We start from the raw sequence: 168,295 nt of genomic DNA, 5'->3' as shown, positions 1-168,295 counted from the left end.
TTGGAAGGATCAGCAAGCGAGGTCTATAGAGCGGAACGAATTATTAAAGACAGTCAAACGGCTAGGCAGATCGCTTTGGAAAAAGTGGTCTGGTTATCACCGTCGAAGTTTGGTTGAAACCAAGATGCATTGCATCAAATTATTAGGCGATAAATTAACAGCGCGGAGTTTTCCAAGTCAGGTGAATGAGATCCATGCACGCATGGCAGTCTTGAATAAATTCACAGAATTAGGTCGCCCTCATACCCAAGTTGTCTCTTAAATTTGAGTAGCTTAAGGGAACTCAGCCTTTCAAACCTTTATGCAACAAAGCCACATAAAATCCTCGAAGAAGATTTAGGCATAGATGTATATTTCTGTGACCCACATTCGCCATGGCAGAAAGGCACATGCGAAAATATGAATGGTTTAATTAGGCAATATTTACCTAAAGGGATTGATTTAAACCAGGCAGATCAGCATTATTTAAATCAAGTTGCCATGTCACTGAATACTCGCCCTAGAAAAGCGTTAGATTGGCTTACACCATTAGAGAAATTTGCTCAGCTTGTTGATTATCATAAGGCTTTTGAAACTGTCGCACCTCATGTTTGAATTCGCCACCTGTTACGGATTAATTCAATGTAAAAAATGGTAAGCCAAGTAGTTGAAATCAAGATTAATAAGCAACATAAATTACTTTATCCAATAAAATAGACACATGATGAAAGATAATATGTTTCGAAATTTTTATTATTCAATAAAAGGAATAACTTAACCTGAGTAAAATATATAAAAAAGACCTTTAAAATATTTTAAAAAATAACAATATATTATCAAGTAAAATATATTAAAAACCTATGCTTATGATATTTATGCTTAAATTCAATAACTCAGTCTAAGCATTAATATTCTTCAAAATGGAATAAAACATGCAAAAGGTAATGTTCTAAACAGTTTTTTAATAAACCAACATACGATAAGCAACATTGAATCACGTATAACGACTAAGTTGTTTCCAATTTATCTTGATTTTAATAAAAGATATTTATCAATCAGACTGATATTAATTTTGGTAATTTTTTATTTTTAAAAAGCTTTTATTAACTTAATGTTAGCCAAATAATAAGCCTCTTAAAAAAAGAGGCTTATTCACTTTAAGGTTTATCTTAGATATTCACAACTTTAACAATAATCGTTTGGGTATCTTCCTGCTCTTCAGCCAGATGTAAACGTTTAAGCTCTTTGCTTTTTACTTTGAACTGTAAATTCTGATAAGAAATCGTGCTTGGAATCTGATCAAAATATTGACCATCAGCATCAATTTCTTCCTGAAATAATGGTGTACCCAATTGGTAGTCAAGACTTTTTAAGACTACATATTTTACTGTGGTTTTCATTCTAACGCCCTACTTTCACTAAGCACTTTATTTTTATTTTTACCACTGTTCAGCTTGAGAAGAAACCTCTATTTGAAAAAATAGTCTAAGCTTTAACCACTCAGGTTTTGTGATCAAATCAGTATCAAATTGTACTAATCCATGAAAAATTTTAACTTTCATAAAAATATAAATATACTGGGAGTTGAACGACAGAAAAAATCTGTCTAAATTAAGCTAAAACCACTCGGATCATAAAGAAAATATAGAGACTATGATAAAGACCTGTTGCAACTTACTCGAAGAGAAAAATATAAAAATTGCCTTTATCGAAAGTGCAAGCTCTGGATATCTATGTAGCCAGTTTTCCATCTGTAAAGCTGACGGCGCCGAAATTCTGGCCGGTGGATTGGTCTGCTACGATGTTGGTGTGAAAACTTCGGTATTAAACATTCCCCAGGCTTTGATCAATAGTTACACTGCCGAATCCATGCCAGTTACTGTTGCCCTGGCAGACGCGGGTAAAAAGATGTTCCGGGATGCAGACTGGATTATTGCCTGTACAGGTTTGCTTAAACCCGGTGGTAGTGCGACACCAGAGAAACCGGAAGGGACTTTTTTTGTAGCAATTAATGATGGTACTCAAGTGCATCAATTCCAGTATTATTTGAAAGGTACTCCACTCGAACGTCTGAATAAACTGTCTGCCGTGGTTGCACACGATATGATTAATCTACTCAATCATTAATCTAGTTTTATAATTACGCCGCAACAAGCTTCATTATTTCTACTGTATTTTAAGATAGATTAGCATGATCAAATGCTAATCTATTTTTTGCGGGTAGAATAACCATGAATATTAAAACTGCGCTGTTTCTGCTCCCTCTTGGCTTGCCCAGTCTGGCTTTTGCTACGGTCGGTGGCCCACAAAATATTGAAATTCTAGGCTATGAAGTCAAAGAGCAAAAGCTCTATGTCATGCGTCATTACCTTGATGGTCGTGGGCGCTTACCACAGCTGTATTATTATAATTTTAAATCCGCAAAACCGAATCAGTTGATTCAGGTCAACTCCTTATATATCAATCCAAAAACCAAACGTATTGATTATGACCAAGACAGTCGCAAGTTTGATCAGGACATTGCCAAAATCAAAAAGCGTTTAGTTCCGCTGAGTCCGATTCAAAGTTCAAAGCCACAACTTAAAATGTTAAAAACCACAACAGGGACGGCAGCTGCCTGGTACGATCCACAAGAAAAAGTGCCAAAATGGACTTATCAATATCAAGTAAAATCTGGCTCACAAAAAAGTCCGACTCATCAAGCGATCAGTTATCAGCAAGGTCTAAAAATTAGCCAGGCCTATAAAGTTCCTAAACAGAATAAAACGCTGGTGACAGTCAAGTATTTGGGGATTCCTTTTGAAACAGGCTATAGCATTGAAGATCCAGTCCTGTTAAGTCGATAAAAAATAAGGTCTCGATTGAGACCTTATTTTTTATTCAAGATATTAATAAATATTAAGCCGCTGTAGAACGCTCGGCGATCGGTACTACTTTACGCAGTTCAGGCCCAGTATAATCCGCGCTTGGACGGATAATACGGTTGTCTGCACGCTGTTCCATCACATGTGCTGCCCAACCTGTGACACGTGACATGACAAAAATCGGGGTAAACAGCTTGGTTGGAATGCCCATAAAGTGATAAGCCGAAGCATGGAAGAAATCGGCATTACAGAATAATTTCTTCTCACGCCACATCACTTCTTCGCAGCGCACTGAGACCGGATACAGTACCGTATCACCGACATCTTTGGCTAAACGCTCAGACCAGATTTTGATGATGCCATTACGCGGATCATTGTCTTTATAAATCGCATGACCGAAGCCCATAATTTTTTCTTTACGTTCCAGCATGCCCAGCATTTCACGTTCAGCTTCTTCAGGCGAAGTCCAGTTTTCGATCATATCCATTGCAGCTTCGTTAGCACCGCCATGTAGAGGGCCACGCAAGGAACCGATTGCACCGGTAATACAAGAATGCATGTCAGATAAAGTCGATGCACATACACGCGCCGTAAAGGTCGAAGCATTAAATTCATGCTCTGCATATAGAATCAGAGAAACATTCATCACCTGTTCATGCAGTTCATTTGGCTTTTCGCCACGTAATAAATGCAGGAACTGTGCACCGATTGAATCATCATCAGTATTTTCTTCAATACGTACACCGTCATGACTATAACGATACCAGTAACAGATAATTGCCGGTAAAGTGGCAAGAATACGGTCTGCAATATCCTGTTGCTGTTCAAAAGACAGTTCAGTTTCAAGATTGCCCAGCATCGATACGCCAGTACGCATCACATCCATCGGATGAGAATCGGCAGGAATACGCTCTAGCACTTCTTTTAAGGCTTGAGGTAGCGTGCGCAAAGATTTTAATTTGGCTTTATAGGCAACTAACTGCTCTGAAGTTGGCAGTTCGCCAAAGAAAATCAGATAAGCCACTTCTTCAAACTGGCAATGTTCAGCCAGATCCTGTACGTCATAACCGCGATAGGTCAGACCTGCGCCACTTTTGCCTACAGTTGAGAGTGAAGTTTTCCCTGCCACTTGTCCACGCAATCCTGCGCCGGTGAGTACTTTTCCTTCAGCCATTTTTTTAATTCTCCTGTTTAAACAGTTTATCTAATGTGTCTTCGAAGCTGTGATAATCTAAAAATTCGTAGAGTTCTTTGCGTTGCTGCATAATATCCAGCACATTCACCTGAGTGCCGTGTTCACGCACCGAACGCATCACTTCAAGGGCTGCCTTTTGCATGGCACGTGTCGCTGATAATGGATACAGCACCATGCCAATACCCTGCTCTGCCAACTCATTTACCGTATAATACGGTGTATCACCAAATTCGGTAATATTTGCCAAGACTGGCACACCAACTGCATCGCATACGGTGCGATACATGGTGATATCGGTCATCGCTTCGGCAAAAATTGCATCTGCACCCGCTTCAACACAGGCACAAGCACGATCAATCACCGCTTGCAGGCCTTCTTTTTGTAGCGCATCGGTACGCGCCATGATCACAAAGTTTGCATCGGTTTTCGCATCGACCGCCGCTTTAATACGATCGACCATTTCCTGCTGTGACACAATTTCTTTATTTGGACGATGACCACAACGCTTTTGTGCCACCTGATCTTCAATATGCACTGCGGCTGCACCAGCTGCAATCATCTGTTTGATCGTGCGGGCAATATTTAATGCGCCGCCCCAACCGGTATCGATATCGACCAATAAAGGTGTATCAACACGCTCTGTAATCCTGCGTACATCTTCCAGAACATTATCCAGACTGGTCATGCCCAGGTCAGGCAAACCATAAGAATAATTCGCGACACCCGCACCTGATAAATAAATGGCTTTATAACCGACTTGTTTGGCCATCATGGCAGCATAGGCATTTACCGTACCCATAATTTGCAATGGTTTCTCGACTTCAAGTGCTTGTCTAAATCTTAGACCTGCAGACATTTGTTCTGTCATCTTCCTTTTCCACAGTCTTGGCTATAATTATTGAAACTCGAGTATACTCATTTGGCTTGCTCATTCCACAATCTGATAGAACAAATACTCTAAAACTTTAGTCAAATTTTTAAGTTTTACTTTACCTAATCCGGCAAATACTGCGCTTATGCGGTGCAATTATGAAATATGTACATATATTTGCTATGATGGCATTTCAATCTTTATTGACATGTTGATGTATTATCTCCTATGCAAGACCTCGTCCTAGAACCGCTCGCCAAAGACCTGCCGCAGACCAAACGTGGTCATGAGCGCTGTATTGCGCTGCTGAACAGTGCAACCGAGCTGTTTCTGGAACGGGGTTATGATGCTGTGTCTCTCGATGATATTGTTCAGCATGCAGGTGGCTCCAAAGCCTCCATTTATAAGTACTTTGGCAATAAAGAAGGCTTGTTTAAGGCCATCTGTGATTATCGTCGTATCAAGTTTTTTGAAGATATCAGCATTCCGATCGAACTGATGGCACTGGGTTTTCGTAGTTATCTGGTTCACACCTTGCTGAATTTTTATCATCAGATCATGCAACCTGAAAACTCAGCCTTCATGCGTCTGGTTCTGGAACAGAGTCAGCGTAATCCAGAACTGGCTCAGCATATTCATGAACACGGTCCTGTACATGTCCAGAGTGCGATTGCCACTGCATTAGAACAGGCAGATGCACAAGGCTTATTGCATTGTGAAAATCCGCAATATTCGGCTCAGCTATATTTTGGTATTTTGCGTAATCTGGAATGGCGCATCCTGATGGGAATTTCCATACAAGAAGATGATCAGGAAATCGACAAATACATCAGTTATTGTGTGGATCGCTTTTTAGACGGTCATCAAAAAGTCTAGTTTTTTTGCATTTTTCATTGCTTATAGTATATTAGCCGATTCCGTATTTTTTCTTAAACTAACCAACAACTGATTGTTGATCGAGTTTTTCGGCAATTATTGTGGAGTAACGAATGGCTCTCCGTCACTTTCTCACCTTACGCGATTTATCAACTTTAGAACTTAACCAGATTTTGCAACGCGCAATTGAGCTTAAGCGCAAACAGCATAACAATGAAGTGTTCCAACCATTTGTTGGTAAAGTGATGGGCATGATTTTTGAGAAATCGAGTACCCGTACGCGTGTTTCGTTTGAAGCTGGCATGAGCCAATTTGGTGGTAGCGCAATTTTCCTGTCTTCTCGCGATACCCAGTTAGGCCGCGGTGAACCGATTGAAGATTCTGCACGCGTGATTTCAAGCATGCTAGATATCGTGATGATCCGTACTTTCGGTCATGATATCGTGGAACGTTTTGCATCTTATTCAAAAGTTCCTGTGATTAATGCTTTAACAGATGATCACCATCCTTGCCAGTTACTTGCTGACATGCAGACCTATGTAGAGCAACGCGGCTCAATCGAAGGTAAAACTGTTGCCTGGATCGGTGATGGCAACAACATGTGTAATTCATATATTGAAGCAGCACACATGTGGGGCTTTAATCTGAAAATTGCAGCGCCAAAAGGTTATGAACCACAAGAAAAATTCCTGTCTGAATTTGCGCATTGTGTTGAACTGGTCGATACCGCTGAAGATGCAGCCGTGAATGCTGACCTGATCGTGACTGACGTTTGGGCAAGCATGGGCCAGGAAGAAGAACAAAAAATCCGTGAGAAAGCATTTGCAGACTATCAAGTGAATGAACGCCTGATGGATCTTGCGCATCCGGATTGTTTGTTTATGCACTGCTTACCTGCGCACCGCGGCGAAGAAATTTCAGAAAACTTGCTTGACCATAAAAATGCCGTGGTTTGGGATGAAGCTGAAAATCGCTTGCACGCGCAAAAAGCTCTGGTTGAATTCCTGATTAATGAAAATCTGAAAAAAGACTAAATTAAAAGCTGAATCTTCACAAATTAAGCACCAATCTCTGGTGCTTTTTTTGTCTCAGCTCTTATAATCATGATTGAAATGGAATAAAAAGTGATGTTATACAATGCAAAATAAATATTGGGCCTTGGCACTATTGGCAGGTTTTAGCAGTGCGACCTTCTCCGTTCATGCTTCTGAATTTGATCAATATCTTCAGGAAAAAAATATTATTGACAGCAAATTTAAAATTCAGAAAAAAGCTGAACTGAATGAATTACTCGCGGTACTCAGTGCAGAAGATTCCAGAACTTTACCTTTACAGATCGACCAGAATACAATTATTGAACAATTACAGTTAAGTGCCAATAAAACCACATTAAAAGGTTTAATCACCACACCGGATTTTAGCCAATTTGAAAAAGATCTGGGCCGCAAAGAAGTGATGAAAATGATCCGTAATAATCTGCTCAATAATTGCGAGATTTTCTTTGAGCATCGCTATCAGATTGAAAGCCCATACAAGGTCGAGCTCAGCCTGAGCTCGCAAACACAAACCTATAAAACTGATATTTCCCAGAAAGATTGCAAATTGAAATAGTCTAAAGAAATAAGATATTGGCTTTTATTCAGGATTAAAACATCAAGAAAACAAAGAGGTCGCTATAGCTACCTCTTTTTGATGAGGTTTGCTGTTATATCCTGCTAACGCACCAAACCTTGCGGCTGTAGAATTATAATCAGTGCCCCCAGTATTACCACCATCCCGCCAAGCAAATCCCAACGTGACAGTGTGACTTGATCAACGAAGCGCAACCACATTAGCGCCGAAAAAATATAGATGCCACCATAAGCGGCATAAATCCGTCCAGAAGCAGCCGGATGCAAGGTGAGTAGCCAGACAAAAGCCGCCAAAGCCAGAGCTGTCGGAATCCACAACCAGTGACTTCTCCCCTGATTTAAAATCAGGTAGGGAAAATAACAGCCTAAAATTTCCATCAATGCCGTGACCAGAAACAGGCAAAAAGTGGTGAGCAGCTTGGTAATTTGAATATCCATGATTTGTCTTTTGAACTGTATGAATGAATGTGATGATTTAAAATATGAGTGCATGAAAAAACCCGTGCTTGCACGGGTTTTATTTTTTCATATTGATTAAGCAGGTTCAGCAGTCTGGTCTTCAAAGACTTCAAGTTTTAAGCCAACAGCTTTACCATTTTCTTTCTTCACCGACACTGCAACATTACCGCCATTTTCAGCCAGTTCACCAAACAGGATCATTTCTGCCAATGGTTTTTTCAGGTGTTCCTGAATCAGACGCTGCATTGGGCGTGCGCCCATTAAACGGTCATAGCCTTGCTCTGACATCCATTCACGCGCACTCTGATCCACTTCCAGCATGACTTTCTTATCATCAAGTTGCGCTTGAAGTTCGGTCAGGAATTTATCCACGACATTTTCAATGATACTGCTTGGCAATGCCTTGAACTGAATCACGCCGTCAAGACGGTTACGGAATTCCGGAGAGAAGGCTTTCTTCATCGCTTCCTGGTTATCGTTGCTATTGTCCTGTTCCATAAAGCCAATGCTAATACGTGAAATACTTTCAGCACCAATATTGGTGGTGAGGACTAGGACAACATTACGGAAATCCGATTTACGTCCGTTATTGTCAGTCAAGGAACCATGATCCATAATCTGCAATAACAGGTTAAAGACATCTGGATGCGCTTTTTCGATCTCATCAAGCAATAGCACACAATGTGGATTTTTATGGATCGCATCAGTCAACAAACCACCCTGATCAAAACCGACATAGCCCGGAGGTGCACCGATTAAACGCGACACTGCGTGGCGTTCCATGTACTCGGACATATCAAAGCGAACCAGCTCTACGCCCATCTGCTTAGCCAGCTGCTTGGTCACTTCAGTTTTACCGACACCGGTTGGGCCAGCAAAAACAAAGCTGCCCACAGGTTTATCTGGAGATTTCAAACCGGCACGAGACAGTTTAATGGCCGACGCTAAAGCTTCGATCGCTTCATCCTGACCAAAGACCACCCGTTTCAGATCGCGCTCAAGATTTTCCAGTACGCTCTTGTCATCTTTAGAGACCGTTTTTGGTGGTATACGCGCAATTTTCGACACGATATCTTCGATGTTTTCTACCGTGATCAAACTGTCATCTTGTTCAGCTTTTAAACGGCGCTGCGCACCTGCTTCATCAATCACGTCAATGGCTTTATCTGGCAAGAAACGGTCATTGATGAACTTCGCAGAAAGTTCAACCGCAGATACCAATGCCTGATCGTCATATTGCACATGATGGAAATCTTCAAACTTCGATTTCAGGCCACGTAGGATATCAATGGTTTCAGAAATAGATGGCTCATTCACATCGATTTTCTGGAAACGGCGTGACAAAGCATGATCTTTCTCAAAAACCTGACGGTATTCCTGAAAAGTGGTTGAACCAATGCAACGTAAAGTGCCATTGGCCAATGCAGGCTTGATCAGATTCGATGCATCCATGGTACTGCCCATACTGGAGCCTGCACCAATAATCATGTGAATTTCATCAATAAACAGCACAGCTTCAGGTTTCTTTTTCAGCGCATTTAAAAGCTGTTTCAGGCGTTTTTCAAAGTCACCACGGTATTTTGTTCCGGCAACCAATGCTCCAATATCCAGACTGAAAATTTCAGCATTTTCGAGTGGTTTTGGCGCTTTACCATTAACGATCAACCATGCCAAACCTTCTGCAATCGAGGTTTTACCGACCCCCGGATCACCGACAAGAAGTGGGTTGTTTTTACGGCGGCGGCACAGAATTTGAGCGGCACGTTCAATTTCTTTTTCACGACCAATCAGTGGATCGGTCTTGCCTTTTTGCGCTTCGATATTGAGATTAGTCGTATACAGTTCAAGCGGACCTGAACTGGCTGAAGATGCAGACTCACCATCGAGGTCTTCAATTTCTTCTTCACCCTGTACTTCTTCTTTACGCGTACCATGAGACAGGTACTGAGTTAGCGTAAGGCGATTAATTTGATGACGTTTCAATAGATAGACGGCAAATGAGTCACGCTCAGAATACATTGCAACCAGAATATCAGCACCTTCTACAGTCCGATCACCACCGCTAGATTGCACGTGAAAAATCGCGCGCTGCAAGATCCGGTCAAAACTTTCTGTTGGGTGTGGTGCCTGATCACTATTTTCACCAAGCTTAGGGGTATGCTGTTCTACGTATTCTTCTAACTCCTTGCGCAACACGATAATGTCTGCGCCACATGCTTTAAGCGCATTTACGGCAGAGTCATTGTCAAGCAAGGCTAATAATAAATGTTCTACGGTCAGGAACTCATGTCTCTTTTGACGAGCCATGCTGACAGCCAAACGTAGTGATACTTCTAATTGACGACTGAGCATGTAACCCCCTTAATCTTTAGGCTCTATTTGGCAAAGTAATGGATGACCTTGTGATCGAGCATAATTATTGACTTGGTTCGCTTTGGTTTCCGCAATGTCTCGAGGATAGACCCCAGCTACACCCTTTCCTTCATAATGTACAGTTAGCATTACTTGTGTAGCTTGGTCAAGATTCATTGCAAAGTATTGTTGTAAAATTTCAATTACAAATTCCATCGGGGTATAGTCGTCGTTCATTAAAACGACAGCATATAAGGGCGGACGTTTCAGTTCTGGCGGTGCAGTCTGCACAGCAAGGTCAGAATCATCACCTTCCAGAGGTTCATTTGCTAAACGCGGGCTGATATGCCAATCAACAATTCCAGATTCATAAAAAGAATTTTTGATATCACTTAAACACATTTGACGTTTATTGCTTGGCATAAGATTTATATTTCACACTTAATTTGCATTTGCTTCGGTTTTCGGAATTTCTGACAAGGCGGCAGACTGATTTTCAACTGCTTTGCCCTGTTCCCAGCTAAAACGACGGATCACCGGTTTGGCACCGCTGAGACGTATCTCAATAAATTCTGGCTTAAAGCCTTTTGGCATGCTCCAGCGACCTGTTAAACGCTCATAATTTTCAAAATTAAAGTTTTTGTCTTCCAGTGGCACCACCAGAATCTCAGTCCCTTTAATCAAGCGTAATTCAATACTCCCGGAGGCACGACTTTTGCCCGGACTAACTTGAACCAGATCAATCTGATATTCAAAGGCATTTTCAGGCAAAGGCTTAATCGACAGGTTTTGCACGGCCAAAGCCAAACCGCCACGCTGACGTAAGACCTCGCGATAAATGGTTCCGACACTTTCAGCCTGCACCTGTTCATCACGCGCCTTGGTCATGGCCAGATAGAGATCATTGGCATTACTCACCGCCAGATCACGCTCCTGAACCGCAGTATTCAGATTCTTATTTAATGTTTCCAGACTGGCTTTTTGTGTCTGTACCACATCGACCAGTTGCTCTGCATCTGCATCATAACCCGCCGCAGTCAAACCCTGACGGTGTCCTACGGTATATCCGAGCACACCACTGCTCAAGATCAATACAGCCGCACCAATGACCAAGGGCGTATTGCCTTTCATCAAAGATTTTTTTGCAGCTGGTTCCTGAGGAATGGTCGTATTTGACTCGTTATTCGGCATTTTGATCTCTTGTTTGCTTTATTCAAGACACACATTTAAATCCAAATCTAAATGTGTGTGAAGTTCTAATACGTTTCTTATGGTAATAAACCAATATTATTTAAGCCAGCATCTTCGGCAAATCCGAACATCAGGTTCATGTTTTGTACGGCCTGACCTGCTGCACCTTTCACCAAGTTATCCTGTACAACCAGGACTACCAGCTTGGTCGGTTGCGGCTTGTACAAGGCTATACGCAACTGATTGGCACCACGCACTGAACGGGTTTCTGGTGAGCTGCCTGCTGGCATGACATCGACAAAAGTTTCATTGGCATAGAACTGTTCATACAATGCCTGTAAATCTGCTGCTTGTCCTGCTTCAGTGAGATCGATGTAGATGGTCGACAACATACCACGGATCATTGGCACCAAATGCGGAACAAATAAAATGTGATCAAACACATCTTTTTGACCTGAGATATTTTCCAGAGCTTCGACAATTTCAGGATGATGGCGGTGACCTGCTACGCCATAGGCTTTAAAGTTATCGGCATTTTCAGTATAGATGCCGCCCAAGCTTGCTTTACGACCTGCACCCGACACACCTGATTTCGCATCAATAATAATGCTTTCAGGTTTCACTAATGCGTCACTTGATGTTAATACTGGCGCCAGACCCAACTGAACCGTGGTTGGATAACAACCCGGGTTTCCAACTACATTGGCCTGTTTAATTTGTTCACGATTCAATTCAGATAAACCGTAAACAGAGTCTTTTAACAGTTCTGGACAAGCATGTTGCATGCCATACCATTTTTCAAACTGTTGCAGATCTTGTAAACGGAAATCTGCAGCCAGGTCAATGACTTTGGTCTTTGCAGCCACAAGCGCTTCGGCATGTTTCATGGCAACACCATGCGGCGTTGCAAAAAACACGACATCACATTTTTTAAGTTCATCGATATTTAAATCTGAATATTGAAGATCGGTATATCCGCGTAAACTTGGGAACATGTCATCTACACGGCGACCATTTTCGGTACGTGATGTTAGTACATTCACCTGTACATTTGGGTGTCGTAGTAAAAGACGCAACAATTCAACGCCTGTATAACCTGTACCACCGACAATACCAACAGTAATCACGATCACTACCTCAAATCAAAGTTTCCATTTCGTAACTGCGTAGTATGACAGGAAGTTGAGGTTTTCTAAACTGTTTCAGCGGGGATTACTGGTTTTTTATAAGTACTGAACACAATTTCAAAATTAAAGAGAGATGGAAAAGTAATATCTATATTGCTTAGGCTATTTTAAGCCTTTATTTCCCTCTCATTCTCTATTCAGTTCAATTTTAAGCTTCCCACCAATATGGCAACGGCGTATTTTTTAGCATTTTCTGATGCTGTTGAAAATTTGCATCATGTTTCTGAACTTCCGCCCAAAAAAGGGAACTATGATCAAAATATTGGGTATGTGCCAGTTCATGTACCGCGACATAACGGGTAATTTCTTCGGGAAATAGCACCAAAGCACTATTCAGCATAATGTCATGCTGAGCAGAACAACTGCCCCAGCGGGTTTTGGGCTGTCGAATATTGCACTTTTTAAAAGGCAGATTGCATTGCTGTGAGACAAGATTTAAATATAGGGGAAGCTGTTCTTTGGCATAGCTGATGACAAAGGCTTTTAAATATTCTTCAGGATGTCGATCACTGACACAGAGCTGTAACTTCTCAGAATCGAAAACAAAGTTATGTTTCTGGCTTTGATAATGAATCTGAACTGGTACGTTTAAATTAAACAGCTGCAGCTCAGTTGGTAGCGTTCGGTCTATTTTTTGGAATTTTTCCTGCTGCGATTGCCAGGTTTTCATCAGCCATTGTTCTGATTGTTTTAAAAATTCTTGAACTTGGCGCTGTGTGCAAAACTGCGGCACAGTTAATTTAATTTGCGTCGGCTCTACACGCAGTCTCAAGCGTGTTGCGCGTAATTTTCGAGTAATTTGGATTTCAGGGAGGTTTGGGGTCATTTATCTATAATTTTATAATTTAAATCTCCCCTCCTTATAGAAGTTCACATCTCACATTTTTAAGAGAAGTTTTAAAGGAATTCTAAATTTCAATAATGGTAGTGGAATTAATATTGAAAAGTCCCTTCTCCCTCAGGGAGAAGGTTAGGATGAGGGCATTCTTCATATACATCCTCTCCCAAACCCTCTCCTTTCAAAGGAGAGGGAACTTCCATTAGAAATTAAAATATAAATCGAAACTCAATTTACATAAAAAGTTCATATAGATTAAACCGCAGTACGTTCTTCAATACCGTCATTGGTTGCCACAATTGCGATGTCCGCTTTATTAATCGCAAAAATTCCGTTACAGACCACGCCAGGAATGTTGTTGAGCGTTTTTTCAAGCTCAAGTGCATTTAAGATATTCAGATTATGCACATCTAAAATCACATTACCATTGTCAGTCACGACACCTTCACGATATGCAGGATCACCGCCCAAAGAGACAATTTTACGTGCAACCGCAGAACGTGCCATAGGAATCACTTCAACTGGCAGCGGGAAATCGTGTCCCAATTGTCCGACCCATTTTGAATCATCGACAATACACACAAATTTTTTCGCAATCGATGCCACAATTTTTTCACGTGTCAGTGCTGCACCACCACCTTTGATCATATGCAAATGACGATCAATTTCATCTGCGCCGTCGACATAAGCATCTAGTCCGCCGACAGAGTTCATATCGACCACTTCAATGCCTAACTTCTTAAGACGTTGCGCCGTTGCTTCAGAACTTGCCACAGCCGCTTCTAACTGAAGTTCTGGCAATAAATCGATTAAAAAGTTAACCGTACTTCCGGTACCTACGCCTAAAATGCCGCCTTTTGGTAAGTGTTTCAGAGCAGCACGGGCCGCTGCTTGTTTTTTCTCATCTTGGGTTGCATATAGACTCATGGCTTCACTCAACTATTTTGGACTTTTGCAGTATTTTCGAACCGCAAAGCCGTATGGTTTGTTACAATAAGCGCCTATTTTAAACTGTTAGATGGAAAATTAACATGCTGTCTCGTTTGGTTCGACAAATATTACAAGCAACGGTCTACGATGTTGCAATCGAAACTCCACTCGAAGCAGCACCACGAATTAGCGAACGACTCAATAATAACATCCGCTTTAAACGTGAAGATTTACAACCAGTTTTTTCATTCAAGCTACGCGGTGCCTATAACCGCATTAGTCAATTGCCGAAATCTCAACTGGAACGTGGTGTCATCACAGCTTCAGCAGGCAACCATGCACAAGGCGTGGCATTATCAGGTAAAAAATTGGGTATTCGCGCCATTATCGTAATGCCAAAAACAACACCAGATATTAAAGTCCAAGCGGTAAAACGCCTTGGGGGTGAAGTTGTTTTACATGGTGACTCATTCGACGTTGCCAACAAATATGCAATTCAACGTGCTCAAGAAGATGGCATGACTTTTATTCCGCCTTATGATGATGAGCTGGTGATGGCGGGTCAAGGTACCATTGCCAATGAAATCTTGCGTCAATGGCGCGATGTTGATTATGTATTTGTAGCGGTAGGTGGCGGTGGCCTGATCGCAGGTGTGGCAGCCTACCTGGGTGATGTTGCCCCGCATGTCAAAGTCATTCCGGTGGAGTATGACGAATCGGCATGCTTAAAAGCAGCTTTAGAGGCCAATGAACGTGTCATTTTACCTTCTGTGGGTTTATTCGCTGACGGTACAGCCGTTGCACAAATTGGTGAAAAACCATTTGAAGTGATTCGCCTGCAAAAGTCAGATAATTCTGGCCCGATCGTAGAACCACATGTGGTACTGGTCAATACCGACGAAATTTGTGCAGCCATTAAAGATACTTATGACGAATGCCGCAGCATTGTCGAACCCTCAGGTGCTATGGCATTGGCCGGCATTAAAAAATATGTCGAAGAACATAAAATCGAAGGTAAAAATATGGTGTCGATTGTGTGCGGCGCCAACATGAATTTCGACCGTTTACGTTATATCGCCGAACGTACCGAACTCGGTGAACGTAAAGAAGCGATTTTTGCCGTGACGATTCCAGAACAGAAAGGTTCATTCCTCAACTTCTGTCGCGCTTTGCAAGGTCGCAATATTACCGAATTTAATTACCGTGCCAGTGATGTCTCTGCTGCTCAAGTATTTGTTGGGATCAGCTTAAAAAATGGTGAAAAAGAACGTCAGGAAATTTATGAAACGCTAAAATTCCAGTATGATGTCGATGACCTGTCTGATGATGAAGTGGCAAAACTGCATATTCGTTACCTGATTGGTGGTCATGCCGATATTGAAAATGAACGCCTGTTCCGGGTGGAATTTCCAGAACGTCCTGGTGCTTTATTAATGTTCCTGGAACGTCTTGGCCCAACGCATAACATTACCCTGTTCCATTACCGTAACCACGGCGCTGCGGAAGGGCGTGTTCTGGTGGGTCTGGAGGCGACCGATGCGCAGCAGAATCCGGATGGCTTGATTGAAACCCTTGAAACCATTACATATCCATATCAGGAAATTACCAATAATCTGGGCTATCAGCGCTTCCTGAAGTAATTGTTAAAATATAGACCGCCTTTCGAGGCGGTTTTTTATGTGCAACTCAAAATCATGATCATACTATTTATCTCGGCATAGCTTGCTGAATAGCAGCGCAATTTTTACGAAATTCTCTTACACTAAAATTGAGATGTAATAAAAATAGTTAGGACAATATTCATGGCATTATTTGCAGTGATTGGGCTGGGTAGTTTTGGTGCGACTGTGGCCACGCAACTGATCAGTCTGAATCATGAAGTGATCGGAATCGATCTGAATAAAAAATATGTAGAAAATATTTCTGATCAACTGACCCATGCTGTAATTGCCGATGCAACCGATGAGCATGTGCTGGATGAACTGAATGTGCAGCGTTGTGATGCCGTAGTCGTGGCGATCGGAGAAGATATTGAAGCCAGTATTTTGTGTGTATTGCACCTGAAAAATATGGGCGTCAAAAAAATCTGGGTAAAAGCCAAATCCAAATCCCATCACATGATTCTGACCCATCTCAATGTCGAGAAAATCATTCATCCTGAAGAAGATATGGGCGTGCGTGTGGCTCAGTCTTTAAGCTACCCGATGGTCAGTCGTTATATGGCACTGGAAGATGATCATTATATTGTCAAAATTGAGATTCATGCCGATCATCATGCTACGCCGCTCAACCAGCTGATGAAGCACGCGCCTGAAATCACCACCTTATTACATAAGCGCGGATCAGTGGTGCAATATCAGGTCGCATCCGACCTGATTCTGCAGGAAGGCGATATTCTTGTGGTTGAAGGATTACTGGAGCCTTTACGCCATCTCGCCAGATATTTTAAAGCGCTATGAGAAGTTCTGACTTAAAGCAACATAGAACCATTAATCTCAGCCCGCCGAGTTTATTGGCCTTGGGTTTTCTCGGATTAATCCTGATCGGTTCACTGCTACTGATGTTACCTATTGCCCATCAGGGTGATATCAGCTGGTTGCAAGCCATTTTCACGGCTACGTCTGCAGTGACCATTACCGGACTGTCCGTAGTGAATGTCGGTGAAGCCTATACGGTATTTGGCCAGGTTGTCATTATGTTTCTGCTGCAATGCGGTGGATTGGGTTTTATGACTTTTGCCATTCTGGCAGTGATGAGTCTGGCACCCAAGATGGGGCTCAAACAGCAAGTCATGGCACAGGAATCGATTGGCCAGACCAGCCTGAAAAAAGTCAGTTTTACCATTAAAGCGGTATTTTTATATTCCCTGTTTTTTGAAGCCATCGGTACGCTGATTCTGACCTTGTCCTGGCTCAGAGAATATCCGCTCAGTGAAGCACTCTTTTATGCTGCCTTTTATAGTGTGTCAGCGTTCAATAATGGTGGATTTTCACTTTTTCCAAATAGCTTGATGAGTTTTTCAGGGCAGTATCTGATCACCTTTACCATCAGTATGCTGTATATCATTGGTGGTATCGGCTTTCTGGTGCTGATGGATGTCAAGCAACATAGACGCTGGCGCAAGTTAAGTACCAATAGCAAGCTCATTCTTTCGACGATTCTGGGGCTCAATCTGAGTGCGTTTATTGTGCTATGGCTGCTCGAAGCCTCTAATCCGCAAACTTTGGGCCTGATGAGTCTAGGCGATCAAGCCGTGAATGCCTGGTTCCATGCCACTGTTCCCCGCTCTTCAGGCTTTAATAGCTTACCGATGGAGCAAATGAGTGATGCATCGACCCTCGTCACCATGTTTCTGATGTTTATTGGCGGCGGCTCCTTAAGTACGGCGGGCGGAATTAAAGTCGGCACGTTTATTATTGTGCTGATTAGCGTGATCAGTTTTTTAAGACGCGAAGATGAAATCCGTCTGTTTAATCATTCTATTCCCGAAAAAACCACATTTAAGGCACTGGCCGTGGTCTGTATTACAGCTGCCTTAATTGTGATGGGCTTTATGAGTTTATTAATTCTGGAACCTGAACATGAATTTCTCGATCTGTTGTTTGAAGCCGTGTCAGCAGCCTGCACGGTCGGCTTGACCCGAGGAATAACCGAAGAGCTGCAACCTGCCAGTTTGATTATTTTGATGCTGTTAATGTTTGCAGGACGTTTAGGGCCACTGACTTTAGCTTATTTCATTGCTACCCCGAAAAAGAGCCGAATCAAACATCCGCCTTCAGAAATCCAGATTGGTTAAACCACCCAATAAAAAAACCATGCCACAGCATGGTTTTTTTATTTTCATTGCAAGATGATTCAAAATGGGAATTTTAGAACCAGTTCATTAAGGAAACACCCAAGCCCACATAAGTGGCACGATGATTATAATCAATCAGACTTTCGCCATAGCCATCAAAAAGCTGGAATTGACCACGTAAGCGCCCACTGATCGGGAATGACCAGTCGAACTGAACTGCACCACGATTGTCATCTCCGCCTTTTAAGGTATGACGCAGCATCAAGGAAAAATCATGCTCGTTATGACGATAAAAAGCTGTCATGTCGCCGCGTCCAATATAGTTCTTGATCTCGGGATTGTTATCGTCGTCACGATTCTCTTCAAAGCGATACCAAGGGCGAACCATCAGGGCAAAATTGTCTTTTTCAAAGCCCAGATTCAGCATGACGCGGTTCCAGCTACGCGACAACGGGTCAGAACGGCCATTGGACTGATGATTAATGGTTAGTCCCAACATACGCCAGTTAAGACCAAAAAGGTCATAATTGGTACGCAAAACAAAACTTGCTTCGGGTTCATAATTGGTTTCACGAAACGGACGTGACTCTTCCGAGTTATAGACCTGCCAACGTGAAGACTGAGTATAACCGAGCCAGAGATCCCCATTATTCCCCAGAATATTTTCAACGGCCTTGGTTTTTAGAGACAGTTGAAACTTTGCTTCGATTGAGGTGAGATTTTGATCCTCTTCTACCGTATTTTGTGGATTTTCACTCTGTGGAAATTCATTTTTCTTTGAAGTCCAAAAACCGGGCATCAGATAAATTGGCTGATAAGAACGGATGTTCCAGGTACCCAGTTTACTTTCCGGAGACAATTCCCAGCGACTATCCAGCAAAGACAGATTTGGTGTCAGCTTTGATCCTTCAGAAGCATAAATATTAGAAACGGTTTGTCCCATTCTGGCTTTTAAATTATCAGGTTCAGGCGCAATTTCTACTGCTGCACGACGTTCAGAAACGATCACCGGCTTATCGATAATCGCTATTTTAAACAAGCTATCATAACAGGCCAGACGTTCTGCACTGATTTCCAGTGCTGCACAGGCTTCAGCCGTTGCCGGCATGGGACTATTCACCACTATTTTTTCTTCCGCATTCACTTGCGTCCCAACTGTACAGCCCAGCACAACGCTCAGCTGCAGAGTTGAGCGCCTAAACGAATTAAGCGCCATCCCTTATCCTCATTTTTTTATTTATAGAACTTGTTGAATTACAAAACCAAGCTGCTCCAGCGTTTCACGTTTTGCCACTGGCGCCACGACTGCCTTAGTAGCCTGCTGCTCAAGCAGATAAGTTTGTGCAACACGCTTTAAATCATCCAGTGTGACATTTAACAGACGTTCACGTAATTTCTTACGGAATGCTGGTGTACGCTGATGCAGATAGGCATAACATGCAGTGATTGCCTCGCCCGCTGGTGAACCCGGTTTATCCATACTGGCAATCAGACCCAGAATCGCTTCTTCCAGTTGATGCGGCTGTTGCGGCGCATTGAGTAACCACTGAATACTGGCATCAAAGTCCTGAAAGGTTTCTGCCAGACGCGGGTCACGGTAGCTGTAGAAACGGAATGAACAGGCATTGCCGTCATAGCTGGCACCACCGCCATAAGCACCACCTTTTTCACGGATTGCACTGTGCAGGAAGCCATTACGTAAATAACCCGCCAGCACCATCAAGGCAGCAGCATCAGGATGCGCCACTTCGACCGCCGGATAAGCAGCCGCGCAGAACTGGACATTGGCCTGAATTAACCAGGCTTCATGCTGATCATGCGTCACTTTTTCGATTTGAGTCAGTGCAACCGGTGCAGGATCAACCGCCAGTTTGTCCCAGACATTCTGGATTTCTTCAATCAAGCTATCAGATTGCGGCTCTTCACACACCAGCAGGAACTGCTTCGGTGCTTGCAACAGGACACGATGAATTCGTTTTAACTCGTCAATCAGCAGATCATATTCAGCCGGATCTTTTTCAATTTTAGAGACCAGCTCGATCAGCCAGTTTAATGCACCGAGACCGGTATTATGATAATCCCGCAATGCCAAGGCACTGTGCTGACGAGATGCAGATTGCATCGCATAGCTATGCCCCGAACCGGAAACACGTGACTGCCAGCGTGTTTTACGCTGTTGTAACAGTTCAATAATACGGTCTTTTTCATCAAAACGTAGCTGTTCAAAACCGATTTTCAACAGACGAATGGCATCTAAATGATTCACCAGTGATTTGGTGGTCAGTGTCAGCCAAGCCGTGATCTTGTTTTTGTCATCGACTTTAGAACGCAACGATGCGCCCATACCCAGACCGCCACTTACCGCTGTTTGCAGTTGCTGGAATTCCAGATAATCATATTCACCCGCACCGACTTCGCCCATCAAAATCGAAAGCAGATTGAAGTATGGCGACTGCACCACGTCATCTGGAATATTGACCAGAACCTGTTGGTAATAAATACCATTGGTACCGGCATGATACAGATTCAACGGTGTATCGACCTGATTACAGATAATCTCACGTAACTGGCCCTGAACCACTTGTAATTCCGCAGGTACATCTTCCAGGCCAACTTTTGGCAATAAGTTCAAGTCATCCGGTGTATCCTGACGCACATTCAATGCTTCAGTCTGGGCAATAATGTCTGCTTTCTGCTCTTCGGTCAGATTCTTGCCAATTTCAACCAGACGGGCTTTTTCATCGGCCGCTTCTTTGGCAGATTTTGTCGCATCAGGAACCAGGGTCAGTTGTACACGATGCGGATTATCCAGCAAATATTCTTTAATCAGATTGGAGAGCCACATTGGATCTTGCAGTTCTTCTTTAACCGCAGCAATGGCAGAATCCACATCCCAGACTTCGACCGGATCGCGGTGATGAATCGCACTACCCAGACCGCTCAGAATCAGGCTCAGACCATAAGGCGTGCCATCGCCATTGATTTCACGCTGATGCAATTCAATCTGATGCAGGATTGCATCGACCATGTTCTGATCGACCGGTTTCGAGGCAACATCTTCCAGCACCTTGAACACACCATTTTTAAATTCTTCTGCATGTTCAGGATTTGAACCCTGCACCGCACAGTAGAAAGTCATCTCGAAATTAGAGTCATCCACGCCCATAAATGGACCGGTCGACTGGGCATAACCACAGGTTTCCAGATAATGACGCAATGGTGATGCAGAATCTTCAAGCAGAATCCCTTCGACTAAACGCATACCCAAACGCAGTTTAATATCACTGGCTTCAGGCAATAACCATGACAACACATGATAGGTCTTGTCCTGAAGATCTTCAGCATCGACTGCATAGCTGTCTGTAACGGTCAATGGTGCAGTCAAACGGGTTTCAGGCGTTGGATATAAAGTCTGACCTTTTTCAAATTTGGACAATGCCAGATTTTCAAACTGCTCTTGTAATTCAAAAGCGGTTTTATTGCCAAAGGTCATGAACACTGCATTACTTGGATGGTAATGTGACTTATAGAAATCAACTAACTCTTGGTAAGTCAGGTCAGGAATGTCTTTAGGATCACCACCAGAATTATAATGATACGTGGTATGCGGATATAAATGATGCGCCAGCGTATGATACAGCTGGTCTGAAGGCGAACTCATCGCCCCTTTCATTTCATTAAAGACCACGCCTTTATAGACTGGCTCGCCATTTTCCAGTTCAATGCGAATGCCTTCCTGAGCAAAATCCAGTGGATTCAGGTTCGCAGCAAATGCCGCGTCCATATACACTTCAAGCAGGTTTTGAAAATCTTTGCTGTTTTGCGTTGCAAATGGATAAGCCGTCCAGTCTGCCGCAGTAAAGGCATTCATAAAGGTGTTCAATGAACGGCGGATCATCAGGAAGAATGGATCGCGCACCGGGAACTTTTCTGAACCGCATAATGCAGTATGTTCCAAAATATGTGCTTCGCCTTTAGAATCCATCGGCTGGGTACGAAACGCCACCAGAAAGACATTTTCATCGTGATTGGTCGCCAGGTGATAATGTGTGGCACCAGTCACTTTATGTTTATATTCAGACACAAAAATGTCTAAAGCTTCAACATGTTGTTGACGTAACAACTGAAACGCAGGATGTACAGTTTGAGAAATGGTTTCAGTGACATCTACAGTCATGCGATCTCCTAATGCTTTAATTAAAATAACTAAGGACATTATAGCTTTAGTTATCTGAATTATTCACGTTGAAAACCGAGGATTTTGATCGAATTAAGTAAACTTGATCATTTGAAAATTAAATCATCAAATTTACTGGCTAAGTCTGGCTCAACAGCCGCAAGATCACGAAATCAAATATTTGAAGTAGTTATAACTTGGATTATTTTCCACAAATACATAATTCTGTTTTTGATAGAAGCTGGCAGCCAGTCGGGTATCTGTTTGCAGACATAAGGCCGAATAATGCGGAGCTGCCAACTGTTCCAGATAAGCCAGAAGCTGTTTACCGACCCCATGCAGCCGATATTTTGGATGGACATAAAAACGGCGCACACGACCAATCCGCTCTTCAATGCCATTATCGCCCCATTGCTGGTTTAGGCCACCACAGGCAATCAGTTTTTTGCCATCATGCGCGACCAGTAAATGTTCATTGGCTTGAGCAAAGCAGTTTTTACCGGTGCGATATTCTTCAATTAACTTATCCAACACATCTAAGCCTTCTTTACGCGCAAGGGTCGCTAGCGTTTCGACTTGGTCAGGAAGTTGTTCAACTTTTACAATTTTAATATCCATATACGCACACTATTTTAAATGATTGTGAAGAATGATCTTCGCAGAACGATTTTAAAGTATCATGTCGAACGCGATATATCCTTATAAATAAAATTTGATGCTTAAATCAATGCTACAGCAACGTAGTGCATAAAAATAAGTCAAATCTTAGACCAAAGATAGTCACTGAATAAAATACAGCATTTTTGGAAAATATTTGAAAATGATTCAGCAAACTACAGCAATCCCAAGCAATCGTGTAAACTTGGCACTTTCATTTTTAATGTGATATTTGAACATGGCAAATGTTGATCTTTTTGCAATTGGTAATGCGCTGATTGACCAAGAATTTAAAGTGTCTGACGACTTTTTAACTGCACATCACTTGCAAAAAGGCACCATGCAGCTGACAGATGGTGATACTCAGGCCAGACTTTATCAAAATCTTCAAGCGACTCAAGTTTATAAAGGTCAGGCTTCAGGCGGTTCAGCAGCCAACACTACCGTGGCATTTTCTGCACTTGGCGGTTCTGCATTTTATGGTTGCCGTGTTGGTAATGATGAACTGGGGCAAATCTATCTGAAAGGTTTAAATGATGCGGGCATTCAGACCACAATCCAGTCGATCAGCGAAGGTGTAACGGGAACTTGTATGGTTCTGGTGAGTCCTGATTCTGAACGTACCATGCATACTTATCTAGGTATTACTGCTGAACTCACGGATCAACAAATTGATTTTAGTGCGCTAAATACTGCGAAATGGCTATATATCGAAGGTTATTTATCGACTTCTGAAACAGCACGCCATGCCGTCAAACAGGCACGTGCAATTGCCCACGCTAACGGAGTTAAAATTGCTTTAACTTTATCGGATCCTGCCATGGTGCAATATGCGCGTGCCGGTCTGGATGAAATGATTGCAGAAGGTGTCGACCTGTTGCTGTGTAACCAGCAAGAAGCCCTGATGTATACAGAGACCGATAATATTGACGCGGCTCTAGTTAAATTAAAAACACTCAGTCAACACGTTGTCATTACATTGTCAGCCGAGGGTGCACTTATTTCGGATCACGACAATACATTTAAAGTGCCTGGCCGCAAAGTTACTGCAGTAGATGCGAATGGTGCCGGTGATGCATTTGCCGGGGCTTTCCTGTATGCCTTGAATGCCAACCTAGGTCTTAAAACTGCGGCTGAACTGGCGATTTTAATTTCCAGTCAGGTGGTTTCGCAATTTGGCCCACGTTTAGCGATTGAAGACTATGCGGCATTATTACAAGACTTTCAGAAGGAATGTGCTTAATGTTTAAAATTTGTATGACCGAAGATATTCCAGAGCGTGAAGCCCGAGCTTTTGAACTGGACAATGGGGATATTATTTTTATTACCCAGCGCGATGGTGCCTTTTATGCCTATCAAAACCTGTGTCCGCATTTGCAAGTCGAGCTAGAATTTCTGGAAAACCAGTTTTTGGATCGTGATCAGGAATTTATTGAATGTTCAACGCATGGTGCACTGTTTTTGGTAGAAAGCGGTGAATGTATTTCCGGGCCTTGCCAAGGTCAGTCACTTGAAAAAGTAGAAATTACCGTGCATTCTGATGGTGGAATTTACCTCACAGAATAAGACCTAAAACGGACTTCACCATGCCTGCATTTTTTCTAGACTATAATCTGATGCCTTTTCATCTCAGTTTATTGGCGATTATTTTGTTTGGCGTGGTGAAAACCATTGGTTTCTATTTTGGACTCAGATCCAGCAAATTTTTGCAAAAAATTTCACCTTATAATTTTCAACAATTAGACCTGTTGAATGTCAAATTCTCCAAAACTCTAATTGTATTTTTCTTTCTGATGAATTTCAGCTTTGCTGGCTATGTTTTACAATTCCTGATCTATTCTCAGGAGTTTGAGTTTCTGCCGGCTTATTATCTGATTATTCCGGCTTTAATTATTGCCACTTTTTTTACGATTTTCATGATTCATTGTCTGGATCAGGTCATTCCACCCAAATATAAAAAGAATAATGTCAATTTGCTCGGCCGTCTGGCAACGATTTCAAGTGGCAATGCCCGCCCTGGATTTTCTGCTCAAGCGCGGGTTCGAGATGAATATGGGCAACTGCATTATGTACAGGTAGAGCCAGAGTTTGGTGAACTGGGTTTTCAATCGCAAATTATTTTAATTCGTACCCGAAAATCTCATTATATTGCCAAAAAAATCTGTGACTCTAACCAGCTGTTTAGCCTGAACCTAGATTAGCGATTTTAAAGTCTGCATAGCATTAAAAAATCCCGACTCAAATCGGGATTTTTACATGATGGAATTTATTTTTTGAGAAGCCCTGAGACCATATTCAAGACATTTTGAATATCATTATTGGCTTCCTGCTTACTGGTCTGTTCACCCTGTGGCGTAAGTGAGTCAATAATCTGCGGCAAGACTTGTGAAATTGCACTATACACATCCTGTTTAGGCGCATGAGTTTGCTGTGCAACTTCTTCAATTTCCTGATCATCAAACAGATTTTGTACCTGCTGCGGATCGACATTGGCATTTTCACCCGGGCCAGTCGACACCCAGTCATCAACCTGACTATTCAACCCCTGTCCTTTAAGCTTATCCAATGCACCCTGTAAACCACCCTGTTTTTGAATCCAGGCCAGTACCAGAGGTAGCACAGCAATCAATAAGGTTTTGCCAGTCGAACCTCCTCCCAATCCTGAACGGGGTTGAGCAGTACTTTGACGATTTGCACCACCTAACTGACTGAGAACTGAACCTAAAATTGCACCCAAACCATTTTGTCGGGTCTGCTGACCGGCTTGATTCTGCGGATTCTGATTGTGTTGACTCTGATCTTGTTGAGTCTGAGATTTATTCAAATGACCCAATACCGATCCCAGGATATCTGCCAGACCACCCTGCTGTGAAGATCGCTTTTGAGACTGCCCGCCACCCAATGCCTGCTTGGCCAATATTTCCACGATATTACTCAGATTCGTCATGCTCTATATCCTGTATGCATCATAGTTACAGAATACGGTCTGTCCTCATATTGTCTAGGCAGGATTGTGTTAATATTTGCAATTAAGCAGGCATAGGCTTACCAGCGAAATTTATCCCAGTTTTCCGGATTGGCCCAGAACTTGGAATTAAACCAGTCGGGCACATGCTTATAGGTTAAAATATTAAACTGCCACAGCGCAAAATCCGCCCCGTGCGTGGTCTTGTCAATCAGCTGGGTAAATCCCAAAGCTCTCAATAGTTTTTCATCTTGCAGCCGACTGATCACCACCAGACGTTTAGCAAATAAATCACGCAATTTCACCAAGATTCGACTCATGATCTGTTCAGACAAATGTTCGGTTTCTATCGTATCCAGCATTACCACAGCCAGGTCATAACGTTGCTGAAAAGGCAGATTTAAAAAGCCAGATACGCTAAAATAGTGCCATTGAATAGATGGCTGAAACTGGACTTGCCTTAAGTCCTGCCCAATACAAATAGCAGTATGAATTGGCTGTTCCTGTGCGAAATCGTCTAGCATTGAAGTAATGACATTCTGCTCAGCCATAACTGCATCCTTATGATTTAAGTGAGTAATCTTTATGGAACTTCAGGGCATTTGCCATAAAATGCATGTCGGCCTCAAAGACCTTAGTGTAACTGATCAACAGATACAGCGGGCAAATGTTGAGTATAAATTAATTCTGGATCGTGCAGAAATCGATCTTCCGTTTAATTTAGGCCAAGACATCGAGATTGAATGGACGGGGAAGATTTATTGCGTATCTTGTGGCAATAAAACCTCAAAATCTTTCTCGCAAGGTCACTGTTTTAAATGTTTTAAGACCAATGCTTCATGTGATATGTGCATCATGAAGCCAGAAACCTGTCATTATCATTTAGGCACTTGCCGCGAAGATGAATTTGCCCAGAATGTCTGCTTTCAACCGCATATTGTCTATCTAGCCAATTCCAGTGCATTGAAGGTCGGGATTACCCGTACCAGCCAAATGCCGACCCGCTGGCTGGATCAGGGCGCAACCCAAGCCCTGCCGATTATGAAAGTTGGCTCACGTCGCCTCTCTGGCAAATTGGAAGTCATGTTTGGTACGCAGGTCGCAGACAAAACAGACTGGCGCAAGCTGCTCAAAGGTGAAGCAGAACCACTGAATCTGATTGAAATCCGTGAACAGCTGTTAGAAGAATTTGCACCTAAAATTCAAAGCATTCGTGAAGAATTTAATCAGAATCTTGAGTTTAATGAAAATATTGAAGTGCTTGAGCAGGAATTGGCACGCGAGTTTATTTATCCGGTCGAGCAATATCCAGAAAAGATTAAATCACATAATCTGGATAAAACTCCGGTGATTCGTGGCAAATTACAGGGTATTAAAGGTCAGTATTTAATTCTGGATACCGGTGTAATCAATATGCGTAAATATACCGGTTATGAACTGATTATTCGTGCTTAAACCCTCATTTGGCTAGAGCATAAAAAACCAGCCCGCAGGCTGGTTTTTTTATTTAAGAGCGTCTTATTTGATTTTTGCCTGAGATTTCAGGTAGCGCGTATAGTCATCAAATTCTTGCTGACCACGAAGTTGCTGATACAACTTCACCAACTCACTACGTTGCTCTGCACTCAATACATCCACCGGGTTTTTCTTTACTTCTGATACCGCAACCACGACCAGCTCATTTGGCATTTTCGCTGTGGTCACTGACCAATGGCCTGCTTTTGGTGTCGGAAGACTAAAAGCGGCACGTTGTACATCACGTTTTAGCAAACCTTCAGCACGGGTATACACGCCAGCATCTTCAAAAATCAAAGCACCTTTGGCGACTGATGCAGCAGGTTTGGTTTTGAACTCATCCAGAGCTTTCTGAATTTTTGCTTTTGCCAAAGCAGCGGCTTTGTCTTCAATCAATTGAGCCTGAACACGCGGTTTCGCTTCTGCCAGTGTTTGTTCACCAGCTGCATGATAGTCACGCACCTTGATCCAGGCCACATCACCATTGGCCAACTGAATGCTTGATGAAGCATTACGATCACCATTTTTGACATCATCATTAAACAGTTTGACTTTAAGGTTGGCATCGCTCAACACTGGGTCACGGGTTGAAAGTTTTACTCCTTGGGCTTTCTGAACCTGCACGCCTTTCACTTCTTGTGTAACGACCTCCAGAGAATCACTTCCCACCACCATATCATTCAAGCTATTCACCGTATCGGAGAATGCATTGGATTTTTTAGCAGCCAAAACCTCTTCAGATAAACGTGCTTTTTGTGACTCAAAAGATGGCACAGCCACATCAGGTGATTGCACAGAAATAATATGATAGCCATAATCTGTTTTCACAGGAGCAGAGACCTGACCTGATTTTAAAGAGCTAACAGCCTGGTCAAATGTGCTACCAAATACGCCAGTTTCATAGACTGCAATTGCTCCGCCTTTAGACTTGGATTCAGGATCTTCAGAATATTGTGCTGCAGCCTGTGCAAAAGTGTTACCGGCTTTAATTTTCGCTGCCACTTCTGCAGCCAGTTTTTGTGCTTCAGCATCACTACGACTGTCCGCCGTAATCAAAATATGCTTCACCTCTGGTTTAACTGCCTGTTTTTGTGTCGCAACAAAGGCTGTATACGCTTCCTGAAGTTCAGCATCTGTCACTGCCAAACCCTGTGCTTGAATATCACTTGGCTTCAACACCACATAGTCTACATCGACACTGGTCGGCTGTGTAAACGATGCCTTGTGCTGTTCATAATAGGCAGCGACTTCAGCATCGCTGACTTTGACATCTTGTTTATAACTGTCCAGATTAATACTGGAAATATGAATATGACGTTGTTCAGTCTGTAAATCGGCAATTTGCTGCATTTCGACCGGACTCACCAGTGGATAGTCCAGGAATGTCGAAGACAGCATTTTCAGCGCATGATCTTTACGCAAACTTTCGACTAAAGCACGATTGGTCATGCCAATTGATTTAAGATAGTTCTCATATAAAGCATCAGAGAACTTACCATCTTGCTGGAAAGTCGGCTGCTGGGCAATCATCTGTACAATTTGCTGGTCACTCAGGCTGATGCCTAATTCTTCTGCCTGTTGTAGCAATAAGGTACGTGAAACCAAAGTATCCATGGCTTTCTGGTCAATGAAGCTTTGATTCAGCAAGGTTTCATCGCCATTGGCATAACTGAGATATTGTTCTTTAAATGATTTCGTCAGTGACTCTAATTCTTTTTGAGATATTTCAGTTCCGTTCACGGATTTTGCCGCATCAGAGCTCCCGCCGCTAAAATATCCTTCAATACCTACAAGCGCTAACGGGGTCAAAAACAGAACGAGTAAAACTTTACCCAACCAACCCTTAATAACTTTACGAAAAGCTTCCATAAGTATTCCAATATTTTATTTGCAAAGGATTTTAACCGAAAATACCCATTGAATGAATGTGTTAATCATCACAATTTATTTTATCAATAAAAAACGCGCCAAAGAAGGCGCGTTTCATCGCTGGGTAAGCTTAAGCTACAGCGTCTTTTAAGCCTTTACCCGCTTTGAAGCTAGGCACTTTGCTTGCTTTGATCTCAAGAGTAGCGCCAGTCTGTGGGTTACGGCCAGTACGTGCAGCACGTTCTTTTACACCGAAAGTACCAAAACCGACCAAAGTAACTGTATCACCCGCTTTTAAAGCTTCAGTAACAGAAGCAATTGTAGCATCTAAAGCTTTACCTGCGTCAGCCTTAGATAATCCCCCTTTCTCTGCAATTGCATCAATTAATTCTGATTTATTCATGAAGATTACGTCCTCTTAATATCGTTTATTTAAGGTTCAAGAATTTGTTTAACATGCCATAACGCCTTTATAGCAATGCTTTAGGTATAAACGCAATACTTAAGAACCTCTTTTTTTTCAAAAAATATGCGAAAAAAACATTGAATAATAAATAAAGTCATTTTATTTGTGTTTTTTTCGACAATTCTTCCTGCATTTTTTCTTGTTCCGCAGTCAACTGATCAACCTTGGCATGTAACTGAAGGATTAAACGTTCCAAATGTTGTACATCCTTGAGTGTGACTAATCCTATACGATTCAATGAGTGATGAACAGAGTTGTCGATCAGCTTTTCTACTTTATCTTTGGTCTCTGTGACCGACTCTTTGGCCTTTTCTGAGACCTTTTCTACAGTTTGATCTGCAATATCTGCAGTTTTAGACTCCAGTTCTTCTCCAACCTTGACCAGTGAGTCAAACAGTTTATTGCCTTCTTCTTCGGCACGTGAAAATGCTCCCAGTCCAGCCAGCCAGATCTGTTTGGTATATTTACGAAAATCAAGAGCCGATTTGCGCTCCGAGGCAGATTTGGACTTGGCTTTCATTGTTTTCTGGTTTAAAGCTTCAGCTGAGTCTTGTGCTGTTTTTGACTTGTCCATGTGCACGGCTCCTGTTTATTTTCTGCGCAATTATTATAAATTATTCTACAAAATCACTGCATAATAGCAAATTTAGTACTTGATAGATTTGCTAAACTGTTCTACAAAGCAATTTATTTCAAGTCTAATTTGATTTAACCCTGAAATCTCTTCACAGGCAGGAAGCTTTTTCACTTTATATTTCAGGTAAGGATTGGTTGTATATGAGCGAATCGCAACAAAGTCAAAATCAACCGCATTTGTTGCTTACGATGACGTTAATTGTTTTAGAAACAATATTTACCTTCATTCTCAAGCATGATCGTGTCGTTGCATTACAAGCCAAGAAGTTTGTAGATGAAAATATCTCGATTAAAATCAATAGCTATATTCCATATTTCGACTTTTATGTGCAATTCACCACAAATGGTCTTTTATTTGACCATAAAGCACCGGGTCGCATTGTAGATCTGGATGTGCGTACCACACTTCCCGATCTGATCAAAATTTTTATTTTTGGCAATCGTCGTAGCATTCGTAGTATGCGCATTGATGGTCATCAGGTTTTGAAAGACGAATTTCGTGATTTATTAACCGTATTCAGCTTGCCAAAAGTATTAGCCGACTGGAAACACTGGCTGTCTGAAACACCCACTGATGAAACGGAAATTATTGCGTCCAAAAAGCGTATAGCACCACTCTTAAAGAAAATTGAAGAGCAGCGTTCCAAGATCAATACCTTGCAGGTAGAAGTCAAGCAGTATAAAAACCGCCTGAAACGGATCGAACGCCGTCAAAAGCGCATTAATATTGTTTTTGGCCTGAGTAGCATACTTTTGATTACGTTATTAGTGTATAATTGGCTCAGTATCTAAATCTTTCATTATGAAAAAATTAAATCCCACTAAGGTCTACTAAAAATAACTTGACTAATTTAGTCGGGATTCTTAAAATCGATACATCTAGTCTAACCATGTGTATCGAATCATGCGCCTAACCACTCGCGGTCGCTACGCTGTGACTGCTCTACTTGATCTAGCTTTGCAGCCTTCTGAAAAAACGATTACGCTCGCCGAAATTGCGGCACGTCAAACTATTTCTGTTGCCTATCTTGAGCAGTTATTTGCGAAACTCAAGCGCCATGGCTTGGTTTCAAGTGTTCGTGGAGCAAATGGTGGATACCATTTAGCACGTAATGCAGATGAAATTACTGTGTTAGCAATTATCGAAGCTGTAAACGAAACAGTTGATGCGACTCGCTGTGACCATAAAGGCAACTGCCAGAATGGTGCGATGTGCTTGACTCATGATTTATGGCAGGAACTCTCCCACCACATTGCCGATTATTTAGCAAAAATCTCGCTTGCTGATCTGGTTGCACGTGACAATGTACAAACAGTGTCATTACGCCAAAATTCAGCACCCTTTGATTCAGCCCTTTTATCGGTTACAGGTATTTGACATGAAACGTCCGATTTATCTTGATTATGCAGCTACGACTCCGGTAGATCCTCAGGTTGCTGAACGTATGATGGAATGTTTAACATTCGAAGGTACCTTCGGTAATGCTGCATCTCGTTCACATGCTTATGGCTGGCAAGCAGAAGAAAAAGTTGAATATGCACGTGAACAGGTCGCTAATTTAATTAAAGCTGATCCACGTGAAATCGTATGGACTTCAGGTGCAACCGAATCAGACAACCTTGCGCTTAAAGGTGTGGCTCATTTCTATGCATCGAAAGGTAAACATATCATTACCTCTAAGATCGAACACAAGGCAATTTTAGATACGTGCCGTGAGTTAGAGTCTGAAGGTTTTGAGATTACCTATATTGAACCACAACCTCAAACCGGTTTAATTACTCCGGAAATGGTTCAAGCAGAAATTCGTCCAGATACGATTCTGGTTTCACTGATGATGGTGAACAACGAAATCGGTACGGTTACTGATGTTGCAGCGATTGGTGAAATCACTCGTGCCAACAAAATTTTCTTCCATGTCGATGCAGCACAAGCGGCAGGTAAAGTTGAAATTGATCTTTCAACTTTAAAAGTAGACCTGATGAGCTTCTCTGCGCACAAGATCTACGGCCCTAAAGGTATTGGTGCCCTGTTTGTACGTCGTAGCCCACGTGTACGCCTAAAAGCTGAAATGCATGGTGGCGGTCACGAGCGTGGCATGCGTTCAGGTACGCTTGCAACGCATCAAATCGTGGGTATGGGTGAAGCATTTGAACTTGCAGGTAAAAACCTGGAAGCTGAACAAACCCGCTTACGTGTACTTCGCGACAAGCTTTGGAATGGCGTACAAGACCTTGAACAGGTGTTCTTGAATGGTCATCCTACACAAAACGTAGCGAACTACTTGAATATCAGCTTCAACTTTGTTGAAGGTGAATCACTGATGATGGCCTTGAAAGATGCTGCGGTATCTTCAGGTTCAGCATGTACCTCTGCAACACTGGAACCCTCTTATGTACTTCGTGCATTGGGTCTTTCAGACGAGCTTGCACACAGTTCGATCCGCTTCAGCTTTGGTAAATACACCACTGAAGAAGATATCGACCATGTATTGAGTATCACTAAAGCTGCTGTTGAGAAGTTACGTGAACTTTCTCCGCTTTGGGATATGTTTAAAGAAGGTATCGACCTTTCTAAAGTTGAATGGGCTGAACATTAATCTTCATCCTGAGATAGTGACCAATCGGTTGCTATCTCATTGAGAAAAGTTTTTTAACCCCCATATTTAATAATACTAAGGCTGACCCCGAGGTTTGGAGAAGCAACATGGCTTATAGCGAAAAAGTAATTGATCATTACGAAAACCCTCGTAATGTTGGCGTTTTAGATAAAAATGCTGAAAACGTTGGTACGGGTATGGTTGGTGCACCCGCATGTGGTGACGTGATGCGTTTACAGATTCAAGTCAACGATGCAGGCGTAATTGAAGAAGCACGTTTTAAAACTTATGGTTGTGGTTCAGCAATCGCATCAAGTTCTTTGGTGACTGAATGGCTCAAAGGTAAAACTTTGGATCAAGCTCAAGCAATCAAGAATATCGATATTGCAACTGAACTGGCACTTCCACCAGTAAAAGTACACTGCTCTGTTCTTGCAGAAGATGCAATCAAAGCAGCTGTAGAAGACTACCGTAACAAGAAAGTTAAAGCTTAATTGTTCCACGTTTTTAAATTTTAACGGAGTTTTCATGATCCATTTAACTGAAAATGCTGCAACTCATATCAGCAATTATTTAAAAAATCGCGGTAAGGGTGAAGGCATTCGCGTTGGTGTGAAAACTTCAGGCTGTTCTGGTCTGGCTTATGTACTCGAGTTCGTTGACGAAGTCGATACACATGACCAAGCATTTGAGCAGTTTGGGGTTAAAGTATTCATTGATCCGAAAAGTCTGGTTTATCTTGAAGGTATGGAGATGGACTATGTTAAAAACGGCTTGAACGAAGGCTTTGAATTTAACAACCCCAACAAAAAAGGCGAATGCGGTTGTGGTGAATCCTTCACTGTATAAACCCGGCAGTTATTCTCTTTTGACATTAAAACAGTGTGTTTCACACTGTTTTAATTGCATTTATACAGTTATTTTTGCACATTAATCGCGGACCCCATCTCCCATGAATCATTTTGAGCTGTTCAATCTTCCAGTAGCACTCGATATTGATTTGGCAACTTTAAAAACTGAATTTTTAAAGTTACAGCAACAATATCATCCCGATAAAGCTGAAGACAAAGATCAGGCCCTGATTAAATCAAGCGATATCAATCAGGCTTTTAAAGTTTTGTCAGCGGTCGATAGCCGTGCAGCGTATTTATTGTCCCTCAAGAAACAGGATTATCACTTAGATCAATCGATCAGTGATTTTGAATTCTTGCAGGACGCTCTGGAAATTCGTGAACAACTCGACGATGCCACCTCTGCTGAAGATTTAACTTCACTGAAAGTTGAAGTACAGCAATGGATTGACGGTCTGGTTCGTGAGTTTAAAATTGACTATACCGATGAAGACTGGGCTGAAGCACGCGATACAGTGCGTAAACTACGCTTCTTTGTCAAAGTCATGGCAGATATCGACAAGGCGGAAGACCGCTTCCTGGACGATGACAGCTTTGACCTTGATGATGATTTCTAATTTTTAATATTTAACGTGCAAAGGATGTAACACTATGGCTCTCTTGCAAATTGCAGAACCAGGTCAATCAAGTGCACCACATGAACACCGCATTGCGATTGGTATCGATTTAGGCACCACCCACTCTTTGGTTGCCACGGTTCTTTCAGGTAAAGCCAAAGTGCTGAATGACGAACAAGGTCGTGTGCTACTTCCTTCTATCGTGCATTATGCAGAACAGCAGACTCAATATGGTAATGAAGCCGCGCCTTTTATTACCAGCGATCCTAAAAATACCATCGTTTCAGTCAAGCGTTTCATGGGTCGCTCTCAAGCGGATATCAAATTCCAGCATCCTTATGCCTTGGTCGGCGAAGCGAATGAAATGCCGGCTTTTGAAACCGCACAAGGTCGTAAAACTCCGGTTGAAATTTCTGCAGAAATTTTAAAGCAGCTCAAAGATCGTGCTGAAGCAAGTCTGAAAAATCCGGTGAATGGTGCAGTGATTACCGTTCCAGCGTATTTTGATGAAGCACAGCGTCAGGCAACCCGAGATGCTGCCCAGCTTGCCGGTTTGAATGTTTTACGTTTATTGAATGAGCCAACCGCTGCTGCTGTGGCTTATGGCCTCGATCAGGAAAGCAACTTGAGTACAGATCGCAACTATGTGATTTATGACTTGGGTGGCGGTACTTTCGACGTTTCGATTCTGCGCTTCTCTCAAGGCGTGTTTGAAGTGCTGGCGACTGGCGGCCACACTGCCCTCGGTGGTGATGACCTGGACCGTTTAATTTTGAAATGGGCCAAGAAACAGCTAAACATCGAAACTTTAGATGATGCTGAATATGCACATTTTATTGTGGCAGCGCGTAAGGCCAAAGAAGCACTTTCAGATGCTGAAACCGTTCAAATTCAATTACTCGATCAAGTATTAACCCTTGACCATTCAACCTTTGAAGAAATCATTAAAGTTGCTTTGGACAAAACCATCAGCGTATGTAAACGTGTGATGCGTGATGCCAAGCTTGAACTGGATGACATTCAAAATGTGGTTCTGGTGGGTGGCTCAACCCGTTCTTATGCCGTACAAAAAGCAGTTGGTGACGTATTTAGCCAAGAACCGCTGTGCACGATTAACCCGGATGAAGTGGTGGCGATTGGCGCATCGATTACAGCAAACCAACTGATTGGCAACTCGACTGATGGTTCCTTATTACTGGATGTTACCCCACTGTCTTTAGGTTTAGAAACCATGGGCGGACTGGTGGAACGTCTGATTTCACGTAATACTGCCATTCCTGTAGCACGTCGTCAGGAATTTACTACCTATCAAGATGGCCAGACTGCCATGTTGATCCATGTAGTTCAAGGTGAACGTGATCTGGTTGAACATTGTCGTAGTCTGGGTCGTTTTGTCTTGCATGGCATTCCACCAATGACAGCCGGTCAGGCACGTATCGAAGTAACTTTCCAGGTCGATGCTGATGGTTTGTTGACGGTATCTGCCAAAGAAACAACATCTGGCGTGCATGCGCAAATTGATATTAAGCCATCTTATGGCTTATCCGGTGAAGATACTGAGCGCCTATTACTTGACGGTTATAAATTTGCCGAGGAAGATAAAAATCTGCGTCATTTGAATGAAACCAAAGTTGAAGCCCAGCGTGAGCTAGAAGCACTGGTTCAGGCACTAAAAGTAGATGCCGCTCTGTTGACTGAAGAGCAACTGGCAGCACTGCAAACTGCACAGGCACAACTTGAAACCGAGCTTCAAGGTTCAGATATCAAAGCGATTGAATCTGCAGTTGAACTGCTTAAAATACATAGTGATGCTTTTGCAGCAGCACGTATGAATCAACATATTGATGCCGCTCTTAAGGGCACTAAACTCGACGACTGGTCAAACTCAAACTAATTTAAGGTAACGACTATGCCACGTATTAAAGTTCTTCCACATGCGCAGATTTGCCCCGAAGGTGCTGAGTTTGAAGTCGAACACAATGCCAACCTGTGCGAAAGCCTACTCAAAAATGGCATTAAAATCGAACATGCCTGCGATATGTCAGCTGCATGTACAACGTGCCACGTTGTGGTACGTCAAGGCTTCGACAGCCTCGAAGAAATGGATGATGTAGAAGCAGATTTACTGGATCGCGCTTGGGGTCTGGAACCTGATTCACGCCTTTCTTGTCAGGTCACACTGGTCGATGAAGATCTGGAAATTGAAATTCCAAAATACACCATCAATCACGCTTCGGAAAATCATTAAGATTTTTCTTGAAAGATCATATAAAAAACCACGCTTAGACGTGGTTTTTTATATTTATGAGAATGATTAGATTACTTTGGAGTCTTTGAGTGATTCAAATTCGTCTTGTGGCTGGAGATGCTCAATCACTTCATCTTCAAGTTTAAGCTTGACGATGCCTTGAGAGTTGGTCAATTTCTGCTGAGTTTCAATGCGTTTAATCATTTTTTCCAGTACATGAATCAATTCTGGATATTCAAAGTTTTGTACTTCGTCCAGATTGAGCAGTAAATGAAAGCCTTTATATTCATAGTCGAACCAACGTTGATACTCAACTTTCTGCGATGCATATTTTTCCATTAGCTGCCAAGTTCTTACCGGTGCTTTAATGCCTTTCAAGAAAATTGGTTTTTTCGGCGCACATAAATAATCATTTTTGATCAGATTATGAGTATCTTCTGAAATCAGGATTTCATCCACTTCAGCTGCGCTCTGTAAGCGCGCTGCCAGATTGGCATCCCGTCCTACAATGGTATAGGCCATCCGATGCGTCGCACCATAATTCCCGACGTGGCAATAACCGGTCGAAATACCCATACGGATATGCAGTGGCGGATAACCCATTTTAATCCAACGCTCACGCAGCAGTTTCATTTGCTGACGCATGGCAATCGCCATTTCCATACAGTTCTTGGCATCCTGCTCTACGCCTTCAGAGTTTGGATCACCAAAGAAAATCAGGATGGCATCCCCCATGAATTTATCAACAGTCGCTTCATAATTTTTGGCGATTTCGGTCATATGCCGCAAATAATCATTGAGCAAGAATGCTAAATCATCTGGAATAAGCGTTTCAGACAGTTCTGTAAAGCCTTGAATATCCGAGAAGAAAATTGTTAACTTTTTACGCTTATATTCAATTTTCGCTTCAGATTCACCTTTCATGATGGATTGCCACAACTGCACAGGCGCATAACGACTCAGCTGATTGGCAAATTCCATATAACGGTTCATCTGTTCAAAATAATGATTTTTCTTCTGGGTCATATATTGCACACGACCACTTTGATAAAAACTTCCGACACCAAAATAGGTAATCAGGCAGATGAAGCCTAAAACCGTCAGTTCACTGCTGGTCGGTTCAAAATAATTCCCAAAACCAAAGACCAGAATATTGGCCAGATAAAAAACGGTGATCCCGACCAGACTGGCCAGAGAAGCCATCATCAATGAAATTTTATTACTGATTGCGGTATAGAGTATTGCCACCAAACCCAGCAAGGACAATACCAGATCCAGCTGTACTGCGGCTAAAACCACTACAATGACAATAACATCAATCAGAAAAAGAACATTGCGCCGAATACGATAATCATGGCGATAGATTAACCAGCGCGACAGTTTCGAGCTAATCAATAAAATCAGGAATAAAAATACAGGAACAAAGAGCTGATACTGGGTATCCGGTTCAGTGTAATGAAAGACGACCAGAACCAGAGACAGCATGATATAGCCCATCAAGCGATGAAAATATTCAAACTGTTGTGGTTCTTTTTGAATCCAGTCGTCTAATTGCATTCAGTCACTCCCTGAAGTCCGCAATCGTTCATAGATCTCGGAATACTTGGGGCTAATCAGTCCATACGCCAGTCAAATGGCATATCACCTTGACCACGTAGCGCCAGCATGAGTGTTTGACGCATATGTGCCAATACTTCACTGCTATAAGGAACAGTTGGTGTACCCCAAACAGGCTTCGGCCATGCTACATCGTTCTGATAACGAACCACATGATGAAAATGCAATTGCGGAACCATATTGCCCAATGCCGCGACATTCATTTTATCCGCACGGAAAACACGTGCCAGCTGGCTTGATAACCAGCTTGATTCACGTAAAAACTGCTCTTGGTCAGCTTGGCTCAATTCATATAATTCAGAGACACCCGGCACACGTGGAATCAGGATCAGCCAGGGAAATTGCATATCATTCATCAAACGACATGTTGACAAAGGAAAGTCGCCTACAAAAAAAGTATCTTGAGCAAGTTGTGGATGCAAACTAAACATATCTTTATAAATGATGCAAAATTAGAATGATGGCTAATACTAACATATCCAACCGAAGCTGAATATTGAAAGCAATGGGTTTAAAGACAAATTCTCATGATTTGTTGCAAGGCGCATCACGAGAATTTGTTCGAACATTTCATTAAAAAAAGCTGGTTTATCATTCCTGAAAATTTCAATGAAAATGAAATGTATCATGAACTTTCAAACTGATTTAGTCTAAATCAAATTAGCCCACTTCTTTCAATAGACTGTCCAGCAAATCCTGAATAAACTGAATCCGCTTTTGGTAATCTTCCAGCATGACCATGACCTTAAGACGTTGCCCGCCATTCATCCGGAAATAGGTTGGATGTTTCTGCATCATCTGGATAATGGTCATGGCCTGAACCGGGGTATCTGGCGCGAATTCCACATGCCCACCTTGAGCACTAATATCAATTTTGGTGATGCCAAGCTGCTCGGCTTTGAGACGAATCTGATGCACGGCAAAGAGCTGTTTGACCGGTTGTGGCGGTATGCCAAAACGGTCGATCAATTCCATCCGAATATTGTCCAGCTTCTCCTGAGTATCAGTATTACTGATACGCTTATAGAACAACAGACGCTGATGCACATCTCCGAGATAATCATCCGGAATCAGTGCGGGCATATGCAGGGTAATTTCTGCGGTCAATGACAAGGGTGCATCGAAGTTTGGCGTTTTGCCTTTTTGAATGGCTTTGGTGGCTTTTTCCAGCATTTCCATATACAGGCTATAACCAATCGCCTGCATTGAACCGCTCTGCTGTTCGCCGAGTAATTCACCTGCCCCGCGAATTTCCAGATCTTCGGTGGCCAGCATAAATCCGGCCCCCAAGGTCGAAGCACGCTGGATCGCATCCAGACGTTTTTCGGCATCGCCTTTTAAGGCTTTTAAAGACGGCACCATTAAATAGGCATAGGCCTGATGATGCGAGCGCCCGACTCGGCCACGGAGCTGATGTAATTGTGCCAGGCCCAGTTTGTCAGCACGTTCAATCAAAATGGTATTGGCATTTGGGACATCAATCCCGGTTTCAATAATGGTCGAACAGACCAGAACATTGTATTCCTTGTGATAGAACTGCTGCATCACCTGCTCCAGTTCACGTTCACGCATCTGGCCATGTGCCACAATCACCCGGGCTTCCGGCACCAATGTACGAATATGCGCTGCGGCACGGTCAATCGTATCGACTTCATTGTGCAGGAAATAGACCTGACCACCACGCAACAGTTCACGCAGAATCGCTTCTTTAATGGTGTCATCGGTATGTTCTTGCACAAAGGTTTTCACCGCAAGACGGCGTGCCGGCGGTGTGGCAATAATCGATAGATCACGCATGCCACTAAAGGCCATATTTAGTGTACGCGGAATTGGAGTGGCTGTCAGGGTCAACATATCGACATCGGCACGCATCGCCTTGATTCGCTCCTTGTCACGTACTCCAAAACGATGTTCTTCATCGACAATCATCAGGCCAAGATTTTTAAACTGGACATTTTCCTGTAAAATTTTATGCGTACCAATCACGATATCCACTTTGCCTTCAATCAGGTCGTCAATGGTCTTGGTATGTGCTTTGGAAGAACCGAAACGTGACAGCACTTCAATCCGAACTGGCCAATCGGCAAAGCGGTCTTTGAATGAATCATAATGCTGTTGTGCCAGCAAGGTGGTTGGCACCAGAATCGCCACCTGCCGGTTATTCTGTACCGCAACAAATGCGGCACGCATCGCGACTTCCGTTTTACCAAAACCGACATCACCACAGACCAGACGATCCATCGGCTTAGCTTGTTGCATGTCATGCAGCGTGGCTTCAATCGCATTGGCCTGATCCAGCGTTTCTTCATAGGCAAAGCCACTGGCAAACTGCATATACAGACTTTGATCAATTTCAAAACTGATGCCGGGTTTAGAGACACGGCGTGCCTGAATATGCAGCAACTCGGCCGCAACATCATGAATCTGTTCCAGCGCTTTATGTTTGGCTTTATTCCATGCATCTGTCCCGAGCTTATGCAATGGTGCCAGATCCGGATCACCACCGCTATATCGGCTGATTAAATACAGATTGGTCACCGGCACATAGACTTTGGCCGCATCGGCATAATCCAGCTGCAAGAATTCATGATCCTGATCATCAATACTTAAAGTGACCAGACCGGCATAACGCCCCACTCCATAATCGATATGCACCACAGGCGCGCCCATGGTCAGTTCAGTCAGACTGCGGATCAGAAATTCTTCTGAAACTTCCTGCTGACGTTTACGGCGGCGCTGTACCACGCGATGTTCATAGAGCTGGTTTTCAGAAATGATGCTGACACGATCGGTCAGCACCAGACCACGCTCTAATGGCGCATTGGTAATCGCAATCGCATACAGGGAGGTGATAAAGCTCTCAAAGTTATCAACCGTCGGAATATCACCCAGACTTGGTCGTAACGCATCTTTTAAGCTTTCACGGCGTCCGGCACTCTCGGCCACCAGCAGCACCGGATGATTGGCCTGATCGATATATTTTTTGACTTCAATAAATGGTTTTTCACGTTTTGGATCGACAGGCAGACGTGGTGGCAACTGGGTATCGAGGTTCAATACGCCGGCTTTTTGGTCAAAAGGCGTTTGGGCGGCGATAATACGTGCAAACTGATTTAGCTGCTCCAGCACCTGATTAGTTTGAAAAAACAGGCTTTCAGGCGGCATGATCGGCTGATCGACATTGTGGCGACGATCTTCATAACGGCGCACCACATCTTGCCAGAATTGGGTCAAACTCTCATCTAAAGCCCGATCTGTAATGACAATGCCATTCTTAGGTAAGTACGAAATCAGCGAACTTTGACCTTGCATGGCTTCAGCGCTAAAAAACAAGGGCAAATAGAACTCGATTCCCGGTGAAACAATGCCCTCCATCACATCCAGATAGATCGGGTTTTTCTTTGGATTGGCAGTCGGGAAAAATTCGGCATAGCGGTCACGGAACGTCGCACGGCCTTCCTTGAGCGGAAATTCTTGTGCCGGCAATACGGTAAACTGCTGCAAACTTTGCGTGGTGCGCTGAGTTTCGGAATCAAAAAATTTCAGGCTTTCAATTTCGTCATCAAACAGGTCGATCCGAATCGGTGCTTCCTGCCCCGAGGCATAAATATCCATGATACTGCCGCGTACCGCAAATTCACCCGGATCATAAACCGTATCTACCAGATAATAACCGGCCTGAATCAGCTTTTTCTTCTGTTGTTCCAGATCGAATTTCTGTCCGACGTGAATATCAAAATGTTCACCCAAAATCCATGAAGTCGGTGCGATACGCTGTGCCAAGGTTGAGGCAGAAAGTAACAGCACGCCAGTTTTTGGCATATTGGATAAAATCGCCAGACGTTCCGAGACAATATCCTGGTGCGGAGACAGGCGGTCATAAGGCAAAATTTCCCAATCTGGAAAAATCGTGGGTTTAATCCCATAAAATTCCAGTTCACTTTCCAGTTGACCCAAATGCTGGTTATTGCGTGCAATCACAATAAATAAACGCGATTGCTGCTGCACGATTTCTTTGAGCAACAATGCCGTCGAGGAACCTTGCAGATTGCCTAACCAGCGTTTCTCGCCTGCTTTGAGTTGTGGTAAATTGAGTTGAGAAATTTCTTGTTGGAACATGGATATAGCTTTAAAGTCTAAATAACCTGAGGCTTATACTAGCACGATGATCTCAGGATATTTTGTTATTTTTATGCAGTCTTGCCACATCCATACGCTTCGATTTCAAGCCACTTTTAACACTTATTTTTTCTCTCGCAGAAAGTTACGATAATAATCATTTAACTTCTTGAGGATCATTTTAAATTGCAGCAGGTTTTCTTCGGTATTTCCCAAAGTCACATTAAAACGCTGATGGGCAATTTCCAGATCAATCTTTTCATTGATCAGCATCGCGGTGTCGTATAACGCTTTTAAATCATCAAACTGTTTTAAACGGCGATTGGACAAATATTCTAAGCGTGCGGCCAGTTCCTGATTTAAATCAATACCATCCACGATATAACCTGTGCCTTCGACATGCTGGATATTCTGCTCGTCTAAATATAACTGTGCAGCAGTCGGTTTATTAGTTTTAAATAATGCACTGATTTTATCAAACATCGCCATTTACCCAGCCAAATAAAGTTCAGACCCTAGTCTAGATGAAAATGCCTCAAATCCACATATCGAACTTGAGGCAAATTGTCAAAATCACAACAATCAGTTGAGTTGAGCTGTTTCAAGACAATTTATGCTATCAAGAAACCTGTTCGAGCTGACTCTCTGCTACAGGTATTTCAGACACCAGATTTTCAAATGCAAAGATTTCTTCTAATTGTGTTTCGCTTAATAAACCGAGTTCCAATACCACTTGCGGCACGGTTTTATTTTCACGCATACATTGTTTACCAATTTCATCACATTTGGCATGCCCCAGAATCGGCTCAAGTAAGGTCACAATCCCGACACTGCGCATAACGGAACTTAAACAGATTTCTTCATTGGCCTGAATGCCAGCAATACATTTCTGATTCAGGGTTTGCATGCCTTGAGTCAACAATTGAATCGACTCATTCATGGTCAGGGCAATCACAGGTTCCATCACATTCAGTTGTAACTGCCCAGCTTCCGCTGCCATAGTAATGGTCAAATCATTACCAATCACCCGGAAGGCAATCTGATTGACCACTTCCGGAATCACAGGATTGATTTTTGCCGGCATAATTGATGAGCCTGCTTGCAATTCCGGTAAGCGAATTTCAGCCAGACCTGTACGTGGTCCCGAGCTAAGCAAGCGCAAGTCATTACAGATTTTGGACAGTTTCACTGCCAGGCGTTTTAAACTGCTCGACAAGATAATAAAGACACCACAATCACTGGTGGCCTCCACATAATCTTCTGCACCTTTTAAAGGCAGCCCCGTCAGGTGCGCCAAAGTTTCGACGACTCGCGTCGCATAACCTGGCGGTGTGTTTACCCCAGTCCCGATCGCCGTTGCACCTAAATTCACTTCCAGCAATAACTGGCGCATCTGCTCAATCAGTTTTAAATCTTCCTTTAATAAAGTCGCAAAAGCCCGGAATTCCTGCTCCATGGTCATCGGGACTGCATCTTGCAACTGGGTACGTCCCATCTTGATCACATACTGAAATTCGGCTGCCTTCATATATAAACAGTCAATCAGTGCTTTTAACACTGCCAATAATTCATTCAGGCTGCTATAAGTTGCCAAACGCAAAGCAGTTGGATAGACATCATTGGTCGATTGCGAAGTATTCACATGATCATTCGGATGCAGGATGTGATACTCACCTTTATGATGCCCCAAGAGCTCTAAGGCGATATTGGCAATGACTTCATTGGCATTCATATTAATTGACGTACCAGCACCGCCCTGATAAGGATCAAGTGGAAAGGCTGCTTGCCAGTTTTCAGGATGCTGAATCAATTCATTACATGCTTTTTGAATCGCAGTACTGGTTTGCTCGGATATTTTTTGAAAATGCAGGTTGGTCTGTGCCGAAGCTTTTTTGACCTGGGCCAATGCACAAATAAAATGTGATTGTTGCCCTATCGCCAATCCTGAAATCTGGAAATTTTCGATGGCACGTAAAGTGTGAATCCCATAATAGCTATGCAACGGGATCTGTTTTTCCCCCAATAAGTCACGTTCAATGCGGGTCGGTTCGATTTGCAGCATATTGTCCACTAAAAAATACCTTGGCGATGCACCGTATTTGGTGTGGTCTCAATATGAGCAAACAAATACAGAGCGAATAGGAGGACTTTAACCTAAATTTGCTACGATTTATTACCAATACAGTAAAGCTGTGAGTTTTGTAAGATCATGTAAATAAAAAGCTAAAATTTAAATCTTTTAATCGCTTATCCTGAATTAGCTTGTTTTGCCTCAATCCAATACTTTATCTCTCGCTGTTAAGTGGCTTAACTTTCCTTAAGTTCCATCTAGTTAAATTGGTATTTACAATAAACATACATAAAAGCTGTGTAAATGTTACAGAGTGTAATTTTTAAACCGTGCTTGAATCACTGCCTTGTGATCTCCGTACAAAAAATCATCTGGAACGATGGTTTCCATATTTACAGGATGCCCTGCCTATGACTTATTTAAATCCGACCCTGATTACCTTCATGTTTTATATTATCGCCATGATTGCAATCGGTTTATATGCTTACCGTGCAACCTCCAATTTTGATGAATATATTTTAGGTGGACGTAGTCTGGGCAGTGTCGTTACAGCTCTTTCCGCAGGTGCATCAGATATGAGTGGCTGGCTGCTGATGGGTCTTCCGGGCGCAATTTACCTGTCTGGCCTGTCAGAAGCCTGGATTGCCATCGGCCTGATTATCGGAGCGTGGCTAAACTGGTTACTGGTGGCAGGTCGTCTACGGGCGCATACCGAATACCAGAATAATGCCCTGACCCTGCCAGATTATTTCACCAGCCGTTTTTCCGACCGCAAACGCATTTTACGGGTCTTGTCTGCCTTGGTGATTCTGGTGTTCTTTGCAATTTATTGTGCCTCGGGCATGGTCGCAGGTGCACGCCTGTTTGAAAGCCTGTTCGGCTGGAATTACACCACGGCGCTTATCATCGGTGCGATGGCGACAATTTTATATGTGTGTATTGGTGGTTTTCTGGCAATCAGCTGGACGGATACTTTTCAGGCCGGTTTGATGATCTTCGCACTGTTGCTGACCCCGATCATTACCTTCCTGGCCTTGGGTGACAATAGCCAGCAAGTGAGTGTCATCCTTGAATCTGCCCGTCCACATGCGTCCAGTATGCTTGAAGGCTTAAGCGTGGTGGCGATTATTTCCAGTCTGGCCTGGGGTTTGGGTTATTTTGGTCAACCACATATTTTAGTGCGCTTCATGGCAGCAGATTCAGTGAAGACCATTCCTGCTGCACGCCGTATTGGCATGACCTGGATGATTCTGTGTCTGGGCGGCGCAGTGGCAGCTGGTTATATCGGGATTGCCTATTTCACCGTTAATCCAGCATTCGCCTCGGTGGTGAACCAGAACCCTGAAACCGTGTTTATGGAATTGACTAAAATCCTGTTTAATCCATGGATCGCTGGCATCGTACTTGCAGCTATTCTGGCCGCGATTATGAGCACCTTGAGCTGTCAGCTTCTGGTCTGTTCAACCACCCTGACTGAAGATTTATACAAGAGCTTCCTGCGCAAAAATGCCTCGCAAAAAGAACTGATCTGGGTCGGTCGTGCTATGGTTTTAGTAATTGCGTTAATTGCGATTGCCTTGGCGATTAATCCGAACAGCAAGGTTTTAGGTCTGGTGGCTTATGCCTGGGCAGGCTTTGGTGCAGCATTTGGCCCCTTGATTATCTTGTCTCTGTTCTGGAAGCGTATGACCCTCAACGGCGCGATTGTCGGCATGCTGGTCGGTGCGGTGACGGTAATCGTCTGGAAAAACTATATGGGTGATACCGGCCTGTACGAGATTATTCCCGGTTTTATTCTGGCTACCCTGAGTATCGTGATTGTCAGCTTAGTGGATAAGGCACCGAGTGATGATGTGGTACATCGTTTTGAAATGGCCAAAGCTGAATATCAAAAAGAAATGGCTGAAATGAAAAAATAGTCTGGATATTCAATACAATAAAAGGGACTTTCGAGTCCCTTTTGTGTTTTTTAGATTAGTCGTTAATACGCTACAAATTATTTAGATTTTCCCGGTATTTTTAGATGGATCTGCTGACTTTCTTTAATCACCTCCATCACCGGATAACTGCGTGTTTCCTTGATCCCGGGCAGTTGCCATAAGATTTGCCCGGAAATTTTACGGAATTCATCCATATTGGCGCAGCGGATTTTTACCACAAAATCGAAACCGCCACTGATCATATGACATTCAATAATTTCTGGAATCTGCCGGACTGCATGGGAAAACTCATCTAAAACATTCGGTGTGGTTTTATCCAGTAAAATCTCTACAAAAACCACAAAAGCGTTATTGAGCAGATTTGGATTCAGACGGGCTTCGTAGCCCAGAATATAGCCTTCTTTGGTCAGTTTCTGCACCCGCGCCAGTGCCGCAGTCGGCGATAAATTTACCAGTTCAGCCAGTTTAATATTGGATAACTTGGCATCGGATTGTAATAAACTCAGGATACGAATATCTATACGGTCTAGGCTTAAATAAGGAGGCTGCATTAGAATTATTCTCTAAAAAATGTAAAAACTATAGTGAGATATTCGTCAAATATTCTGTGATTATAGATTAAAACTCGTTAGCCCCGCTAGATCTGATTGCAGCAGTACAGGATGTCACTATGCCGACCACACTAAGCCCCACCTATGGTTCAGATGCCATGAAGCAGCCAAATTATATCGCCGAATTCAAAGATAAAAATGAATACGAACAACGTATCAATACCACATGGCGCCGTGCGGAAACTGAATGCGTCGAAGAACTCTTGCTGCATAGTGAAATTTCCTCGGAACTCAGCGACAAGATTCAAGCGCTTGCCTTTGATCTGGCGCATTCCTTGCGTGAACGTAAAAGTTCAGGCGGTAAAGCGGGCATCGTACAAGGATTATTACAGGAATTTTCCCTATCTTCTCAGGAAGGTATTGCCCTGATGTGTCTGGCCGAAGCCTTGCTGCGTATTCCAGACAAAGCCACGCGTGACCTGTTGATCCGCGACAAGATCAATCAGGGCAACTGGAAAGAACATCTCGGTCAAAGCCAGCTGATGTTTGTCAATGCCGCAGCCTGGGGCTTGATGCTGACGGGTAAATTAATGGAAACCCCACAGCAAAAAAACCTGTCCAGTTTATTAACCGGCCTGTTGGCGCGCAGTGGTCGCGGCATTATCCGTAAGGCTGTCGATGTTGCCATGCGCATGATGGGCGAACAGTTTGTGACGGGTGAAACCATTGATGAGGCGCTGAAAAATGCAGAACGTCTGGAAGAAAAAGGCTTTCGTTATTCCTATGACATGCTTGGTGAAGCAGCACTGACCGATCCGGATGCGGAACGCTATTATCAGGATTATCAGCAAGCGATTCATGCCATCGGGCAAGCCTCGCAGGATAAAGACGTTTATGATGGCCCGGGCATTTCCATCAAACTCTCTGCCCTGCATCCGCGTTATCAGCGCGCACAGATGGATCGTGTACATGATGAACTGTATGGAAAAATGCTTAAACTCGCGGTCTTGGCGAAACAGTACAATATCGGTTTAAACATTGATGCCGAAGAAACTGACCGTCTGGAAATTTCCTTGCAACTGCTTGAACGCCTGTGTTTTGAGCCGCAATTACAAGACTGGAAAGGCATTGGCTTTGTGATCCAAGCCTATCAAAAACGCTGTTTCTATGTGGTAGATTATATTGTTGATCTGGCCAAACGTAGTCAGAAACGCCTGATGATTCGTCTGGTCAAAGGTGCCTATTGGGACAGCGAGATCAAGAAAGTACAGATTGAAGGCATGTCGGACTATCCGGTATTCACTCGTAAGGTGCATACCGATCTGTCTTATATCGCCTGTGCGCGCAAATTATTGGCTGAACCGGATTATATCTATCCGCAATTTGCCACCCATAATGCACAAACCGTGGCCACGATTTACCAACTGGCGCAACCTGAGCAGTATTATGCGGGTCAATATGAATTCCAGTGTCTGCATGGCATGGGCGAACCCTTGTATGAAAATGTGGTGGGCGACAAGTCAGCGAATAAGCTCGGTGTCCCTTGTCGCATTTATGCGCCAGTCGGCAATCATGAAACCTTATTGGCTTATCTGGTGCGTCGTTTGCTGGAAAATGGCGCAAATACGTCTTTTGTCAACCGGATTGCCGACAAAACCCTAAATATCGAAGATTTGATTGAGAATCCACAACAAACGATTTTAAAAGCTGCACAGCAGGAAGTCATGATCGGTGCCAAGCATCCGCATATTCCTTATCCGCAAGATCTGTATGGCACACGTATTAACTCATCGGGTCTGGATCTCGCCAATGATGCAGAGCTGAGCGCCTTAAATGAAGTCGCTGCCAGCCTGAAAAACACACAATTTCAGGCAGCAGCCATGGGAACGGCGTTTACAGTGACCGACACAAGTAACGCAGTGCAAATCATCAATCCGGCACAACATCAGGATGTAGTCGGTACAGTCTATGAAGCGACTCAGGAACAGGCTGAAATTGCCTTAACGCAAGCTGTCAATGCACAAGGTTTCTGGGCCAATTTGCCAAAAAATGAGCGAGCAGCCTGCTTAAATAAAGCCGCGGATCTGATGGAACAGCGTTTGCTGACACTGATGGTGATTCTGTCCCGTGAAGCTGGCAAAACCTATGCCAATGCCATTGCCGAGGTCCGGGAGGCGGTAGATTTCTTGCGCTACTATGCCGGTCAGATGTTGGATTTAGCTGAAAATACACAGATTCAACCTTTGGGTACCGTGCTGTGTATCAGTCCATGGAACTTCCCGTTGGCAATTTTTACCGGCCAGATTTCAGCAGCGCTGGTCGCGGGCAATACCGTCATCGCCAAACCGGCAGAACAGACCCCGCTGATTGCTGCACAAGCGGTGCAGATTTTATGGGAAGCTGGCATTCCGCAAGACGTCTTACAGCTCTTGCCGGGTCAAGGTGAAAGCATTGGTGCGCAGCTCAGTGCAGATTCACGCATTCAGGGTATCATGTTTACCGGCTCAACCGAGGTCGCCCATATTCTGCAAAAAACTGTAGCAGAACGTCTGAACCAGTTTGGCGAAAGTGTGACCCTGATTGCTGAAACCGGCGGTCAAAATGCCATGATTGTCGATTCATCTGCATTAACTGAGCAAGTGGTGCTTGATGTGGTTAATTCTGCCTATGACAGTGCCGGCCAGCGTTGTTCTGCTTTGCGTGTGCTCTGTGTGCAAGAAGATAACCTGGATGCTGTGCGCACGATGCTCAAAGGTGCCATGCAGCAGTTAAGAGTCGGCAATCCGATTTTATTAAAAACCGATATTGGTCCGGTGATTGATCTTGAGGCCCAGCAAAATATTCAGACGCATATTCAGCAGATGCGCAACAAAGGTCACAAAGTCCATCAACTAATGTTTAACCAAGATGAGACTGAATTAACCCAAGGCACCTTTATTCCGCCAACATTGATTGAACTTCCAAACCTGAACGATCTGGAGCGTGAAGTCTTTGGTCCGGTGCTGCATCTGATCAGCTATAAATATGGTGAACTGGAACAGTTATTGGAACAGATCAACAGCAAAGGCTATGGTCTGACCATGGGCTTACACACACGTATTGATGAAACCATACAAACCGTGATTGCGCGAGCAGAAGTCGGTAACTTGTATATCAACCGTAATATCGTCGGTGCAGTTGTGGGTGTTCAGCCTTTCGGTGGTGAAGGCTTGTCCGGTACTGGCCCGAAAGCGGGTGGGCCGCTTTACATCTACCGTTTAATGCAGCAGCTTTCCGAGAAGAAACTGGCGCAGCCTTATGCCATGCGATCTGATCAAGCCCCTATTGAACACAAACCAGTCCAGGAATTTAAGGCTTGGGCCTCTAAAACTTTCCCCACAATCTCCTTAAAAGCACCCAGCCAGATTGCGACCGGACAAAGCTTTAGTTTGCAAGGTCCAACCGGCGAAGAAAACCAGTACATGATCTTGCCACGTGAAAGTGTTCTATCTTTGGCGCACACCGAGCAAGACCAGATTCAGCAAATTTTGGCCATTTTATCGGTCGGCAGTCGCCCTGCAGTATTGGCTGAAAATACTTTTGTGCTGAAATATCTACAAACAATGCCAAAAGCAGTTGCTGCCCGATTCAAAGTGATTCAAGACATTGAAAGTGGGGAATTTGATGCTGTATTACATCATGGTGATGCTGCGGAATTGATTGATTTACAGAAGCGTATTGCGGCTCGAAAAGGCCCCATTGTAGGAATCACGCATTTAAACTCAGGCAATCATGACATTCCGGTGGAGCGATTGGTGCTTGAACGGGCCATTAGCATCAATACGGCAGCAGCCGGTGGCAATGCCAGTTTGATGACGATGAGTCATCTCTAAATTAATCGAATCATCTTGTCATTTTTCTGTTCATGATTTCCTCTTTACGGCCAAATTTTTCTCCTCAGAGGGTTTGGTCTTTTTTATGCAGTTTTTAAAGCCGCTCAGCCACAATAGGCTTAGGCAGATCAGCAATTATTTGCTACCATTTGCGCTTTAAAATATTTGCGACTTCTTACTGCATATGACTTCATCTTATCAGCAACAACTCGATGCCAAAATTGAACGCATCAGCGCTCAGTTTGCCGAATATCAACCACCTGCCCTCGAAGTATTCCAGTCTCCTGAAAAATATTTCCGCATGCGTGCTGAATTCCGGATCTGGCATACTGAAGATGATCTGTTTTATGCCATGTTTGAACGTGACGAGAACAACAATAAAAAAGTGATTCGGATTGATGAGTTTCCAATTGCAGACCGCAGTATTAATGACTTGATGCCGCAACTACTGGCAGCATTCAAGGCAGATGCCAATCTGGGTCATCGCCTGTTTGAAGTACATTTTCTGGCGACCTTAAGTGGTCAGGTTCTGGTTTCTCTGATTTATCATCGTAAACTGGATGAAAGCTGGGAACCGGCAGCCAAAGCACTGGCAGAACAGTTAAATATCAAGTTAATTGGCCGCAGCCGTGGACAGAAGTTTGTCCTGTCTGATGAGTATGTGGTGGAAGAACTTTCTGTTTTTGATCGTACCTATCAATACAAACAGATCGAAAGCAGCTTTACCCAGCCGAATGCCCAAGTCTGCCAAAACATGCTGGAATGGGCATGTGATGCGGCAGAGCAATCTGATCAAGATTTGCTGGAATTATATTGTGGTAATGGTAACTTTACCCTGCCACTCTCGACCAAGTTCCGCCGTGTTCTGGCAACCGAGTTAGCCAAATCTTCAGTCTATGCGGCTGAGTGGAATATTGAGCAAAACCAGATTGAGAACATTCAGGTCGCGCGTCTTTCTGCAGAAGAGTTCACCCAAGCTTACAACGGCGAGCGTGTGTTCCGCCGCCTGCAAGAAGCCAATATTGATCTTGCGACTTATGACTTTGATACGGTATTTGTCGATCCACCGCGTGCCGGTATTGATGATGAAACGCTTAAACTATTACAGCGCTTCCAACGCATTATTTACATTTCTTGCAATCCAGACACATTGCATGACAATCTGAAACAGTTGTCTCAAACCCATAAAATCAGCAAATTCGCTATGTTTGATCAATTTCCATATACACACCATGTAGAAACGGGCGTATTGTTAGAAAGAAGATAAAGAATTTGTTTCAATTTATTTTCTTGTTACAAAAAAGGAGTTTTTCGAAATTCCTTTTTTTATATCTTAAATCATTAACTTAATAACAAATTATCATTTGTACAGCTAAAAATATCGTTAGCTCTTTGAGCTTCAATCGGAAATTCTAAAGACTAACTGCTGCTTTTATCACATAGGTCCTATTGCTTTATTTATTTAATTGGCTATATTTCACTCTATGTTAGGTTGTTGTATGAAGGCTCTATGAGTTTTTGGCAAAAGTTGTTTTCTGTGGAACAACACAATGAACACAAGAATCAGATTGCTTGTGTAGAAAATGATTGCTCTTTCAAGACAAATGAACAGCTTCTTGAAGCTTTGTCTAAAGCAACTGATGAAGAGATCATCATCGGAATCAAAAAGGTTCTTGTATCACGCGGCTATAGCCGTAAGGAACTGAATGAACTTCAACACTTGCCCTTGCAGTAATCGGCAAAGGCTCTAGCCTGATCAAAAAAAGCACTTGTGTAACCAGGTGCTTTTTTTATATCTGTCGCTTTAACTACATTGAAGAAGAACCAAACTTAGAGAGTTCAATTGTATAAATCCGACTACACAACCTTCTGCCTTCTGTTGAGTAATTGGTAATAAATTGAACACTTCTTCCTCTCACTTTTTCTGATTTTATTGAAATGTAAAAGTTAGCTTAGGCTATTTATAGGTGTTACTGAACAGATGTTCATCTGAATTCTGCCATACAGGTGATCAAGTCACTTGCTGCATACGCCTATTGCTTGTCTGCCTAAACTCAAGCAAAGCGTCGATTAATTTAGCAAAAGGCAGTACACTTGTTATTAAACTACAATGCTTTTTTAAATGGCTTAATTCTGATATGCAACAGACTAAACGGTTTCCCATAGGAGCGCACCTTATGGTTAAACATTTCGGTTATACCCATCATGGGATATACGCTGGACGTGGTCGTGTTATTCATTATTCGGGCTTTGCACATTTATTCAAGAAACGCCCCATTGAAATAACCTCTATTGAAAAATTCAGTCATGGCAAAGCGATTCATGTGCAACATTATGACTCAGCGAAATATAAAGGCCGTAAAGTTGTGCGTCGCATGCGTTCCAGAATGCATGAAAATAATTATCATTTAATTATCAATAATTGCGAACATCTGTGTACTTGGGCGATTACTGGCGTAGAAAGCAGCCCGCAAGTGATCTATATGATGAATCGCCTGACCACGATTGGTTATATCAGCTCGATGATGAGCTTCATGAACAGCATGTTCCTGACCCTGACCACGACGAGTTTTGCCTTGGCCTTGTACATCAAGAAGAAGCTTAGAGATAAAGCCAATCTGCGTTTGCAACAATACCGTGAATTGCAAGATCAGGCTAAAACGAAAGTGTCAGACCTGACTAATCTTAAACATCGTTAATTTAAAGCTCAGCCTGCCGATGATTTTTTGTTAGTAAGAAATTTTGAGTTCGGGTTTAAACTTTGATATTAAAAGGAACAGATCAGGTTAAATAACCTTTTTTGGCCTGAATCGCTTCAGGTAAACCTTTACCCAAAGAGCTTAAGGTTTCCCGTTCTACCAGTCGTACCATTGAATCGAGTGGCAGATCATTATCCTGTAGCCCAAAAGGCTCTTCTAGCTCAGCACTGAGCTCATCTAGGCCTAAGAGCATATAAGCAATCAACCCGACCAGAATCGGCGTCCACAGGCCCAGATTGGCCTGCAAACTAAAAGGCAAAATAAAACAGAACGAATACACTGCACGATGTAACAGTACCGAATAAGAAAATGGCAATGGCGTCGACAGTATCCGGTCACAACCGGCCTGAATATTGCCCAAGGCCACAGTATGCTGATTCAAATTGTTATAAATAATATCGCTGATGTTGCCCTGCTTATATTGCTGAACCAACTCCTTTTGCATCTGTTCCAGCACCCATTGTGAAGGATTGATTTGCACGAGCAACTGATCGAATGCCATATTTTCAAAATGCGTGGTTGTTTGGTAATGCTGAATACTTTGTACTTGCTGTCTGAGCCGGTCACGCAACAGATGGCTAAACAGCATCATGCGATATAACAAGACCTCGCGGGTCTGATCATCCAGCACATGGCTGTCCCGGCATAAATGACGTGTGGTGGCGATTAGCGCTCCCCAGAGCTTGCGCCCTTCCCACCAGCGCTCATAACATGCCGTATTTCTAAAGCTGAGAAAGATCGAAAGAATCACACCAAAAATGGTAAAGCCGATTGCGGGTACGGCAGGAAGATTCACAAAATGTGCCTGACTCAAATAGACCAGTAGGCCGGAAATAAAGACCACCAAGACTAAAGCCGGCAATACCTTAGGCAAAATTGTGCCCTGCCAGGCAAACAGTAAACCGATACTATTGTTTTTATCACGCACAATCATGGCATTTTCCCTGCTGTATTGAAAAAGCCCAACCGAAGTTGGGCTTTTAATATCTGATTTAAACCTGATTATTTGCCTGGCTTGAAACTGTCTTTCAAGTCAAGAATACGGTTAAATACTGGTTTCTTGCTATTATGATCGTATTGATCGGCAACGAAGTAACCTTCACGCTCAAACTGGAAGCGATCTTCCGGTTGAGCTTGCGCCAATGCCGGCTCAATCACGGCTTGAACCACCTTTAATGATTCAGGGTTCAGGTTGGCCAGGAAGTCATCACCCACTTCAGGATCCGACTCAGTGAACAGACGTTCATAAATACGGACTTCGGCAGGCACACCTTTAGTCGCAGATACCCAGTGAACCACGCCTTTCACCTTGCGGCCTTCAGGGTTCTTACCCAAAGTTTCAGGATCAATCGAACATTTCAGCTCAACCACTTCACCATTTTCATCTTTAATGACTTCATCACATTTGATCACATAGGCATGACGTAAACGTACTTCACCACCTGGAATCAGACGTTTAAAGCCTTTTGGTGGTTCTTCCTCAAAGTCTTTACGGTCAATAAACAGCTCAGTGGTTAAAGGAATCACGCGTTCGCCCATGTCCACGTTCGGATGACGTGAATGGGTCAGATCCATATCGGCTGGCAAGTTGCTTAAGGTCACTTTCAGTGGATTTAACACGGCCATACCACGCGCTGCGGTATTTTCCAGAGACTGGCGGATGCAATATTCCAGCATCGCGACATCGACAATACTACCATCCACTTTCGATACACCGACACGCTGACAGAAATCACGCAGACCTTCAGGTGTAAAACCACGGCGACGCATACCGACTACGGTCGGCATACGTGGATCGTCCCAACCATTCACATGAGCACCTTCAACCAGTTTACGTAATTTACGTTTCGAGGTGATAGTGTAATCCACATTCAAACGGCTAGATTCGTACTGACGTGGCACAGATGGTGATTTAACCTTTGCCACCACCCAGTCATAGAACGGACGGTGATCCTGGAACTCTAATGTACAAAGCGAGTGGGTAATGCCTTCAATCGCATCAGACAATGGATGCGCATAGTCGTACATTGGATAAATTTTCCATGTATCGCCCGTCTGATGGTGCGCTGAATGCAAAATACGATACAAGATCGGATCACGCATATGTACGTTCGGTGAGGTCATATCGATTTTAGCGCGTAAAACAGCCTGACCTTCAGCATATTCGCCGCTACGCATCTTCTCAAAACGTTCCAGATTCTCTGCAACAGTTGCATCACGTTGTGGCGAGTTCTTACCCGGCTCGACAAAATTACCGCGGTTTAAACGGATGTCTTCGGGGCTTTGTAAATCCACATAGGCATCACCCTGTTCAATCAGCTGAACCGCCCATGTATAAAGTTGATCAAAATAGCTCGATGCATAGCGCGGCTCGCCCTCCCACTGGAAGCCCAACCATTTCACATCATTGGCAATACCATCAACATATTCCTGTTCTTCAGCATCCGGATTGGTATCATCAAAACGAAGATTACACACACCCTGGAATTCTTCAGCAATCCCAAAGTTCAAGCAAATTGCTTTCACATGGCCAATATGTAAGTAGCCATTTGGCTCAGGCGGAAAACGCGTGACGATCTGTTGGGTACGACCAGCGGCTAAATCATCCGTAATGACCTGACGTACAAAGTCCAAGCCCGGTTGTTGTTCTTGCTGCTGCACTGAATCGACTGCATTGTTCTTTTGGGTCGGGTTCTCGGGCAGAGATGTCACAACATCATTTGGCTTCATGATCAATCATTCACTTCTAAAGTTAAAAAGGGATTAACGAATATTTAATCGCACAGGTTGTACGCATATTCATTATCAAAGTTCCTTAGTTTAACTAGAGGTGAATAATCTCTCAACCGCTAACTATGGTATTTGATTTCAATTCACCCATTTTAAAAAATGAAAATACGGCGAGTTGCCTGAAACTAAAATATCAGTGCCTGTACAAGCAGTAAAATCATTAATTTACGCCAATTCAAAATAGGATGCCTGATAGGGCAATATCTGAAATGCCTTGATAAATCAACGTATAAATAAGGTACTATTTTTATGCTTTTAACAAAGAAAATAATGTTTTTACTTGCCTAGTCGATTGTAGTTTGCTTATGCTTCACTCATTCAGAAAAAACCATGGCACTCGTCCATGATTAGGAGATTACACAATGAGTTTTCCTCAAGTCGAATTAAACACCAATAAAGGTCGTATTGTTCTTGAACTCAATGCTGAAAAAGCACCTAAAACAGTGGCTAACTTTTTAGAATATGTGCGTGACGGTTTTTATGACGGCGTAATTTTCCACCGTGTGATTGATGGTTTCATGATCCAGGGTGGTGGTATGGATGAAAACTTCAAAGAAAAAGCGACCCGTGATGCAATCGAAAATGAAGCAGACAATGGCTTAACTAACGATTTGGGCACAATTGCCATGGCGCGTACGCAAGCTCCACATTCTGCATCTGCTCAATTCTTCATTAACGTTGGCAACAACGCATTCCTTAACCATTCTGGTAAAACAGCACAAGGTTGGGGTTATGCAGTATTTGGTAAAGTGACTGACGGCATGGACATTGTCAACGAAATTAAAGGCGTTCGTACTGGCAACCGTGGCTACCACGCTGATGTTCCACTAGAAAATGTGGTTATTGAGTCTGCAAAAATCATTTCTGAATAAAAAACGTCCTCTCCGTTCTTTATGAGTTTTAAAGCGATGCTTTAAAACGGTGTAATGGAAAATCCCTCATATAAATGAGGGATCTAGAGAGGAATAAAAGGAAAAGATTCGTGACCTATCTGTTTATCTCAGATTTACATTTGTCACCTGATCACCCTCGACTTGTTCGGGGGTTTTTAGATTTATTGACCGAATATCAAGATCAAAATACCCGATTGTATATTTTGGGTGACTGGTTCAATGCCTGGATCGGTGATGACTATACAGCCCCATGGCTGGACGAAATTATCACTGCCTTAAAACAGTTTATTCAGGCTGGCAATCAGGTATATTTTCAGGCAGGCAACCGGGATTTTGTTCTCGGCAGCAAGTTTTTAGCTCAATTTGGCGGAAAGCTGCTTCCTGAGATAGACCAACTGAACATTGCAAGAACACGTTTTCGCCTGGAACATGGTGATGCACTGTGTACCGATGACATCGCTTATCAGCGCTTTAAAAAGATTATCCGGCATCCACTTCTGCTAGGCTTATTAAAGCGTACACCGCTGTCTTTCCGTAAAAAATTAGCCAATGGCTTTCGTCAGCAAAGTCATCAGGCGCAGCAGTTTAAAAGCTATGAAGTGATGGATGTTAATGATCAGGCCGTTGAGCTGGCATTACAAGACGTTGACGTATTGATCCATGGCCATACGCATCGCGCAGCCATTCATCCGCTAGGTCAGAAAAAAAGAATCGTACTGGGTGACTGGAAGGAAGACAGTGCCGAGATACTGGAAATTCAGGAAAACCAAGATTTCGAAAGCCTAAAACTAAAAAAGTGGCGATATTAATCGGCCACTTTTTTTAAGATATGTGTTTGCTTAGCACAGACGATAAAGCTTATTCACACCAGTATAGAAACTTTTACCATCAAGGTTAAACAGAATTTCTTCACCTGTTTGTAGCTGGATCATTTTTCCAACTTCTACCCAGATAAAACCATCCTGAGTGTTTTGCTTGCGCTTTAAAGGAACAAGTTTAACATTAATTTCGCCACCATTTACGGCTGTAGCGGTATGCCATTCATTTAATATATTCAAAATATTTACTCATAAAATGAGCTTTTTGTGACTGTACAAAGAGATTAAGAAAACCAAATTTGTATAATAATTCTGTAGTTACTAGATGTTATTCAAGCTCAAGCTTGAACCAAAAGTGAATCACAATTAGCTAGAAATAATAAAAGCGGGAACTATACCCACTCGAAGTGTTTATAAGTATACATGCTTATTTACTAGAAAGCAAACACACATTGTCATTACAAATAAAGACTAACCCTATTCTTTTAAATAATTATTTTGCACACTTTATCAGCGCTATTCTCTAAGCTGTTTTTCGTACAAATTGTTCCTCTTTGTGGCGGTTCATTAACATTCACTTGGATTTAAATAACCAGATTATTCCTGATTGAGAATAAAAATCTCTACAGCCTATTCACTCAGCTTCATTTCTGGCATTTTACAGTCCAATCCACCACGCGATTTGCTGCCAGGTCTTCAGTTTATCTTTAAAATAATTGTAAACCGCATTCACTGCCCCATTTGCACATTGCCGGCGATACTTACTCTTCCACGCTTCTTGCTTAAAAATGCCAATAGACAAAAACCGGGTTTTCATCTGATTCAACACTAAGTTTTGCTTGAATCTATATCAAGATCATTAAACAACAGACTTTGCCTGATGCTGTTTTATTGTAATAATCCCCAGATCTGAAAATTTTATAGACCCAGAGCATCTACCCTCATTTTATTTAAAAAAATTGGAGTCCATTGATGGATTTACTCAAGATCACACAGACCCGCTATGCCACCAAAGCCTATGATCCTAGCAAGAAAATCCCGGCAGCCCAGTTTGAACGTTTATTAGAAGTTTTGCGTTTTGCACCTTCTTCGATCAATATTCAGCCTTGGCATTTTTTTATTGCCGATCATGATGCCGCCAAACAGCGCATTGCCAAAGCCTTGATCGGTACTTATGCCTATAATGCACCCAAAGTTCTGGATTCTTCGCATACTATTTTATTTTGCACCAAAGCCGATATTAATGAGCTGCATCTGGAAAACTTACTGAATCGCGATGATCTCAGCGGGCGTTTTAAAGATGAATCGGCCAAAGAAGGTCAGAAAAACACCCGTGCAGGCTATATTCATTATTATCGTAATGAAAAAGGTGACATTCAGCGCTGGGCTGAAAATCAGACCTTTATTGCGCTCGGTCAGATGCTGTTGGCTGCCGGAATTGAAGGTGTCGATGCCACACCAATTGGCGGCTTTGATGAAGAGATAATTAGTGAAGAATTACAACTCGCAGAACAGGGTTTAATTCCCTCTGTCTTGCTGACTTTGGGTTATCGCAGTGAAAATGACTTCAATGCCAAACTGCCGAAATCACGTCTACCCGCTGAAGACATTTTCACCAAACTGTAAGGATTTTATGCTATAAAAGGGGCCAGGCGCCCCTTTCCATATCAGTTCGGGCCTATTTTTTGCTTTATTTAATTTACCATCTAATAGAATAACAATAGAGGTCATCTATGTCGCTCCTTACCTCCAAATCCCTGAAATTTGCATGCCATCATTGCGATAAAATTTATCTCCAACACTATAAAGATCAACAGCATCGTTATCCGCACTGTCCAGACTGCCAACAGGCCGGTTTATTGCTTGGACTGGCCGAAGCAGGCGACCTGCTGCGACATCCGATTGAATTTGCATCTTCTTATGTCAAGCAGACATTGCATAAGCTAGGCAAATCACACTAGTGAGACCTAGCAGTAAACCCGCGGCACTTGCAGGTTTGAGTCGCTCTTTAAAGAACATCACACCTGCAATTACCCCCAAAACCACCACCAGAATATTCATGCCAGCAAAGACAATTGCCGGCGAATCCTTGAGCAGCATATGGGCTTTGACATAAAACGCAATATTGGCAAAATTCAGCACACCCAATAACAGACCAGCGCCGATATTCTGTATCGACCCCAAGCTTTTATATTTAAGTAGTAGATAGCCCATCGACATGATCAGAGCGCAAATAAACATCAGATTGAGTGCAATGGTAAACTGCAAACCTAAACTGGTTGTATATTTTAATAATACATCAATCAGTGCATAACCCACCCAGACCAGCCCCAGATACAACATGCCCTGACTGCCCTGTCCTGTACTTTGTCGATGTGAGAATAAAATACACAGCACTGCGCCAATACCTAAAGCGATCCCGAGTATTTTCAGCTGATTAAACTGTTCCTGAAAAATAAAATAAGCCGCCGCCAGTGACAAGACTACAGAAAGCCGCTGGGCGATTTCTGTTTTTAAAATTCCAGCGCTTTCCAAGGCTTTGGCCAGCAACAGAAATACGCTCGGAAGCAAAATACCCAATGCCAGAATGAGGAACCATGGTGTCTGGCTTGGCGAAATATGCTGGATATCCGGCTTAAACCAGAAAAAGCACAACAAGCTGGCGGTGGCATAATTCCAGCTAATCATGTGGATCGGACTCAGCCCTCTGTTTTTGGCGACTTTTAATAATATTGAGACCACAACGCTACACAGCGCTGCTGCGAAAATCAGTTCCATATGCTGCTCTTATTCTTGGTATTTATCAGTCTACAAAAAAGCCCACATTCGCTGTGGGCTTTTTCTATAAATGATTCACTGGGAATTATTTATTATAGTACGACACCATTTTCTCTAAAGAAATTGGGCGAATCTTGTCTGCATTACCGGCAGTACCAAATGCTTCATAACGATCGATACAGATTTGCTTCATGGCATCAACCGTTGCGCTGAAGAATTTACGAGGATCGAATTCGCTTGGTTTTTCTGCCATCATACGACGCATTGCACCTGTAGATGCTAAACGCAAGTCAGTATCGATGTTGATTTTACGCACGCCATGTTTGATCGCTTCAACCAGCTGCTCAACCGGAACACCATAAGTTTCCTTGATGTCGCCGCCATACTGGTTAATTACTGCCAACCACTCTTGTGGCACAGAGCTTGAACCGTGCATAACCAAATGCGTATTTGGAAGTGCCGCATGAATTTCTTTAATGCGGTCAATCGCCAGAATATCGCCTGTAGGTGGACGCGTAAATTTGTACGCACCGTGTGAAGTACCTACAGCAATCGCCAGCGCATCCACATTGGTATCTGCAACGAAACTACGTGCTTCTTCAACTGAAGTCAGGAGTTGAGAATGATCCAGTACGCCTTCTGCGCCCACGCCATCTTCTTCACCCGCCATACCTGTTTCAAGGCTACCTAAACAACCGATCTCACCTTCTACAGAAACGCCACATGCATGTGCCATTTGAACCGTACGACGAGTCACATCAACGTTATATTCATATGAAGTTGGTGTTTTACCGTCTTCACCCAGTGAGCCGTCCATCATCACTGATGAAAAGCCTAACTGGATTGAACGTTGACAAATGTCAGGGCTCGTACCGTGGTCTTGATGCATTACCACTGGAATATGTGGCCATTCTTCAATTGCAGCCAAAATCAGGTGACGCAAGAACGGAGCACCTGCATATTTACGCGCACCCGCAGATGCTTGTACGATAACAGGTGAATTGGTTGCATCTGCTGCAAGCATAATTGCACGCATTTGTTCTAAGTTGTTTACGTTAAATGCTGGTACGCCGTAAGCATGTTCGCCGGCGTGATCCAAGAGCTGGCGCAATGAAATAAGAGCCATAATATCCTCCCAGTGAATGCCACATATTCTACATGTTCAAAGGTTTCAATTCAGCAACAAATAACACTATTTAAAAAAAATCCCTGCTTTTGCAGGGATTTTATCTCACATGCACTGGATTAAGGTGCTACAGGCTCAGAAGTCGCTGTAACTGACTGGTCTGCAGTTGCTTCATCTGCTGGCGCATTGGCAATTTCAGCTGGAATATCGGTATTTTTTTCATCTAAAACTGGCTGGTCAATAGCATCAATGGCTGCTTGCTGCTCTGGCGTTATAGTCTCATTGGCTACTGCTGCCGAGCTTTCTGTTTCAGCGACCGGTGCATTTTCCTGTTTCGCACATGCAGTCAGTGCCAATGATGCAGCGAATAAAGCCGCCAAAGTTAACTGTTTTTTCATCACGTGATCTCATCATTTGGTGATTTAATCTCTGCATCTTATGACAGATTTATTGCATTTTCATGACGAAGCCATGAAGGGTAAGTTTTCATTGTCAAAAAATAGACATAAAAAAAGCTGGCATACGCCAGCTTTTTTTTTAGCTTAGGACATGCAATCAAGCACGTTCTAAGAGTACGGCAACTGCAGGAAGGGTTTTACCTTCAACGAATTCGAGGAATGCACCACCACCCGTAGAAATATAGCCAATTTTATCTGCTACTTCGTACTTGTCGATTGCAGCTAATGTGTCACCACCACCCGCGATCGAGAAACCGGCAGATTCAGCAATCGCTAAAGATAAAGTTTTGGTACCTTCGCCGAATTGATCGACTTCAAACACACCCACCGGGCCATTCCAGAGAATGGTTTTAGAGGTTTTCAGGATTTCTGCAAATGCTTTCGCAGTTTCCGGACCTACATCCAGAATCATGTCGTTATCAGCAACATCGGCAACATTTTTCACAGTTGCTTTCGCAGCAGCCAATGAACCCAGGAAATCTTCAAAGTTGATTTCAGAAGCATCGGCAACCACAACGTCAGTTGGAAGTGGCACTGATACTTTTGCAGCAATGGCTTTTGCAGTATCGATCAGATCTTTTTCACACAGTGACTTACCAACGTTATAGCCTGCCGCAGCAAGGAAAGTATTGGCAATACCACCACCCACGATCAATTGATCGCAGATGTCAGACAGTGAAGTCAACACATCAAGTTTAGTCGATACTTTAGAACCCGCAACAATTGCCACCATTGGCTTTTCAGGTGTCTTAAGTGCACGGCCTAGTGCATCAAGTTCAGCTGCCAATAAAGGACCTGCTGCTGCAACTTTAGCAAGACGCGCTACGCCTTCAGTCGATGCTTCTGCACGGTGCGCTGTACCGAATGCATCCATCACGAATACATCACACAGCGCTGCATATTTTGCAGCAAGTTCAGGATTGTTTTTCTTCTCACCAACGTTAAAACGGCAGTTCTCAAGTAACACAACTTGACCCGGCTGAACCTCAACGCCATCTAGGTAGTCGGTAAATAATTTTACGTCTTGACCCAAAGCTTCAGTCAAGTAAGCCGCTACAGGTGCAAGCGATTGTTCAGCTTTAGGCTCACCTTCAACCGGACGACCAAGGTGAGAATACACCATCACTGCAGCGCCTTTTTCAACTGCTGCTTGAATAGTTGGCAATGCTGCACGAAGACGCGCATCGCTGGTGATCACACCATTTTTAACAGGAACGTTTAAATCTTCACGGATCAGAACACGTTTACCTGCTAAATCGAGGTCAGTCATACGCTGAAAGTTCATGTAGAGCTCACTTTATAGATATTAAAACCAGCCGATTTTAAATGATTATGCAGAAAAAGGTTAGCATCTTTTGCAGAAAACATTCTGAATGCCAAAGTTTTGTTATGATAGAAAAAAGCTTCTTTTAGATTCAGTGCCTATGTCGATACATCCTGATCCAAATCTTAACCGTTTGAACGTGTTAGGTGAGCCTTTATCAAGCTGCTGCTTCGATCCGATTACCGGTTATTTCCGCAATGGCTTTTGCCATACTGCGACCACTGATCTGGGGCAGCATACGGTATGCGCGCAGATGACGTCGGAATTTCTCAATTTCTCGCAAAAAGTGGGCAATGACCTGATCACACCTTTGCCAGAGCTGGACTTCCCTGGCCTGCAACCCGGTGATTTCTGGTGCCTCTGCGTGACACGCTGGGTCGAAGCCTATGAAGCAGGTCAAGCGCCCCCGATCAAGCTGCAAGCCTGCCATAAAGCGGTGCTGTCTTATGTACCTTTAAATATTCTTGAGGAATATGCTGTCTAATGAATGCTGTACAGATTATTTTGGCATCCTCCAGCCAAACCCGTAAAGAGTTGATGGATCGCCTGCATATTGATTATATTTCTCTAGTACCGGATATCGATGAGTCTCCTCGCGGTGAAAATCACGCAGATGATTTGGCCAAGCGGCTGGCTTTTGAGAAAGCCAAATATATTGCTGAGAAAAATCCTGAAGCGATTGTGATTGGTTCGGATCAGGTGGCATGGCGTGAAGGCGCACCAGATATTTTTATTGGCAAACCTTTAACCCCTGAAAAAGCCATTCGCCAGTTACAGGCCAATTCGGACAAGATTGTCTATTTCAGTACTGCACTCAGTGTGCAACAGCAGGCTACTGGTTATGAACGAACGCTGGTCGAGCACTATAAAGTCAAGTTCCGTAAACTGTCCAAAGCCGAAATTGAACGCTATGTCACGATTGAACAGCCACTGCATTGTGCCGGCAGTTTCAAATGTGAAAGTCTCGGCATCAGCCTGTTTGAAGAAATGATCGGGCAAGACCAGACCACTTTGATGGGCATGCCGATGATCAAGCTGTGTCACATTCTTCGTGAATTGAAAATTTTAGTTCCTTAATCTCCCCTTAATTCAGGCTGTAATCTATGTCTCAACCTTTAGACGTTTTAGGCGGAATCACCGCTGAACAATTTTTGAGTGAATACTGGCAAAAAAAACCGTTACTGGTGCGTAATGCGATGCCTGAAATCGCCAATCTGCTTGAACCTGATGACGTGATGGAACTTGCGCTTGAGGAACATGTCACTGCGCGTTTACTCAAGCAAAAAGACCGTGATCCGAATCAGTGGAGCGTGAAATCTTCGCCTTTACTTAAAGCTGATTTTCAGAAAATGCCCAAGCTGTGGACACTTTTGGTTCAGGCGGTAGATCATTATTCATTTGACCTGTCGGAAATGTGGAAAAAGTTCCCGTTTATTCCGCAATGGCGCCGCGATGACATCATGGTGTCTTATGCACCTCAAGGCGGCTCTGTAGGAAAGCACTTTGATTTTTACGATGTCTTTCTGGTACAAGGCTACGGGCATCGTCGCTGGCAGCTCGGACAAATGTGTGATGCCGAAACTGCATTGGTTCCGGGTCAGCCACTGAAATTATTGCCTGAAATTGAGGTGAATTTTGACGAAGTTCTGGCACCTGGCGACTTGCTGTATGTGCCACCTGGTTTGGCGCATTACGGCGTTGCAGAAGATGATTGTCTAACCTTTTCCTTTGGCTTCCGTATGCCAAATGTGAGCGATATGATGGACCGTGTTGGTGATAAATTTTCTGAGAATGAAAGTTTACGCAATCCGCTGGTTGATATTATTCGTGACCAGGTCGGAGCCATTGGTGAAGTCAGCGGCAATGAGCTGGAATATCTAAAAGAACAGATCATGCAGCAACTGCATAATTCGAATGTTTTAGAAGATGCCATTATGACTTTAATGTCAGAACCCAAATATCCAGAGAACCTTCCAGAAGCAGAAGAAATCGGTACAGGTGATCTGGAAGAAGCACTGGATCAGGGTTATAGCCTGATGCTCGAACCGGCTTCACGCCTGCTCTACACCGAAGCAGACGGCGATGTTCTGTTCTGGGCCAATGCTGAAGGGATTGAAATCTCTGAGGCATTTAGCACAAAACTCAAGCAGCTTGCAGATGGTGAAACCATATTGCTAGATGAAAACTTCGCTGATGAAGATATTCTGGAAGATGTCGCGGCATTATTAAATGATGCGGTACTGATGCTGGTTCCGCCAGCAGAACAAGACTAATTCTAAACTAAAGCCAAATAAAAAGAGGATTAAATAATCCTCTTTTTATTTGCAAAGATTAGGGTTGATAGAGCTCCAATACGACCTGAATCACTGTATGCCCTTTCTCAGACTCAATCTGAAACACGCCTCCCATACGTTCGACCCGCATTTTCATGCTGCGCATCCCAATACTCAGACCATTTTTTTGCACTATTTCAGCATCAAACCCAACGCCATTGTCCTGAATACTTAAGGTGAGTTGATGTGGCAGAAAATATTCCAGACTGACTTTCGCCTGACTGGCCTGACTGTGCTTAATGATATTGGTCAGACTTTCTTCGACCACCCGAATCAGGGTCAAACACTGCAATGCGGTCGGTTCACGCTGCCAGACTTTTGGGAATAACCATTCAACCTCAATATTTATCTCTTCCAGCAACTGGGTAAAACGATAACGTACCGGGGCAATCCAGAGTAGCGGGGTTTCCGGTACTTTATTTTCGATAGACGAACCACTATCAATGATTTGTCTGAGATCATCTCTGAGCAATTTCAGCATGGAAAGAAACTGTCGGTTGGGAATGCTGTCAGTACTCTGATCGACCAGAATCATAGAGCGCACAATCGAGCCTCCTAGCCCATCATGCAGTTCATGCGATAAGTTAATCCGCTCCTGTAAGCGGACATTATCCAGCTCCAGTTGATGTTTATCGCTCAGGCTTTTATTCAGATCAGCGCCGACCTGCTGGACTTTACGTTCTAACTGGCTATTAAATTTTTCGATTTTCCTGACATTACGATTCAACCGCGTGGCCATAATCAGTACCACAAACAGGGTAATAATTGGTGAGGTATAGGGTGATAAAGGTGAAAAATCACTAATTGCCGTTTGACTTAAAATGATCAGATCTACGATTACACATAACAAAATCCCCCACAGACACAGCATCAGGAAAAGATATTCCCCATTGCGGGTTTTAAGTGCGTGATAGCTCACATAAATAATACAGCTTATAAATAATCCCACATAGAAAATAAATGCTGTGCCCAGTACCTGCCCCAGATAACCCAAGGAACTCATCACAATCAGCAGAGCAAATAAAAGCGTGATCAGGATAAATCCCCGCTCCACATATTTAAATCTCTGTTTTAAAAAGCGGATCAAATACAGACTAAAACAGTGGATATAGGCAATAAAACAAAGCATATTGGCTTTGCTGGCCGCGATGCTGGAGCGAAACGGAAAGCTTTCTGTGGTCAGTACATTGGAAATAAACAGAATCCATAGGAATGAACTGAGTGCCAGCCAGCCAAAGGTGGTTTCTGAACGTCGAAATTGCCAGACAATGAAGCAGATGATCCCAATCATTGCTGAGAAAATCATATTCATCTGAAACAGCGTGCGGCGATCCCAGATTTCGCCTAAATACTTCTGGCTATTGACCAGCACATTATTAAATTCAATTTTACCCAGTCCGGCGTTCTGAAAACTATAACCCTGTACATAAACCAGAATTTCATTACTGCCCTTGTTTAAGCCACTGATGGGCAAAATCCAGTAACGCGGCATATTCCAACTTTTTGACAATGGCTCTTGCAGGTGTTGATCTGACCAGAGTAAATCACCATTCAGGAACACGGCGCCGGCCGAATTAATATAATCAATGGAAAAGGCAATCGGTTCTGCAAGACGAATATTGTCTTGGCATGACCAGTTCCAAACAATTTTATACCAGGCCCCACCATGATAATCTTTCCAGTTACGCTGCCAGTTATCCGGTAAACTGACACTTTGCCAGCCAGATGCAGGCATCTGGCTAGGATTTTGCACCTGAACCTTTTGAATGTAGTCAATCTTTACATCACAGAGATCATTGACCTGAAAATGGTCTTGCGCCTGACTCATACCACTTAACAGACACAGCCAGCAGCAAAAGAGCAAAATACCGATCCATTGCAATCTCTGTCGCTGCCTGCTTCCAGAACGAGCTGGATGCATCACAGAATTCCTAAATGCCGTGCGGTACTGACTGCCTTGGTACGCCGACTGACGGACAGTTTCCGGTAAATATGCTTGATATGACTTTCCACGGTATAACGTGACACACAAAGTTGCTCGGCAATCTCTCGATTACTCAGGCCTTGTGCGACCAGTGACAGAATTTCTTTTTCCCGATGGGTCAGCACTTCCTGCTCGGCATCCGAGTGGTTGCGTTCGACTGGTGGTGATGAAGCAGGTATAGAAATCTGCTTGAGAATTTCCCGCGCAATAAAAGGATCAATTGGCGCGCCACCCCGTAAAATACTGCGGATCGCCAAAGTGACCTCCACATCATCGCGTTCTTTTAATACATAACCGGTGGCACCCGCCTGAATTGCGGTAAATAAACTGTTCTGCGTACTCCAGGCCGAAACCACCAAAATCAGAGTTTGTGCGTCATTTTCGCGAATTTTTTCAATAATCGAAATCCCACTTCCATCCGGCAGCCCCAAATCGACCAATGCCAGTGAAATCGGCTGTTGTTTTAAAATGAAATATGCTTCTTTAAGATTATTGGCAAAGAGCAGAACATCTTCGCTATAGCCCAAATTGGTTAATATAATTTTTAAACGTCGTTGAATGACATACTCATCTTCAACGATTAATACAGGTACTGGCAAGACTGCCTCTAGTGCTGTCATAAGCACGCCCCTTATATTTATTGTTATGTCACCTTGAAGAGTAAAATATAACCAAAAAAACTCTAAAAATCATGATTTATTTCATTTTTATGCTATTTCTTTCTAGCCTCATAGGGATATTCTAAATACCGTCTGCTTAAAACCAGCATAAAAAAATGCCATCTACGCAGTGAATGGCATTTCTTAAGCACAATTTTAGAGTTTTAATAGGCTGAATATTTTAAGCGGCGCCGTATTGCTGTTTTAAATATTTTACAATCTCAGCTGATTCAAACATATTCACGCCTGTATTTGGATCGACCAGATAAGGAACCTGAATATTATTTCCCATCATTTCAAATAAATGTTCACGCTTCCCGCCTGGTAGTGGTTCATATTTCCCCGGTCTTAAGCGCAACTTGGCTGGCCCATAATCCTGCCAGCGTTCTTTGGCGACATTGTGAAAAATAAAGGGAACTTCCAGCTCACTCAAAACGGCGCGTACGATCCGGGTATAAGGACTGGCCTCAAAACCCCATAATTCTAGTAACTGTTCAGGTGTTGGCCGATCCTTGATCTTGGGATTCACCATTCCTCCGCGTAAACCGTTGATGACTGTGCCAGCAATTGCAGCCACCGGAATTTTGGGATAGTGAGCATATTTTTTGGGTGTCTTGCCTGTTTTGCCATAGTGCTTGAACAGATGATAAATAATATCCTGCGACTCATACATCTGATCGCCTGTATTTTCATCGACTAAAAATGGAAAGCGGGTCTTGCCGCCCAACTGTTTTACGACCGGACGATATTTCGTACCACCCTTAGGACATGGATAGACTTCATAATCCAGATTCAGCAAAGTCATGACTTCACGCACCCGGCGACAAAATGGCGAACCCTCATATTCATAGAGCTTTAAGGCTTTTTCAGGCTGATTCGGAAATGGTGTACCGACCATACCACGTCCACCTTGAGCGACTGCAGAAGCCAAAGCTTGTGCAACTTTAATTTGATGACCCAACATAATATTTTCCTGTTTTTGTTTTATTCAACTGAAAGACAGAATCTAAGCATCCTGTCTTTCGCAGTATAGATCAGTTTTGTTGTTATTCTTTAATGTAGCACTTGGCCAATTAAGCCACTAAGGCTGTTTTAGAGACCACAATGCCATTATTGTCTGCATAGACATAATCGCCAGCATTAAACGTGACTCCACCAAAACAGAGGGTGATATCCACCTCACCCACGCCCTTGCGATTGCTCTTCTGTGGAATAGCCGCCAATGCATGTACACCAAGGTCTAATTCAGCAATCGCATCGACATCACGCACACAACCATAAATAATCACACCATTCCAGTGATTTTTGACCGCAGATTCCGCAATCAGGTCACCCATCAAGGCACAGCGCATCGATGCACCGCCATCGACCACCAGTACCTTGCCTGTTCCATCTGTGGCCAGTAACTCTTTCACCCGGGAGTTATCTTCAAAACATTTCACCGTCACAATCTGACCGCCAAAAGTTTTCCGGGCCCCATAACTCTTAAAAAATTTACCGTCCAGACAAGGTGTCACCACTTGAAGCTCTAATTCCGGATGATCATCTAGTAAGTCACAGGTGACAAATGCTGCTGTAGACACGGTGTTTCCCCTCATTTCATTTTTTGTATGCGTAAATTATCATAAATTTCAAATTTTACCGTCTGAGTCAGCGCGGCCTCGACCATAGTATGAGCTACCTGCTCGGCTGTCACTGGCTTATAAGCAAAACCATCCGGAATAAAACGCGATATTTTATGATAAACCTGCTGTGCGGCATCCTCCAAAAAACGCTGCTCGGGACGTTCGCCAATTAATAATGAAGGCCGAATCAGGCTGATTTTATCCAGACTCAAGGTCTGTACATATTCTTCTAGCTGGCCTTTAACCTGATTATAATAAAAATGAGACTGGGAGTTGGCGCCCATCGCACTCAACAGCAAGTAATGCGCTGAAGTCTGTTGCAGCAATTCGGCAAAATGGGCATTAATAGTATAATCAATATTATAAAAGGCCTGCTTGGATCCGGCTTGTTTCATGGTACTGCCCAAACAGCTAAAACCGTGACTGTGCTCGCTGACATCCTGATCATTCAGCATCAGAAAATCTTCAAGTACCAATTGCTGGACTTTATCCAAACTATCCAGATCATTTTGATATTTTCTGACCACTGCAGTAATATGCTGGCAAGTTGGCTCGTCTTGCAGACGTTTTAAGAGTTGTTTTCCCACCAAACCGGTGGCACCTATGACGATGGGATGAATCAGCGATTTAGTCATTTTTTATACGATCTCCTAGGTAGAATACTAATCTAACGTTTTCTTTAGAATTTTTCTGCATCTAAAATGTTGTCAAAGCATGTCAAGACTTGACTTCGGTGCTCAGTTTAATCAAAATATGGCACTTGTTTACGGGCTGGTGATAATTCCTCTGATGATGGTTTTCAGTTGAGTTTCAGCCCGCCCAGACCAATCTATTTCAAGGAGTGCACGAGTGGCAAACTCTGCTCAAGCTAAAAAACGTGCTCGTCAAAACGTTAAAGCACGCAAACACAACGCAAGCTTGCGTTCTATGGTTCGTACCTATCTTAAACGTACATTAGCTGCTATCGGCACTAATGACTATGCTGTTGCTACTGAAGCGTACAAAACGCTTGTTCCAGTAATCGACCGCATGGCTGACAAAGGCATCATCCATAAAAACAAAGCAGCTCGTCACAAGAGCCGCTTGAACGCACAAGTTAAAGCATTAGCTAACTAATTTGTTGCAATGAAAAAAGCCCTTTTTAGGGCTTTTTTTGTGTCTGCTAAAAACTGATTCTGTATGTTTCTCATTTTTATTTTCAATTTTTTACTCTGATACAATCCCATATAAAAATTATGGTATTCTCAATCATACTGCTTACATCAATATAATTTTAAGCTTGTCACTATTTCGCTGGCAGTGAAGGGAATAAAAACCATGATTACAAAATATTTACCATCTTTAGAGAAGTTTCTAGCAATCGAACAGCAATATATTGAATACTTTAAGACCCAAGGTGAAAAAGACATTTTAGGCCGGGTGATTTCCAATATGAAAGGCACTGCTGAACTTCAGGCATCTCAAGGCGTAGATGCCTGGTTAGGCTATGGTGTGTATTTGCCCGCAGTAGAATATATCTTTGCCCGATATAAGGGTGAAAATGAAGTAGATTTTTATATACGCACCCGCTATCCCCAACAAGTCGTTGCAGCTTACAGCCTTCCGGAACATGACATCGCAACACTGATCGCCGCCGACAAATATAGTCGCATTCATCAGCAACAGGTTCCAGTCAATAGTCCTCTTTGGCCGCTGAATGATACAGGTGACCTGCTTGATCTCAATGCCTATCCTCAGCGCTTAAAAGCCAACATTTAGAAAAAACAGACCTATATGTAAAAAGCCCAATCATATCTGCGATTGGGCTTTTTATATGATAAATGAATGACCTATTAAATTAAAATTACTGGGAACGCTTAAAATCAGCAATATCTAGCTCATGTACCTGACCACGCCAGATCCATTTCAGTTTTGATTCCAGAAAAACATCGCCCTCGAACCAGACAAACAGACCTTCCATCATTTTAGGCCAGTCTTCTCGGCTGATGTCCTGACGCCCGGACATTACGGCAATCATCGCTGCCAGAATCGTGTCATGACTGACCGCCAGACTCAGCCCATACTTATTTTGCGGATGGGTGTTATAAATCAGTTCCAGCACATCCACCACACCATGAATCGGCTGTTTCATCCCCGGCAAGGCATTATTCACAAAACTGTTCACAAAACCGAGAGCGCCCTGCTTGGCAAAATAAGGACCGGCTTTTTGAATATCCAGCACAAAACTGCCCGGCTCGACCAGCAATCCCTGTTCGATAATTTCAATACGATGGGTATTCTGCTCAGGGGTAACCGCATCCGCACCTTCAATCATGAGCGCAGCAGTATCAATACAGCGCTGGATCGGGCTCGAAATACAGTGATGAATTACACGATCTGTCTGATCAGCCAGATAAGCGCCCCATTCCTGTGCCAGATCCCGCCCCTGACCAGTCAATTGCAGGTCATAACCTGCCAGACCTTGACCCGGAACATCTTCACGAACCGAATGGCGTGTGAATAAGGTGACAGGCGTCTGTACATCAGGCAATAAATCAATTGCACTTAACATACTCGGTGGAAGCAGTTTCAGGGACACGTGACAGCCAACTGGATTGGTAATGAGTTAATCATCACTATACCATGCTCAGGATTTTGCTCAATGCTCAGCCTGCATGTCAGCCACCGCCTGTAATGCAATATTTTTCATATTATTATTTTTATAAGCAATAAATCCGCCATTGAGCAAGGTATCGCGATGATTATAAATAAATGGCCGCCCTTTTAAATCGACCAAACCACCACCAATCCGTTCGAGCATACATTGACCAGCACTGGTGTCCCATTCCGAAGTTGGGTGAAAACGTGGATAGATATCCACCTGATCTTCCAGCATCATACAAAACTTGTAGGCGCTGCCCGCTTTGAACTCTGTATATTCGGTAAGTTTGGCCAGATGCTGTAAATAGTCGACATATTTCGGTTTCTGCTGGCTACTTTGACTCAGACCAATCGCAATTCGTTGGTCTGTTGGCGCTGCTTCATAGCCAAACCACGTATCTCGCTGAATATCATATTTATAAGGCAGCCCCTGCTCTGCACAGAAATAAATCAGTTGCTGTTCTGGTACTGCCAATATGGCAAAAGTCGTCAAACTTCCACGAACCAAACTCAAATTGATGGTGAATTCAGGCCGCTGATGCAAAAACTCCTTGGTGCCATCTAGCGGATCTAATAACCAGAATTCTGGCCATGAACGACGCTCATGTTCTTTTCCTTCTTCTGACAATAAAGGCAAGTCTGAAATATCTGCCAAAGCCTGAGTTAGAAAAGTATTGACCCTTAAGTCTGCCTGAGTTACCGGAGAATTATCATTTTTTTGGATGACATCAAAAGCCGCACCAGAACAATAACGCTGATATTCTTCTCGCAAAATTTCACAGGCTTGTGTCAAAATGGGCACAAACTGCAAAATCATCGGATCTTGTGGTGCTGCTATTGCTTTAAACATAGAAAACCTAAATATGTCAAAATGCTCTGAAAAACCTACCATAATTTTCGATATGGATGGAACTTTACTTGATCTTGCCTACGATGTTTTCATCTGGAATGAGTTGCTGCCTGTGCGTTATGCTGCCACACATGGCTGTAGCATGGAACACAGTCAGGCGACCCTCTCCGCATTCTATCAGGAACATAATCATACCCTAAACTGGTACTCCTCACGCTTCTGGACGGCTAAAGTCGAAGTTGATGTTCTGGCGATGCAGATTGAACATAAAGACAAAGTCGCCTTACGCCCGTATTGTCTCGAATTACTGGATTATCTGAAAACGAATGGCTACCCGATCTGGCTGGCCACCAATGCCGATTGTGCCGGCCTGGCCTTTAAATTGGATCACTTAAATTTAAGCCATTATTTTGATGTGATTGTCAGTTCAGAAACGATTGGGCATGCCAAAGAATTTGTTGAATTCTGGCAAGGCTTGAATGCTATGCATCCCTTCGATCCGCAACATGCTTATTTTATTGATGATACTGAAAAAGTCCTGAATGGGGCCAAAGCCTACGGGATTGAAAACCTGCTCAGTATCCAGCAACCCTCTTCGGCCAAAGTCGCACGCGAGACTTGCAATTATCCGATGCTGCACCAATTAACAGATTTAATCACTTATTTAAATCAGGCTGAGGTAGAGAAAAAATATGCGTAAATCGTCTTTACCCGAAGATGCGGTAGGCATGCGTATAGACAAATGGCTTTGGGCAGCACGGTTTTTCAAGACCCGTTCCATTGCCAAACATGCAATTGAAGGTGGTAAAGTCCACCACAATGGTGAACGTGTCAAAGTATCACGCGAAGTTCGTGTTGGCATGGAACTGACGATTCAGCAAGGCATCGACAAGAAAACCGTCCTGGTGAAAGAACTTTCCGATGTTCGTGGGCCCGCACCTGTGGCACAAAAACTGTATGAAGAAACCGAAGTCAGTATTGCTCGACGGGAATTGATTACCTCACAAAGAAAGTTGCATAATCTAGCTCGTCCCGATCATCGTCCAAGCAAGAAAGATCGCCGGGATATCAGTAAATTTAAAAATGAAAATAGTCAGAGTTTTGATCAGTCATGGTCGTATAATGACGATTAAATTCAAGCGTCAGAATGTGTCGTACATGCGCTGACATTGATAGAACACTAGGGAAAATTCTGTCACTATACGCCTGTGGAACAAAGCTCTAATTTAAGACATCCACTTGAGTACTAACTGAGTGACATCGTATTGAGGTTGTAAGATGGATGAGAATAAAAACAAGGCGCTTAATGCTGCCTTAAGCCAGATTGAAAAACAGTTTGGTAAAAATACAGTCATGCGTCTTGGTGACAATACCGTTCAGGCTGTTGAAGCTGTATCTACAGGTTCTTTAACCCTGGATATCGCACTCGGTATTGGTGGCCTACCGAAGGGCCGTATCGTCGAGATTTATGGTCCTGAATCATCAGGTAAAACCACGATGACCCTGCAAGCAATTGCAGAATGTCAAAAAGCCGGTGGTACGTGCGCATTTATCGATGCCGAACATGCACTTGATCCGCAATATGCGCGTAAGCTTGGCGTAGATATCGACAACCTGCTGGTATCGCAACCCGATCACGGTGAACAGGCACTTGAAATCGCAGATATGCTGGTACGCTCTGGTGCAATTGACATGATCGTGGTCGATTCTGTAGCTGCTCTAACGCCACGTGCGGAAATTGAAGGCGAAATGGGTGACTCGCATATGGGTCTGCAAGCCCGTTTGATGAGCCAGGCACTGCGTAAAATCACCGGTAATGCCAAGCGTTCCAACTGTATGGTGATCTTCATTAACCAGATTCGTATGAAGATTGGTGTCATGTTCGGTAGCCCGGAAACCACGACTGGCGGTAACGCATTGAAGTTCTATGCATCTGTACGTCTAGACATCCGTCGTATTGGTCAGGTGAAAGAAGGTGATGAGATCGTTGGTTCTGAAACCAAAGTCAAAGTCGTGAAAAACAAAATGGCACCTCCATTTAGAGAAGCGCTGTTCCAGATTCTGTACGGCAAAGGCGTGAACCATCTAGGTGAATTGATCGATCTTGCTGTACAGCAAGAAATCGTGCAGAAAGCCGGTGCGTGGTATTCTTATCAAGGCGACAAAATTGGCCAAGGTAAGAACAATACCATCCGTTATCTGGAAGAGCATAAAGAAATGGCGCAAACCATTGAAAAGCTGATTCGCGAGCAACTGCTGACCAAAGCCGTGATCACTGAAGAAGATAATAAAGAAGAAGCAGATCTTTTAGATGCCTAATCTATTATTATCTGCCTAGTCTTTAAACATCACGACACAGCGCCTTACGGGGCGTTTTGTTATTATGGGTAGATGATAAAATGCGAGAGAAAGATGTCAGAGGCAAAATTCAGCAAACTGCTCGATTATGAAACTTTAAAACAGCAATTTGGCGATGCTGATGATCAAGCGACCCAGCAAAACACATTGAAACAAAAACCCACTTTCGACTCAGAAGAGCGCCTGTTTGATACCCCTGATGATGAAAAGAAAAAACCGGGCTTAACTGGCTCGCGTTTGCGTTCGTATGCCTTTGCCGTACTGACCCGCAAGGAATATGCCAAAGCCGAACTGATCGAGAAGCTATGCCTATATGCAGAGGATCGCGATGAAGTGCTGGAATTAGTTGAAGAATTATCACGAGAGAATTATCAGAGTGATCAGCGTGTCGCAGAAACCATGCTGTCGAGCCAAAAGCGTAAAGGCAAAGGCCCCAATCAGATTAAAATAAAATTAAAAAATAAGAAAGTTGATACGGCTTTAATCGCAGAAGAACTGAAAGAAACTGACTGGGTGCAGCAAGCCTATGCGCTGAAAGTCAAAAAATATGGGGCGGAAGTTACTAAAGATCCGAAGCTCAAGGCCAAACAGATCCGTTTTCTGATGTACCGTGGTTTTGAAATGGATACGATTATTAAGGCGATTAACCGTAAAGTGGAAGATTAATTTGTATTCAGATTCATTAATAGACCCACTACAAAAGTGTTTGCAGATTGATCTTAAAATGAGAAAATCAGTTCGCTAGCAGAACGAATTATCGGGATAATAAAATATTAAAAATTAGCTGATATTAGAAGTGAGCTTTGAGATTAATAGGCTGGGATAAAATGTTTTTATTATTTAAAAATATGGTGGCAACCCTACCAGCAAAGCTCCGGCACATCATAGTTCTATTACCGTTGCTACCTTCCGGTCCTGGCGGGGTTCATAGAGTACAATTGCGAAGTAACCAGCAGGGCTACCATTACAAAAACAGAGTATAGAGATTTTTAATCAAGTTGCAAGCTTTGTTCCTTAAAATAATCCATCAAGCTATCCGTTTGATTATTTTAAAAACAATATTAATATTTCTGCTGATTTTCAAGCGATCTTCACAATCAATCCATCAACACCCAGATTCGCATGATCTTTGTAAAACCTTGTTGCAATTTCTAAAAATGCCGTTTTTAATGTGTGCAATGTATATGAATGATCTTCTTTAAAAGATGAGCAGCGGATACGTATCTCACAAAGAATTATGGAAATTTTATGATGTTTAAAAAGACCGTATTGTGTGCAGTGACAGCACTCTTTACCACACCGCTATTTGCCAATATTCCAATTGAATCGCGTGGCTTGAGCCAGACTGCCAATCAAGCGTCAATGAATACCCAGTCTGCGAGTTCTGCCGGCGTATCGACACCTGTGCAAACCAATACCAGCTGGCAGATTATGCAAAAAAACCAGCAACTGGAAAGTGATCTGCGGATCTTGCGCGGCAAAATGGAAGAACAGGAAAATGAAATTGCCCAACTGAAAAGCGAACTGACCAATCGCTATGCCGATCTCGATCAGCGCCTGGAACTGTTACAGCAAAAAATTGAACCGGCTGAAGAAAACCCAACGGAGGACAACCCACAGGATAGTTCTCCCAGTTTAAATGCGAATGAGATCAATACAGCGAGCAGCGGACAACAGCCCACCGAGCTGGACAAAGCAGCCTATACAGTAGCCTTAGATGCCTATAAAAATGGCGGTGCAGCCAAAGCCATTGCACCCATGCAGAACTTTATTAAAAACAATCCGAATAGTGTGTATATCAGCAATGCCTATTTCTGGTTAGCAGAATTCAATCTGGCCATCGATCCGCCAAATTTTGAAGAAGCAAAACGCAATTACACCATTGTGGCAGACCGCTATCCAAAGTCGACCCGTGCTTCGCGTGCGCTTTATCAACTGCATAACATTAGCAAGGACGTCGAGCAAAAACCGGCCATTGCCACCCAGTACAAGAACAAATTACTCAGTAATTACCCGCAATCTGAAGAAGCTAAATTTTTTAAGTAATAATCTTCTAGATAACCCTTAATTCAGCAATAAAAAAGACACCTTAAAGGTGTCTTTTTTACTTGAAATATTTTAGCGCACAATGCCACGCTTGGATTGTTCAAGAGAATCAATCAAACGTTGTGCTTCGGCAACTTCCGGCAAGATATCTTTACGAATCTGCTCGATTGCTTCCTGCGTGGTTAAACCTGATTTATAAATCAGTTTAAAGGCAGTACGCAAACCGTCAATTATGGCCTTAGACCAGCCCTTACGTCGCATTCCCTCAATATTCATAGCAAAGGCGTGCGCAGGATTACCTGACACCATCACATAGGCCGGCACATCTTTCAAAATCAGTGATGCTCCGCCAATCATGCTATAAGAGTCAATCTTGCAGAATTGATGAATCCCTGAGTTTCCACCAATGACCACATAATCCCCGACATGAACATGTCCAGCCACACCGACATTATTGGCAAAGATATTGTGATCACCGACCATGCAGTCATGGGCAATATGCGTGTTGACCATTAGAAGATTATGACTGCCAATCTTGGTTAAACCCTGATCCTGAACGGTACCACGATGCAAACTACAATGCTCACGGATCTTGTTGTGATCGCCAATCTCAAGCCAGGTTTCTTCACCGGCATACTTAAGATCCTGACAAACCTCGCCTACACTGGCGAACTGGAAAATTTCATTATATTCACCTATACGCGTATAGCCACCCACCACTACATGTGAATGAAGTTTGCTACCCGCACCAATAGTGACGTTTGGCCCAATAATACAGTATGGACCAATTTCTACATCAGCAGCGATGACTGCTGATGCGTCAATAATGGCAGTTGGATGAATAAGGGGATTATTGCTCATGCCTGCTCGACTTTTTGATGCGAAACCATAATTTCCGCGGTTGTTGCGACGACGCCATCTACAGTGGCAATACAATTATATTTGTAAATGCCGCGCTTTTGCATCACCAATTCAGCTTTTAATACCAATTGATCGCCTGCAACCACCTGTTTTTTAAACCTAACCTTCTCCGCACCGGCAAAAAGGAACAATGAACCCGCACTTGGTGTTTCATTGTTCATCACAAAACCCAAGATTCCCGAGATTTGTGCCAGTGCTTCAACAATCAGCACACCCGGCATAATTGGATAATTCGGAAAATGGCCTTGCAAAAACTCTTCATTAATTGAGACGTTTTTATAACCAACAATGCCATTTTCGGTAATCTCGACCACGCGATCAACCAATAAAAATGGATAACGATGGGGCAAATATTCACGAATCTTTTGAATATTCATTGGCAATTCAGGTTTCGTGAATGTAGGCAAATTCGACTCTGTCATCATAATTATTTACGCAACTTAAATGTTGATTCAATGGACTCAATTTGAGATTGCATATGATCTAGTCGTTTCATCACCTGGGTCAATGGCACATCTGCTAATTGTTTAAAACGCACAGCAGCACGTTTCCAGTGCAAACTTTCCAACATAGGTGTGCCAGAAGAATAACTGCCCGCCTCAGAAATATTTTTTGTCACCATTGACATGCCAGTAATTGTGACATTATCTGCGATATTAATGTGGCCTACTACCCCCACCGCACCTGCAAATACACAGTTTTTGCCAATTGTAGTGCTTCCGGCGATTCCGCATTTTGCTGCGAGTGCGGTATTGGCACCAATCTTGACGTTATGCGCGATTTGCACAAGATTATCAATAATCACACCCTGTTGCAAAATCGTATCATCCAATGCACCGCGGTCTATACTACAGTTTGACCCGATACGCACATCATCAGCAATACGTACAGAACCAAGCTGGGCAATACGATGCCATTTACCTTGATAAGGTGCAAAACCAAAACCTTCGCTGCCAATCACGGTATTGGCATGAATACGAACGCGATTGCCAATTTTGGCGCCACCCGTCAGCGTCACATGCGCATCAATAAAACAGTCCTGACCGATTTCCACATCATTATCGACATGTACATGAGGCTGAATCACGGTATTGGCGCCCACAACACAATGCTCGCCAATCACCACATAGTGTCCAATATACGCATCATCGGCGATGATCGCTGAAGGATGAATTTGAGCAGTACTTTCGATACCACGCTGGGTATTTTTTTTCTCAAATACATGGGTCAGGATCGCAAAAGCCAGATAAGGATTTGCAACAACAATAAAGTTCTGATGTGACGTTATTTGTTGTTTCAGTTCAGCAGTGACAATTAAAGCAGCCGCCTGACTTTGATTGGCTTGCTCTACATATTTGTCTGCATTGACGAATGCCAAATCTTGCGATGTCGCATGCTCAAGACTGGCCAAAGCGCTCAAACGCAAATCTGCCTGACCTACGCACTCGCCTTGAACCAGGCGAGCAAGGTCAGCTAACTGAAGCTGTTGATGATTCATTGATTACTTAATTGCATTAACCTTTTGAATCATTTTATCAGTTAAATCATACTTCGCGTCATAAGCAAGTACGGAATTTTTATTTAAAACCACGTCTAGCTTGTTTTCTTGGCGCAATTGTTCAGCAGCACGCTTCAAATTTCCTTCAAAAGCTTTATTCACACTTTGCATGCGCGTTTGCACGGTTGCCTGTACCTGTTGCTGCACACCTGCCAGTTGAGTCGCTTTACCTTCAAATTCTTTGGCTATTTTCTCACGTTCTGCTGGAGTTTTTGCAGCCTGGCCTTTTTGCTTGATTGCAGCCAAGTCTTTTTGAAACTGTGCAATCTGTGCGGTTTGCGGCTTGATTTCATTTTCCAGAGTGGCATTTTGCTGCTTTAAATAGGTACTGTTTTGTACCACTTTTTCTAGATCAACGATTCCATAATCATCTGCATGTGACAATGAAGTTAAACCCGCTAAAGCAATACCCATTGCCATCATCATTTTTTTCATGTTTTTACCCATTCAAAAAATTTTGCTCACAAAACCTGATGGCTTTATGAGCAAAATCTGTATTTAAGATCAAAGTTTTCTTAGAAAGTACGTCCAATTTCAAACTGAACATTTTGAGTTTCATCACCGTCTTTATCATTCAACGGGTAGGCATAACTCAGTGATAATGGGCCAATCATGGTAATCCAGGTGAAACCAGCACCTACGCTATAACGCATATTGTCTGCATCGAAACCAAAGTTATCTTTACAGTACTGTTTAGCATCTGTTCGCACATTATTTTCACCCAAGAAAATATTACCTTTAGGAATATCACAAGTCGTATCAAAAACCTGAGCACCTTCAGCAAAGAGTACCGGACGAACCTGACGCGCCCAGTCGCCTTTAAATGGCACAGGAAGGACTAGCTCAGTACCGAACTGGATTAAAGCATTACCACCGACTTCTTCAGGGGTATAATCACGACGTTCATATGCAGTATCTGTCACACTTGGATATTTTGGACCTAAGGTACTGTTTTCATAACCGCGTACTGAACCATAACCACCGGCATAGAAGTTCTTATAGAAAGGCAGGTCATTGCCATAACCTAAACGGCCATAACCGCGTAGAACAAAATCTTTGCCTAATGGGTAAAAAGCCTGCGCATCATAAGTGAGCTTTTGATATTCCACATCACTACCTGGCAAGGCAATTTCTGCATTGACACGATGTGACATACCTGTAGTCGGGAACATTGGACGGTTTAAAGTATTATAAGACCAACCCAAACTAAGATTATAAGTTAAAAATTCTCCTGTGAATTCTGTATCAAATGGATCTGAAGTTTGCCCAGGAGGACACTCATATAAACCCGTTTCCGTATTTAACACAGGATCAACTAAACATCTAGTAGATGTTTTTTTAGTTTTTCCATCATTAGCTAGCAAATAATCACGTACATATGTAGAAACATATGGCCCTGTGGTTACTTCAGTCTGGTCTATATTCAGACCCAGGCTTACACTTTGGTTCTCATCAATTGGATAACCGAAGTTGATTCCACCACCTAAACTATCTGTGACATAGTTGTTGACGTTATAGTTATCATCGAGCTTGGTTTTACGGTAGTACATGTTATAGCCGCGACGTACACCGTCAATGGTGAAATACGGATCCATCACACTCAGGTTATAATAATCTTGGGTTTCAGAACGCGACAAGTCGATCGATACGCTATTACCGGTTCCCAGGAAGTTGGTTTGACTTAAACCTGCCTGGAACGTGACACCGCCACTTTGCGAGAAACCCACTGCCAAGGTACTGGTACCCGAATGCTGTTCTTCTACTGCGACATTTAGATCGACCTGATCCGGTGAACCCGGGATACGTGCAGGCTTGATATCGACTGTTTTAAAGAAACCGGTACGTTCCAGACGGACTTTGGACAGATCAATCTTTTCATTACTGGCAAGCGCACCTTCCATCTGGCGCATTTCACGACGTAATACTTCATCGCCAGTTTTGGTGTTACCGGTAAAATTGATACGTCGTACTGTAACTTGCTGACCCGGATTGATATAGTAATTTAAATCAACCTGTTTGGTTTCATTATTAATTTGAGGAACAATATTCACTTCTGCATAATAATAACCAGCATTACCATATTTACGCTGTAATAGCTGCTTAACCACATTTACTTTTTCTTGCGAATAAGTTTCACCTTCTTTAAACAGCTGTAAGGCTTGCAATTCTTCAGTCTGATAAAGTGCATCACCTAAATATTTGGTTTGACCAAATTTAAATTGCTCGCCTTCATCTACAGACACTTCAATAAAGACATTCTTTTTATCTTCACTCAAGTTCAAACTGGAATTGGTAATATTAAAGTTAATATAACCCTGGTTCAGATACATAGCACGCAATGCTTCAAGGCTTGCAGCCATTTTTTCACGTGCATAACGGTCATTACGTGAAATCACCGAGTTCCAGCTACTTTCTTTAACAGCAAATGCCTGTTTAATATCTGATTCTTTGAAAACAGTATTGCCAATGATATTGATATCAAAAACTTTTGCAGCTTTACCTTCAATAAAATCAATCAGCAATTCAACTCGGTTATTCGGTCTTGCTGTCGTCGTGACGGTAACATCCGCATCATAGCGACCTTGCTGCATGTATTGCTGTTCAAGCTCGGTTTCGACTGTCTGTAAAGCAGATTTTTTCAGCACTTCACCTTCAGCCAGACCCATTTTTTTCAGGCCATCTTCAAGTGCTTCCTTTGGAATCAGCTTATTGCCTTTCAGTTCGATTTTCGAAATGACTGGGCGCTCTACCACCTGAAAAACTAGAGTATTGCCTTGCTGAACAGCTTTGATGTCATCAAATAAGCCTGATGCATATAAACTGCGAATTGCATTGGCAATGACCGGATCATTGACCCGATCACCACTGTTAATTGGCACGAGGCCATATACATTCTCAGGAGTTAAACGCACTAATCCATCAAATTTTATATCTTGTACAATGAATTCATCTGCTGCATATACTTGTTGTGCTACTGCCATTGCACTAACGAGTGCCAGAGGCATAAATAAATGTGTGTGCTGCATGCCAGTCTTTTCCGCTGTTAATTTATTCCATCTACGTTGTTATAAACGCATAAAATCATTAAATAATGCCAGAAGCATCATACTGCCGAGCAGTACCATACCAATTTTTAGTCCAACCAATTGTATTTGTTCGGAAACAGGTTTACCACGAATTAATTCAACAAAATAGTAAACCAGATGTCCGCCATCAAGCATTGGAATCGGCAGTAGATTTAATATTCCTAAACTTACACTCATTAGCGCCATAAAGGAAATAAAAGTTTCCCAACCCATTTCTGCGCTTTGTCCTGCGACTTTGGCAATGGTGATCGGTCCAGATAAGTTATCCAGTCCAATCATGCCACGTACCATTTTGACAATCGAGTTCAGAATCATCGAAGATAAGTGCACCGTTTTATCAAATGCCATCACCAGTGCTTCAGCTGGATTGTAGTGAATGGTCTGCTTATATTCTGTGGGAATCGAGATTTTACCCGGATCACTTTGTACACCGAGCATACCCGTGACATTGCCCATATTGTCACGCTTGCCCTGTGGCATCACTTCAAGTTGCACCACCTGGTTTTCGCGCAATACATCCATCTTCAGTAATTTTTCTGGTGATGCCTGTACAATTTGTACCACATCAAACCAGTCTTTCATCTGGACACCATCAATGGCCAGAATTTTGTCACCTTGCTTCAGGCCTTGGCGAATTGCTGCACCATCTTCAGTCAGCTTGCTAATCACAGCCGGAATTTCCGGTCGATAAGGCAAGAAGCCCAGACTGTCTAACGGAGATTGACTCTGGTCTTTTAAATAGTCCCGAATCGGTAACTGGAACAGCTTGTTTTCCCCGGCACGTTCTGCCTGAATAGACACTACACCGGTTTCACCCACACGATCCACCAGCGCATAACTCAGTTTTTCCCAGGTTTCGACTGGAGTCCCGTCCACAGCAACAATTTTGTCACCCGGCTGCATTTGTACTGTTGCAGCCGGCGTATCTGGTAAAACTTTACCAACGCGGGTATTCAGCTGCTCTTGTGCCGGTAAAAACAGCACCCAGAATAACAGCACCGCAAGAATGAGGTTGATCAATGGTCCCGCTGCCACAATGGCAATCCGTTTCCAGGGATGCTGACGGTTAAATGCTTTGGGCAAGTCTTCTTCAGCAACATTGCCTTCACGTTCATCCAGCATTTTCACATAACCGCCTAAAGGTAAGGCGGATAGCTGATATTGAATGCCAGATTTTTTTGAGGTCCACTTTAACAGCGTTGGTCCAAAACCAATCGAATACACCAACACTTTAACGCCCAGTTTACGCGCCACAATATAGTGACCAAACTCATGAATCGCAATTAAGGGACCGAGTAACAGGATTGCGGCTGCAATAATAAACAAGGCGTTCATGTCTTAACTTCCTTTATTCACAACATACTGCTGTGATAAACCTCGTGCCATTTGATCTGCCTGCAAGATAGCCTCCAGATCATTTGCCGGCTGATTATCCATCTGATTCAGGACATGCTCAACCACTTGAGGGATTTGGGTAAACCTAATTTGCTGATGTAAAAATGCGTCAACTGCAATTTCATTGGCCGCATTTAAAATCGTGGGTGCAATCCCGCCGCTCTGCATCGCCTGACGCGCCAACTTTAATGCAGGAAACCGAATCACATCCGGTTCCTGAAAGTTAAGCTGCGAGTGCATAAACAGATCTAAGGGTGGTACATGCGTACTGATTCGCTCAGGCCATGCCAATGCATGTGCAATAGGTGTGCCCATATCCGGATTACCCATTTGTGCCAAAGTTGAACCATCTACATATTGAACCATGGAGTGAATAATACTCTGTGGATGCACCACGACTGTAACAAATTGTTCTTGAACTGCAAACAAATGACAGGCTTCGATCAATTCCAGACCTTTATTCATTAAAGTCGCTGAATCGACCGAAATTTTTTGGCCCATTGACCAGTTGGGATGCTTGCAGGCCTGTGCAGGCGTCACATCTTCAAGCTGTTGTAGACTATGATTGAGAAACGGCCCACCAGATGCAGTTAACAAAATTTGCGAGACACCCAGCTTGGGCTTGCCATGACGCTCTGCCTCAAAATAGTGCTGTGGTAAACACTGGAAAATCGCATTGTGTTCGGAATCCACCGGAAGCAACAATGCACCATGATCGCGTGCAGCCTGCATCATGATGTCACCGGACATCACCAAAGCTTCTTTATTGGCCAACAGTACGCGCTTGCCTGCTTTTACTGCAGCCAGTGTCGGCAACAATCCGGCAGCACCGACAATGGCAGCCATGACAATATCGACATCCGCATGTTCAGCCACAGCAATTAAACCGGCTTCATCTTGCAGAATTTCAATATCAGCCAGACCATGTTGCTGAAGGAGTTTTGAAAACTCCTCCACTTTTGCCGCAGGCACCACCGCCACTTTAGGGCGATATTGCTGGCAAATCTTGACCAGCTCATCAATACGACTTTGCGCGGTTACAGCAAAAACCGAGTACGCTTCAGGATGTCGCTGCAAGATTTTTAAAGTACTTTGACCAATAGAACCTGTAGCACCCAGTATACAAACCGCTTGTGACATTTATAAATCTACACCAATAAGTTTTAGAACAGCAATACCTGCCGCAAAGATTGGAGCTGCAGCAAGCAAAGAATCAATACGATCCAGCACCCCACCATGACCCGGTAAAATACGGCCCGAGTCTTTAATACCGGCACGTCGTTTGATCATGGATTCAAACAGATCTCCCAGTACTGAACTGAAGACCGTGATCACCGATAAGGTCAGGAATAAAATAAGTTCTGGCCAGGTCATCTCCAGATAAAGCAAAGCAACTGCAATCACAATCAGCATTGAGGTGACCACACCACCATACAGCCCTTCTACAGATTTGTTTGGGCTGACATTTGGTGCAAGTTTTTTCCTACCGAATTTACGGCCAACAAAATACGCACCGCTGTCTGCGCCCCATACCAGTAAAAACAGGTACATCAACCACCACGGTGAACTTTGCCAAACCGAGAAAATTGCGGTGACAGCAGCAGAAATCAGCACTACACCAATGCCATTTAGGCTTGTATTGTACCAGCCGTCATACTCAGGATAAGACTTGACCCAGTAAATACTGAGTAACCAGGTAATAATAGAAGCCACCCATAACAACAAAGCGACTTCAGCAAAATACAATGCCAATGCTGATAGAGCCGCGGTCAGCACCCCATATCCCCATGCAACGGGCTTGATGACCTGCTTAAATTTTCGCGGCATGAGTTTAAACCACTCATAACCGGCAACCCCGGCAGCAAGAACCATCAATACAAACATTGGATAATGTGATTCAGTAGCAAACATACAGCTCAGTACAACTGCTACCAACACCAATGCGGTTATAATCCGCTCAAACATGTATTAATTCTCAAGTTTTTCCTGATGAACCTGTTCTGATGTTTTACCGAAACGACGTTCACGCCCACCAAATACGGCAAGTGCATCATCAAGTTCTTCAACGGTAAATTCTGGCCACAGCGTCTCAGTGAAATAAAGCTCTGCATAGGCTGCCTGCCATAACAGAAAATTCGACAGACGGAAATCTCCGCCAGTACGAATCAGCAGATCAACTGCTGGTAAGTCACCGAGGCTGACATATTGACCAAATACATCAGTATCAATTGCATCAAGATCTAATTTATTTGTTAAAACATCACTGGCAATTTGCTTTGCAGCTTGTGCCATATCCCACATACCGCCATAACTGATTGCAATAGTGAGTGTCATACTATTGAAATTAGCAGTCCTTTGTTCGGCTTGCAACATGAGTCCCTGCAATTCAGCGGACAAACGGCTGCGATCACCGATAAAACGTAAGGCAATATTGAATTTTTCCATGCGGGGGAGTTGCTCATGAATCGTGTCAAGCAGGAGTTTCATGAGCAATTCGACTTCAAACTGTGGACGATTCCAGTTTTCACTGGAAAAGGCAAAAACAGTTAAAGCCTGGATATTTCTTTTTCTACAGTGTTCTACAATCGGATCCAGAACCGTTTTTCCTTCACGGTGTCCATCACCTTTCTGCATCTGATTTTTTTTGGCGAAACGATTGTTGCCATCCATAATGATGGCAACATGTTTCGGAAGACAGGGGTTTTCTTCAGCAGCGGTCATCGATGAATTAGACCTTCATCAATTCAGCTTCTTTCGCAGCCAAGCGTTTGTCAACTTCAGCAACAAATTTGTCGGTAATTTTCTGGATTTCATCAGCAGCACGACGTTCTTCATCTTCAGAAATTTCTTTTTCTTTCAATAAAGCTTTGATATCACCCAATACATCACGGCGAATGTTACGAATTGCCACTTTCGCATTTTCTGCTTCAGTACGGGCAACTTTCTGCATGTCACGACGTGTTTCTTCAGTGAGTGCTGCCATAGGTACACGGATCGCATCTGCTGAAATCGGGTTAAGACCCAAGTCAGATTCACGAATCGCTTTATCAATTGCAGCCACCATTGAACGTTCAAACGGTTGAACCAACAGGGTACGTGAATCTTCAACACCAACGTTTGCCACCTGGTTCAATGGAACGTCTGAACCATAGTAAGAAACCATCACATTATTTAAAATAGATGGATGCGCGCGACCGGTACGAACTTTTGCAAAACCATGCTCTAGAGATTCTAGAGTTTTGTTCATACGGTCTTCGCTGTCTTTTTTAAGATCGTTAATCATATGATCTTCCTTACTTAATTCTAAAAAAGTTAATTGCTAAATTAGCGCGTAGTATAAAGTGCTTTGGTGCTCACGTCATTAATTGGTAACGTGAGTCCCTTCTTTTTCGCCCATCACCACTGAAAGTAATGCGCCAGATTTATTCATATCGAATACTTGTAGTGGCACATTGTGGTCACGACATAAACAGATCGCAGTTAAGTCCATGACACCCAGTTTTTCATCCAGCACCTGATCAAAGGTTAAAGTGTCATATTTAACCGCATCGTCATATTTGCTTGGATCTTTGTTATATACGCCATCGACTTTAGTGGCTTTCAAAATCAAATCTGATTCGATTTCAATACCACGCAAACATGCTGCGGTATCTGTGGTAAAGAATGGATTACCTGTACCTGCCACGAATACACACACTTCACCCTGAGTCAGGTGACGGATCGCATCACGGCTCGAGTAAGACTCAACCACAGCACCAATTGGCAGTGCAGACATCAAACGGGTTTTAATATTACGGCGCACCAAAGCGTCGCGTAGTGCCAGACCGTTCATCACGGTTGCCAGCATACCCATCTGGTCGCCAGTGACCCGGCCAACCAGACCGTCTTTTTGCAGCTGGCTACCGCGGTACAGGTTACCACCACCGACCACGATACCTACTTGTACGCCTAAACCCACAAGGTGCGCAATAGAAAGCGACATCTGGTCGAGCACTTGTGCATCGATTCCCATGTCTTTATTGCCTGCCAGCGCTTCACCAGAAAGCTTTAACAGAATGCGACCAAAGCGTGGCTTTTTAGAATCCAACATCATCAAACTCCAAAGTATTCAATTTAAATTTTTTTAATTCAAAATTTTAAGCAGATTTGACTGAAATGAGTTTTGCATACAGATCATATTCGTCTGCATCGGTAATCTCGACTTCAAGCAAATCCCCTGCCTTAATGACGCTTTTATCAATATCTTCCACAAAAACATTGCCATCAATTTCAGGTGCATCTGCATAAGAACGCGCAACTGCCACCGGGAATTCTTCTTCCAGATCATCTACCAGCACGGTCATGGTCTGACCAATACGTTTTTGGAGTTTTGCTGCCGAAATTTCTTGCTGAACCTGCATGAAACGCTCATAACGCTCTTGTTTAATTTCTTCAGGAACGTGGTCTGGCAAATCGTTTGCTGTCGCACCTTCAACTGGTGAATAGGTAAAGCAACCTACACGATCCAATTGAGCTTGTTTCAGCCAATCGAGCAGCATCTGGAAGTCTTCTTCGGTTTCACCCGGGAAGCCCACCACAAATGTTGAACGGATAACCAGATCAGGACATTTTTCACGCCAGATATTCAATCGCTCCAGTGTGTTTTCACTGTGCGCAGGACGTTTCATCAGCTTGAGAATTTTTGGACTCGCATGCTGAAATGGAATATCCAGATAAGGCAGGATTTTGCCTTGAGCCATCAGATCAATCACGGCATCGACATGCGGATATGGATAAACATAATGCAAACGCACCCAGATTCCCAACTGACCGAGTGCTTCACACATGTCATAGAATTTGGTTTTCACTGGCTGGCCGTTCCAGAAATCCAGCTTGTATTTGGTGTCCAGGCCATAAGCAGAAGTATCCTGGGAGATAACGAGTACTTCTTTGACACCGGCACGTTTCAGCGCTGCGGCTTCTTCCAGCACAGAACCAACTGGACGGGAGACCAAATCACCACGCATGCTTGGAATAATACAGAAAGTACAACGATGGTTGCAGCCTTCCGATATTTTCAAATAGGCATAATGTTTAGGGGTTAGGCGGATACCTTGCTCTGGAACTAAATCAATAAATGGATTGTGTTTTGGCGGTTCAGGCACGTATTGATGAACCGCATCCATAACATCTTTATATGCCGCTGCACCTGTCACTTTCAGGACATTCGGATGCATCTGGCGAATCTTGTCTTCGTCTTTACCTAGACAGCCTGTTACGATGACGCGACCATTCGCGCTCATCGCCTCACCAATCGCGTCTAGCGATTCTTGCACTGCGGATTCAATGAAACCACAGGTATTTACTACAACTAAATCAGCACCGTCATAATCCGAAGCGACGTCATAACCTTCAGTCTTTAACTGGGTTAAAATACGTTCAGAATCTACCAATGCCTTAGGACAACCTAAAGATACAAAACCGACTTTGGGGGACTTCATGAATTTTCGCTCTACTAGAATGCGCGTATTGTATGTCTTTTCGCATCATAAAAATAGTTGAAAACCTGACTCTTTGCATCATGCACTAAAATAACGCCATAAAATATACAACATATTTGCGCGCGCACCAAAATAGAACATTTTAGATTTACAGCCTCAATTTAATCCGCTATACCTAAGATGAATTGTGTCGCTGTGGCACATTTCTGCATTTCATCGCAATAAATAAGCTTTAGTCATAAAAGTTGGCGTGCATCTTGCATCAAATCAGAACTTAAAATTGATTAAATTGCTTTATGAAGATGCCATTGCGCCATTTTAATACAGGAAAAAAACCGCGAATGGATCAGCTTATTCCGATCGACTATCGTGTTTTAGTGGACAATATGACCACGTGTATCTTATTGGTAGACCGCGATCTTAATATTTATTATCTCAACTCTGCCTGCGAAGCCTTATTTGATGTGAGCTTATTTCGCGCCAGTGGAAGTCCGGCACTGGGTCTTCTGCAACATCCGACCGATGAGTTTAATACTGAAGAAGCGCTGAACAACACTTTAACTACAGGCCAACCTTATACGCGCCGTGAAGCCACACTGATTGTCAACTTTAAGGACATTCATGTCGATTACACGGTTTCTCAACTAAATCTGGGTAAGCCCTATCACCCACTGTTGTTAATCGAGCTCAATCCTCGTGACCGTATGCTTAAAATTTCGCGTGAAGAAAACCTGATTCAGCAACATCAAGTGGCTCGCCAGCTGATTCGCGGTGTCGCGCACGAAATCAAGAACCCACTCGGCGGAATTCGGGGGGCAACACAACTTCTGGCTCGCAGTCTGAATGATCCACAATACAAAGAATTTACCGATATTATTATTAGTGAAGTCGATCGACTCCGAAATCTGGCCGACACCATGCTCGGTTCACGCCAACTGCCAAGCTATGAGCTGGTAAATGTACATGAGCCACTTGAGCGGGTGCGCTCACTCATCGCCAATCAAAGCAAAAAGAAAATCAAGATTATTCGGGATTATGACCTGTCCTTACCTGAAGTGCTGGCAGACCGTGATCAACTGATTCAGGTGATCTTGAATATTTGCGCCAATGCAGTACAGGCCATGACCGAGAACAAAGAGTTTTTTGTCGATCACCAGCCTGAACTGGTTTTAAGAACCCGGATTCAGCGCCTATTTACCATTAACGGGGCAATTCATCGCTCTGTGGTACGCATTGATATTGAAGACAATGGCCCTGGGGTCCCCGAAGACATTATCGAATCTGTGTTTTATCCACTGGTCACCAGTCGCGCCAAAGGTACCGGACTGGGTCTCAGTATTGCTCAAAATATTATTCATCAGCATAACGGCATGATTGAATGTCAGTCCGTGGCTGGAAAAACCGTGTTTAGCTTATATTTACCTTGGGAGTCGAATCATGTCGCGAAATAAAATATGGGTGATTGATGACGATCGTGCCATGCGCTGGGTACTGGAAAAAACCTTTAAAGAAGAAGGCTTGGACGTGACCAGCTTTGAAGAAGCACAATCTGCACTAGATCAACTCAGTATTGATGCACCAGATGTGATTCTGACCGATATCCGTATGCCGGGGATTGATGGACTCACCTTCTTGGGTAAGGTCAAACACAATTATCCTGACCTGCCTGTGATTATTATGACGGCGCATTCAGACCTAGAGTCTGCTGTATCAAGTTATCAAACTGGTGCTTTTGAATATCTGCCAAAGCCTTTTGATATTGATGAAGCGCTGGCACTGGTCAATCGTGCGATTTTGCATATTACCAAGCTGCAACAACAAGAATCAGCAAAAGTTGCCCCGCCGATTCAATCGACTGAAATTATCGGTGAATCTCCCGCCATGCAGGAAGTGTTTCGCGCCATCGGCCGTTTAGCGCAATCGCATATTACTGTACTCATTAATGGTGAGTCCGGTACAGGGAAAGAATTGGTGGCACATGCCTTGCACCGCCATTCACCGCGTAGTGCAAAGCCCTTTATTGCCCTGAATATGGCAGCCATTCCCAAAGACCTGATCGAAACCGAACTTTTTGGTCACGAAAAAGGTGCATTTACCGGTGCCAATACCCAGCGTCAAGGTCGTTTTGAACAGGCCAACGGCGGCACGCTGTTTCTGGATGAAATTGGCGACATGCCTTTTGAAACCCAAACCCGTTTATTGCGTGTTTTGGCTGATGGCGAGTTTTATCGTGTCGGTGGTCATATTCCAGTTAAGGTCGATGTGCGGATTGTGGCTGCCACGCATCAGGATCTGGAAAAACTGGTACATGACGGCCGTTTCCGTGAAGACTTGTATCACCGCCTGAATGTGATTCGGATTCACATTCCAAAACTGGCACATCGCAGTGAAGACATTCCGATGCTGGCGCAGCACTTCCTGGCACGTGCTGGTAAAGAACTCGGCGTTAATCCCAAAATTCTGCGTCCTGAAACCCAGGAATATATGCAAAAACTGCCGTGGCAAGGCAACGTACGCCAGCTTGAAAATACCTGTCGCTGGCTAACCGTGATGATCACGGGTCGTGAAGTCTATCCAGAAGACCTACCACCTGAGCTGAAACAAATCCCAATTCAAGATTTAGATTTAGGCTCACCAATTCCAAACTTAAACCAAGTGGGTCCACAGCACTGGGATGAATTGCTGGGTCAATGGGCCATGCAAAAACTCAAAAATGGCGAGATGAAACTTCTGGATGTTGCGACGCCGATGTTTGAACGCACCCTGATTAATGCTGCGCTACAACAAACCCGTGGTCGCAAACGTCATGCAGCTGAACTTTTGGGCTGGGGCCGTAACACGCTGACCCGCAAGCTCAAAGAACTCGGTATGGATACGGCCGATGATGAGGTAGAAGAAGAAATCGAAAGTCCAAGCTAATCTATAAAAGCACCTTCGGGTGCTTTTTTATACTGAGATGAGTTAAACAGTCAAGCCGATATAACGCGAATAACCTGCTGCGCCCAAGTCTGACTTTAAGATCAGATAATCTGAATAAGTACTGGCGGTAATTTCATCAAACATATTCACCTGATCGTCATTGGCATGCAGATCATCTACCGAACGTGGCATGCTGTGCTCAAATTCATCGGTCATATATTCAAAGCCAATATCCATGGCAATAAATAAAGTATGTTCACATGGCTGTACATATTGTTCTTCAGTCCAGTCAATAATGTTCTGCTGGCAATGTGGACAGGCAATATTATCGGTGGCCTGAATATCGAGTTCGATCAGTTGGTAAGGCATATAAAAATCAGTCTGTTTGCTATCCATCTATTTTAGCAAATTTTATCTGCCGATTTTACTCAATTAAAATATGAGCCATAACAAAGGAATCCGTAGATTCCTTTTTAATAGCAATAAAAATAGAAAACTGGCTTATTTATGAGCTGCCTTATAACGTGACAGTGCCGTGACCGCTACCGCTGATACAACCACCGCAGGTAAACTTGCCATAAGGATACCTGTAGTTCCCAAACCTAATGCCAAAATTTTCCCGGTTAATAACGGACCGGTCATGGCACCTAAACGGCCTAAAGAAATGGCGCTGCCCACGCCTGTGACTTTACCTGCACCTGAATAAAAAATCGGTGAGATGCCATACAGAATAGATTGACCACCTGTAGAAAAGATCCCACCCATCACCCCGGCTAAAATTAATAGCGGAATCGAGGTACTGGTGAACAACAAAACCAAGGCAACAAATAAGCCGCTGTAAATAAGGGCTGCCATTTGCCACAATTTTAAACGATCTAGCAAATAACCCAAACCCAAGGTTCCTATCACCGCACCCACCTGAAACACCAGCATCACCAGAAATGCCTGCTGTTTTTGCAAGCCTTGTTCCATCAGCAAATTAGGCAACCAGCTAATCAGAATATAGTTGATCATCAAGGTAAAAAAGAAACCTACCCAAAGCGGCACTGTATTTTTATACTGTTGCTGCTTGAACAAAACCTCGACCATGCCCGGTACAGCTTCGCCAGATCTTTTTTGCGCTACCGCTGCTTTAGACTGATCTTTAAGAATAAAGGTCATAAAAGGGAGAAGCGCTAAAGGCGTTAAACCACCAATTAAAAATAAAGTCTGCCATTGAATATCTGGAAGCAGCATAGCCAAACCGGCGACAAAAATAGCACCGACAGGCAGGCCACAATACATCAAGCTATTGAGCTTACCGCGATTGGCTTCAGTTGCTTCATCTCCAACCACGGAAATCATGGTCGGCATTGCAGCACCCAGACCCAAACCGGTCAAGAAACGCGCAGCATATAAAACCTCGATGCTCGGTGCAATTGCAGTCAGCGACATGAACACACCAAAAATAGCCACAGACAACATCAGGACTTTCTTTTGTCCCAAATAATCCGCGATACGTCCGCCAAAGAATGCACCAAAGAGCATTCCAAAGACGCCCAGACTAAACACATAGCCCATCTGAACCTGATCTAAAGCAAAGCTTGCCGCAATTCCTTTTGCTGCAATTCCAGGAGCCTGAAGATCGAAACCCTCAAAAAATGCCACCCAAAAGCACAAGAAAATCGTCAATATTTTTCGTAATTTTTCACTATAAGGCTGTATCATGATTGATCTCCATCAATAACCTATAAATCGTTTGATAGCCTGACGATCCTATTCCCCCTATTCTTATCCTAATCTGGTCAGAGAAATACCACGACAATAGTCGGATTTAAGTTCATCAACTTGGCTCAACACCCTTTCCATTAGACCTAAAAGCTAAAATTTATAGACTTTTTACATCTTAATAATTTTTATTATCTTTATAAATAAGGCATTTAGTTAAATAGTAGTTATTTATAATTGAATGATAGCCGAGACTTATACAAAAATATCAGCCGATAAAAAGCCCGCATTGCGCGGGCTTTTTCACACTGTATTCTTAAGCAGATTTTTTCGTTTGTGCATTCTTACGAATCGTAATCATCACCAATTGAACAGCCGCAGGCGTCACACCCGGAATACGGCTGGCTTGCGCCAATGTTTCAGGACGTACATCCTTCAGTTTCAACGTGATTTCACGCGACAGACCTGACACGATGTCATAATCGAAGTCGCCTGGAATACGGGTTTCCTCAAGACGTTTCATTTGTGCCACATCTTCATGCTGACGGTTGATATAACCCGCATATTTCACTGCGATTTCAATCTGATCACCGACCTGCGCAGATACATCAGAACCGGTTAACTCGGCAATTTGCGCAAATGAAATATTTGGACGTTTCAAAAGATCGATCGCTGAACATTCTTTAGATAAATCTGCGCCAGTCATCTCAACGAATTTCTTGCCCATTGGATTGTTTGGCGCCGCCCAAAGATGCTGCAAACGACCGGTTTCTTTTTCAACTGCTTCCATTTTTTCGCAGTAAACCGCCCAACGTGCATCATCGACCAGACCCAATTCACGACCGATCGCAGTTAAACGCTGGTCGGCATTGTCTTCACGTAACATCAAACGATATTCAGCACGTGAGGTAAACATACGGTACGGTTCTTTGGTGCCTAACGTAATCAGGTCATCTACCAATACACCCATATAGGCTTCATCGCGTTTTGGTGTCCACTGCCCTTGATCCCAGGCACGACGTGCAGCATTTAAACCTGCCAGCAAACCTTGTGCACCTGCTTCTTCATAACCAGTGGTTCCATTAATTTGACCAGCGAAATACAGGTTATTAATGGCTTTGGTTTCAAGGGTAAATTTCAACGCTTGCGGGTTGAAATAATCGTACTCGATCGCATAACCCGGACGCAAAATATGCGCATTTTCCATACCACGGATTGAGCGAACCAACTCAAACTGCACATCAAATGGCAATGAAGTTGAAATACCATTTGGATAAAGCTCATGCGTATCCAGACCTTCCGGTTCCAAGAATACTTGATGCGAGTCTTTATCGGCAAAACGGTGAATCTTGTCTTCAATTGATGGGCAATAACGCGGCCCCACACCTTCAATTTTACCGGTATACATCGGTGAGCGATCTAGACCACCGCGAATAATCTCATGCGTACGTTCATTGGTATGGGTGATATAGCAGTTCACCTGTTCCGGATGCATAGACGCATCGCCCATAAACGACATGGTTGGAGATGGGAAATCACCCGGCTGCGGTGTCATTACAGAAAAGTCGACCGAACGTGCATCGATACGCGGTGGTGTACCGGTTTTTAAACGCCCCACAGGTAAATTCAATTCGCGCAAACGTGCTGCCAATGAAATCGACGGCGGATCACCGGCACGACCACCACTGGATTTTTCCAGACCAACGTGAATTACGCCACCCAAGAATGTACCCGCAGTCAACACCACAGTTTTGGCATCAAAACGAATACCCATTTGGGTAACCACACCTTTGACGGTATCGCCTTCAACAATCAGGTCATCAGCCGCTTGCTGGAAAATATCCAAGTTCGCCTGATTCTCTAAAGTTTCACGAATTGCCGCTTTAAAACGGACACGGTCTGCCTGCGCACGTGTTGCACGAACTGCTGCACCTTTACGCGAGTTCAAAATACGGAACTGAATACCGCCTTTGTCGGCAGCCAGCGCCATTGCACCGCCCAAGGCATCAATTTCACGCACCAAGTGCGATTTACCAATACCACCGATGGCCGGGTTACAGCTCATCTGCCCTAAAGTCTCAATGTTATGAGTTAAGAGTAAAGTCTGTCGACCCATACGCGCTGCAGCCAGAGCTGCTTCTGTACCGGCGTGACCGCCACCGATAACAATGACATCGTATACTTTAGGATAATGCATAGTGGTAATTGAGAGATAAAAAAGGATAGCTGAGTATTATAGCAAATTTCATTCTAAAGTAGACAGATTCAATCGAATTTATCCTGAGATAAAAAATGAATCATCCTGTACAAGAATCAAGCACTGTAATTTAACTTTGCAGAGGGACTATATAAATTAAACATATAAGTTCAGAAAATTACTCGATTTACACTGTTTAATTTTGAGTATTTTTTAAGCTATATACTGCTTACATTACAAACAAAGGTATAACTGATGAATAAGAATATTTTTCTCTCAACTGTTCTGTGTGGTTTATGTTTTGCGCCATTTGCAGCCTCAGCAAATGATAAGGTCGAAACCACTTATAATGCGCAAAAGTATCAACAGGTTTGTAAAGGCAAAACCCAAGGTGCTCAAGTCAGTTTTGCTCATCGAGGCATTATCTGGAATGGAACCTGTGAGCCACAGTTTTTCACTTCATCAAAAAATGCTTCAATCAAAGGTGATGAAGCTGAACTCATGAGTACCTGTAGTGGCAATAGTAGCGCGACCACCGCCACCATTAATGGAACCGAAGTCAAAGGTAAATGTGCTTTAGGCTTTATGCCGCCACGCCCTCAGGGACAATCCCAAATGCACAGTCAGCCAATGCAACCACAAATGAGCCAGCCGCAAATGCAGCAACCAATGAATGACCAGCAGACTCCGCCTGATGCGCAAATGCAAACTCAGCCAGGCATGTAAGCTGTCATAGCTCTAAATAGCTTACATTTCAAGTAAAAGCTTTGACGGGCAAAGTGAATACATTTTGCCCGTTTTATATTGCTTATTTATTCAGCTCCGCTACACTTAAAATCTATCTAAAAATCAATAATAAAAAGGGATTTTTCATGGATTCGGGGTTTTTTAACTTTTTTTTGCCTATTACCTTGGCAATCATGATGATGGGGCTGGGACTCGAATTAAAAATCAAGGATTTCCTGCGCTTAAGCCGCTATCCTAAAGTCATTTTTATTGCCCTATTTACACAGCTCGTACTGTTGACCAGTATTGCTTTCTTTATTTGCCTGATTCTGGACTTAGCTCCTTTACTCGCAGTAGGTTTAATGCTTCTGGCCGCTTCACCAGGAGGCCCAACCGCCAACCTGTTTAGCTATCTGTATAAAGGCGATGTCGCGCTGAATATCACCCTGACCGCCATCAATACCATTATTTCTATTTTCACCCTGCCCTTTATTATCAATCTCTCATTACAATACTTTATGAGTCACGACTCGACTGTGACATTTCCAGTTGAAAAAATGATACAGGTGTTTTTAATTACCCTGATCCCCGTGATCATCGGGATGCTGCTTCGAGCCAAATTTCCACATTTATCCATTACCGTCAGCAAATCGATGCGCTTCGTTTCAATTAGTTTTTTAAGCATACTCTTGATATTTGCCGTTTTTAGAGATCGTTTTAATCTCTTTGAATATTTTTCCAGTATTGGTTTAGCTACTGTGATTTTATGTTTTTCCAGCCTGTTTATTGGTTATTGCATTCCGCTACTGATGGGTATTCCAGAAAAAATGGCACGGGCCTGTACCTTTGAAATCGGCATTCATAATACGGCGATTGCGATCACCATTGCGATTTCGGTCTTAGGCAATGTCACCATGGCGATTCCGGCCGGCATTTACACCATTGTCATGTATAGTTTTGCGACTATTTTCGGGGTGATGATGAGTCGCCAATATATCGCTTATCGCCATAAAAATCGTTTATCGGATTTGTAATTTATTTGGCTGAGTCTGCGATAAAGCTGTATGCTTTTCCCAAGAAAAGCAAAAGTATTAAAATAATTTTTAACAAGGAGCATGACAGATGGATTCTGGCATTATTACGATTTTACTGCCGCTTGCGCTCGCGATTATTATGGTGGGTTTAGGTCTCGAACTTACCCTCAAAGATTTCGCCCGGGTCACCCAACATCCTAAAGCTGTTTTAGTCGCATTATTTTGTCAACTGGTCTTATTGGTCGGTATTGCATTTATCCTGTGTAAAGTTTTGGCCCTACCCCCACTTCTTGCCGTGGGTCTGATGCTGTTAGCCGCCTCACCCGGCGGCAGTACGGCCAATCTGTTTAGCTATCTTTTCAAAGGTGATCTGGCACTCAACATCACCCTGACTGCAATTAATTCAGTGATTGCAGCCTTAACTTTACCGTTGATCGTTAATTTTTCGATTATGCATTTCATGCAGGACAGCCAGCAGATCACGCTCCAGCTTGGCAAAATTCTTCAGGTGTTTGGCATCATTATTATTCCTGTCGCGATTGGTATGCTGATTCGACATCATGCACCACGCCTGACTGAAAAACTGAATAGACCGCTGCGCATTTTTGCAGTCATATTCTTGATTCTGATTATTGTCGGGGCCATCTATAGTGAACGCACCAATATTGCCGAATATCTGACTCAGGTCGGTGTCGCCACGGCATTGTTCTGTATTTTCAGCCTGACCATCGGCTATTTTGTCCCCCGCTTAATGAATATAGATACCGCTCAGGCACGGGCCAGTGCCTTTGAAATTGGCATTCACAACAGCACATTAGCCATGACTATTGCCCTGACCGTGATGTCCAGCACTGCTGTGGCCATGCCTGCCGCGGTTTATTCAATCTTCATGTATATTTTTGCTGCCATTTTTGGTCTGCTGCTTAACCGCTTTGCACCATTAGACAGAACACCTCTTTTCTCTAAGGCTTCATAAGTCTTTATAGAGCTTTATATAGGGTGCTTCGGCATCCTTTTTATTTTAGGTATGCATCAAGAAGATAGCAGCGTTGTGTCTGAACTTCCGTTACAATAGCTTTTTGAAAAATGTATAAAGGTTATTTCTGTGAAGTGGTTACAAATTCATATTACGGTTGAACAAGCTCAGGTCGATTATACTGAGACATTACTCAGCTCACTAGGCGCAGTGAGTGTGACCCTGGATGATGCTGAAAACCAGGATTTGCTGGAACCACTTCCAGGCGAAACACCACTCTGGAATAAAGTGATTGTGACTGGTATTTATGCACAGGAAGAAGGCGAAGAAATTGACGTTGCTGCACTAGAAACCTTTATTGGTGCGCAAATGCCAGAAGCGCCGATCAAGTACGAATTCATTGAAGATCAGGCTTGGGAACGCACCTGGATGGATGCGTATGAGCCAATCCAGATTGCTGAAAAATACTGGATTGTACCGGAATGGATGCAAGCACCTGAAGCCGATGCAGTCAATATCAAGCTTGATCCGGGTCTGGCATTCGGTACAGGGAACCACGCCTCTACATTCTTGTGCTTACAATGGCTCGGCAAAATTGACGTTAAAGACAAAATCGTCATCGATTATGGCTGTGGTTCAGGCATTCTCGCGGTAGCTGCCCTGCTCTTAGGTGCTAAAAAAGCATATGCCACTGATATTGACCCACAAGCAGTTCTGGCCACCCAGCAAAATGCTGAACTGAATGGTGTACTGGACAAACTTTATGTCGGCCTGCCAGAAGAATTTAGAGATGAACTCGGCACTACCAAGGCTGACGTATTTGTTGCCAATATTTTGGCTGCGCCACTAATGATGTTGGCTCCTGAGTTCGCAACTTTAATTAAATCTGAGGGACAGTTCGCACTTGCCGGAGTTATCGAAGAGCAAGTTACTGATGTTACTAGCATTTACTCAAATTATTTTGATATATTAGACGTAGAAAAACGAGACGAGCACTGGTGCCGTATCTCGGGTAAACGCCATAAGAATGAATGAGTCTACAAATAGTTTATGAGTGACAAACGAACCCATTGCCCTACCTGTTCCACCACCTACAAGGTCACAGTTGCTCAACTCACCATTGCGCAGGGTATGGTTTGCTGTCCCAAATGTACCACTTCATTTAATGCCTTATCGCATCTGGTGGCCGAAGCCCAAAACTCGGTCACTACCTCAGCGTCTCAGGATCAAACCTATTCTCGATATAACCCACCTGCATATGGTCGCGATCAACAGCAAAATACGCACAGTCTTTTATATATTTTCGATCAGAAAGTTGAACATTCAAATATCGATCTGGAAACCTATTTAAACAATCTGAACTATTTCAGTACCGAACCTATCTCGGTACTGCCGAGCATGAACTGGGAAGATCAGGCAGAAAAACAGATATACCGTGGGCCAATGTATTATATTGGCTGGAGCATCTTGAACCTGATGCTATTTGGCGTATTGCTGTTCCAGTTTTTCTGGTTTAATCCGCAATACATCAAAAATAGTCATATCATGAGTCTGGCCTTTAACAATGTATGCGAGGTGTTTAATTGTTCCAATCTGGAAAAATACTACACGCTGATTCAGGTCAATAAAGTCAAGATCAAGGCAACCAATCACAAGAAAACTGAATTTAGCGGTGAGCTGATCAACTTCCATGACCGTAGCCTGGCTTTACCGATTTTAAAAATCAATCTGGAACAGCGCGGTGAAGTTGTTGCGACTTATAACCTGTCTGCCAAAGAGTATCTGATTGAAAGTCTGGTCAATATTGAACGTATCCCGAAAAACAGTCCATTTAAATTCAAATTTGAGCTTCCTGTCGATCGTAAAAGCTTTGATCGCTATAGTTTGGAAATAATTCGCCCTTAATCTGAATAGAAAGCATTAAAAAATTAAAAAAAGTTAAAAAAAATGCAGTTTTCTTGCTCACTTTTGCTTAGACAATGGTATGATACGCGCCACGAAAGCTATGTGCTGCAACTCCTCGCTACTTTTTCACAACAAATACAGTCTTGCCTAATGCGCTATAAAATTTATTGCGTATCGTGCAGATTTTTTTGTTTTGATTTTGGTCAGTAACAAAACTTTAACTATTGTTACGCTTATTTTTCGACCAAAACGTTGAGATGTGTCAAGCTATTGGCTCAATGCAATGATTAAGTTTTAGAACTCCGGTTTTAGGATCTAAAGCGGAGTTCATTTCAATTTCTAGACCACTTTTTATATCACTTTACCCAAGTGATATTTGTTTTTCGGATTAATTCGCATGAATAGCAAATCTCCTATTTTTACTGCACAATCTGATGTTGCTTTACGTATCCACGTAGATCGCGCAGTTCGCCATTATTTTGCGCAACTACAAGGCGAGCAACCATCTCAGGTATACGACATGGTGCTAGCAGAAATGGAGAAACCTCTTCTATCTGTAGTTCTAGAATATACACGTGGTAACCAAACACGTGCTGCCGAGATTCTCGGACTCAACCGTGGTACTTTACGTAAAAAGTTAAAAGCTCACGGTTTAATGAGTGAATAAATGATAAAATGCTTGCGGCTTCCGCAGGCATTTTTTTTAACCTGTAAATTGCTGATTTTGTTTTATTCTGTTCCTTGAAAACTGTGACGAAGATCATGACTATTAAACGCGCTTTAATCTCTGTGTCTGACAAGACTGGTATTGTTGAATTTGCACAAGAACTTGCTGCTCTAGGGGTAGAAATTTTATCTACAGGTGGTACCTACAAATTGTTGAAAGACAATAATGTGGCTGTAGTTGAAGTTTCGGAGCATACAGGTTTTCCAGAGATGATGGACGGCCGTGTAAAAACACTACATCCAAAAATTCATGGGGGTATCCTGGCTCGTCGTGGTCTAGACGAAGCTGTGATGGCTGAACACAACATTGATGCTATTGATTTAGTCGTTGTAAACCTTTATCCATTTGCTGCAACGGTAGCAAAACCAAACTGTTCACTGGCTGATGCTATCGAAAACATCGACATCGGTGGTCCTACCATGGTTCGTGCTGCAGCAAAAAACCATGCATCAGTCGGTATCATCGTAAATGCTTCTGACTATGCAACTGTCGTTGCCGAGCTTAAAGCTGAGGGTGCTTTATCTCATGCAACTCGTTTTGACCTAGCAGTAAAAGCATTTGAACATACTGCTCAATATGACGGCATGATCGCATCTTACTTAGGCGCTCGCGTAGGTAAAGAAGAAGGTCAGGCAGACAAATTTGCACGTACTTTCAATACTCAATTGAACAAAGTTCAAGACCTTCGTTACGGTGAAAACCCGCATCAAGCTGCTGCATTCTATGTAGAAGACACAGCGACTGAAGCTTCTGTTTCAACAGCGAAACAGCTTCAAGGTAAAGAACTCTCTTATAACAACATCGCAGATACTGATGCAGCACTTGAATGTGTTAAATCATTTGCGAAGCCTGCTTGTGTGATCGTTAAACACGCTAACCCATGTGGCGTTGCAGTGTCTTTAGACGGTATTCAAGCAGCTTATGATCTTGCGTATGCAACAGATCCTGAATCTGCTTTCGGTGGCATCATTGCATTCAACCGTGAATTAGACGTTGCAACTGCACAAGCGATTGTAGATCGTCAATTCGTTGAAGTGATCATTGCACCGAGCGTTGCTGAAGGCGTTCTTGAAGTAACAGGCGCGAAGAAAAACGTTCGTGTCCTAGTATGTGGTGAACTTCCAGCAATCGATGCGCGTCAATCTCAACTTGACTACAAACGCGTAAACGGCGGTTTGTTAGTTCAAGATCAAGACTTGGGTATGATCACTAAAGATGACCTAAAAGTTGTGACAAAACGCGCACCAACTGAGCAAGAAATTGACGACATGATCTTCGCTTGGAAAGTGGCGAAATACGTGAAATCTAATGCGATTGTTTATGCGAAAAACCGCCAAACGATTGGTGTCGGCGCAGGTCAAATGAGCCGTGTTAACTCTGCACGTATTGCTGCGATCAAAGCTGAGCATGCAGGTTTAGTGGTTGAAGGTGCAGTAATGGCATCTGATGCATTCTTCCCATTCCGTGATGGTATTGATAACGCTGCAAAAGCAGGTATCAAGTGCATTATCCAGCCGGGCGGTTCTATGCGTGATGAAGAAACCATTGCGGCGGCTGATGAAGCTGGTATTGCAATGGTCTTCACTGGCATGCGTCACTTCCGTCACTAATTGATTCAAAGTCGTATTTATTAATCCCCCTAAATCCCCCTTTGTCAAAAGGGGGACTTTTCACAAATAAAGGGACATTTTTATTCGTGAAGCCCTTCTTTTTTACAGGGTGAGAAGCATGGCTTCGCAAGGTGGGATTCTATTCTTTTGAGGGATTTTTAGATGAATATTTTAGTTTTGGGTAATGGCGGTCGTGAACATGCATTGGCATGGAAAATCGCACAAGATGACAAAGTTGCAAAAGTCTTTGTTGCTCCGGGCAACGCAGGTACAGCCACTGAAAATAAATGTGAAAACGTAAATTTAAGCATTTTAGACAATGCTGCGATTATCGATTTCGCAAAAAACAATGCAATTGAGCTTGTCATTGTCGGCCCAGAAGCTCCATTGGTAAACGGTGTCGTTGATGCTTGCCGTGAGGCGGGTGTAAAAATTTGGGGTCCAACTCAATTTGCTGCGCAGCTTGAAGGCTCTAAAGCTTTCGCGAAACATTTCTTAAAACGCCACAACATTCCAACTGCGTTCTACGATGTATTTACAGAAGTAGATGCTGCGAAAGCATTTGTTGAAAAAAATGGTGCGCCGATCGTCATTAAGGCCGACGGTCTTGCTGCGGGCAAAGGCGTGATCGTTGCCATGACCAATCAAGAAGCATTTGATGCGATCGATGACATGCTTGCAGGCAACAAATTTGGCGATGCAGGTTCTCGCGTTGTAATTGAAGAATTCCTTGCAGGCGAAGAAGCATCTTTCATTTGCATGATTGATGGCGACAACATCTTACCTATGGCGACTTCACAAGATCACAAACGTATCTTTGAAGGCGACCAAGGTCCAAACACTGGCGGTATGGGTGCTTATTCTCCTGCACCTGTTGTGACTGCAGATGTATTTGAAAAAACCATGAATGAAGTGATGCGTCCTACCGTTGAAGGTATGAAAAAAGACGGTCACGTTTATACAGGTTTCTTATACGCAGGCTTGATGATTGATGAACAAGGTCAACCAAAAGTGATCGAGTTCAACTGCCGTTTTGGCGACCCTGAAACTCAACCAATTATGATGCGTTTAAAATCATCTTTAGTTGATTTGGTTGAAGCTGGTATTGCGGGTAACTTACCTGCGGAAGCTGAATGGGATGAACGTAAAACTGTAGGCATCGTACTTGCATCTAAAGGCTACCCAGAAACTTCTAGCAATGGTGATGTAATTTCTGGTTTAGACACAGAAATGGCAGATGCGAAAGTATTCCATGCAGGTACGAAAGCACTTGAGAATGGTGACATCGTAACGGCTGGTGGTCGTGTACTTTGTGTGACTGCACTCGGTAATACCATTGGTGAAGCGCAAGCAAAAGCGCTCGAGCTTTGTCAAAAAGTGACTTTTGATGGTGTTCAATACCGTAAAGATATTGGTTACCGTGCGATTGCTCGTGAAAATGCTTAACCATTCATTTGATTAAGTAAAAACCCCGCTGAGTGCGGGGTTTTCTTATTTTGCAATAAGGTAATTTTTAGCTAGTTTTTCATAATTTTCTTTATTTTCAAGAAATTATTGGCAATAGTCATACAAATATGGGAATTTATCGTTATAAGTTTGAACATCTACTTCAATTTTTTATATCTAAAGCATAGGTGATTTCCTCATGCAACTTATTCAAAGCTTTATATAACTCCTTAAACTCGGCGTTACCTAAGCCCCTCAATGCAACCTTTTGAAATTACCTAAATTTTTGACAAAAACTGTATGCTCATCCCTAATAAATTTATGCAAATCTAATAGCAAGACGCCGACACCGACCCATTTATCCAAATATGCACAGACGATGAAGTTATGTGCTATTTCCCAAAGAAGCTGAATCGAGATAACACCCTGATGTCTAGAACAGCGCAACGCTACTTTGATTCCATCAATAAATCATATATATCCATTTTTATGATTTAGATTGGATAAAATCTTATAAAGCTCACTATTTAAACACCCCCCTAAAAACCACATCCCTACTATAAATAAAATATTGTTTTAATTAATATTTTTATAAAACAACTTGGTTTTTTATTCAATTAAAGAGCTAAACAAGGCTTTGCTATCCAGTATATCGAATATAGATTTATTGCTATGATATCGACAATCCCAGAATGCTCAAACTACTTCATGTGCTTATAAACTATCTATTTTTCTCTCCAAAATAGATCATTTACAATCAGGTTTGTGGCATTTCTGACTTGATCGCGTTCACCAGAACAATTGCTGTAGGCTTGGATCTTTTAGTTTAAGGCCAGCACCAACAACGATCAGGACACATACTTAGATCGTATAAAAATCTTATTTAACACGATTTAAAAATGCTTATACTCTAGGCAAGATTAAAATTAGGAAAATTTCATGAAAAAATTACTTGGCGTTTTATTGAGTGCCTCTGTATTAACTTTGACTGGGTGTGGCAAACAAGAAGCGCCTGCCAATGATGCAGCACAAGCCAATGATGCGAATGGCCTTCAAACCGTAACCATGGCATCGACCGGTTCAGATGCAGATGTATGGCGCTATATCGCCACATTACCTGAAACCAAAGCAGCCGGCATTAAACTTGATGTGAAAAATTTCACTGACTATGTGTCAATGAACACAGCCGTTGCCAATAAAGAAATCGATGTCAATGCATTCCAGTCATATGCCTATATGGTTGCGTATAACGATGCCAATACAGCAAAAATTGCACCATTGTCTACCACCTATTTAGAACCAATGGGAATTTACTCAAGCAAAGTAAAATCTTTGAATGAGTTTAAAACAGGTGCAACCATTGCCATTCCAAACGACGGTGCAAATGAATCACGCGCGTTATTACTTTTACAATCGGCAGGTCTGGTCAAATTAAAAGCTGGCTTTGACAATGTAAAAGGCACAACAGCTGATGTGGCTGAAAATGCAAAACAAATCGTGATTAAGCCTATTCAAATGGCAACTGCAGTACGTGTAAAAGATGAAGTTGATGCAATTGTGCTAGGCAATACGCTGGCAATGGAAGGCGGTTTAAACGTATTAAAAGATGCGGTTTACTATGAGCCAATTGATCAAAGCACAAAAATGAATGTAAACGTATTAGCGGTTGCAGCAGATCGTCAAACGGATCCTGTACTGCAAAAAGTAGGTGCCTTGTATCATACGCCAGCAGTTCAAGCGTATGTCGATGAAAATTTTGGTGGCACTAAAGTTGCAGTAAACAAGCCGGTGACGTATTTAACTGAATCAAAATAGTACTATAATAGTCTTTTAGAACAGGCAAGGACGATTTCTTGCCTGTTTTTTTATCCGTGATGCAGTTTTTGACACTATGATTGAATTTAAAGATATTTCAAAACAGTATGAGCTTAAGGGTCAAACCTTGCATGCCTTGAATCAGATTAATCTATCGATTCCAACCGGCAGTATTTTTGGCATCATCGGTTATAGTGGTGCCGGTAAAAGTACCCTCATCCGTCTGATTAATTTACTTGAGCGTCCAAGCTCAGGTCAGATTATCATTAATGGAACAGATTTTACCGCACTCGATGCCAAAACATTGCGTCAAGAACGTGCCAATATCGGCATGATTTTCCAGCATTTTAATTTAATGCAAACCAAAACCGTGGCGGCCAATATCGAAATGCCTATGAAGCTTCTGGGCTGGAGCAAGGCTGAACGGGAAAAACGCCTCGAAGAATTATTAGATTTTATTGACCTGAAACATAAACGGCAGGCTTTTCCGGATGAATTGTCTGGTGGTCAAAAACAGCGCGTCGGGATTGCCCGTGCCCTTGCCAACCATCCCAAGATTTTACTTTGTGATGAAGCGACTTCGGCACTCGATCCACAAACCACCAAATCAGTTCTGCAATTACTCAAAAAAATCAATCAAGAGCAAGGTATTACCATTGTCATGGTCACTCATGAAATGGATGTAATTGAAACCGTCTGTGATTATGTCGCTGTGATGGAAAAAGGTGATGTGATTGAAACCGGCAGCACGCTACAGATCTTCAGTCAGCCGCAACACCCGACCACCAAAAATTTTATTCAAACCGTGCTTCAGCAACATTTGCCGGTCAATATTCTGAATAATCTGGAAAACCAGAATCATCACAGTATTTATTGTTTAAAATTCCTTGGTAGCTCGGCACAGGAAACGGTGATTCAGGCCGTGATTAAACAGTTTGATATCAGTTTAAATATCCTGTTTGCCAACATGACCGAAATTAATGGTTCGGTGATTGGTCAGATGTTTATTCAGCTCCTGGGTGATTCCGCAGAGATTAGCGCTGCAGTGCAATATCTGAAAGATAACGGCGTACAGGTAGATCAAGCAGGAGTACAGGCATGAGAGATTTAATTGTACAGTGGCTGACGACAATTACTGCGCCGTTCTGGAAAAGCTCGCTGTCGATGGATCAATTTGTGACAGCGCTGCAAGAAACCTTTCATATGGTGTTCTTCGCAATGCTGTTTGGCTGTATCTGGGGTTTTATTCAGGCAATTACTTTAGTGGTGACGCGTCCTAACGGCATCTTGCAAAATCGTGTGATTTATCACGGTCTCAATCCGATTGTCAATGCGCTACGTTCACTACCATTTATTATTCTACTGATTGCCGTTATTCCGCTGACCAAGTTTTTGGTCGGCACTTCAATTGGTACTTGGGCCGCAATTGTACCACTGACTATTTATGTCGGCCCTTATATTGGTCGCTTGGTTGAAACCTCATTACTGGAAGTGAATGAAGGCATTATTGAATCTGCGCAAGCGATGGGTGCAACCCCAATGCAGATTATCTTCAAGTTTGTCTTACCTGAAGCACGTAGTTCACTGATTCTGAACCTGACCACTGCCACCATCAGCTTGATTGGTGCAACAGCAATGGCGGGTGCTGTCGGTGCCGGCGGTATCGGTGATCTGGCCATTTCTTACGGTTATCAGCGTTTCGATACCTCTGTGGTGATCATGACGGTGATTGTGTTATTGATTTTGGTACAGATTGTACAAAGTCTGGGGGACTGGTTGTCCCGACTTCGTTAATCTAGTTTTTATTGTTTTTAATACTTACGAACCCTTTCTCATTATTTCAAAGTAAAGTCCTGCAACTATTTGATACGTGCCATGGCGACAGGAAGTCGCCCGTTGATCTGTGGTACTGGGATGTACCATCAGATCAACAAAGGGGTTTTGTTACTTTTGCCCCGTCAAAAGTAAGGCACAAATATTACAAAGTTAAAATTGAAGTAAAAATAACGAAATTCTATTTTTCAAATAATGTCATGAATAAACTTACTAATATTTAAAATTCTTCTTTTACTTTTGAAAGCACTGCTATGCAAGGTAACAAAAATCTTCTGTTGGCTTGATGATACTTCCTTGTGCCACAGATCAACTGGCGACATCCATATCGCTAGTCAGAAATTCAATTTCGGTTAACAATCCCATCTCGTTATAGATATGGACAAAGCCCCAAATCAACATTTAATTAAAATCTAAAAGTTAGCCATTTCCCCTCATTTTCAAACTGAAACAATAAATCCCATGTTAAACTATTCAATGGTTTTAGCAGGGACTCATCTATGCACTTTGTTCATCTTGGTATTCATACAGAATTTTCGATTACTGAATCCATCGTACGGATACCTGACTTGGTCAAAGCTGCCGAAAAAGAACAGATGCCTGCCCTCGCGCTGACGGATCTGTCTAACCTGCATGCCGCAGTCAAGTTCTATGGCAAATGCTTAGGCAAAGGCATCAAGCCGATCCTCGGTTCTGAAATTCGCCTGAATGATGCCGAACATCGTATGACCTTATTGGCGATGACCAATAAAGGCTGGCGTAACCTGACTGAACTGGTGTCTGAAGGCTTTATCAGTGGTCAGCAATTAGACATTCCCTGCGTACAAAAACAATGGATTTTAAACCAGTCCGAGGACATGATTGCCCTGCTCGGCATGCATTCCGATGTCGGCAAGATGCTGATGAGTTCAAATCCGCAAAAAGCTGAACCCTTGCTGGAAGAATGGGTCGAAAAATTCGGCAATCGCGTTTATATCGCCCTGACCCGCACCAACCGTCCGGATGAAGATGACTTCATTCTGGAAGCAGTGAAACTGGCCAAAAAATATAATATCGGTGTAGTGGCACATAACGACGTGCACTTCATGACCCGCAATGATTATGAAGCCCACGAAGCCCGAGTCTGCATTGCCGATGGTTATGTACTGGGGGATAACCGCCGCCCTAAAACCTATTCACCTGAACAATATTTTAAATCTGCAGAGGAAATGGCAGAGCTGTTCTCGGATATTCCCTCTGCGATTGAGAACACTTACCACATTGCCAAACGCTGTAATGTCACATTGCGACTGGGTCAATACTTTCTGCCGGATTATCCAATTCCTGAAGGTCATACCATTGACACTTTCTTTGCACACTTGTCCAAAGAAGGTCTGGAAGAGCGTCTGAATTTCCTGTATCCGCCTGAACAGCGTGATGAACACTGGCCAGAAGTTCGCAAGCCTTATGATGAGCGAATCGAGTACGAGATTAATATCATTAACTCGATGGGGTTTCCGGGCTACTTTCTGATCGTGATGGACTTTATTCAGTGGTCGAAAAGTAACGGCGTTCCAGTAGGCCCTGGGCGTGGTTCAGGTGCAGGCTCACTGGTGGCTTATAGCTTAAAAATCACCGATCTTGATCCGCTACGTTATGAACTGCTGTTCGAACGTTTCTTGAACCCGGAACGTGTGTCGATGCCCGATTTCGACGTCGATTTCTGTATCGCAGGTCGTGACCGCGTGATTGACTATGTGGCGCGTACTTATGGCCGTGATGCAGTTTCGCAAATTGCCACCTTCGGTACCATGGCGGCCAAAGGTGCGATTCGTGATGTGGCGCGTGTCTTGGGTAAATCTTATGGTCTGGCCGATCGTATCTCGAAAATGATCCCGACCAAGCCTTTGGGTTTAAGCTTGCTTGAGTCGCTAGAAGCCGAACCACAGCTTAAAGATATCGTCACCAATCCATCCAACCCAGATAATGATGATGCGGCTGAAATCTGGGAAATGGCACTAAAACTGGAAGGTATTACCCGAAATACCGGTAAACATGCCGGCGGTGTGGTCATCTCACCAACCAAAATTACCGATTTCTCTGCCGTCATGTGTGAGGCTGATGGTACTTCACGCGTGGCACAGTTCGATAAAGATGATGTTGAATCTGCTGGTCTGGTAAAGTTTGACTTCTTGGGTCTGCGTAACCTGACCGTAATTGAAGATGCAGTTAAAAATATTAATAAACGCATCAAATCTGACAAGCCTCTAGACATTGCCTATATCCCGCTTGAAGATAAAGACGCGTATCTGGTCTTTGCCAATGCCAACACCACCGCGGTATTCCAGTTTGAATCCGTGGGCATGAAGAAGATGCTGAAAGAGGCACGCCCAAGCAAATTTGAAGAAATTATTGCCTTCGTGTCGCTGTACCGTCCGGGCCCGATGGATCTGATTCCTGACTTTATCCACCGGATGCATGGAGGCGATTTTGAATATCTGCATCCCTTGCTTGAAGGCGTACTAGAACCCACCTACGGGATTATGGTCTATCAGGAACAGGTCATGCAGGCTGCACAGTACTGTGCCGGCTATACCCTCGGTGGCGCGGACTTGTTACGTCGTGCCATGGGTAAGAAAAAACCGGAAGAGATGGTCAAACAGCGCCAGATCTTTATTGAAGGTGCATCGAAAAAAGACATTGATGAAGCCACTGCCAACCATATTTTCGACTATATGGAAAAGTTTGCCGGCTATGGCTTTAACAAATCACATGCTGCGGCCTATGCTTTGGTTGCCTATCAGACTGCATGGCTAAAAGCGCATTATCCGGCGGAATTCCTGTCTGCGGTGTTGACCTCGGAGATGCAGAACACCGACAACGTGGTATTCCTGATTGATGACTGTCGCAAGAATAACCTGGAAGTTTTACCACCGTCAGTGAATATGTCGCTGTATCAGTTCCATGCCACGGATGAACAAACCATTGTCTATGGTCTGGGTGCGATTAAAGGTGTCGGTGAAGCTGCGATGCAATCAGTGATTGACGCGCGTACACAAGAAGGCCCTTTCCGTGACCTGTTTGATTTCTGTCATCGTATTGACCTGAAAAAAATCAATAAACGCACCCTGGAAGCATTGATTCGCTCCGGTGCGCTGGATTGTTTAGGCATTGATCGTGCCGACCTGATGGCACAACTGCCTGAAGCGGTGCAAGCTGCGGAACAGGCGCGCTCCAACCGTGAAACCGGCATCATGGATCTGTTTGGTGAAGTGGAAGAAGTTCAGCGCAAACCCTCTAAACCGGTCAAGCCATGGGCGGATGAAGTTCGCCTGAAAGGTGAAAAAGACACCCTCGGCCTGTACCTCACCGGCCACCCGATTGATGTCTATCGTAATGAACTGAAATCCTTTGTACCTAGTCAGATCAATGAGCTGACGCCGACCCGCCGTGGTGTCACCACCGTCTTTGCAGGACTGGTGGTGGATATTGCCAACTTCCCGAACCGGATGATGATGACCCTGGATGATGGTACGGCGCGTATTGAAATTTCAGCCAATCATGAACGTTTTAACCGCTTTAAAGAGATTATCCAGCTGGATAAAGTTGTGGTGATTGAAGGTGAAATTTATGAGCGTGAAGGCTTTGACCGCCCAATGGGACGTCTTACTAAAGCCTTTAGCCTGAATGAAATTCGCCAGAAGCGTGCCAACAGCATTAAAATCACCCTAACTGCCGAGCATTTCAGTAAAAGTCTGAGTCGTGACTTGCAGCAGATTTTGACACCATATACCAATATCGACATGTCAGCGCATATTCCGGTAATTCTGTATTTAGACTATCCTTATGCTACGACTGAACTTCATCTGGGTCTCAACTGGAAAGTGGCACCACTGGACGAACTATTGGCTAAATTGCGTGATTATTTTGGTAAAGAAGCATTGCATATTGAATATCAGGTCAAGTCCAAAGCCGCCAAAGCTGTTTCTTATGAACAGGCCAAACCGGTCAATGTTCCACCACCACCTGCTGGCATGAGCATGGACGATGCGCTGGAACTGTATCAGGCTGAATCCCAGCCACAATATTCATAAATCCTGATCTTTAAAAAACCTTTAAATTGGAATCCTCATGAGTCAAATTGACAATGCTGCTGTTTCAGCACATCTCTCCCATGTGCGTATTGTCATGGTCAATACCACTTTACCTGCCAACATCGGCAGTGCTTTACGCGCCATGAAAACCATGGGCCTGTCCAAGCTGGTTCTGGTGGCGCCAAAAACCTATCCGCATCCGGATATTGATGCACTGGCCGCAGGCGCAACTGACCTGATCGAGCAGATCGAGATTGTAGAAACGCTCGAAGATGCCATTAAAGACTGTCAGATTGTATTCGGTACCAGCGCACGTAGCCGTACTATTCCCTGGCCGCTGTTAGATGTGCGCCCTGCTGCGACAAAAGCCATGAGCGCCGTGGTACAAGAGCAGCAAGAAGTTGCAATTCTATTTGGCCGTGAAGACCGCGGTCTGACCAATGAAGAACTGGCAATGGCCAACTATCACCTGACCATTCCAGTCAATACCGATTACGGCGTACTGAATGTGGCTCAAGCCATTCAGGTGATCTGCTATGAAATGCGCATGGCAGCCATGAGCCAGATTGAACAACCACGTGATGCTAAAGCAACCATGCAAGTCATTGATGGCATTGAAATGGAATGGGATGAGCCTTTGGTGAATCATGCGCAGATGGAACAGTTCTATCCGCATTTGGAAAAAATGCTGGCCGAAATTGAATTTATGGACCCAAAAAATCCAAGATTATTGCCTTTACGCTTGCGTCGTCTCTTTGGACGTATACAATTAGATCGTATGGAATATCATTTACTTCGTGGTATTTTCAGCCGCGTTCAGGCCTTAAATAACGGCACGTGGAAAAAATCTTCACATACATCATCACAGGACGAGGATCAAATCTAATGCTAAAACAGCTCAAAGAAGATATACAAGCTGTCTTTGCGCGCGATCCTGCAGCACGCAATACCTTAGAAGTCTTAACCACTTACCCTGGCATCCATGCGCTGATCATGCATCGCATGGCACATGAGCTATGGAACAAAGACTGTAAGGGAACTGCACGTGCATTGTCTTCATTTAGCCGTTTTGCGACTGGTATTGAAATACATCCGGGCGCCAAGATAGGCCGTCGTTTCTTTATTGATCACGGTATGGGTGTCGTAATTGGGGAAACTGCAGAAATTGGCGATGATGTTACCCTCTATCATGGGGTGACTTTGGGTGGAACGACCTGGAATAAAGGCAAACGCCATCCAACTTTAGAAGATGGCGTGGTGGTTGGTGCTGGTGCCAAGATTTTAGGGCCATTTACTGTCGGGAAAAATGCCAAGGTCGGTTCTAATGCGGTCGTGACTAAAGCAGTTCCTGAAAACACGACGGCTGTGGGTAACCCTGCACGCTTTATTACCAAAAACAAACCGAAGGATGATGCAGAAACCCGTCGTCGTGATTATGCAGAAAGTATCGGCTTCCAGCCCTATGCTGCAACTGAAGACCAGTCTGATCCAATTCTGGAGGGTATGCGCATTCTGCTGGACCGTATTCAGCAAAATGAAAAACGCATGAACAACTTGTGCAACCGTCTTTCTTTGCTGGATCCGACCTTTAATAAACAGCAACAAGATGGTCAGCCTTTAAGCAAAAAAGAATTACAGATTCTGGAAGAAGCGCGCCGTGAATGTGAAGCTCAGACCAGTCAGTCTAAAGCCTGAATAGAGCGTTCAATTCTGTAACATGCATTTACTTGCATGATCGTTAGAGTTTTCATAGACTGACGGTCATGTGATTTTTGTACTAGCTGTTTTAAAAAATAACACGAATGGATGAATATTATGACCTTTAAGCCCTTGGCACTTGCTTGTTTAGCATTCACAATGACTGCATGTTCGACCGTCTCTCAGAAGTCTGCTGAGAAACCTGTGGATCAAGTGGTTTTTGTAGAACCTGAATTAAGTCCGCCATTTTATGCATTAAATCCATTCAATTATAATGAACCACCTGCGTTTGAGGTGCATTTGCAAAAAGCTGCGGCTCAACCCGTGACCAAAATGGTCGTGACTCATCCAAATGATCCATCCAAGCAATTAACCTTGGATGTCAATAAACTGATTATTCCCATTGTAGACAGCAATACACGTTCAATGCGTTATGCGGCTCTGGCAAATACCAATGAAATCGACATCACCGAGATTGATGATTTCCTGCAAATGGTGGAAGGTAAAGCACGTCATTATCCACCACGTTTTAGCGATCGTCAGGAACGTCGTGGCTTTGAAGCCAAACTGCGTGAAGTCACTCAACAGCTGGATACTTTAGCTGCACGTGAAAATGCCTCTTTCGATGTTCTGGTACGTGCATTTAAAGCCAGTGTCATGGCACGTAATCTGGATCTGGGTTCAGTCTATACCACCAAATCCCTGACCTATGCACAACGGATTCTTAAGATCAACCAAGATGATCCTGAAGTGAACTTCTGGTTCGGCTTTGGCCTGTCTGAAGGTGGCGGTCAACGTGAAGCGATTCCTTATCTGGACAAAGCCATGAAAGCTGGCGTTCAGGAAGCCTATCTTGCTGCAGCCAATAATTATATTGCGCTGGAACAGAAAAAAAATGCGGCTCAAACCTTGGCAAACTATAAAGTGAAATACCCGCAAGAAGCTGAAGTGGCAGACCGTCTGATTCAGGAAATTGAGAAACAAGGTCGCTGGAATGTTTGGCAAGTTCTGCAAACCGCAAATCAAGCTCCAGTTGCTGCAACCCCTAAAACGCCATAATCAAAATTTATCTTCTTTCTCTGATTACAAATAGACTGCTACGGCAGTCTATTTTTATGAGAAAAAATTAGTAAAATACAAACCATTATCCAAACTTACAACTTAAATTCAGTGAAAGGTTTTATGCACGAAAAAATAAATAAAAGATTAATACTGTGCACTTTAGTCATCACCAGCGTGCTGAGCGGCTGTCAGGTGGTCAGTGTTAAGGAACAGGCACTTAATGTCACACTCAGCAATGAGCGTGACAGTATTTTGACGCGCGACAAACTGAGCGAAGCCAGTCTGAATGTGTTGTCCATGACGGGGCGTGAAGCCCAGATCTGTATTGACCAGCCCGAAGAATGTGTAAAGGATCTTAAAAAGATTCCCCAGATTTTAGATGAACAATTACTTTCTACAGCAAGTGAGTTGTATCTCGCCAATTCTTTACAGAATGCCAAGTCAGCCGAGTGCAACACCAGTGTTTTGAGCAAGACCCAATCTCAGGAAAAGCAACAGCTGCAAAAACAGAATATCCAGAAATGTCTGGATCAGCAGCTCAGCATGCTGGATAAAAGCATTCGTTATAGTTATGCCTACCTGTTTAAAACCGAGCGTGCCCCGCAAGACCGTATTTTCGACAACCGTCAGGTTCAGATTCGTGATTTTTACAACCTGGCGATTGCTCATCTGATTCAACGCTATGCTGAACGTTATGAAACCAAGCGTTCCGGCCAACGGATTCAGGTGGGTAACAGTGTATATAGTATTGATCTGGAAAATTTTCCGCAGCTGAAAAACCAGCCCATTGAGCAACTACTGTCCACCTACAACATGAACTTCTCTGGGCTGCGTTCAATTACCCGTCGTGACGGTTTTGGTTCAGAGTTTTTAGTGGTTCTACCGGAGCAGCAACCATCCGAAAAAGATAAAAAATATATTACTGACCCACTCAATCACAAATATCCGAATGGTATCAATCCCAATATCCACGCAGCACGATATCTGGCCACCACGATCACCGCTGTACCTAAATCAGCCAATAGTACTGAACAGATTTTATCGACCTCCGAATTTCATCTGAAACTCTATGATCCCTATAAATATGAAAAAATTAAGGTCGCTTCTAAGGAATATGCTCTGGCAGCCAATTTTTCAGCACCTTATGGTTTATGGCTGGCCGAGAACAATCTGGGGCGTCTGGCCTATCTGACCCTGATTGATCAGGATGATAGTCTGAGCATGCCCCACCTGTATATGCTTGAACCTTATAATCCGAACAAGAAGATCCTGGTATTGGTCCATGGTCTGGCCAGCAGCCCCGAAGCCTGGATTCGTATGACCAACGATATTATGGGGGATCCGGTTCTAAGAGAAAACTTTCAGGTCTGGCAGGTGTTTTATTCCACCAACATGCCGATTCTGGAAAGCCGTTTTCAAATCAATGCACTGGTTCAGCAAGGATTTGCCCAGGTCGCGAACAATGCCGCAGCTAAAAAAGATGCCGTACTGGTCGGACATAGTATGGGCGGCGTGATTGCCCGTTTGATGGTCAGCAATGCCGATATCAGCCAAGATGCTTTTAAACTGGTACAAAATACCCGTATTGAACAGTTTAAGGATAAACCGCTGTTTCAAGCACGCCTGCAAATGCAGCCGATTCCAAATTTTAGTCGGGCGATTTTCTTGGCCACACCGCATCGTGGCACAGAATATGCCAATCGCTGGCATACCAAACTGGCGCGTAAAATTATTCGGGTTCCAGGTGCATTTTTAGGTGCCTTTGCTGATACTTTACAAGGCGAAATCGGATTAAAAGAATTTGTCAAAGAACTGGGACATGACCTGATTCAAAATGGCCCGAGTGATTTGAGTGAAAATTCGAAATTCAATGCGCTGACTAAAAACATTCAGCCCTATACCGGCTTCAAATTTCACTCCATCATCGGTAATACCGTAGATACTACAGAACCTCAGCTGATGAGTGATGGCATTGTTTCCTACGAAAGTGCTTATTTGCAAGGTGCAGTATCCAGTAAAGTGATCAAGGGTGGCCATTCCATTCAGGAAACCCCTGAGGCCGTATTGGAATTGCGCCGGATTCTCAGATTACACCTGTCTGACCTTGGTCTTTATGATCCCGAATAAACAATTCCCTTAATTTAAATCAACCACTGCATGTTCACATCCAGTGGTTTGTTTTTTAAAATTGGAAATCATGCTGAATAAAAACTCAGACCGACAGATCTGTCGCATGACTTAAACATTCATCTGGAATTTCATTTCTTTCTAAAAATTAAATTTGATAGACTTGTTTCAATCTTGATTTAAAGCACCCTAAGATAAGCGACCTCATTCACTATGCTCCTGAGCAGATCCTCGATAAAATATTTTTATAGATCTGTTTAGATGTGCTTTAATTTTTTGTGCATACGCTGCTTATCAGTATTTGCATTTCTCTCTTGTTGAAAGGATTTATTTTTAATGACCAGTTCGGAAATTATGGCTGATCTTTCTACCTTAACGCCCATGATGCAGCAATACATGTCGGTGAAAGTGCAGCATCCACACTCATTGATGTTTTATCGTATGGGTGATTTTTATGAACTGTTCTTTGAAGATGCACACAAGGCAGCCAAAATTTTAGGCATTACCCTGACCCATCGCGGTAAAGCCAATGGTCAGCCGATCCCAATGGCAGGTGTGCCTTTCCATGCAGCCGAAGGCTATCTGGCCCGTCTGGTCAAAAAAGGCGAAACGGTGGTGATCTGTGAACAGATTGGTGAGGGCGAGAGCACAAGTACTCGTGGTAAGGCTCCCATGGAGCGCGGCGTGGTAAGGATTATCACCCCGGGCACCCTGACCGATGATGCCATGCTCGGTGCACATCAAAGCTCTAATCTGGTGGCTTTATGTATTCAGCAAAATCAGATCGGGATTGCACTGCTCGATCTCAGCGCCGGCCTGTTTAAAGTACAGCAGCAGGATTATGATCTCAACCAGCTCATGATTGAACTGGCGCGTTTAATGCCAAGCGAAATTTTGCTGGATGAAAATACCGCTGATCCGATGCTGACCGAGCAACTCAAGCAGCAACTTGATATTTCCGTGACGAAGCGTCCCAATGTGGACTTTAGCCTGAACAATGCACAAAAAACCTTGTGCGACCAGTTTGCCGTCAGCACACTTTCCGGTTTCGGGATTGATCATTTGCCGTTGGCAAAAGCTGCCGCTGCGGCACTGATTCACTATGCCAAAGAAACCCAGAAAACCGCTTTACCACATATTCGTTCGATTCAGCTAGAACAGAGTTCCGACTTTATTGCCCTAGATCCAGTGACACGTCGCAATCTGGAACTGATTGAGCCTTTATTTGAGCATGGTACTTCACTGTTTCAGTTAATTAATGATTGCCAGACGGCTATGGGTGGACGCTTGCTGAGTCGCACCCTGATGCAGCCTTTGCGTGACACTGCCTTGCTGGATGAACGTCTGGATGCCATCCAGGCCCTGCTACAAGGTTTCCATGAAGCACCTGTACGTTTGGTACTTAAGGAAATTAGCGATATTGAACGTGTTCTGAGCCGAATTGCTTTGGGCAGTGCCCGACCGCGGGATCTGGTACAACTACGTCAGGCCTGTGCGCAAATTCCATTTTTACGCCATGCCCTACAGCCGATTGTCAGTCAACAACAGTCTGAGCTATTAATCCAGCTCAATGAAGAACTCGGAGATTTCCATGGCCTGCATCAACGCTTGATGTCTGCCATCGTAGAAAATCCGCCGGTATTGCTGCGTGATGGGAATGTGATTGCCGAAGGCTTTGATAGTGAACTGGATGAATTACGTCAGATTCGTGATCACGCCAGCCAGTTCCTGATTGATCTGGAAATTAAAGAACGTGAAGCCAGCGGAATTCCGGGACTGAAAATTGGTTATAACCGAGTGAGTGGTTATTATATTGAACTCTCACGTGCTCAGGCCGAACAGGCACCCGAGCACTATATCCGCCGTCAGACTCTGAAAAATGCTGAACGCTATATCACACCTGAACTGAAAGCCTTTGAAGATAAAGTTTTATCCAGTGAATCCCGTGCTCTGGCGCGTGAAAAAATGCTGTTTGAAATGCTGCTGGATGAATTACGTCAGGATATCGGCAATTTACAGATGATGAGCAGTGCCATTGCCCAGATTGATCTGGTGGCAAACTTTGCCCATCAGGCACGTTTACGCAACTGGTCACGTCCAAAATTCAGCCCTGAAGTCGGTGTAAGTATCACTGCTGGCCGTCATCCGGTGGTGGAAGCTTTAAGCAAAACTGCTTTTACACCGAACGATACGCGACTGGACTTTTCCCATCGCATGGCGATTATTACCGGACCCAATATGGGCGGTAAATCGACCTTTATGCGCCAGACCGCATTGATCGTCTTGCTGGCGTATTGCGGGGCTTATGTACCTGCACAAGCTGCGACTTTAGGGCCTATTGACCGGGTTTTCACCCGTATTGGTTCTGCCGATGATTTATCAACTGGCAAATCGACCTTTATGGTGGAAATGACCGAGACTTCGCAAATTCTGCATCATGCCACCAGTCAGTCGCTGGTACTGATGGATGAAGTCGGTCGTGGCACCAGTACCTATGATGGCCTGTCTCTGGCCTGGGCCTGTGTGCTGGATCTGAGCAAACGCATTCAATGCCTGTGTCTATTCGCAACCCATTATTTTGAGCTGACCGAACTCGATAAAGAAAGCGGCATTGATAACTACCATGTCACGGCTAAAGAACTGAATGGCAATCTGATTTTGTTACATAAGGTACAACATGGCCCTGCCAGCCAGAGTCATGGCTTACAGGTGGCGAAACTTGCCGGTATTCCGGCATCAGTCATTAAAGAAGCACAAAACCGCTTAAAGATTCTGGAAAAGCAACAACTGGTCAAACCAAAGAGTCTACAACATGATCTATTTGCACTGCCGGAAATTGTAGAGCCAGTGGAACGTATTATCGAAATTGAGAAAGAATCTCCAGCTCTCGAATTACTTGAGGACATCGATGTAGACAACCTGAGTCCACGCGAAGCCTTAGCACAATTATATGCACTAAAAGATTTACTCAAACAGCCGGGGTAATTCTCTGAGCCATAGACCTCATCCCGTATGGGGTCTAGCACTGATTTATACTTGAATTTAGCCCTATTCCGGCTTTTTTCAAATTTAACAGCCCTATATATAACAAATATCAATAAAAGGAATTGTTAGTTCCCCCTGTTTTTGCCTAAAATACAGTATTCGTAAATAGAACCATATTTTTTAGGTAGCTGTCGCCATGACCTTCGTTGTCACTGAAAATTGTATTAAATGTAAATATCAAGACTGTGTTGAAGTTTGCCCTGTAGACTGTTTCTATGAAGGTCCTAACTTCCTGGTGATTAACCCGGACGAGTGCATCGATTGTGCCTTATGCGAACCTGAATGTCCGGCGAATGCAATTTTCTCTGAAGATGAATTACCAGAAGGCCAAGAAGTATTTATTGAATTGAATGCTGACCTGTCGCAAAAATGGCCAAATATCACACAAATTGGTGACCAGCCAGCAGATCGTGAAGAATGGAATGGTAAAGCTGACAAATTACAATATCTTGAAAAGTAATTAATTTCAGTTAAAAAAGATCAGCACATGCTGATCTTTTTTATACTCAATCCACACATTTTATTGCAATATTCTCCAAATTTCTCCGTATATTTAGTCTAAAATGGCGCTATTTATAAATATCTGATTTCTATAAATGAAGAATTTTGCAAAGGGATTATTGAGTCTGTGTGTAATCCCTCTCGTTTTTGTGGGTTGTACCACGACCACAAAACCACCGGGACAGACCGTGCCCGATGGAAAGCGGATTTATATTCCCCAAGAACGTGTTCAATACGACCGCAAAGTCCAACCCAAAAATGTACCTTATCTGTATACCCACTGGGTCTCTGCGCTGGATAATTTATCACGTGTACGTGAGTACGAAGTGTTTCTGGAACGCAATGGCGTAGGTAATATTATTCCCAGTTTTGAATTAATGCGCACCGCGCGGGACTGGGCCAAATGTGGTCGTTCACAGTACATGATTCCAAGCCGTGAATTATGGGCCAATCAGGTTCCAACCTTGCGTGTATTTAAATATTTAGTAGCCGCCAATGTCCTGACTGATTTTGAAGTCACTTCCGTCTATCGTGACCTGCCTTTAAACCAGTGTGCCGGTGGCGCCAATTCTTCACGCCATCTGTATAATTCTGCCATCGATTTTCGTATTGGCCCAGAATATCCACAAGCGCAAGACTATAGTTATATTGAAAATACCAAGTTCAAACTGTGCCAGTTCTGGGCGCAACATGGTCAAAGTCTGAATATGGGACTCGGCATGTATGCTTCTGGTCAGATCCACATCGATACCCAAGGTTACCGTACCTGGGGGCCAAGTCTGGGGCGAAATTCTTCAATGTGTAATTACTAAGTCATGACAACGGCTATACAAAGTTCATTTAAGACTTTATATAGCCTAAAAAAACAGCAGCTATAGCACAATAAATTGCGCTATGCCGCGAAAAGTTTAAAATGCACCCATCGCAATTGATGGTGCTAAAACTATGCAACACATGTGGACAGACATTGACAACTACATTGAGTCACATTTAATTCCTGAAGATCCCATCCTGAACCAGACGCTGGAAAATACTGCTGCACATGGTCTGCCAGATCATCTGGCTGTAGCAGCAAATCAAGGCATGTTGTTGCAGATGCTGATCCAGATGAATCAATGTAAACGTGTACTGGAACTCGGAACATTTGCCGCATACAGCACCATGTGGTTGGCACGTGCTTTGCCCGATGATGGCTATATCCTGACAATTGAAGGACGTGATACCCACGCGGCAATGGGTCAGGAAAATATTGACCGTGCCCAGCTCAAGCAAACTGTTGAACTGAAATGTGGTCGTGCAGCAGATGTACTCAAAGCTCTACCCGCAGAGACCGAGGCTTTTGATTTTATCTTCATTGATGCAGACAAACAGAGTTATCCGGAATATCTGGAACTCAGTTTAAATCTGTCGCATTCAGGTACACTTATTTTTCTGGACAATGTAATCCGTGCAGGCGAGATTATCAATCCGGACAATCACAAGCCAAGTATTGAAGGCATCCGTGCCATGTTTAAAGCGCTGCAAAATCATCCACGTATCTTGTCTTGTACCGCTTTACAGACTGTAGGCAGTAAAGGACATGATGGTTTTGCACTTGCGATTGTCAAATAAAATCAGAAGAACAAAAATTACCCAGCGCCATATTTATTATATATAACATTAACTTAAAAACATTAACCACAGAGTTATCCACAATATATGAGGATAACTCTGATCATTTTTAAATCAAGCTGTAACAATTTACGTTTAAATTTTAATTTTGTTTGCTTTTTAGGCAATCCTCACTTTGCAACCAGTAAAGGCACCTTGGAATTACGGAAAATTGTGGTGGCAATACTACCGAGGAAAAACTGATGGATTTTGCTGTGACTAAATGCGCCCAGAACAATCAGTTGAATACCCATCTCCTGTTGATAGGTCAAAATATTCTCGGCGACATCGCCATAGCGATATTGCGGCACTACATCTAGACCCGCTTGAGTCAGATATTGCAGCGGCTCAGTTAAAATTTCGGCATGATCGCCAATATATAACAGGTGACATTGTAATAAACGCAGCAGATCACTTTCCGCAATCCGTCTCATCATTTTGATACAGGTCGGAGAATATTCATAGGCAAAAATAAATCGTGTTGGCGGTTTAAACTGCTCCCCAACGGTCATCACGGTACAATTGGCGCCACGAATAAAGTTTTCGACATTGGTGCCGATCGGTTTGTTTTTTTCAGCTGAGCGCTCACCGAGCAATCCAATTAATGCGATATCATCCGGCTCAAGAATCTGGAAACTTTGCTCCAGAAAATCCCCTTTTTCCTGAATATGTGTGGTTTGAATACCATGTTCGGCTAAAATCCGCTCGGAAATATGTTGCAGCAGATTATTGCTATAATCCAAGGCAATTTCGCTTTGTTTTTGTTCAAGCTCGGCCAATTCCTTCAGCAACATGGCATTGCTTTCAAACCCGATTACCCCACTGATCTCGCCCAGATGATAACTGGCCGGGTAATAATCCAAGACCTGTAACAAAACCAGTTCACGTCCAGTCTGTTTGGCAATCCATGCAGCCGCGTCTGCCAGCGCGTTTATACATGGTGAAGAGTCGATGCAGGCGATGACACGTTTCATGTTTAGCCTCTCTATTTATGATAAAAATTTCTTTGTTATTTTTAACTTAGCATAAGCTTTATAAAATGTGCAGCAAAATCTGTAAGGCTTGAATTGAAATATGTTAACTTTTATATGATTGACCGATAATTAGAAGAATAATTCAGCCATTAGGCCAAACACTTAAATTCAGATCATTAAAATACTTTTAAAATCATTTTCTAATTCATATCAGCGAAATTCCCTCTTGCTGTTAGGAAGTCAGCAATACTGTTGCACAAGAAAGAGGTCTTTATAAAATCCGCTCATGCCCTTGCGACGCACTGCTTCTCATCCGAAAGAGAGAAAGGGCTTTTAATATCTCGTGGATTTAAATATCAATAGAACCATCATTTTTTGATTGATGAAAGAGATCTACTGAGTGTAAAGCTTTATTTGCGGTATCGAATAAAGCTTGCAGGATTCCCAGCAACGATAGCCCGTGCTTCGACATCTTTGGTGACCATACTGTCCATTCCGACAATGGCCTGATCTGCGATTTTAACGCCATCTTTAATACCGACATGTGCGCCGAGCCAGACATCCCGGCCAATTTCGATGCCTTGTGAGCGTACCGCTTGCTGATAAATTGGCTGTTCTAGCTGCATACCGTGATCAAATGCATACAGATGACAATACGCTGCGATACGCACCTGATCATGCAGTTTAATCCCCAGCCGGCCACCATCCAGAATACAGTGATGATTGATCGCCACTTCATTGCCAATGTCCAGTGGGCCATGCAGGGTGCAATCTGCGGCGATAAAGGTATTATCGCCAATGACGATCTTGCGTCCCGGTTCCGCAAAAATATGTGCCAGTGGTGAAATAAAACAGTTTTCACCAATCTCGACGGTTTCCATTTCCATCAGATAAGCCTGATATTCTTTTTGCCAAGCTTCTGCCCAGCCACGGTTTTTCGGCTTTAAGGACCAGTATAGCCAAGGCATATAGTTCAGGCGATGTTTATGCTGCTCACGATATTTCAGTAATGGATCTGCTTCAGTCATCTGTTGCTTCTTCTATGATTTTGAGCTGTTCACGGCCACGAGTTACATCCTGAATTTTTAAAGCAAAAGCTTCAATCTGATGCTTCTGCAACTGTGCCTGAACCTGAACGCCTTCGGCACTATAGTCTTCCTGATAATCGATTTGCTGCTGATTCAGTTCATACTGAAAAATGGCCCATTCATTAAACTGACAGGAAAATTGCACTTTTTTCTTTTCAATCAGTTCAATTTTGTCTGCCAGCAGCAAGCATTGTCCAGCGCAGCCGCCATAGGCACGAACCAAACCTCCGGTGCCGAGTTTAATCCCGCCATACCAGCGATTGACCAGCACCAGTACATTAGTCAATTCATTACCTTCAATGGTGGCGAGAATCGGGCGCCCCGCAGTGCCTGAAGGTTCACCATCATCATTAAAGCGCACCTGATGGCCAATTTTCCAGGCCCAGCATTGATGTGTGGTACTTGGATCACGATAAGCGTCCAGAAAATCTTTGACCTGCTGTTCATTTTCTACAGGGGTCGCAAATGCCTGAAATCGGCTTTTTTTGATGTCTTCCTCAAAACTGACCAGGCTGGCAAGCGTATATGGCATAACTTCAGGCTTTAAAATCGAACCCTGGCAGTATACCTGCTTTGTCCAGACAAATAAAAAGCCTCTCCATGGAGAGGCCTGATTTGACTCGATTGTTTGACTCAATGAACTGAAAGGCTTAACGTTCCCGCAACGCTTCTTTGGCCTTGTTGAATGGCTTGATCAGATAATCCATGACAGTTTTTGAACCGGTGCGAATGTCTACCGTGGCCACCATACCTGGGGTGATATTAAACTCCTGACCCGCATTATTATTCAGTTTGCCACTCTCCGTGCGAATATAGACCCGGTAATAGAACTGATCCTGCTTGACTTCATCACGGATGGTGTCTGGTGAAATCATCGCAACTTTACCATTCAACCCACCATAGATTGAATAATCATATGCTGTAATTTTAACCAGTGCCTCCTGATCTGGACGAATAAAGGCAATATCACGTGGTGAAATCCGCGCTTCAACCAGTAGTTTTTCGTCGAGTGGCACGATGGTCATCAACTTGCCATTTTGTGGAATCACGCCGCCCAAGGTCATCACATCAATTTCTTTTACGATACCGCGTACCGGTGATTTAAAAATAGTCCGGCTCAAGGTATCTGACTTGCCGCGTACCACCTGCTGCTGAGTTTCCACATCGGTATTGGCTTTGGACAGCTCTTCCCGCGCACTCACATAATATTGATTACGAATATCATTCATTTGATTACGCAGGTCGTTGGCTTCACGTTTTAAGCGCAGCACTTCAACCTCACTGGCTGCCCCTTTAGCCACCAGTGGTGCTGTCATTTCCAGCTCTTGCTGTACCAGTACCAAGGCCTGTTCTAGACCGGCCACGGATTACTCCAGATTGGCACGACGTGACTGATACAGTGCCGTTTCTTCTTTCACCAGTTTTGGGTATTTCAAGACTTCTTCGGGAAATACCAATGGCGTACCGCTCACTTCCGCGCGTAAGCGAGCTGAGGTCGCACGTGATGAAATCAGTAAGGATTCAGATTCACCGACATTGGATTCAAAACGGGTCGGGTCAAGCTGAGCCAACACTTGGCCGCGCTCTACAATTTCACCTTCTCTAACATTGAGTGTGGTCAAAATACCGCCTTCTAAAGACTGAACCACCTGCTCTTTAGAAGATGGAATCACTTTACCCGTACCGGTAGAGACTTCTTCCAGGCTAAATAACCAGGCCCAGATCAGCAATACCAATAAACCAATGCCGACAATCCAGATAATGACACTCGATTTAGGTAAAGGTGGTTCCTGAAAGCTGACTTTGCTTGAACGTTTTAGTTCTTTGAGTTCACTCATGCACTTGCTCCAACAACCCGCTTATTACCACCCTGTGACTGATTCAGGATCTGATCTCGTGGACCATCCATGACAATTTTCCCATCATTCACCACAATAATACGATCCACCAGCTCCAGTACCGCACGGCGATGCGTCGCAACCACCATGGTACGATGGCTCAAATAACTTTTAAGATGATCAATCAACTGCTTTTCTGACACATCATCAATCGCAGCAGTAGGTTCATCTAGCAGTAGAATTTTCGGTTGACGGATCAATAACCGTGTTAACAACAGCGCCTGACGCTGACCGCCAGAAAAACCAACACCACCTTCCAGAATGATATGATCCAGACCTTCTTTTTTCTCCTGCACAAAAGCGAATGCACCCGTGATTTGCAGCGCTTCCAGAATTTGCTGATCGGTGGCCAAGGGCGCACCCAAGCTGAGATTTTCACGAATCGAACCATAAAATAGCTGCGAATTCTGGTTCAGCAAGCCCATATCACGACGTACATCTGAAGGATCGATCAGGGTCAGGTCAATACCATCCAGCTTGACCTTGCCCTGTAATGGCGTCTGCATCCCGGACAAGAGCTGCAACAAGGTCGATTTACCGGCACCATTACGCCCCAGAATCGCAATTTTTTCACCGGGTTTGATTTCCAGTTTTGGAATCATCAGGCTTGGTTTTGGATCATCTTCGCCGTACTTGAATACCACACCACTGAGTTCATAATGACCATCCAGAGCTGGGCGATGAATCAGATGAGAATAATCCGGCTGATCGACCGATTTTTTCATCAACTCATCCAGACCGGCTTTGGCCACTTTGGCCTGTTGCAGACGACCCAACACGCCAGTAATTTGTGAAATGGGTGCCAGCATTCGTGAAGACAGAATCGAACAGGCCACCAATGCACCTGTGGTCATCTCGCCGTCCATCACCGCAAAAACACCGACCAATACCACAATGGCAAAGGTCAAGCCTTGGATTTTTTGCGTCCAGGCCGTCATCAAACCCACAATCTTACGTTGCTGCATGCTGACATCGGCTGAAACTTCATTCATATGGTTCCACTGATTCTGGAAGCGTGTTTCAGCTCTGAGCAGCTTGATGTCTTCAATCCCTTGCACGGCTTCTACCAGCAAGGCATTACGGATGACAGATTCACGCATGCCCAGCTGAGCCAGTTCTGCCAGTTTTTTCTGCGCCAGAATGCCAGGCAGAATCATCAGTGGCACCACCAGCAGCATCACCCAGAACAGGTTGCCGCCAATCACCCAGAAAATCCCTAAGAACAGGAAGAAAAATGGCAGGTCGGCAATCGCAGTCACTGTGGTTGAAGTGACCAGTTCGCGTACCCCTTCCAGTTCCCGAATCTGCGAGATAAAGGTACCAGTCGATTTGGAACGTTCACTATTTTTGATGCGCAAAGAATGGCCAAATACCCGATCCGAAATTTTCAGATCAGCACGTTTACCAATAATGTCTGACAGATAGATTCGGGAGACGCGTAAAACAAACTCGAAAATTGCCGCAATCAGCACACCGCCAGCCAAAACCCATAAGGTAGGAATCGATTGTGATGGAATCACGCAGTCATACACGTTCATCGAGAAAACAATCGTGGCCAGTGCCAGAATATTCGCGATTAAAGAGGCGAACATGACATCGATATAACGTTTCCAGTCATTCAAGACAATTGACCAGAACCAGTTTTTCTCGAACGGCTTGATATATTCATCCACCCGCGCATCCGGCACAGAAGATTCGGGACGCAGAACATACAGATGCTTTACGCCCGTCTCTAACTGTTCAACCGTGAAACTTTGAGACAAGCCTTCATCGCCACTGAGCTGTATACTAACGTTAGCTTGGGTGTCGATGCGTTCAATCACACCCACATCCCCACTCTCAAACTCCACCAGCAAAGGCAAACGCCACGGATTCAGCAAGCTGCTGTCAAATTTATTTTTACGGACATTTAAACCAATCTGCCGGCTGACAATTTTGAGCATCTCGTCGATGTCATGATGCTGGTTCCAGTCCAGTTGCAGACGAATCCGCTCCTCAGAAGGTTCAATCCGGTAATGTCTGGCAATATTCAAAACCGCTTTAAGCCACGGTTGATAATTTATTGTAGTACTCATGGCTGAACTTCAAACCCCTGAATAGAAATACGGTTAAGCGCGTAAATATCCCGTGTACGGCCGGTAACCTGAATATATTGCACAATCGCCGAATAGATGTCATAGCGCGCAGATTCAATTTCCTGTGCTGCACTATGAATCGCCTGTTCTGCGTTGAGCAAATCCACCACGGTTCGGGTACCCAATTTATATTGTTCTTGATACAGCTCTTTGGCTCGTACCGTGGTTGCACGACGTTGGGATAAAACTCCCATTTGTTTTTGCTTATTCTCAATCTGCTCACGAATCAAGCGAACCTGATCCAGCACATCCAGATAGACCGTATTGACCTGTGCGCGTGCAGCTTCTTCGGCATAACTGGCAGAACGTGCCTGAGAGCGTGCTGCGCCACCCTGATAAAAATTACTGCTGGCTTCAATCATGATTGAATTATAAAAGCCGTCATCTTCATTATTATTCGGATTCCGCCCATTAACAGCCTGACTTAAACTGCCTTTCAGATGAATGCTTGGATAACGACTTAAACGTGCCTGATCTTTTTGCAAACGGGCAACATTGACCCCGGCATGGGCCAAAATCATATTGGGAATCTGGGTAAATTCCGGATCCTGATACAGATCGGCCTGCGCCACAATACGTTCTGGAATCTCCCATTCCACCGCAGACACATCAAACCCCAGCAAAGTGCGTAAACGTTGCTGATATTGTCTGAGCTGGGTCTGCTGCACCAGCAAGTTCGATTGTGCCGCTTCCAGATTGGACTGAGCCTGAATTGGATCGGCCTGACTGCTGATACCGGCACGGGCACGCAAATTGGCAATTTCTGCAATCCGTCCAATGCCCTGAATCTGTTGCTGGGCAATTTTGGTAATTTCCTGATAACGCTTGATATTGACAATCGCATCTGCCACTTCAAAAGCCACCTGATCCAGACTGACCAGCACCCTTGCCTGCTCTTCTGCCAATCTGGCTTCCTCGATACTGACATTGGTTTTGATCTTGCCAAAGTCATACAGCATCTGTGTTGCATTTAAGGAAACCACTTGACGTCCACGCTCACCCGAGGTCAGATCACCGGTCCCCAATCCGCCCGATAACTGCGGATAATAGGCTGCTTTTGCCACATCAATATTGGCCGCCTGTGCAGACAAGGTAGAAATACTCTGGCTAATTTCAGGACGTCGCTGAACTGCGGTATGGATCGCTTCCACCACATTCATCTTTTGTGGAATAGGAGCCACGATAGGGCCGGTAGCAGACTGTCCCTGTTGTGGCCGGGTAATCTGTGGCAGTTCAGCTACCTGAGAAGTGTCTAATGAGTAGCGACTGAGTGACGTAATATCAACTGAATGCGCTGACCGTGTTGGCTCTGGTGCAATCAGTTTACTTAAACCGTTTTTAATATTTGCAAAATGGTTTTGCGAAGTTTCTGCATGTGCCAAGGAAATAGATAAAGGCAAAAGAAGACTCATGAAGATCCCCCTTTTTTTATCGGTTTTCCCCCTGAACATTTTTTATGTGCTGTACCCTAAATCGCATAATAATTAATGTTTCGTGTTTTAGCCTAACAATATATCAAATCGTTGTAAAAGATACTTTTTTAACGTTGATTTGATGAAAAAAAAACCCTCATCCGACAATTGGTGCCGTGATGTGGGTATCTTACAGACATAAAAGCTGTTTATACGGTAAAATCATCACCTAAATAAACTTTTCTTACTGTTTCATTGGCCAGAATTTCAGCTGGCGTACCTTCAGCAAGCAATGCCCCCTCACTCACAATATAAGCATGCTCACAAATCGCCAGCGTTTCACGCACGTTATGATCGGTAATCAGTACCCCAATTCCGCGATCTTTCAAAGTGGTGATGATATCTTTAATATCACCAACCGAGATCGGGTCGACACCAGCAAAAGGTTCATCGAGTAACATAAATTTTGGATCTGCCGCCAATGCACGAGCAATCTCGGCACGGCGTCGCTCACCACCAGAAACACTCATTCCTAAAGAATCTTTGATATGAGTGATTTTAAAGTCGGCCAAAAGTTCCGCCAGACGTTGCTGACGCTGAGCCTTGGTCAAATCCTTGCGGGTTTCCAGAATCGCCATAATATTTTGTGAAATTGTCAGCTTGCGGAAAATCGATGCTTCTTGCGGCAAATAGCCAATTCCCTTGCGTGCCCGTTCATGCATGGCCAGATCAGAAAGATCCAGATCATCCAGATAGATTTCACCTTTATCCATACGTACCAGACCGACGACCATATAGAAGCTGGTGGTTTTACCTGCACCATTAGGTCCGAGCAATCCGACAATCTGGCCACTTTCCATACTAAAAGACACATCTTTCACCACCCAGCGCTTATTATAATTTTTCGCCAGATGTTTGATGGTCAAGGTTTGAACTTGCTGCGATTGTTCCATTAATCACGTGCTCCTGGAAAGGATTGTGAAGCTGATGGTGGAATCACAATTTTTACGCGACCTTCAGCTGAACCGGTTTTATTCGGTGTACCAATCGCTTCAACATCACCTTTATTCATACTATATTTTAAAGTCGCACCACGAATACTGGCCCCATCCTGCTGCAATAAGGCATTACCAGACAGGGTAATAATTCCGGTTTCAGCATTGTAGACAATTTTCTGAGCCTGACCTTTGGTCAGACCTTTGGAGGCATCTACTTTTTGCTGGAACTGTGTCGGGCTACCGGTAGCCGTGATCAGGCTAATCTGGCGCTTATTGTTCAGATTGGCCACAATTGAATTGGCTTGTAGCTTCATGGTGCCCTGTTCAATGATGACATTGCCAGAATAGGTCGTCACCCCAGTACGCTCATTAAAAGTCGCGCGATCCGCCAGTAAAGTGATCGGCTGGTTACGGTCAGATGGCAAGGCAAAGGCCGCGATTGAAGCAAGTCCAATCACAGTCGCCAGCGCAGTGCGCTTCAGGAAAGTGTGCATCATTTTGACTTTAGGAATTTGGTTCATACTTTCCTCGAATATTAAAGAATTCGTATTGACCATCATTAAGATTGGCTTTAAGACCCTGGCTGATAAATTCAGCCTGTGGAGACTCCACGATCACCGTTTTATCAGTTTCAATTTCACGTGTTTTTGGAAAAGCCGTCAGCTCCTCAGTACGGAACTCTAACTGTCCATTTTGCATGATTTTGGTGGCAAGCACTTCTTGAGAGAGTACAACTTTTGTATTGTCATCATAGCCATGCGCCATTTTGGCAGAGAAAGTCGCATCGACTTGAGCATTGTCATAGGTCGAAGCTTGCAGATTTTCCAGCTTGGAGGTCTGTTGCTGCAAGTTCTGCTCAAGTCGATCCACTTGGGCGCGAACCGATAACATGCCTGATTCATCTGTCTGGGTTAAGTTAATATCTTGAGCGGAATAGGTCATGCTGCGCGCGGAGTCCGTCTGCAGCTTATTGCCCTTGCCACTGTAATAATAATAACCACCACTTATTGCGGCAATCATCACAGCCGTAATATATAAAACTTTAGTATCCATAAGCGGTGTACTTAATCCAAAAGATATGACTTATTAATAAGGCGCACGAGTATATTTTTCAAGTAACTCTTGGTATACGCCTTTGGACATCAGCAGCATATCGCAGATTTCACGTACTGCACCACGGCCACCCAGCGCCTGAGTCACCAGGTCTGCACGGCGACGAACTTCGACATGACCATTTGGTACGGTCACTTTCATGCCAGCAATGGCAAAAGCAGACAGATCAGGCCAGTCATCGCCCATATATAAGCAGTCTTCAGGGTCGATATTGAGCTGTGCACATGCTTCGCGTAGTGCTGTGCCTTTATCTTCACGGCCCTGATAGACCAGATCCACACCCAGATCCGACATTCGTTTTTCGACAATATTACTTTTACGGCCAGTGATAATAATCACCTTGATTCCAGCCTGCTGAACCAGTTTCATACCCAGACCATCGCGGATATCGAATGATTTGATTTCATCACCAGTATTGGTCAGCGTTACAAAACCGTCACTTAAAATACCATCTACATCAAGCACTAATGCTGCAATATGACGTGCCTGCTCTAATAATACATAAGATGCCATTTATTAATTTACCCCAGCCTGAATCAGGTCATGCATACTAATCACACCAATCACTTTATTGGCCTCATCAACCACTACAAACTGGTTGATTTTACGTTCATTCATACGTTCCAGCGCCACGACTGCACGTGCTTCCTGAGAAATCGTAAGCGGATTCTTGGTCATCACGTCCTGAATTGCCAGATTGACATCAAAACCTTGCTGTTTATCAATTAAACGACGCAAGTCACCATCGGTAAAAATTCCCAGCAAGACATCATTTGCATCTACGACCGTGGTCAATCCCAGACGTTTGTTGGAAATTTCATACAATACTTTGTTCATGGCGGTATCTGGTGAAACTTTAGGTAAATCATCACCCGTACGCATCAGATGTTTTACATGTAATAACAGGCGCTTACCCAAAGCTCCGGCGGGATGCGAGCGGGCGAAATCATCTGAAGTAAAACCACGCGCATCCAGTAACGCCACCGCCAAAGCATCGCCTAAGGCCAAGGTGGCAGTCGTTGATGAGGTGGGTGCCAACCCGAGCGGACAGGCTTCCTGAATATTACCCAGGGTCAAAGCCACATCGGCATTTTGTGGCATTGGGCCACGCTCATCGCCGCTAATGGTAATTAAAGGAATTTCAAGATGTTTGATGAGTGGCATCAGCATCATGATCTCATCACTCTTGCCTGAGTTTGAAATCGCAATCAGCACATCACCCGCGACCAGCATGCCCAAGTCGCCATGACCGGCTTCACCCGGATGCATAAAGAATGAGGGTGTTCCGGTCGAAGCAAAGGTCGCCGCCATTTTACGGCCAATATGACCTGATTTGCCCATTCCGGTAATTACCAGACGACCAGTACACTGTAGAATAATTTCACAGGCCCGGCTAAAACGGCCATCAATCTGTGTGGCTAAAATCTGTAATGCATTTTCTTCGATGCGCAGTGTTTCAAGTGCGACTTTCTGAAAATCGAGTTGATTCGCTGTTTTTTGTGAATTCAAAGCCTGTTTACCTACGTTAAGGACAGAGAAAAACTCTCATTTGATGGGCACAATTTTCGCAATTTTAGCATAGCTATGCAATTGCAAGCTTTCTAAATGTAGAAGATTCGACAGATTTTTAATATATCTTGATTGTATGTGACTTACGCAGTCTGGTATCTCCACCTCTACATTTACTTCATTTTTGACGCTGTAAAATATGCTTGTTTTTTATTTTCTATCGACACACGCCTACTCTCTCCTCAATAAGTTGGGTTCAAATGAGATCATACTCACGCCAATACCACCTAATCTCCCTGGCAAACACTAGTTCTGTAAAGCTGAGCTCAATATTCTGACTTCCGTCCAAGAATCACCTTTTTATCAATCAGTATCTCTGCCTAACTATGCTAAATATCTGAGGCTTTTTACGCTTTTGTCTTTATGAATAATTATGCTTAGGTTAAGATGATTCATCCTTTTATTTGAAGTCTTTTGAACAGCTATGCAACCATTTGTTCTATATAACTCAGAGCAACGCAAAAAAGTAGAATTCGTACCTCGTGTTGAAGGTCAAATTGATTTGTATGTCTGTGGTATGACCGTCTATGACTACTGTCATATTGGACACGCACGTACAGTGGTTGCATTTGACTATATTATCCGTTTCCTGCGCAGCCAAGGCTGGAAAGTCAAATACGTGCGCAATATTACCGATATTGATGACAAAATTATTAAACGTGCCAATGAAAATGGCGAAAGTATCTCTGAGTTGACCGGCCGCTTTATTGATGCGATGAATGAAGACTTTGCCAAACTAGGCTGTCTCCCGCCTGATGCTGCGCCTAAAGCCACAGACTATATTGACCAAATGCAAGATATGATTGGCAATCTGGTCGACAAAGGCACGGCATATCCATCTAATAATGGCGATGTCTATTTTGAAGTCGAGAAATTTGCCAAATATGGCCGTCTTTCTGGTCGCAAGTTAGAAGATATGCAAGCTGGAGCTTCTGAACGTGTTGATGTCGAAGTTCAAAAGAAACATCCATTTGACTTTGTCCTCTGGAAACACGCCAAAGAAAATGAACCTGCATGGCCTTCACCTTGGGGTAATGGCCGCCCGGGTTGGCATATTGAATGTTCAGCGATGTCGACCTGCTGCCTGGGCAATCATTTCGACATTCATGGCGGCGGTGCCGATTTGACCTTCCCGCATCATGAAAATGAGATTGCACAATCTGAAGCAGCAACCGGTGAACAATATGTGAATTACTGGATGCATGCCGGATTCATTAATGTCGATGGCGAGAAAATGTCGAAGTCTTTAGGCAATTTCTTCACCATTCGCGACGTGATCGAAAAGTTCCATCCGGAAGTGGTGCGTTACTTTATTGTGTCTTCACACTATCGCAGTCCGGTGAACTATTCGGATGTTGCCTTAAAAGAAGCGAAAAATACTTTGTCTCGTTTCTACCATTCATTTAAAACCTATCAGGCGGTTTATGGCGATCATCTGGTGGAAACCTTGGATGATGCTTTGGTTGAACGTTTTAATGCCGCCATGCGTGATGATTTCAATACACCTGAAGCGATTGCAGTGCTATTTGAAATTAACAAAGAACTGAATCGTGCCGTGAAAGAAGAAAATGCGGAACAGGCAGCAATCTACTACGCAACTTTACGCCATCTGACCAATATTCTCGGTCTGGTACAACAAGATGCAGATGAATTTCTCAAATCTGATATTGGTCAGGAAGCCCTAGGATTATCACCTGAACAAATTGAAGGTTTAATTCAACAGCGTCAAGATGCCAAAAAAGCCAAAGAATTTTCGCGTGCGGATGAAATCCGCCAATCTTTACTTGATCAAGGTGTTGTTCTTGAAGATACCCGTCAAGGTACGGTTTGGCGCCGTGCTGATTAATTAATCAAACAGATTTATAGAGAGTTGACACTGCTGTGGAATTCTCTATAATTCATCTCATTGCGGGAATAGCTCAGTTGGTAGAGCATAACCTTGCCAAGGTTGGGGTCGGGAGTTCGAGTCTCCTTTCCCGCTCCAGAATACGAAAAGCCCTTATCGAAAGATAAGGGCTTTTTTATTGTGTTTAAAAAAATTCATTAATAAAAAGCATATCTCAAATCACTTATTCATCCTCTTTCACCCTGACATTTTTTGGGTTATTCACAACAAAGTGCTATTGTAAAAAAACTTCAAAACTTTCAATTCCTTTAATTACGATATCATTTCATGACTTATAAATTGAATGCCCGTCATCTGGTTTTAGACTTGTTATATGCGTCTCAAAATTCTACTGCCAGCATTAAACAGATGCTATGTGCAGCAGACTTATTAAGCATTTCTCACAATAGTTTGCGAGTTGCTGTAGCCCGATTGAATCAGGAAAATATCATTCAAGCTGTAGAGCGCGGCGTGTATCAATTGCTAGAAAAAAAATTTGATACTTCTTTTATCAGTTTAAACAAGCATCCCAATATGCAAATGGCGACCGCGTGGAATGGAAAATATGTACTGGTTTATACCGGTGCTTTGGGACGTGTAGATCGCACTGCATTATCCAAACGGGAAAAAGCACTAGGTTATTATGGCTTTCAGGAAATGGAGCAGAATGTTTTTATTCGTCCAGACAACTTAATGCTGAGCTTAACCGAATTAAAAACGGCTGCAATCCAGTTTGGATTAGATCCAGATGCACGTTTTTTTCAAGTCAGTGAGATAGATCAGGAAATAGATGTCAGTGCACTTTGGGATGTTCAAGCCTTACATCAAACTTATCTGGAGGTGAATCAAGACATTCATCAATGGTTTGATTACTCTCAAAGCTTGCCTTTATCTGATGCAGCAAAAACCGCCTTCTATCTCGGTAAATCTGCCTTATTTAGTTTACGTGCCGATCCCCTACTTCCTGCAGAATGGATAGAAGCCGAAGCTCGGCAACAATTTGAGCGGGCGGTTCGTAAAATAGAAAAACAGGGGCAATTTTTATGGCAGCAATATTTTAACAATCAGGGTGTATAATTTATTTCATATTTATTCACAAAAATAAATTGACTGTAATATTTAGGACAAATATATTGAAAGTAATGATAAGAACGCTATAGGCAAAACAATGAACACTAAGCTCAGTGTCACCGAATTTTTTAGCCGCGAAGAAATTAAAGAACTCACCACGACTTCTGACTTACATGGTGCTTGGTCTATAGCTTCAACTTGGGCTGTGATTGTGATGACCTTCGGTACAGTGGCCTATAGCTGGGAATATTTGCCCATTTGGGGAAAGGTTTTAATGTGTGCAGTGGCATTGGCGATTTTGGCAGGTCGTCAGCTGGCCATGGCGATTTTGATGCACGATGCCTCACACCATAGCCTGTTTAAAACCAAATGGCTAAATACACATTTGACCGATTGGCTGTGTGCACGCCCAATCTGGAATGAGGTCAGCAAATATCGTCCTTATCACTTGAAACATCATGCTAAAACCTCTCAACCAGACGACCCGGATTTAGGCCTGGTGAAAAACTTCCCCATTACTCAAAGCTCATTATTCCGAAAATTCTTTCGCGACTTAAACGGGCAATCTGGATTGAAATTTCTGGCAGGTCGGGTATTGATGGATTTGGAGCTTCTGGAATGGAGTGTGTCCAACGATCCCAAACCTATTCCACGTGGCGATCGTAGCAAGGTAGATTTGGCCAAAAATCTGCTGAAAAACAGTTCCGGTATGCTGCTCGCGAATGCCACGATTTTCTCTGTGCTTTGGGCCAGTGGCCATCCTAAGCTGTATTTGCTATGGCCTTTGGCTTATATCACACCATTTCCTTTATTTATTCGTATCCGGGCAATGGCTGAACATGCCGGTCTGCAAACCAGTCATTCTGCCCTAAGCAACACCCGTACCACCCGAGCAGGTTATCTGGCACGGGCTTTTGTTGCACCGATTCATGTGAACTATCATATTGAACATCATTTAATGGCATCTGTTCCGCATCAAAATCTACCCAAGATGCACCGGATGTTAAGGGAGCGCAATTATGTGGATGCTCCACCAAGTTATTTGAAGGTCATCCGCTCACTGTTAAAAAATGATTAAGCACTCCAATGCTCAAGTGGTGTGCTTTAATGCTGATGTGGTTCGGTATGTGAATGCCGATGAGGAAACTGCTCGCGCTGTTCTGGCAAGCAGTCTTCTGCCTCAATCTGTAAGGTCATTTCGGTAATATGATGCTGATGGCTTAACATCTCAAAAGCCTGATGATGCAGCTTTTTATAATCGACATGCGGCGCGACCAGATGTACCGTCAGCATGACTTTCTTCGAGGTAATCGCCCAGACTTTAAGCTGATGAATATCTTGTACGCCTTCGAGTGCTAAAAGATCATGACGCAGTTTTTCAATATCAATTTCATCCGGTACACCTTCCAGCAGAATATTGATGCTCTGTTTCAGTAAAATCCAGGTACGTGGCAAAACCCAAAATCCGATCAAGACTGCAATCAGTGTATCTACCCACATCCAGCCGGTAAAATAAATCACCAGCGCCCCGATTATAACACCGACTGAACCCAGCGCATCACTCAGTACTTCCAGATAAGCGCCTTTGATATTCAGACTTTCCTGACTGCTCGATACCAGAATTTTCATCGATATCAGGTTAATGACGAGTCCTAAACTTGCCACAATCATCATCGCCAGACTCTGGATTTCAGCAGGATTACTTAAACGTTGATAGGCTTCGAATAAAATATACATCGCCACCACAAAGAGCATTAAGGCATTAAACAAGGCCGCCAGAATTTCAAAGCGTTGATAGCCAAACGTGCGTTTGTTATCTGCCGGTTTTTGCCCAATCTTGATAGCCACCAGTGCAATCGCCAGTGCCGCAGCATCAGTAAACATATGTGCGGCATCAGAAAGCAAGGCCAGACTTTGAGTCAAAAAACCGGCAATCACTTCCACAATTAAAAAAGTCGTGGTTAATGCCAACGCTATTGATAATTTTTTGGCATTTTTTGCAGTCACAGTGACATGACTATGTTCATGATGATGTGAATTCCCCACCGGCCACTACCTCCTTCTTATTCAACGAGGACTGTATCCTCAGCATCTTTTCAAGTTTTGTTCTGATTCATATTACGCTTGAGTTTTATCTATTTAAGTAGATTTTTTTATGAACTGTTTTATCAGTCGGCATTAAATTAAAGTTTTAGCTTTTTCGTGTTCTGCCAGCCAGGCCTGTACCGAAGCCCGCCTAAAATTACGCTCGATATATTCTATTATTTTCACAGGAAGTTTCACCTGATGGCTCAGCAAACGATGCAACATAAAGGCCAGATCAAAGTCTGCAATTGACCAGTGTTCAGCCAACCATATGTCCTCTAGCATATGTTCTGCCACATTTAACAATCGCTGAATTTCTTCAGTGATCGAAGCTGTAAGAGGTGTAGATATTTTTGGTGGATGAAATACCGAATCGGAAGGCATTTGCTGACGGATTTGCATAAAATCGCTTTTGACCAAGGCTTGTATGGCGCGACATTTGGCTCTGGCCTGAATTTCCTTTGGATATAAGGCCGGATAACTTGGAGCTGGAAAGGCATCTTCCAAGTATTCAGTGATTACCCATGATTCAAACAGGCTAAAGTTATCTACTATTACACACGGAACTTTAGCACTTGGACAAATGGCTTGATAAGTCGCAGATTTCTGTTGCTGCTGATCTAAATCAATCACAATTTCCTGAAAATCTAAACCCTTTTCTTTTAAGGCAACATAAACCGACATGGCATAAGGGCTGATTCTATTTTTATCGACATATAAACGTATATTTTGCATATCCTTGTTCCTGATAGACTTGTTGTTTTTATTCAGTACGGCAGTCTTACTCTACTCTCTTTCCTATACAAAAGAAAAAATGAACTGCTTCATGTAGCGATCACCCGAAAATGTTTAGAAACTTTCTGATAGCGCAGCGATGTTCATTGCTTTCTATTTTGCACAGGATCGGTAGATAAACCTTTTATTTTGCTTTTGATTCACGTTAAATTAAATCATTCTCTTGATATCAAAAAACTATGCTGAACTTAGCCCACCTCTCCGATACCGTGTATGCCATTCAACATCTGGCTTTTGAAGACTTAGGCGCTTGGGAAGATATTTTTTATCAGCTCGGCTTACGTGTGCGTTATTTCGAAGCTGGCATCGATGATCTTACCAAGGCTTTTAAACATCCTGGATTAACAATTATTCTCGGTGGCCCGATTGCAGTCTATGAAACTGAGGATTACCCTTTCTTACAACAAGAAATAGACTTACTTAAAGTTCGACTGGAAAAGAATTTACCGACTTTAGGCATCTGTTTAGGTGCGCAGTTAATTGCTGCTGCATTGAATGCTAAAGTCTACCCCGGAGATGTGAAGGAAATTGGCTGGTCTAAACTCAGTCTTGCTTCTATTGAAAACAATCCACTAAAAGCTCTGGAGGATATTGACGTCCTGCATTGGCATGGTGATACCTTTGACCTACCTGAACAGGTAGAATTACTGGCCAGCTCTGATCTTTATCCAAATCAGTCCTTTCGGGTAGGACAGAATATTCTAGCACTACAATTCCATGCTGAAGTGGCCAGTGAAAGTTTAGAGAAATGGCTGATTGGCCATAGCTGTGAATTGAGTCAGGCTAAAATTGATATTCCTGCACTACGCGCTGCCAATCTTCAGTTTGCGCCTGTACTGGAAACTACCTCGCAAACTGTACTAGAGCAATATCTGGCGCAATTAAATATCGTATCCTAGTCTCAGATACATTCCAGGCTAAACTCTTCCTCTCGACTGTAGAAACATTATGAGCGCATTATTCGGCATTGCCGTGATTCATTTTTTTGCCCTGATTAGTCCAGGGCCGGACTTTTTTTTGTCACCCAAAGTGCCATCCGGCAGTCCAGAAAGCATGCTTTATGTGCAGCCCTCGGCATTTCATTGAGCATTCTGGTCTGGTCAATTTGCGCACTTGGCGGCCTGCATTTTTTATTTCAGAAAATGGTCTGGTTACAGCAGGTCTTAATGCTATTGGGTGGATTATATCTGCTCTATCTGGGCAGTTTGATGTTGAAGTCGAGCTTTAAGACACCTCTACCGTTAACAAATTCGAAAGCAGAAGCTCTTTCTATCGTTCAGCCGTCGTATCTTAAGTTATTGCTGCAAGGTTTTTTCACCAACATGGCCAACCCCAAAGCCCTGATTTACTTTAGCAGTGTATTTGCATTGGCGATTAGCCCTAATGCAAAACTATCAGAACAGTCTTCTCTTTTAGCTCTGGTCTTTATCGAAAGTTTGCTCTGGTTTACGGTTGTAGCCATTATTTTTTCAATGCCGAAAATGACGACTTATTATCAAAAATTTGCCAAATGGATTGATGGAGTTACAGGCGGGATCTTTATCAGTTTTGGCTGTCTGCTGATTCTGAATCGTGATTAGATCTAAGTCATTTTATTCGATAAAAAAGCACCTGAATCAGGTGCTTTTTCATACTATCCATACAGAGAATCTTATTTCTTTGTAGGCGCAGGTACAGTGGCTTCAGTGGTAATCTGAACAGTAATTTTATCACCCACACTCGGTACGTTTGCTCCTAAACCAAATGCAGAGCGGTCAAATGAAGTGGTTGCATTGAAACCAATTGCTGGAACTTTCATCATTGGATGTTCAGCCTGTTTGTTTAAAACAGCATCCAATACCACAGGTTTGGTCACGCCTTTAATAGTTAAGTCACCAGTAATTTTGAAGTTCTTTTTGTTCTGCGTTTCTACTTTGGTACTTTTAAAGCTGATGTTTGGATATTTTGCTGCATCAAAGAAATCGGCTTTCTTTAAGTGATCATCTAAAGCTGTCACGTTGGTATTAATACTGGATACTGGAATTGTCACATGCACAGCTGACTTTGCCGGTTGTTCATTGTCTACCACGATTTTGCCCTGAATATCAGAGAAATTACCAGATGGCGTAGAAAAACCGAAATGATCCCAGCTAAATACGGCTGCAGTATGGGTCGGGTCAATTGTATAGGTTACTGGTTTTGCAATAGAAAATGTTGCTACAGATGAAACCGCTAAGCCTAATACTAATGTTTTGAAATTCATGTTTTTATCTCTCGTTTTGGATGTTATTCAGTGTATAGAATTCAGAAATATTTACAGCTCTAAAGATAAAACGTTTTGTTGCAGCGATGAAACGATAAATTTGTAAGTTATTTTTTAAATTTCTATTATTAATCCATACGGTATTGGATAAATCCGGTCTTTTTGGCCACTTTATCATAGAGCATTTGTGCCTGACGATTTGATTCATGCGTAAGCCAGTAAACGCGGTCACAATTACGCTGTTCTGCCACCTGATAAACCTGTTCAATCAACTTGCAAGCGATACCTTGACCTCGATACTGCGAAGGCACAAATAAATCCTGCAAATAAGCATAAGGTCGTAGCGTCCAACTGCTGTCATGCTCGACCACATGTACAATGCCCACCACTTTTTCATCAAGCAATGCGGCAAAGCCATACATCGAATCTAGCTCAGTACTGTGTAATTTCGCCCAGGTATTTTCACTGACCTCATCACAGATCTTCGCATGATAAAAAGCCTGATATTCTTGCCATAAAGGCAGCCATTGGTACTGTGATATTTGCTCTAAAGATTTGATCTGAATCTGGGAATTTATTTTCATGTTTACCAACTTCTTTTGCCTATTTCATCAAAATAAACCGTTTCGATAGGGTGCTGAGTTCTATAGCGAGTTACAAGCTTATCTTTATCTCATCTGGTTTTGATAAGCAACTTCCAGACAAAAATCATCTGGCATAAAAAAAGCCCCAATCAGGGACTTTTTAGTATTTTAGCTTTACAGTTTTTCAACCAGAATACGATCAACCTGTTTTAGGCCAGTCGTCTTTTCATGGTTTTTACGGCGGACTTTGATGACTTTTTCTTCCGCGAGTTCTTGTAGCATTAACTCAACCGCCATCATGGCCTCAAGAGGTAGATCCTGCCCGATCCATTTCTGTTCGCCTGCATCCATCAGAGTAATTTCTTCGCTAATTTGCTCGTACAAGCTCATGTTCATCTCACTTTTTGCATTCAATTATCAAGAGAACTCTTCAACTCTTGTCACATGAAAACAGAGCTAAAAAGACCAAAAAACAAAAAGACGCCCCAAAACTGGGACGCCATTTTAAACTTTTAAAGGGCTGATTAAGCAGTAATTTCTTTTACTGCTGCAACAACGGCTTCAGTGGTAATACCAAAGTGCTGGAACAAGTCTTTTGCAGGTGCAGATTCACCATAAGTACTCATACCAATCACGCGACCATCTAGACCAACGAATTTCCACCAATAATCTACATGCGCTGCTTCAACCGCAACACGCGCACGAATATTGGATGGAAGAACCGCTTCACGGTACGCTGCATCTTGCTTCATGAATTCTTCAGCACATGGCATAGACACGACACGCACGCCCTCAAGCTGTGCATAAGCTTCCATTGCCAAAGCAACCTCTGAACCTGTTGCAATAATAATCGCTTTTAATTCGCCTTTTTCTTCAGCCAATACATAACCACCTTTCGCAGCGTTCTCAATTTGTGTTTGAGTACGGGTTTGGAAAGCTAGATTTTGACGAGAGAAGATTAACGCTGTCGGACCCTCAGAACGAGTCAATGCAGACTTCCAAGAAATTGCGGCTTCAACGGTATCACATGGACGCCAGGTATTCAGGTTTGGTGTACCACGTAAAGATGCAATTTGCTCGATTGGCTGATGCGTAGGACCATCTTCACCTAGACCAATAGAGTCATGTGTGTACACATGAATCACACGTTGCTTCATCAAGGCAGACATACGTACCGCATTACGTGCATATTCCATAAACATCAGGAATGTAGCCACATAAGGAATGAAACCGCCATGCAGCGCAACACCATTGGCGATTGCAGTCATACCGAATTCACGCACGCCATAATGTACGTAGTTACCCGCTGCATTGTCTTGTACACCTTGCGCACCTTTCCACAGCGTCAGGTTAGAACCAGCCAAGTCCGCAGAACCGCCTAGCACTTCTGGCAATAATGGAACCAGTGCTTGCAATGCATTTTGGCTTGCTTTACGTGTCGCAATCGTTTCAGCTTTAGCATTCACTTCAGCGATATAGGCATCTGCTTTTGCAACGAAGTCTGCTGGCAAATCACCTGACATACGGCGTTTTAGCTCTGCCGCTTCAGTCGGATATTTTGCAGCATAGGCAGCAAATGTTTCATTCCACGCTGCTTCAGTTTTAGCGCCCTTGTCTTTGGCATCCCAAGCTGCATACACATCTTCAGGAATAACAAATGCTTCGTCAGTCCAGCCTAACGCTGCACGCGTCAAGACAATTTCATCATGCCCGAGTGGCGCACCATGGCTGTCTTCTTTACCTTGCTTGTTTGGTGAACCCAAACCAATCACTGTTTTACAAATAATGATGGTTGGCTTAGCAGTTTCAGCTTTAGCTGCTAAAGTTGCAGCACGAAGCGCTTCGCTATCATGACCATCTACTTTAAGTACTTGCCAACCGTAAGCCAAGAAGCGTTGTTCGGTGTCGTCAGAGAACCAGCCTTCAACTTCACCATCAATCGAGATGCCATTGTCGTCATAATAAGCAATTAACTTACCAAGACCTAAGGTACCTGCCAATGAACACACTTCATGTGAAATACCTTCCATCAGGCAGCCATCGCCCAGGAAGCAGTAAGTAAAGTGATCCACAACCTGGAGGTCATCTTTATTAAATTGTGCGGCTAAGGTTTTTTCAGCCAGCGCAAAACCAACAGCATTGGCGATCCCTTGACCTAGAGGACCAGTCGTCGTTTCAATCCCGGGTGCATAACCCAATTCCGGGTGACCAGGTGTTTTAGAATGAAGTTGACGGAATGCTTTTAGATCTTCAATCGAAAGATCGTAGCCCGTTAAATGAAGCAGTGCATATTGAAGCATAGAGCCATGACCATTTGACAATACAAAACGGTCACGGTTAGCCCAATTCGGGTTGGTCGGGTTGTGGTTCAGGAATTCACGCCAAACCACATCAGCGATATCTGCCATCCCCATTGGAGCACCTGGATGTCCTGAGTTTGCTTTTTGCACAGCATCCATTGCCAATACACGAATTGCGTTTGCAATACGACGTTCATTAAGCGGGGTTGTCATAAATCAGAGTCCAAAATATTCAGAAATAGGAAATGATGAAAAGACTTTCAAAACTATGGTCTATTGTCTTAAAAAAACAGCGAGGGGTAAAGACTAAGCAACAACATTTATCAGTTTATTAGTCTTGTATTTCCTTATCGGGTAATTATTCCACATTTTTCTCTCTAGTTCTGTTTTCTCTGGTCACTTTTGCGATGGATTTATTAGACATGATAGTTAGCATATTGTTGTCTGATTGAGCTTTTCAACCCTGCATTTTTTAGAATTGACTGTTATTTCGTTTTTAATCTAAAGTCGGCTCCATCCGTTTAAAGAGAGATGTGTCATATAATTTTCTCGTCGATGATGAAGAGCATTGATGATTCATTCTTATCAATAGATCGATCAACTATGTATTTTTTAGATGAAAAGCTTACATCTATTTAGGCTCAATCATAAGCAGCAAGCGTGCTTAGCGCCCCTGGCAGCTTTTAGGTAAATAGCGCTGATAAATATCAGTCGAGAAGCATTTTCCCGTATAGACATCAAATGCAATTGATTTACCCCGAATCGCTGCATCTAGGCCTTGCTGTCGCAGCTTAAACTCAATTCGGCATGTCGCATTAATCACCACTTTTTCGATATATCGTGTATTCCCCCCAATCTCGCGTCCAGCATCACAATGCTGACCTGAGGCAATGAACTGAGTTCGATATGTGCCAGCCTGCTCAAACACTTCAGCCAGTTGAGCACGTACCACATAGCCCTGATAGCTCATAAACGCCATGGTGGCTAAAATCGCTATCATCGTCAGTACAATCATCACCTCAATTAAGGTAAATGCCTTTTGATACATCATGACTTATCTCCGTACAGCCTTACTTCAAGAAGCCCATACAAAAAGAATCTTGGCCATGCTTAACCGGCCAGTAGTGAAACCTTAGGCCTAATATGCAGAGAAGCCGATGCAACCACAATACAGCTAGTCGAATCATGTTGAATCACATGCGAGCGTATTAATGTAATGATCACTTTCCTGAAAATTGCTCAGATTTTAGCTTTATATTTTTCCAATCAGCGATCTTTTAAAATTTATTCGAGAATATAACTGTTTAATTTTGCTACATCTGGGAAAATCCGGATTAATTTGTCGCTCCTTGCCAAATCAGCAATGACGGTTAAATCGACATATCAATTTTTTTAATTCTATTAATCAATTAAAAACACAATAATTTGAAACAATTTCGACCAATTTTGTCGTGTTAAGCTAGTCCTAGAGCGCAACTCGATGTAACATATCGGGTCTTTAAAATTAACTGTGATAGGACTATGCGCGAGTACGCTGTATTTACTTCGGAATCTGTAAGCGAAGGCCATCCAGATAAAATGGCTGACCAAATCAGTGACGCTATTTTGGATGCAATCTTAAAAGAAGACCCTTATGCACGGGTTGCTTGTGAAACGCTTGTAAAAACAGGTGCGGTTGTACTTGCCGGTGAAATCACAACGACGGCCAATATCGATTTTGAAGCGGTAGTACGCCATACCGTGAACGGTATTGGTTATCACCATTCTGATCTGGGTTTTGATGGTTCGACCTGTGCCGTAATCAACATGATTGGCAAACAGTCACCTGAAATTGCTCAGGGTGTAGACCGTCAGAAACCTGAAGATCAAGGTGCCGGCGACCAAGGTTTGATGTTTGGTTATGCCAGCCGTGAAACTGACGTTTTAATGCCTGCGCCAATTACCTATGCACATCGCTTAATGGAAAAACAAGCAGAGCTTCGTCGTAATGGAACTTTGCCTTGGTTACGCCCAGATGCGAAAAGCCAAGTGACCTTTGCTTATGAAAATGGCAAACCTGTTCGTTTAGATGCTGTGGTTTTGTCGACTCAACACGATCCTGAAATTTCACAAGCCAATCTTAAAGAAGCTGTGATTGAAGAAATCGTGAAGAAAATCATTCCTGCCGATATGTTCCATGCAGAGACCAAATTCCACATCAACCCAACGGGTATGTTCGTGATTGGCGGCCCTGTCGGTGACTGTGGTTTGACTGGTCGTAAAATTATCGTAGATACCTACGGTGGTATGGCGCGTCATGGCGGTGGTGCTTTCTCTGGTAAAGATCCATCTAAGGTTGACCGTTCTGCTGCCTATGCAGGGCGTTATGTAGCAAAAAATATCGTTGCGGCTGGTCTTGCAGACAAGTGTGAAATCCAGGTGTCTTATGCGATTGGTGTTGCTGAACCTACTTCAATTTCAATCAACACTTTTAATACTGCAAAAGTATCTGAAGAATTGATTATTGCCTTGGTTCGTGAGCACTTTGACCTACGCCCATATGGCATTACCCGCATGCTGGATCTGATTCAGCCAATGTATAAGCAGACTGCGGCTTATGGTCATTTTGGCCGTGAAGGCTCTGATACGGCCTTTACTTGGGAAAAAACCGACAAAGTGGAAGCGCTTAAAGCCTCTGCTGGTCTCTAATTTTCTCTTTAAAAAGCCCGCACCCTGCGGGCTTTTTTTATGACTGGGATTTTATTGCTTAAAATCATCTTTTTTACACGACTGACAACTTAAATCGCAAGATTAATAATATACCCCGTTCATTTCCATCATCCTTGAATGCTTATTAAATTAGAAATTTTTTAGTTTCTGGATCTGACTCATTTAATACACTTAAAACAACTTATTAAATAAGTCCTGAGCGAGTTAAAGCAGCATAAGTATTGAAAAAAGTTACAGTTAATCAACAAATTTTGATCTATTTTCTAGCATAAACTTTAAGAAATGACTGTTAAATTAGTTGGCAGCTATACAACAACAAGGGATATTACTCGATGAATAAATTAATGATTGCTTTAGGTTTAGTGGCAACTGTTGCCTTGGTCGGCTGTAACAAAGATAAAGCACCTGAAACCGGGGCAACGACAGGTGAGCATTTAGAAAATGCAGCAGATCAAGCCGGTCATGATATGCAGGATGCCAGCCGTGAAGCTGCGGTAGACACTGAAAGAGCCTTGGATAATGCAGCGGAAAATACAGCTCAAGCAGCTGACGAAGCTGCTGCTGCAACGTCTCGAGCAGCAGATGCTACTGCTGAAGCAGCACGAAAAGCCACTGCGGCCACTGCAGCTGCGGTTGAAGAAGGTGCTGGCAATGTTCGAGAAAAAGCTGAAAACTGATTTTAGCTCTCAGTTTAATGCTTAAAAAGCCTGCGATTCAATTTGCAGGCTTTTTTATGTACTTCATTTGAAAACCCAGAAACTCAAAAATGCTCGATACTGATCTATCAGCATAAAACCATACGATTAAATCTGCAATTTATTTAAGCTGCTTAAGTGTAGAGAATTACAGAATAATGAGATGTTCCATTAGATTTATTTTTATAATTCACTCCCACAAATCAGATAAAGTGATAAAACTTATCAACTATAAGAATGACTTAATACTCACTCATTGGCCAAAATGGGCTGCATTTAAGCTGAAATTCAGTAGAATACCAGCCTTTATTTTTAAAATTTAATCTCCCATGTCAGTCATTGCTGCTGCTTCCCAACGGTCGAATATTTCGGTCTGGGTGGCTTTTATTTTACTTGTGATCGGTACAATCGGTGCCTATCAGATCGTTGGCTTAAATCAGGCCTTGTTATTTTTAATCGGTGGTGCGCTAGGCATGACCCTGTACCATGCCTCATTTGGTTTTACCTCGAGTTGGCGCGTCTTTATCAAGGAACGTCGCGGTCGTGGTCTGCGTGCACAAATGATTATGCTCGCTCTAGCAGTATTGTTATTCTTCCCGGCTTTAGGTGCGGGTGAACTGTTTGGCAACCCGGTCACAGGTAACGTCAATCCTGTTTCCATGTCAGTCATGATTGGTGCCTTTATTTTCGGCATCGGCATGCAACTCGGTGGCGGTTGTGCATCGGGTACGCTGTATACCGTTGGTGGTGGTAGTGCACGTATGCTGGTAACACTCTTGTTCTTCTGTATCGGCTCTGTGATTGCAACCTCACACTTAGACTGGTGGTTTGCTTTGCCGCATCTGGAACCTATTTCTCTGGTACAGAGTTTAGGGGTGATGCCTGGATTGCTGCTGAGCTTTGTTATTTTTGCACTGATTGCTGCGGCGACTGTTTATTTCGAAAAGAAACGTCATGGTCGTCTGGAAGTAGAACCAAGCAGTGAGCATCAAGGCTGGAAACGCTTTATTCGTGGTCCATGGCCTCTGATTTGGGGCGGGATTATTCTGACCCTGCTCAACTTTGCGACGTTGGCACTTGCAGGTCGTCCTTGGGGCGTGACTTCTGCCCTGGCAGTTTGGGGTGCAAAAGGCGCCACTTTAGTGGGTGTTGATGTAACTGCATGGGATTATTGGCAGAAAGCTGGCAATGCCAAAGCACTTACAGAGTCGTTGTGGTTTGATATTACCTCGATGATGAACTTTGGCATCATGCTCGGTGCTTTGCTGGCAGCCAGTCTGGCAGGTAAGTTTGCCCCGAATTTCAACATTCCGAAACGCTCGCTCATTGCTGCTGTTGTCGGTGGCATCATGCTCGGCTATGGTGCACGCTTGGCCTATGGTTGTAATATTGGTGCGTATTTCAGTGGCATCGCTTCAGGCAGTTTACATGGCTGGTTATGGCTGGTGTTTGCCTTTATCGGTAATGGTATTGGGGTGAAACTTCGTCCAATCTTCTTCCCGGAAGAAAAACCACAAGCTGAAAAAATTACAGGTTGTTAATCATTTAAATTAAAAAGCCCATCTTAATGATGGGCTTTTTAATCTTTAAGATTTAAAGCGCGGCTTTTAAATTACAACCATAACCCATGGTCTGCTGAACCTGACGATAAGTGGTATAGCGATCCAGAATAAAAGTATAGAAGTGATCGGCATTCGAAAAATTGTCTTTTAGATTTTCATTGGCAGCATTCGGCAATTGGATGCCATCGACCAGTTCCAGATTATAATGCCCCAAACGATACATATCGGCAAAATAAGCATTCATCATATCGCAATAGGCAATTTTACTTGGTTTTAATGCCGTACTGCTGACCAAATGACGGTTTAAAGTTTGCAGATTATTCACATCTAAAGGAAACTGGTGTGAGAAAGCAATACTTTCTAGTTTTTTAAATTTCTGAAAATCCTGAGTCAATTGGCTATTGAGTGCATCAAAACGTTGCTGCAATTCCTGCGCTGTCTGAACCTGATATTTGACTGGATCGACGACCGGTTTTTGTGGCTCTTTCGAGCATGCGGTTAATCCAATGAGCAGCGCCAATGACGTTAGCCATACCTTCATATCTATGCACTCAATCTAAATATAAACGCTTATTATGCCTGAAAGATGCCAGATGTACTGTTTAAAGTGTTTTCTCATTCATATAACGCCAGTAGCGTTTCGGCACATATTGAATATGCAGTTTCATATTGTTACGTGTCTGAATATTCACACTATTAAAATAATCTTTCCAGAGCTGATCATACAGCCATTCATCATCATCCAGTTCGATACTGAATGACTGACTGTGCCCAATCTGGATTTGTGAATCAATTGCTTCAGCATTCATCTCGACCTGATGTACCTGCTCTAAATCATAATAAATCCCATAATTGCGCAGCTCATCATAAATCAGCCAGGATTGATCCTGATAGCGCTCCTGAAAATGTCGGGAAATAATCGGTAGAACATTAAAGTCTGGCTTAACCAGACTCAGGAATAGTCCATCCTTGGCCTTTTTAAAGCGTACAAATGCCTCCATACGGTGCTTTTCCCGTCCGACTTGCTTGGCCCATTGCGACATACCGATAACCGCATGATGACCATAATCTTTATCGACAGGTCGCTGGTTTTTAAATACATAAACCGCGAAATCAAATAGAATCTGAAACGCTGCTTCTTGTTCCGACAGAAAAGTATAGTAAAAGGCACGCAAGCTGCTGGAGGAGACTTTTTGCTTGAGCCCCTGCCAGACCCGCTGTCCATGCTCATCATTAGAGCTAACATAAATAAATTCATCAAACAGGCCATTTTGTGCTTGTGGATTGGCAGTGATGCGGGCATTCAGTTCCTTAAACTCAAAAGCCCGAAATACACAACTGAGCAAGCCGGTCATGCTGCCATCAAAACAGTAACAGGCCATCAGAATGCCAGTCCAAGCTGTGGTGAAAGCTGCTGCTGATATTTAGATTGGCCAGACTGTAAAATTTGCTGACGGATCTGATGCGATTGCTGATCTTTCTTAAATTTTGGCGTATCAGCACAGCGGATAAAATGCTGTGCGCGGTTATATGCCACACCCATGCGTTTTAGCTGATCGATATGAATCTGACCAAAACGGCGTGCCTGTACAATTTTTTTGGCCGAACGTACCCCAATACCCGGTACACGCAAAATTATTTTATAGTCGGCATGGTTAATATCAACTGGAAAAGCTTCAGGATGTCGCAAGGCCCAGCTGAGTTTGGGATCAATATCCAGATCCAGATTCGGATGCTGGTCATCGACAATTTCATCGGCAGAAAATTCATAAAAACGCATTAACCAGTCGGATTGATATAGACGGTTTTCTCTTAATAATGGCGGCGCTGAACCGACAACCGGTAAGGCTTTTTCTTCAGGATTAATCGGAATATAGCCGGAAAAATACACCCGTTTCAGCTTAAATTCCTTGTAATGCCGATCGGCCATTAAAATAATGTCTTGGTCAGTTTCACTATGTGCGCCCACCACCATCTGTGTGGTTTGTCCGGCAGGTACAAATTTTGGCACCGATTTAATCAATTTGCGTTCATCTTTGAGCTGGATCAGTCGATCCCGCACAATCCCCAAATCTTTTTGTACTTCGGCATGGGTTTTTTCAGGCGCAAACTTCTGTAATCCGGCTTCAGTCGGCATTTCCAGATTAATACTCATGCGGTCTACGTATAGTCCGGCTTCGGTAATGATTTCCTGAGATGCACCCGGAATGGTTTTCAAATGAATATAGCCATTAAAGTTTTCTTCTAGTCGCAGTTTTTTCACCACCTGTAGCATCCGCTCCATAGTGTGATCGGCTGATTTAAAAATACCCGAGCTTAAAAACAGACCTTCAATATAATTACGGCGGTAAAAGTTCATGGTCAAATCCACCACTTCCTGCACGGTAAATGCTGCTCGCTTGACGTCATTGGAACGGCGCGAAACACAATAAGAGCAATTAAAAATACAGACATTGGAAAATAGAATTTTCAGCAAGGAAACGCAGCGGCCATCTTCGGTATAGCTATGACAAATACCATTGCCGGTATTTCCTACCCCTTTGTCTTTATTTTTACGATTACTTCCACTGGATGAACAGGACACATCATACTTGGCAGCATCGGCTAAAATTTGCAGTTTTTCACGGATACGATCAGACATGAGCTCAGAAAGATTTGACCAAAATGTTATTATAAAGTCTTCAATTGCAGCGCTATAGTTGATCTGTCTGGCTAGCGACATAGCGTGTCGTGAGAAATGTAAATGACAGCTAAGCAAAGTTTAAGTATTTCAAAATAAAATAACCAATATGATTTGCTTAATTTTGAACTCAAGGGCAAAGTAAAAACATAACAAGGAGCAAATCTATGTCTTTATTAGAAAATCTCGGAATTAAACATCCTATTTTCTTGGCGCCGATGGCAGGTGTCTCTACAGCTGAACTTGCAGCTGAAGTGTCCAATCAAGGCGGCTTGGGTTCACTCGGTTTGGGAGCCAGCAGTATCGAGGCAGCACGACAACAGATTTTAAAAACTCAGGAATTGACAGACTGCCCTTTTCAGGTGAATTTTTTCTGTCATGACAGTGTGCCCCTAGATGAAGCTGTCGCGCAGGCATGGATCGCACAGTTTAAAAATAAATTTATTGAATATGGGGCGCAGCCACCCGAGCATTTAAACTGTATTTATCCGAGCTTTAAAGACAATGATGACTTCCTGAATCTGGTGCTGGAAACCAAACCACGGGCGGTCAGTTTTCATTTTGGCATTCCGCATCCGCATCAGATTCAAGCCTTAAAACAGGCAGGAATTTTAACCATGGTTTCTGCGACCAATTTTGCCGAAGCCAAAGCCATCGAAGCTGCCGGAATTGATATTATTATTGCCCAAGGCATTGAAGCCGGCGGTCATCGTGGAATTTTCAGTACCAAATTCGATGCTTCGGTCAAAACCTCTAATCTGGTGAAACTGATCAAACAGCATTGTTCCCTGCCGATTGTAGCGGCAGGCGGGATTATGGACGGCCAACAGGCAAGACAAATGCTGGATTTCGGTGCCGATGCCGTGCAACTTGGCACTGCATTTGTACAGTGCAAATCGTCCAATGCCAATGAGGCTTATCGTAAAGCCCTGCTTTCCAAGCCACTCACTCAAGTCAGTGCCAGTATTTCCGGTCGCCCTGCTCGTGGAATCATCAACCACTGGCATATGGACGTCGATACACCCGATCGTCTGGATGTGCCGGCTTATCCTTATACCTATGATCTGGCCAAGCAATTACATGCTGCTGCAGCCGAGCATGGTGATCAGGGTTATGGCGCGTTCTGGGCAGGCTCAAATGTGGCACAAATTCGTGAAATGGAAGCATCCGATCTGATCAATCAGCTGGTGCTGGAAATGAAACATCTCTAAAATTTATCAACATTAAAAACCTCTCTAATTAGAGAGGTTTTTTATTCAGTCGGACTTAGCGGGTAAGTCGATGCCAGGCATCTTTGACTGCAAACTTGGCTTCTTCCCAATTTAAGCGGGATTCACCTTTCACCTGTTCCCACTTGGTCCGTAGTTCAGGTTCCGCATGATCAAAATCTGTATCACGATCATACATGGCACGGTTTTCATAACCTACGCGATAAGCGCCCCGATAGTCACGATCATAGTCTAGATCGCTGTAGGTATTCCGCGTTTCATTAAAATACGGGCGATTATGATACTCATCGCGCCAGTAATTATCTTCGGCAATCAAATGGTCGGGATGCTGATAATTATCTGCCTCACTTCGAATTTCTGGATGCTGGTAGTTATCTGCCTGTTTTTGACGATCTGATGTTGCAATATCATTACCGGCAATGCCACCAACCACACCACCGATAATGCCGCCCACCACTGCACCTGGAGGACCACCGACCAGACCTGCAACGGCCCCTACAGCAGCACCACCTACTGTACCCGCACCGGTCGCGGCCAGATTGTCTTTGCCTTCATTCATATCTGGCACATTCGGATTATCTTTTTCAGGAGTATTTAAATCCGGACGTGCATTGGCATCAGTAGGATCTATATTTAAGCCTTCGCTGCGTTCTTGTGGCAATTCCGTTGACGTTTTATGGCTAAATTCTGTGACTGGACGATTGGTATTTGTCATTACAGATCTCCCTTGGTGATGACTACAAACAAGAAGGATCACCTCCTGTTCATATTAGATGAATCCATCATAGAACAAGTTTAAGTAAGCAATGTCCAAGTCCTGTCCGGTTTAAGTCAACAAAATGTTGTGCTATGTATTTGACCGGCTGAAGTGTAAACAGCGTGCTAAAATCGACGCGCTCAAGATAAAAAAGGTAGTATTTCTACACAAAACATATTTCTTGATTACCTCCTACTAGCCTGCCATCATTTGGTCTCTAATAAATTGACCTGTTCGACCTGAACATCACTCATGGTTGAGCCATGTTCAAGTAAAGTATTAAAATAATCTTCTACTACACGATATTGATCAGCTGTATTTTCTACCTGATACATGCCCTGACGAAACTCGTTGCTTGAACGCAGACCTTTGGTATACCAGGCAATATGTTTCCGGGAAATTCGGCAACCGGAATACTCGCCATAAAACTCATATAGCTCAGCCAAATGTCCCAATAGAACATCCTTAACTTCTGTAATACTCGGCGCATCCAGATGTTGGCCAGTTTTTAAATAATGGGCAATTTCACGAAAAATCCAGGGACGACCTTGTGCTGCACGTCCGATCATGATGGCATCTGCACCGGTATAATCCAGTACATATTTGGCTTTTTCAGGACTGTCGATATCTCCGTTGGCAATCACGGGAATATTCAACATGTCTTTTACATCTTTAATGAGGGAATAGCGTGCGGTATTTAAATACATATCTTCACGGGTACGGCCATGTAAAGCCAGCGCCGCAATTCCGGCATCTTCCGCACGTTTTGCCACCCGCATGATATTTTCATGACCATTTAAATACCCCAGACGGGTTTTTAAAGTCACCGGCACATCGACCGCAGCCACGACGGTATCCAAGATACGGGCAACTAAATCTTCATCCTGTAGCAAGGCTGAACCGGCTAATCGATTGCAGACCTTTTTGGCTGGACAGCCCATATTAATATCAACAATTTGTGCACCATTGGCCACCTGATAACGCGCAGCCTCAGCCAGATCTTGTGGATCTGAACCGGCAATCTGGGCTGAGATGGGTGCCAGCTCCCCATCAAAATTGGCACGGTAGAGACTTTTTTTGCTCATACGCAAAGTTTTGTCTGAGGTCATCATTTCACTGACCGCATGACCTGCACCAAAATACTTGCACAAGGTTCTAAACGGACGGTCAGTCACACCTGCCATGGGGGCGACAATCAAATTGTTTGACAGTTGATATGGACCAATATACATATAAATTCATCACTTTTTTGATGGGCATAGTATACTGCATCTGCCTTATTCGCTCATCTTTTCAATTAATTTACCACACCATGAATAAAACTTTTGCTGATTGTTTTTCTGTTAAGTCATTGTCTGTACTTGCACTTTCTCTGGGTCTTGCCGGCTGTGGCAATGGCTCATGGTGGTCAAAAGATGATGAACCGACACTTGAAGTTGAACATATTCGTAAAGCAATTCCGAGTCGGGTAAATCAGCGTGAGTCCTGGGCACAAGATATTTACGACATCACCGAACAGTTGGGTATTCCTCAAACCAAGGAAAATGTCTGCACGATTGTGGCCGTGGTCGATCAGGAATCCAATTTTGTGGCAGACCCTACAGTACCAGGTCTGGGAGAAAAAGCGGTTAAAGAAGTTCAGGATCGTCTTGAAGAAAAATTCAAAGATAAACTCGGACAAGCAATCGGTGGAACAGTTGCGGGATATTTCCAGGAAGTACTCAAGAACCATCCAAGCCCAGAAGATAACTATTTAAGCCAGATGCGCCGGGTAAAAACCGAACGCGAACTGGATGAGTTATATCGTGAAATATTTGACTATATGTCGAAGCATTACCATGTCAGCGCACTGACCGGTGCTGCAAAACTGGTCGGCCAGAACATTGGCGAGAAAATGAATCCGATTACCACTTTGGGTTCAATGCAAGTGCATATTAGTTATGTCAAGGAATATAAACGTCAAGGTGGCAACATCGCAGCCTTACGCTCCGATGTCTATACGCAATATGGCGGCCTATATTACGGGATTCATCGTCTGATGATGTATCCTGCAGATTATGACAAACCGATCTACCGTTTTGCAGACTATAACTCGGGCATGTATTCCAGCCGAAATGCCGCTTTTCAGAGCATGCTCAATGATTTAACTGAAGCTGAACTCGATCTGGATGGCGATTTATTACTCTATAACAAAGATGGCGCGATCCGTTCGCAGAAGAGTCAATCCGAGCGTGAGCTGATCAGTGTATTTGCGAAAAATAATTTTATTATTACCGAACGTCAAATCCGCGCCGATTTAAAGAAAGAAAAAGAGAAAGATTTTGAAGATACCATGACCTATCGTGGGATCAGCAAGCTCTATCAGGAAAAAACAGGCAAAGATCCGATGTATGCAATCATGCCGGAAGTGGTCATTTCTGGACCAAAACTGAGTCGTGATTACAATACCAACTGGTTTGCCACCCGTGTCGATGGTCGATATCAAACATGCATGCGCAAAATCAAACACCTAAAACTCTAGCCTTATTTGATTTTGATGGCACCCTGTATACAGACGACAGTTTTACCGGGTTCATTTTCTATGCCTTGAAAAAACGGCATATTTTAAGACGCGGCATTCGTCTCCTGCCCTGGATTCAGGCCTATTATCTGAAGCTGTACCCTGCCCATGCGATGCGTCCAAAATTGTATGGCAACATGTTTAAGGACAGCGATGCAGAAGAAATTTTACAACTGGCGCAGGACTATGCCCAGCAGCTGGTCTTTAAGTTTAATCCAAAACTGTTGCAGCAACTTCGGCAACATCAGCAACTGGGTCATGAGATCGCGCTGGTTTCAGCATCACTGGATTTATACTTGAAACCGGTCTGTACCTATTTAAATATCGATTTACTGTGTAGCGAAGTTGAAATCAAAGCTGGAAAAATAACAGGATTTTATCAGACTCCAGATTGTAGTAATGCGCAGAAGAAACTGAGAATTTTAGAAAAATATCGTCTGGAAGATTATGCTGAAATTTATGCCTATGGTAACAGCGAAGAAGATCAGGAAATGCTGAGTTTGGCACATCAACGCTATCTGGAAGGACAAGATCAGCAATTGCCAAAAATTAATCTACCATCCGATTCAATGACATATTAGGGCTTTAAAATTTCCGTTTTATTGATACGCCATAATAATCTTTAACAAGCACTTAAATGACAGATGAGTTGTCGCTCAATGATACTTTTAAGGCAGATCTGATGACTGAATCATCCAGACTTTTTTGTTTAAATATAAGCTTCATCCATAAAAAAACCACCTCAAATAAGGTGGTTTTTAGCTTTAAGAAATATTATTTCTTAAACGGAAATGCATATTTCACAATACGTTTGATGACGCTGCCATACTGTTTTACCAGACTGGCATTGTTGTAGTTCAAACCATATTTTTCACACACCGCCTGAACTTTTGGCGCCATTTGGCGGTAACGACGGGCAGGCACATCAGGATACAGATGATGTTCAATCTGGTGACTTAAATGACCCGTCAAGATATGGAATGCTTCAGAACCGGTCAGGTTAGATGAACCACGAATCTGGCGCATATACCAGTGACCACGGCTCTCATTTTGCAGTACCGATTTCGGGAACACCTCTACATCTTTGGTAAAGTGGCCACAGAAAATAATACTGAACGTCCAGATATTACGCAGACCATTGGCCACCATATTACCCGTCAAAACTGGCAAAGCAGCAGGACCTGCAATCAATGGAAAGAACACATAATCTTTAAACAATTGTTTACCGATTTTGTTCTGCATTGGGCGCCATTCTTCTTTGGTCTGCTCTTTGCTTTTGCGACCTTTGAAATATTTACCCAATTCAAGGTTCTGAATGGCCACGCCCCACTGGAACAGCAAACAGAATGGCACCGCATAAATCGGTTGTAATAAATAACCCGGTTTCCAGCGCTGTTCTGGGAACAGACGCAATAGACCATAACCGATATCATCATCCATACCTTTGATATTGGTATAAGTATGATGTTTAAAGTTATGCGTTTGACGCCAGTTATCCGACGTACCTACAATATCCCATTCATAGGTCTGGCCATTCATTTTAGGATCATTCATCCAGTCATATTGACCGTGCATGACATTGTGGCCAAGCTCCATGTTTTCCATGATTTTGGCAAAGCCTAACAGACCTGTGCCGAGTAACCATGCTGGCGGAAACCAGCCTGCAAACAAGAGCGCACGGCCGGCAATTGATGAATAACGGATGGTTGAATAGACACGACGGATATATTTCGCATCCTTTTCACCTAAGTCATCCAGCACTTCTTGCTTGATCGCATCGAGTTCACGTGCAAGTTCATCAAGTTCTACTTGTGATAATTCACGGTTTTTAGGATTTTTAAAATATTGAAATTTTACTGGCATATTCATAGGATAAAACTCGCTTATAGGTCGATGACTAGATCAGTCTGCGCTGAGTTAACACAAATTTTGAGCAGATTACCTGGCTCAGTATTTCGTGCGCCGTTTACCAAATTCTTGGTCGAACCTTCCACTTTATTGCAGGCGCATTTATTACAAATGCCCATACGGCAACCATGTGTCGGTTTGATATTTTGTTGTTCCAGACTCACCAAAATGGACTGGCCTTTTGGAATACTGACAATTTTTTTCGACTGAGTCAGGGTGACATTAATAAAGCCGATATCGGATTGATCCGCCAGACTCATGCTAAAGGCTTCACCCTTAAACTCTTTGGCTGAAGCAAACAGCTGCTCTGCAGTCGATACAAAACCTGACGGGCCGCAGCAATAGACCGTGCTATTTTCCAGATTTTGCAAATCTGTCAGATAAGTTTCATTCAGACGAGCTGCCGCAGCTTGTTCTTGCGTGGCATAAACATGAAATGAGAAATTTGCATGTTTCTGAGCAAGTTCTTCGAAACGTGCTTTAAATGCTGCATCTTGATGTTTTTTAACCCAGTACCACAAGCTCACTGGTGTTGATAATTCACCCTTTTTGCTCAGGCTTTCCAGCATGCTCAGCATTGGGGTAATCCCGCTGCCTGCTGCAAGCAAGATCAGTGGACTCGCCTGCTGAGGCACAGTCATATCGCCATAAGGCTGACCAAATTCGATGACATCACCCACTTGCGCCTGCTCTGCAAACCAGGTGCTGACTTTACCGGCATGGACTTTTTTCACGGTCAATAACACATGCTGGGCATCTATACGGGTCAAACTATAGCTACGTTCATAACGAATGCCCTTCACCACCACATACACTGGATGGTGTTGCCCCGCTTCACCAAACTTAAATAAACGATTCACTTGAATTTTCAGACTCAGCATATCCTGTGCAGCATTTTCCTTGTGCACAATCTTGCCCAATGGCTGATTCAACGACCATATAGGATTGAGTTTCTGAATCCAGAAATTAATCGCATGCTGATCGACGACACTGTCAGACAGTGCATTCAACGGCATTTTAAGTTTTTGGAGTACATGCATCGTTATCGACATCATCTTGAGGTTTTGAATTATTATACACATGTATATATATTTGTATATACATGTGTATTGTTTCCATTCATTTCACAAGCCTGTCGTGCTCGGTTATAATCAAACGATTCATGCATGAACCTATTGATGAACGAGCCTTCAATGAAAATAAGCAGTGACGCATCTCTACTACAATCGAAAAGCATTGATGAGCCGATTATCGTACGGAGTGTCGGTCGCAAGGCCACCATTACCAAAGAAGAACTGTTTCAGGCAGCATTAAACCTGATTGGTCCACAAAAAAGTATTGCATCGTTGAGCCTGCGCGAAGTCGCACGTGAGGCCGGTATTGCGCCAAACAGTTTCTATCGTCATTTTAAAGATATTGATGAGCTGGCCATTGAGCTGATTGATCGTGCCGGGATTGTATTACGTCAGATTCTGCATGAAGCACGCTTAAAAGCCTCCCGACAAAGCAGTATTATTCGTAGTTCGGTCGAAATTTTTATTGCTCAGCTGGATGCAGATGAAGGCAATTTAAGCCTGTTATTGCGTGAAGGTTATACCGGTTCAAAATCGTATAAACAGGCTGTAGAACGCCAGTTAAATTATTTTCAGCAGGAATTGCAGGATGATTTGATTCGTCTGGAACGCCTGAATAATAGAAAGTTATTACATGCCGATATTGCCGCCAAAGCCATTACTCAACTGGTGTTTAACATGGGGGCCAATGTCATTGACATGCCGGCTGAAGACCGCCAGGAAATTGCCGAACAGACCATGCTCATGATTCGGATGATTCTGGAAGGCGCTCGCCATCTGGAAGATTCGCAGCTGCGTTAATTTTCCGATTTGTATGAAGTAGTATAAAAAGAGACGTAATCAACGTCTCTTTTTTATGATGATTACAAAAGTGCGAGTTGGGCTTTGACCGCCTTTGCAGTGGCTTCCGGATACTCAAGCGGAAACATATGTCCGCCTTCAACCACTGAATAATTGATCCGATAAATCTTGTGCATGCCTTGCGGCAAACCCTGCTGATAAAACTGGCTCTGCTCTGCAGTCATCAGATGAATCGGCACTTCAGGTGGTCGTCTTGGCGTACGCCACCACCATGCCGGTACAGTCCGGAAAATCTCCGCTTCTACCTGTTTTGGAATGCTCAAAGTCACCCCACCGCGTTCAGGTTCTGGCTGAATGCCGCTCTCGATATAATCAGTAAAACATTGCTCATCGAAATTTTTAAATAAGCGATTAAACCGGAGTGCTTCAATAGCGACCTGTTTCGATGACCAATGATCTTTGCGTTTTAGCGTAATTCCTGCTGGTGTATAATGATCGACACTTTTTAGATTCAGCTTTTTAATCAGTTCAAACATGGCGCTATTTTTTCCAATCACAAATGGTGGATCCATAATGACCAGTTTGGAAAATAGTTCGGGACGTCGATACGCCGCCATCAGGGTCACCAGACCACCAAAGGAATGTCCTAAGCCAATCACTTGCTGCTGAGGAAACTGCTGCTCGATATCTGCAATGACTTCATCGACCAGATAACGCCAGTCTCGCGTAATTGGATATTGCGGGTTCATGCCGATCAAGGGAATCGCTTTGACCTCATAGTCTTGCTGGAAACAGTCCAGAAACTTTTGATAAGTTGCCGCAGGAATACCATTGGCATGGGTAAAATGTAGGGCTTGCTTCATTATTTTTAAACGCAGCGCGTATTCATCCTGAAATCATCGAATGAGCTTACTGATCTATTCCTTGATTCGGCAGTGCAAAAATGCTCAAACCATGACCTCAAAGTCATTTCTCTGTATTCCTTCAGAATTTAAGGTTTATTTCTGCGATACAGTTAAATGTTGCATCGGTAGAAAAATCGCCCCGCAACTGGCCTTATCCCCCGCGATGACCACTGCCCGTCCTTTGACACTAATAGACAAATTGCTGGAAATTGCGGTGACCATGGTCTGGCATTTGGGACAATAATGCTTCATGCCATTTAAATGTACGGCAATACCATTGATCAAAAAAGAGGGTTCACATTTAGTCACCATGCCGCCATGATTGGTCTTTGTGCCAAGGGTAATCAATGCTTTTGACATGATTTTTCATTCTTATTATTCAGTAGGCTGATTTTAAACAGGAGTAAAATGACAGGCCAGCATTCTCCGACAAAAAATAATAAAACTGGATTTTGCCCATAAAAAAAGCAGCCCGAAAGCTGCATTTTTTAATGATTTAAAGCTTAAGGCTTAACGACAACCATCACCTGAATCGCTTCCGGTGTTACCGATAGACCATCCAGCAGGCTTAGACCTTCTTTCTGCAACTTCTGTAAACGCGCAATTTCATCTTCACGGATACTTGGGTTGAACTGCTTCAGATAGGTCAGACGATCAATTTCATATTGCCATTTGTTGCCATACACTTCTTTGGCTTGCTGCTTGAAGCCCGGCAATTCACTGCGTGCCAGTTCAAGCGCCTGTTGATAACGTGCTTCGATCACATCACGACGTGCTTTCACCACCTGACGGCAGCTATTGCCATCTAAATGATGCAGGTACGGTTTCAGGATTTCTGGTGCGATCTTCTGTGATAAATCCTGACCTTTTTCACTCAGCAAGACACGAATCAACTGTTGCGGCAAACTAGACGGCAAGTTCAATGCTTTCGGTGCTACCACATCGACCTTGAACCAGACTTCTAACAATACCGAACCTTGTGGCAATGCTGCAGATTTTAGTACCGCAACGTTGGTGCTACCAAAGCCTTGCGTATTGATCATCTCCATCACGCTTTCAGTGAATGGATGTTCCAGGGTCAGGTATTGCGCATCTTCACGGATTTGCGCCTGATCACGATAGAAAGTCGCTGTAATCCCCTCTTCATCTAGCGTCAAACCTTGAACCTGCATTTGATCGGTTGGCTTAATGATCACTGTACCGTTACTTTGCTCATCAAAGTCGATATTCGTAGACGCCATAAAGCGCTTCATGAAAATCGGCAAAGTGGTATTGTCATCATAGTCTTCAAGCGCGTTAACAATTTCCTGTGCCACCACCGGACGACAAGAGTTGTACTCAAGCAAACGGTCTCGACCTTCCTGCAATTCAGCTTCCAGCGCTTCACGTTGCACGCTGACTTCTTCCAGCAGGTCTTCAAACGCTTGACCTTTGTCTGCCAATAGACAGTCTTTCAAGCGAACAATAAAGTTTTCTTGCAAGGTTTGTGCAGTTGGGGAAATATTGCCGAAAATATTCAAGGCTTCGTTATACCAGCGGAACATACGTTCTTGCGCAGTTCCCACCAGATAAGGCACATGAATCTGAATCCGGTTTTCCTGACCGATACGATCTAAACGGCCAATACGCTGCTCTAAAACGTCCGGGTTGGCAGGAAGATCGAACAGAATTAAATCAGATGCAAACTGGAAGTTACGCCCTTCTGAACCAATTTCCGAACAAAGTAAAATCTGCGCGCCATACGAATCTTCAGCAAAATAAGCGGCAGCCTGATCACGCTCTAACAAGCTCATGCCTTCATGGAACATCGCGGTACGAATACCGGCATGTAAGCGAAGTACATTTTCCAGCGCTTCAACCACTGGCCCGCTACGCGCAATCAGTAAGACTTTCTTGTGTTTAAGATCGGTACGTAAACGCTCCATCAGCCACATCACGCGTGGATCGGCTTCCATCCATGCACCATCGAGCTGGGCTTCTTCAGGCCACATTTGCTCACGCAACTTACCATCTTTCGACCAGTGTTCCGGTGCTGGTAATGGTGCCGGCTGACAGTCACGACCCGGGAAGCCCTGAATGGCTTCACGCGTATTACGAAACAGGATACGACCGGTACCATGACGGTCTAAAAGTTCGTGAATGGCACGGAAACGCTGCTCAGGATGATCTTCAATTGAATGACCCAACAAGGCCTCAATCGCAGTCAAATGTTCTGCTTCAAGTGGCAGATTTGACATCAACACTTCTGCAATTTTAGCCGTGTGCTGATATTGCGCTTCTTCATCCAGGAAACGATCCAGCGAGTTAAAGCGCTGCGGATCGAGTAAACGCAGGCGTGCAAAGTGACTTTCTACCCCGAGCTGTTCCGGTGTTGCCGTCAATAACAATACGCCCGGCGTATGTTCAGCCAGTTCTTCGACCAGATCATAACGGTCATTACCGCCATCTTCTTCGCTCCACATCAAATGATGTGCTTCATCGACCACCAGCAAGTCGAAACCGGCTTCGAGCGCCTGTTCACGCAGATCTTCATGGTCGACCATCAAATCGACAGAGGCAATAATTTTTTGTTCGGTCAGGAATGGGTTTTGTTCAGGATCATGCTCTTTGATTGATGCAGTACGGGTCAAATCAAATAACGAGAACTCAAGATTGAAACGACGGCGCATCTCAATCATCCACTGATATTGCAGCGAATCTGGTACTAAAATTAGGATGCGTTCAGAACGGCCAGTTTTCAGCTGTTGATGGATAATCAAACCCGCTTCGATGGTTTTACCCAGACCGACTTCATCGGCCAGTAATACACGCGGAGCAAAACGCTGACCGACTTCATGCGCAATATACAACTGGTGCGGAATCAGGCCGACACGTGAACCGACCAAACCGCGCAGTGGACTGCTTTGCATATTGGCCTGCATCAGCAGCGCTTCAATGCGCAAGTCATACCATTCTTTATAATCGACCTGACTGGCCAGTAGACGGTCTAGAGGCTTGGACAGCTGGATGGTGGCACCAATGCGGGTTTCATTCAGCGATTTACGTTCTTCAGTCCCATCTTCCAGGGTACGAATGACGTGATAACGCACCACGCCATTGCGGTCTTCCACGGATTCTACAATCCATTTGGTTCCTTCCTGATCCTGTAATTCATCTTTCACATTAAATACGATACGAGATAAGGGTGCATTGCTACGTGCATAGACGCGAGTTTCATCGCTTTTCGGGAATAAAATGCTAACCGACCGCTCATCAACATCAATAAGAACGCCTAAACCGAGTTCTGTTTCAGTATCTGATAACCAACGTTGACCAATAGCAAATTGCTGCAATTTTTCCACCTTTATCTTAAGTACAAGATTATGAATATTAGGCTCAATCACGAAACGTCATTGGAGCAAAATTTCACACCTTCAAGCAATGTATTTTGACATAAAGCCCACTAAAAAGTGAGCATAATTCACGCCGATTCAAGAAGTATTTCCTAGAACGGCGCCGGACAATAAAATTCGACCAGCTGATCTGTTTGAGGATGATAAAAACTCAAACGTTCAGCATGTAAATGTAGACGCGAGCTGAGCTGTTGCTGTTCAGGTGTCGCATATAAGGTATCGCCGATAATCGGATGCCCCAGATATTGCATATGCACACGCAACTGATGCGAACGGCCGGTAATTGGCGTAAGTTTCACCCGAGTCACGGCTTGTTCCTGAATATTAAAGTGTTCGATCGCCTGCCAATGCGTGATGGCCGGCTTGTTATGTGCGGGATCTACGATATGTAAGGGCGGACGGCTTGGGTCATATACCACGGGCACCTCAATGCTACCTTCACCTTCGAGTGTACCGGCAACCACGGCCTGATAGGTTTTGTCGGTCTGGCGTTCCTGAAACTGGCGGGAAATGGTTTTTTGTCCCCATTTTGTGAGACCAAACACGAGAATGCCGGAAGTATCGCGATCCAGTCGATGGATCAGTAAGGTTTTTGGTTCTATTTTTAATAATCGGTTAATCAGGCAATCTTGTAAATCTTCTGTTTTCCCGGGAACTGTGAGTAAACCTGCAGGTTTGTGGATGACCATGAAATCGTCATCACGATGTATCAGATGTTCGGTTAGAAAATTACTCAAAGTTCAATCCCAGGCTGATCGCGAAAAACAAGGCGGCCATGATAGAAAGCTTCGCCCATAATTACAATGCGCTTTTATATAAATGCTGATGAAATTTCCGATTTAGGTCATAAAAATGCTCAATCGCAGCGTATCAACCTGAGGATTGTAAAATGAAGCCTGCCAATTCATGCAAAGATGCATGCTGTCGTACATCTTCATAACGAATATTGGCACCATGTGCACGCCATACACCGACCAAACTCACCACGGCTACAGAGTCCAATCCATAATTTCTTAAATCGACATAGGGATCAATCTCCAGAGCATCTATGTCTAGCTGTTCTGCCACAGCCAACATAATACCTTTGGTTGATAAGACATAGTCTGAGGGCGCACTTAAATCCCACAACCGTGTCAGACTATAAGTATTTAAGTGATGCACACCTTGACTGGAAATATTTTCGATCCACTGAATATGCTGTTCCTGATTGGCCAATAAGATTGCGTCATCGACCACACCTATTTGATCCGTCACACTCATCAAATGCGGTAAGATTTGCTTGAGCATCGGTGTGACCTGCCCGGCAAAAATCAGTTGTGGATGCGTGGAGGCATATTCACCAAGCTGTTGCATGCCCTGCATCAGGTCATCACCATATAAATCGACAATGGGAATATCCAGTGCTTTGGCTTTATTGGTCAGTTGAATCAAATTTGCCATGAGTGCACTTTCTTGTATGCCCTGTTGCATACGCAAGTTTTGTAATCCGACTAAGACCAAAACCGATTGGTTCGATGCAAGCTGCCATTTGGCTTGAGATGGGGCAAGTTGGATTTTTTTGGGCATTGGGTACAGCATGGGAGACTCTTTGGCTTCAGACAGTCGGCTTTTTCGTAACTGTATATGCTAACTCAGATTGAGGGTTACTCAATACTTTAAAAGTCAACAGGGCTATATTTAAAAAATTAAAAGCAAAAATGCTTGTATCTATATTCAGATACATTCAGTCATTATATACAAACTGATTAAATGAATTTTAAACTAAACCTTTCATTTTATATTAGACCTCTTGCGAAAGTAAAAAATTGTTTATACTAGTCCCATGAAATATGAAAATTTAACTAGATTTAATGATGGGGAATTTAAACGACTTGTTGGAGTTCCTCGTCCATTATTCTTAAAAATGGTATCAGTGTTACAACACGCTGAACTTGCCAAGAAAAAATCTGGAAGACCTCATTCGTTGTGTTTAGAGGATCAATTGTTGTTAACTTTAAATTACTTAC

The 168,295-nt window shown here is 43.4% G+C and carries 156 protein-coding genes, 1 tRNA gene, 1 other RNA gene and 4 pseudogenes; 78 read left to right on the top strand and 84 right to left on the bottom strand.

Annotated elements, in window-relative coordinates:
* Together FTV30_RS01865 and FTV30_RS01860 are read left to right on the top strand one after the other, a co-directional pair.
* A pseudogene (locus FTV30_RS01865) lies at positions 1-262 on the top strand (IS5/IS1182 family transposase); the annotation flags it as partial.
* A 53-nt stretch (positions 263-315) separates the two neighbouring features.
* Positions 316-594, top strand: a pseudogene (locus FTV30_RS01860) (IS30 family transposase); the annotation flags it as partial.
* Between the two features lie 554 nt (positions 595-1,148).
* On the opposite strand, the gene FTV30_RS01855 reads toward FTV30_RS01860, so the two are convergent.
* The gene (locus FTV30_RS01855) at positions 1,149-1,379 is read right to left on the bottom strand and encodes a hypothetical protein (RefSeq protein WP_004280185.1); all 231 of its coding nucleotides are present in this window, start codon (positions 1,377-1,379) and stop codon (positions 1,149-1,151) included.
* A gap of 253 nt (positions 1,380-1,632) precedes the next feature.
* Here FTV30_RS01855 and FTV30_RS01850 point away from each other — a divergent pair, with 253 nt between their 5' ends.
* Together FTV30_RS01850 and FTV30_RS01845 are read left to right on the top strand one after the other, a co-directional pair.
* Positions 1,633-2,106 (top strand): CinA family protein, encoded by a 474-nt coding sequence (locus FTV30_RS01850; RefSeq protein WP_100328670.1) that lies wholly within the window; start codon positions 1,633-1,635, stop codon positions 2,104-2,106.
* A 98-nt stretch (positions 2,107-2,204) separates the two neighbouring features.
* Positions 2,205-2,825, top strand: coding sequence for an aminotransferase (locus tag FTV30_RS01845; RefSeq protein ID WP_205668327.1), 621 nt, complete (start codon positions 2,205-2,207; stop codon positions 2,823-2,825).
* A 52-nt stretch (positions 2,826-2,877) separates the two neighbouring features.
* Here FTV30_RS01845 and prpC read toward each other — a convergent pair whose 3' ends face one another.
* Both prpC and prpB read right to left on the bottom strand, forming a co-directional pair.
* Positions 2,878-4,017 (bottom strand): 2-methylcitrate synthase, encoded by a 1,140-nt coding sequence (gene prpC / locus FTV30_RS01840; RefSeq protein WP_005096804.1) that lies wholly within the window; start codon positions 4,015-4,017, stop codon positions 2,878-2,880.
* 4 nt (positions 4,018-4,021) lie between these two features.
* Positions 4,022-4,906, bottom strand: a complete 885-nt coding sequence (gene prpB, locus FTV30_RS01835) for a methylisocitrate lyase (RefSeq protein ID WP_100328672.1) — start codon at positions 4,904-4,906, stop codon at positions 4,022-4,024.
* 231 nt (positions 4,907-5,137) lie between these two features.
* Between prpB and FTV30_RS01830 the strand changes: the two genes are divergently transcribed.
* From FTV30_RS01830 to FTV30_RS01820, 3 genes are all read left to right on the top strand, one after another.
* A complete protein-coding gene (locus FTV30_RS01830; protein ID WP_180000910.1) occupies positions 5,138-5,785 on the top strand; it encodes a TetR/AcrR family transcriptional regulator in 648 nt (215 codons plus the stop codon).
* Positions 5,786-5,898: 113 nt separating this feature from the next.
* Positions 5,899-6,819, top strand: a complete 921-nt coding sequence (gene argF, locus FTV30_RS01825) for an ornithine carbamoyltransferase (RefSeq protein ID WP_005171086.1) — start codon at positions 5,899-5,901, stop codon at positions 6,817-6,819.
* Between the two features lie 103 nt (positions 6,820-6,922).
* Positions 6,923-7,396 carry a hypothetical protein gene (locus tag FTV30_RS01820; RefSeq protein WP_180000909.1) on the top strand — a complete coding sequence of 158 codons (474 nt, stop codon included), beginning with the start codon at positions 6,923-6,925 and terminating at the stop codon, positions 7,394-7,396.
* A gap of 104 nt (positions 7,397-7,500) precedes the next feature.
* Here the strand turns inward: FTV30_RS01820 and FTV30_RS01815 are convergent, their stop codons facing one another.
* From FTV30_RS01815 to rpiA, 7 genes are all read right to left on the bottom strand, one after another.
* On the bottom strand, positions 7,501-7,854 hold the full coding sequence (locus tag FTV30_RS01815) for a YnfA family protein (RefSeq protein ID WP_005096798.1): 354 nt from the start codon (positions 7,852-7,854) through the stop codon (positions 7,501-7,503).
* A gap of 96 nt (positions 7,855-7,950) precedes the next feature.
* Positions 7,951-10,227: an ATP-dependent Clp protease ATP-binding subunit ClpA gene (gene clpA, locus FTV30_RS01810; RefSeq protein WP_005171089.1), complete on the bottom strand. Its 2,277-nt coding sequence runs from the start codon at positions 10,225-10,227 to the stop codon at positions 7,951-7,953.
* 9 nt (positions 10,228-10,236) lie between these two features.
* On the bottom strand, positions 10,237-10,650 hold the full coding sequence (gene clpS / locus FTV30_RS01805) for an ATP-dependent Clp protease adapter ClpS (protein WP_005171093.1): 414 nt from the start codon (positions 10,648-10,650) through the stop codon (positions 10,237-10,239).
* An 18-nt stretch (positions 10,651-10,668) separates the two neighbouring features.
* The gene (locus tag FTV30_RS01800) at positions 10,669-11,418 is read right to left on the bottom strand and encodes a DUF6776 family protein (protein ID WP_074382830.1); all 750 of its coding nucleotides are present in this window, start codon (positions 11,416-11,418) and stop codon (positions 10,669-10,671) included.
* Positions 11,419-11,495: 77 nt separating this feature from the next.
* Positions 11,496-12,551, bottom strand: coding sequence for an N-acetyl-gamma-glutamyl-phosphate reductase (gene argC, locus FTV30_RS01795; protein WP_180000908.1), 1,056 nt, complete (start codon positions 12,549-12,551; stop codon positions 11,496-11,498).
* Positions 12,552-12,753: 202 nt separating this feature from the next.
* Positions 12,754-13,431 carry a M48 family metallopeptidase gene (locus tag FTV30_RS01790; RefSeq protein WP_180000907.1) on the bottom strand — a complete coding sequence of 226 codons (678 nt, stop codon included), beginning with the start codon at positions 13,429-13,431 and terminating at the stop codon, positions 12,754-12,756.
* Between the two features lie 267 nt (positions 13,432-13,698).
* Positions 13,699-14,370 (bottom strand): ribose-5-phosphate isomerase RpiA, encoded by a 672-nt coding sequence (gene rpiA, locus FTV30_RS01785; RefSeq protein ID WP_005096791.1) that lies wholly within the window; start codon positions 14,368-14,370, stop codon positions 13,699-13,701.
* 104 nt (positions 14,371-14,474) lie between these two features.
* Here rpiA and ilvA point away from each other — a divergent pair, with 104 nt between their 5' ends.
* The 3 genes from ilvA (at position 14,475) to FTV30_RS01770 (ending at position 18,169) form a co-directional block, all read left to right on the top strand.
* Positions 14,475-16,013 carry a threonine ammonia-lyase, biosynthetic gene (ilvA, locus tag FTV30_RS01780; protein ID WP_005171103.1) on the top strand — a complete coding sequence of 513 codons (1,539 nt, stop codon included), beginning with the start codon at positions 14,475-14,477 and terminating at the stop codon, positions 16,011-16,013.
* Between the two features lie 162 nt (positions 16,014-16,175).
* Positions 16,176-16,832: a TrkA family potassium uptake protein gene (locus FTV30_RS01775; protein WP_005171105.1), complete on the top strand. Its 657-nt coding sequence runs from the start codon at positions 16,176-16,178 to the stop codon at positions 16,830-16,832.
* Complete coding sequence (locus tag FTV30_RS01770; RefSeq protein ID WP_180000906.1) at positions 16,829-18,169, top strand: TrkH family potassium uptake protein; 1,341 nt, start codon at positions 16,829-16,831, stop codon at positions 18,167-18,169. Before FTV30_RS01775 ends, FTV30_RS01770 begins: the two co-directional genes overlap by 4 nt.
* A 73-nt stretch (positions 18,170-18,242) precedes the next feature.
* Here the strand turns inward: FTV30_RS01770 and FTV30_RS01765 are convergent, their stop codons facing one another.
* The 3 genes from FTV30_RS01765 to FTV30_RS01755 all read right to left on the bottom strand — a co-directional run bounded on the left by FTV30_RS01765 (position 18,243) and on the right by FTV30_RS01755 (position 22,964).
* Positions 18,243-19,385: a phospholipase A gene (locus FTV30_RS01765; protein ID WP_074382833.1), complete on the bottom strand. Its 1,143-nt coding sequence runs from the start codon at positions 19,383-19,385 to the stop codon at positions 18,243-18,245.
* A gap of 21 nt (positions 19,386-19,406) precedes the next feature.
* Positions 19,407-22,346 (bottom strand): insulinase family protein, encoded by a 2,940-nt coding sequence (locus FTV30_RS01760; RefSeq protein WP_180000905.1) that lies wholly within the window; start codon positions 22,344-22,346, stop codon positions 19,407-19,409.
* A gap of 165 nt (positions 22,347-22,511) precedes the next feature.
* Positions 22,512-22,964 carry a GNAT family N-acetyltransferase gene (locus tag FTV30_RS01755; protein ID WP_005096782.1) on the bottom strand — a complete coding sequence of 151 codons (453 nt, stop codon included), beginning with the start codon at positions 22,962-22,964 and terminating at the stop codon, positions 22,512-22,514.
* Positions 22,965-23,241: 277 nt separating this feature from the next.
* On the opposite strand from FTV30_RS01755, the gene FTV30_RS01750 reads away from it, so the two are divergent.
* The 3 genes from FTV30_RS01750 to FTV30_RS01740 are packed head-to-tail and all read left to right on the top strand — an operon-like array spanning position 23,242 to position 25,204.
* Positions 23,242-24,246, top strand: a complete 1,005-nt coding sequence (locus FTV30_RS01750) for an adenosine kinase (RefSeq protein ID WP_074382835.1) — start codon at positions 23,242-23,244, stop codon at positions 24,244-24,246.
* 14 nt (positions 24,247-24,260) lie between these two features.
* Entirely contained in the window at positions 24,261-24,569 is a 309-nt protein-coding gene (locus FTV30_RS01745; protein ID WP_171304267.1) for a Rieske (2Fe-2S) protein, read from the top strand.
* Between the two features lie 20 nt (positions 24,570-24,589).
* Positions 24,590-25,204 carry an OB-fold-containig protein gene (locus FTV30_RS01740; protein ID WP_005096777.1) on the top strand — a complete coding sequence of 205 codons (615 nt, stop codon included), beginning with the start codon at positions 24,590-24,592 and terminating at the stop codon, positions 25,202-25,204.
* Between the two features lie 65 nt (positions 25,205-25,269).
* Here the strand turns inward: FTV30_RS01740 and FTV30_RS01735 are convergent, their stop codons facing one another.
* Positions 25,270-25,950 carry a YidB family protein gene (locus FTV30_RS01735; protein ID WP_180000904.1) on the bottom strand — a complete coding sequence of 227 codons (681 nt, stop codon included), beginning with the start codon at positions 25,948-25,950 and terminating at the stop codon, positions 25,270-25,272.
* Between the two features lie 98 nt (positions 25,951-26,048).
* Positions 26,049-26,519 carry a DUF6231 family protein gene (locus tag FTV30_RS01730; RefSeq protein WP_005096775.1) on the bottom strand — a complete coding sequence of 157 codons (471 nt, stop codon included), beginning with the start codon at positions 26,517-26,519 and terminating at the stop codon, positions 26,049-26,051.
* A 34-nt stretch (positions 26,520-26,553) separates the two neighbouring features.
* Between FTV30_RS01730 and FTV30_RS01725 the strand changes: the two genes are divergently transcribed.
* Positions 26,554-27,423 (top strand): DUF2797 domain-containing protein, encoded by an 870-nt coding sequence (locus FTV30_RS01725; protein WP_180000903.1) that lies wholly within the window; start codon positions 26,554-26,556, stop codon positions 27,421-27,423.
* Between the two features lie 63 nt (positions 27,424-27,486).
* On the opposite strand, the gene FTV30_RS01720 is transcribed toward FTV30_RS01725, so the two are convergent.
* The 3 genes from FTV30_RS01720 to FTV30_RS01710 all read right to left on the bottom strand — a co-directional run bounded on the left by FTV30_RS01720 (position 27,487) and on the right by FTV30_RS01710 (position 30,392).
* Positions 27,487-29,352 (bottom strand): SurA N-terminal domain-containing protein, encoded by a 1,866-nt coding sequence (locus tag FTV30_RS01720; RefSeq protein ID WP_180000902.1) that lies wholly within the window; start codon positions 29,350-29,352, stop codon positions 27,487-27,489.
* Positions 29,353-29,482: 130 nt separating this feature from the next.
* Positions 29,483-29,755, bottom strand: a complete 273-nt coding sequence (locus FTV30_RS01715; protein ID WP_004786051.1) for an HU family DNA-binding protein — start codon at positions 29,753-29,755, stop codon at positions 29,483-29,485.
* Between the two features lie 157 nt (positions 29,756-29,912).
* A complete protein-coding gene (locus FTV30_RS01710; RefSeq protein WP_005096772.1) occupies positions 29,913-30,392 on the bottom strand; it encodes a phasin family protein in 480 nt (159 codons plus the stop codon).
* 203 nt (positions 30,393-30,595) lie between these two features.
* Here FTV30_RS01710 and FTV30_RS01705 point away from each other — a divergent pair, with 203 nt between their 5' ends.
* The 8 genes from FTV30_RS01705 (at position 30,596) to fdx (ending at position 36,767) form a co-directional block, all read left to right on the top strand.
* Positions 30,596-31,246 (top strand): hypothetical protein, encoded by a 651-nt coding sequence (locus FTV30_RS01705; protein ID WP_005171121.1) that lies wholly within the window; start codon positions 30,596-30,598, stop codon positions 31,244-31,246.
* A gap of 112 nt (positions 31,247-31,358) precedes the next feature.
* Entirely contained in the window at positions 31,359-31,832 is a 474-nt protein-coding gene (locus FTV30_RS01700; protein WP_005096769.1) for an Rrf2 family transcriptional regulator, read from the top strand.
* 1 nt (position 31,833) lies between these two features.
* Entirely contained in the window at positions 31,834-33,051 is a 1,218-nt protein-coding gene (locus FTV30_RS01695) for an IscS subfamily cysteine desulfurase (protein ID WP_005171123.1), read from the top strand.
* 107 nt (positions 33,052-33,158) lie between these two features.
* Positions 33,159-33,545 (top strand): Fe-S cluster assembly scaffold IscU, encoded by a 387-nt coding sequence (iscU, locus tag FTV30_RS01690; RefSeq protein WP_005171124.1) that lies wholly within the window; start codon positions 33,159-33,161, stop codon positions 33,543-33,545.
* 34 nt (positions 33,546-33,579) lie between these two features.
* Positions 33,580-33,900: an iron-sulfur cluster assembly protein IscA gene (gene iscA / locus FTV30_RS01685; protein WP_005096766.1), complete on the top strand. Its 321-nt coding sequence runs from the start codon at positions 33,580-33,582 to the stop codon at positions 33,898-33,900.
* Between the two features lie 103 nt (positions 33,901-34,003).
* The gene (hscB, locus tag FTV30_RS01680; protein ID WP_005096765.1) at positions 34,004-34,519 is read left to right on the top strand and encodes a Fe-S protein assembly co-chaperone HscB; all 516 of its coding nucleotides are present in this window, start codon (positions 34,004-34,006) and stop codon (positions 34,517-34,519) included.
* 34 nt (positions 34,520-34,553) lie between these two features.
* A complete protein-coding gene (gene hscA, locus FTV30_RS01675; protein ID WP_180000901.1) occupies positions 34,554-36,413 on the top strand; it encodes a Fe-S protein assembly chaperone HscA in 1,860 nt (619 codons plus the stop codon).
* A gap of 15 nt (positions 36,414-36,428) precedes the next feature.
* Positions 36,429-36,767, top strand: a complete 339-nt coding sequence (gene fdx, locus FTV30_RS01670; protein WP_005171126.1) for an ISC system 2Fe-2S type ferredoxin — start codon at positions 36,429-36,431, stop codon at positions 36,765-36,767.
* A 66-nt stretch (positions 36,768-36,833) separates the two neighbouring features.
* Here fdx and FTV30_RS01665 read toward each other — a convergent pair whose 3' ends face one another.
* The 5 genes from FTV30_RS01665 to FTV30_RS01645 all read right to left on the bottom strand — a co-directional run bounded on the left by FTV30_RS01665 (position 36,834) and on the right by FTV30_RS01645 (position 44,565).
* Positions 36,834-38,324 carry an adenylate/guanylate cyclase domain-containing protein gene (locus FTV30_RS01665; RefSeq protein ID WP_100357143.1) on the bottom strand — a complete coding sequence of 497 codons (1,491 nt, stop codon included), beginning with the start codon at positions 38,322-38,324 and terminating at the stop codon, positions 36,834-36,836.
* A gap of 56 nt (positions 38,325-38,380) precedes the next feature.
* Complete coding sequence (locus tag FTV30_RS01660; RefSeq protein WP_100357142.1) at positions 38,381-38,815, bottom strand: HIT domain-containing protein; 435 nt, start codon at positions 38,813-38,815, stop codon at positions 38,381-38,383.
* Positions 38,816-39,044: 229 nt separating this feature from the next.
* Complete coding sequence (gene mfd / locus FTV30_RS01655) at positions 39,045-42,503, bottom strand: transcription-repair coupling factor (protein ID WP_180000900.1); 3,459 nt, start codon at positions 42,501-42,503, stop codon at positions 39,045-39,047.
* Positions 42,504-42,626: 123 nt separating this feature from the next.
* Positions 42,627-42,992 carry a hypothetical protein gene (locus tag FTV30_RS01650; protein ID WP_005171129.1) on the bottom strand — a complete coding sequence of 122 codons (366 nt, stop codon included), beginning with the start codon at positions 42,990-42,992 and terminating at the stop codon, positions 42,627-42,629.
* 130 nt (positions 42,993-43,122) lie between these two features.
* On the bottom strand, positions 43,123-44,565 hold the full coding sequence (locus FTV30_RS01645) for an aspartate ammonia-lyase (RefSeq protein ID WP_171304268.1): 1,443 nt from the start codon (positions 44,563-44,565) through the stop codon (positions 43,123-43,125).
* A 419-nt stretch (positions 44,566-44,984) separates the two neighbouring features.
* Between FTV30_RS01645 and putP the strand changes: the two genes are divergently transcribed.
* Positions 44,985-46,493 carry a sodium/proline symporter PutP gene (putP, locus tag FTV30_RS01640; RefSeq protein WP_074383168.1) on the top strand — a complete coding sequence of 503 codons (1,509 nt, stop codon included), beginning with the start codon at positions 44,985-44,987 and terminating at the stop codon, positions 46,491-46,493.
* 77 nt (positions 46,494-46,570) lie between these two features.
* On the opposite strand, the gene FTV30_RS01635 is transcribed toward putP, so the two are convergent.
* Entirely contained in the window at positions 46,571-47,065 is a 495-nt protein-coding gene (locus FTV30_RS01635) for an Lrp/AsnC ligand binding domain-containing protein (RefSeq protein WP_100357140.1), read from the bottom strand.
* Positions 47,066-47,184: 119 nt separating this feature from the next.
* Between FTV30_RS01635 and putA the strand changes: the two genes are divergently transcribed.
* The 4 genes from putA to FTV30_RS01615 all read left to right on the top strand — a co-directional run bounded on the left by putA (position 47,185) and on the right by FTV30_RS01615 (position 53,636).
* Positions 47,185-50,937 carry a trifunctional transcriptional regulator/proline dehydrogenase/L-glutamate gamma-semialdehyde dehydrogenase gene (gene putA / locus FTV30_RS01630; protein WP_180000899.1) on the top strand — a complete coding sequence of 1,251 codons (3,753 nt, stop codon included), beginning with the start codon at positions 47,185-47,187 and terminating at the stop codon, positions 50,935-50,937.
* A 184-nt stretch (positions 50,938-51,121) separates the two neighbouring features.
* Entirely contained in the window at positions 51,122-52,204 is a 1,083-nt protein-coding gene (gene trmA, locus FTV30_RS01625) for a tRNA (uridine(54)-C5)-methyltransferase TrmA (RefSeq protein WP_180000898.1), read from the top strand.
* 243 nt (positions 52,205-52,447) lie between these two features.
* Positions 52,448-52,672: a hypothetical protein gene (locus FTV30_RS01620; RefSeq protein ID WP_005096749.1), complete on the top strand. Its 225-nt coding sequence runs from the start codon at positions 52,448-52,450 to the stop codon at positions 52,670-52,672.
* A gap of 403 nt (positions 52,673-53,075) precedes the next feature.
* Entirely contained in the window at positions 53,076-53,636 is a 561-nt protein-coding gene (locus tag FTV30_RS01615; protein WP_034608524.1) for a lecithin retinol acyltransferase family protein, read from the top strand.
* 82 nt (positions 53,637-53,718) lie between these two features.
* Here the strand turns inward: FTV30_RS01615 and FTV30_RS01610 are convergent, their stop codons facing one another.
* On the bottom strand, positions 53,719-54,630 hold the full coding sequence (locus tag FTV30_RS01610; RefSeq protein WP_005096746.1) for a bestrophin family protein: 912 nt from the start codon (positions 54,628-54,630) through the stop codon (positions 53,719-53,721).
* Between the two features lie 68 nt (positions 54,631-54,698).
* A complete protein-coding gene (locus FTV30_RS01605; RefSeq protein WP_005171137.1) occupies positions 54,699-56,426 on the bottom strand; it encodes a glutamine--tRNA ligase/YqeY domain fusion protein in 1,728 nt (575 codons plus the stop codon).
* Between the two features lie 422 nt (positions 56,427-56,848).
* Here FTV30_RS01605 and FTV30_RS01600 point away from each other — a divergent pair, with 422 nt between their 5' ends.
* On the top strand, positions 56,849-57,358 hold the full coding sequence (locus FTV30_RS01600; protein ID WP_005171140.1) for a peptidylprolyl isomerase: 510 nt from the start codon (positions 56,849-56,851) through the stop codon (positions 57,356-57,358).
* 110 nt (positions 57,359-57,468) lie between these two features.
* Positions 57,469-58,188 (top strand): UDP-2,3-diacylglucosamine diphosphatase, encoded by a 720-nt coding sequence (locus FTV30_RS01595; protein ID WP_005096742.1) that lies wholly within the window; start codon positions 57,469-57,471, stop codon positions 58,186-58,188.
* A 30-nt stretch (positions 58,189-58,218) separates the two neighbouring features.
* Here the strand turns inward: FTV30_RS01595 and FTV30_RS01590 are convergent, their stop codons facing one another.
* Positions 58,219-58,437: a hypothetical protein gene (locus FTV30_RS01590; RefSeq protein ID WP_005096740.1), complete on the bottom strand. Its 219-nt coding sequence runs from the start codon at positions 58,435-58,437 to the stop codon at positions 58,219-58,221.
* Between the two features lie 732 nt (positions 58,438-59,169).
* Here FTV30_RS01590 and nfsB point away from each other — a divergent pair.
* Positions 59,170-59,823 carry an oxygen-insensitive NAD(P)H nitroreductase gene (nfsB, locus tag FTV30_RS01585; protein ID WP_005096739.1) on the top strand — a complete coding sequence of 218 codons (654 nt, stop codon included), beginning with the start codon at positions 59,170-59,172 and terminating at the stop codon, positions 59,821-59,823.
* A gap of 107 nt (positions 59,824-59,930) precedes the next feature.
* Complete coding sequence (locus FTV30_RS16180; protein WP_005096738.1) at positions 59,931-60,158, top strand: hypothetical protein; 228 nt, start codon at positions 59,931-59,933, stop codon at positions 60,156-60,158.
* Here FTV30_RS16180 and FTV30_RS01575 read toward each other — a convergent pair.
* The 4 genes from FTV30_RS01575 to FTV30_RS01560 form a co-directional block, all read right to left on the bottom strand.
* Positions 60,121-60,975 carry a DMT family transporter gene (locus FTV30_RS01575; protein WP_100355024.1) on the bottom strand — a complete coding sequence of 285 codons (855 nt, stop codon included), beginning with the start codon at positions 60,973-60,975 and terminating at the stop codon, positions 60,121-60,123. The genes FTV30_RS16180 and FTV30_RS01575 overlap by 38 nt on opposite strands.
* Before the next feature lie 85 nt (positions 60,976-61,060).
* On the bottom strand, positions 61,061-62,101 hold the full coding sequence (fba, locus tag FTV30_RS01570; RefSeq protein WP_005096736.1) for a class II fructose-bisphosphate aldolase: 1,041 nt from the start codon (positions 62,099-62,101) through the stop codon (positions 61,061-61,063).
* A gap of 119 nt (positions 62,102-62,220) precedes the next feature.
* Positions 62,221-62,499 carry a hypothetical protein gene (locus FTV30_RS01565; protein WP_005171152.1) on the bottom strand — a complete coding sequence of 93 codons (279 nt, stop codon included), beginning with the start codon at positions 62,497-62,499 and terminating at the stop codon, positions 62,221-62,223.
* 157 nt (positions 62,500-62,656) lie between these two features.
* A complete protein-coding gene (locus FTV30_RS01560) occupies positions 62,657-63,844 on the bottom strand; it encodes a phosphoglycerate kinase (protein ID WP_074382847.1) in 1,188 nt (395 codons plus the stop codon).
* Between the two features lie 139 nt (positions 63,845-63,983).
* Here FTV30_RS01560 and FTV30_RS01555 point away from each other — a divergent pair, with 139 nt between their 5' ends.
* Genes FTV30_RS01555 through FTV30_RS01545 form a run of 3 tightly spaced genes read left to right on the top strand, consistent with a single transcriptional unit; the run spans position 63,984 to position 66,156 of the window.
* Positions 63,984-64,367 carry a DUF2237 family protein gene (locus tag FTV30_RS01555; protein WP_005096732.1) on the top strand — a complete coding sequence of 128 codons (384 nt, stop codon included), beginning with the start codon at positions 63,984-63,986 and terminating at the stop codon, positions 64,365-64,367.
* On the top strand, positions 64,367-64,960 hold the full coding sequence (locus FTV30_RS01550; RefSeq protein WP_005171155.1) for a nucleoside triphosphate pyrophosphatase: 594 nt from the start codon (positions 64,367-64,369) through the stop codon (positions 64,958-64,960). The genes FTV30_RS01555 and FTV30_RS01550 overlap by 1 nt, the downstream gene beginning before the upstream one ends.
* A 26-nt stretch (positions 64,961-64,986) precedes the next feature.
* Positions 64,987-66,156 (top strand): cupin domain-containing protein, encoded by a 1,170-nt coding sequence (locus tag FTV30_RS01545; RefSeq protein ID WP_180000896.1) that lies wholly within the window; start codon positions 64,987-64,989, stop codon positions 66,154-66,156.
* 58 nt (positions 66,157-66,214) lie between these two features.
* Here the strand turns inward: FTV30_RS01545 and FTV30_RS01540 are convergent, their stop codons facing one another.
* From FTV30_RS01540 to FTV30_RS01520, 5 genes are all read right to left on the bottom strand, one after another.
* Positions 66,215-68,137 carry an ATP-binding protein gene (locus tag FTV30_RS01540; protein WP_180000895.1) on the bottom strand — a complete coding sequence of 641 codons (1,923 nt, stop codon included), beginning with the start codon at positions 68,135-68,137 and terminating at the stop codon, positions 66,215-66,217.
* Positions 68,137-68,820, bottom strand: a complete 684-nt coding sequence (locus FTV30_RS01535) for a response regulator transcription factor (RefSeq protein WP_005096728.1) — start codon at positions 68,818-68,820, stop codon at positions 68,137-68,139. Before FTV30_RS01535 ends, FTV30_RS01540 begins: the two co-directional genes overlap by 1 nt.
* Positions 68,821-69,040: 220 nt before the next feature.
* Entirely contained in the window at positions 69,041-69,823 is a 783-nt protein-coding gene (locus FTV30_RS01530) for a glutathione S-transferase N-terminal domain-containing protein (protein WP_180000894.1), read from the bottom strand.
* Between the two features lie 109 nt (positions 69,824-69,932).
* Complete coding sequence (gene rraA, locus FTV30_RS01525) at positions 69,933-70,442, bottom strand: ribonuclease E activity regulator RraA (protein ID WP_005171166.1); 510 nt, start codon at positions 70,440-70,442, stop codon at positions 69,933-69,935.
* Between the two features lie 11 nt (positions 70,443-70,453).
* The gene (locus tag FTV30_RS01520) at positions 70,454-71,119 is read right to left on the bottom strand and encodes an NAD(P)H-binding protein (protein ID WP_005171169.1); all 666 of its coding nucleotides are present in this window, start codon (positions 71,117-71,119) and stop codon (positions 70,454-70,456) included.
* A 214-nt stretch (positions 71,120-71,333) separates the two neighbouring features.
* Between FTV30_RS01520 and rpsT the strand changes: the two genes are divergently transcribed.
* Both rpsT and FTV30_RS01510 read left to right on the top strand, forming a co-directional pair.
* Positions 71,334-71,600, top strand: a complete 267-nt coding sequence (rpsT, locus tag FTV30_RS01515) for a 30S ribosomal protein S20 (protein WP_005171172.1) — start codon at positions 71,334-71,336, stop codon at positions 71,598-71,600.
* A 201-nt stretch (positions 71,601-71,801) separates the two neighbouring features.
* Positions 71,802-72,242 (top strand): hypothetical protein, encoded by a 441-nt coding sequence (locus FTV30_RS01510; RefSeq protein WP_005171181.1) that lies wholly within the window; start codon positions 71,802-71,804, stop codon positions 72,240-72,242.
* Between the two features lie 85 nt (positions 72,243-72,327).
* On the opposite strand, the gene FTV30_RS01505 is transcribed toward FTV30_RS01510, so the two are convergent.
* Positions 72,328-73,062 (bottom strand): phosphoglycerate mutase family protein, encoded by a 735-nt coding sequence (locus FTV30_RS01505; RefSeq protein ID WP_034608526.1) that lies wholly within the window; start codon positions 73,060-73,062, stop codon positions 72,328-72,330.
* Positions 73,063-73,122: 60 nt separating this feature from the next.
* Positions 73,123-73,974: a 3'(2'),5'-bisphosphate nucleotidase CysQ gene (locus FTV30_RS01500; RefSeq protein ID WP_005096720.1), complete on the bottom strand. Its 852-nt coding sequence runs from the start codon at positions 73,972-73,974 to the stop codon at positions 73,123-73,125.
* A gap of 13 nt (positions 73,975-73,987) precedes the next feature.
* Here FTV30_RS01500 and FTV30_RS01495 point away from each other — a divergent pair, with 13 nt between their 5' ends.
* The 4 genes from FTV30_RS01495 (at position 73,988) to FTV30_RS01480 (ending at position 76,998) form a co-directional block, all read left to right on the top strand.
* Positions 73,988-74,674 (top strand): HAD-IA family hydrolase, encoded by a 687-nt coding sequence (locus FTV30_RS01495; protein ID WP_180000893.1) that lies wholly within the window; start codon positions 73,988-73,990, stop codon positions 74,672-74,674.
* Entirely contained in the window at positions 74,667-75,107 is a 441-nt protein-coding gene (locus FTV30_RS01490; RefSeq protein WP_005096718.1) for an RNA-binding S4 domain-containing protein, read from the top strand. Before FTV30_RS01495 ends, FTV30_RS01490 begins: the two co-directional genes overlap by 8 nt.
* Before the next feature lie 145 nt (positions 75,108-75,252).
* Positions 75,253-76,293, top strand: coding sequence for a recombinase RecA (recA, locus tag FTV30_RS01485; RefSeq protein WP_005096717.1), 1,041 nt, complete (start codon positions 75,253-75,255; stop codon positions 76,291-76,293).
* Positions 76,294-76,386: 93 nt separating this feature from the next.
* Positions 76,387-76,998 (top strand): regulatory protein RecX, encoded by a 612-nt coding sequence (locus FTV30_RS01480; RefSeq protein WP_100534997.1) that lies wholly within the window; start codon positions 76,387-76,389, stop codon positions 76,996-76,998.
* A 192-nt stretch (positions 76,999-77,190) separates the two neighbouring features.
* Here FTV30_RS01480 and ffs read toward each other — a convergent pair.
* Positions 77,191-77,287: signal recognition particle sRNA small type (gene ffs, locus FTV30_RS01475), an RNA gene on the bottom strand.
* A gap of 293 nt (positions 77,288-77,580) precedes the next feature.
* Between ffs and FTV30_RS01470 the strand changes: the two genes are divergently transcribed.
* Complete coding sequence (locus FTV30_RS01470; protein ID WP_074382857.1) at positions 77,581-78,378, top strand: YbgF trimerization domain-containing protein; 798 nt, start codon at positions 77,581-77,583, stop codon at positions 78,376-78,378.
* Positions 78,379-78,450: 72 nt separating this feature from the next.
* On the opposite strand, the gene lpxA is transcribed toward FTV30_RS01470, so the two are convergent.
* The 12 genes from lpxA to rimO form a co-directional block, all read right to left on the bottom strand.
* Positions 78,451-79,239, bottom strand: coding sequence for an acyl-ACP--UDP-N-acetylglucosamine O-acyltransferase (gene lpxA, locus FTV30_RS01465; RefSeq protein WP_074382858.1), 789 nt, complete (start codon positions 79,237-79,239; stop codon positions 78,451-78,453).
* Positions 79,236-79,721 carry a 3-hydroxyacyl-ACP dehydratase FabZ gene (gene fabZ, locus FTV30_RS01460; protein WP_171063349.1) on the bottom strand — a complete coding sequence of 162 codons (486 nt, stop codon included), beginning with the start codon at positions 79,719-79,721 and terminating at the stop codon, positions 79,236-79,238. Before fabZ ends, lpxA begins: the two co-directional genes overlap by 4 nt.
* Before the next feature lie 5 nt (positions 79,722-79,726).
* On the bottom strand, positions 79,727-80,797 hold the full coding sequence (gene lpxD, locus FTV30_RS01455) for a UDP-3-O-(3-hydroxymyristoyl)glucosamine N-acyltransferase (protein ID WP_005096712.1): 1,071 nt from the start codon (positions 80,795-80,797) through the stop codon (positions 79,727-79,729).
* 3 nt (positions 80,798-80,800) lie between these two features.
* Positions 80,801-81,292: an OmpH family outer membrane protein gene (locus FTV30_RS01450; protein WP_213064459.1), complete on the bottom strand. Its 492-nt coding sequence runs from the start codon at positions 81,290-81,292 to the stop codon at positions 80,801-80,803.
* An 80-nt stretch (positions 81,293-81,372) separates the two neighbouring features.
* Positions 81,373-83,838 carry an outer membrane protein assembly factor BamA gene (gene bamA / locus FTV30_RS01445; protein WP_373683700.1) on the bottom strand — a complete coding sequence of 822 codons (2,466 nt, stop codon included), beginning with the start codon at positions 83,836-83,838 and terminating at the stop codon, positions 81,373-81,375.
* Positions 83,839-83,922: 84 nt separating this feature from the next.
* Positions 83,923-85,278, bottom strand: coding sequence for an RIP metalloprotease RseP (rseP, locus tag FTV30_RS01440; protein WP_159515857.1), 1,356 nt, complete (start codon positions 85,276-85,278; stop codon positions 83,923-83,925).
* A 3-nt stretch (positions 85,279-85,281) separates the two neighbouring features.
* Entirely contained in the window at positions 85,282-86,478 is a 1,197-nt protein-coding gene (ispC, locus tag FTV30_RS01435) for a 1-deoxy-D-xylulose-5-phosphate reductoisomerase (protein ID WP_005171243.1), read from the bottom strand.
* On the bottom strand, positions 86,479-87,303 hold the full coding sequence (locus tag FTV30_RS01430; protein ID WP_074382864.1) for a phosphatidate cytidylyltransferase: 825 nt from the start codon (positions 87,301-87,303) through the stop codon (positions 86,479-86,481).
* Between the two features lie 3 nt (positions 87,304-87,306).
* Positions 87,307-88,059, bottom strand: coding sequence for a polyprenyl diphosphate synthase (gene uppS, locus FTV30_RS01425; protein ID WP_005096706.1), 753 nt, complete (start codon positions 88,057-88,059; stop codon positions 87,307-87,309).
* 7 nt (positions 88,060-88,066) lie between these two features.
* A complete protein-coding gene (frr, locus tag FTV30_RS01420; protein ID WP_005096705.1) occupies positions 88,067-88,621 on the bottom strand; it encodes a ribosome recycling factor in 555 nt (184 codons plus the stop codon).
* Positions 88,622-88,699: 78 nt separating this feature from the next.
* Complete coding sequence (gene pyrH / locus FTV30_RS01415) at positions 88,700-89,428, bottom strand: UMP kinase (RefSeq protein ID WP_004279886.1); 729 nt, start codon at positions 89,426-89,428, stop codon at positions 88,700-88,702.
* Between the two features lie 46 nt (positions 89,429-89,474).
* Positions 89,475-90,818: a 30S ribosomal protein S12 methylthiotransferase RimO gene (rimO, locus tag FTV30_RS01410; RefSeq protein ID WP_005096703.1), complete on the bottom strand. Its 1,344-nt coding sequence runs from the start codon at positions 90,816-90,818 to the stop codon at positions 89,475-89,477.
* A 341-nt stretch (positions 90,819-91,159) separates the two neighbouring features.
* Between rimO and glnL the strand changes: the two genes are divergently transcribed.
* Complete coding sequence (gene glnL / locus FTV30_RS01405; RefSeq protein WP_005096702.1) at positions 91,160-92,269, top strand: nitrogen regulation protein NR(II); 1,110 nt, start codon at positions 91,160-91,162, stop codon at positions 92,267-92,269.
* Positions 92,256-93,737, top strand: a complete 1,482-nt coding sequence (gene glnG / locus FTV30_RS01400; protein ID WP_180000891.1) for a nitrogen regulation protein NR(I) — start codon at positions 92,256-92,258, stop codon at positions 93,735-93,737. The genes glnL and glnG overlap by 14 nt, the downstream gene beginning before the upstream one ends.
* A gap of 42 nt (positions 93,738-93,779) precedes the next feature.
* Here the strand turns inward: glnG and FTV30_RS01395 are convergent, their stop codons facing one another.
* From FTV30_RS01395 to mnmG, 3 genes are all read right to left on the bottom strand, one after another.
* Positions 93,780-94,106 carry a hypothetical protein gene (locus FTV30_RS01395; RefSeq protein ID WP_035337926.1) on the bottom strand — a complete coding sequence of 109 codons (327 nt, stop codon included), beginning with the start codon at positions 94,104-94,106 and terminating at the stop codon, positions 93,780-93,782.
* Between the two features lie 132 nt (positions 94,107-94,238).
* Entirely contained in the window at positions 94,239-95,444 is a 1,206-nt protein-coding gene (mhpT, locus tag FTV30_RS01390; protein ID WP_159515860.1) for a 3-(3-hydroxy-phenyl)propionate transporter MhpT, read from the bottom strand.
* Positions 95,445-95,760: 316 nt separating this feature from the next.
* Positions 95,761-97,641: a tRNA uridine-5-carboxymethylaminomethyl(34) synthesis enzyme MnmG gene (mnmG, locus tag FTV30_RS01385; protein WP_005171251.1), complete on the bottom strand. Its 1,881-nt coding sequence runs from the start codon at positions 97,639-97,641 to the stop codon at positions 95,761-95,763.
* A gap of 255 nt (positions 97,642-97,896) precedes the next feature.
* Between mnmG and FTV30_RS01380 the strand changes: the two genes are divergently transcribed.
* The 20 genes from FTV30_RS01380 to FTV30_RS01285 all read left to right on the top strand — a co-directional run bounded on the left by FTV30_RS01380 (position 97,897) and on the right by FTV30_RS01285 (position 123,830).
* Entirely contained in the window at positions 97,897-98,367 is a 471-nt protein-coding gene (locus FTV30_RS01380; protein ID WP_180000890.1) for a hypothetical protein, read from the top strand.
* 146 nt (positions 98,368-98,513) lie between these two features.
* Positions 98,514-99,401, top strand: a complete 888-nt coding sequence (locus FTV30_RS01375) for a bile acid:sodium symporter family protein (RefSeq protein WP_159515861.1) — start codon at positions 98,514-98,516, stop codon at positions 99,399-99,401.
* Positions 99,402-99,489: 88 nt separating this feature from the next.
* The gene (locus FTV30_RS01370; protein ID WP_180000889.1) at positions 99,490-100,377 is read left to right on the top strand and encodes a bile acid:sodium symporter family protein; all 888 of its coding nucleotides are present in this window, start codon (positions 99,490-99,492) and stop codon (positions 100,375-100,377) included.
* Between the two features lie 129 nt (positions 100,378-100,506).
* Entirely contained in the window at positions 100,507-101,412 is a 906-nt protein-coding gene (gene prmA / locus FTV30_RS01365) for a 50S ribosomal protein L11 methyltransferase (RefSeq protein ID WP_180000888.1), read from the top strand.
* 15 nt (positions 101,413-101,427) lie between these two features.
* Positions 101,428-102,282 (top strand): DUF3426 domain-containing protein, encoded by an 855-nt coding sequence (locus tag FTV30_RS01360; RefSeq protein ID WP_180000887.1) that lies wholly within the window; start codon positions 101,428-101,430, stop codon positions 102,280-102,282.
* A 397-nt stretch (positions 102,283-102,679) separates the two neighbouring features.
* On the top strand, positions 102,680-102,949 hold the full coding sequence (gene fis / locus FTV30_RS01355; protein WP_001086304.1) for a DNA-binding transcriptional regulator Fis: 270 nt from the start codon (positions 102,680-102,682) through the stop codon (positions 102,947-102,949).
* Between the two features lie 95 nt (positions 102,950-103,044).
* A complete protein-coding gene (purH, locus tag FTV30_RS01350; protein ID WP_004646700.1) occupies positions 103,045-104,619 on the top strand; it encodes a bifunctional phosphoribosylaminoimidazolecarboxamide formyltransferase/IMP cyclohydrolase in 1,575 nt (524 codons plus the stop codon).
* Positions 104,620-104,781: 162 nt separating this feature from the next.
* Positions 104,782-106,065: a phosphoribosylamine--glycine ligase gene (gene purD, locus FTV30_RS01345; RefSeq protein WP_180000886.1), complete on the top strand. Its 1,284-nt coding sequence runs from the start codon at positions 104,782-104,784 to the stop codon at positions 106,063-106,065.
* 939 nt (positions 106,066-107,004) lie between these two features.
* Positions 107,005-107,880 (top strand): MetQ/NlpA family ABC transporter substrate-binding protein, encoded by an 876-nt coding sequence (locus FTV30_RS01340; RefSeq protein ID WP_005096689.1) that lies wholly within the window; start codon positions 107,005-107,007, stop codon positions 107,878-107,880.
* Positions 107,881-107,956: 76 nt separating this feature from the next.
* A complete protein-coding gene (locus tag FTV30_RS01335) occupies positions 107,957-108,982 on the top strand; it encodes a methionine ABC transporter ATP-binding protein (RefSeq protein ID WP_005171261.1) in 1,026 nt (341 codons plus the stop codon).
* Positions 108,979-109,674, top strand: a complete 696-nt coding sequence (locus FTV30_RS01330) for a methionine ABC transporter permease (RefSeq protein WP_005096687.1) — start codon at positions 108,979-108,981, stop codon at positions 109,672-109,674. Before FTV30_RS01335 ends, FTV30_RS01330 begins: the two co-directional genes overlap by 4 nt.
* A gap of 539 nt (positions 109,675-110,213) precedes the next feature.
* Positions 110,214-113,786, top strand: coding sequence for a DNA polymerase III subunit alpha (gene dnaE / locus FTV30_RS01325; RefSeq protein ID WP_074382873.1), 3,573 nt, complete (start codon positions 110,214-110,216; stop codon positions 113,784-113,786).
* A gap of 37 nt (positions 113,787-113,823) precedes the next feature.
* Positions 113,824-114,672, top strand: a complete 849-nt coding sequence (locus FTV30_RS01320) for an RNA methyltransferase (protein ID WP_005096685.1) — start codon at positions 113,824-113,826, stop codon at positions 114,670-114,672.
* Complete coding sequence (gene cysE, locus FTV30_RS01315) at positions 114,672-115,481, top strand: serine O-acetyltransferase (RefSeq protein WP_005096684.1); 810 nt, start codon at positions 114,672-114,674, stop codon at positions 115,479-115,481. Before FTV30_RS01320 ends, cysE begins: the two co-directional genes overlap by 1 nt.
* Positions 115,482-115,601: 120 nt before the next feature.
* On the top strand, positions 115,602-116,543 hold the full coding sequence (locus FTV30_RS01310) for an ABUW_2363 family tetratricopeptide repeat lipoprotein (protein ID WP_005096683.1): 942 nt from the start codon (positions 115,602-115,604) through the stop codon (positions 116,541-116,543).
* A gap of 123 nt (positions 116,544-116,666) precedes the next feature.
* Positions 116,667-118,673, top strand: a complete 2,007-nt coding sequence (locus FTV30_RS01305) for a triacylglycerol lipase (protein WP_180000885.1) — start codon at positions 116,667-116,669, stop codon at positions 118,671-118,673.
* 336 nt (positions 118,674-119,009) lie between these two features.
* The gene (gene mutS / locus FTV30_RS01300) at positions 119,010-121,658 is read left to right on the top strand and encodes a DNA mismatch repair protein MutS (RefSeq protein WP_180000884.1); all 2,649 of its coding nucleotides are present in this window, start codon (positions 119,010-119,012) and stop codon (positions 121,656-121,658) included.
* A gap of 196 nt (positions 121,659-121,854) precedes the next feature.
* Positions 121,855-122,178 (top strand): ferredoxin FdxA, encoded by a 324-nt coding sequence (gene fdxA / locus FTV30_RS01295; RefSeq protein ID WP_004279936.1) that lies wholly within the window; start codon positions 121,855-121,857, stop codon positions 122,176-122,178.
* Positions 122,179-122,314: 136 nt separating this feature from the next.
* Positions 122,315-123,031 (top strand): D-Ala-D-Ala carboxypeptidase family metallohydrolase, encoded by a 717-nt coding sequence (locus FTV30_RS01290; RefSeq protein ID WP_180000883.1) that lies wholly within the window; start codon positions 122,315-122,317, stop codon positions 123,029-123,031.
* Between the two features lie 133 nt (positions 123,032-123,164).
* Positions 123,165-123,830, top strand: a complete 666-nt coding sequence (locus FTV30_RS01285) for an O-methyltransferase (RefSeq protein ID WP_005096677.1) — start codon at positions 123,165-123,167, stop codon at positions 123,828-123,830.
* 170 nt (positions 123,831-124,000) lie between these two features.
* On the opposite strand, the gene FTV30_RS01280 is transcribed toward FTV30_RS01285, so the two are convergent.
* The 11 genes and pseudogenes from FTV30_RS01280 to FTV30_RS01230 all read right to left on the bottom strand — a co-directional run bounded on the left by FTV30_RS01280 (position 124,001) and on the right by FTV30_RS01230 (position 134,996).
* A complete protein-coding gene (locus tag FTV30_RS01280) occupies positions 124,001-124,843 on the bottom strand; it encodes a universal stress protein (RefSeq protein WP_005171275.1) in 843 nt (280 codons plus the stop codon).
* Between the two features lie 410 nt (positions 124,844-125,253).
* Positions 125,254-125,871 carry an acyltransferase gene (locus FTV30_RS01275; RefSeq protein WP_100328714.1) on the bottom strand — a complete coding sequence of 206 codons (618 nt, stop codon included), beginning with the start codon at positions 125,869-125,871 and terminating at the stop codon, positions 125,254-125,256.
* Complete coding sequence (locus FTV30_RS01270; RefSeq protein WP_159138179.1) at positions 125,864-126,463, bottom strand: YigZ family protein; 600 nt, start codon at positions 126,461-126,463, stop codon at positions 125,864-125,866. The genes FTV30_RS01275 and FTV30_RS01270 overlap by 8 nt, the downstream gene beginning before the upstream one ends.
* A 118-nt stretch (positions 126,464-126,581) precedes the next feature.
* A pseudogene (locus FTV30_RS01265) lies at positions 126,582-127,769 on the bottom strand (HlyD family efflux transporter periplasmic adaptor subunit).
* On the bottom strand, positions 127,766-129,904 hold the full coding sequence (locus tag FTV30_RS01260; protein WP_180000882.1) for a type I secretion system permease/ATPase: 2,139 nt from the start codon (positions 129,902-129,904) through the stop codon (positions 127,766-127,768). The pseudogene FTV30_RS01265 and the gene FTV30_RS01260 overlap by 4 nt, the downstream one beginning before the upstream one ends.
* A complete protein-coding gene (locus FTV30_RS01255) occupies positions 129,901-131,376 on the bottom strand; it encodes a TolC family protein (protein WP_257228884.1) in 1,476 nt (491 codons plus the stop codon). Before FTV30_RS01255 ends, FTV30_RS01260 begins: the two co-directional genes overlap by 4 nt.
* A 209-nt stretch (positions 131,377-131,585) precedes the next feature.
* Positions 131,586-132,329 (bottom strand): LPS export ABC transporter ATP-binding protein, encoded by a 744-nt coding sequence (gene lptB, locus FTV30_RS01250; RefSeq protein WP_005096670.1) that lies wholly within the window; start codon positions 132,327-132,329, stop codon positions 131,586-131,588.
* Positions 132,329-132,895 carry a lipopolysaccharide transport periplasmic protein LptA gene (lptA, locus tag FTV30_RS01245; RefSeq protein ID WP_005171293.1) on the bottom strand — a complete coding sequence of 189 codons (567 nt, stop codon included), beginning with the start codon at positions 132,893-132,895 and terminating at the stop codon, positions 132,329-132,331. Before lptA ends, lptB begins: the two co-directional genes overlap by 1 nt.
* On the bottom strand, positions 132,879-133,427 hold the full coding sequence (gene lptC / locus FTV30_RS01240; protein WP_005096668.1) for an LPS export ABC transporter periplasmic protein LptC: 549 nt from the start codon (positions 133,425-133,427) through the stop codon (positions 132,879-132,881). The genes lptA and lptC overlap by 17 nt, the downstream gene beginning before the upstream one ends.
* A 33-nt stretch (positions 133,428-133,460) precedes the next feature.
* Positions 133,461-134,000, bottom strand: coding sequence for an HAD family hydrolase (locus FTV30_RS01235; RefSeq protein WP_005096667.1), 540 nt, complete (start codon positions 133,998-134,000; stop codon positions 133,461-133,463).
* Positions 134,001-134,003: 3 nt separating this feature from the next.
* Entirely contained in the window at positions 134,004-134,996 is a 993-nt protein-coding gene (locus tag FTV30_RS01230; RefSeq protein WP_071851229.1) for a KpsF/GutQ family sugar-phosphate isomerase, read from the bottom strand.
* A 484-nt stretch (positions 134,997-135,480) separates the two neighbouring features.
* Here FTV30_RS01230 and cysS point away from each other — a divergent pair, with 484 nt between their 5' ends.
* From cysS to FTV30_RS01210, 4 genes are all read left to right on the top strand, one after another.
* Complete coding sequence (gene cysS / locus FTV30_RS01225; protein ID WP_005171297.1) at positions 135,481-136,902, top strand: cysteine--tRNA ligase; 1,422 nt, start codon at positions 135,481-135,483, stop codon at positions 136,900-136,902.
* A gap of 62 nt (positions 136,903-136,964) precedes the next feature.
* Positions 136,965-137,040, top strand: a tRNA-Gly gene (locus FTV30_RS01220).
* A 189-nt stretch (positions 137,041-137,229) separates the two neighbouring features.
* A complete protein-coding gene (locus tag FTV30_RS01215) occupies positions 137,230-138,018 on the top strand; it encodes a PaaX family transcriptional regulator C-terminal domain-containing protein (protein ID WP_159138181.1) in 789 nt (262 codons plus the stop codon).
* Positions 138,019-138,109: 91 nt separating this feature from the next.
* On the top strand, positions 138,110-139,090 hold the full coding sequence (locus FTV30_RS01210) for a fatty acid desaturase family protein (RefSeq protein ID WP_180000880.1): 981 nt from the start codon (positions 138,110-138,112) through the stop codon (positions 139,088-139,090).
* 26 nt (positions 139,091-139,116) lie between these two features.
* On the opposite strand, the gene FTV30_RS01205 is transcribed toward FTV30_RS01210, so the two are convergent.
* Positions 139,117-140,058 (bottom strand): cation diffusion facilitator family transporter, encoded by a 942-nt coding sequence (locus FTV30_RS01205; protein WP_180000879.1) that lies wholly within the window; start codon positions 140,056-140,058, stop codon positions 139,117-139,119.
* Positions 140,059-140,190: 132 nt separating this feature from the next.
* Entirely contained in the window at positions 140,191-140,832 is a 642-nt protein-coding gene (yfcF, locus tag FTV30_RS01200) for a glutathione transferase (protein ID WP_180000878.1), read from the bottom strand.
* A gap of 239 nt (positions 140,833-141,071) precedes the next feature.
* On the opposite strand from yfcF, the gene FTV30_RS01195 reads away from it, so the two are divergent.
* The 3 genes from FTV30_RS01195 to FTV30_RS01190 are packed head-to-tail and all read left to right on the top strand — an operon-like array spanning position 141,072 to position 142,472.
* Positions 141,072-141,791 (top strand): glutamine amidotransferase, encoded by a 720-nt coding sequence (locus FTV30_RS01195; RefSeq protein ID WP_180000877.1) that lies wholly within the window; start codon positions 141,072-141,074, stop codon positions 141,789-141,791.
* 49 nt (positions 141,792-141,840) lie between these two features.
* Positions 141,841-141,978: a hypothetical protein gene (locus tag FTV30_RS16175; RefSeq protein WP_257228883.1), complete on the top strand. Its 138-nt coding sequence runs from the start codon at positions 141,841-141,843 to the stop codon at positions 141,976-141,978.
* Positions 141,927-142,472: a LysE family transporter gene (locus tag FTV30_RS01190; RefSeq protein ID WP_286379637.1), complete on the top strand. Its 546-nt coding sequence runs from the start codon at positions 141,927-141,929 to the stop codon at positions 142,470-142,472. Before FTV30_RS16175 ends, FTV30_RS01190 begins: the two co-directional genes overlap by 52 nt.
* 71 nt (positions 142,473-142,543) lie before the next feature.
* Here FTV30_RS01190 and FTV30_RS01185 read toward each other — a convergent pair whose 3' ends face one another.
* The 5 genes from FTV30_RS01185 to FTV30_RS01165 form a co-directional block, all read right to left on the bottom strand.
* On the bottom strand, positions 142,544-143,134 hold the full coding sequence (locus tag FTV30_RS01185) for a YceI family protein (RefSeq protein WP_100328721.1): 591 nt from the start codon (positions 143,132-143,134) through the stop codon (positions 142,544-142,546).
* Between the two features lie 128 nt (positions 143,135-143,262).
* Positions 143,263-143,718 (bottom strand): GNAT family N-acetyltransferase, encoded by a 456-nt coding sequence (locus FTV30_RS01180; RefSeq protein WP_005171309.1) that lies wholly within the window; start codon positions 143,716-143,718, stop codon positions 143,263-143,265.
* A gap of 174 nt (positions 143,719-143,892) precedes the next feature.
* A complete protein-coding gene (locus FTV30_RS01175) occupies positions 143,893-144,108 on the bottom strand; it encodes a hypothetical protein (RefSeq protein WP_005096650.1) in 216 nt (71 codons plus the stop codon).
* Between the two features lie 134 nt (positions 144,109-144,242).
* Entirely contained in the window at positions 144,243-146,231 is a 1,989-nt protein-coding gene (tkt, locus tag FTV30_RS01170) for a transketolase (protein WP_074382885.1), read from the bottom strand.
* Between the two features lie 451 nt (positions 146,232-146,682).
* The gene (locus tag FTV30_RS01165; protein ID WP_035337922.1) at positions 146,683-147,066 is read right to left on the bottom strand and encodes a prepilin-type N-terminal cleavage/methylation domain-containing protein; all 384 of its coding nucleotides are present in this window, start codon (positions 147,064-147,066) and stop codon (positions 146,683-146,685) included.
* A gap of 473 nt (positions 147,067-147,539) precedes the next feature.
* Between FTV30_RS01165 and metK the strand changes: the two genes are divergently transcribed.
* The 3 genes from metK to FTV30_RS01150 all read left to right on the top strand — a co-directional run bounded on the left by metK (position 147,540) and on the right by FTV30_RS01150 (position 150,963).
* Positions 147,540-148,706: a methionine adenosyltransferase gene (metK, locus tag FTV30_RS01160; RefSeq protein ID WP_005096646.1), complete on the top strand. Its 1,167-nt coding sequence runs from the start codon at positions 147,540-147,542 to the stop codon at positions 148,704-148,706.
* 353 nt (positions 148,707-149,059) lie between these two features.
* Positions 149,060-149,404: a hypothetical protein gene (locus tag FTV30_RS01155; protein WP_005096643.1), complete on the top strand. Its 345-nt coding sequence runs from the start codon at positions 149,060-149,062 to the stop codon at positions 149,402-149,404.
* Positions 149,405-149,751: 347 nt separating this feature from the next.
* A complete protein-coding gene (locus FTV30_RS01150; RefSeq protein WP_005096641.1) occupies positions 149,752-150,963 on the top strand; it encodes a YeeE/YedE family protein in 1,212 nt (403 codons plus the stop codon).
* A gap of 52 nt (positions 150,964-151,015) precedes the next feature.
* Here FTV30_RS01150 and FTV30_RS01145 read toward each other — a convergent pair whose 3' ends face one another.
* The 3 genes from FTV30_RS01145 to FTV30_RS01135 all read right to left on the bottom strand — a co-directional run bounded on the left by FTV30_RS01145 (position 151,016) and on the right by FTV30_RS01135 (position 153,625).
* A complete protein-coding gene (locus FTV30_RS01145) occupies positions 151,016-151,525 on the bottom strand; it encodes a hypothetical protein (protein ID WP_180000876.1) in 510 nt (169 codons plus the stop codon).
* A 61-nt stretch (positions 151,526-151,586) separates the two neighbouring features.
* The gene (locus FTV30_RS01140) at positions 151,587-152,366 is read right to left on the bottom strand and encodes a TIGR03915 family putative DNA repair protein (protein ID WP_100328722.1); all 780 of its coding nucleotides are present in this window, start codon (positions 152,364-152,366) and stop codon (positions 151,587-151,589) included.
* Positions 152,366-153,625 (bottom strand): putative DNA modification/repair radical SAM protein, encoded by a 1,260-nt coding sequence (locus tag FTV30_RS01135; protein ID WP_180000875.1) that lies wholly within the window; start codon positions 153,623-153,625, stop codon positions 152,366-152,368. The genes FTV30_RS01140 and FTV30_RS01135 overlap by 1 nt, the downstream gene beginning before the upstream one ends.
* Before the next feature lie 206 nt (positions 153,626-153,831).
* Between FTV30_RS01135 and FTV30_RS01130 the strand changes: the two genes are divergently transcribed.
* The gene (locus FTV30_RS01130) at positions 153,832-154,875 is read left to right on the top strand and encodes a nitronate monooxygenase family protein (RefSeq protein WP_180000874.1); all 1,044 of its coding nucleotides are present in this window, start codon (positions 153,832-153,834) and stop codon (positions 154,873-154,875) included.
* A 55-nt stretch (positions 154,876-154,930) separates the two neighbouring features.
* Here FTV30_RS01130 and FTV30_RS01125 read toward each other — a convergent pair whose 3' ends face one another.
* Together FTV30_RS01125 and dusB are read right to left on the bottom strand one after the other, a co-directional pair.
* Positions 154,931-155,608, bottom strand: a complete 678-nt coding sequence (locus FTV30_RS01125; RefSeq protein ID WP_180000873.1) for a hypothetical protein — start codon at positions 155,606-155,608, stop codon at positions 154,931-154,933.
* Between the two features lie 248 nt (positions 155,609-155,856).
* Positions 155,857-156,882, bottom strand: a complete 1,026-nt coding sequence (gene dusB / locus FTV30_RS01120) for a tRNA dihydrouridine synthase DusB (protein ID WP_180000368.1) — start codon at positions 156,880-156,882, stop codon at positions 155,857-155,859.
* A gap of 80 nt (positions 156,883-156,962) precedes the next feature.
* Here dusB and FTV30_RS01115 point away from each other — a divergent pair, with 80 nt between their 5' ends.
* On the top strand, positions 156,963-158,171 hold the full coding sequence (locus FTV30_RS01115) for a DUF1615 family protein (RefSeq protein ID WP_005096631.1): 1,209 nt from the start codon (positions 156,963-156,965) through the stop codon (positions 158,169-158,171).
* Positions 158,138-158,791: an HAD family hydrolase gene (locus tag FTV30_RS01110; protein WP_005096629.1), complete on the top strand. Its 654-nt coding sequence runs from the start codon at positions 158,138-158,140 to the stop codon at positions 158,789-158,791. Before FTV30_RS01115 ends, FTV30_RS01110 begins: the two co-directional genes overlap by 34 nt.
* A 193-nt stretch (positions 158,792-158,984) precedes the next feature.
* Here FTV30_RS01110 and FTV30_RS01105 read toward each other — a convergent pair whose 3' ends face one another.
* Together FTV30_RS01105 and FTV30_RS01100 are read right to left on the bottom strand one after the other, a co-directional pair.
* The gene (locus FTV30_RS01105; protein WP_005096627.1) at positions 158,985-160,079 is read right to left on the bottom strand and encodes an acyl-CoA desaturase; all 1,095 of its coding nucleotides are present in this window, start codon (positions 160,077-160,079) and stop codon (positions 158,985-158,987) included.
* A gap of 14 nt (positions 160,080-160,093) precedes the next feature.
* On the bottom strand, positions 160,094-161,158 hold the full coding sequence (locus tag FTV30_RS01100) for a flavin reductase family protein (protein ID WP_100355063.1): 1,065 nt from the start codon (positions 161,156-161,158) through the stop codon (positions 160,094-160,096).
* A gap of 153 nt (positions 161,159-161,311) precedes the next feature.
* Between FTV30_RS01100 and fabR the strand changes: the two genes are divergently transcribed.
* Positions 161,312-161,992, top strand: coding sequence for an HTH-type transcriptional repressor FabR (gene fabR, locus FTV30_RS01095; RefSeq protein WP_005096625.1), 681 nt, complete (start codon positions 161,312-161,314; stop codon positions 161,990-161,992).
* Positions 161,993-162,054: 62 nt separating this feature from the next.
* Here the strand turns inward: fabR and FTV30_RS01090 are convergent, their stop codons facing one another.
* From FTV30_RS01090 to FTV30_RS01070, 5 genes are all read right to left on the bottom strand, one after another.
* On the bottom strand, positions 162,055-162,855 hold the full coding sequence (locus tag FTV30_RS01090; protein WP_180000872.1) for an alpha/beta fold hydrolase: 801 nt from the start codon (positions 162,853-162,855) through the stop codon (positions 162,055-162,057).
* 135 nt (positions 162,856-162,990) lie between these two features.
* Entirely contained in the window at positions 162,991-163,257 is a 267-nt protein-coding gene (locus FTV30_RS01085; RefSeq protein ID WP_180000871.1) for a PAAR domain-containing protein, read from the bottom strand.
* A 143-nt stretch (positions 163,258-163,400) separates the two neighbouring features.
* Positions 163,401-166,238 (bottom strand): RNA polymerase-associated protein RapA, encoded by a 2,838-nt coding sequence (rapA, locus tag FTV30_RS01080; RefSeq protein ID WP_180000870.1) that lies wholly within the window; start codon positions 166,236-166,238, stop codon positions 163,401-163,403.
* 143 nt (positions 166,239-166,381) lie between these two features.
* Positions 166,382-167,026 (bottom strand): RluA family pseudouridine synthase, encoded by a 645-nt coding sequence (locus FTV30_RS01075; protein ID WP_180000869.1) that lies wholly within the window; start codon positions 167,024-167,026, stop codon positions 166,382-166,384.
* 133 nt (positions 167,027-167,159) lie between these two features.
* Complete coding sequence (locus FTV30_RS01070; RefSeq protein ID WP_005096618.1) at positions 167,160-167,867, bottom strand: phosphopantetheine-binding protein; 708 nt, start codon at positions 167,865-167,867, stop codon at positions 167,160-167,162.
* 244 nt (positions 167,868-168,111) lie between these two features.
* On the opposite strand from FTV30_RS01070, the pseudogene FTV30_RS01065 reads away from it, so the two are divergent.
* Positions 168,112-168,295, top strand: a pseudogene (locus tag FTV30_RS01065) (IS5/IS1182 family transposase); the annotation flags it as partial.

Origin of the sequence: Acinetobacter sp. YH12255 (assembly GCF_013417355.1) — a bacterium.
GTDB lineage: Bacteria > Pseudomonadota > Gammaproteobacteria > Pseudomonadales > Moraxellaceae > Acinetobacter > Acinetobacter pseudolwoffii.
This window is presented reverse-complemented; position numbering and strand designations above follow the sequence as displayed.

Coding starts and splice junctions, on each gene's coding strand:
- iscA (WP_005096766.1), top strand. CDS start 33,580: ATGATCCATTTAACTGAAAATGCTGCAACTCATATCAGCAATTATTTA.
- FTV30_RS01310 (WP_005096683.1), top strand. CDS start 115,602: ATGACCTTTAAGCCCTTGGCACTTGCTTGTTTAGCATTCACAATGACT.
- FTV30_RS01255 (WP_257228884.1), bottom strand. CDS start 131,376: ATGAGTCTTCTTTTGCCTTTATCTATTTCCTTGGCACATGCAGAAACT.
- FTV30_RS01535 (WP_005096728.1), bottom strand. CDS start 68,820: ATGACAGCACTAGAGGCAGTCTTGCCAGTACCTGTATTAATCGTTGAA.
- FTV30_RS01565 (WP_005171152.1), bottom strand. CDS start 62,499: ATGAAAAAACAGTTAACTTTGGCGGCTTTATTCGCTGCATCATTGGCA.
- FTV30_RS01610 (WP_005096746.1), bottom strand. CDS start 54,630: ATGATTGTGCGTGATAAAAACAATAGTATCGGTTTACTGTTTGCCTGG.
- lptA (WP_005171293.1), bottom strand. CDS start 132,895: ATGAACCAAATTCCTAAAGTCAAAATGATGCACACTTTCCTGAAGCGC.
- FTV30_RS01085 (WP_180000871.1), bottom strand. CDS start 163,257: ATGTCAAAAGCATTGATTACCCTTGGCACAAAGACCAATCATGGCGGC.
- FTV30_RS01705 (WP_005171121.1), top strand. CDS start 30,596: ATGAGCGAATCGCAACAAAGTCAAAATCAACCGCATTTGTTGCTTACG.
- uppS (WP_005096706.1), bottom strand. CDS start 88,059: ATGACCGCTGCTGAAGAAAACCCCTGTCTTCCGAAACATGTTGCCATC.
- glnL (WP_005096702.1), top strand. CDS start 91,160: ATGGATCAGCTTATTCCGATCGACTATCGTGTTTTAGTGGACAATATG.
- lpxA (WP_074382858.1), bottom strand. CDS start 79,239: ATGAGCAATAATCCCCTTATTCATCCAACTGCCATTATTGACGCATCA.
- FTV30_RS01855 (WP_004280185.1), bottom strand. CDS start 1,379: ATGAAAACCACAGTAAAATATGTAGTCTTAAAAAGTCTTGACTACCAA.
- putA (WP_180000899.1), top strand. CDS start 47,185: ATGCCGACCACACTAAGCCCCACCTATGGTTCAGATGCCATGAAGCAG.
- FTV30_RS01330 (WP_005096687.1), top strand. CDS start 108,979: ATGAGAGATTTAATTGTACAGTGGCTGACGACAATTACTGCGCCGTTC.
- FTV30_RS01235 (WP_005096667.1), bottom strand. CDS start 134,000: ATGGCATCTTATGTATTATTAGAGCAGGCACGTCATATTGCAGCATTA.
- FTV30_RS01750 (WP_074382835.1), top strand. CDS start 23,242: ATGGCAAATGTTGATCTTTTTGCAATTGGTAATGCGCTGATTGACCAA.
- rpiA (WP_005096791.1), bottom strand. CDS start 14,370: ATGAGTCTATATGCAACCCAAGATGAGAAAAAACAAGCAGCGGCCCGT.
- FTV30_RS01180 (WP_005171309.1), bottom strand. CDS start 143,718: ATGAAAATAAATTCCCAGATTCAGATCAAATCTTTAGAGCAAATATCA.
- mnmG (WP_005171251.1), bottom strand. CDS start 97,641: ATGCATTATCCTAAAGTATACGATGTCATTGTTATCGGTGGCGGTCAC.
- bamA (WP_373683700.1), bottom strand. CDS start 83,838: ATGGCAGTAGCACAACAAGTATATGCAGCAGATGAATTCATTGTACAA.
- FTV30_RS01530 (WP_180000894.1), bottom strand. CDS start 69,823: ATGTTGGGTCATCAAATTAAAGTTGCACAAGCTTTGGCTTCTGCAGTC.
- FTV30_RS01280 (WP_005171275.1), bottom strand. CDS start 124,843: ATGAAACGTGTCATCGCCTGCATCGACTCTTCACCATGTATAAACGCG.
- FTV30_RS01740 (WP_005096777.1), top strand. CDS start 24,590: ATGCCTGCATTTTTTCTAGACTATAATCTGATGCCTTTTCATCTCAGT.
- purD (WP_180000886.1), top strand. CDS start 104,782: ATGAATATTTTAGTTTTGGGTAATGGCGGTCGTGAACATGCATTGGCA.
- FTV30_RS01555 (WP_005096732.1), top strand. CDS start 63,984: ATGTCGATACATCCTGATCCAAATCTTAACCGTTTGAACGTGTTAGGT.
- FTV30_RS01660 (WP_100357142.1), bottom strand. CDS start 38,815: ATGTTTAGTTTGCATCCACAACTTGCTCAAGATACTTTTTTTGTAGGC.
- FTV30_RS01285 (WP_005096677.1), top strand. CDS start 123,165: ATGCAACACATGTGGACAGACATTGACAACTACATTGAGTCACATTTA.
- lptB (WP_005096670.1), bottom strand. CDS start 132,329: ATGGAACAATCGCAGCAAGTTCAAACCTTGACCATCAAACATCTGGCG.
- FTV30_RS01370 (WP_180000889.1), top strand. CDS start 99,490: ATGGATTCTGGCATTATTACGATTTTACTGCCGCTTGCGCTCGCGATT.
- FTV30_RS16175 (WP_257228883.1), top strand. CDS start 141,841: ATGAGCGCATTATTCGGCATTGCCGTGATTCATTTTTTTGCCCTGATT.
- FTV30_RS01150 (WP_005096641.1), top strand. CDS start 149,752: ATGTCAGTCATTGCTGCTGCTTCCCAACGGTCGAATATTTCGGTCTGG.
- FTV30_RS01070 (WP_005096618.1), bottom strand. CDS start 167,867: ATGCTGTACCCAATGCCCAAAAAAATCCAACTTGCCCCATCTCAAGCC.
- FTV30_RS01600 (WP_005171140.1), top strand. CDS start 56,849: ATGAGTTTTCCTCAAGTCGAATTAAACACCAATAAAGGTCGTATTGTT.
- FTV30_RS01500 (WP_005096720.1), bottom strand. CDS start 73,974: ATGTTTAAAGCAATAGCAGCACCACAAGATCCGATGATTTTGCAGTTT.
- FTV30_RS01830 (WP_180000910.1), top strand. CDS start 5,138: ATGCAAGACCTCGTCCTAGAACCGCTCGCCAAAGACCTGCCGCAGACC.
- FTV30_RS16180 (WP_005096738.1), top strand. CDS start 59,931: ATGTCGCTCCTTACCTCCAAATCCCTGAAATTTGCATGCCATCATTGC.
- FTV30_RS01815 (WP_005096798.1), bottom strand. CDS start 7,854: ATGGATATTCAAATTACCAAGCTGCTCACCACTTTTTGCCTGTTTCTG.
- pyrH (WP_004279886.1), bottom strand. CDS start 89,428: ATGTTGGATTCTAAAAAGCCACGCTTTGGTCGCATTCTGTTAAAGCTT.
- FTV30_RS01605 (WP_005171137.1), bottom strand. CDS start 56,426: ATGAAGCCAAATGATGTTGTGACATCTCTGCCCGAGAACCCGACCCAA.
- fdx (WP_005171126.1), top strand. CDS start 36,429: ATGCCACGTATTAAAGTTCTTCCACATGCGCAGATTTGCCCCGAAGGT.
- FTV30_RS01215 (WP_159138181.1), top strand. CDS start 137,230: ATGACTTATAAATTGAATGCCCGTCATCTGGTTTTAGACTTGTTATAT.
- yfcF (WP_180000878.1), bottom strand. CDS start 140,832: ATGCAAAATATACGTTTATATGTCGATAAAAATAGAATCAGCCCTTAT.
- prpB (WP_100328672.1), bottom strand. CDS start 4,906: ATGACAGAACAAATGTCTGCAGGTCTAAGATTTAGACAAGCACTTGAA.
- dnaE (WP_074382873.1), top strand. CDS start 110,214: ATGCACTTTGTTCATCTTGGTATTCATACAGAATTTTCGATTACTGAA.
- FTV30_RS01335 (WP_005171261.1), top strand. CDS start 107,957: ATGATTGAATTTAAAGATATTTCAAAACAGTATGAGCTTAAGGGTCAA.
- FTV30_RS01775 (WP_005171105.1), top strand. CDS start 16,176: ATGGCATTATTTGCAGTGATTGGGCTGGGTAGTTTTGGTGCGACTGTG.
- FTV30_RS01790 (WP_180000907.1), bottom strand. CDS start 13,431: ATGACCCCAAACCTCCCTGAAATCCAAATTACTCGAAAATTACGCGCA.
- FTV30_RS01550 (WP_005171155.1), top strand. CDS start 64,367: ATGAATGCTGTACAGATTATTTTGGCATCCTCCAGCCAAACCCGTAAA.
- dusB (WP_180000368.1), bottom strand. CDS start 156,882: ATGTATATTGGTCCATATCAACTGTCAAACAATTTGATTGTCGCCCCC.
- purH (WP_004646700.1), top strand. CDS start 103,045: ATGACTATTAAACGCGCTTTAATCTCTGTGTCTGACAAGACTGGTATT.
- lptC (WP_005096668.1), bottom strand. CDS start 133,427: ATGGATACTAAAGTTTTATATATTACGGCTGTGATGATTGCCGCAATA.
- ilvA (WP_005171103.1), top strand. CDS start 14,475: ATGCTGTCTCGTTTGGTTCGACAAATATTACAAGCAACGGTCTACGAT.
- FTV30_RS01140 (WP_100328722.1), bottom strand. CDS start 152,366: ATGGCCTGTTACTGTTTTGATGGCAGCATGACCGGCTTGCTCAGTTGT.
- FTV30_RS01430 (WP_074382864.1), bottom strand. CDS start 87,303: ATGTTTGAGCGGATTATAACCGCATTGGTGTTGGTAGCAGTTGTACTG.
- metK (WP_005096646.1), top strand. CDS start 147,540: ATGCGCGAGTACGCTGTATTTACTTCGGAATCTGTAAGCGAAGGCCAT.
- tkt (WP_074382885.1), bottom strand. CDS start 146,231: ATGACAACCCCGCTTAATGAACGTCGTATTGCAAACGCAATTCGTGTA.
- rseP (WP_159515857.1), bottom strand. CDS start 85,278: ATGAACGCCTTGTTTATTATTGCAGCCGCAATCCTGTTACTCGGTCCC.
- fis (WP_001086304.1), top strand. CDS start 102,680: ATGAATAGCAAATCTCCTATTTTTACTGCACAATCTGATGTTGCTTTA.
- clpA (WP_005171089.1), bottom strand. CDS start 10,227: ATGCTCAGTCGTCAATTAGAAGTATCACTACGTTTGGCTGTCAGCATG.
- FTV30_RS01165 (WP_035337922.1), bottom strand. CDS start 147,066: ATGTATCAAAAGGCATTTACCTTAATTGAGGTGATGATTGTACTGACG.
- hscA (WP_180000901.1), top strand. CDS start 34,554: ATGGCTCTCTTGCAAATTGCAGAACCAGGTCAATCAAGTGCACCACAT.
- FTV30_RS01290 (WP_180000883.1), top strand. CDS start 122,315: ATGAAGAATTTTGCAAAGGGATTATTGAGTCTGTGTGTAATCCCTCTC.
- FTV30_RS01105 (WP_005096627.1), bottom strand. CDS start 160,079: ATGAATATGCCAGTAAAATTTCAATATTTTAAAAATCCTAAAAACCGT.
- rimO (WP_005096703.1), bottom strand. CDS start 90,818: ATGAAGTCCCCCAAAGTCGGTTTTGTATCTTTAGGTTGTCCTAAGGCA.
- ispC (WP_005171243.1), bottom strand. CDS start 86,478: ATGTCACAAGCGGTTTGTATACTGGGTGCTACAGGTTCTATTGGTCAA.
- FTV30_RS01715 (WP_004786051.1), bottom strand. CDS start 29,755: ATGAATAAATCAGAATTAATTGATGCAATTGCAGAGAAAGGGGGATTA.
- FTV30_RS01340 (WP_005096689.1), top strand. CDS start 107,005: ATGAAAAAATTACTTGGCGTTTTATTGAGTGCCTCTGTATTAACTTTG.
- fabZ (WP_171063349.1), bottom strand. CDS start 79,721: ATGACAGAGTCGAATTTGCCTACATTCACGAAACCTGAATTGCCAATG.
- FTV30_RS01320 (WP_005096685.1), top strand. CDS start 113,824: ATGAGTCAAATTGACAATGCTGCTGTTTCAGCACATCTCTCCCATGTG.
- fdxA (WP_004279936.1), top strand. CDS start 121,855: ATGACCTTCGTTGTCACTGAAAATTGTATTAAATGTAAATATCAAGAC.
- FTV30_RS01720 (WP_180000902.1), bottom strand. CDS start 29,352: ATGGAAGCTTTTCGTAAAGTTATTAAGGGTTGGTTGGGTAAAGTTTTA.
- FTV30_RS01620 (WP_005096749.1), top strand. CDS start 52,448: ATGAGTTTTTGGCAAAAGTTGTTTTCTGTGGAACAACACAATGAACAC.
- glnG (WP_180000891.1), top strand. CDS start 92,256: ATGTCGCGAAATAAAATATGGGTGATTGATGACGATCGTGCCATGCGC.
- FTV30_RS01125 (WP_180000873.1), bottom strand. CDS start 155,608: ATGACAAATACCAATCGTCCAGTCACAGAATTTAGCCATAAAACGTCA.
- argF (WP_005171086.1), top strand. CDS start 5,899: ATGGCTCTCCGTCACTTTCTCACCTTACGCGATTTATCAACTTTAGAA.
- putP (WP_074383168.1), top strand. CDS start 44,985: ATGACTTATTTAAATCCGACCCTGATTACCTTCATGTTTTATATTATC.
- FTV30_RS01145 (WP_180000876.1), bottom strand. CDS start 151,525: ATGAAGGTATGGCTAACGTCATTGGCGCTGCTCATTGGATTAACCGCA.
- FTV30_RS01110 (WP_005096629.1), top strand. CDS start 158,138: ATGCATGCGCAAAATCAAACACCTAAAACTCTAGCCTTATTTGATTTT.
- FTV30_RS01130 (WP_180000874.1), top strand. CDS start 153,832: ATGTCTTTATTAGAAAATCTCGGAATTAAACATCCTATTTTCTTGGCG.
- FTV30_RS01175 (WP_005096650.1), bottom strand. CDS start 144,108: ATGAGCTTGTACGAGCAAATTAGCGAAGAAATTACTCTGATGGATGCA.
- FTV30_RS01490 (WP_005096718.1), top strand. CDS start 74,667: ATGCGTAAATCGTCTTTACCCGAAGATGCGGTAGGCATGCGTATAGAC.
- FTV30_RS01510 (WP_005171181.1), top strand. CDS start 71,802: ATGATTACAAAATATTTACCATCTTTAGAGAAGTTTCTAGCAATCGAA.
- FTV30_RS01800 (WP_074382830.1), bottom strand. CDS start 11,418: ATGCCGAATAACGAGTCAAATACGACCATTCCTCAGGAACCAGCTGCA.
- FTV30_RS01380 (WP_180000890.1), top strand. CDS start 97,897: ATGAATAAGAATATTTTTCTCTCAACTGTTCTGTGTGGTTTATGTTTT.
- FTV30_RS01210 (WP_180000880.1), top strand. CDS start 138,110: ATGAACACTAAGCTCAGTGTCACCGAATTTTTTAGCCGCGAAGAAATT.
- FTV30_RS01115 (WP_005096631.1), top strand. CDS start 156,963: ATGAATAAAACTTTTGCTGATTGTTTTTCTGTTAAGTCATTGTCTGTA.
- FTV30_RS01375 (WP_159515861.1), top strand. CDS start 98,514: ATGGATTCGGGGTTTTTTAACTTTTTTTTGCCTATTACCTTGGCAATC.
- FTV30_RS01615 (WP_034608524.1), top strand. CDS start 53,076: ATGCAACAGACTAAACGGTTTCCCATAGGAGCGCACCTTATGGTTAAA.
- FTV30_RS01700 (WP_005096769.1), top strand. CDS start 31,359: ATGCGCCTAACCACTCGCGGTCGCTACGCTGTGACTGCTCTACTTGAT.
- FTV30_RS01770 (WP_180000906.1), top strand. CDS start 16,829: ATGAGAAGTTCTGACTTAAAGCAACATAGAACCATTAATCTCAGCCCG.
- FTV30_RS01450 (WP_213064459.1), bottom strand. CDS start 81,292: ATGAAAAAAATGATGATGGCAATGGGTATTGCTTTAGCGGGTTTAACT.
- cysS (WP_005171297.1), top strand. CDS start 135,481: ATGCAACCATTTGTTCTATATAACTCAGAGCAACGCAAAAAAGTAGAA.
- FTV30_RS01275 (WP_100328714.1), bottom strand. CDS start 125,871: ATGACTGAAGCAGATCCATTACTGAAATATCGTGAGCAGCATAAACAT.
- FTV30_RS01520 (WP_005171169.1), bottom strand. CDS start 71,119: ATGACTAAATCGCTGATTCATCCCATCGTCATAGGTGCCACCGGTTTG.
- FTV30_RS01695 (WP_005171123.1), top strand. CDS start 31,834: ATGAAACGTCCGATTTATCTTGATTATGCAGCTACGACTCCGGTAGAT.
- FTV30_RS01545 (WP_180000896.1), top strand. CDS start 64,987: ATGTCTCAACCTTTAGACGTTTTAGGCGGAATCACCGCTGAACAATTT.
- FTV30_RS01665 (WP_100357143.1), bottom strand. CDS start 38,324: ATGCAATTAGACGACTGGATTCAAAAAGAACCACAACAGTTTGAATAT.
- frr (WP_005096705.1), bottom strand. CDS start 88,621: ATGATTAACGATCTTAAAAAAGACAGCGAAGACCGTATGAACAAAACT.
- FTV30_RS01560 (WP_074382847.1), bottom strand. CDS start 63,844: ATGAACTTTCAGCGTATGACTGACCTCGATTTAGCAGGTAAACGTGTT.
- FTV30_RS01645 (WP_171304268.1), bottom strand. CDS start 44,565: ATGCTGCAAATCGAACCGACCCGCATTGAACGTGACTTATTGGGGGAA.
- iscU (WP_005171124.1), top strand. CDS start 33,159: ATGGCTTATAGCGAAAAAGTAATTGATCATTACGAAAACCCTCGTAAT.
- FTV30_RS01090 (WP_180000872.1), bottom strand. CDS start 162,855: ATGAAGCAAGCCCTACATTTTACCCATGCCAATGGTATTCCTGCGGCA.
- FTV30_RS01760 (WP_180000905.1), bottom strand. CDS start 22,346: ATGACTGTAGATGTCACTGAAACCATTTCTCAAACTGTACATCCTGCG.
- clpS (WP_005171093.1), bottom strand. CDS start 10,650: ATGCCAAGCAATAAACGTCAAATGTGTTTAAGTGATATCAAAAATTCT.
- FTV30_RS01135 (WP_180000875.1), bottom strand. CDS start 153,625: ATGTCTGATCGTATCCGTGAAAAACTGCAAATTTTAGCCGATGCTGCC.
- nfsB (WP_005096739.1), top strand. CDS start 59,170: ATGGATTTACTCAAGATCACACAGACCCGCTATGCCACCAAAGCCTAT.
- FTV30_RS01495 (WP_180000893.1), top strand. CDS start 73,988: ATGTCAAAATGCTCTGAAAAACCTACCATAATTTTCGATATGGATGGA.
- FTV30_RS01360 (WP_180000887.1), top strand. CDS start 101,428: ATGAGTGACAAACGAACCCATTGCCCTACCTGTTCCACCACCTACAAG.
- lpxD (WP_005096712.1), bottom strand. CDS start 80,797: ATGAATCATCAACAGCTTCAGTTAGCTGACCTTGCTCGCCTGGTTCAA.
- FTV30_RS01155 (WP_005096643.1), top strand. CDS start 149,060: ATGAATAAATTAATGATTGCTTTAGGTTTAGTGGCAACTGTTGCCTTG.
- FTV30_RS01730 (WP_005096775.1), bottom strand. CDS start 26,519: ATGGCTGAGCAGAATGTCATTACTTCAATGCTAGACGATTTCGCACAG.
- cysE (WP_005096684.1), top strand. CDS start 114,672: ATGCTAAAACAGCTCAAAGAAGATATACAAGCTGTCTTTGCGCGCGAT.
- trmA (WP_180000898.1), top strand. CDS start 51,122: ATGACTTCATCTTATCAGCAACAACTCGATGCCAAAATTGAACGCATC.
- FTV30_RS01185 (WP_100328721.1), bottom strand. CDS start 143,134: ATGAATTTCAAAACATTAGTATTAGGCTTAGCGGTTTCATCTGTAGCA.
- FTV30_RS01755 (WP_005096782.1), bottom strand. CDS start 22,964: ATGGATATTAAAATTGTAAAAGTTGAACAACTTCCTGACCAAGTCGAA.
- FTV30_RS01260 (WP_180000882.1), bottom strand. CDS start 129,904: ATGAGTACTACAATAAATTATCAACCGTGGCTTAAAGCGGTTTTGAAT.
- mfd (WP_180000900.1), bottom strand. CDS start 42,503: ATGTTCCAACAAGAAATTTCTCAACTCAATTTACCACAACTCAAAGCA.
- FTV30_RS01765 (WP_074382833.1), bottom strand. CDS start 19,385: ATGGCGCTTAATTCGTTTAGGCGCTCAACTCTGCAGCTGAGCGTTGTG.
- FTV30_RS01850 (WP_100328670.1), top strand. CDS start 1,633: ATGATAAAGACCTGTTGCAACTTACTCGAAGAGAAAAATATAAAAATT.
- FTV30_RS01100 (WP_100355063.1), bottom strand. CDS start 161,158: ATGCATGTACTCCAAAAACTTAAAATGCCGTTGAATGCACTGTCTGAC.
- FTV30_RS01305 (WP_180000885.1), top strand. CDS start 116,667: ATGCACGAAAAAATAAATAAAAGATTAATACTGTGCACTTTAGTCATC.
- FTV30_RS01395 (WP_035337926.1), bottom strand. CDS start 94,106: ATGCCTTACCAACTGATCGAACTCGATATTCAGGCCACCGATAATATT.
- FTV30_RS01635 (WP_100357140.1), bottom strand. CDS start 47,065: ATGCAGCCTCCTTATTTAAGCCTAGACCGTATAGATATTCGTATCCTG.
- hscB (WP_005096765.1), top strand. CDS start 34,004: ATGAATCATTTTGAGCTGTTCAATCTTCCAGTAGCACTCGATATTGAT.
- FTV30_RS01540 (WP_180000895.1), bottom strand. CDS start 68,137: ATGCATCCAGCTCGTTCTGGAAGCAGGCAGCGACAGAGATTGCAATGG.
- FTV30_RS01735 (WP_180000904.1), bottom strand. CDS start 25,950: ATGACGAATCTGAGTAATATCGTGGAAATATTGGCCAAGCAGGCATTG.
- FTV30_RS01820 (WP_180000909.1), top strand. CDS start 6,923: ATGCAAAATAAATATTGGGCCTTGGCACTATTGGCAGGTTTTAGCAGT.
- FTV30_RS01270 (WP_159138179.1), bottom strand. CDS start 126,463: ATGCCATATACGCTTGCCAGCCTGGTCAGTTTTGAGGAAGACATCAAA.
- FTV30_RS01195 (WP_180000877.1), top strand. CDS start 141,072: ATGCTGAACTTAGCCCACCTCTCCGATACCGTGTATGCCATTCAACAT.
- FTV30_RS01575 (WP_100355024.1), bottom strand. CDS start 60,975: ATGGAACTGATTTTCGCAGCAGCGCTGTGTAGCGTTGTGGTCTCAATA.
- prpC (WP_005096804.1), bottom strand. CDS start 4,017: ATGGCTGAAGGAAAAGTACTCACCGGCGCAGGATTGCGTGGACAAGTG.
- FTV30_RS01480 (WP_100534997.1), top strand. CDS start 76,387: ATGTCAGAGGCAAAATTCAGCAAACTGCTCGATTATGAAACTTTAAAA.
- mutS (WP_180000884.1), top strand. CDS start 119,010: ATGACCAGTTCGGAAATTATGGCTGATCTTTCTACCTTAACGCCCATG.
- FTV30_RS01745 (WP_171304267.1), top strand. CDS start 24,261: ATGACCGAAGATATTCCAGAGCGTGAAGCCCGAGCTTTTGAACTGGAC.
- FTV30_RS01725 (WP_180000903.1), top strand. CDS start 26,554: ATGGAACTTCAGGGCATTTGCCATAAAATGCATGTCGGCCTCAAAGAC.
- FTV30_RS01470 (WP_074382857.1), top strand. CDS start 77,581: ATGATGTTTAAAAAGACCGTATTGTGTGCAGTGACAGCACTCTTTACC.
- FTV30_RS01710 (WP_005096772.1), bottom strand. CDS start 30,392: ATGGACAAGTCAAAAACAGCACAAGACTCAGCTGAAGCTTTAAACCAG.
- fabR (WP_005096625.1), top strand. CDS start 161,312: ATGAAAATAAGCAGTGACGCATCTCTACTACAATCGAAAAGCATTGAT.
- fba (WP_005096736.1), bottom strand. CDS start 62,101: ATGGCTCTTATTTCATTGCGCCAGCTCTTGGATCACGCCGGCGAACAT.
- FTV30_RS01650 (WP_005171129.1), bottom strand. CDS start 42,992: ATGGCGATGTTTGATAAAATCAGTGCATTATTTAAAACTAATAAACCG.
- recA (WP_005096717.1), top strand. CDS start 75,253: ATGGATGAGAATAAAAACAAGGCGCTTAATGCTGCCTTAAGCCAGATT.
- mhpT (WP_159515860.1), bottom strand. CDS start 95,444: ATGATACAGCCTTATAGTGAAAAATTACGAAAAATATTGACGATTTTC.